209 protein-coding genes, 6 tRNA genes and 1 riboswitch (1 of these 216 cut by a window edge) are annotated in these 224971 nt (G+C 72.8%); of the genes, 103 read left to right on the forward strand and 112 right to left on the reverse strand.

The window, feature by feature from the left end; translation table 11 throughout:
- From E2B92_RS15780 to E2B92_RS15790, 3 genes are all read left to right on the forward strand, one after another.
- On the forward strand, positions 1-1227 hold a 1227-nt coding region (locus E2B92_RS15780; RefSeq protein WP_200840166.1), incomplete at its 5' end, for a PP2C family protein-serine/threonine phosphatase.
- 82 nt (positions 1228-1309) lie between these two features.
- Positions 1310-2677, forward strand: a complete 1368-nt coding sequence (locus E2B92_RS15785; protein WP_126884055.1) for a vWA domain-containing protein — start codon at positions 1310-1312, stop codon at positions 2675-2677.
- A 52-nt stretch (positions 2678-2729) separates the two neighbouring features.
- Entirely contained in the window at positions 2730-4079 is a 1350-nt protein-coding gene (locus E2B92_RS15790; RefSeq protein WP_133087569.1) for an FHA domain-containing protein, read from the forward strand.
- On the opposite strand, the gene E2B92_RS15795 is transcribed toward E2B92_RS15790, so the two are convergent.
- The gene (locus E2B92_RS15795) at positions 4076-5113 is read right to left on the reverse strand and encodes a methyltransferase domain-containing protein (RefSeq protein ID WP_126889033.1); all 1038 of its coding nucleotides are present in this window, start codon (positions 5111-5113) and stop codon (positions 4076-4078) included. The two genes, E2B92_RS15790 and E2B92_RS15795, sit on opposite strands and share 4 nt — an antisense overlap.
- Positions 5114-5225: 112 nt before the next feature.
- On the opposite strand from E2B92_RS15795, the gene E2B92_RS15800 reads away from it, so the two are divergent.
- The 7 genes from E2B92_RS15800 (at position 5226) to E2B92_RS15830 (ending at position 16143) form a co-directional block, all read left to right on the forward strand.
- Positions 5226-5630 carry a globin gene (locus E2B92_RS15800; protein WP_126889034.1) on the forward strand — a complete coding sequence of 135 codons (405 nt, stop codon included), beginning with the start codon at positions 5226-5228 and terminating at the stop codon, positions 5628-5630.
- A gap of 162 nt (positions 5631-5792) precedes the next feature.
- Positions 5793-6140 carry a hypothetical protein gene (locus E2B92_RS15805; RefSeq protein WP_126889035.1) on the forward strand — a complete coding sequence of 116 codons (348 nt, stop codon included), beginning with the start codon at positions 5793-5795 and terminating at the stop codon, positions 6138-6140.
- Positions 6113-6847 (forward strand): ABC transporter ATP-binding protein, encoded by a 735-nt coding sequence (locus tag E2B92_RS15810; protein ID WP_235023843.1) that lies wholly within the window; start codon positions 6113-6115, stop codon positions 6845-6847. Before E2B92_RS15805 ends, E2B92_RS15810 begins: the two co-directional genes overlap by 28 nt.
- Positions 6844-9060, forward strand: coding sequence for a hypothetical protein (locus E2B92_RS32670; protein ID WP_160159756.1), 2217 nt, complete (start codon positions 6844-6846; stop codon positions 9058-9060). The genes E2B92_RS15810 and E2B92_RS32670 overlap by 4 nt, the downstream gene beginning before the upstream one ends.
- Positions 9061-9246: 186 nt before the next feature.
- Positions 9247-12447, forward strand: a complete 3201-nt coding sequence (locus E2B92_RS15820) for an FtsX-like permease family protein (protein WP_133087570.1) — start codon at positions 9247-9249, stop codon at positions 12445-12447.
- Between the two features lies 1 nt (position 12448).
- Positions 12449-15196 (forward strand): FtsX-like permease family protein, encoded by a 2748-nt coding sequence (locus tag E2B92_RS15825; RefSeq protein WP_133087571.1) that lies wholly within the window; start codon positions 12449-12451, stop codon positions 15194-15196.
- Positions 15193-16143, forward strand: coding sequence for an ABC transporter ATP-binding protein (locus E2B92_RS15830; RefSeq protein ID WP_133087572.1), 951 nt, complete (start codon positions 15193-15195; stop codon positions 16141-16143). Before E2B92_RS15825 ends, E2B92_RS15830 begins: the two co-directional genes overlap by 4 nt.
- A gap of 10 nt (positions 16144-16153) precedes the next feature.
- Here E2B92_RS15830 and E2B92_RS15835 read toward each other — a convergent pair whose 3' ends face one another.
- From E2B92_RS15835 to E2B92_RS15865, 7 genes are all read right to left on the reverse strand, one after another.
- Complete coding sequence (locus tag E2B92_RS15835; protein ID WP_126889440.1) at positions 16154-16813, reverse strand: hypothetical protein; 660 nt, start codon at positions 16811-16813, stop codon at positions 16154-16156.
- Complete coding sequence (locus tag E2B92_RS15840) at positions 16810-17244, reverse strand: acyl-CoA thioesterase (RefSeq protein ID WP_126889439.1); 435 nt, start codon at positions 17242-17244, stop codon at positions 16810-16812. The genes E2B92_RS15835 and E2B92_RS15840 overlap by 4 nt, the downstream gene beginning before the upstream one ends.
- 10 nt (positions 17245-17254) lie before the next feature.
- Positions 17255-18919 (reverse strand): energy-dependent translational throttle protein EttA, encoded by a 1665-nt coding sequence (gene ettA, locus E2B92_RS15845; RefSeq protein WP_126889438.1) that lies wholly within the window; start codon positions 18917-18919, stop codon positions 17255-17257.
- A 250-nt stretch (positions 18920-19169) separates the two neighbouring features.
- Positions 19170-20678 carry a Cys-Gln thioester bond-forming surface protein gene (locus E2B92_RS15850; protein ID WP_133087573.1) on the reverse strand — a complete coding sequence of 503 codons (1509 nt, stop codon included), beginning with the start codon at positions 20676-20678 and terminating at the stop codon, positions 19170-19172.
- Positions 20679-20844: 166 nt separating this feature from the next.
- A complete protein-coding gene (locus tag E2B92_RS15855; RefSeq protein ID WP_133087574.1) occupies positions 20845-21312 on the reverse strand; it encodes a single-stranded DNA-binding protein in 468 nt (155 codons plus the stop codon).
- A 211-nt stretch (positions 21313-21523) separates the two neighbouring features.
- Positions 21524-23347, reverse strand: coding sequence for a GTPase (locus tag E2B92_RS15860; protein ID WP_133087575.1), 1824 nt, complete (start codon positions 23345-23347; stop codon positions 21524-21526).
- Positions 23344-24939: a dynamin family protein gene (locus E2B92_RS15865; protein WP_126886233.1), complete on the reverse strand. Its 1596-nt coding sequence runs from the start codon at positions 24937-24939 to the stop codon at positions 23344-23346. The genes E2B92_RS15860 and E2B92_RS15865 overlap by 4 nt, the downstream gene beginning before the upstream one ends.
- Before the next feature lie 314 nt (positions 24940-25253).
- Here E2B92_RS15865 and E2B92_RS15870 point away from each other — a divergent pair.
- Positions 25254-25326 (forward strand) — tRNA-Arg (locus E2B92_RS15870).
- A 417-nt stretch (positions 25327-25743) separates the two neighbouring features.
- Here the strand turns inward: E2B92_RS15870 and E2B92_RS15875 are convergent.
- The 4 genes from E2B92_RS15875 to E2B92_RS15890 all read right to left on the reverse strand — a co-directional run bounded on the left by E2B92_RS15875 (position 25744) and on the right by E2B92_RS15890 (position 29359).
- Complete coding sequence (locus E2B92_RS15875; protein ID WP_126886235.1) at positions 25744-26379, reverse strand: class F sortase; 636 nt, start codon at positions 26377-26379, stop codon at positions 25744-25746.
- Positions 26380-26384: 5 nt separating this feature from the next.
- Entirely contained in the window at positions 26385-27095 is a 711-nt protein-coding gene (locus E2B92_RS15880; protein WP_235023846.1) for a DUF4142 domain-containing protein, read from the reverse strand.
- A 120-nt stretch (positions 27096-27215) separates the two neighbouring features.
- Complete coding sequence (locus tag E2B92_RS15885) at positions 27216-27677, reverse strand: anthrone oxygenase family protein (protein WP_126886237.1); 462 nt, start codon at positions 27675-27677, stop codon at positions 27216-27218.
- 98 nt (positions 27678-27775) lie between these two features.
- Positions 27776-29359 carry a vWA domain-containing protein gene (locus tag E2B92_RS15890; protein WP_126886239.1) on the reverse strand — a complete coding sequence of 528 codons (1584 nt, stop codon included), beginning with the start codon at positions 29357-29359 and terminating at the stop codon, positions 27776-27778.
- Positions 29360-29721: 362 nt separating this feature from the next.
- On the opposite strand from E2B92_RS15890, the gene E2B92_RS15895 reads away from it, so the two are divergent.
- Entirely contained in the window at positions 29722-30360 is a 639-nt protein-coding gene (locus tag E2B92_RS15895) for a DNA-binding response regulator (protein ID WP_126886241.1), read from the forward strand.
- A 32-nt stretch (positions 30361-30392) separates the two neighbouring features.
- On the opposite strand, the gene E2B92_RS15900 is transcribed toward E2B92_RS15895, so the two are convergent.
- Entirely contained in the window at positions 30393-31244 is an 852-nt protein-coding gene (locus E2B92_RS15900) for an ABC transporter permease (RefSeq protein WP_126886243.1), read from the reverse strand.
- On the reverse strand, positions 31241-33994 hold the full coding sequence (locus E2B92_RS15905; RefSeq protein ID WP_126886245.1) for an alpha/beta fold hydrolase: 2754 nt from the start codon (positions 33992-33994) through the stop codon (positions 31241-31243). Before E2B92_RS15905 ends, E2B92_RS15900 begins: the two co-directional genes overlap by 4 nt.
- 126 nt (positions 33995-34120) lie before the next feature.
- Here E2B92_RS15905 and E2B92_RS15910 point away from each other — a divergent pair, with 126 nt between their 5' ends.
- Entirely contained in the window at positions 34121-34552 is a 432-nt protein-coding gene (locus E2B92_RS15910; RefSeq protein WP_126886247.1) for a GNAT family N-acetyltransferase, read from the forward strand.
- A 72-nt stretch (positions 34553-34624) separates the two neighbouring features.
- Positions 34625-35815 (forward strand): S8 family peptidase, encoded by a 1191-nt coding sequence (locus tag E2B92_RS15915; protein ID WP_126886249.1) that lies wholly within the window; start codon positions 34625-34627, stop codon positions 35813-35815.
- On the opposite strand, the gene E2B92_RS15920 is transcribed toward E2B92_RS15915, so the two are convergent.
- The 6 genes from E2B92_RS15920 to iolC all read right to left on the reverse strand — a co-directional run bounded on the left by E2B92_RS15920 (position 35812) and on the right by iolC (position 42558).
- Complete coding sequence (locus E2B92_RS15920) at positions 35812-36420, reverse strand: DUF4291 domain-containing protein (RefSeq protein ID WP_126886250.1); 609 nt, start codon at positions 36418-36420, stop codon at positions 35812-35814. The two genes, E2B92_RS15915 and E2B92_RS15920, sit on opposite strands and share 4 nt — an antisense overlap.
- Before the next feature lie 64 nt (positions 36421-36484).
- Complete coding sequence (mmsA, locus tag E2B92_RS15925) at positions 36485-37987, reverse strand: CoA-acylating methylmalonate-semialdehyde dehydrogenase (protein ID WP_126886252.1); 1503 nt, start codon at positions 37985-37987, stop codon at positions 36485-36487.
- A 14-nt stretch (positions 37988-38001) separates the two neighbouring features.
- Positions 38002-39876: a 3D-(3,5/4)-trihydroxycyclohexane-1,2-dione acylhydrolase (decyclizing) gene (iolD, locus tag E2B92_RS15930; protein WP_126886254.1), complete on the reverse strand. Its 1875-nt coding sequence runs from the start codon at positions 39874-39876 to the stop codon at positions 38002-38004.
- Positions 39873-40688 carry a 5-deoxy-glucuronate isomerase gene (gene iolB / locus E2B92_RS15935; protein WP_126886256.1) on the reverse strand — a complete coding sequence of 272 codons (816 nt, stop codon included), beginning with the start codon at positions 40686-40688 and terminating at the stop codon, positions 39873-39875. The genes iolD and iolB overlap by 4 nt, the downstream gene beginning before the upstream one ends.
- 29 nt (positions 40689-40717) lie before the next feature.
- Entirely contained in the window at positions 40718-41602 is an 885-nt protein-coding gene (locus E2B92_RS15940; protein WP_126886258.1) for a Cgl0159 family (beta/alpha)8-fold protein, read from the reverse strand.
- Complete coding sequence (iolC, locus tag E2B92_RS15945; protein ID WP_126886260.1) at positions 41599-42558, reverse strand: 5-dehydro-2-deoxygluconokinase; 960 nt, start codon at positions 42556-42558, stop codon at positions 41599-41601. The genes E2B92_RS15940 and iolC overlap by 4 nt, the downstream gene beginning before the upstream one ends.
- A 125-nt stretch (positions 42559-42683) precedes the next feature.
- Here iolC and E2B92_RS15950 point away from each other — a divergent pair, with 125 nt between their 5' ends.
- From E2B92_RS15950 to E2B92_RS15970, 5 genes are all read left to right on the forward strand, one after another.
- The gene (locus tag E2B92_RS15950; RefSeq protein ID WP_185923625.1) at positions 42684-43598 is read left to right on the forward strand and encodes a sugar phosphate isomerase/epimerase family protein; all 915 of its coding nucleotides are present in this window, start codon (positions 42684-42686) and stop codon (positions 43596-43598) included.
- Positions 43599-43672: 74 nt separating this feature from the next.
- The gene (locus E2B92_RS15955) at positions 43673-44152 is read left to right on the forward strand and encodes an allene oxide cyclase barrel-like domain-containing protein (protein WP_126886263.1); all 480 of its coding nucleotides are present in this window, start codon (positions 43673-43675) and stop codon (positions 44150-44152) included.
- Positions 44153-44379: 227 nt separating this feature from the next.
- Positions 44380-44577, forward strand: coding sequence for a helix-turn-helix transcriptional regulator (locus E2B92_RS15960; RefSeq protein WP_126886273.1), 198 nt, complete (start codon positions 44380-44382; stop codon positions 44575-44577).
- A gap of 102 nt (positions 44578-44679) precedes the next feature.
- Complete coding sequence (locus tag E2B92_RS15965) at positions 44680-45291, forward strand: GNAT family N-acetyltransferase (protein ID WP_126886265.1); 612 nt, start codon at positions 44680-44682, stop codon at positions 45289-45291.
- 96 nt (positions 45292-45387) lie between these two features.
- The gene (locus E2B92_RS15970) at positions 45388-45699 is read left to right on the forward strand and encodes a heavy-metal-associated domain-containing protein (RefSeq protein WP_126886267.1); all 312 of its coding nucleotides are present in this window, start codon (positions 45388-45390) and stop codon (positions 45697-45699) included.
- A 493-nt stretch (positions 45700-46192) separates the two neighbouring features.
- On the opposite strand, the gene E2B92_RS15975 is transcribed toward E2B92_RS15970, so the two are convergent.
- The 5 genes from E2B92_RS15975 to E2B92_RS15995 all read right to left on the reverse strand — a co-directional run bounded on the left by E2B92_RS15975 (position 46193) and on the right by E2B92_RS15995 (position 53200).
- Positions 46193-47482: a citrate synthase gene (locus tag E2B92_RS15975; RefSeq protein ID WP_126886268.1), complete on the reverse strand. Its 1290-nt coding sequence runs from the start codon at positions 47480-47482 to the stop codon at positions 46193-46195.
- A 177-nt stretch (positions 47483-47659) separates the two neighbouring features.
- Positions 47660-49891, reverse strand: a complete 2232-nt coding sequence (gene recD2, locus E2B92_RS15980; protein WP_126886270.1) for an SF1B family DNA helicase RecD2 — start codon at positions 49889-49891, stop codon at positions 47660-47662.
- 212 nt (positions 49892-50103) lie between these two features.
- Positions 50104-50883: a sugar phosphate isomerase/epimerase family protein gene (locus E2B92_RS15985; protein ID WP_126885447.1), complete on the reverse strand. Its 780-nt coding sequence runs from the start codon at positions 50881-50883 to the stop codon at positions 50104-50106.
- A gap of 26 nt (positions 50884-50909) precedes the next feature.
- Entirely contained in the window at positions 50910-52052 is a 1143-nt protein-coding gene (locus tag E2B92_RS15990) for a dihydrodipicolinate synthase family protein (protein WP_126885443.1), read from the reverse strand.
- A complete protein-coding gene (locus tag E2B92_RS15995) occupies positions 52049-53200 on the reverse strand; it encodes a Gfo/Idh/MocA family protein (protein ID WP_126885442.1) in 1152 nt (383 codons plus the stop codon). The genes E2B92_RS15990 and E2B92_RS15995 overlap by 4 nt, the downstream gene beginning before the upstream one ends.
- 154 nt (positions 53201-53354) lie before the next feature.
- Here E2B92_RS15995 and E2B92_RS16000 point away from each other — a divergent pair, with 154 nt between their 5' ends.
- The 5 genes from E2B92_RS16000 (at position 53355) to E2B92_RS16020 (ending at position 58629) form a co-directional block, all read left to right on the forward strand.
- Entirely contained in the window at positions 53355-54416 is a 1062-nt protein-coding gene (locus E2B92_RS16000; protein ID WP_126885441.1) for a LacI family DNA-binding transcriptional regulator, read from the forward strand.
- Positions 54417-54495: 79 nt separating this feature from the next.
- On the forward strand, positions 54496-55272 hold the full coding sequence (locus E2B92_RS16005; protein ID WP_126885440.1) for a sugar phosphate isomerase/epimerase family protein: 777 nt from the start codon (positions 54496-54498) through the stop codon (positions 55270-55272).
- A gap of 141 nt (positions 55273-55413) precedes the next feature.
- On the forward strand, positions 55414-56058 hold the full coding sequence (locus tag E2B92_RS16010) for a hypothetical protein (RefSeq protein WP_126885439.1): 645 nt from the start codon (positions 55414-55416) through the stop codon (positions 56056-56058).
- 72 nt (positions 56059-56130) lie between these two features.
- On the forward strand, positions 56131-57960 hold the full coding sequence (locus tag E2B92_RS16015) for a glycoside hydrolase family 3 protein (RefSeq protein WP_126885438.1): 1830 nt from the start codon (positions 56131-56133) through the stop codon (positions 57958-57960).
- A gap of 75 nt (positions 57961-58035) precedes the next feature.
- A complete protein-coding gene (locus tag E2B92_RS16020; RefSeq protein WP_126885437.1) occupies positions 58036-58629 on the forward strand; it encodes a hypothetical protein in 594 nt (197 codons plus the stop codon).
- 24 nt (positions 58630-58653) lie between these two features.
- Here E2B92_RS16020 and E2B92_RS16025 read toward each other — a convergent pair whose 3' ends face one another.
- The 8 genes from E2B92_RS16025 to speB all read right to left on the reverse strand — a co-directional run bounded on the left by E2B92_RS16025 (position 58654) and on the right by speB (position 68837).
- On the reverse strand, positions 58654-60072 hold the full coding sequence (locus E2B92_RS16025) for a S28 family serine protease (protein WP_126885436.1): 1419 nt from the start codon (positions 60070-60072) through the stop codon (positions 58654-58656).
- 81 nt (positions 60073-60153) lie between these two features.
- On the reverse strand, positions 60154-60549 hold the full coding sequence (locus tag E2B92_RS16030) for a hypothetical protein (protein WP_126885446.1): 396 nt from the start codon (positions 60547-60549) through the stop codon (positions 60154-60156).
- A gap of 29 nt (positions 60550-60578) precedes the next feature.
- Entirely contained in the window at positions 60579-60854 is a 276-nt protein-coding gene (locus tag E2B92_RS16035) for a hypothetical protein (protein WP_126885435.1), read from the reverse strand.
- Between the two features lie 3 nt (positions 60855-60857).
- A complete protein-coding gene (locus E2B92_RS32675; protein WP_160159757.1) occupies positions 60858-61004 on the reverse strand; it encodes a hypothetical protein in 147 nt (48 codons plus the stop codon).
- Between the two features lie 69 nt (positions 61005-61073).
- Positions 61074-64787 carry an ABC transporter ATP-binding protein gene (locus tag E2B92_RS16040; protein ID WP_126885434.1) on the reverse strand — a complete coding sequence of 1238 codons (3714 nt, stop codon included), beginning with the start codon at positions 64785-64787 and terminating at the stop codon, positions 61074-61076.
- Positions 64788-64904: 117 nt separating this feature from the next.
- Positions 64905-65798, reverse strand: a complete 894-nt coding sequence (locus E2B92_RS16045) for a serine hydrolase (RefSeq protein ID WP_126885445.1) — start codon at positions 65796-65798, stop codon at positions 64905-64907.
- A gap of 140 nt (positions 65799-65938) precedes the next feature.
- Positions 65939-67621 (reverse strand): thiamine pyrophosphate-binding protein, encoded by a 1683-nt coding sequence (locus E2B92_RS16050; RefSeq protein WP_126885433.1) that lies wholly within the window; start codon positions 67619-67621, stop codon positions 65939-65941.
- Between the two features lie 220 nt (positions 67622-67841).
- Positions 67842-68837, reverse strand: a complete 996-nt coding sequence (gene speB, locus E2B92_RS16055; protein ID WP_126885432.1) for an agmatinase — start codon at positions 68835-68837, stop codon at positions 67842-67844.
- Positions 68838-68992: 155 nt separating this feature from the next.
- On the opposite strand from speB, the gene E2B92_RS16060 reads away from it, so the two are divergent.
- The 4 genes from E2B92_RS16060 to E2B92_RS16075 all read left to right on the forward strand — a co-directional run bounded on the left by E2B92_RS16060 (position 68993) and on the right by E2B92_RS16075 (position 73062).
- The gene (locus E2B92_RS16060) at positions 68993-70423 is read left to right on the forward strand and encodes a PucR family transcriptional regulator (protein ID WP_126885431.1); all 1431 of its coding nucleotides are present in this window, start codon (positions 68993-68995) and stop codon (positions 70421-70423) included.
- A 117-nt stretch (positions 70424-70540) separates the two neighbouring features.
- Positions 70541-71698, forward strand: coding sequence for an acyl-CoA dehydrogenase family protein (locus E2B92_RS16065; protein WP_126885430.1), 1158 nt, complete (start codon positions 70541-70543; stop codon positions 71696-71698).
- A 5-nt stretch (positions 71699-71703) separates the two neighbouring features.
- Entirely contained in the window at positions 71704-72579 is an 876-nt protein-coding gene (tesB, locus tag E2B92_RS16070) for an acyl-CoA thioesterase II (RefSeq protein WP_126885429.1), read from the forward strand.
- 15 nt (positions 72580-72594) lie between these two features.
- On the forward strand, positions 72595-73062 hold the full coding sequence (locus E2B92_RS16075) for a hypothetical protein (RefSeq protein ID WP_126885428.1): 468 nt from the start codon (positions 72595-72597) through the stop codon (positions 73060-73062).
- Positions 73063-73110: 48 nt separating this feature from the next.
- On the opposite strand, the gene E2B92_RS16080 is transcribed toward E2B92_RS16075, so the two are convergent.
- The 3 genes from E2B92_RS16080 to E2B92_RS16090 form a co-directional block, all read right to left on the reverse strand.
- Positions 73111-73878, reverse strand: coding sequence for a phosphatase (locus tag E2B92_RS16080; RefSeq protein WP_126885427.1), 768 nt, complete (start codon positions 73876-73878; stop codon positions 73111-73113).
- Positions 73879-74007: 129 nt separating this feature from the next.
- On the reverse strand, positions 74008-74766 hold the full coding sequence (locus tag E2B92_RS16085) for a hypothetical protein (protein ID WP_126885426.1): 759 nt from the start codon (positions 74764-74766) through the stop codon (positions 74008-74010).
- Between the two features lie 89 nt (positions 74767-74855).
- Positions 74856-75434 carry an SACE_7040 family transcriptional regulator gene (locus tag E2B92_RS16090; protein WP_126885425.1) on the reverse strand — a complete coding sequence of 193 codons (579 nt, stop codon included), beginning with the start codon at positions 75432-75434 and terminating at the stop codon, positions 74856-74858.
- Positions 75435-75511: 77 nt separating this feature from the next.
- Here E2B92_RS16090 and E2B92_RS16095 point away from each other — a divergent pair, with 77 nt between their 5' ends.
- The 10 genes from E2B92_RS16095 (at position 75512) to E2B92_RS16140 (ending at position 88852) form a co-directional block, all read left to right on the forward strand.
- Positions 75512-77128 carry a carboxyl transferase domain-containing protein gene (locus E2B92_RS16095; protein WP_126885444.1) on the forward strand — a complete coding sequence of 539 codons (1617 nt, stop codon included), beginning with the start codon at positions 75512-75514 and terminating at the stop codon, positions 77126-77128.
- 7 nt (positions 77129-77135) lie between these two features.
- Positions 77136-79073: an acetyl/propionyl/methylcrotonyl-CoA carboxylase subunit alpha gene (locus E2B92_RS16100; protein ID WP_126885424.1), complete on the forward strand. Its 1938-nt coding sequence runs from the start codon at positions 77136-77138 to the stop codon at positions 79071-79073.
- Positions 79074-79087: 14 nt separating this feature from the next.
- Positions 79088-80023: a hydroxymethylglutaryl-CoA lyase gene (locus tag E2B92_RS16105; protein ID WP_185923595.1), complete on the forward strand. Its 936-nt coding sequence runs from the start codon at positions 79088-79090 to the stop codon at positions 80021-80023.
- A 3-nt stretch (positions 80024-80026) separates the two neighbouring features.
- The gene (locus E2B92_RS16110; RefSeq protein WP_126885422.1) at positions 80027-81187 is read left to right on the forward strand and encodes an acyl-CoA dehydrogenase family protein; all 1161 of its coding nucleotides are present in this window, start codon (positions 80027-80029) and stop codon (positions 81185-81187) included.
- Positions 81188-81365: 178 nt separating this feature from the next.
- Positions 81366-82409: an ABC transporter substrate-binding protein gene (locus E2B92_RS16115; RefSeq protein ID WP_126885421.1), complete on the forward strand. Its 1044-nt coding sequence runs from the start codon at positions 81366-81368 to the stop codon at positions 82407-82409.
- A gap of 5 nt (positions 82410-82414) precedes the next feature.
- On the forward strand, positions 82415-83260 hold the full coding sequence (locus E2B92_RS16120; RefSeq protein ID WP_126885420.1) for a siderophore-interacting protein: 846 nt from the start codon (positions 82415-82417) through the stop codon (positions 83258-83260).
- Between the two features lie 550 nt (positions 83261-83810).
- Positions 83811-85253, forward strand: coding sequence for a pyridoxal phosphate-dependent decarboxylase family protein (locus tag E2B92_RS16125; RefSeq protein WP_126888429.1), 1443 nt, complete (start codon positions 83811-83813; stop codon positions 85251-85253).
- The gene (locus E2B92_RS16130; protein WP_126888430.1) at positions 85237-86508 is read left to right on the forward strand and encodes a lysine N(6)-hydroxylase/L-ornithine N(5)-oxygenase family protein; all 1272 of its coding nucleotides are present in this window, start codon (positions 85237-85239) and stop codon (positions 86506-86508) included. The genes E2B92_RS16125 and E2B92_RS16130 overlap by 17 nt, the downstream gene beginning before the upstream one ends.
- Entirely contained in the window at positions 86505-87056 is a 552-nt protein-coding gene (locus E2B92_RS16135) for a GNAT family N-acetyltransferase (protein WP_126888431.1), read from the forward strand. Before E2B92_RS16130 ends, E2B92_RS16135 begins: the two co-directional genes overlap by 4 nt.
- Positions 87053-88852: an IucA/IucC family protein gene (locus E2B92_RS16140; protein WP_126888432.1), complete on the forward strand. Its 1800-nt coding sequence runs from the start codon at positions 87053-87055 to the stop codon at positions 88850-88852. The genes E2B92_RS16135 and E2B92_RS16140 overlap by 4 nt, the downstream gene beginning before the upstream one ends.
- Positions 88853-88912: 60 nt before the next feature.
- Here the strand turns inward: E2B92_RS16140 and E2B92_RS16145 are convergent, their stop codons facing one another.
- Positions 88913-90556, reverse strand: a complete 1644-nt coding sequence (locus E2B92_RS16145) for a beta-N-acetylhexosaminidase (protein WP_235023847.1) — start codon at positions 90554-90556, stop codon at positions 88913-88915.
- 143 nt (positions 90557-90699) lie between these two features.
- Between E2B92_RS16145 and E2B92_RS16150 the strand changes: the two genes are divergently transcribed.
- From E2B92_RS16150 to glmS, 3 genes are all read left to right on the forward strand, one after another.
- Positions 90700-91578, forward strand: coding sequence for a DUF4429 domain-containing protein (locus E2B92_RS16150; protein ID WP_126888434.1), 879 nt, complete (start codon positions 90700-90702; stop codon positions 91576-91578).
- 75 nt (positions 91579-91653) lie between these two features.
- A complete protein-coding gene (locus E2B92_RS16155; protein WP_064069380.1) occupies positions 91654-91929 on the forward strand; it encodes a hypothetical protein in 276 nt (91 codons plus the stop codon).
- Between the two features lie 75 nt (positions 91930-92004).
- On the forward strand, positions 92005-93822 hold the full coding sequence (gene glmS, locus E2B92_RS16160) for a glutamine--fructose-6-phosphate transaminase (isomerizing) (protein WP_126888435.1): 1818 nt from the start codon (positions 92005-92007) through the stop codon (positions 93820-93822).
- Positions 93823-93988: 166 nt separating this feature from the next.
- Here glmS and E2B92_RS16165 read toward each other — a convergent pair whose 3' ends face one another.
- Positions 93989-94561: a GPR1/FUN34/YaaH family transporter gene (locus E2B92_RS16165; RefSeq protein ID WP_126888436.1), complete on the reverse strand. Its 573-nt coding sequence runs from the start codon at positions 94559-94561 to the stop codon at positions 93989-93991.
- A gap of 150 nt (positions 94562-94711) precedes the next feature.
- Positions 94712-95233: a universal stress protein gene (locus E2B92_RS16170; protein ID WP_126888437.1), complete on the reverse strand. Its 522-nt coding sequence runs from the start codon at positions 95231-95233 to the stop codon at positions 94712-94714.
- Positions 95234-95720: 487 nt separating this feature from the next.
- Between E2B92_RS16170 and E2B92_RS16175 the strand changes: the two genes are divergently transcribed.
- The 4 genes from E2B92_RS16175 to E2B92_RS16190 all read left to right on the forward strand — a co-directional run bounded on the left by E2B92_RS16175 (position 95721) and on the right by E2B92_RS16190 (position 98561).
- Positions 95721-96041, forward strand: coding sequence for a hypothetical protein (locus tag E2B92_RS16175; RefSeq protein ID WP_126889097.1), 321 nt, complete (start codon positions 95721-95723; stop codon positions 96039-96041).
- 377 nt (positions 96042-96418) lie between these two features.
- Positions 96419-97657 (forward strand): helix-turn-helix domain-containing protein, encoded by a 1239-nt coding sequence (locus E2B92_RS16180; protein WP_126889096.1) that lies wholly within the window; start codon positions 96419-96421, stop codon positions 97655-97657.
- Positions 97658-97793: 136 nt separating this feature from the next.
- Positions 97794-98393 (forward strand): oligoribonuclease, encoded by a 600-nt coding sequence (gene orn / locus E2B92_RS16185; RefSeq protein ID WP_126889095.1) that lies wholly within the window; start codon positions 97794-97796, stop codon positions 98391-98393.
- 95 nt (positions 98394-98488) lie between these two features.
- Positions 98489-98561: transfer RNA gene (locus E2B92_RS16190), tRNA-His, on the forward strand.
- 631 nt (positions 98562-99192) lie between these two features.
- Here E2B92_RS16190 and E2B92_RS16195 read toward each other — a convergent pair.
- From E2B92_RS16195 to E2B92_RS16205, 3 genes are read right to left on the reverse strand one after another with little or no spacing between them, the layout of a single operon-like run.
- On the reverse strand, positions 99193-100047 hold the full coding sequence (locus E2B92_RS16195) for a helix-turn-helix domain-containing protein (protein ID WP_126889094.1): 855 nt from the start codon (positions 100045-100047) through the stop codon (positions 99193-99195).
- Positions 100048-100067: 20 nt separating this feature from the next.
- Positions 100068-100598, reverse strand: a complete 531-nt coding sequence (locus E2B92_RS16200) for a DUF6879 family protein (protein WP_126889093.1) — start codon at positions 100596-100598, stop codon at positions 100068-100070.
- Positions 100567-100830: a hypothetical protein gene (locus E2B92_RS16205; protein WP_126889092.1), complete on the reverse strand. Its 264-nt coding sequence runs from the start codon at positions 100828-100830 to the stop codon at positions 100567-100569. Before E2B92_RS16205 ends, E2B92_RS16200 begins: the two co-directional genes overlap by 32 nt.
- A gap of 197 nt (positions 100831-101027) precedes the next feature.
- On the opposite strand from E2B92_RS16205, the gene E2B92_RS32680 reads away from it, so the two are divergent.
- The 5 genes from E2B92_RS32680 to E2B92_RS16225 all read left to right on the forward strand — a co-directional run bounded on the left by E2B92_RS32680 (position 101028) and on the right by E2B92_RS16225 (position 104960).
- On the forward strand, positions 101028-101183 hold the full coding sequence (locus E2B92_RS32680) for a hypothetical protein (protein WP_160159758.1): 156 nt from the start codon (positions 101028-101030) through the stop codon (positions 101181-101183).
- Positions 101177-101638 (forward strand): hypothetical protein, encoded by a 462-nt coding sequence (locus tag E2B92_RS16210; protein WP_126889091.1) that lies wholly within the window; start codon positions 101177-101179, stop codon positions 101636-101638. Before E2B92_RS32680 ends, E2B92_RS16210 begins: the two co-directional genes overlap by 7 nt.
- Before the next feature lie 96 nt (positions 101639-101734).
- Positions 101735-101935 (forward strand): hypothetical protein, encoded by a 201-nt coding sequence (locus E2B92_RS16215; RefSeq protein ID WP_126889090.1) that lies wholly within the window; start codon positions 101735-101737, stop codon positions 101933-101935.
- A 158-nt stretch (positions 101936-102093) separates the two neighbouring features.
- Positions 102094-102504, forward strand: a complete 411-nt coding sequence (locus E2B92_RS16220) for a hypothetical protein (protein ID WP_126889089.1) — start codon at positions 102094-102096, stop codon at positions 102502-102504.
- Positions 102505-103223: 719 nt separating this feature from the next.
- Entirely contained in the window at positions 103224-104960 is a 1737-nt protein-coding gene (locus E2B92_RS16225; protein WP_126889353.1) for a glycoside hydrolase family 6 protein, read from the forward strand.
- Positions 104961-105039: 79 nt separating this feature from the next.
- Here the strand turns inward: E2B92_RS16225 and E2B92_RS16230 are convergent, their stop codons facing one another.
- The gene (locus tag E2B92_RS16230) at positions 105040-106068 is read right to left on the reverse strand and encodes a LacI family DNA-binding transcriptional regulator (protein ID WP_126889352.1); all 1029 of its coding nucleotides are present in this window, start codon (positions 106066-106068) and stop codon (positions 105040-105042) included.
- Positions 106069-106401: 333 nt separating this feature from the next.
- Between E2B92_RS16230 and E2B92_RS16235 the strand changes: the two genes are divergently transcribed.
- The 7 genes from E2B92_RS16235 to E2B92_RS16265 all read left to right on the forward strand — a co-directional run bounded on the left by E2B92_RS16235 (position 106402) and on the right by E2B92_RS16265 (position 114514).
- A complete protein-coding gene (locus E2B92_RS16235; RefSeq protein ID WP_126889351.1) occupies positions 106402-107739 on the forward strand; it encodes an ABC transporter substrate-binding protein in 1338 nt (445 codons plus the stop codon).
- Positions 107740-108028: 289 nt separating this feature from the next.
- Positions 108029-109000: a carbohydrate ABC transporter permease gene (locus E2B92_RS16240; RefSeq protein WP_126889056.1), complete on the forward strand. Its 972-nt coding sequence runs from the start codon at positions 108029-108031 to the stop codon at positions 108998-109000.
- A complete protein-coding gene (locus tag E2B92_RS16245; RefSeq protein ID WP_126889055.1) occupies positions 108997-109845 on the forward strand; it encodes a carbohydrate ABC transporter permease in 849 nt (282 codons plus the stop codon). Before E2B92_RS16240 ends, E2B92_RS16245 begins: the two co-directional genes overlap by 4 nt.
- A 57-nt stretch (positions 109846-109902) precedes the next feature.
- Positions 109903-111345, forward strand: a complete 1443-nt coding sequence (locus E2B92_RS16250) for a GH1 family beta-glucosidase (protein WP_126889054.1) — start codon at positions 109903-109905, stop codon at positions 111343-111345.
- A gap of 87 nt (positions 111346-111432) precedes the next feature.
- Positions 111433-112731, forward strand: coding sequence for an ABC transporter substrate-binding protein (locus E2B92_RS16255; RefSeq protein WP_126889053.1), 1299 nt, complete (start codon positions 111433-111435; stop codon positions 112729-112731).
- A 5-nt stretch (positions 112732-112736) separates the two neighbouring features.
- Positions 112737-113699, forward strand: a complete 963-nt coding sequence (locus tag E2B92_RS16260) for a carbohydrate ABC transporter permease (protein ID WP_126889057.1) — start codon at positions 112737-112739, stop codon at positions 113697-113699.
- A complete protein-coding gene (locus E2B92_RS16265) occupies positions 113618-114514 on the forward strand; it encodes a carbohydrate ABC transporter permease (RefSeq protein ID WP_126889058.1) in 897 nt (298 codons plus the stop codon). The genes E2B92_RS16260 and E2B92_RS16265 overlap by 82 nt, the downstream gene beginning before the upstream one ends.
- Before the next feature lie 70 nt (positions 114515-114584).
- On the opposite strand, the gene E2B92_RS16270 is transcribed toward E2B92_RS16265, so the two are convergent.
- From E2B92_RS16270 to E2B92_RS16280, 3 genes are all read right to left on the reverse strand, one after another.
- Positions 114585-116102, reverse strand: a complete 1518-nt coding sequence (locus E2B92_RS16270) for a glycoside hydrolase family 18 protein (RefSeq protein ID WP_133087576.1) — start codon at positions 116100-116102, stop codon at positions 114585-114587.
- A gap of 133 nt (positions 116103-116235) precedes the next feature.
- A complete protein-coding gene (locus E2B92_RS16275) occupies positions 116236-117624 on the reverse strand; it encodes a sensor histidine kinase (protein ID WP_126887885.1) in 1389 nt (462 codons plus the stop codon).
- Positions 117621-118310: a response regulator transcription factor gene (locus tag E2B92_RS16280; RefSeq protein ID WP_126887886.1), complete on the reverse strand. Its 690-nt coding sequence runs from the start codon at positions 118308-118310 to the stop codon at positions 117621-117623. Before E2B92_RS16280 ends, E2B92_RS16275 begins: the two co-directional genes overlap by 4 nt.
- A gap of 69 nt (positions 118311-118379) precedes the next feature.
- Here E2B92_RS16280 and E2B92_RS16285 point away from each other — a divergent pair, with 69 nt between their 5' ends.
- Positions 118380-118922 (forward strand): hypothetical protein, encoded by a 543-nt coding sequence (locus E2B92_RS16285; RefSeq protein ID WP_126887887.1) that lies wholly within the window; start codon positions 118380-118382, stop codon positions 118920-118922.
- A gap of 93 nt (positions 118923-119015) precedes the next feature.
- Here E2B92_RS16285 and E2B92_RS16290 read toward each other — a convergent pair whose 3' ends face one another.
- The gene (locus tag E2B92_RS16290) at positions 119016-119879 is read right to left on the reverse strand and encodes a spermidine synthase (RefSeq protein WP_126887888.1); all 864 of its coding nucleotides are present in this window, start codon (positions 119877-119879) and stop codon (positions 119016-119018) included.
- 90 nt (positions 119880-119969) lie between these two features.
- Entirely contained in the window at positions 119970-120425 is a 456-nt protein-coding gene (locus tag E2B92_RS16295; RefSeq protein ID WP_126887889.1) for a hypothetical protein, read from the reverse strand.
- 254 nt (positions 120426-120679) lie between these two features.
- Here E2B92_RS16295 and E2B92_RS16300 point away from each other — a divergent pair, with 254 nt between their 5' ends.
- Positions 120680-122005, forward strand: coding sequence for a tetratricopeptide repeat protein (locus E2B92_RS16300; protein WP_126887890.1), 1326 nt, complete (start codon positions 120680-120682; stop codon positions 122003-122005).
- Between the two features lie 71 nt (positions 122006-122076).
- Here E2B92_RS16300 and E2B92_RS16305 read toward each other — a convergent pair whose 3' ends face one another.
- The 3 genes from E2B92_RS16305 to E2B92_RS16315 all read right to left on the reverse strand — a co-directional run bounded on the left by E2B92_RS16305 (position 122077) and on the right by E2B92_RS16315 (position 123831).
- On the reverse strand, positions 122077-122496 hold the full coding sequence (locus E2B92_RS16305; protein ID WP_126887891.1) for an ArsR/SmtB family transcription factor: 420 nt from the start codon (positions 122494-122496) through the stop codon (positions 122077-122079).
- A 190-nt stretch (positions 122497-122686) separates the two neighbouring features.
- Complete coding sequence (locus E2B92_RS16310; protein ID WP_126887892.1) at positions 122687-123061, reverse strand: hypothetical protein; 375 nt, start codon at positions 123059-123061, stop codon at positions 122687-122689.
- A gap of 173 nt (positions 123062-123234) precedes the next feature.
- The gene (locus E2B92_RS16315; RefSeq protein ID WP_126887893.1) at positions 123235-123831 is read right to left on the reverse strand and encodes a histidine phosphatase family protein; all 597 of its coding nucleotides are present in this window, start codon (positions 123829-123831) and stop codon (positions 123235-123237) included.
- A gap of 118 nt (positions 123832-123949) precedes the next feature.
- Between E2B92_RS16315 and E2B92_RS16320 the strand changes: the two genes are divergently transcribed.
- From E2B92_RS16320 to E2B92_RS16345, 6 genes are all read left to right on the forward strand, one after another.
- The gene (locus E2B92_RS16320) at positions 123950-125113 is read left to right on the forward strand and encodes a hypothetical protein (protein ID WP_399432216.1); all 1164 of its coding nucleotides are present in this window, start codon (positions 123950-123952) and stop codon (positions 125111-125113) included.
- Positions 125104-126693: a hypothetical protein gene (locus tag E2B92_RS16325; protein WP_126887894.1), complete on the forward strand. Its 1590-nt coding sequence runs from the start codon at positions 125104-125106 to the stop codon at positions 126691-126693. The genes E2B92_RS16320 and E2B92_RS16325 overlap by 10 nt, the downstream gene beginning before the upstream one ends.
- Complete coding sequence (locus E2B92_RS16330; RefSeq protein ID WP_126887895.1) at positions 126690-128018, forward strand: AAA family ATPase; 1329 nt, start codon at positions 126690-126692, stop codon at positions 128016-128018. Before E2B92_RS16325 ends, E2B92_RS16330 begins: the two co-directional genes overlap by 4 nt.
- Positions 128019-128160: 142 nt before the next feature.
- Positions 128161-128511 carry a hypothetical protein gene (locus E2B92_RS16335; RefSeq protein ID WP_126887896.1) on the forward strand — a complete coding sequence of 117 codons (351 nt, stop codon included), beginning with the start codon at positions 128161-128163 and terminating at the stop codon, positions 128509-128511.
- Between the two features lie 81 nt (positions 128512-128592).
- Positions 128593-129282 (forward strand): bifunctional DNA primase/polymerase, encoded by a 690-nt coding sequence (locus E2B92_RS16340; protein ID WP_126887897.1) that lies wholly within the window; start codon positions 128593-128595, stop codon positions 129280-129282.
- Positions 129273-129346 (forward strand) — tRNA-Lys (locus E2B92_RS16345). The genes E2B92_RS16340 and E2B92_RS16345 overlap by 10 nt, the downstream gene beginning before the upstream one ends.
- Positions 129347-129391: 45 nt before the next feature.
- Here E2B92_RS16345 and E2B92_RS16350 read toward each other — a convergent pair.
- Positions 129392-130606, reverse strand: a complete 1215-nt coding sequence (locus E2B92_RS16350; RefSeq protein WP_126887898.1) for a M6 family metalloprotease domain-containing protein — start codon at positions 130604-130606, stop codon at positions 129392-129394.
- A 1071-nt stretch (positions 130607-131677) separates the two neighbouring features.
- Here E2B92_RS16350 and E2B92_RS16360 point away from each other — a divergent pair.
- A complete protein-coding gene (locus E2B92_RS16360) occupies positions 131678-133339 on the forward strand; it encodes a putative bifunctional diguanylate cyclase/phosphodiesterase (RefSeq protein WP_126887522.1) in 1662 nt (553 codons plus the stop codon).
- Here E2B92_RS16360 and E2B92_RS16365 read toward each other — a convergent pair.
- Positions 133326-134231 carry a LysR family transcriptional regulator gene (locus E2B92_RS16365; protein ID WP_126887521.1) on the reverse strand — a complete coding sequence of 302 codons (906 nt, stop codon included), beginning with the start codon at positions 134229-134231 and terminating at the stop codon, positions 133326-133328. The two genes, E2B92_RS16360 and E2B92_RS16365, sit on opposite strands and share 14 nt — an antisense overlap.
- Positions 134232-134320: 89 nt before the next feature.
- On the opposite strand from E2B92_RS16365, the gene E2B92_RS16370 reads away from it, so the two are divergent.
- The gene (locus E2B92_RS16370; RefSeq protein WP_160159759.1) at positions 134321-134725 is read left to right on the forward strand and encodes a nuclear transport factor 2 family protein; all 405 of its coding nucleotides are present in this window, start codon (positions 134321-134323) and stop codon (positions 134723-134725) included.
- A 94-nt stretch (positions 134726-134819) separates the two neighbouring features.
- Here the strand turns inward: E2B92_RS16370 and E2B92_RS16375 are convergent, their stop codons facing one another.
- From E2B92_RS16375 to E2B92_RS16390, 4 genes are all read right to left on the reverse strand, one after another.
- Positions 134820-136529 carry a glycosyl hydrolase family 18 protein gene (locus tag E2B92_RS16375; protein ID WP_133087577.1) on the reverse strand — a complete coding sequence of 570 codons (1710 nt, stop codon included), beginning with the start codon at positions 136527-136529 and terminating at the stop codon, positions 134820-134822.
- Between the two features lie 187 nt (positions 136530-136716).
- A complete protein-coding gene (locus E2B92_RS16380) occupies positions 136717-137817 on the reverse strand; it encodes an LLM class flavin-dependent oxidoreductase (protein ID WP_126887518.1) in 1101 nt (366 codons plus the stop codon).
- A 60-nt stretch (positions 137818-137877) separates the two neighbouring features.
- Positions 137878-138630, reverse strand: a complete 753-nt coding sequence (locus E2B92_RS16385) for a maleate cis-trans isomerase family protein (RefSeq protein WP_126887517.1) — start codon at positions 138628-138630, stop codon at positions 137878-137880.
- Complete coding sequence (locus E2B92_RS16390) at positions 138627-139397, reverse strand: maleate cis-trans isomerase family protein (protein WP_126887516.1); 771 nt, start codon at positions 139395-139397, stop codon at positions 138627-138629. The genes E2B92_RS16385 and E2B92_RS16390 overlap by 4 nt, the downstream gene beginning before the upstream one ends.
- A gap of 59 nt (positions 139398-139456) precedes the next feature.
- Between E2B92_RS16390 and E2B92_RS16395 the strand changes: the two genes are divergently transcribed.
- Together E2B92_RS16395 and E2B92_RS16400 are read left to right on the forward strand one after the other, a co-directional pair.
- Entirely contained in the window at positions 139457-140407 is a 951-nt protein-coding gene (locus tag E2B92_RS16395) for a D-2-hydroxyacid dehydrogenase (RefSeq protein WP_126887515.1), read from the forward strand.
- Positions 140400-141806, forward strand: a complete 1407-nt coding sequence (locus E2B92_RS16400; protein WP_126887514.1) for an amidase — start codon at positions 140400-140402, stop codon at positions 141804-141806. The genes E2B92_RS16395 and E2B92_RS16400 overlap by 8 nt, the downstream gene beginning before the upstream one ends.
- Here E2B92_RS16400 and E2B92_RS16405 read toward each other — a convergent pair.
- A complete protein-coding gene (locus E2B92_RS16405) occupies positions 141784-142284 on the reverse strand; it encodes a DUF3830 family protein (RefSeq protein WP_126887513.1) in 501 nt (166 codons plus the stop codon). The genes E2B92_RS16400 and E2B92_RS16405 overlap by 23 nt on opposite strands.
- 42 nt (positions 142285-142326) lie before the next feature.
- Here E2B92_RS16405 and ehuB point away from each other — a divergent pair, with 42 nt between their 5' ends.
- The 6 genes from ehuB (at position 142327) to E2B92_RS16435 (ending at position 146329) form a co-directional block, all read left to right on the forward strand.
- Positions 142327-143211: an ectoine/hydroxyectoine ABC transporter substrate-binding protein EhuB gene (gene ehuB / locus E2B92_RS16410; protein ID WP_126887512.1), complete on the forward strand. Its 885-nt coding sequence runs from the start codon at positions 142327-142329 to the stop codon at positions 143209-143211.
- On the forward strand, positions 143208-143867 hold the full coding sequence (gene ehuC / locus E2B92_RS16415) for an ectoine/hydroxyectoine ABC transporter permease subunit EhuC (protein ID WP_126887511.1): 660 nt from the start codon (positions 143208-143210) through the stop codon (positions 143865-143867). The genes ehuB and ehuC overlap by 4 nt, the downstream gene beginning before the upstream one ends.
- A complete protein-coding gene (gene ehuD, locus E2B92_RS16420; RefSeq protein WP_126887510.1) occupies positions 143864-144514 on the forward strand; it encodes an ectoine/hydroxyectoine ABC transporter permease subunit EhuD in 651 nt (216 codons plus the stop codon). Before ehuC ends, ehuD begins: the two co-directional genes overlap by 4 nt.
- A complete protein-coding gene (gene ehuA / locus E2B92_RS16425; protein ID WP_126887509.1) occupies positions 144504-145244 on the forward strand; it encodes an ectoine/hydroxyectoine ABC transporter ATP-binding protein EhuA in 741 nt (246 codons plus the stop codon). The genes ehuD and ehuA overlap by 11 nt, the downstream gene beginning before the upstream one ends.
- Positions 145245-145410: 166 nt before the next feature.
- Positions 145411-146169 (forward strand): IclR family transcriptional regulator, encoded by a 759-nt coding sequence (locus E2B92_RS16430; RefSeq protein WP_126887508.1) that lies wholly within the window; start codon positions 145411-145413, stop codon positions 146167-146169.
- Positions 146170-146255: 86 nt separating this feature from the next.
- Positions 146256-146329 (forward strand) — tRNA-Lys (locus E2B92_RS16435).
- Between the two features lie 123 nt (positions 146330-146452).
- Here the strand turns inward: E2B92_RS16435 and E2B92_RS16440 are convergent.
- The 5 genes from E2B92_RS16440 to E2B92_RS16460 form a co-directional block, all read right to left on the reverse strand.
- The gene (locus E2B92_RS16440) at positions 146453-147106 is read right to left on the reverse strand and encodes a response regulator (protein ID WP_126887507.1); all 654 of its coding nucleotides are present in this window, start codon (positions 147104-147106) and stop codon (positions 146453-146455) included.
- The gene (locus E2B92_RS16445; protein WP_126887506.1) at positions 147085-148338 is read right to left on the reverse strand and encodes a sensor histidine kinase; all 1254 of its coding nucleotides are present in this window, start codon (positions 148336-148338) and stop codon (positions 147085-147087) included. The genes E2B92_RS16440 and E2B92_RS16445 overlap by 22 nt, the downstream gene beginning before the upstream one ends.
- A gap of 107 nt (positions 148339-148445) precedes the next feature.
- Positions 148446-149036: a lytic polysaccharide monooxygenase auxiliary activity family 9 protein gene (locus E2B92_RS16450; protein ID WP_126887505.1), complete on the reverse strand. Its 591-nt coding sequence runs from the start codon at positions 149034-149036 to the stop codon at positions 148446-148448.
- Positions 149037-149176: 140 nt separating this feature from the next.
- On the reverse strand, positions 149177-150520 hold the full coding sequence (locus E2B92_RS33810) for an SPFH domain-containing protein (protein WP_443070283.1): 1344 nt from the start codon (positions 150518-150520) through the stop codon (positions 149177-149179).
- Positions 150521-150540: 20 nt separating this feature from the next.
- A complete protein-coding gene (locus E2B92_RS16460) occupies positions 150541-151869 on the reverse strand; it encodes a peptidoglycan-binding protein (protein ID WP_126887326.1) in 1329 nt (442 codons plus the stop codon).
- Positions 151870-152089: 220 nt separating this feature from the next.
- Here E2B92_RS16460 and E2B92_RS16465 point away from each other — a divergent pair.
- The 3 genes from E2B92_RS16465 (at position 152090) to E2B92_RS16475 (ending at position 156450) form a co-directional block, all read left to right on the forward strand.
- Positions 152090-152163: transfer RNA gene (locus E2B92_RS16465), tRNA-Lys, on the forward strand.
- A 415-nt stretch (positions 152164-152578) separates the two neighbouring features.
- Complete coding sequence (locus tag E2B92_RS16470) at positions 152579-154501, forward strand: glycosyltransferase family 2 protein (protein ID WP_126887313.1); 1923 nt, start codon at positions 152579-152581, stop codon at positions 154499-154501.
- Positions 154498-156450 (forward strand): galactose oxidase-like domain-containing protein, encoded by a 1953-nt coding sequence (locus E2B92_RS16475; protein ID WP_126887314.1) that lies wholly within the window; start codon positions 154498-154500, stop codon positions 156448-156450. The genes E2B92_RS16470 and E2B92_RS16475 overlap by 4 nt, the downstream gene beginning before the upstream one ends.
- Positions 156451-156499: 49 nt before the next feature.
- On the opposite strand, the gene E2B92_RS16480 is transcribed toward E2B92_RS16475, so the two are convergent.
- From E2B92_RS16480 to E2B92_RS16545, 14 genes are all read right to left on the reverse strand, one after another.
- On the reverse strand, positions 156500-157528 hold the full coding sequence (locus E2B92_RS16480) for a glycoside hydrolase family 6 protein (RefSeq protein ID WP_126887315.1): 1029 nt from the start codon (positions 157526-157528) through the stop codon (positions 156500-156502).
- A gap of 365 nt (positions 157529-157893) precedes the next feature.
- On the reverse strand, positions 157894-158565 hold the full coding sequence (locus tag E2B92_RS16485; RefSeq protein ID WP_126887316.1) for a class F sortase: 672 nt from the start codon (positions 158563-158565) through the stop codon (positions 157894-157896).
- Between the two features lie 2 nt (positions 158566-158567).
- Entirely contained in the window at positions 158568-159155 is a 588-nt protein-coding gene (locus tag E2B92_RS16490) for a hypothetical protein (protein ID WP_185923659.1), read from the reverse strand.
- A 124-nt stretch (positions 159156-159279) separates the two neighbouring features.
- Positions 159280-160059: an HAD-IIA family hydrolase gene (locus E2B92_RS16495; protein WP_126887317.1), complete on the reverse strand. Its 780-nt coding sequence runs from the start codon at positions 160057-160059 to the stop codon at positions 159280-159282.
- Positions 160060-160141: 82 nt separating this feature from the next.
- Positions 160142-161677, reverse strand: a complete 1536-nt coding sequence (locus E2B92_RS16500) for an alkaline phosphatase family protein (RefSeq protein WP_126887318.1) — start codon at positions 161675-161677, stop codon at positions 160142-160144.
- A 150-nt stretch (positions 161678-161827) separates the two neighbouring features.
- Positions 161828-162889, reverse strand: coding sequence for a 2-aminoethylphosphonate ABC transporter substrate-binding protein (locus E2B92_RS16505; RefSeq protein ID WP_126887319.1), 1062 nt, complete (start codon positions 162887-162889; stop codon positions 161828-161830).
- A 14-nt stretch (positions 162890-162903) separates the two neighbouring features.
- Entirely contained in the window at positions 162904-163701 is a 798-nt protein-coding gene (locus E2B92_RS16510; protein WP_126887320.1) for an ABC transporter permease, read from the reverse strand.
- The gene (locus E2B92_RS16515) at positions 163682-164539 is read right to left on the reverse strand and encodes a 2-aminoethylphosphonate ABC transporter permease subunit (protein WP_126887321.1); all 858 of its coding nucleotides are present in this window, start codon (positions 164537-164539) and stop codon (positions 163682-163684) included. Before E2B92_RS16515 ends, E2B92_RS16510 begins: the two co-directional genes overlap by 20 nt.
- Positions 164536-165588, reverse strand: a complete 1053-nt coding sequence (locus E2B92_RS16520) for an ABC transporter ATP-binding protein (protein WP_126887322.1) — start codon at positions 165586-165588, stop codon at positions 164536-164538. Before E2B92_RS16520 ends, E2B92_RS16515 begins: the two co-directional genes overlap by 4 nt.
- Positions 165585-166262, reverse strand: coding sequence for a phosphonatase-like hydrolase (locus tag E2B92_RS16525; protein ID WP_235023849.1), 678 nt, complete (start codon positions 166260-166262; stop codon positions 165585-165587). The genes E2B92_RS16520 and E2B92_RS16525 overlap by 4 nt, the downstream gene beginning before the upstream one ends.
- Positions 166263-166264: 2 nt before the next feature.
- Positions 166265-167377 (reverse strand): TIGR03364 family FAD-dependent oxidoreductase, encoded by a 1113-nt coding sequence (locus tag E2B92_RS16530; RefSeq protein WP_126887324.1) that lies wholly within the window; start codon positions 167375-167377, stop codon positions 166265-166267.
- 125 nt (positions 167378-167502) lie between these two features.
- Entirely contained in the window at positions 167503-168267 is a 765-nt protein-coding gene (locus E2B92_RS16535; RefSeq protein WP_126887328.1) for a GntR family transcriptional regulator, read from the reverse strand.
- A 161-nt stretch (positions 168268-168428) separates the two neighbouring features.
- Complete coding sequence (locus tag E2B92_RS16540; RefSeq protein ID WP_126887325.1) at positions 168429-169205, reverse strand: hypothetical protein; 777 nt, start codon at positions 169203-169205, stop codon at positions 168429-168431.
- 235 nt (positions 169206-169440) lie between these two features.
- Complete coding sequence (locus E2B92_RS16545; RefSeq protein WP_126889315.1) at positions 169441-170508, reverse strand: ROK family transcriptional regulator; 1068 nt, start codon at positions 170506-170508, stop codon at positions 169441-169443.
- Positions 170509-170564: 56 nt separating this feature from the next.
- Here E2B92_RS16545 and E2B92_RS16550 point away from each other — a divergent pair, with 56 nt between their 5' ends.
- Positions 170565-171632, forward strand: coding sequence for a Gfo/Idh/MocA family oxidoreductase (locus E2B92_RS16550; protein WP_126889314.1), 1068 nt, complete (start codon positions 170565-170567; stop codon positions 171630-171632).
- Positions 171629-172099 carry a heme-degrading domain-containing protein gene (locus tag E2B92_RS16555; protein ID WP_126889313.1) on the forward strand — a complete coding sequence of 157 codons (471 nt, stop codon included), beginning with the start codon at positions 171629-171631 and terminating at the stop codon, positions 172097-172099. The genes E2B92_RS16550 and E2B92_RS16555 overlap by 4 nt, the downstream gene beginning before the upstream one ends.
- A gap of 67 nt (positions 172100-172166) precedes the next feature.
- Here the strand turns inward: E2B92_RS16555 and E2B92_RS16560 are convergent, their stop codons facing one another.
- The 4 genes from E2B92_RS16560 to E2B92_RS16575 all read right to left on the reverse strand — a co-directional run bounded on the left by E2B92_RS16560 (position 172167) and on the right by E2B92_RS16575 (position 175015).
- Positions 172167-173024: a fumarylacetoacetate hydrolase family protein gene (locus E2B92_RS16560; RefSeq protein ID WP_126889312.1), complete on the reverse strand. Its 858-nt coding sequence runs from the start codon at positions 173022-173024 to the stop codon at positions 172167-172169.
- Between the two features lie 101 nt (positions 173025-173125).
- On the reverse strand, positions 173126-173818 hold the full coding sequence (locus E2B92_RS16565; RefSeq protein WP_126889311.1) for a YidC/Oxa1 family membrane protein insertase: 693 nt from the start codon (positions 173816-173818) through the stop codon (positions 173126-173128).
- A 131-nt stretch (positions 173819-173949) separates the two neighbouring features.
- Positions 173950-174258: a DUF6412 domain-containing protein gene (locus E2B92_RS16570; RefSeq protein ID WP_126889310.1), complete on the reverse strand. Its 309-nt coding sequence runs from the start codon at positions 174256-174258 to the stop codon at positions 173950-173952.
- A gap of 22 nt (positions 174259-174280) precedes the next feature.
- Positions 174281-175015: a class E sortase gene (locus E2B92_RS16575; protein ID WP_443070284.1), complete on the reverse strand. Its 735-nt coding sequence runs from the start codon at positions 175013-175015 to the stop codon at positions 174281-174283.
- A 65-nt stretch (positions 175016-175080) separates the two neighbouring features.
- Between E2B92_RS16575 and E2B92_RS16580 the strand changes: the two genes are divergently transcribed.
- Positions 175081-176094 carry an SEC-C domain-containing protein gene (locus E2B92_RS16580; protein ID WP_133087579.1) on the forward strand — a complete coding sequence of 338 codons (1014 nt, stop codon included), beginning with the start codon at positions 175081-175083 and terminating at the stop codon, positions 176092-176094.
- A gap of 134 nt (positions 176095-176228) precedes the next feature.
- The gene (locus E2B92_RS16585; protein ID WP_235023850.1) at positions 176229-176684 is read left to right on the forward strand and encodes an excalibur calcium-binding domain-containing protein; all 456 of its coding nucleotides are present in this window, start codon (positions 176229-176231) and stop codon (positions 176682-176684) included.
- 7 nt (positions 176685-176691) lie between these two features.
- On the opposite strand, the gene E2B92_RS16590 is transcribed toward E2B92_RS16585, so the two are convergent.
- Entirely contained in the window at positions 176692-177780 is a 1089-nt protein-coding gene (locus E2B92_RS16590; RefSeq protein ID WP_126888900.1) for an MrcB family domain-containing protein, read from the reverse strand.
- Between the two features lie 114 nt (positions 177781-177894).
- On the opposite strand from E2B92_RS16590, the gene E2B92_RS16595 reads away from it, so the two are divergent.
- Positions 177895-181047, forward strand: a complete 3153-nt coding sequence (locus tag E2B92_RS16595) for a DUF3427 domain-containing protein (RefSeq protein ID WP_126888899.1) — start codon at positions 177895-177897, stop codon at positions 181045-181047.
- On the opposite strand, the gene E2B92_RS16600 is transcribed toward E2B92_RS16595, so the two are convergent.
- Positions 181044-181691, reverse strand: coding sequence for an ATP-binding protein (locus E2B92_RS16600; RefSeq protein ID WP_126888898.1), 648 nt, complete (start codon positions 181689-181691; stop codon positions 181044-181046). The genes E2B92_RS16595 and E2B92_RS16600 overlap by 4 nt on opposite strands.
- Positions 181692-181868: 177 nt before the next feature.
- Here E2B92_RS16600 and E2B92_RS16605 point away from each other — a divergent pair, with 177 nt between their 5' ends.
- Positions 181869-182717, forward strand: coding sequence for a helix-turn-helix domain-containing protein (locus E2B92_RS16605; protein WP_126888897.1), 849 nt, complete (start codon positions 181869-181871; stop codon positions 182715-182717).
- Positions 182714-182935, forward strand: coding sequence for a DUF397 domain-containing protein (locus E2B92_RS16610; RefSeq protein WP_126888896.1), 222 nt, complete (start codon positions 182714-182716; stop codon positions 182933-182935). Before E2B92_RS16605 ends, E2B92_RS16610 begins: the two co-directional genes overlap by 4 nt.
- Before the next feature lie 53 nt (positions 182936-182988).
- Here E2B92_RS16610 and E2B92_RS16615 read toward each other — a convergent pair whose 3' ends face one another.
- The gene (locus E2B92_RS16615) at positions 182989-183591 is read right to left on the reverse strand and encodes a hypothetical protein (RefSeq protein ID WP_126888895.1); all 603 of its coding nucleotides are present in this window, start codon (positions 183589-183591) and stop codon (positions 182989-182991) included.
- 189 nt (positions 183592-183780) lie between these two features.
- On the opposite strand from E2B92_RS16615, the gene E2B92_RS16620 reads away from it, so the two are divergent.
- The 3 genes from E2B92_RS16620 (at position 183781) to E2B92_RS16630 (ending at position 184871) form a co-directional block, all read left to right on the forward strand.
- Entirely contained in the window at positions 183781-184248 is a 468-nt protein-coding gene (locus tag E2B92_RS16620; RefSeq protein ID WP_235023851.1) for a hypothetical protein, read from the forward strand.
- A 27-nt stretch (positions 184249-184275) separates the two neighbouring features.
- Positions 184276-184503 carry a hypothetical protein gene (locus E2B92_RS16625; RefSeq protein WP_126888894.1) on the forward strand — a complete coding sequence of 76 codons (228 nt, stop codon included), beginning with the start codon at positions 184276-184278 and terminating at the stop codon, positions 184501-184503.
- Positions 184504-184568: 65 nt separating this feature from the next.
- Entirely contained in the window at positions 184569-184871 is a 303-nt protein-coding gene (locus tag E2B92_RS16630) for a hypothetical protein (protein ID WP_133087580.1), read from the forward strand.
- Positions 184872-184981: 110 nt separating this feature from the next.
- Here the strand turns inward: E2B92_RS16630 and E2B92_RS16635 are convergent, their stop codons facing one another.
- The 5 genes from E2B92_RS16635 to E2B92_RS16655 form a co-directional block, all read right to left on the reverse strand.
- Positions 184982-186271 (reverse strand): DUF445 domain-containing protein, encoded by a 1290-nt coding sequence (locus E2B92_RS16635; RefSeq protein WP_126889491.1) that lies wholly within the window; start codon positions 186269-186271, stop codon positions 184982-184984.
- Positions 186272-186362: 91 nt separating this feature from the next.
- Complete coding sequence (locus E2B92_RS16640) at positions 186363-186971, reverse strand: DUF1707 SHOCT-like domain-containing protein (protein WP_126889492.1); 609 nt, start codon at positions 186969-186971, stop codon at positions 186363-186365.
- A gap of 202 nt (positions 186972-187173) precedes the next feature.
- On the reverse strand, positions 187174-188220 hold the full coding sequence (locus E2B92_RS16645; protein ID WP_235023852.1) for an ABC transporter ATP-binding protein: 1047 nt from the start codon (positions 188218-188220) through the stop codon (positions 187174-187176).
- 8 nt (positions 188221-188228) lie between these two features.
- Positions 188229-188993 (reverse strand): ABC transporter permease, encoded by a 765-nt coding sequence (locus tag E2B92_RS16650; protein ID WP_133087591.1) that lies wholly within the window; start codon positions 188991-188993, stop codon positions 188229-188231.
- A 199-nt stretch (positions 188994-189192) separates the two neighbouring features.
- Positions 189193-189993 (reverse strand): ABC transporter permease, encoded by an 801-nt coding sequence (locus E2B92_RS16655; protein WP_126887464.1) that lies wholly within the window; start codon positions 189991-189993, stop codon positions 189193-189195.
- Between the two features lie 171 nt (positions 189994-190164).
- On the opposite strand from E2B92_RS16655, the gene E2B92_RS16660 reads away from it, so the two are divergent.
- The gene (locus tag E2B92_RS16660; protein ID WP_126887463.1) at positions 190165-192525 is read left to right on the forward strand and encodes a transglycosylase domain-containing protein; all 2361 of its coding nucleotides are present in this window, start codon (positions 190165-190167) and stop codon (positions 192523-192525) included.
- 239 nt (positions 192526-192764) lie between these two features.
- Here E2B92_RS16660 and E2B92_RS16665 read toward each other — a convergent pair whose 3' ends face one another.
- The 3 genes from E2B92_RS16665 to E2B92_RS16675 all read right to left on the reverse strand — a co-directional run bounded on the left by E2B92_RS16665 (position 192765) and on the right by E2B92_RS16675 (position 193954).
- Complete coding sequence (locus tag E2B92_RS16665) at positions 192765-193085, reverse strand: DMT family transporter (RefSeq protein WP_126887462.1); 321 nt, start codon at positions 193083-193085, stop codon at positions 192765-192767.
- A 38-nt stretch (positions 193086-193123) separates the two neighbouring features.
- Positions 193124-193194, reverse strand: a riboswitch (guanidine-III (ykkC-III) riboswitch).
- A gap of 45 nt (positions 193195-193239) precedes the next feature.
- On the reverse strand, positions 193240-193578 hold the full coding sequence (locus E2B92_RS16670; RefSeq protein ID WP_064069312.1) for a GroES family chaperonin: 339 nt from the start codon (positions 193576-193578) through the stop codon (positions 193240-193242).
- Between the two features lie 55 nt (positions 193579-193633).
- A complete protein-coding gene (locus E2B92_RS16675; protein WP_126887461.1) occupies positions 193634-193954 on the reverse strand; it encodes a DUF3618 domain-containing protein in 321 nt (106 codons plus the stop codon).
- Between the two features lie 121 nt (positions 193955-194075).
- On the opposite strand from E2B92_RS16675, the gene bcp reads away from it, so the two are divergent.
- The 3 genes from bcp to E2B92_RS16690 all read left to right on the forward strand — a co-directional run bounded on the left by bcp (position 194076) and on the right by E2B92_RS16690 (position 196290).
- Positions 194076-194543, forward strand: coding sequence for a thioredoxin-dependent thiol peroxidase (bcp, locus tag E2B92_RS16680; protein WP_126887460.1), 468 nt, complete (start codon positions 194076-194078; stop codon positions 194541-194543).
- Positions 194544-194674: 131 nt separating this feature from the next.
- The gene (proP, locus tag E2B92_RS16685; protein WP_126887459.1) at positions 194675-196156 is read left to right on the forward strand and encodes a glycine betaine/L-proline transporter ProP; all 1482 of its coding nucleotides are present in this window, start codon (positions 194675-194677) and stop codon (positions 196154-196156) included.
- A gap of 50 nt (positions 196157-196206) precedes the next feature.
- Positions 196207-196290: transfer RNA gene (locus E2B92_RS16690), tRNA-Leu, on the forward strand.
- A gap of 62 nt (positions 196291-196352) precedes the next feature.
- On the opposite strand, the gene rdgB is transcribed toward E2B92_RS16690, so the two are convergent.
- From rdgB to E2B92_RS16710, 4 genes are all read right to left on the reverse strand, one after another.
- Complete coding sequence (gene rdgB, locus E2B92_RS16695) at positions 196353-196955, reverse strand: RdgB/HAM1 family non-canonical purine NTP pyrophosphatase (RefSeq protein WP_126887458.1); 603 nt, start codon at positions 196953-196955, stop codon at positions 196353-196355.
- Between the two features lie 11 nt (positions 196956-196966).
- On the reverse strand, positions 196967-197350 hold the full coding sequence (locus tag E2B92_RS16700) for a hypothetical protein (protein ID WP_126887457.1): 384 nt from the start codon (positions 197348-197350) through the stop codon (positions 196967-196969).
- A gap of 114 nt (positions 197351-197464) precedes the next feature.
- Complete coding sequence (gene rph, locus E2B92_RS16705) at positions 197465-198196, reverse strand: ribonuclease PH (RefSeq protein WP_126887456.1); 732 nt, start codon at positions 198194-198196, stop codon at positions 197465-197467.
- Positions 198197-198272: 76 nt separating this feature from the next.
- Entirely contained in the window at positions 198273-198506 is a 234-nt protein-coding gene (locus E2B92_RS16710) for a glucose PTS transporter subunit EIIB (RefSeq protein ID WP_126887455.1), read from the reverse strand.
- 199 nt (positions 198507-198705) lie between these two features.
- Here E2B92_RS16710 and E2B92_RS16715 point away from each other — a divergent pair, with 199 nt between their 5' ends.
- Together E2B92_RS16715 and E2B92_RS16720 are read left to right on the forward strand one after the other, a co-directional pair.
- A complete protein-coding gene (locus E2B92_RS16715; protein WP_126887454.1) occupies positions 198706-200004 on the forward strand; it encodes a PTS transporter subunit EIIC in 1299 nt (432 codons plus the stop codon).
- A gap of 178 nt (positions 200005-200182) precedes the next feature.
- Complete coding sequence (locus tag E2B92_RS16720; protein ID WP_126887453.1) at positions 200183-201448, forward strand: PTS transporter subunit EIIC; 1266 nt, start codon at positions 200183-200185, stop codon at positions 201446-201448.
- A 49-nt stretch (positions 201449-201497) separates the two neighbouring features.
- Here E2B92_RS16720 and E2B92_RS16725 read toward each other — a convergent pair whose 3' ends face one another.
- Positions 201498-202250: an MBL fold metallo-hydrolase gene (locus E2B92_RS16725; RefSeq protein ID WP_126887452.1), complete on the reverse strand. Its 753-nt coding sequence runs from the start codon at positions 202248-202250 to the stop codon at positions 201498-201500.
- Positions 202251-202414: 164 nt separating this feature from the next.
- Between E2B92_RS16725 and E2B92_RS16730 the strand changes: the two genes are divergently transcribed.
- On the forward strand, positions 202415-202864 hold the full coding sequence (locus tag E2B92_RS16730) for a type II toxin-antitoxin system PemK/MazF family toxin (protein WP_126887451.1): 450 nt from the start codon (positions 202415-202417) through the stop codon (positions 202862-202864).
- Between the two features lie 30 nt (positions 202865-202894).
- On the opposite strand, the gene E2B92_RS16735 is transcribed toward E2B92_RS16730, so the two are convergent.
- From E2B92_RS16735 to clpS, 7 genes are all read right to left on the reverse strand, one after another.
- A complete protein-coding gene (locus tag E2B92_RS16735; RefSeq protein ID WP_126887450.1) occupies positions 202895-203845 on the reverse strand; it encodes a PLP-dependent cysteine synthase family protein in 951 nt (316 codons plus the stop codon).
- Positions 203845-204123 (reverse strand): MoaD/ThiS family protein, encoded by a 279-nt coding sequence (locus E2B92_RS16740; protein WP_126887449.1) that lies wholly within the window; start codon positions 204121-204123, stop codon positions 203845-203847. The genes E2B92_RS16735 and E2B92_RS16740 overlap by 1 nt, the downstream gene beginning before the upstream one ends.
- Positions 204124-204245: 122 nt before the next feature.
- Positions 204246-204362: a putative leader peptide gene (locus tag E2B92_RS33975; RefSeq protein WP_312846082.1), complete on the reverse strand. Its 117-nt coding sequence runs from the start codon at positions 204360-204362 to the stop codon at positions 204246-204248.
- An 87-nt stretch (positions 204363-204449) separates the two neighbouring features.
- Positions 204450-204872, reverse strand: a complete 423-nt coding sequence (locus tag E2B92_RS16745; RefSeq protein WP_126887448.1) for a Mov34/MPN/PAD-1 family protein — start codon at positions 204870-204872, stop codon at positions 204450-204452.
- A gap of 81 nt (positions 204873-204953) precedes the next feature.
- Positions 204954-206384 carry an amino acid permease gene (locus tag E2B92_RS16750; protein ID WP_126887447.1) on the reverse strand — a complete coding sequence of 477 codons (1431 nt, stop codon included), beginning with the start codon at positions 206382-206384 and terminating at the stop codon, positions 204954-204956.
- A gap of 312 nt (positions 206385-206696) precedes the next feature.
- Positions 206697-207272, reverse strand: a complete 576-nt coding sequence (locus E2B92_RS16755) for a DUF2017 domain-containing protein (RefSeq protein WP_126887446.1) — start codon at positions 207270-207272, stop codon at positions 206697-206699.
- Positions 207272-207577 carry an ATP-dependent Clp protease adapter ClpS gene (gene clpS / locus E2B92_RS16760; protein ID WP_126887445.1) on the reverse strand — a complete coding sequence of 102 codons (306 nt, stop codon included), beginning with the start codon at positions 207575-207577 and terminating at the stop codon, positions 207272-207274. The genes E2B92_RS16755 and clpS overlap by 1 nt, the downstream gene beginning before the upstream one ends.
- 127 nt (positions 207578-207704) lie before the next feature.
- On the opposite strand from clpS, the gene E2B92_RS16765 reads away from it, so the two are divergent.
- Positions 207705-209033 (forward strand): nicotinate phosphoribosyltransferase, encoded by a 1329-nt coding sequence (locus E2B92_RS16765; protein ID WP_126888732.1) that lies wholly within the window; start codon positions 207705-207707, stop codon positions 209031-209033.
- A gap of 125 nt (positions 209034-209158) precedes the next feature.
- Positions 209159-209746 (forward strand): isochorismatase family protein, encoded by a 588-nt coding sequence (locus E2B92_RS16770; protein WP_126888733.1) that lies wholly within the window; start codon positions 209159-209161, stop codon positions 209744-209746.
- A gap of 30 nt (positions 209747-209776) precedes the next feature.
- Here E2B92_RS16770 and E2B92_RS16775 read toward each other — a convergent pair whose 3' ends face one another.
- The 3 genes from E2B92_RS16775 to E2B92_RS16785 form a co-directional block, all read right to left on the reverse strand.
- Positions 209777-210112, reverse strand: coding sequence for a hypothetical protein (locus E2B92_RS16775; RefSeq protein WP_126888734.1), 336 nt, complete (start codon positions 210110-210112; stop codon positions 209777-209779).
- 123 nt (positions 210113-210235) lie between these two features.
- The gene (locus E2B92_RS16780) at positions 210236-212689 is read right to left on the reverse strand and encodes an immune inhibitor A domain-containing protein (protein WP_126888735.1); all 2454 of its coding nucleotides are present in this window, start codon (positions 212687-212689) and stop codon (positions 210236-210238) included.
- A 189-nt stretch (positions 212690-212878) separates the two neighbouring features.
- Entirely contained in the window at positions 212879-215248 is a 2370-nt protein-coding gene (locus E2B92_RS16785; protein ID WP_126888738.1) for an immune inhibitor A domain-containing protein, read from the reverse strand.
- Positions 215249-215505: 257 nt separating this feature from the next.
- Here E2B92_RS16785 and E2B92_RS16790 point away from each other — a divergent pair, with 257 nt between their 5' ends.
- Entirely contained in the window at positions 215506-215757 is a 252-nt protein-coding gene (locus tag E2B92_RS16790) for a hypothetical protein (RefSeq protein WP_126888736.1), read from the forward strand.
- Here the strand turns inward: E2B92_RS16790 and E2B92_RS16795 are convergent.
- Both E2B92_RS16795 and E2B92_RS16800 read right to left on the reverse strand, forming a co-directional pair.
- Entirely contained in the window at positions 215743-216501 is a 759-nt protein-coding gene (locus E2B92_RS16795; RefSeq protein WP_126888737.1) for an RDD family protein, read from the reverse strand. The genes E2B92_RS16790 and E2B92_RS16795 overlap by 15 nt on opposite strands.
- 95 nt (positions 216502-216596) lie before the next feature.
- On the reverse strand, positions 216597-218009 hold the full coding sequence (locus E2B92_RS16800; protein WP_133087581.1) for an RDD family protein: 1413 nt from the start codon (positions 218007-218009) through the stop codon (positions 216597-216599).
- Positions 218010-218236: 227 nt separating this feature from the next.
- Between E2B92_RS16800 and E2B92_RS16805 the strand changes: the two genes are divergently transcribed.
- Complete coding sequence (locus tag E2B92_RS16805) at positions 218237-218647, forward strand: SsgA family sporulation/cell division regulator (RefSeq protein WP_126887661.1); 411 nt, start codon at positions 218237-218239, stop codon at positions 218645-218647.
- 8 nt (positions 218648-218655) lie between these two features.
- Here the strand turns inward: E2B92_RS16805 and E2B92_RS16810 are convergent, their stop codons facing one another.
- Positions 218656-219039, reverse strand: a complete 384-nt coding sequence (locus E2B92_RS16810) for a VOC family protein (protein WP_126887660.1) — start codon at positions 219037-219039, stop codon at positions 218656-218658.
- A gap of 89 nt (positions 219040-219128) precedes the next feature.
- On the reverse strand, positions 219129-220496 hold the full coding sequence (locus E2B92_RS16815) for an FAD-binding oxidoreductase (RefSeq protein WP_126887659.1): 1368 nt from the start codon (positions 220494-220496) through the stop codon (positions 219129-219131).
- Positions 220497-220593: 97 nt separating this feature from the next.
- Between E2B92_RS16815 and E2B92_RS16820 the strand changes: the two genes are divergently transcribed.
- Positions 220594-222180 carry a tetratricopeptide repeat protein gene (locus tag E2B92_RS16820; RefSeq protein WP_126887658.1) on the forward strand — a complete coding sequence of 529 codons (1587 nt, stop codon included), beginning with the start codon at positions 220594-220596 and terminating at the stop codon, positions 222178-222180.
- 192 nt (positions 222181-222372) lie between these two features.
- On the opposite strand, the gene hppD is transcribed toward E2B92_RS16820, so the two are convergent.
- Positions 222373-223518 carry a 4-hydroxyphenylpyruvate dioxygenase gene (gene hppD / locus E2B92_RS16825; protein WP_126887657.1) on the reverse strand — a complete coding sequence of 382 codons (1146 nt, stop codon included), beginning with the start codon at positions 223516-223518 and terminating at the stop codon, positions 222373-222375.
- A 121-nt stretch (positions 223519-223639) separates the two neighbouring features.
- Between hppD and E2B92_RS16830 the strand changes: the two genes are divergently transcribed.
- The 3 genes from E2B92_RS16830 to E2B92_RS32990 form a co-directional block, all read left to right on the forward strand.
- The gene (locus tag E2B92_RS16830; RefSeq protein ID WP_126887656.1) at positions 223640-224110 is read left to right on the forward strand and encodes an Lrp/AsnC family transcriptional regulator; all 471 of its coding nucleotides are present in this window, start codon (positions 223640-223642) and stop codon (positions 224108-224110) included.
- Between the two features lie 90 nt (positions 224111-224200).
- Complete coding sequence (locus E2B92_RS16835; protein WP_126887655.1) at positions 224201-224791, forward strand: ArsR/SmtB family transcription factor; 591 nt, start codon at positions 224201-224203, stop codon at positions 224789-224791.
- 16 nt (positions 224792-224807) lie between these two features.
- Positions 224808-224971 carry the 5' portion of a hypothetical protein gene (locus E2B92_RS32990; protein ID WP_185923678.1) on the forward strand. Its footprint extends 13 nt past the window's final position, so the window shows 164 of its 177 coding nt (coding positions 1-164); the start codon lies at positions 224808-224810; the stop codon falls past the right edge of the window.

The following is a 224971-nucleotide window of genomic DNA, read 5'->3' on the forward strand; positions in this document are numbered from 1 at the left end:
ACGAGCGCGCCGGGCACGCCGTACGCCGCCGGGGCGCCGGAACCGCCCGGCGAGCCGGACCCGGCCGCCGCACCGGGCAGGGCCTCCGCACCGGGCAGGGCCTCCGCACCGGACCCGGTCGGGGCGCCGGACCCGGTCGGGGCGCCGGACCCGGTCGCCGCACCCGACACGCCCGCCCCGCCGGACGCGGCGTCCGCGCCCGGCGGGGTGGCACCGCCGGAGGTGGCGCCCGCGGCGGGCGACCCGGGCGTGCCCGACCCCCGGGCGGGCGGGCACGCGCCTGCTCCGGCCGCCGGCGCCCGGGTGTGCGTGGCGTGCCGGGCCGGGCACGTGGACCCGGACGGGTACTGCGAGAACTGCGGGCACGCCCAGCCGCGCGAACGCGACCACATGGAGGAGGAGCTCGGCGCGGTCGCCGCCGTGAGCGACCGGGGGCTGCGCCACCACCGCAACGAGGACGCGTTCGCCGTGTCGTCCACCGCCCTGCCGGACGGTTCGCCGGCCGTCGTCGCGATCGTCTGCGACGGGGTGTCGTCGGCGACCCGCCCCGACGAGGCGTCGGCGGCCGCCGCGGCCGCCGCCAACGAGTCACTGCTGGCGTCCCTCCCGCGCGGTACGCACCCGCAGGCGGCGATGCACGAGGCGATCGTGGCCGCCTCCGAGGCGGTCAACGCCCTGGCGGACGGCGGGGGTCAGGACGCGGGCGCCATGGAGCACGACCCGCACCGCCACCAGAACGCCCCGGCCTGCACGCTCGTGGGCGCGGTGGTCGCCGGCGGCCTGCTGGTGGTCGGATGGGTCGGCGACAGCCGGGCCTACTGGGTGCCGGACGACCGCGGCGGCCCGCCCGCCCGGCTCACCGAGGACGACTCCTGGGCCGCGCAGATGGTGGCGGCGGGCCTGATGAACGAGGCCGAGGCGTACGCGGACGAGCGCGCCCACGCCATCACCGGCTGGCTGGGGGCCGACGCGTACGAACTGGAGCCGCACACCGCCGCGTTCAAACCGGACCGGCCCGGTGTCGTCGTGGTGTGCACCGACGGCCTGTGGAACTACGCGGAGGGCGCCGAGGACATGGCGCGGGTCGTGCCGCCCGACGCGGCCGCCCGGCCGCTGCACGGCGCCCAGGTCCTCGTGGGGCACGCCCTCGACGGCGGGGGCCACGACAACGTAACAGTGGCCGTCATGCCGTTCGCCGTGGCGCCCCGGGGGGCAGGATCGGCCTGACCGTTTCGTCCGACGACCAACCCCCCATCCGCTTCTGTCCGTTGCGTGTGTGCCGGAGCCCGAGTCCCCAGGAGCCGATCAGATGGCGAACTTCTCCAAGTCGAACGTGCCGCAGTTCTCGGTGGACGTGTACCAGAACGAGTACCTGCCGGAGGGCGGGCGCGAGGTCAACGCGATCGTCACGGTCACCTCGACGGGAGGCGGCACCACCGGAGGGGCGCCGCTGGCCGGGGCGGCGGTCTCGCCCTCGTCCATACCGGGACAGGCGCCGGCCGCGGCCGTCGTCGTCATGGTCGACTGCTCCGGCTCCATGGAGTACCCGCCGACGAAGATGCGCAACGCCCGCGACGCCACGGCCGCCGCGATCGACACGCTGCGCGACGGCGTCGCCTTCGCGGTGGTCGCCGGCACCCACGTCGCCGCCGAGGTGTACCCCGGGGGCGGCCGGCTGGCCACCGCCGACGCGCGCACCCGCGCCGAGGCGAAGGATGCGCTGCGCAGGCTGAGCGCGGGCGGCGGCACCGCGATCGGTACGTGGCTGACGCTCGCCGACCGGCTGCTGGCCTCCGCCGACGTGCCGATCCGGCACGGCATCCTGCTCACCGACGGCCGCAACGAGCACGAGACGCCGGCCGACCTGCGGGCGGCCCTCGACGCCTGCGCCGGCCGCTTCACGTGTGACGCCCGGGGCGTGGGGACCGACTGGGAGGTGAAGGAGGTCACCGGGATCGCGTCGGCGCTGCTGGGCACGGCCGACATCGTCGCCGATCCGGCGGGCCTCGCCGCGGACTTCACGCGGATGATGGAGAACGCGATGGGCAAGGAGGTCGCCGACGTCAGCCTGCGCCTGTGGACCCCGGTCGGGGTGGAGATCGTCTTCGTCAAGCAGGTGGCGCCGACGGTGGAGGAGCTGACGGACCGGCGTACGGAGGCGGGGCCCCGGTCCGGGGACTATCCGACCGGCTCGTGGGGCGACGAGTCCCGGGACTACCACGTGTGCGTCCGGGTGCCGGAGGCCGGGATCGGCCAGGAGATGCTCGCGGCCCGTGTCTCGCTCGTCCTGCCCGACGCGGCCGGCGGCACGCCCCAGACCCTGTCGCAGGGCCTGGTACGGGCGGTGTGGACGGACGACATGGCGGCCTCCACCTCCATCAACCCCCAGGTCGCGCACTACACGGGACAGGCCGAACTGGCACAGGTCATCCAACAGGGGCTGGATGCTCGCAAGTCGGGCGATTTCGATGGAGCGACGGCGAAACTCGGCCGTGCCGTGCAGCTCGCGGCCGCCTCCGGGAACGCGGACACCGCGAAACTCCTTTCGAAGGTGGTGGACGTGGTCGACGCGGCGACAGGTACTGTGCGACTGAAGGCGAAGGTCGCGGAAGCGGACGAGATGACACTCGAGACCCGCTCCACCAAGACGGTTCGCGTGAAGAACGTCACGACATAGGTCACGATCTGCTCGGCCCGCGGGCCGGTTGAGGAGAGGGGGAAGCGCCGACATGCCGACCTGCCCGAACGGACACCAGTCGGGTTCCGACGACTGGTGCGAGGTCTGCGGCCACCGCATGACCGGGGCGGGCGCGCCTGCGGGTGCCGTTCCGCCGCCGCCTCCCCCGCCGCCGCCCGCGTACGGCTACCCCGGCCCGTCCGGTCCGGGCGGCCCCGGCGGTCCGGGTGCGCCGGGCGGCCCCGGCGCTCCCGGCGGCTTCACGGGCGGCGACCCCAACGCCACCGCCCAGGCGGAGCTGTGCCCGCAGTGCCGTACTCCGCGCGAGGCCATGGCGCCGTTCTGCGAGGAGTGCCGGTGGAACTTCCTCACCAACACGGCGACCTCGTACACCCCTGTCGCACCGCCCCCCGCCCCCGGCGGCCAGGCCCGTCCGGGCGGCCCCGGAGGTCCCGGTGGCCCGCCGCCCGGGCTGAACCTGCCGCCCGGGTTCCAGTCCCAGCCGCCGTCGCCCCCGCAGGCGCCGCGTCCGCCGGACCCGTACGAGTACCAGGGCTCCCGCCCCTCGCAGATGAACCGCCCGGCCGAGCCGCTGCCGCACGAGCCGTCCACGCCCCAGCGGCCCCCGCAGGGCGCGCCGCAGGGCCCGCCGCCGGTTCCCCAGGCGTTCCAGCAGCCGTCCGGCCCGCCGCGGCCCCCGCAGGCGTTCCAGCAGCCGGGTCCGCCGCCCCCGCCGCAGCCGACCGGCACGGGCGGGGACGACTGGATGCTGCCGCCGCCCGCGCAGCCCCAGGCGCCCCACCAGCCGGCCCCGCAGCCCCAGGCGCCCGAGGCACCGCAGCCGCACGCACCGCAGCCGCAGGCCCCCCAGCACCACGCACCCCAGGCACCGTCGCACGCCTCCCAGCCGCCGCACGCCTCCCAGCCGCCGCAGCATCACGCGCCCCAGCAGCACGCGCCGCAGGCACCGCAGCAGCCGCAGGCACCGCAGGGGTCCGCGGGGTGGACGGCGGTCGTCGCGCCCGACCGGGCGTACTTCATGGCGATGATGCAGCGCAGCGGCCCCGAGGCCGCGGGCCTCAACCTGCCCGCGTACTCCCCCGAGCAGCGGCTGCCGCTGTCCGGCAACCAGATCAGCATCGGCCGCCGGCGGCACTCCACGGGCGAGTCCCCCGACATCGACCTGTCCGTGCCGCCGGAGGACCCGGGCGTCTCGCACCAGCACGCCGTGCTGGTGCAGCAGCCGGACGGCTCCTGGGCGGTCGTCGACCAGAACTCCACCAACGGCACCACGCTCAACGGCGGCGAGGACCCGATCCAGCCCTACGTCCCCGTCCCGCTCAAGGACGGTGACCGGGTCCACGTGGGCGCCTGGACGACGATCACGATCCTCCGGGGCTAGCCCCGCGCCCCCAGGGGCCAGGCGTACGGCCCCTCGGGGTCGTCCAGCCAGGCCCACTGGTGCTCACCGCTGACCGTCACGCCGAAACGTTCCCGCGCGGGGCGTCGCTCGCGCTGCCAAAGCGAGTACGCCTCGTGCGGGTCCAGGCTGCCGGCGGTCAGCGTCAGCAGGAAGCGGAACAGCTCGTTGTCGGTCGCCCGCCGGGGCAGGCCGCCCGTGTGCACCACCGGCGCGGGCGGGGTGGCGCCCCGCAGCGGGACGAAGAACGCGGACGTGCGCAGGAAGCGGCCCTCCGCGTGCCCGGCGTCCCGCACCCGCAGCCGGACGAGCCCCGTGGACAGCGGCGCCAGGATGCGCGCCCCCGGGCGGCACTGCGCCGGCCACGCGGGCGGTACGGAGGAGACGGCGCAGGTCGCGACGACCGCGTCGAACGGGGCCCGCCCGGGGCACCCGCGCGCACCGTCGCCGGTGACCACGGCGGGGTGGTACCCGGCCGCCGCCAGGTGGGCGCGGGCCGCCTCCGTGATGTCCTCGTCCAGGTCGACGGTGGTCACCCGGTCGTCGCCCAGCCGGTGCGACAGGAGCGCCGCGTTGTACCCGGTCCCGGCGCCGATCTCCAGGACGGCGTCCCCGTCGCGCAGCTCCAGCGCGTGCAGCATTCCGGCCATCAGGGACGGCTGGCTCGCCGACGAGACCAGGTCCCCGTCCCGTACCCGGGTGGCGAGCGGCCGGTCCAGGTAGGCGCCCTCCAGCCAGCGCCTGCGCCGGTCGGGGTCGGCATCCTCGCACCACAACCGCTCGTATCCCCCCTCCCCCGAGCTCTCGGCTGCGCTCGAACAGGGGGCAGCCCCACCCCCTGTGTAGAAGTACGGCACGAACAGGTGCCGGGGCACCTCCTCGAACGCGGCCCGCCAGGCGGGGTCCTGGAGGTCGCCGCCCGCGGCGATCTCCCGTACCAGCTCGCGCCGTGCCGCCGCGGCGGCCTCGGCGAAGGGGTCCTCCGGCCGCGGCGGACGCTCTCCGTGTGTGCGCATACCTCCACCATGCTGCGCACGGGGGCCGCAGGCGAGTGGCCCGGAAGCCGTGGGAGGCCCGGGCGGGACCGGGCCCGGGGTTGCCGGCCGGGGCGTCTGAGACGATGGAGTCGTGAATGAGATCCCGCGCGGCACGCTTCAGGAGCAGACCTTCTACGAGCAGGTCGGCGGCGAGCCGACCTTCCGGCGCCTCGTCCACCGCTTCTACCAGGGGGTTGCCCAGGACCCGCTGCTGCGGCCGATGTACCCGGAGGAGGACCTGGGACCGGCCGAGGAGCGGCTGGTGCTGTTCCTGATGCAGTACTGGGGCGGTCCCCGCACCTACAGCGACAACCGCGGCCACCCCCGCCTGCGGATGCGGCACGCGCCCTTCACCGTGGACCGGGCGGCCCACGACGCCTGGCTGACGCACATGCGGGCGGCGGTCGACGAGCTCGGCCTGTCCGAGGAGCACGAGCGGACGCTCTGGAACTACCTGACGTACGCCGCCGCGTCGATGGTGAACACCCCGGACTGAGCCGCCTCACCCTCCGTGACCGGGAAGTGACAGAAAAGGTTCCGGCCAACTCTGCAACGCCCCGTCCCCACGACCACCTCCGACCCCCTAAGTTCACAGCCGCAACAGATCGAACGGGCATCCGCAGCGGGCGGGTGCCCCTCGTCTTACGGAGGTGCAAAGGTGCGACGGAGGACCATACGGGCGGGTGCCGTGGCGATCGCGACGACGGCGGCGCTGCTCGGCGCCGGTACCGCCTTCGGTGACACCTTCTACGTCTACGAGGGCGAGGACTTCGGCTACATCGGCAGGGACCACAAGTTCGCCGGGGTCTGCGACCGCGAGTACGACGGCTTCAACGTCTACGTCAACTTCCGCCGGACCACGCCGGACACCGTGGTGCGGATGGAGGAGACCAACGGCTACTGCAGGACCTCCACGACCGGGACGTACTCGGTCTACACCATGCAGACGTGCGAGAACCGCCCACTGGTGACGGACGCGTGCTCCGCCTGGAAGAGGCACCCCTGACCGTGGCGCCGGCACCGACCCTGACCGTCTCCGGACTGACCTGCGAGCTCGGCGGCCGCACCCTGCTGCGGAACGCCGCGATGACCGCCCACCCCGGCGAGTCCGTCGCCGTCACCGGCCCCAGCGGCAGCGGCAAGTCGACCCTGCTGTCCTGCCTCGCCGGACTGCACCGCCCCCGCACCGGAAGCGTGCGGGTGTGCGGGACCGACATCGCCGCGCTGCGGCCCGCCAAGGCCGCCGCATGGCGGCTGAACACCCTCGGCTTCGTCTACCAGTTCGGCGAGCTGCTGCCGGAGCTGAGCGCGCTGGAGAACGCCGCTCTGCCGCTGCTGATCGCCGGGAAGGGCCGGCGGGAGGCGTACGGGAGGGCCGGGCGGCTGCTGCGCGAGCTGGGCGTCGGCAAGGTGGCCGACTCCCCCGCGGGCGTGCTGTCCGGCGGCGAGCGCCAGCGGGTCGCGGTGGCCCGCGCGCTGTCGACCCGGCCGCCGGTGGTCCTCGCCGACGAGCCGACCGGCGCGCTCGACGAGCACGCCACGGACGACGTCTGCGCGCTGCTGTTCGGGCTGCCCGTCCAGTACGGCTGCACGCTGGTGGTCGTCACGCACAACCCCGTCGTCGCCTTCTACGCCGACCGGCAACTGACCCTGCGGGACGGCACGCTGCACGACGCCACCGGCACCACCGGCACCGCGGTGGCCGGCCCGTGAGGCGCGCCCGGCGCCGTGGCGCGACCGCCCACCTGCTCGCCGTCGGCCGCCGCGCCTCGGCCGGCGCGGCCGGCCGGCGGGACCCCCGGCTGACCCTGCAGGCCCTGTCCCTGGTGCTCGCCGCGGCGGCGGCGGCGCTGCTGGTGTGGTGCGTGCAGGCGGTCCACGCCGTGCACGAGGCGCGGGAGGCGCGCGTGACGGCCCGGCTGCCGGTGCCGGTCATGCCCCCGGACGCCCGGCCTGCCGCCTGGTGGACGCAGAGCGACGACAGTTGGCGGGAGTGGACCTTCTCGGTGGTCCACCTGGAACCCGCCGCCCCGTCCGCGCCGCTGCCGCCCGGGCTGCCCCGCTGGCCGCGGCCGGGCGAGGCGTTCGTGTCGCCGGCCCTGCTCGACGTGATGCCGGCGGCCGCCACCCGGTTCGGCAGGCTGGCGGGCACGGTCGCGGAGGAGGGACTGGCCGACGCGGGCGAGCTGTTCGTGTACGTCCGCCCGCCGGCCGGCGTCACGATCAAGGGGCACGAGACGACGCTGGGGATCACCGGGTTCGGGGCGGAGCGGCCGGCCGGCCCGCCCTCCTTCGTCAGCCAGTCGTTCGACCGGCCGGAGAGCGACCTGTACTGGCTGCTGGTCCCCCAGCTCGGGCTGCCCGCCGCCGTGCTGCTGGCCGTGTCCTCGCGGCTCGGGGCCCGGCAGCGGGACGGACGGCTGGCGGTGCTGTACGCGATCGGCGGCGGGCGTTCCGTGCGGGCGAGGATCGCGGCCGGGGAGTGCCTGCGCCCGCTGGCGGCCGGCACGGTCCTCGCGGGCGTACCACTGGTGGCGGCCACGCTGACCGGCATACGGCTGCCGCTGACCGGTTACGCGGTGTCGGCCGCCGATCTGGCGCCGCTGCGCTGGCAGTTCCCGCTCGCGCTCGCGGGGGTGTGGGCGGCGCTGTGCCTGCTGTTCGCCGCGCTGCACCTGCGGGTGCGCCCCGCCGGGTCCGGGCGGCCCCGGCCGGCGCGGCCGCTGCCGTCCGCGTGGCCGGGCACGGTGAGCGCGGTGGGCGGCCTGGCCGTGGTGTCCGGGGCGGCGGCGGGCGGGGCGATGGGCATCCGGCTCTTCGTCCTGGGCACGACCCTGACGCTGATCGGCCTGCCGCCGCTGCTGGGACGGGCGGCCGCCCGGGTGTCCGTCCGGCTGACCCGGCAGGGCACGGGCAACCCGGCACGGCTGGTCGGCGGGCGGTGGGCGGCCGCCCATCCCACGGTGATCGCCCGGGCGGGCGCGGCCCTCGTGGTGATGCTGGGCCTGGTCGCCCAGGCCGTGGTGATGGTCACCGACCTGACGAGCGAGGCGCGTCACGCCACCGTGCTCGGCGAGCGGCTGGACGACCGGCTCCTGGAGGTCTACAGCGCGCCCGCCGGGGCGGCGGCGCACGCGCGGTTCACGGCCGCGCTGGGCCCGGGCGACCGGGTGCTGCGCGTGGTGCCGGGCGACGGCGCGTCCGGCACCGGCCCGCCCGTGCTGCGCGGCGACTGCCGGGACCTCGCGGCGCTGGGTGCCATGCGAACCTGCCCGCGCGACCGGGCCGTCCCGGTGCACGACGTCTTCTCCGAGCGCACCCCCCGTACGGAGGCCCTGCGCTGGATGAGTTTCGGCCTGGTCCACGTCCAGGCGGCCTCCTCACGGGCGCAACTGCTGCGGGAACAGGGGCCGTTCGTCGTCCTGACGAGCGGGCCGGAGGGACGCGAGCGGGCTGAGCGGGCCGCCCGGGCGACGCTGCCGCTGCCGCACGTGGGGGTCCCCGGGGACACCAGCGTCATCGGCGCCCAGGCCCGGGCGCGGCAGGCGGACTGGGTGGTGCTCGTGGCGGCCGTCGGGTTCCTGCTGCTGGCGCTCGCCGGGGCGGCCGGGCTGCTGCACGCGTTCCTCGACCGGGCGGACGAGCTGCGGGCGCTGGCCGGGTACACCTCGGGCGCGGGGTTCCACCTGCGGGTCGCCTGGTGGGGGATGGGGGTGCCGATGGCCTGCTCACTGGGCCTGGCCGCGCTGTTCGCGGGGGTGCTGGCGGCGGTGAACGTCGGTTTCCTCTCCCCGTCCGCGAGTTCGCCGCTCGGGCTGCTCGGCGGCGCGCTGGCGCTGGCCGCCCTGGTGTGCGGGGCGGCGACCGTGCTGGGCGGGTGGCTGGGTGCCCGGTTCACACACCGGTGGGTGCCGCGCGGCGACTGAGGGCCGCGCGCACGGGGGCGGGCGCCGCCGCCGGGGTGACGGGCGCGGGGCGGGGCACACCCACGTGCGGCCCCGCCGGACGACGGTCACGATCCCGTCAACATCCGCGTGCAAGCGGTTACTCCGGCACATGCCGTCTGCAAGTATCCGGGGAACGATCAGGCGTTCGACGGCGCGGGGGGCTGTGTGACCGGTTTCGTGCTCCTGCGCGTCCGCGCGCACCGGTTACTCCTGGCCGCCGCCCTCCTCGCCGTCCTGCTGACCACGTCCGTGCTGGCCGCGCTGACCGCGTTCGCGGGCTCCGTCGGCGACGCCGCCCTCCGCCACACCCTGCACGGCCGCGCCGCCTCCGCCGCCTCGCTGGTGGTCACCGCCCATGTCCCGCCGGAGCGGCGGGAAGCGGCCGACCAGGCCGCCCGGGAGGGGGCGCGCCGGACGTTCGCCGGGCTGCCCGTGACCGTACGGCGGATGGAGCGCTCCGGTTCGTACGCCCTGCCGCGCGCGCTCCGGCAGCCGGGCGCCCGCGCGGGTGAGCCCGACCTGACCCACTTCGCCGCCCTGGACCGCTCACGCCTCCGCCTGCTCCGGGGGACGTGGCCCGCCTCCGGCGCAGACGTCGAGGCCGCCCTGCCCGAGGCCGCCGCCCAGCGGCTGGGGCTCGCACCGGGCAACCGGCTCACCGTCACCGACCGGCTCGGCGGAGAGCCCGTCACGGTGCGCGTCACCGGCGTGTACCGGCCGGCCGACCCGGCCGACCCCTACTGGCGGCTGGACTCCCTCGGCGGGCGTGGTGTCCGCACCGTCGTCTTCACCACCTACGGTCCGCTGCTCACCGACCCGTCGGTGCTGCGTTCCGGCCGGGTCACCACCGACGAGACGTCCTGGCTGGCCTCCGCCGACTTCGGCACTCTCACCACCGGGGGTATCGGCGCCCTGCGCGAGGCGGCCAGGTCCCGTCCCGCCGCCCTCGCCGCCGACCCCGCGTTCGGCGGCGCGGCGACCGCCCGTACGTCCCTGCCCGCCGTCCTCGGCGACAGCGAGCGGGCACTGCTGGTGGCCCGCACGACCCTGATGATCGTGGCCGTCCAGCTCGTGCTGCTGGCGGCGTACACGCTGCTGCTGGTCGCCCGGCTGCTGCGGACGGAACGGGCGGGCGAGACGGAGCTGTTGCGGGCCCGGGGCGGTTCGGCGCGGCGGATCGCCGGTCTCGCGGCGCTGGAGGCGCTGCTGCTGGCCGGGCCCGCCGCGGTGGTCGCGCCGCTGCTGGCCGGGCCGCTGACCCGGCTCCTGTCCGGCGGCGGTGCGCTCGACGGGATCGGGCTGCGGCCCGGGGGCGCCCCGGCCGGTCCGGTGTGGCTGGTCGCCGCCGGGGTGGCGGCGGCGTGCGCGGCCGCCGTGGTGGCCCCGGCGCTGATGGCCGCCGCCGGCCCGGTGCGGTCGGCGCGGGGGCGGGCGGGCGCACTGCCGGCGCCGGTGCGGGCGGGGGCCGACGTCGGGCTGCTGGTGGTCGCGGCGGTGGCGTACTGGCGGCTGGACCGGCACACGGCGTCCCCGGCGGCCGGCGCGGGCGTCGACCCCCTGCTGGTGGCGGCTCCCGCGCTGGCGCTGCTGGCCGGTACCGTGCTGACGCTGCGGCTGCTGCCGCCCGCCGCCCGGCTGGCGGAGCGGCGCGCGGCGGGCGGGCGCGGGCTCGGGGTGGCGCTGGCGGGCTGGCAGTTCAGCAGGCGGCCGCTGCGCGGGGCGGGCCCGGTGCTGCTGCTGGTGCTGGCGGTGGCGACGGGCATGCCGGCGATCGGTCAGAGCGCCTCGTGGGACCGGTCGCAGCGCGACCAGGCGGACTTCGCGACGGGCGCGTCCGTGCGGGTGCTGGACGACCGCACCGGTGATCCGGGCCGGGCGGGGGCGTACGGGCGGCTGCCCGGGGTGCGGGACGCGGCGCCCGCCCACCGGGCGGTGACGGAGCTGCCGGGCGACCGGTCGGCTACCGTCCTGGCGCTGGACACCTCCCGCGTACGTGAGGGCCTGCTGCTGCGCCGCGACCTGGCGGACGTACCGCCCGGCCGGCTCCTCGCCCGCCTCGCCCCGCCGCGCCGGGAGCGGCCCGGGGTGCCCCTGCCGGACGGCACCGTCCGGCTGCGGCTCACCACCCGGGTGACCGGCGCGGGCGCCCGCGTCGACGCCGCCGTGACGGTGGAGGACCGGCACGGCCTGGCCTACCGGCTGCCGCTGGACCGGAACGGCACCGCCGACCTGGGCGCGGCCTCCGGCGGCCCCGCCGGTCCGGTGGCCCTGACCGGGGTGGAGCTGTCCGGCCCGCTGCCCCACCGGCGGGGCGAGCGGCACCGGTTCGTGCTGGAGCGGCTGGTCGCCGTCACCGCCGCCGGCGCCGAACGCCCGGTACCGGCGGCCGCGTTCGGCGCCTGGCGCGGGCGGCTGACCACCAGCGAGAACCCCGCGGGGACCGCCCCGGTCACGGTCGCCTCCGGGGCCCGGGCGCCGCTGACCCTGGCGTACGGCACCGGCGCCACACCGGTCGACCCCCGTTTCGACCCGCAGCACTTCACCGTCCTCGCCGGCCCGCCCCCGCCGCCCCGCGCGGACGCGGTACCGGCCGTCGCCACCGATGCCTTCCTGGCCGCCTCCGGGGCGCGGCGCGGCCAGAGCCTGGACGTGACGCTGGCGGGCCGCCAGGTGCGGGTGACCGTCGTCGGCACCGTACGGGACCTGCCGACCACCCCGGCGGAGCCGGGCGGCGGGGCCCTGCTGGTGGACCTGGCGGCGGTCGGCCGCACCGGGCTCGCCCTGGCGCCCACCGAGTGGTGGCTCGCGCCCGCCCCCGGCCGGACCGCCGGCGTGGCGGCCGCGCTGCGGGCCGAGCCCGACCGGGATCCGGCGCAGGTGCTCGTACGCGACGAGGTGGCCGGTGAGCTGCTGCGCGACCCGCTGGGCGCGGGACCGCGCTCGGCGCTGACGGCGGTGGCGGTGGCCGCGGCGGCCCTGGCGGCGGTGGGCTTCGCGGTGAGCGCGGCCGGGACGCTGCGGGAGCGGGCGGCCGAGTTCGGTGTGCTGCGGGCGCTGGGCGCGCCGCGCCGCCGCCTTGCCCGGCTCCTGGCGGCCGAGCAGGGACTGCTCGTCGGCATCGTGCTGCTGGTGGGCCTCGCCCTCGGCACCGTACTGACCCGGGCCGTCGTGCCGCTGGTGGTGCTGACCGGCCGGGCGGCCCGGCCCGTGCCGGGCGTCCTGGTCGAACTGCCGCCGGAACGGGTGGCGCTGCTGCTGGCCGCCGTGGCGGCGCTGCCGCTGCTGACGGTGGCCGCGATCGCGCTGCGCCGCCACGACCCGGCCGTGGCGCCGCGGCACCGGGCGCCTTTCCGGGGAGGCGACTGAGATGCGCCGGACCGCTGTTGCCGCGCCCTGGGTGCGGACCCGGCTGCGGGCCTTCCCCGGGGCCGCCGTCGCCCTGGGCCTGCTCGTGGCGGTGACCGCGTTCCTCGCCGCCGCGTTCCCGCGTGCCGTCGACGCGTACGAGACGGAGGGCCTGCGCCACCGGATCGCCGGCGCCGCCCCGCCCGACTCCGTCGTCGAGGTGACCGTGCCGGCCGGGCCGGGCACCGGGGAGGCGCACGTGCGGCCGGAGGCGCTGCGGACGCTGCACCGGGCGGTCCTGGACGCCCTGCCGGAGCCCGTACGGGCCGACGCCGCGCAGTCGTCGTACGGGCTGCGCACCACCAGGCCGCTGCCGGCGAGCGATCCGGGCCTCCCGGCGCCCGACGGCCTGCCGCCCGAGTTCACCCTGGCCACGCCCTCGGAGCTGGGCCGGCACGCCACCGTGCGCGCCGGACGCCTGCCCACCGCCCCCGCGACGGCGACCGCCACCGGGGTGGAGGCGGCGGTCACCGCCGACACCGCCGAGGCCCTGGAGCTGTCCCCCGGTTCGGTGGTGCACCTGCCCCGTGCCGGGCGCGGGCCGCTCGCCGTACGGATCACCGGCGTCGTCCAGCCCCGGTCGCCGCGGCAGGCGTACTGGTCGGTCGAGCCGCGCCTGCGGACGCCCGAACTCACCGCCAGGCAGGCGGCGGGCGCGCCCCGGTTCTTCTGGGATGCGGCGCTGCTCCTGCCGCCCGAGGCGGCTCCCGTGCTGCTGGGCACGGCCGGTGAGCCGCAGGGCTTCTGGCGGATCGCGCCGGCCACCGGGCACCTGACGGCCCGGGACGCGCCCGCGCTGACGGGGGCGGTCGCCTCGCTGACGGGCGGCCCGGACCTGCTGGCGGTGCGCGGGCGGCTCGGTGACGCGGCCGCGGTCGACACCCGGCTCGGTGACCTGCTCGCCTCCCACGACGGGATGCGCGCCGCCATCGGGCCGGTCGTGGCGGTCGCCGCGGCCGGGGCCGGGACGGTGGCCGTCGTGGTGGTGGGCATGGCGGCGGGGCTGGGCGCCGCGCGGCGGCGGGACGAGCCGGCGCTGCTGCGGGCGCGGGGCGGGTCGCTGGGCGGGATCGGCGGGCGGCTGCTGGCGGAGACGGCCGTGGTCGCGGTTCCGGCCGCCGCGCTGGGGCTGTTGCTCGCCGTGTGGCTGGTGGGATCGGACCGGTTCGGGTACGCGGCGGCCGGCGCGGGCGCGGTGGCGCTGGTGGTGTGTGGGGTGCTGCCGGTGCGAGCGGTGTTCCCGCACCGGCGGCCGGGGGTGCACCGCGGCCGGGACGACCTGGTGGCCGCGCGGCCCTCGCGGCGGCGCACGGTGGCGGAACTGACGCTGCTGGCCCTGGCCGTGGCCGCGGTGGCGGCGCTGCGCACGCGGGACGCGGGGGCGGGCGGGGCGGACCTCCTCGCCGGCTCGGCGCCGGTCCTGGTGGGCCTGGTCGCCGCGCTCGTGCTCGTGCGGCTGTATCCGCTGCCGCTGCGCTGGGCGGCCCGTCCGGCGCGCCGGCTGCGGGGCGTGGTGGGGCCGCTGGCGCTGGCGGGTGCGGCCCGGTCGCCGGCGGCGGGTGCGCTGACGCTGCTGGCGCTGCTGGTCGCGCTGACGACGGCGGGGTTCGGCGGGTCGGTGCTGGCGGGCGTGGCGGCGGCCCGGGAGGAGGCGGCGGTGCTGGAGACGGGCGGGGACGCCCGGGTGTCGGGGGCCGCTGAGGCGGTGCCGCTGCCGGACGGGCTGGTGGAGGCGGTGCGGGGTGTCGAGGGCGTGCGGGAGGCGGTGGCGGTCCAGGTGGAGTACGGCGTGCCGCTGGCGGACCGGCCGGGTGTGCCCGGTTCGATGAGCGTGACGCTGATCGGTGTGGAGCCCGGCGCGTACGCGGAACTGGCGCGCCGCACCGGGCAGGGCTCCTTCCCCGCCGGTGACCTTCGGCGGGCGGGTGACGGGGACGGGGGCCGGGTGCCGCTGCTGCCCGCGGTCGTCTCGCCGTCGGTCGCCCGGCTGATGGGCGCCGAACAGCGGCTGGTCCAGTCGCACGCGGGGACCTTCCGGGTGCGGGTGGCGGGCGTGCGGGAGCGGACCCCCGCGGTGCCGGGAGCGGACTTCATCGTCGTGAACGCCGCCGACCTCACGCACCGGGCGGACACGGTGCTGCTGGTGAGCGGCCCGGTGGAGGGCGGGGCGCTGCGCTCCGCGGTCGGGTCGGCGGCCGGCGGCTTCTCCGTCCGGCTCCGCTCGGAGGCGCGTGCCGGGTTCGTCGAGTCGCCGATGCAGACGGGCGCCGAGCGGGTCTACGCGGGCGCCGTCGCGGCGGGCGCCGGGTACGCCGCGCTGGCGCTGCTGCTGGCGCTGCTGCACGGAGCGCCCGGACGGGCGGCGCTGCTGGCGCGGTTGCGCACGCTGGGCCTGTCGCGGCGGCAGGGCCGGTGGCTGCTGGGCCTGGAGGCGCTGCCGCAGGCCCTGCTGGCGGCGGCCGGCGGGACGCTCACGGGGTGGGCGGCCGTCGCGCTGCTGTCGCCGGGCGTCGACCTGGCGCGGCTGGCGCTCGCGGCGGCGCCGGGGCTCGCCGCGTTCGACGGCGCGCCGCTGCGGGCGGACGCCTGGTCGCTGGTGCTGCCCGCGGTGGGGGTGGTGGTGCTGACGTCGGCGGTCGCTCTGGGTCAGGCATGGTGGGTGACGCGCCGCGGCTCGGTCGGGGAACTCGGGGCAGGGGAGGCACGATGAGGGACACCACGCTGGCGGAGCTGGAGCGGCGCGTCGCCGAGCGGCGGGACGGGCCCGCGTACGGGGACGGCGCGATGATCGTCTGCGACCGTCTCGTGCGCGTGTTCAGCGCCGACGGGGTGGAGGTGCAGGCGCTGCAGGGGCTCGACCTGCTGGTGCGCGAGGGCGAGTTGATGGCGCTGGTCGGGGCGTCGGGCAGCGGCAAGTCGACGCTGATGAACATTCTGGCCGGCCTGGACGTGCCGACGGCGGGCGCGGCCCGGGTGGCGGGGTGCGACCTGCTCACGATGGACGCGCGGGCGCGGCTGCGCTACCGGCGGGAGGTGGTGGGTTTCGTGTGGCAGCAGACGGCCCGCAACCTGCTGCCGTACCTGACCGCCGCCCAGAACGTGGCGCTGCCGATGCAGTTGCGCGGCCGGGCCGGCCGGGCCGGGCGGGCGGGGCGGGCGGGGCGCGTGCGGGAGCTGCTGTCGATGCTGGACGTCGCCGAGTGCCGGGACCGGCGCCCGCACCAGATGTCCGGCGGGCAGCAGCAGCGGGTCGCGATCGCCGTCGCCCTGGCCAACGCGCCGTCCGTGCTGCTGGCCGACGAGCCGACGGGCGAGCTGGACTCGGCGACGGGTGAGCAGGTCTTCGCCGCGTTCCGGCGGGCCAACGAGGAGCTCGGCACCACCGTCGTGATCGTCACGCACGACCGTGCGGTGGCGGGCGAGGTCCGCCGTTCGGTCGCCATCCGCGACGGCCGCACCTCCTCGGAGGTACTGCGGCGCACGGAGCTGGACGCGCAGGGCCGGGAGGCGATGGTGGCCCGCGAGTACGCCACCCTCGACCGCGCCGGGCGGCTCCAGTTGCCCGCCGAGTACACGGAGGCGCTGGGCATGGAGCACCGGGTGCTGCTGGAGCTGGAGCCGGACCACATCGCCGTACGCCCCGACGACGCCCCCTGATCCGCCCGGTTCACACGGCGGTGACGCTCAGCCCCGTCCCCAGGCCGGCCGTGCGGACCGCGACCGATCCGTACGGGGTGCGCAGCCGCAGCCACGCGCCGGCGGCGAGCAGCGCCACGGGCACCTCGTGCGGGGGCAGGAAGCCCAGCGACTGGGCGGCGTGGACGGCCCGCAGCGGCAGGCCGGTCGAGCCGATCGTGCGGGACCAGATCTCGTGGCCGATCCGGTCGCGCTCCGCGCGGGTGCGCCGCTCGGCCGGCAGCGCGCCGTCCCGGGCCCGGAACTCGGCCACCGCCGCCGCGACCGCGCCGCGCAGTCCGGCCGCGTCCGGCAGGCCGGCGGCCTCGCGCCAGCCGCCGCGCGGCGGGAGCACGCCCGCCCAGGGCGGGCCGGTGACGGGGGCGGGCACCATGGCCTTGCCCGCCGACTCCTCGATGCCTTCCAGGAGTTGCCCGGCGGACACGGTGACGTCCAGCGGCGCCTCGTCCAGGAGCGCGGCCGTGCGGATGGCCAGCACGTCGAACGAGGCCGGCCGGCCGAACACGGCCAGGGCCCCGCCACCCGCCTGGAGGCGGACGGCGGCGGCCCGGTCGTAATGGATCAGCCGGGCCAGGAAGGCCGCGAGGTCGGCGGCCTCCCTGGCGTCGGCGAAGTGCAGCGGCGGCGTCATGCGGCCGCCGGCTCCCCGCGCATGCCGTCGTCCACGTACTCCTCCAGGAACGAGCGCTCCTCCGCGGTGATGCGGCGCGGGCGCTGCGCCTCGAGGTCGAAGGGCACGACGACCGTGGAGGCCCGTACGTACACCTGGTCCGGGTCCTTGATCTCGTACGCGATCGTCAGCGACGCTGCGCCGATCTTGGTGACCCACGACTCGATGGTCACCGGCTCGTGCCGGTGCACGAGCGGCCGTACGTAGTCGATCTCGTGCCGGGCCACGACGGACCCGCCGGAGAACGACGGCGAGCCGTTCCCCGGCGCCAGGCGGAACATGAAGTCGATCCGGGCCTCCTCCAGGTAGCGGAGGAAGACCACGTTGTTGACGTGCCCGAAGGCGTCCATGTCCGACCAGCGCAGGGGACAGGCGTAGATGTGACGAGCCACTGCCTCTGCCTCAGCCCCGGGTGAGCTTCTTGTACGTGGCGCGGTGCGGCCGGGCCGCGTCCGGGCCGAGGCGCTCGATCTTGTTCTTCTCGTAGGACTCGAAGTTGCCCTCGAACCAGAACCACTTGGAGTCGCCCTCGTACGCCAGGATGTGCGTGGCGACGCGGTCGAGGAACCAGCGGTCGTGGGAGACGACCACGGCCGCGCCGGGGAACTCCAGCAGCGCGTTCTCCAGCGACGACAGGGTCTCGACGTCGAGGTCGTTGGTCGGCTCGTCGAGGAGCAGCAGGTTGCCGCCCTGCTTGAGGGTCAGCGCCAGGTTGAGGCGGTTGCGCTCACCGCCGGACAGGACGCCGGCCGGCTTCTGCTGGTCCGGGCCCTTGAAGCCGAACGCGGAGACGTACGCGCGGGACGGCATCTCGACCTGGCCGACGTTGATGTAGTCGAGCTCGTCGGAGACGACGGCCCACAGCGTCTTCTTGGGGTCGATGTTGGCGCGGCTCTGGTCGACGTAGGAGATCTTGACGGTCTCGCCGACGCGGATGGAGCCGGAGTCCGGCTCCTCCAGGCCCTGGATCATCTTGAACAGCGTGGTCTTGCCGGCGCCGTTGGGGCCGATGACGCCGACGATGCCGTTGCGCGGGAGGCTGAAGCTCAGGTCGTCGATGAGGACCTTGTCGCCGAAGGCCTTGTTGAGGTTCTCGACCTCGACGACGACGCTGCCCAGGCGCGGGCCCGGCGGGATCTGGATCTCCTCGAAGTCCAGCTTCCGCATCTTGTCGGCCTCGGCGGCCATCTCCTCGTAGCGGGCGAGACGCGCCTTGGACTTGGCCTGCCGGCCCTTGGCGTTGGAGCGGACCCACTCCAGCTCTTCCTTGAGCCGCTTCTGGCGCTTGGCGTCCTTCTGGCCCTCGACCTTCAGACGCGCGGCCTTGTTCTCCAGGTAGGTGGAGTAGTTGCCCTCGTAGGGGTGGGCGCGGCCGCGGTCGAGCTCGAGGATCCACTCGGCGACGTTGTCCAGGAAGTACCGGTCGTGGGTGATGGCGACGACGGTGCCGGCGTACTTGGCGAGGTGCTGCTCCAGCCACTGCACGGACTCGGCGTCCAGGTGGTTGGTGGGCTCGTCGAGCAGCAGGAGGTCGGGGGCCTCCAGCAGCAGCTTGCAGAGCGCGACGCGGCGCTTCTCGCCACCGGAGAGGTTGGTGACGGCCCAGTCGCCGGGCGGGCAGCCCAGGGCGTCCATGGCCTGCTCGAGCTGGGCGTCCAGGTCCCACGCGTTGGCGTGGTCGAGCTGCTCCTGGAGCTTGCCCATCTCCTCCATCAGCTCGTCGGTGTAGTTCGTGGCCATCTCCTCGGCGATGGCGTTGAACCGGTCGAGCTTGCCCTTGATCTCGGCGACGCCGTCCTGGACGTTCTCCAGGACCGTCTTGGACTCGTCGAGCGGCGGCTCCTGGAGCAGGATGCCGACCGTGTAGCCGGGCGAGAGGAACGCGTCGCCGTTGGAGGGCTGCTCCAGACCGGCCATGATCTTGAGCACGGTGGACTTACCGGCGCCGTTCGGGCCGACCACACCGATCTTCGCACCGGGCAGGAAGCTCAGCGTCACGTCATCGAGGATGACCTTGTCGCCGTGCGCCTTGCGCGTCTTGCGCATCGTGTAGATGTACTCAGCCAAGAGAAACCGTCCGGCAGTCCGTGAGTGGGCAGATACACCCCATCTTGCCTGACGTCCACCCGACGAAGGAAACCAGTAACCCCGCCGCACCCCGGCGGGGCCCCGCCCGGCGCGGTGGCGGTGGCGGACCGGTCGCACTCCGTCACGGCCGGCCGGCAGCCGGGCCCGGGCGGGCCGGCCGGCCCGGAGGGGGCGCCGGCCGGGGGGACCCGCCGGGCTCCTCGCGGGGGTGCCGGCGGGCCGGTCCGGGTCAGTCGTCGGTGCCGGGGTCCTTCTTCTTGCGGAGGAGGACGAGGGCGGCGCCGCCGAGCACCACCATCGCCAGGGCGATGCCCGCGATCATGGGCGTGGCGCCGGAGGCGCCGGTCTCGGCGAGGTCCGGGCCGTCGTCCGGCGCGCCGGGGCCGGCCGAGGTGCCGCCGGCCGAGAGGGGGCTGGGCTGGGCGGCCTGCTGGCCGGACAGGGACACGGCGGCGCTGCCGGTGGTCCGGCAGTCGAGGATGCCCTGGAACGTCTTGTTGAGGCCGCCGGGCCCGGTGATGGTGAAGTCGTACGCCTGGTCCTCGGCGACCGGGACGGTCACGGTCCGGGACTCGCCGGCCTGGACGGTGTGGGTCAGGCCCATGAGCTCGAAGGCGAACGGGGCGTCGCCCTTGTTGGTGGCCGTGACGTCCACGCCGCTCCTGGCGCAGTTCTTCCTGGCCGAGAGCGCGGGGATGGCGCCCGAGGCGGCCCAGGTGGCCGTCGCGGTCGCGGAGACGGTGGACTCGCTGGAGCCGGCCAGGATCTGAGTCTGGCTCTTGGTGGCCCCGGCGAAGGCGCGGCCGACCGGCACGGAGGTGGTGGCCTGCACGGTCAGGGCGGCGGAGCCGTCGGCGGCCTTGGCGGGCACGTCGACGTACAGGCGGCTGCCGTCGGTCGCCGTGGTGACCGGCTTGCCCTTGCTGTCGGTGACCCTCACGCCGCTGGCGGCCGCGTCGGCGGGCGGGGCCACCGTGACGCGTCCGGCGTCCGTGCGCACGGTCACCGGGCCCAGGCGGGTGCCTGCCGGGCCGGACACGGCGCTGGGCTCCAGGCTGAGCGAGGCCCGGGGCTCGGGAACGCTCCCGGCCTCCTTCTCCAGCCAGTCGGCGAGCTTCTCGGCCGCCGGGTCGAGCGCCTGGACCTGCGCGTTGTCGGAGTAGCGCCAGATGGCGACCTGGGTGCCGGCGGCCGCGGTCGCGGCGGTCAGCGGTCCCGAACCGGCGTCCTCGGCCAGCCCCACCAGGTCGTCGACCTGGGGGTAGGAGTGCTGGAGGATCCAGCGGATGCGGCCCGCGTCCCGGTTGCCGCCGAGGGAGGTCTGGTCCCAGGAGGTCTCCAGGTACCTGGCCTTCTCCTGGGTGGGGTTGTGGAGGTCGACGCAGTACGTCTTGAGGGTCCCGCCCCCGTCGACGGTCATCTCGAACAGCCCGGCGGGGATCTCGTGCCGTTCGCCGTCGACGCGGAGCACCGCCTGGTCGAAGGTGGTGAGCCCGTTGAGGGTGGCGGTGGCTCCGCCCTGGTGCTGCGGCGCCTCGTCGGCCACGGCGGGGGACGCCCCGGCCAGGAAACCCCCGGCGACCAGGCCGGAGGTCACGACCGCGGCGAGGAGACGGGCGGGACGCCTCCCCCGCCTCCGTACAGAAAACGCAGCAAACACAGATTTCCCCTCCGGGCGAGACCCTTTCGCGTGTGGCGCGTGGGGGGAGTGCCTCGCCTGCCGACTCAAGTGCCCCATGAGTACCCGGGAATCCTAGAGAGAGCCGACCCTGCACAGTCCCCTGTCATACCGTCAGACAACCATTCCGACTCGCAATCGTTATCGCGAACGCCGTTTCACGGGTGCCGCACACGCCGAATCTCCACATCCGCTCACCGCGCGGTGGCCCCGCCCTGACACACCGTCACGACACCAGCTCGACCGGCCGGTCCGCCGCCCGCTCCCCTCCCCCGCCGCCCGTGTCCGGCACCGCGTCCGGCACCGCGTCCGGCCGGTCCGCCGGGCGCGGTTCCCCCTTGAGTACCCGCCGGAACGCCGACGTCCCGCGCGTCAGGTCGTGCCCCACCGCCGAGGCGTCGATGTCCACGAACGTCCTGCGCTGGCCGTCCCAGTCCTCCTCCCGCACCCTCAGCCGTCCGTGCACCACCAGTGGGTCGCCGACGGCCACCGACGCGGCGAGATTGGCGCCGAGCGCCCGCCACGCGTTGACCGTGAAGAAGCTGGTGTGCCCGTCGACCCAGCCCGCCCTCTCCCGGTCCCAGCGGCGGGCGGTGGCCGCGAACCGGAACTTCGCCACCCCTCCCGTCGCCGTGTCGCGGTAGTCGACGCTCGTCGCGACATTGCCCACAACCGTCACCATCGTGTCGTTCATGACACCCACCCCTCGTGGACCTCCTGCTGACGGACCCCATGCTGGCCCGCCCGCCGAGGTCCCGCTCGGCCCTGTGGACACGCCCGCGCATGTGGACAACCTCACCACCCGCACGGAGGACACCCGACCGGCCGACCACCCCGGCCGACCACCCCCGGCCGCGCCCCCCGCGCCCCCCGCCGACCACCCCGCCGGCCCGCCGACCGGGGCGTCACCCACCCCCCGGCCGCACCGCCCCCACGACCGCCGCACGCCCCGCGCCCGGCCCCATGCCCGGGCCCGCACCGGGCCCCGCACCCGGCCCGCCGCCCTCCGCGCGCCCCCGGGCCACATGCGCGTACCGCTCGCGCACCTCCCGGTACCGCATCAGCTCCGCGGCGATCGGGTCGAGCACCATCGCCCGCCCGCACCCCGCCGCGGCCTCCCGCAGTCGGCGCTCGGTCTCCTGCCCGTACCGCCGGGCGGGCCCCCGGGCCGCCGCCGCGCACGCCCACTCGACCAGCGGCCCGCCGACGATGCCGGCCAGCATGATCAGGACCGGCGGGACCAGCCCCGGTTCCAGGACTCCGATGATCTGACCGACCAGCCACAGCGCGCCGTAGAACTGGAGCAGCGTCATGGCCGCCTGCGCGAGGACCGCGGCCGGCCACCACGCGGGCCGGGGCGGACGCCCGCCGGCGGGTGGCGCCCCCACCGACACCGCCAGCTCGTCCAGCGCCTCCGGCAGCCCCCGCGCCCCGCGCACCGCCGCCTCGCGCACCGCCTGCGCCCACGGCGCCGGCAGCCCGTGCGCGGCCTCCTCGGCGACCACCCGCACGGCCTGCTCGACGCGCTGGCGGGCCGTCAGCTCGTCCTCGGGCGCCGTCGCCTCCGGCCCGCAGCCCTCCTCCGCGACCACCACGGCGCCCCGCGTGCGCAGCCGCTCGTACCAGCGCCACAGCCGCAGCCACGGCGTGCCGCACGCCCGTCCCGCGCCGCGCCGCCACTCGCGTTCCGCCGCCTCCCCGGCAGCCCGCGCGCCGACGGCGACCGCGAGCCGGGCGCCGAAGTCCTCACGGGAGCGCTCACCGAGCCCGGGGTGGCCGTCCGCGACGTACACCGGGCGCAGCCGGGCCGCCGCCGCGTCGACGTCCGCCGACAGGCGCCGCTCGGCGGCGCGGCGGCCCTGCACGAACGCCCCGAGGACGTCGCGCAGTTCGCCCACGCCCTCCCCGGTGAGCGCCGACACGGCGAGGACCGTGGCGCCCGGTTCGCCGTGCTCGCCCAGCGCCATCCCGTCCTCGTCGAGCAGCCGCCGCAGGTCGTCCAGCACCTGGTGGGCGGCGTCGCCCGGCAGCCGGTCGACCTGGTTGAGGACGACGAAGGTGACCTCGGCGTGCCCCGCGAGCGGCCGCAGGTACCGCTCGTGCAGGGCGGCGTCGGCGTACTTCTCCGGATCGACGACCCAGATGACCGCGTCGACCAGGCCCAGCACCCGGTCGACCTGCGCCCGGTGCGCGGTGACGGCCGAGTCGTGGTCGGGCAGGTCGACCAGGACCAGCCCCTGCAACGCCTCGTCGCCGACCCCGCCCGCCAGCGGCCGGCGCCGCAGCCGGCCCGGGATGGCGAGCCGGTCCAGCAGCCCGGCCGCGCCCTCGGACCAGGTGCAGGCGATGGGGTTGGCCGTGGTGGGCCTGCGCAGCCCGGTCTCCGAGACGGGTACGCCGGCCAGCGCGTTGATCAGCGCGGACTTGCCGCTGCCGGTGGGTCCGGCGATGGCGACGACCGTGTGACGGGCCGACAGCCGCTGGCGCGCGGCGGCCTCGTCCAGCACCCGCCCGGCCTCGGCGAGGGTGTCGCCGTCCAGCCGGGTCCTGGACAGCCCGACCAGCTCCCGCAGGGCGTCGAGCCGTGGCCGCAGCGTCCCGGCGTACGCCTCACCGATCGGCGCGGGCGGCTCGTCCGCCGGGTGGCCTTCGGCGGCGGCCTGCTCCTGGGCGCGGCGGGCGATCAGCCCGTCGTCCCAGCGTTCGTCAACGGCGCTCACCGCCGTCACCTCTCCTTCTGAAGTCGGGACAGCGCGGCGATGAGTTCGGCCTGCGGCTCGGGGGTGACGCCGAGGGCCCGCAGCGGCTGGAGCCGCCGGGCCCGCTCCTCGTCCAGTACGCGGTCGATGTACGTGGTCACCAGCTCGCCGCCCCGGTCGCGCACCCGCAGGGCGCCCTGGGCGCCGAGCAGCTCGGCGAGCCGGTCCCCGGCGCCGCGTGCCCGGCGCCCGCCGAGCAGCGCGGCCGCGAGGAGCGCCGCCACCGTCTCCGCGTCGGGGGCGGCGGCCCGGTCCATCCGCCGCACCTCGTCCTCGGCCAGCTCCTCCAGCACGCGCCGCCAGCGCCGTACGGCCATCCCGATCCGCTCCCCGGTCTCCCGGTCGGGCCCGGCCTGCGCCCCGGGGCCGGTGTCCAGCGCCCGCGCGGCCGGTTCGCGCCGCCAGGACTCGCGTACGTGCTCGTCGGCGGCGGCGACGGCGCACTGGAGCAGGGCGGTCAGGGACTCGGCGAGGGAGTCGAGCAGTTCGGTGGCCGAGCAGTCGCGGGGGTAGCCGCGCCAGCGGGTGCGGGCGTCACCCGCGAGGACGGCGCCGCGCCCCAGTTCGCTGCGTACCCGCTCGCCCTCCTGCTCGTACGCCGCCCGGACGGCGCCGGTGAGGCGGACGGCGGCGGCGTACTGCGCGGCGACGGCCCCGGCCAGCTCGGGCATGCGTGCGTTCAGCGAGTCGATCACCCCGCCGGCCGTGCGCCCTACGGCCTGCTGCCGGGCGGCCGGGTCCTGGGCGTGGTGCGCGAGCCAGGCGCGCAGCGGGGCGACGGCGGTGTCGGGCAGCAGGCCGCTGCCGCCGCCCGCCGACTCGGGCAGCTCGGGGATGGTGAACCGGGGCACCTCCCCGAGCCCGGCGCGCACGAGGAGCGCCTCGTACTGCCGCGACACCTCGTTGATCACCTGGTGGGGCACCCGGTCGAGGACGGTGACGAGGGTGGCGTCGTACTCCTTGGCGGTACGCAGCAGATGCCAGGGCACGGCGTCGGCGTACCGCGAGGCGGTGGTGACCATCACCCACACGTCGGCGGCGCAGATCAGTTCGGCGGCCAGCTCGCGGCTGCCGACGACGAGCGAGTCGATGTCGGGGGCGTCGAGCAGCGCGAGCCCGCGCGGGACGGTGTCGGCGGTCTCGACGCGCAGGGCCCGCTCGTCGCCCGCGTCCGCGTCCGCCTCCCCGCCCTCGGGCGTCCACACCCGGGTGAGCTGCGGCAGCACCCGCATCCCGGCGAACCAGTGGTGGTCCTCCGGGTGGCAGACGAGCACGGGGGTGCGCGTGGTGGGCCGCAGGACCCCCGCCTCGCTGACCCGCCGCCCGACCAGCGAGTTCACCAGCGTCGACTTCCCCGCACCGGTGGACCCCCCGACGACGGCGAGCAGCGGCGCTTCGGGCTCTTTGAGGCGGGGCACCAGATAGTCGTCGAGCTGCGCGAGCAGCTCGGCCCGCGTCTGCCGCGCCCGTGGGGCACCCGGAAGGGGGAGGGGAAGACGCACGGCGGCGACACGGTCGCGCAGGGCGGAGAGTGCGTCGATGAGCTGAGGCCGTACGTCCAAGGTCACCACATGCGAAGAATGCCCAATTTCATCACCGTTTTGAAGCGTATGGCTCCCCCTGCGCGCCGATCGGACACACGGGACAGACGGGATGAGTGGGACGCAGGCATAACGAGTAGACAACACCCGGGGCGTGAGACGTGAAAAGCGCTGCGGGAATCGCACCCACCTGCGATTATCGGTTCGCTTCACCGAACCTCCACATCGTGCCACGCAGGTGAAGCGACCGGGTCAAGGCGATCGGAGCCCTATCCTTGTCCCCGGCGAGGTCACGGACCACCCAGCAGGGGCTCCAGGCCACAAGGCCACCACCGGCCCCCGTAGCTCAGTGGATAGAGCAGGCGCCTTCTAAGCGCTTGGCCGCAGGTTCGAGTCCTGCCGGGGGCGCACACAGCCTCTCACCTGGTGATACGCGTGAGGGGCTGCTTCGTTTCGGGTGGCGCGCCGGGCATGGGCCAAGCGCCTTGGACCCCGTTTCGCGCCCTGCCGGGTGCCGCCACGACCCTCCGCCGCGCGCCTGACGCCCACCCATGGCGGGGCCGTCGCCGCCCGGGCCGGGTGAGGCGCTCGGGCCACGTCCCCACCCAGGTCGTCGCCCACCCCGCGATCGCGGACGAGCTGATCGGGCGGCTCGTCGCGGCCACCCGGGAGATCCGGCCCGGGTGTCCGGACGAGCCGGGTGGGAGGTAACACCCCACGCCCCAGCGCCCGTTGATCAGCCCCCGTGATGGGATCGCGAACCCGGGCGCCATCGCGCCCCGCGCCGGCCGGGGCCGCCGTGCACCCCGGCCGTGCGGTCGTGCGCTACCGGACCGGCTCCCCGTACAGGACCAGGTTCTCGGCGTACGCGTGCGCGTCGGGGTCGAAGTCGCCCGCGCAGGTCACCAGGGCCAGCCGCGCGGTGCCCCGGGGTGTGAACAGGTCTCGCGGCAGTGCCTTCTTGGCGTGCGTACGGCGGGCGGTGATCCGGTACGTGTGGCGGGCGCCGTCCGCCGTGGTGACCTGGGCGCGCGCCCCCATGGGCACGTCGTGCAGGGCCTCGAAGGGGCCGGCCCCCTCGGCCGCCGAGTCGAGGTGGCCCGCCAGCAGCACGGTGCCGTGCGCCGCGCCGGGAGGGGCGCCGAGCGCCCACCAGCCCAGCTTGGCGGGGGATTCCGGTACGGCCATGACCCCGGCCGCGTCGGCGGTGACGGGGTCGACCGGGGTGGGCCGCAGGTGGCCCGGGACGTGCAGGGACACGGGCGGGGAGTGCGCCGGTGCCCGCCCGGCCACGACCGGGGGCGCGGCGGCAGCGCGGGGCAGCACGCCCGTGTCCGGCGGCCGCGCGGGGGCCGGGAAGAAGGGGAAGAGGTACGCCACGACCGCCGTGGCGACCGCCGCGAGCCCGGTCCGGACCAGTACGCGGTCCGGACCGGGCCCGGTGCCGGGCCAGGCGCCCATCGGCGTCAGCGGTTGTCGTTGCGGCGGATGCGGGACGCCGCCCAGAAGGCTCCCCCGGCCACCAGGACGCCGCCGACCGCGAGCGCGGGCACGGCCAGGACGACCGGTACGTCGGCCGCCAGGTTCGTGGCGGCCTGGCCGCCGTTGCCGGCGTGGATGGCGTGGGGCGCGGAGGCCGCGTGGCACTCGCCGCCGCGCACCATGTCCAGGTGCATGGCGACGACCGGGCGCGCGGCCTTGGCGGCGGCGGTCACCTGGGCGTTGTGGCCGTTGGCGATCTGGTTGTCGATCCGGGCCAGGGTCTTCTCGTGGGCGGCGGCCTGGGCGTCGAGCCACGCCTTGTCGTAGGCCTTGGTGCCCGCCTTGGCCATGACGGCGGCGAGCGTGTCCTGCTGTTCCTTGGAGGGCGCGACGGGCAGGTCGACGCCCAGCTTGTCGGCGAGGGCCCGGGTGTCGGCGTCCAGCTTGGTGTGGTCGCGCACGAGCACCTTGCCGACCTTCTTCACGCAGTCGGTGGTGGCGTTCTTCTGGGCGTCCTTGCCCGCCGCGATCTCGGTCAGGTTGCCCTGGTGGGAGGCGCGCAGGAAGCCGGCGTCGGTGGGGTGGCCGGAGGTGGCGCCGTCGGCGGGCGCCGCGGCGAGGGCGGGGCCGGCGGCTATGCCGGTCAGGGCCAGACAGGTGAAGGCCGTGGCGGCCCAGCGGTGGGTGCGGGTCACGATGCGTCGTCCGTTTCTCGTCGGTCGGTGGGCGACCCCCACGGACGAGGGTCACCCGACCATCCGGACACGGCACGGCGCCGGGCGCCACTCGCCGTACTGCATACGGCGCACGCCCGTTCAGACGAGCGGGGCGGCGACCAGCAGGGCGAAGGACGCCGTGACGAACAGCGTGCGGATCAGGTGGAAGGTGTTCCAGCGGGACTCGAACGCCTGCCGCGCGGGCGTGGCCGGACCGCCCTCCGAGGCCGCCAGGGCGTTGTTGAGCGGCACGTTCCCGCCGATGGTGACCAGGTGGTTCAGCACCGCGCAGACCAGCCCGGCGACGATCAGCCAGCGCTGGCCCTCCGACCGGCCCGCGACCGGTACGGCGAGGGCCAGGGCCGGGAACACCGCGACGCCCGCGAAGGCGGTCATGAAGACCGCGCGGGGCACCTGCGCGTTGACGCGCCGCATGACCGTGACGAACTGCTCGTCGGTGAGCCGGGCGAACGCGGGCATGATGCCGGTGAGGAAGATCAGCATGAAACCCGCGTACAGGCCGGTGGAGATGATCGCGAGGGCGAGCAGCAGCGTCGGCATGCGGCCATCATGGCAGCCGGCGCGGGGCGGCGTCAGGGCGCGAGACCCGTTCTCGAGCCGGGCTCGTGCGGCCGGCCGCCCCGCCGGACGCCCGCGCCTCAGCCCCTGAGGCGGTTGGCCTGGCGGATGGACTCGGCGAGCTGCTCCACCACCGCGGACTCGGTCGTGCGCGCCAGCGCGCCCGCCCGCTCGGCGAGTTCCGTGCCGGAGGGCGCGCCCGGCAGCTCGCCGCCGCGCAGCGAGTCGGCGAAGTACGCGGCCACGGCGGCGACCCGGAGCCCCGGCGCGGTGCCGTCGTCCCACAGCCGCCCGCCGAGGGCGCCGGCCGCGAGCGCACCGGACCGCTCGTGCGGGGCGCGCGAGGCCGGGTCGAGCCAGCGGACGGTGGCGGTGGCCAGCCGGCCGCCGCGGTCGAGCGCGCCGGGCCGGGTCTTCACGGCGTACAGCGCGGTCACCTGGTGGCCGGGGCCGACCTCGCCGCCGTCGACCCGGTCGTCGCGGAAGTCCTCGTCGGCGACCCGCCGGTTGTCGTAGCCGATGAGCCGGTGGGTCTCCACCGTCTCCGGGTCGAACGCCACCTGGGCCTTGGCGTCGCGGGCGCGCAGCTCGATGTGGGCGGGCAGTTGGTCGACGAAGACCTTGCGGGCCTGCTCGGAGGTGGAGACGTACGTGGTGTGGCCGTCGCCCTTGTCGGCGAGGCGCTCCATCAGCGCGTCGCCGTACTCGCTGCCGACGCCCACGCCGAAGAGCGTGATGCCGTACGCGCGGCGCTCGTCCGCGATCCGCTCCAGGATGGCCTCGGCCTCGGTCTCGCCGGTGTTGGCGAGCGCGTCCGACAGCAGGACGACGCGGTTGGTGGCGCCCTTGCGGTGGCCCTCGACGGCCGTGTCGTAGCCCGTGGTCACGCCCGCCTCCACGTTGGTGGAGGCGGTGGTCTCCAGGGCGTCGACGACGTCGTGGACACGGTCGCGGTTGCCCTCGACCCGGGTCATGGGCAGCCGGGTCTCGGCCTCGTCGCTGAAGGTCACCAGGGCGATCGAGTCGTCGTCGCGGAGCTGGTCGGTGAGGACGCCGAGGGACTCCTTGACCAGGTCGAGCCGGCCCGGCTCGGCCATCGAGCCGGAGATGTCGACGACGAACGTCAGCGCGGCGGGCGGGCGTTCGCCGTGCCGGTCGGCGGGCCGGGTGGCCAGTCCGACGCGGACCAGTGACCAGTCGGGGGCCGGTGTACGGGCGCCGTCGATCGTCACGGAGAAGCCGTCGCCCTCGGGCTTGGGGTAGCTCTGGCGGAAGCTGTTGACGAACTCCTCCGGCCGCACGGTGTCCGGCGCGGGCAGGCGGCCGTCGGCGAGGGTGCGCCGGGCGTAGCCGTACGAGGCGGTGTCGACGTCCAGGGCGAACGTGGACAGGTGGCCGGCGGGCGGCGCCTCGCGCGCCTCGTCGTGCTGCCCCTCGGCGCCGGGGCGCTGGCGGCCGTCCGGTGCGCCGGGCGCGGGCGCGGGTACGCCGGGTGCGGGTGCATGGGGGGCGCCCTTCCCGCTGTCGCGCGCGGCGGTGCGGTCGGCCCCGGTGCCGCCCGAGCAGCCGGCCAGGAGCAGCCCGCCGGCGAGCGCCGCCGCGACCGCCGCGCGCCGTGCGCGCGTCCGGCCCGCCCCGCCCGTCCTCCTTCGGTACACGTCCATCGAACCCCCCACGTCTCAGGTCGCCGCGTGTCCCGGTGGACATCCGGCTACGTGTGAATGTGACGTCCGCCGGGCCCCGGCGGACCGGCCCGAGGTGTTGCGGATGTGTCTCAATGCGGCAACGCGGAGCAGTCCGGTGCGACAAAGTGGGGCCGTTGGCTTGGACTCGCCAACCCCTGAACTTGCTCTTGTCACGGTGCGCAGTCACATGCGTACATGGAGTTGCGTACGTTCCGAGGGGATGGCGGGGGTGGTCAGCCGTGGCGGACGTTCCGGGCTCCGTGCTCGGTCGGGCGGCCTCAAGAGACACGAGCGCGGCGGGCGCCGCGCCGCCGCAGGCACCGCGCCCGGCCGGTCAGCCCGTGCGCGGGACGAGACAGATCTGCGCGACGCTCGCCGCGCTCACCGAGTCCGCCCGCCGTGAGCTGCTGACCTTCGACGACCCGGCCGCCTGCATGGGCCTGTCGATCCCCGCGCCCTTCCTGGAGCTCGCCGGGAGCTGCGTGCGCTCGGCCACGGAGCGGGTGCGTACGGTCCGTCAGATCGTGCCGCGCCACGCGCTCTCCCGGGTCACCGCCGCCGACGCCGGGTGGGCGGCGCGGCTGCCGGGCCGGGCCCGGCTGACGGACTCCATCCCGTTCAAGATGATCCTGGTGGACCGTACGGTCGCCGCCATCCCCCTCGATCTCGAACTGCTCTACAACGGGATACTCCTGATCCGGGACCCGGTCGTCGTGCAGGCCCTCGTGCGCGCCCACCACGCCTTGTGGGAGATGGGCGAGGAGGTCACGGCACGCCCCACGCCTCCCGGATCGCTCCCCATGCACCTGTGGCCGGTGCTGGAGGCCCTGCTGGCGGGCCTCACCGACGAGACGGCCGCCGCCCGGCTCGGCATATCGGGGCGTACGTACAGCCGCCGGGTGGGCGAGCTGCTCGCGGCCCTGGGAACGACGAGCCGTTTCCGGGCGGGAGCGGAAGCGGCTCGTCGTGGCTGGCTGTGAGGCAGCCCCTCCAGGGGCCGGCCCGGCGCGGGCTAGGACACGATGTCCTTGCGCGCGAACCCCCGGAAGGCGAGCGCGAACAGCACCAGGGCGTACGTCACGGACACCGCCGCCCCCTTGAGCATGCCGCCCCATTCCAGGTGCGGCTGGAGCGCGTCGGCCCAGGCGAACTGCCAGTGCGCGGGCAGGAAGTCGCGCCACGAGCCGAGCGCCGTCACCGCGTCCAGCACATTACCGATGATCGTCAGCCCGACCGCGCCGCCGACGGCACCGAGCGGGGCGTCGGTCCTGGTCGACAACCAGAAGGCGAGGCCCGCCGTGACCAGTTGCGAGACGAAGACGAACGCCACGGCGAGCGCCAGGCGCGGCACCGTGTCGGCCGCGGCGAGGGAGCCGCCCGTGGGCAGCTCCAGCGGCCCCCAGCCGTAGGCCACCGTGCCCGCCGCCAGCGCCACCAGCGGCAGCAGCACCATCGCGGCCGCGCTGAACGCCAGCGCCACGGCCAGCTTCGACCACAGCAGCCGGGCCCGCGGTACGGGCGCGGCCAGCAGATACCGCAGGGAGGACCAGCTTGCCTCGGACGCCACCGTGTCGCCGCAGAACAGCGCCACCGGCACCACCAGCAGGAAGCCCGCCGAGACGAACAGGCAGGTGGCGGCGAAGTTGGCGCCGGACGCGGTCGCCGTGTCCATCAGGGTGATCCGGTCGTTGCCGCGCCCGTCCGGTCCGCCGCCGATGGCGAAGGCGGCGATCAGCACGAAGGGCAGGGCGGCCAGGACCGCGCCCATGACGAGGGTGCGGCGGCGCTTGAACTGGCGTACGGCTTCCACGCGCAGCGGCAGGGTGTGCCCGGCCCGGTAGCCGGGAGCGGCGGTCGTGGTCACGCGGGTCCTCCTCCGATCAGGGTGAGGAACGCGTCCTCCAGGCGGCGGTGGGGGCCGGCACCGGTCACCGGCACCTCCAGGCGCACGAGTTCGGCGATCAGGGCGGTGGCGGTGGCACCGTCCAGCTTCACCAGCAGGCCGCCCTCCGTCCGTACGACCGAGCCGATGCCCGGCAGGGCGGCGACCTTGTCGACCAGCGGCTCCGGTACGTCCCCGGCCGTCGTGACGAGCAGCGTGTCACCCGCGCCGGTGATGTCGGCGACCGGGCCGGCCTGGACGAGCCGGCCGCGGTCCATGACCACCAGGTGCGTGCAGGACTGCTCGACCTCCGACAGGAGGTGGCTGGAGACGATGACGGTCCGGCCACCGGCCGCGTACCGGATCATCACGTCCCGCATCTCACGGATCTGCGGCGGGTCCAGTCCATTGGTCGGTTCGTCGAGGATGAGCAGGTCCGGCAGGCCGAGCATGGCCTGGGCGATGGCGAGGCGCTGCCGCATGCCCTGCGAATAGGTACGCACGGCACGGGCGAGGGCGTCGCCGAGCCCGGCGATCTCCAGGGCCTCCTCGATGTGCGCGTCCTCGGCGGGACGGCCCGTGGCGCGCCAGTACAGCTCCAGGTTCTCCCGCCCGGACAGGTGCGGCAGGAAGCCCGCGCCCTCGACGAACGCGCCCACCCGGGAAAGGACGGGCGCGCCCGGCCGGATCGCCTGCCCGAACACCCGGATCTCCCCGTCGTCGGGCGTGATCAGGCCCATGAGCATGCGCAGGGTGGTGGTCTTCCCGGCGCCGTTGGGGCCGAGGAGCCCGAGGACCTGGCCCTTCTCGACGGAGAACGACAGGTCCCGCACGGCGTACCGGTCGGCGGACTTGGCGTACTTCTTCGTCAGTGCGGTGATCCGGAGGGGTACGCCGTCGAGTTCCGGGTCGGGCGGGGGCGCCGCGGTCCGGCGGCGGGCGGTCAGCAGCAGGCCGGCGGCCACCAGGGCGCCGGCGGCCGGCAGCCCCCACACCCACCAGGGCAGGCCGGCGGCCTCCGTGCGCACGCCGGGCGCGGTGGGCACCGACAGGCCGCCCGTGACGCCGACGGTGTACGTCGCCGGGGTCACCGGGCCGGCGTAGCCGAGGTCGGTGGCGGCGAGGACGAGGCGCAGCCGGTGCCCGGCCTCCACCTCGTGGTCGATGGCCGGCAGGGTCAGCTCCACGGCCCTGCCGTTCTTCGCGCCCTCGACGCGGACGGGGCTGACGAGCTGGGCGGGCAGCACCTGGCCGCGCCCGTCGGGGCCGACGTCGTACACCTTGCCGAACAGGACCGCCTCGCCGGTGTCGGAGGTGACGGTGACGCGGACGGTGGGCGAGCCGGTGACACGCAGCGGCTCGGTGAGGGGCGCGGTCTCGAACCGGGCGAACTGGCCGGGGAAGTCGAGGGACACGCCCACCCCGAGCGAGGACAATCGGGACAGCCCGCCGCCGACTCCCGGTACGGCGGAGATGGCGGGCGGGGTGGCTCCGGCGGGGTTGCGGAAGATCTGCGGCGGGCCGGTGAGGGCGAGGGTGCGTGCGCCGCCGCGGAGGCCGGGATAGGTGGCGCCGGTGGCGCCGCGCAGCGTGGCCTGCCCGTCGGTGGAGTCGACCCCGCCGGTGCGGCTGACTCGGAACGCCGGGCCGGTGCCGGCGCCGGTGTCCTCCTTGAGGTACCGGTCGAACCAGGCGCCGATGCGTGCCTCGACGCGCCCGGTCTCCCGGTCGCCGCCGTCGTGCCCGCCGGAGATCCAGTCGACGGCGACGGGAGCGCCGTTCGCGCGGATGGTCCTGGCCATGGCGTCGGCGTGCGAGAGCGGGAAGAGGCTGTCCGCCTGCCCCTGCACGATGAGCGTCGGCACCGTGATGCGGTCGCCGACGGCGGAGGGGCTGCGGGCCTCCAGCAGCGCCCGGGCGGCGGCGTCCGGCTTGCCGGCGACGGCCACCCGCTCGTACATCGCGCACAGCTCGTCCTGGAACCGCCCGCAGGCGGCCGCGCCCGGTGCGGTGGCCGCGCCCGGTCCGGGGGCCGCTCCGGCGGCCGGGTCGGGGGCGCGGCCCGGGGGCTGGCCGTCCTCGCCGGGGGGCCGGCCCGGGGGCTCGGGCCGGTCCGAGGACGCGGCCGTGCCGGTGGTGAAGAAGATGCCGGCCCACAGCTTCTTGAAGACGCCGTCGGGGAAGAGCGCGTCCGCCAGGTTCCAGTACGTGATCTGCGGGGCGATCGCGTCCACCCGCTTGTCGTGCCCGGCCGCCAGCAGCGAGATCGCGCCTCCGTAGGACGAGCCCGACACGCCGACCCGCGGGTCGCCCTTGCCGTCGAGCCGCACCTCGGGGCGGGTCGCGAGCCAGTCGATCAGCCGCGACACGTCCTTGACCTCGTAGTCCGGGTCGTTGAGCCCGATGCGCCCGGTCGAGCCGCCGAAGCCGCGGGCGGACCAGGTGAGCACGGCGTACCCGTCCCGTGCCAGCGTCTCGGCCTGGGCCCGCACGTCCTCCTTGCTGCCGCCGAAACCGTGCCCGAGGAGCACGGCGGGGCGGCGGCCGTCCGCGGAGCCGGAGGTGAAGAACGAGGTGTCGATCCTCGCTCCCGGCATCTCCATCACCCGGTCCTCGCGGCGCACGGACGGTTCGCCGTCCGACGCGACGGCGGTCCAGGTGCCGGCGCCCGCGAGCAGCACGACGGCGGCGGCGGTCGCGGCCGCCGCGCGGGGTGGAATTCGGATCTGCATGTCTCGACCCTAAGCGGCGCCCGGCCCGGCCTCGGCTGCCGTACGGCGGAACTCGGGGGCCTTCCTGAGGTGTACGGACTACCGTCGCCGTACACCGGACGCGGTACACGGGAGGACACGAGGACCATGGAGATCCGCCGGGCGACGACCGTCGCCGAGCTCATCGCCGCCGAGCACCTCTATGACGGCCCGGCCCGCGCGGAGTGGGCCGGACGGTTCCTCGCGGCGCCCGGCCACCTGATGCTCATCGCGTACGTGGACGGCGTGCCGGCCGGGATGGTGTCGGGCGTGGAGATGCTGCACCCGGACAAGGGCACGGAGATGTGCCTGTACGAACTGTCCGTCGACGAGCGGTTCCGGCGGCGGGGCATCGGCCGGGCGCTGACCGAGGCGCTGGCCGTCGTCGCCCGTGGGCGTGGCTGTTACGACATGTGGGTCGGGGTGGACACCGACAACGGTCCGGCATTGGCGACGTATCGCTCGGCCGGTGCCGGTGACGATGGAGAATTCGCCATGCTGACGTGGGAATTCGGCGACGAAGTGGGGAAGAGCGACTAGCAGCCTTGTGCGGTACATGACCAGCCGAGACGCTGTGGGGCCGTCCGGACAGAAAGGTCAGGTGCCCCCGAGATGAGAGCCCCGTCCCGCAGGCCCCGCCGCCTCATCGGCGCACTGATACCCGCCCTCGCCCTCGCGGCCGGTGTCCCGTTCGCCGTCTCCCCCACCGCGCACGCGGCACCGGCCGGCGACCTCCGGCTCGCCCCCGCCGAGACCGCCGTCCCCCAGAGCTGGATCGTCGTCCTCAAGGACGGCTCCACGCGCGCCGCCGACCTCGGCGTCACCCCCCGCCACACCTACCGCAGCGTGCTCGACGGGTTCTCCACGACCATGTCGACGGCGAAGGCCACCGCCCTCGCGGCCGACCCGAGGGTGGCCTACGTCGAGCAGAACCGGACGGTCCGCCTCAACGCCACCCAGACGAACGCCACCTGGGGCCTGGACCGGATCGACCAGCGCGACCTGCCGCTGTCGACGACGTACACGTACACCACCACCGCGCCGAACGTGAACGCCTACATCATCGACACCGGCATCCGCACCTCGCACAGCGAGTTCGGCGGCCGGGCGGTGGTCGGGACCGACACCGTCGGCGGCGGGCAGAACGGGCAGGACTGCCAGGGCCACGGCACGCACGTCGCCGGCACGGTCGGCGGGAAGACCTACGGCGTGGCGAAGGCCGCCAGGCTGGTCGCCGTCCGCGTCCTGGACTGCAACGGCTCCGGCACGACGGCCGGCGTGATCGCGGGCGTGGACTGGGTGACGGCGAACGCCGTGAAGCCGGCGGTCGCCAACATGAGCCTGGGCGGCGGGGTGAGCACCTCGCTGGACGGCGCCGTCAAGCGGTCGATCGCCTCGGGCGTCTCGTACACCGTCGCGGCCGGCAACGGCAACATCCTGGGCCTGCCGGAGAACGCCTGCAACACCTCCCCCGCCCGCGTTCCCGAGGCGATCACGGTGGGCGCGACGGACAGCGCGGACCGGCGCGCCTCGTTCTCCAACTACGGCAGTTGCGTGGACCTCTTCGCCCCCGGCGTGAAGGTCACCTCGGCCTGGCGCACCGGTGACACGGCGACGAGCACGCTCTCGGGAACGTCGATGGCGGCACCCCACACGGCGGGCGTGGCGGCCCTGTACCTGTCGAAGTACCCCACCGCGTCCCCGGCCCAGGTGAGCGCCGCTCTGGTGAACAACGCCACGGGCGGCAAGGTCCAGAACGCCCTCACGGGCTCCCCGAACAAGCTGCTGCACTCGCTGTTCTAGGACCCCTGCGGCACGAGGTGCCCGAGGAGCTCCGCACCCGCCGGGTACGGGCGCTCCTCGGGCATCAGCCGTTCCGCCGCCGCCAGGTCCCCCTCGCGCACCAGGGCGTGCATCTCCCGGGCCAGCGGCGTCACGTCCCGTATGGACACGGTCCACTCGTCGGCGTACCGCGCGGACGCCTCGCCCGAGAGCCCGAGCTGGAGCGAGCGGTACGGCAGCGGCGCGAGGCGCAGGTCCCGCTCGGGGTCCCACTGGACGCGGGCGGGCGACCGGCGCAACTGGCTTTTCCAGGCGGCCTGGTCGGGGTGGAGCCCGTTCTTGTAGTGCGACAGGCAGGCGTGGCGCAGCGCCCACTCGAAGCCCTCGCGGGTGATCTCGACGGCGAGGACCGTCTCCTGGTCCTGCTTCGTCGCCCAGCCGCAGCGGTACATCATCCACAGGAAGCTGGGCTTGATCCACGTCATCCGCTCGCGCTTCCAGGTCGCCGGGAAACGGCCGGTGCGGGCGGCCGGGCCGCCGATGCCGGGGGCGTACGCCTGGTAGACGGTCACCGTGTCGTCGGTGTGCAGGGCGCGGACGCGGTACGTCGGTTCGTTGTCGTTCATCCCGGCAAAGGATCGACGGCCGGCCCCGGTGGGGGCCAGCCGTTTTCTCCCGGCCGGGCGGGCGTCAGTGGTTGCGCGGGAAGCCCAGGTCCACGCCCGCCGGGGCCTCGGACGGGTCCGGCCAGCGGGTGGTGACGACCTTGCCGCGTGTGTAGAAGTGCACGCCGTCGTTGCCGTAGATGTGGTGGTCGCCGAAGAGGGAGTCCTTCCAGCCGCCGAAGGAGTGGTAGCCGACGGGCACCGGGATCGGGACGTTCACGCCGACCATGCCGGCCTGGATCTCGAGCTGGAAGCGGCGGGCCGCGCCGCCGTCCCGGGTGAAGATGGCGGTGCCGTTGCCGAACGGCGAGTCGTTGATGAGCCGCACGCCCTCCTCGTAGGTGTCGGCGCGCAGCACGCACAGCACCGGGCCGAAGATCTCGTCGCGGTACGCGTCGGAGTCGGTGGACACCTTGTCGAGCAGCGACAGGCCGATCCAGTGGCCGTTCTCGTAGCCGTCGACGGTGTGGCCGGTGCCGTCGAGGACGACCTCCGCGCCCTGGGCGGCGGCGCCGGTGACGTAGGAGGCGACCTTGTCGCGGTGGGCGGCGGTGATCAGCGGGCCCATCTCGGACGCCGGGTCGTCGCCGGGGCCGATGATGATCTTCTCCGCGCGCTCGCGGATCTTCTGGACGAGCTCGTCGCCGATGGCGCCGACCGCGACGACGGCCGAGATCGCCATGCAGCGCTCGCCCGCCGAGCCGTACGCCGCCGAGACGGCCGCGTCGGCGGCCGCGTCCAGGTCGGCGTCGGGGAGGACCAGCATGTGGTTCTTGGCGCCGCCGAGGGCCTGGACGCGCTTGCCGTTGGCCGAGGCGGTGGTGTGGATGTACTTCGCGATCGGCGTGGAGCCGACGAAGGAGACGGCGGCGACGTCCGGGTGCTCCAGCAGGGCGTCGACCGCGACCTTGTCGCCGTGGACGACGTTGAGGACGCCGTCGGGCAGGCCCGCCTGGGAGGCCAGCTCGGCGAGCAGGTTGGCGGCGGAGGGGTCCTTCTCGCTGGGCTTGAGCACGAAGGTGTTGCCGCAGGCGATGGCCAGCGGGAACATCCACATCGGCACCATGGCCGGGAAGTTGAACGGCGTGATGCCGGCGACCACGCCGAGCGGCTGGCGGATCGCGGCGACGTCGACCCGGTTGGAGACCTGGGTGGACAGCTCGCCCTTGAGCTGGACGGTGATCCCGCAGGCCAGCTCGACGATCTCCAGGCCGCGGGCGACCTCGCCGAGGGCGTCGGAGTGGACCTTGCCGTGCTCGGCGGTGATCAGGGCGGCGAGCTCGTCGCGGTGGGCGTCGAGCAGGGCGCGGTACCGGAACAGCACGGCGGTGCGCTGGGCGAGCGAGGAGGTGCCCCACTCCGCGTAGGCCGCCTTGGCGGCGGCGACCGCGGCGCCGACCTCCTCGGCGGAGGCGAGGGCGACCCGGGTGGTGACGGCGCCGGTCGCGGGGTCGGTGACCGGCCCCCAGTTGCCCGACGCGCCTTCGACGGTCTTGCCACCGATCCAGTGGTTGACGGTCTTCGTCATGACGAAAAGCTCCTTCACAGATGGCGGCGTCGGGCTGCGACTTGCCGGTCGTACTCCTCGCGGGCCCTGACCGCCGCCGTGCGGGTCGCGGTCTCGGCCACGGGCACATCCCACCATGCCTCGGATGCGGGCGGGCCCGACACTGTGTCTGGCGTTTCGGTCTCGGTGTAGACACATGTGGGGACGGTCGCCGCACGGGCTTCGGCGAGGGCTTCTCGCAGGTCACGGACGGTGTGGGCGCGCAGGACGCGCATGCCGAGGCTGGCCGCGTTGGCGGCGAGGTCGACCGGCAGCGGGTCGCCGGTGTAGGTGCCGTCGGGGGCCCGGTGGCGGTAGGCGGTGCCGAACCGCTCGGCTCCCACGGAGGCGGAGAGGCCGCCGATGGAGGCGTAGCCGTGGTTCTGGAGGACGACGACCTTGATGGGGACGTTCTCCTGCACGGCGGTGACGATCTCGGTGGGATTCATCAGGTACGTACCGTCGCCGACGAGGGCCCAGACCGGGCGGCCGGGGGCGGCGAGGGCGGCGCCGATGGCGGCGGGGATCTCGTAGCCCATGCAGGAGTAGCCGTACTCGACGTGGTACTGGTCGTGGGAGCGGGGCCGCCAGAGCCCGTGCAGGTCCCCGGGGAGGGAGCCGGCGGCGTTGATCAGGATGTCGTCGCCGCCGACCAGGGTGTCGAGTGCGCCGAGGACCTGGGCCTGGGTGGGGCGGGCGTCGTCGCCGGCGGGGGTGAACGCGGAGGTGACGCGGGCCTCCCAGCGGGTCCGCTCCTCGTGGTACTCGATCTGGTAGTGGGCGGGGACGGTGTACCCCTGGAGGGCTTCGAAGAGGTGTTCCAGGCCCTCCCGGGCGTCGGCGACCAGCGGCAGGGCGGCCATCTTGTGGGCGTCGAAGCCGGTGATGTTGAGGTTGACGAAGCGGACGCCGGGGTGGGCGAAGAGCGTCGCGGACGCGGTGGTGAAGTCGGTGTAGCGGGTACCGACGCCGATGACCAGGTCGGCGGTGCGGGCGAGTCGGTTGGCGGTGGTGGTGCCGGTGTGGCCGATGCCGCCGACGTCGGCCGGGTGGTCGTGGCGCAGGGCGCCCTTGCCCGCCTGGGTGGAGGCGACGGGGATGCCGGTCGCGGCGGCGAGGGCGTGCAGGGCGGCCTCGGCGCGGCTGTGGTGGACGCCGCCGCCCGCGACGATCAGGGGCCGTTCGGCCGCCGTGACCGCCCGGACGGCGGCGTCCAGTTCGGCCGTGTCGGGCCGCGGGCGGCGCACCCGCCAGACGCGTTCGGCGAAGAACTCCTCCGGCCAGTCGTGGGCCTCGGCCTGCACGTCCTGCGGGAGCGCGAGCGTGACCGCGCCGGTCGTGGCGGGGTCGGTGAGCACCCGCATGGCGGCGAGCGCGGCGGGGACGAGCGCCTCGGGGCGGGTGATCCGGTCGAAGTACCGGGACACGGGGCGGAGGGTGTCGTTGACGGACACGTCCCCGGCGTGGGGCACCTCGAGCTGCTGGAGGACCGGGTCGGCGGGCCGGGTCGCGAAGGTGTCGCCGGGCAGCAGCAGCACGGGGAGGTGGTTGATGGTGGCCAGGGCGGCGCCGGTGACCAGGTTGGTGGCGCCGGGTCCGATGGAGGTGGTCACGGCGTGGGCGGACAGGCGGTTGGACTGCCGGGCGTAGCCCACGGCGGCGTGCACCATGGCCTGTTCGTTGCGGCCCTGGAGGAACGGCATGTCCGGGCCGTGCTCGACGAGGGCCTGGCCGATGCCGGCCACGTTGCCGTGGCCGAAGATGCCCCAGGTGGCGTTGATGAGGCGGTGGCGCTGCCCGTCGCGTTCGGTGTACTGGCGGGCCAGGAACGCGACGAGTGCCTGGGCGGTGGTGAGCCGTCGGGTGCTCATCGGTATCCCTCCGTGCGGTGGTCGGGGTGGAAGCGGATCTTCCACTCCCGTTCGTCGCCCGGCCCCGCCATGACGTTCAGGTAGTACATGGTGTGGCCGGGGGTGGCGATGGACGGGCCGTGCCAGCCGTCCGGTACGAGGACGGCGTCGCCGCTGCGGACCTCCGCAAGGACGTCGGCGCCGCCCGGGCGGGACGGGGACACGCGCTGGTAGCCCACTCCGCCGCCCTCGATCTCGAAGTAGTAGATCTCCTCCAGCTCCGCCTCCTCGCCCGGGAGGTGCTCGTCGTGCTTGTGGGGCGGGTAGGAGGACCAGTTGCCGCCGGGGGTGAGGACCTCCACGGCGATGAGCCGGTCGCAGTCGAAGGTGTCGGCGGCGGCGAAGTTGTGCACCTCGCGGGCGCAGACGCCGCTGCCGCGCGCCTCGACCGGTACCTCCGGCGCGGGGCCGTAGCGAGCGGGGAGTCGTCGCTCGCACCTCGCTCCTGCCAGGGCGAAGCGGCCTCCCGCGCCGGAGGCGATCTGGGCGTGGGCGTCACGCGGTAGGTACGCGAAGTCGGTGACGCCGCTGAACACGCTTTCCCGGCCGAGCAGTTCGAGGAACTCGCCGTCCACCTGCACCGTACAGCCGCCGGTGAGGGGAAGCACGACCCATTCACTGTCGCCGGTGGCGAAGGGGTGGGACGCGCCGGGAGGAAGCTCCAGGACGCGCAGCGCGCAGTGGGACCAGCCCGCCTCCCCGGGGTCGATCCGCAGGGCGTAGGGTCCCCGGGCGGTCCGGCCGCCCGGCAGGTGGAGCTGCTGTCCGGTCATGATCCCTCCGTACCCCTTTCCACAGGTCCTCAGAGCAGGCCGACGGCCGTGTCGACGGCGGCGGCGACATCGCCGTCCGCCGGATAGAGCAGGGAGCGGCCCGCCACCAGCCCCTGGACGGTGGGCAGCCGCAGGGCCGCCCGCCACCTCTCGTACGCCGTGTCCGGGTCCGGTCCCACGTCCCCGCCGAGGAGCACGGCGGGGAGGGTCGTGGTCTGCATGACCCGCGCCATGTCGTCGGGGTCGTCGGTGACGGGCACCTTGAGCCAGGTGTACGCGGAGGTCCCGGCGAGCCCGGAGGCGATGGCGAGCGAAGTGGTCACCGCGTCGGGGCTCAGGTCGTTGTGCACGCGGCCGTCCACCGGGTCGCGGCGGGAGAGGAACGGCTCGACGAAGACGGGGAGCCGCCGCGCGGCCATGGCGTCGATGGTGCGCGCGGCCGTGGTGAGGGTGGTGAGGGAGCCGGGGTCGGTGTGGTCGATGCGCAGCAGGAGCTTGCCGGCGTCGAAGCCCATGCGGGCCAGGTCCTCGGGGCGGTGGCCGGTGAACCGGTCGTCCAGCTCGAACGCGGCGCCCGCGAGACCGCCGCGGTTCATCGAGCCCATGACGACCTTGTCCTCCAGGGCGCCGAGGAGGAGCAGGTCGTCCAGGATGTCGGCGGTGGCGAGGACCCCGTCCACGCCGGGGCGGGAGAGCGCCAGGCAGAGCCGTTCCAGCAGGTCGAGGCGGTTCGCCATGGCGAGCGGCCGGTCCCCGACGGCGAGGGCGCCCCGGGCCGGGTGGTCGGCGGCCACGATCATCAGCCGGCCGGACGGGCCGAGCAGCGTCCGGCGCCCGCGGCGGGCGGCCGCCTCGGCGACGGCCTCCGGGTGCCGGGTGCGCACCGCGACGAGGTGCGCGAGGTCGACGGTCACGGCGTGCCGCCGGTCGTGAGCGTCCGTTCCACCTCGTCGGGGAACGGCATCGCGGAGGAGCAGGCGAGGCGGGAGGCGACGATGGCGCCGGCCGCGTTGGCGTACCGCACGGTCCGCTCCAGGTCCCAGCCGGCGAGCAGCCCGTGGCACAGGGCTCCCCCGAACGCGTCACCGGCGCCCAGGCCGTTGACGACCTCGACGGGGACGGGCGGCACGTCGGCGGTGTCGCCGTCGGCGGTCATGGCGAGGACGCCCTTGGGCCCCTGTTTGACCACGGCGAGGCGCACGCCCAGGGCGAGGAGGGCGCGGGCGGCGGCGTACGGCTCGCGCTCACCGGTGGCGATCTCGCACTCGTCGAGGTTCCCGACGGCGACGGTGGCGTGCCGGAGCGCGTCGCGGTAGTGGGGCCGGGCGGTGTCGGCGCCGGTCCAGAACATGGGGCGCCAGTCGAGGTCGAAGACGGTGGTGCCACGTTTCGCCCGGTGCGCGAGGGCGGCCAGCGTGGCGGTGCGGCTCGGCTCGGCGGACAGCCCGGTGCCGGTCATCCAGAAGACGCGGGCGGCGGCGAGGGCGGCCAGGTCCAGCTCGTGCTCGTGGATCTCCAAATCCGGGGCTTTGGGCTGGCGGTAGAAGTAGAGCGGGAAGTCGTCGGGCGGGAAGATCTCGCAGAACGTGAGAGGCGTCGGGTACGCCCCGGCCGGCGTCACCCACCGGTCGTCCACCCCGAAGGCGCGCAGCTCCTGGCGCAGGTAGTCGCCGAACGGGTCGGCGCCCGTGCGGGTGATCAGCGCGGCGCGGCGCCCGAGCCGGGCGGCGGCGACCGCCACGTTGGCGGCGGAGCCGCCGAGGAACTTGCCGAACGTCTCGACCCGGGCGAGCGGTACGCCGGTCTGGAGCGGGTAGAGGTCCACCCCGATGCGCCCCATGGTGATGAGGTCGTACGGATCGGTCGCCATCCATGTCCCCTTCGCGTCGGCACCGTGGTCAGGTCTAGTCCCCACCGGAAAGCCTGTCAACATTTTGTCCTGACATTCTGACCAACTCTTGACGGCCTGCTCGGCCCATGACCAAGCTGGCCCCCATGACGCCGCTGTCACCGCACCCGCTGTCCCGCATCCGGATCGGCTCCGCCCCCGACTCATGGGGCGTGTGGTTCCCCGACGACCCGCGGCAGGTCCCCTGGCGGCGCTTCCTCGACGAGGTGGCCGAGGCGGGGTACGAGTGGATCGAGCTGGGCCCGTACGGCTACCTCCCCACCGACCCGGCCCGGCTCACCGAGGAGACCGCCCGCCGCGGCCTGAAGGTCTCGGCGGGCACGGTGTTCACCGGGCTGCACCACGGCGAGGCCGTGTGGGAGAGGACCTGGGCGCACGTCGCGGAGAACGCGGGCCTCGCCCGCGCCATGGGCGCCGGCCACCTCGTCGTCATCCCGTCCTTCTGGCGCGACGACAGGACCGGAGAGGTCCTGGAGGACCGCGAGCTGACGGCCGCGCAGTGGCGCGACCTCGCCCGTCTGACCGAACGCCTCGGCGCCGAGGTGCGGGACCGCTTCGGACTGCGCGTCGTCGTCCACCCGCACGCCGACACCCACATCGACAGCGAGGCCAACGTCGCCCGCTTCCTCGACGCCACCGACCCGGACCTCGTCGCCCTCTGCCTGGACACCGGGCACTACGCCTACTGCGGCGGCGACAGCGTCCGGCTGATCGAGACCTACGGGGAACGCATCGGCTATCTGCACCTCAAGCAGGTCGACCCCGAGGTCCTCGCCCAGGTCGTCGCCGAGGGCACCCCGTTCGGCCCGGCCGTGGCACGCGGCGTCATGTGCGAACCTCCCGCCGGCGTCCCCGCCCTGGAGCCCGTCCTCGCGGCCGCCCAGGCCCTGGACGTCGACCTCTTCGCCATCGTCGAGCAGGACATGTACCCCTGCGCCCCGGACAAGCCCTTCCCCATCGCCGCCCGCACCCGCCGCTTCCTGCGCTCCTGCGGGGCCTGACCTCCAAGGCCTCACATTCCGCCCGCCCGTTCCGTCGTACTGGTGACGGAAACACAACGGGAGGAGCAGCAGCCATGGTCGCCATCAGCAGGAGGTTCACCGCCGCATCGCTCGCCGCGGTGGTCGCGGCCGGATGGTGGGCCGGCGGCAGCGCCGGCGCCGGCACCCCGGCGAAGGGACGCGTCGAGGTCCTCGAACTCAAGGTGCGCAACGAGCAGTACACGGCCGTCGACCACGGCCCGGCGGGGCCGAGCCTGGGCGACATGGACGTCTACTCCGGCACGGCCGTGAAGGACGGGCGCGAGGTCGGGCGCGGGGGCGGTTCCTGCCAGGTCATCCACGTGAAGGGCGAGGACGTCACGTCGCAGTGCGTGATCACCATGGAGGTGGAGCAGGGGTCCCTGACGCTCCAGTCGCTGTGGACGAAGGGCGCGCCCTCCCTCGACATGGCCGTCACCGGCGGCACGGGCGCCTACCGCAACGCGCGGGGCATCGCCCGCTTCTGGGACATCGCGACGCCGGACGAGAGGGCGCGGCTCGAGATCCAGCGCTGAGAACGCGGGGCCGCACCGGGCTCCCGTGTCACAGCCGTCCCCGCCGTGTCACACATGTCTCCGTTACGCGGGCCTTCCGTCACAGCCGTCCCACAGGCCCTTCCCGGCCCTCACCCCGTGTCGTTCAACGGGCACAGGCCCAGTGATCGCCGGCGCGTGCGCCGCGGCTCCCCCTGACGGTCCTCCCGGACCGCCGCCGTGGCGCGCGCAGGGAGGTGTTGCCCATGATGACGGACACAAGACTCTGGTCGTACAAGGAGATCGCCGCGCACATCCGGGTGCAGCCGGACACGGTCCGGTCGTACCGCAAGCACGGCCTGCTGCCGAAGCCCGACCACGTCGAGGGCGGGAAGCCCTACTGGTACCCGGACACCATCCGCGTCTGGGTGGCCAACCGGCCAGGGAACCGCGGCCGGGCGGACTGAGGCCCCGGCACCGCCGGGCACACCGGCCCCGTACACCGTCGGGTACGGGGCCGGACGCGTAAATTCGTTGCCCGTCCACCGGGGTCCGCCGAAGATCGCCGGATGAGCGACTTCTCCGTCAAACCCACCCTCACCGGGGACACCGTGCTGCTGCGGCCGGTCACCGAGGAGGACGCCTCCGCGTTCGCGGACATCCTCGGCGACCCGGAGGTGGTGACGTTCACCGGCATCCCCGCCGACGAACCGCCCCTCTCCCTGGACCACCTGCGTTCCTGGTACGGCTCCCGGGGCGAACAGCCGGACCGGCTCGACCTGGCCCTGATCGACCGGGCCTCCGGGGAACTGGTGGGCGAGCTGGTCTTCAACGAGTGGGACGAGCCCAACCGCCGCTGCAACTTCCGCACCCTGGTCGGCCCCCGGGGCCGGGGCCGGGGACTGGGGACCGAGGCGATCCGCCTGTTCCTCGGGTACGGCTTCGAGCGGCTCGGCCTGAACCGGGTCTCCCTCGGCGTCTTCGCCTTCAATCCGCGGGCAATACGGGTCTACGAGAAGGTCGGCTTCGTGCGGGAGGGCGTGGAGCGGGAGGCCCTGCTGCACGAGGGAGCGTGGATCGACTCGCTGACCATGTCCGTCCTGGCCCGCGAGTGGGCCGTGCACCATGGACGTCCACAGACCGTTCCGTTCGGCCACGCCAGTGGCGTTGATACCCCCTAGGGGTATACAGTCGGGTACGCCGGGACGCCACGCCCCGCCCGAGGGACGCCGGGCGCCCCTGCGGCACCACGACCGACGACCGCAAGGGAGAACACCATGACCGCCGAGACGAGGACCGAGCTTCCCCAGGCCACCGGCTCCTGCTGCTCGCCCACCGGCTCCTGCCACGACGGCGCGGCGGATGTCGCGACCGGCGGCATCACCACGGTGTACACGGTCAAGGGCATGACCTGCGGCCACTGCGAGGGAGCCGTGACCGAGGAGGTCTCGGCCATCGCCGGTGTCACCTCCGTCACGGCGGTCGCCGCCACCGGGCTGGTCACCGTCGTCTCCGAGGCCGAGCTGGACGAGGACGAGGTCCGCGCGGCGGTCGACGAGGCGGGCTACGAGCTCACCGGCCGCGCCTGAGCGGACCAGGACCACACCCGGCTGGGCCGGGTCACCCCGTGATGACGGGGTGACCCGGCCCAGCCGTGTCCTTTCCGCCCGCTATGGCGGTGACTGTCCGTCCCGGGTCTCGTCGCTGCGCGTGATTTCACCTTCACGTGACTCACAGGACCTTCACAAAGAGACCTAGATCACAGATATTTGGGGGTAACCATTTGGACGGCTCGCGAGTCTAAATGGGCGATGCCACGAACGTCTTGGGGGACGTTCATGGGATGTCTTGGGGGACGTCCCAGGCAAGCGTTGGCCGGGGCACGTGCACCGGGGAGCTTTGAGCGGCCCTCCCGTACGTACGTACCCCGGCAGATCGCACGCGAGCTTCTGCTGCGACCCGGCAGACGCCCGGACCCGGATCCCGTGGGGGGAATCCGTTCCGGGGAAATGGGAAGCGCCCCGCTCGCCGACCCGTGGGGGGATCGGCGGCGGGGCGCTTCTCGCTTGTCGCGGGAGGGCGTCAGCGGCTCTCGACCGGGACGAAGTCGCGCAGGACCTCGCCCGTGTAGATCTGGCGCGGGCGGCCGATGCGGGAACCGGGCTCCTTGATCATCTCGTGCCACTGGGCGATCCAGCCCGGCAGCCGGCCCAGGGCGAAGAGCACCGTGAACATCTCGGTCGGGAAGCCCATGGCCCGGTAGATCAGACCGGTGTAGAAGTCGACGTTCGGGTAGAGGTTGCGCGAGACGAAGTAGTCGTCGGCGAGCGCGTGCTCCTCCAGCTTCAGCGCGATGTCCAGCAGCTCGTCGGACTTGCCGAGCGCCGAGAGGACGTCGTGCGCAGCCGCCTTGATGATCTTCGCCCGGGGGTCGAAGTTCTTGTAGACGCGGTGGCCGAAGCCCATCAGGCGGACGCCGTCCTCCTTGTTCTTCACCTTGCGGATGAAGGAGTCGACGTCGCCACCGGTGGCCTGGATGCCCTGGAGCATCTCCAGCACCGACTGGTTGGCGCCACCGTGCAGGGGGCCCCACAGGGCCGAGATGCCGGCGGAGATCGAGGCGAACATGTTCGCCTGCGAGGAGCCGACCAGGCGCACGGTCGAGGTGGAGCAGTTCTGCTCGTGGTCGGCGTGCAGGATCAGCAGCTTGTCGAGCGCGGAGACCACGACCGGGTCCAGCTCGTACTCCTGGGCCGGGACCGAGAAGGTCATGCGCAGGAAGTTCTCGACGTAGGAGAGGTCGTTGCGCGGGTAGACGAACGGGTGACCGATCGACTTCTTGTAGGCGTACGCCGCGATCGTCGGCAGCTTGGCCAGCAGCCGGATCGTCGAGAGGTGGCGCTGCTTCTCGTCGAACGGGTTGTGGCTGTCCTGGTAGAACGTGGACAGCGCGCTGACGACCGAGGACAGCATCGCCATCGGGTGGGCGTCGCGCGGGAACCCGTCGAAGAAGCGCTTGACGTCCTCGTGCAGCAGGGTGTGCTGCGTGATCTCGTTCCGGAAGGCCGCCAGCTCGTCGACCTTGGGAAGCTCACCGTTGATCAGCAGGTAGGCCACCTCGAGGAAGGTGGAGCGCTCGGCGAGCTGCTCGATGGGGTAGCCGCGGTACCGCAGGATGCCCTGCTCGCCGTCCAGGTAGGTGATCGCGGATTTGTAGGCGGCGGTGTTGCCGTATCCACTGTCCAGGGTCACCAGACCGGTCTGGGCTCGGAGCTTCCCGATGTCGAAGCCCTTGTCACCGACGGTGCTCTCGACCACCGGGTAGGTGTATTCACCGTCCGCGTACCGCAGTACTACAGAGTTGTCGCTCACGTCATCCCTCACCGACGTAGTGCCTCTTCTTCGAGGTGCCCTGACTGTCTCTACCATCCCCCACTTGGCCCAGCAGAGTGCACTCGGGGTCGACCATTCGGCCAATTGGCGGCACTCAGTGCCGTCAACCTGCTCATCCTGCCCCCTTCGCCCCGGTTGCGAAAGTCCGGATGATCCTCAGGTGATGTTTCCCACCTGTACCTCACCTTTCAGCCGGTGACGCAGTGAGGTAAAGCGCCGGCCCGCGGAAACGGTGCGGACGGCCTGCCCGATCGCTTTGCGTGAGCCGACGAGGACGACGAGTTTCCTGGCGCGCGTCACGGCCGTGTAGAGGAGGTTGCGCTGGAGCATCATCCACGCCCCGGTGGTGACCGGGATCACCACGGCCGGATACTCGCTGCCCTGGGAGCGGTGGATCGTCACGGCGTACGCGTGCGCCAGCTCGTCCAGCTCGTCGAAGTCGTACGGCACCTCCTCGTCCTCGTCGGTCAGCACCGTCAGCCGCTGCTCCTCCACGCTGAGCGTGGTGACCACGCCGACCGTTCCGTTGAAGACTCCGTTCGCCCCCTTCTCGTAATTGTTGCGAATCTGCGTGACCTTGTCGCCGACGCGGAAGACCCTGCCGCCGAACCTCTTCTCCGGGACGTCCGGCCTGGCGGGGGTCACCGCCTGCTGGAGCAGGCCGTTGAGCGTGCCGGCGCCCGCCGGGCCCCGGTGCATCGGCGCCAGGACCTGCACGTCCCGGCGCGGGTCGAGACCGAACTTCGCCGGTACGCGGCGGGCGGCGACGTCCACGGTCAGCCGGCCGGCCTCCTCGGTGTCCTCGGTGACGAACAGGAAGAAGTCCGGCAGCCCCGACGTCACCGGCTGCTGACCGGAGTTGATCCGGTGCGCGTTGGTGACCACTCCGGACTGCTGCGCCTGGCGGAAGATCCGGGTGAGCCGCACCGCCGGGACCGGACCGCCCTGTGCCAGCAGGTCGCTCAGCACCTCCCCCGCGCCCACGCTCGGCAACTGGTCGACGTCCCCCACCAGCAGCAGGTGCGCACCGGGCGCCACCGCCTTGACCAGCTTGTTGGCCAGCAGCAGGTCCAGCATGGACGCCTCGTCGACCACGACCAGGTCGGCGTCGAGCGGCCGGTCCCGGTCGTAGGCCGCGTCCCCGCCCGGCTTCAGCTCCAGCAGCCGGTGCACGGTGGACGCCTCCGCGCCGGTCAGCTCCGCCAGCCGCTTGGCCGCCCGGCCGGTGGGCGCCGCCAGGAGCACCTTGGCCCTCTTGGCGCGGGCCAGCTCCACGATCGACCGGACCGTGAACGACTTGCCGCAGCCGGGGCCGCCCGTCAGCACGGCGACCTTCCGGGTGAGGGCGAGGCGCACCGCCTCCTCCTGCTCGGGCGCCAGCTCCGCCCCCGTGCGGTCGGCGAGCCAGGCCAGCGCCTTGTCCCAGGCCACGTCCCGGAAGGCCGGCATCCGGTCCTCCTCCGTGCGCAGCAGCCGCCGGAGCTGGGCGGCCAGCGACACCTCGGCACGGTGGAAGGGCACCAGATAGACGGCCGTCACGGTCTCCCCCTCGGGGCCCGGCACCCGCTCCCGGACCACACCGCCCTCCTCCTCGTCCGCGACCAGCTCGGCGAGGCAGTCGATGACCAGGCCCGTGTCGACCTGGAGGAGCTTCACGGCGTCCCCGATGAGCTGCTCCTCCGGCAGGAAGCAGTGACCCTGGTCGGTGGACTGCGACAGCGCGTACCGCAGGCCCGCCTTCACCCGCTCCGGGCTGTCGTGCGGGATGCCCACCGCCTGCGCGATCCGGTCGGCGGTCAGGAAGCCGATGCCCCACACGTCGGCGGCCAGCCGGTAGGGCTGGTTCCTCACCACGGAGATCGAGGCGTCCCCGTACTTCTTGTAGATGCGCACCGCGATGGAGGTGGAGACGCCGACGCCCTGGAGGAAGACCATCACCTCCTTGATCGCCTTCTGCTCCTCCCACGCGGCGCCGATCATCCTCGTCCGCTTCGGCCCGAGCCCCGGCACCTCGATCAGCCGCTGCGGCTCCCGCTCGATGACGTCGAGCGTCTCCACGCCGAAGTGCTCGGTGATCCGGTCGGCGATGCGCGGCCCGATGCCCTTGATCAGGCCGGAGCCGAGGTAGCGGCGGATGCCCTGGACGGTGGCCGGCAGGACCGTCGTGTAGTTCTCCACCGTGAACTGCTTGCCGTACTGGGGGTGGGAGCCCCAGCGCCCCTCCATGCGCAGCGACTCGCCGGGCTGCGCGCCGAGGAGCGAGCCGACCACCGTGAGGAGGTCCCCGCCGCCGCGCCCGGTGTCGACCCGGGCGACCGTGTAGCCGTTCTCCTCGTTGGCGTAGGTGATCCGCTCCAGGACCCCTTCGACCACTGCCAGGTTGGACATGCCCCCGACGCTACCGGGCGCCTCGGACAGTCCGTACGGGCCTGTGGACAACCCCGTCACGGCACGACGAAGGGGCCCGGTCCATGGACCGGGCCCCGCGCGCTCCCCCCGCGGGGCTTCCCCGAATCCCCCCGGATTCCCCCCGGAAGACCCCGCACGACAGGTACGACACGCGTCACGCCGCAAGGGTTGTACCGGCGGGGCGGAAAATTTCAGAGCACGTGCCGCACGTAGTCGCGCACCGTCTCCTCCAGCACCTCCGTGCCGTCCCGCGCCCACAGGTCGTCGTTGAACAGCTCCACCTCGATGGGGCCCTTGTAGCCGGCCGCGTCGACCCGTTCGCGCCAGCCGCGCAGGTCGACGCAGCCGTCGCCGAGCCGGCCCCGTCCGGTCAGGACACCGGCAGGCAGGGGGGTGGTCCAGTCGGCCAGTTGGAAGGCGTGGATGCGGCCCTGCTCGCCGGCGCGGGCGACCGCCGCCGGGGCCCGGTCGTCCCACCAGACGTGGTAGGTGTCGACGACGACGCCTGCCTGGGAGGCGGGGAAGGGCTCGGCCAGGGCGAGGGCCTGGTCGAGGGTGGAGACCGCGCACCGGTCGGCCGCGTACATCGGGTGGAGGGGCTCGATGGCGAGCCGGACGCCCCGCCCGGCCGCGTACGGGACCAGGTCGGCGAGCGCGTCGGCGATCAGGGAGCGCGCGGCCGGCAGGTCCTTCCCCCCGGGCGGCAGGCCGCCACAGACCAGGACCAGGGTGTCGGTGCCGAGGGCCGCCGCCTCGTCGACGGCCGCCCGGTTGTCCTCCGGGCCGGCGGCGGTGGTGAAGAAGCCGCCCCGGCACAGGGTGGTGACGGTCAGCCCCGCGTCGCGCACCAGCTTGGCGGTGGCCTCGACGCCGTACGCGCGGACCGGCTCGCGCCACAGCCCGATGCCCGGGATGCCGAGCCGTACGCACGCGTCGGTCAGCTCGGGCAGGGTGAGCTGTTTGACCGTCATCTGGTTGATGCTGAACCGGGTGAGACTCACCTGTCGACTCCGTACACCGTGAGCAGGGACTTCATGCGCGCCTCGGCCAGCGCCGGGTCGGGGAACAGGCCGAGTCCGTCGGCCAGTTCGTACGCCCGCGCCAGGTGCGGGAGCGAGCGGGCCGACTGGAGGCCGCCGACCATGGTGAAGTGGTCCTGGTGGCCGGCCAGCCAGGCCAGGAACACCACGCCCGTCTTGTAGTAGCGGGTCGGCGCGGCGAAGAGGTGGCGCGCCAGGGCGACCGTCGGGTCGAGGACGGCACGGAAGCCCGCCGTGTCGCCGGCGTCGAGGCGGCGGACCGCCTCGGCGGCCGGCGGGGCGAGCGGGTCGAAGACGCCGAGCAGGGCGTGGCTGAAGCCGTGGTCGTCGCCCGCGATCAGCTCGGGGTAGTGGAAGTCGTCGCCGGTGTAGCAGCGCACCCCGTCGGGCAGGCGGCGGCGCAGCTCCGCCTCGCGGCGGGCGTCCAGCAGGGAGACCTTGACGCCGTCGACCCTGCCGGGGTGCTCCGCGACGACCTTCAGGAAGGTGTCGGTCGCCGTGTCCAGGTCGGCCGAACCCCAGTAGCCCTCCAGGGCCGGGTCGAACATCGGGCCGAGCCAGTGGAGGATGACCGGCCCGGAGCACTGGCGCAGGAGATGGCCGTAGACGGCCAGGTAGTCGTCGGGGGAGCCGGCGGCCGCCGCGAGCGCGCGGGAGGCCATCAGGACGGGCTGGGCGCCGCTCTCCTCGACCAGGGCGAGCTGCTCCTCGTACGCGGCCCGGACGCCGGCCAGGTCCGCCGGGCCGGTGAGCTGGTCGGTGCCGGCACCCGCCGCGATCCGCCCGCCGGCCGCCTTCGCCTCGGCGGCCGAGCGGCGGATCAGCTCGGCCGCCGAGGCCCAGTCCAGGCCCATGCCGCGCTGGGCGGTGTCCATGGCCTCGGCGACCCCGAGGCCGTGCGCCCACAGGTGGCGGCGGAAGGCGAGGGTGGCGTCCCAGTCGACGGCCGCCGGGGAGTCGGGCGAGACGTCCGCGTACGGGTCGGCGACGACGTGGGCGGCGGCGAAGACCGTGCGGGAGGTGAGGGGCGCGCCGGGCGGCCCGAAGGGGGCGGGCTCGGTGCGGGGTTCGTAGGTGCCGTGCGGGAGCCGGATGGTCACAGCGCCAGCTCCGGTACGTCCTGACGGCGGCCCTCGGCGGAGGACCTCAGCCCCAGCTCGGCGAGCTGCACGCCGCGCGCGCCCGCCAGCAGGTCCCAGTGGTAGGGCTCGTCGAGGACGACGTGGCGCAGGAACAGCTCCCACTGGGCCTTGAAGCCGTTGTCGAACTCGGTGTTGTCGGGGACCTCCTGCCACTGGTCGCGGAAGGAGTGGGTGGCGGGCAGGTCGGGGTTCCAGACGGGCTTGGGGGTGAGCGAGCGGTGCTGGACGCGGCAGCCGCGCAGCCCGGCGACGGCCGAGCCGTGGGTGCCGTCGACCTGGAACTCGACCAGTTCATCGCGGTGGACGCGGACCGCCCAGGAGGAGTTGATCTGCGCGACTGCGCCGCCGGCCAGTTCGAAGATCCCGTACGCGGCGTCGTCGGCGGTGGCGGCGTACGGCTTGCCGTCCTCGTCCCAGCGCTGCGGGATGTGGGTGGTGACATGGGCGCTGACGCTCGTCACCCGGCCGAACAGCTCGTGCAGGACGTACTCCCAGTGAGGGAACATGTCGACGACGATCCCGCCGCCGTCCTCGGCGCGGTAGTTCCACGAGGGGCGCTGGGCCTGCTGCCAGTCGCCTTCGAAGACCCAGTAGCCGAACTCGCCGCGTACGGAGAGGATCTCGCCGAAGAAGCCTCCGTCGACGAGCCGCTTCAGCTTCCGCAGGCCCGGCAGGAACAGCTTGTCCTGGACGACGCCGTGCTTGATGCCGGCGGCCCGGGCCGCGCGGGCGAGCTGGAGGGCGCCGGCGGTGTCGGTGGCGGTCGGCTTCTCGGTGTAGACGTGTTTGCCCGCCGCGACGGCCCTGGCGAGGGCGTCGGCCCGGGCGGAGGTGACCTGGGCGTCGAAGTAGATCTCGACGGTGTCGTCGGCGAGGACCGCGTCGAGGTCGGTGGACCATTCGGTGAGGCCGTGGCGGTCGGCGAGGGCGCGCAGGGAGTGTTCGCGGCGGCCGACGAGCACCGGCTCGGGCCACAGGACCTGCCCGTCGCCCAGGTCCAGGCCGCCCTGCTCGCGGATCGCGAGGAGGGAGCGCACCAGGTGCTGCCGGTACCCCATCCGCCCCGTGACGCCGTTCATGGCGATCCGCACGGTTCTGCGTGTCACGAAGGTCCTCCATGTGTGGTCGGCCCAGTAGCCCCGTCGCTACGGGAGTCTTGCCCGGACACGGTCGTAGCAAGCGCTTTCTACGGGGGATGACGCTAGCCTGCCGACAGCGGCCGGTACAAGGGCCCGGCCCGACTCTCCTCGGAGGAACGCGATGACAGTCACCCTGGCCGACGTGGCCGCCCGCGCCCGGGTGTCCCCGGCCACCGTCTCCCGCGTCCTCAACGGCAACTACCCCGTCGCCGCCTCCACCCGGGAGCGGGTCCTGCGCGCGGTCGACGAGCTCGACTACGTGCTCAACGGCCCCGCCAGCGCGCTCGCCGCCGCCACCTCGGACCTGGTCGGCATCCTCGTCAACGACATCGCCGACCCGTTCTTCGGCATCATGGCCGGTGCCGCGCAGACCGCGATCGGCGAGGGCGCGCCGGGCCGGGCGGGCGGCGAGAAGCTGGCCGTCGTCTGCAACACGGGCGGCTCCCCGGAGCGCGAGCTGACGTACCTGACCCTGCTCCAGCGCCAGCGCGCGGCGGCCGTCGTCCTGACCGGCGGCGCGGTGGAGGACCCCGGCCACCTCGCGGCCATGGCCGCCAAGCTGGCCCGGCTCGCGGACGCGGGGACCCGGGTGGTGCTGTGCGGGCGCCCGCCGGTGCCCTCGGCGGGCGACGCGACCGCCGCCGCACTGGCCTTCGACAACCGGGGCGGCGCCCGCCGGCTGACGGAGCATCTGCTCGAACTGGGCCACCGGCGCATCGGGTACGTCGCCGGTCCCGAGGAGCGCACCACCACCCGGCACCGCCTGGAGGGCCACCGCGCGGCGCTGGAGGCGGCCGGGCTCGCGGGCGCCCCGGACCGGCTCACCGTGCACGGGCCCTACGACCGGCGCTCCGGGTACGACGCGACGCTGGAGCTGCTGCGGCGCGAGCCGGGCCTGACGGCGATCGTCGCCGCCAACGACACGGTGGCGCTGGGCGCCTGCGCCGCACTGCGCGAGCGGGGGCTGCGCATCCCGGACGACGTCTCCGTCGCGGGCTTCGACGACCTGCCGTTCTCGGTGGACGCGGTGCCCGCCCTCACGACCGTACGGCTGCCGCTGCACGAGGCGGGCGCGCGGGCCGGGCGGCTGGCAACGGGCACGGAGGCGCCCCCGCCGGGCGGCATCGCGACGATCGGCGGGGAACTGATGGTCCGCGCCTCGACGGGGCGCCCCCGGTCCTGATCCGCCATGACGGAGCGCCGTGCGGGTACGTTCCACGGCAGTGAGAGCGGACCCGACCCGCACGAAGGAGCTCCCGACCGTGAAGTACGCCTTCTCCACCCTCGGTGTCCCCGGGATGCCGGTTCCCGACGTCGTCCGTCTCGCCGTGGACTGCGGCTACCAGGGCGTGGAGCTGCGCGCCCACCCCGAGGAGCCGGTCCACCCCGGCCTGGTGGCGCACGAACGGCGGGCGGTCGCGGAGGAGTTCGCGCGGGCGGGCGTCGAGATCCTGACGGTCGCCGGGTACGCGCGGGTCGCGCAGGCGGGTGACGACGAGCCCGTGTACGAGGAGCTGCACCAACTGCTGTACCTCGCGGCCGACCTGGGCGCTTCGTACGTCCGGGTGTTCCCGGGCGGCGGCGACCAGGACCCGGCGGAGGCGGACGCGACGGCGGCCCGGCGGCTGGGCGTGGCGGCGGAGATCGGGGCGGACCTGGGGGTGCGCATCCTGGTGGAGACCCATGACTCGCACCGCACGGGCGCGGACGTGGCGCGGATCGTGGGGGCGGTCGGCCACAAGCACGTGGGCGCCCTGTGGGACGTGATGCACCCGTGGACGGCGGGCGAGGCCCCGGCGGCGACGCACGCGGTGCTGGCGCCGTACCTGGGGTACGTGCAGGTCAAGGACATCGCCTCGGCCGAGGACGGCACGCCGCTGCCGCTCGGCGCCGGGGTGCTCCCCCTGGCCGAGTGCCTGGCGCCGCTGGGCGGCGAGGGCTGGGCGTGCTGGGAGTACGAGAAGCGGTGGTACCCGGACGCGGCCGACCTCCCGCCCCTGCTCGCGGCGGGACGGGAGCACCTGGCCCGGCTCGTCTAGGGAATGTGCTGTTCGGGCGGGCGTGGACGACACGTCGCCCCATGGGGACGTTCCGGGGCCCATGGGGTGTGAACCTGTCGGTGCGCCCCCGGGTACCGGCCGGGCGCTCGAACGGTGTCGCCCGGAAGGGGAACTGCTCCCATGGTGTCCAGACGCAGTCTCGTGCACGCCGGTGGCCTGGCCGCCGCCGCGTGGGTGCTGGGCGGGCCGGCGCGGCTCGCCGGGGCGGTGCCCGTGGAGCCTCCCCCGGTCGGGGACCACGTTCCGGCCACGGAGCTGGGCGGCAGGGCCGACTGCGTGGTGCCGTCCGGTCACGACCCGGAGGTGATCAGGGTCGTGTACCGGGTCGGCACCGACCTGGGGGTGAACGACAAGGTCATGCTGGCCGGCTTCGAGGCCGGGTGGGTCGAGTCGCACATGAACAACCTCCCGTGCGGTCACCTGGACTCCGTCGGCGTCTTCCAGCAGCGCCCCAGCCAGGGCTGGGGCACCCGTGAGCAGTGCATGGACGTCCGCCACGCGTCCGAGTCGTTCTTCACCCGGGCCGTCGAGACCGACCGCGCCCACCCGGAGTGGACCGCCGGCCAGGTCGCGCAGGGCGTGCAGCGCTCGGCCTTCCCGGAGCGGTACGACCAGGCGGAGGCCAAGGCCCGGGCGCTCATCGAGGAGGCACGCGCGGGCAGCGGCGAACCGGAGACGGCCCCGGAACCGATGGGTGCCCCGGCGCCCCCGCCCCCCGCCGCCGTACGTCCCGCGTTTCCCGGCGCGGTGTGCGCGGGTCCTTGACCTGGCAGTTACTTTCCGGCTATGCGTGACTCCTTGGAAGTTTCCTTCATCCGGATGGCCGGAAGGAGCACCATGCACCACCGAGCCACACCCACCACCCCCTCCAGACGCACCCTCCTCACCGTCACCGCCGCCGCGGCCGCGGCGGCCGCCGTCGGCGGGACGACCACCCCCGCCGGGGCCGCGAGCGGCGAGGACCGGCGCCTCAAGCGGCTGATCGCCCGCATGAGCCTGGAGGAGAAGGTCGGCCAGCTCTTCGTCATGCGGGTGTACGGGCACTCCGCCACCGCCCCCGACCAGGCCGACGTCGACGCCAACCTCAAGGAGATCGGCGTCCGTACCGCCGCCGAGCTCATCGCGAAGTACCACGTCGGCGGCATCATCTACTTCTCCTGGGCCCACAACACCCGCGACCCGCACCAGATCGCCGACCTGTCCAACGGCATCCAGCGGGCCGCGCTCGACCGGCCCGCCCCCGTACCGGTCCTGATCTCCACCGACCAGGAACACGGCATCGTCGCCCGGATAGGGGAACCCGCCACGCTGATGCCCGGGGCCATGGCGCTCGGCGCGGGCGGCTCGCGCGCCGACGCCCGCCGTGCCGCCCGGGTGGCCGGCGCCGAGCTGGCCGCGCTGGGCATCCGGCAGAACTACGCGCCCGTCGCGGACGTCAACGTCAACCCGGCCAACCCCGTCATCGGCGTCCGCTCCTTCGGCGCCGACCCGCAGGCCGTCGCCGGGATGGTCGCCGCCCAGGTCGGCGGGTACCAGCGGGCGGGCATCGCCGCCACGTCCAAGCACTTCCCCGGGCACGGCGACACGTCCGTCGACAGTCACTACGGCCTGCCCACGATCACCCACACCCGTGAGCAGTGGCGGACGCTCGACGCGCCGCCGTTCCGGGCCGCCATCGCCGCCGGTATCGACTCGATCATGACGGCCCACATCGTGGTCCCGGCCCTCGACCCGTCCGAGGACCCCGCCACCCTCTCCCGCCCCATCCTCACGGGCATCCTCCGCGAGCAACTCGGCTACACGGGCGTCGTCGTGACCGACTCGCTCGGCATGGAGGGCGTACGCACCAAGTACGGCGACGACCGCGTCCCCGTCCTCGCGCTCAAGGCGGGCTGCGACCAACTGCTCAACCCGCCCAAGCTGTCCGTGGCCTACCACGCCGTCCTGGAGGCCGTGCGGAACGGCGAGATCAGCGAGGCCCGGATCGAGGAATCGATTCTCCGCATCCTCCGGCTGAAGGCGAAGCTGGGCCTCTTCCACGAGCCGTACGTCACCCACGACGCCGTGGACCGCACCGTGGGCACCCGGGGCCACCTCGCGACCGCCGACCGGATCGCCGAGCGGACCACCACCCTGCTGCTCAACGAGGGCGGACTGCTCCCGCTCAGCCCCGCCGGCCGGCCGAACCTGCTCGTCGTGGGCGCCGACGTCGCCTCCCCCTCCGGGACGACCGGCCCGCCGACCGCCACCCTGGCCGCCGCTCTCACCGAACTCGGCTTCACCACCCGGGTGCTGCCGACCGGCACCGCCCCGACCGCCACGAAGATCGACGAGGCGGTGGCCGCCGCGGCCGGCAGGGACGCCGTGATCGTGGGCACCTACAACGTCTCGGCGACCAGCAGCCAGCGCACCCTGGTGTCCCGGCTCGCGGCCACGGGAGTCCCCGTCGTCACCGTCTCCCTCCGCAACCCGTACGACATCGCCCGCCTCGGTGGCCAGCGCGCCACGCTCGCCACCTACTCCTGGACCGACGTCGAACTGCGGGCCGCCGCCCGGGTCATCGCGGGCCGGGCGCACCCGGAGGGCCGCCTGCCGGTGCCCGTCCAGAGCGCGGACGACCCGGCCCAGGTGCTGTATCCGATGGGCTACGGCCTGACGTACCCGTAGCGCAATCCCCCACGACGCGTCTGGCGTGTGCCCGCCACGGCGGGCCACGCTGGACGCGAGGAACGGGGGTCCGGCATGCCTCGGCGACGAATCGTGGGCGTCCTGCTGCTGGCGGTGGCGTTCACCACCAACTGCGGGCCGGCGGGCGGGGACGCGCACGCCGGCCGCCGGGAGACCGTCCCCGGCCCCGGCGAGGTCTTCCTCGCGGCCGGCGAGTGCACCACCCGCGGCCGCGACTTCCGCGAGGTTCCCTGCGGCGGCGACCGAGCGGTGGCGCGGGTGCTGACACGGCACGGGCGGCCGGCGGCCGACGGACCGGTCTGCCCCCGCACCACCGACTTCGTGCTGCACGTCTCCGAGAACCACCCGGCCGCCGACGAGGACGGCGACGGGTCGGTGCCACGGGGCTACGCCTGCATGCGCAACCTCCGGCCGCCGCACCCGGGCGATCCCGGGGGCGGCGGCGGGCCGTACACCCTCGTCGGCGACTGCCTGGGCGGCGCGGGCCGGGGCCGGGTCGAGGAGACCGCGTGCGACGGCTCGGGGGCCCGGCGGCCCGCGTACCGGGTGGTGGAGGCCGTCGAACGGCGGTCGTCGTGCCCGGCGGCGACGGACCTGTACGTGCGGCTCGGCGGTGAGCGGCCGGTGGGCTGCGCGCGCCGCCTGTGAGCGGCGCGCGCGGCCCCGGACGCCTTACGGGCGCAGCGTCATCTCGTGCCGCGGATCCCGCTTGTCCAGGCGCGGGTCGTACGTGGTCAGCGGTGCCGCGCGCCCCGGGTCGGCCGGGGCGACGCCCGCCCAGGCCAGGATGCGGGCCGTCGCCCTGGTCCGCTCGGCCTCGGCGAGGGCCGCCACGTTGGCGCCGTGGTTGGCACCCGGCGCGGTCATCACGTAGGAGTCCCGGGCGCCCTTGTCGACGCGGAACTTCTCGGCGCCCCACGGGTCGTTGCCGCCGTACACGAAGAGCATGCCGCGCCCCTGGGTGCGCACCCAGGTGTCGACGTCGCGCATCACCCACGGCTTGAACCGCACGGGGATGTCACGCGGCACGAAGTTCCGGGCGGGCTGGTAGCCGTACCGGGTCAGGCCCTTGAGGTGCTCCATGCGCATGCTGGGGGAGCCCAGTTCGGTGGCGGCCTGGTAGTAGTACGGCGTGTACGGCTCCAGGCCCTGGTCGCTGTAGAAGGACCAGCCGGAGTACGTGTCGATGGTGTCGAACACGGCCTGGTCGGTGGCGGTGGCCGCGTCCGGGACCGAGGCGCAGTCGGCCTCGGTGTGGTACTGCCAGAAGCCCCAGACGAAGTCGAGGACGACCGCCTCGTACGCCTTGTCCAGGCTGCCCACGGTGGTGAAGGTCGCGCCCTCGGCCTCGGCCCGGGCGCGGTACATCTCCTGGAGCGGCGCGCGGCGGACGAGCGCCTCACGCTGGAGGGCGTTGAGCCGGTCGCGGCACTCCTGGGTGGAGACGGTCGCGAAGAACCGGTCGTAGGCCGCGTCCTCCTTTTCCACCACGTCGTTGGGGGCGACGTAGGCGACGACGCCGTCCATGTCACGCGGGTAGAAGCGCTCGTAGTACGTGGCGGTCATGCCGCCCTTGGACGCGCCGGTGGCGAGCCACTTGCGGTCGTAGATCTTCTTCAGCGCGGTGAAGATCCGGTGCTGGTCGGAGGCCGCCTGCCAGATGTCCAGCTTCGACCAGTCGGCGGGCTGGGGGCGGGACGGGGTGAAGAAACGGTACTCCATGGAGACCTGGTTGCCGTCCACGATCCGCGTCGGCTCGGCCCGCCCGGGGCGGGTGCTGACGGCGTACCCGCTCGTGTGGAAGACGGTGGGGCGGGCGGTGTCCTTGTGCAGCAGGGTCAGGCGCTGCTGGAACGTGCCCTTGGAGCGGTCCCGGTGGTCGACCGGCTGGGTGTAGGTGAGGACGAAATAGCGGTAGCCGGGATAGGGCTTCTCCTCGAGCAGGGTCATCCCCGGGATCGCCAGGATGCGGTCCTTGATGTCGGTGGTCGTGCCGCTGTCGGCGGTACCGGCGGCGGTGGCCGTTCCGGCCGCGCTCACGGTGCCTATGAGCACCATGAGGGACAGCAGCCATCTGAGCGCCTTGCGCATTCACCCTCCACGTGGGTTTGCGGTGGTCGCCGCGAACCTAGTGGGGTCAACACGTCTGCCGCCAGCCCCTGTTGGCGGGTGTCAGCAGAGTATCCAGCCGGTGGAGGCGCCCTTCCCGGCGACGGAGCCGGACGCGCGGACGCAGCGGTTGAGGGCGTGGACGGTGACCGGCCCGGCCTGCCGGGTGAAGGCGCCCGCGTCGACGGCGGCGCGTCCGCCGCGCGGCTGGATGGACACCGCCATGGCGCGGCGGGTGCCCGGCTTCTTGGCGATGGTCATGGCGCACGCGTACTGGCGGTTCTTGTACACGCGCAGCTCGCCCGTGCTGAAGGCCACCGTCTTGACCAGACGCCCGGAGCAGGCGGTGGACGCCGCCTCGGCCCGTGGCGTGCCGGGTCCCGCGAGGACGAGGAGACCCGTGGCGACGAGCACCGCGAGGGCATGCATGAGCAGTCGTCCTGTCCCGGCCGTGGCCATCCCACCGAACACGCTTGCTCTCCTTCGCCTCATGAGCGTACGTGCGTACGACGCACTGGAGCGCCGAACGGTTGCCCCGGCGGCTCCGGGCGTGGTCCAGACACCCCCTGGGCGTGACTGAGGATCGCGCACAGCGCGAGGGCCTCGAAGCCGAGCTGCGCCCGGAAGGCGCCCCCGCGCACGGCGTCCGTCCGCGCCCCCCGGTCGGGCGTGACCAGCGCGATCACCCACAGCACGCCGGCGGCCACCGCGCTCAGGAGCCACACCCGGCCCGGCATGCCCACGCAGCTCTCGCCGCCCTGCACGACTCATCCGGACGCCCGGTCGGAGAACAGTGTCAGGAACCCGGTCAGCGCGCTGGCGGGCAGGAACGCCACGGCGGCGATCGTGGCGCGCACGCGCACGCGACGGGCGGGACCGGAGGGCGCCGGGAAGCCGGCCGGGTCGGAGCTCATGGCCCCATCCCACCGCCCGCCGGGCCCCGCCGGATGCGCCCGCCTACTCAGACGCCCGGGCGCCGGTACTCACGCGGTCGCCGCCGGGGCCCCCGCCGGCGCCTCGCCGATGAAGGTGCGCCACAGCTCCGCGTACCGGCCGCCGCGGGCCAGCAGCTCGTCATGGGTGCCGTCCTCGGCGACACGGCCGCCGTCCATGACGACCACCCGGTCGGCGCGGGCGGCCGTGGTGAGCCGGTGGGCGACGACCAGGGTCGTACGGCGCCCGGCGAGACGGTCGGTGGCGGCGTTGACCTGGGCCTCCGTGGCCAGGTCCAGCGCGGCCGTCGCCTCGTCCAGCAGCAGCACGTCCGGGTCGACCAGCTCGGCGCGTGCCAGGGCGATCAACTGCCGCTGGCCCGCCGACAGGTTCCGCCCGCGCTCGGCGACCTCGTGCAGGTACCCGCCCTCCAGGGTGGCGATCATGTCGTGGGCGCCGACCGCCCGGGCGGCCGCCTCCACCTCCGCGTCACTCGCCCCGGGCCGCCCGTAGGCGATGGCGTCGCGCACCGTCCCGGCGAACAGGTACGCCTCCTGGGGCACGACGCCGAGCCGGTGGCGGTACGCGGTGAGGTCGAGGTCCCGCAGGTCGGTGCCGTCGGCGGTGACCCGGCCGGACGTCGGGTCGTAGAACCGGGCGACCAGCTTGACCAGCGTCGACTTGCCGGCGCCCGTCTCGCCGACGAACGCGACGGTCTGCCCGGCCGGGATACGCAGGTCCACGCCCGTCAGGGCCGACTCGTCGTCCCCGTACGCGAAGGAGACGTCCTCGAAGACGATCTCGCCCCGCAGGGAGGGCACCGGCAGCGGCTTCGCCGGAGCGGGCGTGGACGTCCTCTCCCGCAGCAGCTCCTGCATCCGCCCCAGCGACACGGCCGCCTGCTGGTAGCCGTCGAAGACCTGGGAGAGCTGCTGCACGGGCGCGAAGAACAGGTCGATGTACAGCAGGTACGCGACGAGGGCACCGGTCGTCAGCGTCCCGGCCTCCACCCGCCCCGCGCCGACGATCAGCACGGCCGCCGCGGCCACCGACGACAGGAGCTGCACGAAGGGGAAGTAGACGGAGATCAGCCACTGGCCGCGCACGCGCGCCGCCCGGTACTCCGCGCTCCGCGCCGCGAAGCCCTCCGCGCCCGACCGCTCCCGGCGGAACGCCTGCACGATCCGCAGCCCGGACACCGACTCCTGGAGGTCGGCGTTGACGACGCTGATCCGCTCCCGCGCCAGCTCGTACGCCTTCACGCTGGAGCGGCGGAAGAAGAACGTGCCGATGACGAGCACCGGCAGGGTCGCGAAGACCACCAGGGCGAGCTGCACGTCGATCACGACCAGCGCGATCATGATGCCGAAGAAGGTCACCAGCGACACGAACGCGGTGACGAGCCCGGTCTGGAGGAACGTCGACAGGGCGTCCACGTCCGTCGTCATCCGGGTCATGATCCGCCCGGTCAGCTCGCGCTCGTAGTAGTCCAGCCCCAGGCGCTGGAGCTGCGCGAAGATCTTCAGGCGCAGCGCGTACAGCACCCGCTCGCCGGTCCGGCCGGTCATCCGGATCTCACCGGTCTGCGCCGCCCACTGCACCAGCACCGTCACCAGCGCCAGCCCGGACGCCGCCCACACCGCGCCCAGTGCGGCCTGCTCGACGCCCTCGTCGATGCCGTGCCGGATCAGGATCGGCAGCAGCAGGCCCATGCCCGCGTCGACGGCGACGAGCGCCAGGCTCACCAGCAGGGCCGCCCCGAAGCCGCGCAGCAGCCTGCGCAGCCCGTAGGACTCCTCGGGCGTGACCGCCCGCGCCTCGTCGACCGCCGGGGTGTCCGTCGCCGGGGGCAGCGCCTCCACCTGGGCGAGCAGCTCGGGCGTGGCGCCCGGCGCGGCCGACTCCTCGGCGGGCCGCTCCCGCTCCCACAGGGCGGGCGTGATGCCCCGCTCCGCGTCGAACTCGGCGTCCAGCTCCTCGCGCACCGAGCGGTCCTCGGGCACCTCCAGGGGCAGGGCGTGGCCGGGCGAGACACCGCCCAGCTCCTCGGGGTCGGTCAGCAGCCTGCGGTAGAGCGCCGAGCGCCGCTCCAGCTCCTCGTGGGTGCCGATGTCGGACAGCCGCCCGTCGTCGAGGACGGCGATCCGGTCGGCGAGGTTCAGGGTGGAGCGGCGGTGCGCGATCAGCAGGGTGGTGCGCCCGGCCATGACGGACCGCAGCGCCTCGTGGATCTCGTGCTCGACGCGGGCGTCGACGGCCGAGGTGGCGTCGTCCAGGAGCAGCAGTCTGGGGTCGGTGAGGATGGCGCGGGCCAGGGCGATGCGCTGGCGCTGTCCGCCGGACAGGGTCAGCCCGTGCTCGCCGACCTTGGTGTCGTAGCCGTCGGGCAGGGCGGTGATGAACCCGTCCGCCTGCGCGGCCCGGGCCGCCGTACGGATCTCTGCGTCGGTGGCGTCCGGCCTGCCGTAGGCGATGTTGGCGCGGACGGTGTCGGAGAAGAGGAAGCTGTCCTCCGGTACGAGGCCGATGGCGGCCCGCAGCGACGCGAGGGTCAGCTCGCGCACGTCGTGCCCGCCGACCAGGACGGCGCCGTGTGTCACGTCGTAGAAGCGCGGCAGGAGCAGCGAGACGGTCGACTTGCCGCTGCCGGAGGAGCCGACGACGGCGACGGTCTCGCCGGGGCGGATCTCCAGCGAGAAGCCGTCGAGGACGGGGTGCCCGTCCTCGTACGCGAACGACACGTCGTCGAACTCGACGCTCGCCGGGGCGTCCGCCGGGAGCTCCTTGGTCCCGTCCTGGATCACCGGTTCGGTGTCGATGAGCTCCAGGACGCGCTCGACGCCCGCGCGGGCCTGCTGGCCGACGGTGAGGACCATGGCGAGCATGCGGACCGGGCCGACGAGCTGTGCCAGGTAGGTGGAGAAGGCGACGAACGTACCGAGGGTGATCTGCCCGCGGGTGGCCAGCCAGCCGCCGAGCGCCAGCATGGCGACCTGGCCGAGCGCGGGCACGGACTGGAGGGCCGGGGTGTAGCGGCTGTTCAGCCTGATGGTGCGCATCCGGCCGGCGAACAGCTTGCGGCTCGCCTCGCGGATCTTGCCGGTCTCCTGCTCCTCCTGTCCGAAGCCCTTGACCACCCGCACCCCGGTCACGGCGCCGTCGACCACGCCCGCGACGTGCGCGGCCTGTGCCTGGGCGTACCAGGTGGCGGGGTGCAGCCGGGTGCGGCTGCGCCGGGCCACCCACCACAGGGCGGGGGCGACGGCGAGCGCGACCAGGGTGAGCGGCAGCGACAGCCACGCCATGACGACGAGGGAGATCAGGAAGAGCAGGACGTTCCCGATGGTCATCGGGAGCATGAAGAGCAGGCCCTGGATGAGCTGGAGGTCGCTGGTGGCGCGGCCGACGACCTGCCCGGTGGACAGCTCGTCCTGCCGCCGCCCGTCGAGCCGGGTGATCGTGCCGTACATCTCGGTGCGCAGGTCGTGCTGCACGTCGAGGGCGAGCCGGCCGCCGTAGTAGCGGCGGATGTACGTCAGGACGTAGACGGCGGCCGCGGCGGCCAGGAGCAGCCCCGTCCAGACGGCCAGGGAGCGGGTCCCGGCGCCGATGACGTCGTCGATGACGACCTTGGTGATCAGCGGGACGAGGGCCATGACGGCCATGCCCGCGAGGGACGAGCCGAGGGCGAGCACCACATTGCGCCGGTAGCGCCAGGCGTACCCGGACAGCCGTCGTGCCCAACCCTGCTCTGCCGCCGCCACGTGGTGCCTCCCGTTTCGATCTCCGGTCCGATGACCTGATCTTCCGGAAGGCACCAACGCGGGCGCGAACGGATTTCATCCCTCCGCAACACATCCCTTGGTCCTAGGACCTCAGGCTCAGCGCGGGGCGCTCACCATGTCCTGGGCGGCCCGTCCGGGCACGGCCGGCACGGCCTCCTGCGGGACGGCGGGCGGGACGAAGACGTCGCTCCGGGCGGCCGTGGGGTTGAGGTCGGCGTGGACCGCGCGCGCGACCGCCTGGATGGTGTTGATGCCGTCCTGCATGGTCGCGTTGTCGTGGGTGAGGACGGTGATCTGGTAGTTGTGCGCCGTTCCGGTGAAGGCGCCGATGGAGTGCACGCGCCAGCCGTGGGTGGCACGCGGCAGCCAGCCGTTCTTCACGTGGATCTTGGCGGTGGAGGGCGCGCCGGCCGGGGTGCCCCAGCGCTGCGAGGCGATCACGCTGTTCATGAGCTGGAGGATGTAGGCCCGCGAGGCGTCGGTGAGGACGGCGTTCTTCGCGGTGATCAGCGCCAGCAGCTTCTGCTGGTCACGGGCGGTGATCTGGGTGAGCCCCCAGTAGCCGCCGGAGCCCGGGACGGTCTTCGTCATGCCGGCCGCGGTGAGGAAGCCCTTCACCTTGGTCACGCCGAGCTGCCTCCACAGCGCGCTCGTGGCGTCGTTGTCCGACTTGGTGATCATCGCGTGGGCGCGGGACTTCTCCGTCGCGGTCAGCGCCCGCCCCGTCTTCTGGGCGTCCCACAGCAGGGTGGCGAGCACGGTCGTCTTGACCACGCTCGCGGAGTCGAACTGCGTGTCCGGCCGCAGCACGCAGCTCGTCTTCGTGATCCGGTCGTTCACGAGGATCGCGGTGGTGGACTTGCGGCCCTTGAGGGCGGCGTTGATGTCCTGGACCAGCTTGGCGGCGAGGCCCGCCTTCTGGGAGGTGCACGCCACGGCCGGCGTCGCGGCGGTGGCGGGTGTGACGGTGGCGGCGGTCGGCAGGAGCACCCCGAGGGCGACCGCGGCGCACACGGCCCCGCGCCTGCGGCGGGATATGGAAAGTCTGTTCACGCAATCGATGACTCGGCAGGACGGGAATGGTTGTACGCACGGGGCCCATCGGCCCGGCGGGCCCCGTGCGTACTCCGTCACAGGTGCGTCGGCGCGAACATCCTGAGCAGGGCGGGCAGGACCACGACGGAAGGGCCGGGCGCCGCCAGGGACTTGGCGAGATCGTCGCGCAGCGCCTCCGGGGTCGTCCGGACGGCCGGGACGCCGAACGACTCGGCGAGCGCCACGAAGTCGGGGCGGACCAGCTCGGTGCCGGTGGCCTCACCGTACGCGTCGTTCATGTACTCGCGGAGGATGCCGTACCCGCCGTCGTCGACGATCAGCCACGTGACGTCGAACCCGTACTGCCGGGCCGTGGCCAGTTCGGCGATCGAGTACATGGCGCCGCCGTCGCCGGAGACGGCCAGCACGGGCCGCGAAGGGTCCGCCGCGGCCGCGCCCAGCGCCGCGGGGAAGGCGTAGCCGAGGCCGCCGGCACCCTGCGCCGAGTGCATGGTGTTGGGGCGCCGGGCGTCGAAGGCGGACCAGGCCCAGTAGGCGAGGATCGTCATGTCCCAGAAGCCGGGCGCGTCGTCCGGGAGGGCGTCCCGCACGGCGGCCAGGACCCGCCGCTCCAGGGCGAGGTCCTGGCCGTCGATCCGTTCCCGCACCCTGTCCAGCACCGTGCGCACGCGGGCGGGTGCCTCCGCGTCCGGCCGCGCCTCCACCGTCTCCAGCAGCGCGGACAGGGCAAGCCGGGCGTCCGCGTGGATACCGAGGGCCGGATGGTTGGACTCCAGCTTCCCGAGGTCCGCCTCGATCTGGATCACCCGGCCGCGCGGGGCGAACGTGTGGTAGTTCGAGGACAGCTCACCGAGCCCGGAGCCCACCACCAGCAGGACATCGGCATCCTCCAGGAACTCCGTGGTGTGCCGGTCCTCCAGCCACGACTGCAGCGACAGCGGGTGCTCCCACGGGAAGGCGCCCTTGCCGCCGAACGTCGTGACCACCGGCGCCTGCACGCGCTCCGCCAGGGCCAGCAGCTTGCCGGCCGCGTCGGAGCGCACCACCCCGCCACCCGCGATGATCGCCGGCCGCTCCGCGTTCGCCAGCAGGTGCGCGGCGACGGCGGTCAGCTCCGGGCGCGGCGCGAGCTCGTCGGGAAACGCGTCCACGGGCGTCACCACCGGCAACGACGTCCCGGCCGCCAGCACGTCCTGCGGAATCTCCACCCAGACCGGACCGTGCGGCGCGGTGAGCGCGGACTGCCAGGCGGCGGCGACGGCCGACGGGATCTGCGACGCGGTGCGCACCGTGTGCACGGACTTCACGACGTCGCGGAACGACGCCTGCTGGTCACGCAGCTCATGCAGGTAGCCACGGCGTCCGCCGCCCAGCCCGGCGACCGGCACCTGGCTGCCGATCGCCAGCACGGGCGCGCTCGCCGCCGCCGCCTCCTGAAGCGCGGCCAGCGACATCAGGGCACCGGGACCGGTGGACAGCAGCAGCGGGGCCGCCTCGCCGGTGATCCTGCCGTACGCGTCGGCGGCGAAACCCGCGTTGTTCTCGACGCGCAGCCCCACGTACCGGAGCGACGAACGGCGCAAGGCGTCGAACATGCCCAGCGCGTGCTGGCCGGGCAGCCCGAACACCGTGGTGGCCCCCAGCCCGGCCAGCGTCTCCACGACGAGATCCCCGCCGGTCCGGCCGGGCGGCGGGTTCAGCGCGGCCTCGGTCTGCCGGGCGGTGGGCCGCAGCACCAGATCGTGGTCGTGAGTCACGCTCTTCCTTTCGGGCTCGGTTCTCCTCCGGGGCGCCTGTTGGTGATGTCGACGGTCGATCGTGCCCGGTTCCTCGTTCCTCGGAACCTCCGCGCGTTCTCCCTTTCGACATCACCGCGCCCCTTCGGCTCACTCGCCGTTCCGTACCGGATGTGGGCCGGGGCCGGGGCGGTGCAGGGTCGCCCCCACACCCACCGGCGGCAGCCGCCTCCCGCGCAGGTTACTTCGCGGAGCCCTCCGCGCCGGAGGCGCGCTGCGCCGCGATCTGGCGGGACATGATCGTCGTCAGCTCGTACGCCGTGTGGGAGGCGGCGACCGAGGTGATCTCGGCGTGGTCGTACGCGGGGGCGACCTCGACGACGTCGGCCGACACCAGGTTGCAGGAGGCCAGACCGCGCAGGATCTCCAGCAGTTCGCGGGACGTCATGCCGCCCGCCTCGGGCGTGCCGGTGCCGGGGGCGTGCGCGGGGTCGAGGCAGTCGATGTCGATGGAGATGTACAGCGGGCGGTCACCGATGCGCTGGCGGAGCTGGTCGGCGACCTCGTCGGCGCCGCGCCGGTAGACGTCGGCCGAGGTGACGATGCCGAAGCCCATCTTCTCGTCGTCGGTCAGGTCCTGCTTGCCGTACAGCGGGCCGCGCGTACCGACGTGGGAGAGCGCCTCGGTGTCGAGGATGCCCTCCTCGACGGCCCGGCGGAACGGGGTGCCGTGGGTGTACTCGGCGCCGAAGTAGGTGTCCCACGTGTCGAGGTGGGCGTCGAAGTGGAGCAGGGCGACCGGGCCGTGCTTCTTGGCGACGGACCGCAGCAGGGGCAGGGCGATGGTGTGGTCGCCGCCCAGGGTCATCAGGCGGGCGCCGGTGCCGAGCAGATCGTCGGCGGCGGCCTCCACCGTCTCGACGGCCTCGTTGATGTTGAACGGGTTCACGGCGATGTCGCCGCCGTCCGCGACCTGGGCGAGCGCGAACGGCGAGGCGTCCTGCGCCGGGTTGTAGGGGCGCAGCAGGCGGGACGCCTCACGGATGGCGTTGCCGCCGAAGCGGGCGCCGGGGCGGTAGGAGACGCCCGAGTCGAAGGGCACGCCCACCACGGCGACGTCGGCGGTGCCGACCTCGTCGAGCCGCGGCAGCCGCGCGAACGTCGCCGGTCCGGCGTACCGCGGGACGCGGGACGAGTCGATGGGGCCGCGCGGCGTCTCGGGGGTGCTGCTGCTCATGTTCGGATGCCTTCTTTCGGTCGCCGGGTACTGCTGTGTCCGGTATGCACTGCTTCGAGTGCGCATGGCCGGTCGGGACGACAGTAAGTGGCCGGGGCCCGGCGCTGAAGTGTACGTTTCCTCCATTGTCGGGCCATTCAGTGGAGGAACCGTCCATGGCCGATGCGGCACCGACCCCACCGGGGCCCGCGATCCCGCTCACGGCGCTGCTCGCCCGGGAGGAACTGGGCCTGCGCCTGGTCGCCGGGCCCGGCGAGGCCGCCCTGCACTGGGTGCACACCTCCGAGATGGCCGACCCGTACCCCTACCTGCTGGGCGGCGAGCTGCTGATGACGGCGGGCGTGCAGCTCACGGACCCGGAGCGGTACGTGGCACGGGTCGTCGCCGCGGGCGCGGCGGCGCTCGGCTTCGGGGTGGCGCCGGTGCACGACACGGTGCCGCCGGAGCTGGTGGCCGCGTGCGCCCGGCACGGGCTGCCGCTGCTGGAGGTGCCGCCGAGGACGCCGTTCACGGCGGTGGGGCGCGCGGTGTGGCGGCTCATGGCGGAGGCCCGCCACCGGGAGCTGCGCCGGGTGACCGAGGCCCAGCAGTCGCTGGCCACCGCCGCGGCCCGCCCCGACCCGGTGCCGGCCGTGCTGCACGCCCTGGCCTCCCGGCTGGCGGGGCGTGCGGCCCTGTACGCGCAGGACGGCACGGAGTACGCGGCGGCGGGCCGCCCGGTGGAGCCGGAGGCCCGAGGGGCCCTGGCCCGCCTGGTGCGGGTGCTGCACCCGGACGGCCGCCCCGGTGAGGGCGCCGGGTCCGGCTCCCGCCCCGCCTCGGCGGCCGACACCGTGGGCGGCACCCATCTGGCCGCGTACCCCCTCGGGGGCGGCCAGGGACTGACGCTGGGCCTCGCCTCGGGGCGGCGGGAGGCGGGCGACCACACGATCGCGGGCGTCGCGGTGGTCCTCCTGTCGCTGCTCACCGCCCCGCACCAGGGCGCCGACGAGGCCGCGCGCTCCACCGCGCTGGTCCGCCTGCTGCTGGGCGCCGCCCCCGCCGACGTGACCCCGCTGCTCGGGGACGCCCCCTGGACCGTGGTGCACGCGCGCGGGGAGGGCGCCGTGCCGCCGCTGGGCACGCCGCTGCTGGACGCCCGGGACGACGGCACCGTCCGGGCGCTGCTGCCCGCCGGGCGGGAGGTCGCCCCGCACCCGGGCTGGACCCTGGGGGTCAGCGCCCCGGCGGAGGCGGCGGAGCTGGGCGCGGCCGACCTCCAGGCGGCCCGCGCCCTGCGCCGCGCCCGGGCCGCGCACACCCCGCTGGCCCGGCACCGCTCCGGCGGGCTCGGCGCCCTGCTGGACCCGGACGAGGCGACGGCGTACGCCCGGGCGCTTCTGGCCCCGCTGCCGGAGCCGCTGACGGAGACGCTGCGCACCTGGCTGTCCCTGCACGGCAACTGGGACCGCACGGCCACGGCGCTGGGGGTGCACCGCAACACGGTCCGGCAGCGGATCGCGCGCTGCGCGGTGCTGCTGGAGGCGGACCTGGACGACGCGGAGGTCCGGATGGAGCTGTGGTTCGCGCTGCGGTGGTCGCCGTGATGGTTGTGACATGAACGACCCTGGACAGCTCCGGTGACTGCCCGGTAACTTCTTCTGAGCAAGCGCTTAGCCAAGGCCCAGCGCGACCGTACCCAGCGACACCACGAGGAGGCGTCCGTGCGCCGTACCGTTTTCAACGAGGACCACGAGGCGTTCCGGGAGACCATCCGCGCCTTCATCGAGGCCGAGGTCGTCCCGGTCTACGACGAGTGGTTCGCCGCGGGCCAGGCGCCGCGCGACTTCTACTACAAGCTGGGTGAGCTGGGCGTCTTCGGCATCAACGTGCCCGAGGAGTTCGGCGGCGCGGGCCTGGACACGCACAAGTTCGAGGCCGTCCTGTACGAGGAGACCTCCCGCGCGGGCGTCCAGTTCGGCGGCTCCGGCGTGCACGTGCTGCTGGCCCTGCCGTACATCAAGATGCTCGCGACCGACGAGCAGAAGAAGCGCTACCTGCCGAAGTTCGTCTCCGGTGAGGAGATGTGGGCGCTGGCGATGACCGAGCCGGGCACCGGCTCCGACGTCGCGGGCATGAAGACCACCGCCAGGCTCTCCGAGGACGGCACGCACTACGTCCTCAACGGCGCCAAGACCTTCATCACCGGTGGCGTCCACGCCGACCGCGTGATCGTCTGCGCCCGCACCTCCGCCCCGAGCGAGCAGGACCGCCGCTTCGGCATCTCGCTGTTCGCCGTGGACACCAAGTCCGAGGGCTACTCCATCGGCCGCAAGCTGGACAAGCTGGGCCTGAAGACGTCCGACACGGCCGAGCTGGCCTTCGTCGACGTCAAGGTGCCGGTCGAGGACCTGCTCGGCGAGGAGGGCAAGGGCTTCTACTACCTCGGCCACAACCTGGCCTCCGAGCGCTGGGGCATCGCCTTCGGCGCCTACGCGCAGGCCAAGGCCGCCGTCCGGTTCGCCCAGAACTACGTGACCGAGCGCACCGTCTTCGGCAAGCCGGTCGCCCACTTCCAGAACACCAAGTTCGAACTGGCCGCCTGCCAGGCCGAGGTGGACGCCGCCGAGGCCGTCGCCGACCGCGCCCTGGAGGCCCTGGACGCCGGCGAGCTGACCCCCGCCGAGGCCGCCAGCGCCAAGCTCTTCTGCACCGAGGTCGCGCACCGCGTCATCGACCGCTGCCTCCAGTTGCACGGCGGCTACGGCTACATGAACGAGTACCCGATCGCCCGCCTGTACGCGGACAACCGCGTCAACCGCATCTACGGCGGCACCAGCGAGATCATGAAGTCGATCATCGCCAAGTCGATGGGCCTGTAGTACCGGTGACCCAAGCGCTCGACGACCTGCTCGATCTGCTCGACCTGGAGCGGATCGAGCAGGACATCTTCCGGGGCGAGTCCCGCTCGGCGATCGTCCCGCGCGTCTTCGGCGGCCAGGTCGCCGCACAGGCCCTGGTCGCGGCCGGCCGCACCGTCCCGGAGAACCGGCTCGCCCACTCCCTGCACGCGTACTTCCTGCGCGCCGGGGACCCGGGCGCGCCGATCGTCTACACCGTGGACCGCATCCGCGACGGCCGCTCGTTCACCACCCGGCGGGTCGTCGCCGTCCAGCACGGCCAGCCGATCTTCCACCTGTCCGCCTCGTTCCAGGCGTACGAGGAGGGCCTGGAGCACCAGGCGGACATGCCGCCCGCGCCGGACCCGGACACGCTCCCGACGGCCGCCGAGCTGCTGCCCCGCTACGCGGACCGGTTCGTCCACCCGGACACCGTGGACCGCCTGTTGGAGGCCCGGGAGGCGGTCGACCTGCGGTACGTCGAGGAGCCCCCGTACGGCACGGCGGGCGTGCGGCGGGAGCCGCGTTCCCAGGTGTGGTTCCGCACGAGCGGCAAGCTCGCGGACGACCCCCTGCTGCACGTGTGCCTGGCGACGTACGTCTCCGACATGACGCTGCTCGACTCGGTGCTCCTCGCCCACGGGCGGGGCGGCTGGGCGGTCGGCGACGTGGTGGGCGCGTCGCTGGACCACGCCATGTGGTTCCACCGCCCCTTCCGGGCGGACGAGTGGCTGCTGTACGACCAGGAGTCCCCGTCGGCCTCGGGCGGCCGGGGCCTGGGCCAGGCCCGCATCTACACCCAGGACGGGCGGCTGGCCATCTCGGTGATCCAGGAGGGCGTGGTGCGCGTCCCGCGCGGGTGAGGTTTCCTTGGCCCCATGGAGACACTGACGGGGGGAACGGCCCTGGCGCTGGCGGGAGTTGTGCTCGGCGCCCTGGGCACGGTCCTGGGCCAGCATCTGGCGACACGGGTCGAGAGCCGGCGCCACCAGTGGGAGCGGGCCGCCACCGACCGCGCGGAGCGGAAGGCGGCCATCATGGACTTCCTCGGCTCGGCGCAGCGGATCGAGCTGGTCCTCGACAGCAGGAACCTCGGGCTCTCGGAGGCGTGCGGCACCGACGAGGAGGCCCTGCACGAGCTCTGGCTGGCGACCAAGGCCGTCGAGCTGGTCTGCGCCACCGGAACGGCCGAGGCCGCCCGGGACTACGCCGGAGCCCTGCACGCGCGCGTGCGGGGCGGCGCCGCGAGCGCGGCTCCGGCCGCCAAGCGGGAGCGGCGGCACGCCTTCATGGAGGCCGCCCGCCGCGAGCTGAGCGGCCACCGCCCCGGACTCAAGGCCCGCTGAGGCCGCCCCGCGCTCAAGGCCCGCCGAGGCCGCCCGGGGGGCCGCCGGTCAGAGCAGGCCGGCCGCGTCCAGGAGGTACTGCGTCATCGGCTCGTAGAAGCGCGGGTCGACCACGTGGTCGTCCAGGGGGATCGTGACCTGGAGGGTGCCCTCCGCCTCGCCGATGAACAGGGCGGGGTCGTTGCAGTCGGCGTACCCGATGGCGTCGATCCCGCGCTGGCCCGCCCGGCCCGCCCAGCCGTGGTCGGCGAAGACCAGGTCGGGCTGGACGTCCAGGCGGTCCAGGATCGCGTTCATCGGCTCCGGCGAGTGGGTGTGCCACAGGCTGGCGCCGCGTTCGAAGACGGCCACGTCGGCGAACTGCACGACGTACCCCTCGTCCGCGATCAGCCCGCCCGGGATGCGCACGATGTCGCACCCGGCACCGCGCAGCGCGGCGGCGGTCCTGCTGTGCACGTCCAGCAGCGCGCCCGGGTGCCCGGTCGCGAACAGCACCCGCTGCCGGCCCGCGGCGGCCTTCCGCAGCCGTGCGGCCGCCCGGTCCAGCGCGTCGACGGTCAGCTCGGGGTCGATGGTGTCCTGCCCGGCCCGGTGCGCCGGGTCGTCGTTCACCCCGCACCGCTCCGCCATCACGGCGAGCACGTCCTGCTCGTCCGTCCAGCGGTCGCCCAGCTCCAGGCCGAGCCAGTAGTGGCGGTCACCGTTCGCCAGTTTGCGGTAGTGGGAGAGGTTGTTGTCGCGGGGCGTGGCGACGTCTCCGGCGATACGGGTACGGACGAGGTGCTCGACGAGGGCGGCGCGGCTGGGTATCGGCATGGCCCCATTGTGCCGTCCCGCCACGGTGGGTGGCGGTGTCATTCCGCCCCGTGGACGTGTCGCGGCCCCTCGGCGGGCGAGTGACCCGGCCGGGTCCCCGGCCACCGGAAGGTGCCGGGGCGACCGGTGTCAGTACCGGTGCCCCGGCCAGTGGGGGTCCCCCCACCGGGCGTCGCCGGTGACGCCCAGCAGGCGTATCCGGTGGAGCAGTTCCTCCGGGGCGCCGTGGGCCCGGAGCCGTGGGGCCGCGTGGCGCACCAGCCAGGCCGTCAGTTCGGCGCACATGGCCTCCGCGTCGTGCCAGCCGTTCCACGGGAGCTGGTCGCCCAGCAGCTCGTACTCCCACTCGCCCGCCGCCTCGGCCAGGTGCTCGGTGGCCCGGGGGGAGTCGAGGCCCTCCCAGGTGGCGAGCCATGGGGTGAGCGTGCCGGAGGCCTCGGCGACCAGGGCGAGGAGCTCGTGCGCCGGCACGGCCGGCCGGGAGCCGGTCAGGGTGTGCACCCACCAGGCGTCCAGGAACTCCCACACGGGCGCGGCGTGGTCGGCGGGCCATCGCGTCCAGCCGGCCATGGTGAACCAGCGTCCGACCTCGTGCATGCCGGACCAGGCCTCGACCCGGCCTTCGACGAGGGCCCGGGAGAGCTGGGGCAGGACACGGCGCAGCACCGCCCCGCGGTCGGTCCAGTCGGTGGCCCGCCAGGTGCGCGCGAGGAGATCCGGGTACAGCTCCACGTCCGGCGTCTTCAGCAGGGCGAGGTCCTCGTCGCTGCCCCAGTGGCAGGTGCAGTTGGACTCGTCGGGGCGGGCGGTCATGCCCCGGAAGGTCACGGCCAGACCGCTCAGCGCGGCGTCGAGACGTGCGGACGGGGGCAGCGGGGCAGCGTGCATGGCGGGTGCCGCTCTCAAGGACTCCGGCGGCCGGCGCGACCGAAGATCCGGACTCTACCCGCCGCCCCGGGGTCGTGTCGCGGCCCCCCTCAGCGGGCGAGTGACCCGAACGCCCCGTGGGCCAGGCGGCGCAGCAGGGACTCCATGGCGGTGCGGCCGAGCAGGCCGATGTGCGGGGTGGAGTTGAGCAGGCCGAACACGGCGTGGACGGTGGCCCGTGCCTCCGCCTCCGGGGGCGCCGGGTACAGCTCGCGGACCACCGCGACCCACAGCTCGACGTACTGCCGCTGGAGCTGGCGCACCCTCTTTCGGTCGGTCTCCCGCAGGCGGTCCAGCTCGCGGTCGTGCAGGGTGATCAGGGGGCGGTCGTCGAGCGCGAAGTCGATGTGCCCGTCGATGAGCGAGCCGAGCAGCGCCTCGGGGTCGCCCGCCGCCTCCTGTACGCGTCGCCGGCCGCCGTCGAGGAGCCGCTCACTGATGCCGACCAGCAGCTCGGCCAGCATGGCGTCCTTGCCGGGGAAGTGCCGGTAGAGGCCGGGGCCGCTGATGCCGACCGCTGCCCCTATCTCGTCGACGCCTACGCCGTGGAAGCCGCGCTCGGCGAAGAGGCGGGCGGCCTCCTTGAGGATCTGCTCACGGCGCGTCGGGGCGTCGGTCCTGGTGCTCATGGGATTGATTCTAGACAAGGCGGTTAGCGGTCGTTAACCTGATGGACATACGTTAACGGTCATTAACTGGGGGCATGATGCAGCAGGCGCCCGTGCTGACCAGCACGGCAGATCCGGCCTCCGCCGCCTGGCAGGCCAATGAGGCGGCGCACCACGAGCTGGCCGAGGGGCTGCGCGCACGGCTGGCCGCCGCCCGCCTCGGCGGCGGGGAGAAGGCCCGCGCCCGGCACACGGCGCGCGGCAAGCTGCTCCCGCGCGACCGGGTCGACACCCTCCTGGACCCCGGATCACCCTTCCTGGAGCTGGCACCGCTGGCCGCCGAGGGGATGTACGAGGGCCAGGCGCCCGCCGCCGGGGTGATCGCCGGTATCGGACGGGTGAGCGGCCGCGAGGTCGTCGTCGTGGCGAACGACGCCACGGTCAAGGGCGGCACGTACTACCCGATGACGGTCAAGAAGCACCTGCGGGCGCAGGAGGTGGCGCTGGAGAACCGCCTCCCGTGCGTCTACCTGGTGGACTCGGGCGGCGCCTTCCTGCCCAAGCAGGACGAGGTCTTCCCCGACCGGGAGCACTTCGGGCGGATCTTCTACAACCAGGCCCGGATGTCCGGTGCCGGCATCCCGCAGATCGCCGCGGTGCTGGGGTCCTGCACGGCGGGCGGCGCCTATGTGCCCGCGATGAGCGACGAGGCCGTGATCGTGCGGAACCAGGGCACGATCTTCCTGGGCGGCCCGCCGCTCGTGAAGGCGGCGACCGGCGAGGTCGTCACGGCCGAGGAGCTGGGCGGCGGCGAGGTCCACTCCCGTACCTCCGGTGTCACCGACCACCTCGCGGAGGACGACGCGCACGCCCTGCGCATCGTGCGGAACATCGTCTCGACGCTCCCCGCCCGGGGCCCGCTGCCCTGGTCGGTGGAGCCGGCCGAGGAGCCCAAGGTCGACCCGGCGGGGCTGTACGGGGCGGTTCCGGTGGACTCGCGCACGCCCTACGACGCGCGGGAGATCATCGCGCGGATCGTGGACGGCTCGCGGTTCCAGGAGTTCAAGTCCGAGTTCGGCCAGACCCTGGTGACCGGCTTCGCCCGGATCCACGGCCACCCGGTGGGGATCGTCGCCAACAACGGCATCCTGTTCGCCGAGTCCGCCCAGAAGGGCGCCCACTTCATCGAGCTGTGCGACCAGCGCGGCATCCCGCTGCTGTTCCTGCAGAACATCTCCGGCTTCATGGTCGGCCGGGACTACGAGGCGGGCGGCATCGCCAAGCACGGCGCCAAGATGGTCACCGCCGTCGCCTGCACGCGCGTGCCCAAGCTGACGGTGGTCGTCGGCGGTTCGTACGGCGCGGGCAACTACTCGATGTGCGGCCGGGCCTACAGCCCCCGCTTCCTGTGGATGTGGCCCAACGCCAAGATCTCCGTCATGGGCGGCGAGCAGGCCGCCTCCGTCCTCGCCACCGTCAAGCGCGACCAGATCGAGGCGCGCGGGGAGTCCTGGCCGGCCGAGGACGAGGAGGCGTTCAAGGACCCGATCCGCGCGCAGTACGAGGAGCAGGGGAACGCCTACTACGCCACGGCCCGCCTCTGGGACGACGGCGTGATCGACCCGCTGGAGACCCGCCAGGTCCTGGGTCTGGCCCTGACCGCCTGTGCCAACGCCCCGCTGGGAGACCCCCAGTTCGGCGTCTTCCGGATGTGAGGGACTGATGTTCACGACTGTTCTTGTCGCCAACCGGGGCGAGATCGCGGTGCGCGTCATCCGCACGCTGCGGGCCCTGGGCATCCGCTCGGTCGCCGTCTTCAGCGACGCGGACGCCGACGCCCGGCACGTCCGGGAGGCGGACACGGCGGTACGGATCGGCCCGCCGCCCGCCGCCGAGAGCTACCTGTGCGTGGACCGGCTGCTGGAGGCGGCCCGGCGGACCGGCGCGCAGGCGGTCCACCCCGGGTACGGCTTCCTCGCGGAGAACGCCGCCTTCGCGCAGGCGTGCGAGGACGCGGGCCTGGTCTTCATCGGGCCGCCCGCGTCCGCCATCGCCCTCATGGGCGACAAGATCCGCGCCAAGGAGACGGTGAAGGCCGCCGGTGTTCCGGTGGTGCCCGGCTCCTCGGGCAGCGGCCTGAGCGACGACGAACTGGCGGCGGCCGCCCGTGAGATCGGCATGCCGGTGCTGCTGAAGCCCTCGGCGGGCGGCGGCGGCAAGGGCATGCGGCTCACGCGCGCCGAGTCGGCCCTGATGGACGAGATCGCGGCGGCGCGGCGCGAAGCACGGGCGTCGTTCGGCGACGACACACTCCTGGTGGAGCGGTGGATCGACCGGCCCCGTCACATCGAGATCCAGGTGCTGGCGGACGGCCACGGCAATGTCGTCCACCTCGGCGAGCGCGAGTGCTCCCTCCAGCGACGCCACCAGAAGATCATCGAAGAGGCGCCGTCCGTCCTGCTGGACGAGAAGACCCGCGCGGCGATGGGCGAGGCGGCCGTCCAGGCGGCCCGCTCCTGCGGCTACCGGGGTGCGGGGACGGTGGAGTTCATCGTCCCGGGCGGCGACCCGTCCGCCCACTACTTCATGGAGATGAACACCCGGCTCCAGGTGGAGCACCCGGTCACCGAGCTGATCACGGGCGTGGACCTGGTGGAGTGGCAGTTGCGGGTGGCCGCCGGGGAACCGCTCGGCTTCACCCAGGACGACATCGCGCTCACCGGCCACTCCATCGAGGCCCGCCTCTGCGCCGAGGACCCCGCCCGGGGCTTCCTGCCGTCGGGCGGCACGGTGCTGGCCCTGCGCGAGCCGGCGGGTGAGGGGGTGCGGACCGACTCGGGCCTGAGCGAGGGCACGGAGGTCTCCAGCCTGTACGACCCGATGCTCGCCAAGGTCATCGTCCACGCCCCGGACCGGCCCACCGCCCTGCGCAGGCTGCGCGCCGCCCTGGCCGGCACGGTGACCCTCGGCGTCCCGACCAACGCGGGGTTCCTGCGCCGCCTGCTCGACCACCCGGACGTCGTCTCCGGCGACCTGGACACCGGACTGGTGGAGCGGGACGCGGAGAGCCTGGTCCCCGAGGGCGTCCCGGAGGAGGTGTACGAGGCCGCCGCGGCGGTACGCCAGGCCCGGCTCGGGCCCCGTCCGGACGCGAGCGGCTGGACCGACCCGTTCGCGGTGCCCAGCGGCTGGCGGCTCGGCGGGGAGCACGTGCCGGTCACGCACTGGCTGCGCGTCCCGGGGCACGACCCGGTCGCCCACCGCACCCGGGGCCACGCGCGCGTGGACGCCGACCGGGTCACGGTCACCGTGGACGGTCTCACCCACACGTTCCACCGTGCCGGGACGTGGCTGGGCCGGGACGGGGACACGTGGAACGTGCTGGACCACGACCCCGTGGAGGCGTCGCTCGGCCGGAGCGCCCACGCGGGGGCCGACTCGCTCACCGCGCCCATGCCGGGGACGGTCACCGTCGTGAAGGTGGCCGTCGGGGACGAGGTGACGGCCGGACAGGGACTGGTGGTCGTCGAGGCGATGAAGATGGAGCACGTCATCTCCGCCCCGCACGACGGCACCGTCGCCGAGCTGGACGTCACCCCCGGCACCACCGTCGCCATGGACCAGGTGCTGGCCGTGGTGGTCCCCAAGGAGGAGCAGTGACCGGCGGACTTCCCATGACGTTCCCCGTGGACGGCCTGCCCGCCCGGGTGCGCATCCACGAGGTCGGCGCGCGCGACGGCCTCCAGAACGAGCAGGGTCTCGTCCCCACCGAGGTGAAGGCCGAGTTCATCCGGCGCCTCGCGGACGCCGGGCTGTCCACCATCGAGGCGACCAGCTTCGTCCACCCCAAGTGGGTGCCCCAGCTCGCCGACGCCGAGCAACTGTTCCCGCTCGTCAGGGACCTGGCGGGGGTGCGCCTGCCGGTCCTCGTCCCGAACGAGCGGGGGCTGGACCGGGCGCTGGCGCTCGGGGCGCGCGAGGTGGCCGTGTTCGCCAGCGCCACCGAGTCGTTCGCCAAGGCCAACCTGAACCGCACGGTCGACGAGGCGCTCGCCATGTTCGCCCCGGTCGTCACCCGCGCCGTGGAGCACGGCCTGACCGTACGCGGCTACCTGTCCATGTGCTTCGGCGACCCCTGGGAAGGGCCCGTCCCGGTCGACCAGGTCGTCGCCGTATGCCGGCGCCTGCGGGACATGGGCTGCGACGAGCTGAGCCTGGGCGACACCATCGGTGTGGCCACCCCCGGCCACGTACAGCGCCTGCTCGCCGCCCTGCACGAGGCGGGCATTCCGGCCGGCGCGCTGGCCGTGCACTTCCACGACACCTACGGCCAGGCGCTCGCCAACACGCTCACCGCCCTCCAGCACGGCGTCACCACGGTGGACGCCTCCGCCGGTGGCCTCGGCGGCTGCCCGTACGCCAAGTCCGCCACCGGCAACCTCGCCACCGAAGACCTCGTGTGGATGCTCCACGGCCTCGGCATCGACACCGGGGTCGACCTCGGCCGGCTCACCGCCACGAGCGTGTGGCTGGCCGGACAACTGGGCCGTCCCAGCCCGTCCCGCACTGTCCGCGCCCTCGGCGGCGCGGCCTCCCACAAGGAGTCCTGAGTCATGTCCCTGGACCACCGGCTCTCACCGGAGCACGAGGAACTGCGCCGCACCGTCGAGGAGTTCGCGCACGAGGTCGTCGCCCCGAAGATCGGGGACTTCTACGAGCGCCACGAGTTCCCGTACGAGATCGTCCGCGAAATGGGGCAGATGGGCCTGTTCGGGCTGCCCTTCCCGGAGGAGTACGGCGGCATGGGCGGCGACTACCTCGCGCTCGGCATCGCCCTGGAGGAGCTGGCCCGGGTGGACTCCTCCGTGGCCATCACCCTGGAGGCGGGCGTCTCGCTCGGCGCGATGCCGGTCTACCGCTTCGGCACCGAGGAGCAGAAGCGGCAGTGGCTGCCGCGGATGTGCGGCGGCGAGATCCTGGGCGCGTTCGGGCTGACGGAGCCGGGCGCGGGCTCGGACGCGGGCGGCACCCGCACCACCGCCGTGCGCGACGGCGACGAGTGGGTCATCAACGGCTCCAAGTGCTTCATCACCAACTCGGGCACGGACATCACCGGCCTGGTCACGGTCACCGCCGTCACCGGCCGCACCCCCGAGGGCAAACCGCTGATCTCCTCCATCATCGTTCCGTCCGGCACCCCCGGCTTCACGGTCGCGGCGCCCTACTCCAAGGTCGGGTGGAACGCCTCGGACACCCGGGAGCTGTCCTTCTCCGACGTCCGGGTCCCGGTGTCCAACCTGCTGGGCGAGGAGGGGCGCGGATACGCCCAGTTCCTCCGCATCCTCGACGAGGGCAGGATCGCCATCTCGGCGCTCGCGACGGGCCTGGCGCAGGGGTGTGTCGACGAGTCGGTGAAGTACGCCAAGGAGCGGCACGCCTTCGGGCGGCCCATCGGCGACAACCAGGCCATCCAGTTCAAGATCGCCGACATGGAGATGCGGGCGCACATGGCCCGGATCGGCTGGCGGGACGCGGCGTCCCGGCTGGTGAGCGGCGAGCCGTTCAAGAAGGAGGCCGCGCTGGCGAAGCTGTACTCGTCGACGGTCGCCGTCGACAACGCCCGTGAGGCCACCCAGATCCACGGCGGTTACGGCTTCATGAACGAGTACCCCGTGGCCCGGATGTGGCGCGACTCCAAGATCCTGGAGATCGGCGAGGGCACCAGCGAGGTCCAGCGCATGCTCATCGCCCGGGAGTTGGGCCTGTCGGCCTGATCTCGCGCGTACGCCGCGGCCGTCGCCGTCCACCGGCGGCGGCCGCGCCGTGTCCGCGCCCGGTGGCTCCGTGGCCCATCGCACAGGGGGGCACCCCCTGGACAAGGCGTGAGGTTAGGCTAACCTTTCTTCGACCTTGACCGTTGGCCGAATACGGCCGTACGAAAGCGACTCCGCCATGCCCAGCACCGCCCGAGCCACCCACCTCAACCGCCGCGGCCTGCTCGCCGCAGGCGGCGCCCTCGGGCTGGGCGCCGCGCTGGTCGCCTGCGGCGGAGGCAAGGACGACAAGGGCTCGTCCCAGGCCGGCAAGGCGTCCGGCCCCTGGAAGTTCACGGACGACCGCGGCAGGAAGGTCGAGCTGAAGTCCACCCCGAAGAACATCGTGGCCTTCATCGGCACCGCCGCCGCCCTGCACGACTACGGCATCGAGGTCAAGGGTGTTTTCGGCCCGACGACCGTCAAGGACCCGAAGACCGGCAAGGACAAGCCGGACATCCAGGCCGGTGACCTCGACGTCACCAAGGTGAAGAACCTGGGCAACGTCTGGGGCACCTTCAACATCGAGGAGTACCTGAAGCTCGAGCCCGAGCTGCTGGTCTCCGCGATGTGGGACAAGAACGTCCTGTGGTACCTGCCGCCGCAGTCCCACGACAAGATCGTCAAGCTGGCCCCGACCGTCGCGCTGTGGGCCGCCGGCACCACGATGCCCAAGGCCCTCCAGCGCCACGCCGAGCTGGCCGAGTCGCTGGGCGCGGACCTGAAGGCCAAGAAGACGGTCGACGCCAAGGCCCGCTTCGAGAAGGCCGCCGCCAAGCTGCGCGCCGCCGCGAAGGCCCGGCCCGAGATCCGCGTCATGATCGGCTCGGCGAGCGCGGAGCTGTTCTACGTCTCGCTCGCCAAGATGTCCGCGGACACCGCGTACTTCCAGGAGCTCGGCGTGAAGTTCGTGCAGCCCAAGGTCAACGCCCAGGGCTACTTCGAGGAGCTGAGCTGGGAGAAGGTCGACACCTACCCGGCCGACATCATCATGATGGACAACCGCAGCCAGGCCATCCAGCCCGCCGACCTGAAGTCCAAGCCGACCTGGGGCCGGCTGCCCGCCGTCAAGGCCGGTCAGGTCATCCCCCGCTTCACCGAGCCGATCTACTCGTACGACAAGTGCGCCGTCCTCCTCGAGGACCTCGCCACGGCCATCGAGAACGCCAAGAAGGTGGCCTGAAGCGCATGTTCGGCTTCTTCTCCCTGACGGTGACGCGGACCCGCCGGCTCGGCCCGTCACTGGTGCGCGTCACCTTCACCGGCACGAACGGCGCGGAGCTGGAGGGTTTCGCCTCCGGGGGCCGCGACCAGAGCCTGTCCCTGTTCCTCCCGCACCCGGGCCAGCCCGAGCCGGTCATGCCCCCGCTCCAGGACGGCGACCTGTACGGCGCGCTCGGCGCGTGGCGGGCCATGCCCGACGACGTACGGGCGGTGATGCGCTCGTACACGGTGCGGGAGCAGCGCCGCACCGGCGACGGAACGACCGAGGTCGACATCGACTTCGCCCTCCACGAGGACGGCGGACCGGCCTGCCGCTGGGCCGCCCGCGCCTCGGAGGGCGACCGTGTGGTGGTCCTCGGCCCGACGGTCGCCGACAACACCGGAGTGCGCTTCCAACTGCCCGGTGACGCGGACGAGGTGCTCATCTGGGGCGACGAGACGGCGCTGCCCGCCGCCTCGTCGATCCTGGAGTCGCTGCCGGCCGGCACCAGGGCCCAGGTGTGGCTGGAGGTCCCGTACGCCGCCGACCGCCTGGAGCTGCGGACGGAGGCGGACGCCACCGTCACCTGGCTGGTCCGGGAGGAGGGGGCACCCGCCGCCGTCGACGCCGTACGCGCCGCCGTGCTCACCGGCACGGCCCCGTACGCCTGGATCGCGGGCGAGTCCGGTTCGGTGAAGGCGCTGCGCCGCCACCTGGTCAACGAGCGCGGTATCGACCGCCGTCGTGTGACGTTCGTCGGCTACTGGCGCAAGGGCCTGAGCGAGGACGCCCTGCGCGAGGTCCCGGACACCTCCGGGGACGACGCCTAGGCGACGGAAGACGGTCCTGGCCCGGCGCCCCGGAGCTCCACCCCCGGGGCGCCCGCCAGGGCGCCGTGCCACGGCATCGGCGCCGTACCCGCACGTCACCGTGGACGGGCCCACCCGCCTCTGGCGCCCCACCGGCCCCCGGAGCCCCACCGGCCCGCGCCTCGCCGCACCGCCCGCATGGGCAACCGCACCGGTACACCCGCTGCCGCACCGCCCGACCCCGGCACCCGGCCAGGCCATGCCCCGGCCCGCCCCCGGTCACCGCACGCGCCGGCCCCACCGCCGGCCGCCACGGCACCGCACCAGCCCGCCCCACCCCCCCGCCCCACCACGCCCCCCCCCGGCCACCGGCCCGCACCGCACCCCGGCCCGGGCGCCGGGCCCGCCACCCCGTACAACCCCCCTGCCACACGGGTCCACTGAGTGCCCGTAAGACCCCTGTGGCATATGCCAACCGCAAGTTAGGTTAGGCTTACCTTATTAACCCCCGGCTCCACCCCCATCCTGTTCCGTGAGCCGGCCGAGTCCCCGTACCCGGGAGGACATTCGCATGCGCGCGCACCTGCTCAATGACGCAACCGCCGAGCAGTACCGGCGTTCCGTCACCGAAGGAGTCGAGCGGGTGGCGGCACGGCTCGCCACGACCAGGCGTCCGTTCACCGGCGTCACCCCCGACGAACTCGCCCCGCTCATCGACTCCGTCGACCTCGACCGGCCGCTCGGCGACGCCTCCGCCGCCCTCGACGAGCTGGAGCAGGTGTACCTCCGCGACGCCGTCTACTTCCACCACCCCCGCTACCTCGGCCACCTCAACTGCCCGGTCGTCATCCCCGCGGTCCTCGGCGAGGCGGTCCTCTCCGCCGTCAACTCCTCGCTCGACACCTGGGACCAGAGCGCCGGCGGCACCCTCATCGAGCGCCGCCTCATCGACTGGACCACCGGCCGCGCCGGGCTCGGCCCGGCCGCCGACGGGGTCTTCACCAGCGGCGGTTCGCAGTCCAACCTCCAGGCGCTGCTCCTGGCCCGCGAGGAGGCCAAGACGGACGACCCGGCCAAGCTGCGCATCTTCTCCTCCGACTGCAGCCACTTCAGCGTCCAGAAGTCGGCCAAGCTCCTCGGGCTCTCCCCCCAGGCCGTCGTCTCCATCCCCACCGACCGCCACAAGCGCCTCCAGTCCGTGGCCCTCGCCGCCGAGCTGGAGCTGTGCGCCGCACAGGGGCTCGTGCCCATGGCGATCGTCGCCACCGCCGGCACCACCGACTTCGGCTCCATCGACCCGCTCCACGAGATCGCCGAGCTGGCCGGCCAGTTCGGCGCCTGGATGCACGTCGACGCCGCCTACGGGTGCGGCCTGCTGGCCTCCCCCACCCGCCGCCACCTCCTGGACGGCATCGAGCGCGCCGACTCGGTCACGGTCGACTTCCACAAGTCGTTCTTCCAGCCGGTCAGCTCCTCGGCCCTGCTCGTCCGCGACGGGGCGACGCTGCGCCACGCCACGTACCACGCGGACTACCTCAACCCCCGGCGCACCGTCGAGGAGCGCATCCCGAACCAGGTCGACAAGTCGCTCCAGACCACCCGCCGCTTCGACGCGCTGAAGCTGTGGATGACGCTGCGCGTGATGGGCGCCGACGGCGTGGGGCAGCTCTTCGACGAGGTGTGCGACCTGGCCGCGGCGGGCTGGGACCTGCTCGCCGCCGACGCCCGCTACGACGTCGTCGTCGAGCCGTCCCTGTCGACCCTCGTCTTCCGCTACATTCCGGCCGCCGTCACCTCGCCCGGCGAGATCGACCGCGCCAACCTCTACGCCCGCAAGGCGCTGTTCGCGTCGGGCGAGGCCGTCGTCGCCGGTACGAAGGTCGACGGCCGCCAGTACCTGAAGTTCACCCTGCTCAACCCCGAGACGACCGTGCACGACATCGCCGCCGTCCTCGACCTGATCGCCGGCCACGCCGAGCAGTACCTTGGAGAGAACCTTGTCCACGCCTCGTGACGTCCACGATTTCATCGGTATCGGACTGGGTCCGTTCAACCTCGGCCTGGCCTGCCTCACCGAGCCGATCGACGAGCTGAACGGCGTCTTCCTGGAGTCGAAGCCCGCCTTCGAGTGGCACTCGGGGATGTTCCTCGAAGGCGCCCACCTCCAGACGCCGTTCATGTCGGACCTGGTCACCCTCGCCGACCCGACCTCGCCGTACTCCTTCCTCCAGTACCTCAAGGAGAACGGCCGGCTCTACTCGTTCTACATCCGCGAGAACTTCTACCCGCTGCGGACCGAGTACAACGACTACTGCCGCTGGGCCGCGTCCAAGCTGAGCAGCATCCGCTTCTCCACCACCGTCGAGACGGTCGAGTACGACGCCGCGGACGAGCTGTACGCCGTCCGCACCACCGGCGGCGAGACGTACCGCGCCCGTCACCTCGTCCTGGGCACCGGCACCCCTCCGTACGTCCCGGAGGCCTGCCGGGACCTGGGCGGCGACGTCATCCACAACTCGCGCTACCTGCCGAACAAGGAAGCGCTCCAGAAGAAGAAGTCGATCACCCTCGTCGGCAGCGGCCAGAGCGCCGCCGAGATCTATTACGACCTGCTCAGCGAGATCGACGTCCACGGCTACCGGCTGAACTGGGTCACCCGCTCGCCGCGCTTCTTCCCGCTGGAGTACACCAAGCTCACGCTGGAGATGACGTCCCCGGAGTACGTGGACTACTTCCACGCCCTGCCCGAGGCGACCCGCTACCGCCTGGAGTCCCAGCAGAAGAACCTGTTCAAGGGCATCGACGGCGAGCTGATCGACGCGATCTTCGACCTGCTGTACCAGAAGAACCTCGGCGGCCCGGTCCCCACGCGCCTGCTCACCAACGCGTCGCTGAACTCGGCGACGTACGAGAACGGGACGTACACCCTCGGCCTGCGCCAGGAGGAGCAGGGCAAGGACTTCACGATCGAGACCGAGGGCCTGATCCTGGCCACCGGCTACAAGTACGTCACCCCCGCCTTCCTGGAGCCGGTCAGGGACCGGATGCGCTGGGACGGCCAGGGCCGCTTCGACGTCGCCCGCAACTACTCCGTCGACACGACCGGCCGCGGGGTCTTCCTCCAGAACGCCGGCGTGCACACCCACTCGATCACCAGCCCCGACCTGGGCATGGGCGCCTACCGCAACGCCTACATCATCCGCGAACTGCTGGGCCGCGAGTACTACCGCGTCGAGAAGTCCATCGCGTTCCAGGAGTTCGCCGTATGAGCACCCCCCTGTCCCCCGGGGCCTTCACCTTCCGCCCCCTCGACCCCCTCACCGACGGCGAGCTGCTGCACGGATGGGTCACCCATCCCAAGGCCGCCTTCTGGATGATGCGGGACCACACCGTCGCTGACGTGGAACGCGAGTACATGGCCATCGCCGCCCACGAGCACCACCACGCCCGCATCGGCCTGCACGACGGGGAGCCCGCGTTCCTCATGGAGCACTACGACCCGTCGAAGGTCGAGCTGGTCGGGCTGTACGAGGCCCGGCCCGGCGACGTCGGCATGCACTTCCTGGTCGCCCCCACCGACACACCGGTCCACGGCTTCACCCGCGCCGTGATCACCGCCGTGATGGCCGAGCTGTTCCGCGACCCCGCGACCGAGCGGGTCGTCGTGGAGCCCGACGTCGGCAACACGGCCGTCCACGCGCTCAACGCGGCCGTCGGCTTCGAGATCGCGGAGCGGATAGCCAAGCCGGAGAAGGACGCCTACCTGAGCTTCTGCACCCGGGACCAGTTCCACGCCGCCACAGGAGCCGCCCGATGAACCCCGTCGCCCACCTCACGCCCGACCGCTGGGCGCACGCCAACCGGCTCCTCGTCCGCAAGGCGCTCGCCGAGTTCGCCCACGAGCGGCTGCTGACGCCCGAGCCCCTCGGTGGGGGCACCTCCGGGGCCGAAGGCTCCGGGGGAGGCCGCTACCGGGTGCTCAGCGACGACGGCACCACCGAGTACCGCTTCACCGCCCGGCGGTTCGCCCTCGACCACTGGCACGTGGACGCCGGCTCCCTCAGCCGCCACCGGGGCGGCGAGGAACTCGTACTGGACGCGCTGGAGTTCGTCATCGAGCTGCGCGGCTCGCTCGGCCTGAGCGACGAGGTGCTGCCGGTCTACCTGGAGGAGATCTCCTCCACGCTCTCCGGTACGGCGTACAAGTCGGCCAAGCCGCAGGTCACCGCCGCCGAGCTGGCGAAGGCGGACTTCCAGGCCGTCGAGACGGGCATGACCGAGGGCCACCCCTGCTTCGTGGCCAACAACGGGCGGCTCGGCTTCGGCATCGACGAGTACCACGCGTACGCGCCGGAGGCGGCCAGCCCCATCCAGCTCATCTGGCTGGCCGCCCGCCGCGACCGCACCACCTTCACGGCGGGCGCGGGCATCGACTACGAGGAGTTCATCCGGGCCGAACTGGGCGACGCCACGGTCGACGGCTTCGCCCGGACGCTCGCGGAGCGGGGCCTGGACCTGGCGGACTACCTCCTGATGCCCGTGCACCCCTGGCAGTGGTGGAACAAGCTCTCCGTCACCTTCGCCGCCGAGATCGCCCAGCAGCGCCTGGTCTTCCTCGGCGAGGGCGACGACCGCTACCTGGCCCAGCAGTCGATCCGGACGTTCTTCAACACCACCGACCCGGCCAAGCACTACGTCAAGACGGCCATCTCGGTCCTCAACATGGGCTTCATGCGCGGCCTGTCCGCCGCCTACATGGAGGCCACGCCCGCCATCAACGACTGGCTGGCGAACCTGATCGCCGGTGACGACGTGCTGCGCGCCGCCCGCTTCTCGATCATCCGTGAGCGCGCGGCGGTCGGTTACCGGCACCTGGAGTACGAGGCCGCCACCGACCGCTACTCGCCCTACCGCAAGATGCTCGCCGCGCTGTGGCGCGAGAGCCCGGTGCCGACCGTCGGGCCGGGGCAGCGGCTGGCCACCATGGCGTCGCTGCTGCACACCGACCACGCGGGCGCGTCGTTCGCGGGCGCGCTGATCGCCGAGTCCGGGCTGGCGCCGTCCGCGTGGCTGCGCCGCTACCTGGACGCGTACCTGCTGCCGATCGTGCACACCTTCTACGCGTACGACCTCGGCTGGATGCCGCACGGCGAGAACGTCATCCTCGTCATCGGCGAGGACGGCACGGTCGAGCGCGCGATCTTCAAGGACATCGCCGAGGAGATCGTGGTGATGGACCCGGACGCGGTGCTGCCGCCGGCCGTCGAGCGCATCCGGGCCGACATCCCCGAGGACACGAAGCTGCTGTCCGTGTTCACGGACGTCTTCGACTGCTTCTTCCGCTTCCTCGGCGCCACGCTCGCCGCCGAGGGCGTGATGGACGAGGACGACTTCTGGCGGACGGTCGCGGAGTGCGTCCGGGCGTACCAGGCCGCGAAGCCGGAGCTGGCGGAGAAGTTCGGGCAGTACGACCTGTTCGCCGAGGAGTTCACGCTCTCCTGCCTCAACCGCCTCCAGTTGCGCGACAACAAGCAGATGGTGGACCTGTCGGACCCGTCGGCCGCCCTCCAGTTCGTCGGCACGCTGAAGAACCCCCTGGCGCGGTTCGCGTAGCCACGGGCCGGCCGGGGCGCCGGACGGAGTACGGTCCTCCGTCCGGCGCCCCGGCTTTTCCTACGCGGTCCTCCACGGCACCTGCGGCGACCGGTGGAAGTCGATCCCCAGGGCCTCCATGCGCGGCCCCTGGCCCGCGAGCCGCAGCCTGTACGCCTCCCAGTCGTGCGACGCGGCCGGCGACCAGCCCAGCTCGGCGGCGCCGAGCAGCCGCGGGAACGCCATCAGGTCGATGTGCGCGCTCGACGAGACGGTCTCCGTCCACAGCGGCGCCTCGACGCCGGCCACCGCGCTGTCCGGCACCCCGGGCAGATACGCCCCGGGGTCCCAGTCGTAGGACCGCCGGACCTCGACGTACCCGGCCCAGGACAGGCCGATCGGGGTGTCCTTGGTGTACTTCATGTCGAGGTAGAGCCGGTCGGCGGGCGACAGGATCAGCCGGGTGCCGTTCTGCGCGGCCCGCGCCACCCGCGCCTTCTCGGCGTCGCTGGTGCGGTCCAGGCCCCAGTACTGGACGAGCGCGCCCCTGGCCGGGTTCGCGCCGGTGAGCTGGTGCCAGCCGATGACGGTCTTGCCGTACGTCGCCACGGTCGCCTGGGCCCGGTCCATGAAGGCGACGTAGTCCTCGTGGCTGGTGGAGTGGGCCTCGTCGCCACCGATGTGGAGGTACCGGCCCGGGGTGAGCGCGGCGATCTCCCGGACGACGTCGTCGACGAAGTCGTACGTGATCTCCTTCGCCACGCACAGGCTGCTGAAGCCGACCTCGGTGCCGGTGTAGAGGGGCGGGGCGACGCCGTCGCAGTTCAGCTCGGCGTACGAGGCGAGGGCGGCGTTGGTGTGGCCGGGCATGTCGATCTCGGGCACGACCTCCAGGTGGCGGGAGGCGGCGTACGCGACGATGTCCTTGTACTGGGCCTTGGTGTAGTACCCGCCGGGCCCGCCGCCGACCTGGGTGGAGCCGCCGTGGGTGGCCAGGCGCGGCCAGGAGTCGATCGCGATGCGCCAGCCCTGGTCGTCGCTCAGGTGCAGGTGCAGCTTGTTGATCTTGTAGAGGGCCATCTGGTCGATGTAGCGCTTGACCTGCCCGACGGTGAAGAAGTGCCGGGAGACGTCGAGCATGGCTCCCCGGTAGCCGTACCGGGGCGTGTCGGTGATCGTGCCGCCCGCCACCTGCCAGGGGCCGCGCCGGCGGGTGTCCTCCTCTATGGACGCCGGGAGCTGCTGGCGCAGGGTCTGGACGCCGTGGAAGAGCCCGGCGGGCGTCCGGGCGGTGAGGGTGACGCCCCGGCGGCCGGACTCGAGCCGGTAGCCCTCCTCGCCGAGCGCCGCCTCCCGGCCGGTCAGCCGCAGCCGGATGCCGCCGGGCCCCGCGTCGTCGTCCACGACGGGCAGGGCGTATCCGGTGGAGGGCCGCAGGACGTCCGCGAGGTACGCCGCGACCCGGCGCGCCTCGCGTGCGCCGTCGTCCACGTGGATGCGGGTGCGGGGGGTCAGCGTGTACGGGTCGCCGCCGGGGCGCACGGAGGCGGGCGCGGGCACGATGTCGCCGAGCGGCCGGGGGGCGGAGGCCGCGGTACCGCCGGGCGGGGCCCCGCCGGGCGCCGCGCCGCCGGGTGCGGCCCCGAGCCCGGCGGCACCGGCGGCCACGACGAGCAGCAGGGAGCCGAGGAGGCGGAAGCGGGGGAACGTTCTGTGCTGTCTCACGGAGCTGGTCCCTTCGACGGGCCTCGCAACTGTGGTGCAGAGCAACCGAACGGTCACCATGCGTACCGTGCGTCCCAGGACGGGTCAAGGTGTAGACCACTTCCGGCCGACCGGTGCCGCCTCCCAATGCCAGAATCCTCCCCATGACGGAGATCATCCAGAAGGACGGGACCTGGAGCTTCGACGGGGACGTCATACGCATCGTGCCGGGCGGCGACAAGAGCGTGGGGCTGCTGCGCACGACGCTCGGCGAGGTCGCCGTACCGCTGAGGGCGCTGGCCGGCATCTCGTTCGAGGCGGGCAAGAAGGCGGGACGGCTGCGGTTGCGGCTGCGGGACGGCGCGTGCCCGCTGGTCCGGCTCACCGGCGGCGGGCTTGCGGACGGCTCGGACCCGTACCGGCTGACGGTGGCGAACGACCGCAGCGGGGTGGCGGAGTACTTCGTGGACGAGGTGCGCCACGCGCTGCTGCTGGAGCAGGTGGGGAGCGGGCCGGTGGACGCCTACCTGCTCCCGGGGCCGCCGGTGCCGGTCGGGGCGGCCGCCGGGGACGCCACGGTGACGTTCGACGGGGAGCGCGTGCGGCTGGAGTGGAACTGGAAGACGGAGGAGTCCAAGGCGTCCGGGGGCGACCGGACCCTCGCGCTGGCCGACGTGCGGGCCGTGGAGTGGCTGCCGGCCGCCGGGCTGGAGAACGGCTACCTCCGCTTCCGGTCCGACAGTACGGCGGCCACTCCCCCGGCGCCCAAGTACGACCCGCACGCCGTGGAGCTGTGGGGCTTCCGCAAGGACCCGCTGATGGCCCTGGTCGGCGCCGCCGTGGTGGCCCGGCTGCCGCACCCGAACGCCGCCGCGCCCGCCGTCGTGCCCGCCGGTGCGCCGCCCGTGCCGGAGCCGGCGCCCGCCGCCGACCACGACGTCCTGCTGCGGCGGCTGCGGGAACTGGGCGAGCTGCACCGGACCGGGGTGCTCACCGACGACGAGTTCACCGCTGCGAAACAGGCTGTTCTTAAGCAACTCTGACCAAAACGGACGCAGCCCTGCCCGATATCGGGCAGGAATGTTGCCATCCACATGCCCGTCCTCCAATATCTACGAGTGCTCGAACACCGCCCGTCGCACGACGACCTCATCGACCACCTGGTCCGCAGCACCGCGCTCCAGCGTGGTGAGGCCGCCCGGGTGGTGCTCGACGTGCTGGCGTACTTCGACGAGACGACCGAGGAGTTCGTCCGCCGCCGCCACCGGGAGCTCCAGTCCGGTGGCGAGGTGAACGCCACGATCTTCGAGCGCATCGCGGCCGAACTGCCGCACCGCGCGGTGGCGCCGCCGGAGCTCTCGCTCCGCCAGCTCCGCCGCATCGTCTACGGCTGAGTCCACGGCCGGCCGTCCGGGGCCGTCGTCCAGGGCCGGGCAAGAACCGCAACACATTCGGAGGGGCAACACTTTATGTGCGGAATCGTCGGTTACATCGGTAAGCGTGATGTGGCTCCGCTGCTGCTGGAGGGTCTGGCGCGGCTGGAGTACCGGGGGTACGACTCGGCGGGCATGGTGATCACCAGCCCGAAGTCCACCGGCCTGAAGATGGTCAAGGCCAAGGGCCGGGTCCGCGACCTGGAGGCCCGGGTCCCCAAGCGCTTCACCGGCACCACCGGCATCGCCCACACCCGCTGGGCCACGCACGGCGCCCCGAGCGACATCAACTCGCACCCGCACATGGACCCCGAGAACAAGGTCGCGGTCGTCCACAACGGCATCGTGGACAACGCCCAGGAGCTGCGCGCCAAGCTCGAGGCGGACGGCGTGGTGTTCGCGTCCGAGACCGACACCGAGGTCCTCACCCACCTGATCGCCCGCTCCCAGGCCGACACCCTGGAGGAGAAGGTCCGCGAGGCGCTCAAGGTCGTCGAGGGCACGTACGGCATCGCCGTCATGCACGCCGACTTCAACGACCGGATCGTCGTCGCCCGCAACGGCTCCCCGGTCGTCCTCGGCATCGGCGAGAAGGAGATGCTCGTCGCCTCCGACATCGCCGCGCTGATCGCCCACACCCGCCAGATCGTCACCCTCGACGACGGCGAGATGGCCACGCTCAAGGCCGACGAGTTCCGCACGTACACCACCTCGGGCACGATGACCACCGCCACGCCCGAGACCGTGGAGTGGGAGGCCGCCTCCTACGACATGGGCGGCCACGACACGTACATGCACAAGGAGATCTCGGAGCAGGCCGACGCGGTGGACCGCGTCCTGCGCGGCCGCATCGACGAGAAGTTCTCCACCGTGCACCTCGGCGGCCTGAACCTGGACGCCCGCGAGGCCCGCGGCATCCGCCGCGTCAAGATCCTCGGCTGCGGCACCTCGTACCACGCCGGCATGATCGGCGCCTCGCTCATCGAGGGCCTGGCCCGCATCCCGGCCGACTCCGAGCCGGCCTCCGAGTTCCGCTACCGCAACCCGGTCGTGGACCCCGACACCCTGTACATCGCCGTCTCGCAGTCCGGTGAGACCTACGACGTGCTGGCCGCCGTCCAGGAGCTCAAGCGCAAGGGCGCCCGCGTCCTCGGCGTGGTCAACGTGGTCGGCTCCGCCATCGCCCGCGAGGCCGACGGCGGCGTGTACGTGCACGCCGGCCCGGAGGTCTGCGTCGTCTCCACCAAGTGCTTCACCAACACCGTCGTCGCCTTCGCGCTGCTCGCCCTGCACCTGGGCCGCATCCGCGACCTGTCGGTCGCCGACGGCAAGCGGATCATCGAGGGCCTGCGCAAGCTGCCCGGCCAGATCCAGGAGATCCTCGAGGGCGAGGAGGACATCAAGAAGCTGGCCGCCGTGTACGCGGAGGCCAAGTCGATGATGTTCATCGGCCGTGTCCGGGGCTACCCGGTCGCCCTGGAGGCCTCCCTGAAGCTCAAGGAGATCTCCTACATCCACGCCGAGGCCTACCCGGCCTCCGAGCTCAAGCACGGCCCGCTGGCGCTCATCGAGCCCGCCATGCCGACCGTCGCGATCGTCCCCAACGACTCCCTGCTGGAGAAGAACCGGGCCGCGATGGAGGAGATCAAGGCCCGCAGCGGCAAGATCCTCGCGGTCGCGCACCAGGAGCAGGAGAAGGCCGACCACACGATCATCGTCCCGAAGAACGAGGACGAGCTGGACCCGATCCTCATGGGCATCCCGCTCCAGCTCCTCGCGTACCACACGGCCCTGGCCCTGGGCCGGGACATCGACAAGCCGCGCAACCTCGCGAAGTCCGTCACGGTCGAGTAGGTCCGGCCGCCGCCGTGACGGTCCCCGTGGTCCCGGCCACGACCGTCACGGCCGAACGGTTCCGGCCACACCAGGACGTGGGTGACCCCCGGCGCGTGCCACCAACGCGCCGGGGGTCACCCTTTCGTACGGCCGGTGCCGCCCTTGCACCGGCCTCGTGGCCGGTTCAGCCCGTGGCCGTCACACCCGGGCCCCGCCCGGCGGTACGCCCGGCGAGCGTCGGCCACTTGGCCAGGGACGCGGTCGCGCCGTACCAGGCGCCCAGGCCCGCGAGCGCGGCCGCCCAGCCGCCGATCCGCCCGAGCGCGGAGGCGTCGGCGAAGGCGCCGATGCCGGAGAGCAGCAGGGAGAGGGTGAGCAGCCCGTACACGCCCTGCGTCATCAGTCCGCTGCCGGAGGCGGCCGCCGTCAGCGAGAGCGACAGCATCGCCCACAGGACCATGAACAGGCCCGCGGCCTCCGCGGAGGCCCCGGCACCGCTCCCGGTGCCCCAGGCGAACCAGAAGGCGCCGAGGCCGGCGAACGCCGTGCCGGTGCGGCCGTTGCCCGCGTGCAGCTCGAACAGGCCGGCGACGAAGAGGGCGACCCCGCCGACCCAGGTGGCGAGGGCCGCGGCGTCGGAGGCCGCGACGTTGTCGATCACACCGGTGCCGCCGACGCCGTACGCCAGCAGCGTCAGACCGAGTGCGAGGTGGCCGAGAGTAGAGGTGGTGCTCCCCGCAGAGACGTCGTTGTCCACGGCGGGCTCCCTTCAGGCTCATGTGCAGTTGTGCTGCTTCCCAGCCACCTGGATATACCCTTCACAAGCGCACAATCCACCTCGTGGGCGGCTGAATTTCGCCGTGCGCAAGGGAAATTGACGCCGCATCACCGGCGGACGACGGCAGGGCTACGGGATGACGACGACCGGCCGCTGCGCGCGCCGCGCGAGCCGTCCGGCGACCGAGCCGAACATCCGGCCGACGATGCCGTGCGTGGAGCCCACGACGATGGCGTCGGCCGAGTACTCGCGGCCGACCTCCTCCAGCTCGTGGCAGATGTCGCCGCCCCGCTCGACGAGGATCCACGGCACCTCGGACAGGTAGTCCGCGCAGGCGAGCTCCAGCCCGAGCACCTCGGTGCGGTGGTCCGGCACGTCGACGAAGACGGGCGGCTCGCAGCCGGCCCACACGGTGGTGGGCAGCCGGTTCGCCACGTGCACGATGATCAGACCGGAGCCGGACCGCCGGGCCATGCCGATGGCGTACGCGAGCGCTCGCTCACTGGAGGTCGAGCCGTCGAAACCGACGACCACCCCGTGCTGGAAGGCGGGGTCGCAGGCGTGGCGCGTCTGTTCCGCCGCGAGGGGGTCGACCGGGGAGTCGGCGACCTTCCTGCGGTCCGGGGGTTCGGAGAATTCGTGACCGGCCATCGGTGTCTCGGCGAAGAAGGTCCTCGTGGGAAGGAACAGGGATCCAACGGTTGGCGGCGGAGGTGTGTCCGGGAATCATCTTCCCAACCCCATACCCCCAAGGGTACGGCGGCACTCCTCCACTGCCCAGTGCCCGCCACCCTGCCGCGGCGGTCACACGGCGTTCCAGGGAGCATGCACGAGCCCGCCCCGTATGGCAATGCCGGATGCCCCTTACAGCCGTCCCGCCGGGCCCCGGCGCGCGCCCGCGCACGGCCGTCCCCGGCCGCGTACGCCGTCCACGCCGCCCGGCACGCGGAAGGCACCCCACCACCCCGGGCCGGCGCCCGCACACGCTCCGCGACGAGTCAACCGCTCTCCGTCACAACCCGCCCACCCGCCCCTCCCCCACCCCCGGCCATCCGGACCCGCGGGCAGTGACCGGGGCGGCCGGTTGTCGTTGGCCACTCGGTCCGACCGGTCATACCGCAGACAGCAGGGAGCCTCCGTGCCCGCACACCCGTCCGCCCCCGCCCCCTCGTCCGCGTCCGAGTCGGCGAGCGACGTGGTCCGCTGGGCGGCCTTCAGTTGCGCCCTGGTCCCCGTGGTCCTCCTGGTGTACGGCACGTCCTTCGGCGGAGCCGCCGGGACCGCCCTCGGCCTGGCAGCCGTGACGGCCGCCTGCCGGGTGCTGCTGCGCCGTTCGGAGCGGCTGGCCGAGGCGAGCCGGCACCCGGCCGCCCCGCACCGCGGCGGCCGGCACTCCCGCTCGGGTGCGGGAGCGCGCCGCGGAGGGCGTCACGGCGGCGGTTGTGCACCCATGGACTGACGCTTTCGCACATCCGCGCCCGTATGTTTTCAGCCAACTTCAGCGCACTGGCCGTTCCTTGCCAGAATGGCCTGCCAACCCCCTTGTCAGCAGGCGAGAAAGGACCGACGGGGCCGCTCGCACCCTACGTGGATGGGCCATGCGCGCGAGGCGCACTTCCCTGTGGGGGCCACGAGTGGAACGCTTCGTGATCGAATGCTTCGCGCCAAGTTGCCTTGTCGACATAGTGCCGAATACGGAACTTGTCGCTCCGGTGCCATGGGACACAGTAGATTCGATCATGACTATCGAAGACTGGGGACTCGTGCAAAACCGAGGGGAATCGTGCAGGAGCGACAGGACCTAGGAGACGCGAACACCGAGGGGGGCTTAGCGTCATGAGCCAGGACTCCGCCGCACCGGAGACCGGACGCAAACTGTCCGGACGGCGCCGTCGCGAGGTCGTCGCAGTGCTGCTCTTCAGCGGCGGCCCCATCTTCGAGAGTTCCATTCCGCTCTCGGTGTTCGGGATTGACCGCCAGGACGCCGGAGTTCCGCGCTACAGGCTGCTCGTCTGCGCGGGCGAGGACGGACCGCTGCGGACCACCGGCGGGCTCGAACTGACCGCACCGTACGGGCTGGAGGCCATCAGCCGGGCGGGCACCGTCGTCGTACCGGCCTGGCGGTCGATCACCTCGCCGCCGCCGGCCGAGGCGCTCGACGCGCTGCGCCGCGCGCACGAGGAGGGCGCCCGCATCGTCGGCCTGTGCACCGGGGCGTTCGTGCTCGCCGCCGCCGGCTTACTGGACGGGCGGCCCGCCACCACGCACTGGATGTACGCGCCGACGCTCGCCAAGCGCTACCCGTCGGTCCACGTGGACCCGCGGGAGCTGTTCGTCGACGACGGCGACGTCCTCACCTCCGCGGGGACGGCGGCCGGTATCGACCTCTGCCTGCACATCGTGCGCACGGACCACGGCACGGAGGCGGCCGGGGCGCTCGCCCGCCGGCTCGTCGTGCCGCCCCGGCGCAGTGGCGGGCAGGAGCGGTACCTCGACCGGTCGCTGCCCGAGGAGATCGGCGCCGACCCGCTGGCCGAGGTGGTCGCCTGGGCGCTGGAGCACCTCCACGAGCAGTTCGACGTGGAGACGCTGGCGGCCCGCGCGTACATGAGCCGGCGCACCTTCGACCGGCGCTTCCGGTCGCTGACGGGGTCCGCCCCGCTCCAGTGGCTGATCACGCAGCGGGTGCTCCAGGCGCAGCGCCTGCTGGAGACGTCCGACTACTCGGTCGACGAGGTGGCCGGGCGCTGCGGCTTCCGCTCACCGGTCGCGCTGCGCGGGCACTTCCGCCGCCAGCTCGGCTCGTCGCCCGCCGCGTACCGGGCCGCCTACCGGGCCCGGCGCCCGCAGGGCGACCCGGCGGGGCCTCCGCCGGCCGCCGTGGAGTCCATGGTGCCGTCGCAGCTTCCGCCGGCGAGGCGGGCGGCCGCCGCGGGTACGACGGTGACCTCCGCGGCCGGGCCGGATCACGGCCACGGTCCGGGGCACGGCCACGGGCACGGGCACGGCAAGCCGCACGCGGACGCCTTCACCGGCGGCCGGGCGGCCCTGCCGGGCCAGCGCAGCGCGCCGTAAGCACGCGGTCCACCGCACATGGGGGCGCCGCCCCGGGCCGACCACCCGGGGCGGCGCCCCCGCGTCGTGGTGGTCGGACCGGGCCCGCTTCGCCGGCGCGCGCCCCGGGGGCGGCGGCCCCTCTAAGGTAGGACGCATGAACGATCGCATGGTGTGGATCGACTGCGAGATGACCGGGCTCTCGCTGACGGATGACGCACTCATCGAGGTGGCCGCGCTGGTCACCGACTCGGAACTGAACGTACTCGGTCAAGGTGTGGACATCGTGATCCGCCCGCCGGACGCGGCGCTGGAGACCATGCCGGACGTGGTGCGCCAGATGCACACCGCCTCCGGCCTCCTGGACGAGCTCGCGAACGGCACCACCCTGGCCGACGCCGAGGAGCAGGTCCTCGCCTACGTACGCGAACACGTCAAGGAACCCGGCAAGGCTCCGCTGTGCGGGAACTCGGTCTCCACCGACCGCGGGTTCCTGCTCCGTGACATGCCGACGCTGGAGGACTACCTCCACTACCGGATCGTCGATGTCTCCTCGGTCAAGGAGCTGGCCCGCCGCTGGTACCCGAGGGCGTACTTCAACAGTCCGGAGAAGGCCGGCAACCACCGGGCGCTCGCCGACATCCGGGAGTCCATCGCCGAGCTGCGCTACTACCGCGAGGCGATCTTCGTCCCGCAGCCCGGCCCCGACTCCGACACCGCGAAGCAGATCGCCGCGCGCCACGTCCTGCCCGAGTAACCGGCCGCTCCACCCGCCACGCGAAAGGCGGGAGCGAGCACCCTCTCGGACCCTGTACACTTTTTCTCGGCCGGTCGGGAAAAAGACCGGTCGTGGTGGGTATAGCTCAGCTGGTAGAGCACCTGGTTGTGGTCCAGGATGTCGCGGGTTCGAGTCCCGTTACTCACCCTGATTGATCAAGGGCTGACCTGTGAAAACAGGTCAGCCCTTCGTCATGCCCGGACGTTTGATGCGCGGCGGGGGTCCCGTGGCCGAGCCGAAGATCCCTGGCGATGTGCCGTTCGCCGACTACGCGGTCCGCCGTGTGAACCGGCTCACAGGCATCCACGAGCGGACCCGAGCGGACCACCACCTGCCGCTGGGCGCGAGCACCCGGCGACCATCCGCGACCTCACCCAGGACGACGTCACCGCTCGGGTCCGGGCCGGGGAGGCCGGCGAGAGGGACCCGGACGACCCCGGTGGGTGGGTGATGCCCGGACGCCACACGCCGGCGGCGCCGGAGCCGGAGAGGGCGGTGGAGGACCTGCCGGACCGGGCCGAGGTGCGGGTGCCGATCCCCGGCCCGCCGGGCGAGCACGGCCCACACGGGGCGGGACTGCCAGGACCACCCGGGACACCCGGCCGGCTACTGGTCGAGGCGCCCCCTGACGACCCGGACGCGCTGGCGTGCCGCCGTGACGGGCCCGCCGCCCTCTCCTACGCCCGCGCCGGGACCGCTCGCGTCGGACCCCGCCCGCCGCCGGTACGCATGAACCTCCTGCTCCCATCGGGGAGGGTGGGAGGCGTCTTTGTCGTTCTCAGCCCAAGGCGTCGATGGCTTTGACGATGAGTGCGCGCGCATCCGCGCCGTACACCGCCATGCTCCGTAGTTGCTCGAAGGTCTTGAGGTACAGCGCGATCTCGTCGGGCTGAGTGATCCGCACTTGGGCCGAGGCCAGCTCCACCGACACGAGAGCGTCGTCGTACATGTGGAACGTCTCCCGCGGCCACTGCGATCGGCAGCGGGTCGCCATGGGAATGACACCGAGGGAGACCGACGGGATGGCCCCGGCGGTAAGCAGGTAGCCGAGCTGGGCGGCCATGGCTTCCGTGTCGGCGACCTGGTGGTACAGGACCGTCTCTTCCATGAGCATCACGAACCGGTGCCCCGGTTCGTGGATCACCTGGGAGCGCTCGACCCGGGCGCGGGCAGCTTCAGCGCTGTCGTCGTTGGGCAGTTCGCGCAACCTCGCCACGGTACGGAGGATGGCCGCTGCGTAGCCCTCCGTCTGGAGGAGGCCGGGTACCAGCGTGGAGGAGTAGACGCGGAACAGTCGAGTCTGGCGGAAGAAGTGCACCAGGTTGTCCTGCATCTGCTTGAGCCCGTTGCGGACCTGATGCCGCCACTCGGTGTACATGGATTCCGCGTTGAGAGACTGGACGATGAGCCCCTCGGCCTGCCCGCCGGCCCGACAGGCTTCGCACCAGAGCCGGATGTCCCTGGCCGAGGGGGCTGTTCGCGCGTTCTCGATGCGGGAAGTCTTGGCATGGTGCCAGTGGCACCGCTCGGCCAGCTCGGTGACCGTCAGCCCCGCTTCCTTGCGCAGGTCACGCAGGCGGCGCGCGACAACTTCACGCGCCGCCTGGGCGGACGAGGACGGGGAAGTGGTCATGAGCCGGCCTGTCCGGTGCGTCAGTGGATGCGGTACTGATCATGAGGAGTGGCGCGGGCCCAGACCGCTTCAAAGGCCGTGGCGCACAGCTTCACTGCCGCCGGGTCCTCCGTGTCCTCCGGGCCGGCGGACGCGCCTTCGCCGGTGAAGTGGTTCCAGCGCACGAACCGGTCGTCGAACAGCCAGAAGTCGTTGCCGGGTAGCGCAATCGCCGATGCCTGGCGGCGGGGAAGCCACCTCACCTGCTCCCCAGCGGCGATGTTGGTGAAGGTGCCATCGAAGAGGAAGCGGGTGTACTCGCTCACCGGCTCGGACACGATGCGGGCGCGGCGTACCGTCACGCCGCGAGAGACGGTCTCCTCGACCAGGTCGAGCCAAGGTCGCCACCAGGAGGCCCGGTCCGACGGATCGTGCCGGAACCCTTGTCGCCATTCAGCGAACGGGCCCTTCTCGTAGTCGACGGCGTATGAGTCCCGCATCTCCAGGTGCACAGCGGTGTGCCGGCACTGGGACATCAGCTCATGAAACGTCGTCGGCACGTTCGACGGCATCGCACGCCTCCCTGATCATGTGCACCATCCTGCCCGGGATACGGACTACTGCCTCGTTCTCGGGGATTCCCTTCGCGTGACCGGGCACGTCGAAGGCTGCGCACTCGGCGGTGAGGTCGGCGCTGGGCTTCCACCCCTGGAAGACGATCTCCTTGTTCTGCCGGTCGACCCAGACGGTAGGGCTTTCGTGATCGCCGGTGTTCGGGTCGATCCCAATGAACTGTAGTGACATCGGGTCCTCCGTCGATGGAGTTGTGCAGTTGTGTGCATCACGGTCTCGGCGGACGACCCACGCGTCAAGACAACGGAGCGCCAATCACCCTTACAGTGAAGGGTGTTCGCACAGATCTGCACATCGCTGGTGTGTGCGCACAGCACGTTCCTACGGTCTGAGCATCAAGCGCCTGACCGGATGGGGAGCGACCCGTGATGACGATCAAGGTGTACCGAGTGACGCCGGACGGCGCCCGGCGCACGATCCGCGACGAGCAGGAAGTGGCGCCGACCACCACGACCCCGGCCACCGGGGGCTACTCGCCGTGCTCCTGCCCGCGCTGCCGCCCGGCGGAGACCCGCCCATGCTGAGCGCCGCGCACCTGGTCATCGAGCCGACCGAGCGCATGCTGCGCACGCTCGTACCGGTCCAGTGGGGGGACCCGTCCACCGGCACCGTCCACCTGCTGCTGGCGCACCCGCCCGTGCCGGGTGCGGGCTCCGCGGCCGTCACCGAGGCTCGCATGCGGGGGCTCGCCGCAGCGCTCCACCTGGCCCGGCCAGCGCCCGATGGACGCATCGCGAGTCTGCACCGGCGGTTCCTCATGCATGGCACCAACGCCGTCCTCGGCCTCGACGGGTGCGCGTTCGACCTGAGCGTCCCCATGAGCGACGAGTGGACGAGGGCCGTACACGCCGGCGCGCACGTCGTGGTCGCCGTAGGGCTGGACCCGCTGCCTCGGGGAGTGCCGAGGGCGGCGGTCTCCGCCTACCTGGAGAGCCGCCGGCACAGCGGCCGCATCCTCATGGGCGCCACCCCTCGGTGATCTACGCCCTCTGCCCCCGAGCAGCGGGGACGGAGGAGAGGGCCCGTCAAGCCCCGCCCCGGTCGACTCCCTGGCAGGACCGCGACCCCGCGCCGCGTGTACGGATCGCCCAAGGACCGCGACGAGCGGTTCGCGGCGGCATGCTGGCCGATCTGCACGTTCCGGCCAGCACTGCCGGCCGGAGTCGGTCCCCTGCCCGCCCGTGGCCCCGGCGCGCCGCCGTCCGGCTGGGCCTCCGCGTTCCGGCACGGGCGTATCGACGACGGCCACCATCTGCTCGACGTCGGCACTGGCTGACGCGCGGCGGCCGGCGCGCCACGCTCTGACTCCCGGAGCTTGTTCTGCGTCGGGCAGGGATCCCCTGCCGACGCACCTCGATGAATTGCCTTCGCCGTGGGATCCCCATAGCTTCGTGCGATCGAGGATCGAGCGACACGGGTGCGGGGGACAAAGCAGTGGACGAAGACCAGTGGCTGCTGCGTCATGGGCTGCATCCGGATGGCGCCGGCCTCGACGAGGTACGGGTGCTTCTGCGCGAGCAGATCCGGCTCGAACGCGGAAGCCAGGGGCACGGCGACACCATCCTGATGAAGCTCTGCTGCGTCCAGTTGTTCCATGCCGCTGTTCCCGACGACGTCCTCCTGATCTGGAAGGCCAAGACGGCCAGCTTCGACGCCTTCTGTTCCATCGACGTCCAGCTCCTGTGCGGCGGCGGGCTGGAATGGACCAAGGCGTACCTGGCGGCGCACCCGGAACAGGAGAGTCAGGCGGCATTGGCGCGGCTGCTGGACTGCGAAGAAGCGGGGGACTTCGACGACTTCTCACCGGCTGAGCGGTCTGCCATGTACGCCGCGTACTACGTGTGATCCACCGCTCCACTCGGCCGATCACCCCTCGCCGACAGGCGACAAGCGCTCGTCACGCTTCCGGGGCGCGGGTTCCACCGGGCGCCGCACGTCGCGGCACCGTACCCGCCCACCGCGCGTGTGCCGAGCAGGGCGGGGCCCGGTCCTGCCGACCAGCGCCCGGCAACGTTGCGCCGGGGGGCGGCGACCTTCATGGGCTTGGGGGCAGACGGGGCCGCTGGGGCCGGTGGCGTCGGGGTCGGCGCACGGGGGCTTCCTCTCGGATGTGGGGGTCCGCGGCGGGGGGTTGGGCAGCGCGTTCCGCCGGGGATGACGCGTCGTGCACAAGCCTTGAACCAGTGGGAGCGCTCCCACTATGGAGAGAGGGAGCCGAGCGGTCAAGGGCTTGAAGAGTCGAAGAAATTCGGCAGCGAAAATTGACGGCCCCTCTGTTCCTTGACGGAACTTGCCGCTACGGTCTGCTCCACCAGTGGGAGCGGTTCCATCCAGTCGACGCACGGTCACACGGGCCCTCGGACGCACGCGGTCCTTCCGCACGCGGTTCCGGGCCGCCGGGCGCCCGTTCCTCCCACCACCCGCCACCCCCGTACCGCTCGTGGCGGACGACTCGGCGCACTCGTCCGCGTGATCAGCGACGACGACGGCACATCCCCGCACAGATCCGTCACCGGGCCCCGCGTCCCCCCGACGCGCGCCCTCGACCGAGAGGCAGCACGGACATGAGCCGCACCAGAACCGCCGCACGCCCCTCCCGGCGCCGCACCGCCTTACTGGCCGCCTGCACCCTGATGGCGGCGACCGGCGCCACCGCCACCGCGCTGAGCACCGCCGCCGGCGCCGCCGCCCCGGGCTGCCGGGTCGACTACCAGGTCACCAACCAGTGGAGCAGCGGCTTCGGCGCCAACGTCACCGTCACCAACACCGGTGACCCGGTCAGCTCCTGGACCCTGGAGTGGACCTACGCGGGCGACCAGCGCATCACCCAGTCCTGGAACGCCACCACCTCGCAGACCGGCGCCGCCGTCACCGCCAGGAACGTCTCGTACAACGGCAGCCTGGCGACCGGCGGTTCCGCCTCCTTCGGCTTCAACGCCTCCTACAGCGGCACCAACGCCGTACCCACGACGTTCAAGCTGAACGGCGTGACCTGCGACGGCGGCACCACCGACCCGACGGACCCGCCGACCGACCCGCCGCCGGCCGGCAGCCGCGTCGACAACCCGTACGCGGGCGCCAAGGTGTACGTGAACCCCGAGTGGTCCGCCAAGGCCGCCGCCGAGCCGGGCGGCACCCGCGTCTCCCAGCAGCCCACCGGCGTCTGGCTGGACCGGATCGCCGCCATCAACGGCGTGAACGGAGGCATGGGCCTGCGCGCCCACCTCGACGAGGCGCTGCGCCAGAAGGGCACCGGCGAACTCACCGTCCAGCTCGTCATCTACAACCTGCCGGGCCGCGACTGCGCCGCCCTCGCCTCCAACGGCGAACTGGGCCCGACGGAGATCGACACGTACAAGACGCAGTACATCGACCCGATCGCCGCGATCCTCGCCGACCCCAAGTACGCGGGCCTGCGCATCGTCACCACGGTCGAGATCGACTCCCTGCCCAACCTGGTCACCAACGTCACCCCGCGCCCGACCGCCACGCCCAACTGCGACGTCATGAAGGCCAACGGCAACTACATCAAGGGTGTCGGCTACGCCCTGGCCAAGCTGGGCGCCGTGAAGAACGTCTACAACTACGTGGACGCGGGCCACCACGGCTGGCTCGGCTGGGACGACAACTTCGGCCCGTCCGCCCAGCTCTTCAAGCAGGCGGCCACGGCCGAGGGCTCCACGGTCGCCAACGTGCACGGCTTCATCGTGAACACGGCCAACTACAGCGCTCTCAAGGAGGACCACTTCACGATCAACGACACGGTCAACGGCGTGTCGGTACGCCAGTCGAAGTGGGTCGACTGGAACCGGTACACCGACGAGCTGTCGTACGCCCAGGCCATGCGGGCCGAGCTGGTCCGGATCGGCTTCTCGCCGAACCTCGGCATGCTGATCGACACCTCCCGCAACGGCTGGGGCGGCACGGCCCGGCCGTCCGGCCCCGGCGCGACGACCAGCGTCGACACGTACGTCAACGGCGGCCGCTACGACCGGCGCATCCACCTCGGCAACTGGTGCAACCAGTCGGGTGCCGGTCTCGGCGAACGCCCGAAGGCCGCGCCCGCGGCGGGCATCGACGCGTACGTGTGGATGAAGCCGCCGGGCGAGTCGGACGGGGCGAGCCGCGAGATCCCGAACGACGAGGGCAAGGGCTTCGACCGGATGTGCGACCCCACGTACACGGGCAACCCCCGGAACAACAACAACATGTCCGGCGCCCTGCCGAACGCCCCGCTGTCGGGCCAATGGTTCTCGGCCCAGTTCCAGGAGCTGATGAGGAACGCCCACCCGGCGCTCTGACCGGCACCTGAGCCCCCGCCCCCGGCGACCTGCCCCGCCGGGGGCGGGTCGCCGTGACGCGGACGCCCGGTGCCCGCCGTCACGTCGAGGCGCGGACCACCAGTTCCGTCGGCAGGACGACCTGGCTGGGCTCCGTGCCGGTGCCGGTGATCTCCTGGAGCAGTACGCGGGCCATGCGGCGGCCCATCTCCTCGATCGGCTGGCGCACGCTGGTCAGCGGCGGGTCCATGAGGCGGGCCACCGCCGAGTCGTCCACGCCGATGAGCGCCACGTCCTCGGGCACGCGCCGGCCCGTCTCGCGCAGCACGCTGCGGGCGCCCGCCGCCATCACGTCCGAGGCGGCGAAGACACCGTCGACGTCCGGGCAGCGCTCCAGCAGCTCCCGCATGGCGCGCCGGCCGCCCTCCTCGGTGAAGTCGGCGGCGGCTACCAGCCGGTCGTCGGCCGGGAGGCCCGCCGCCTCCACGCCCTGGCGGTAGCCGTCGAGGCGGCAGCGCGCCACGTACATGTCGAGGGGGCCCGTGATGGTCGCGACGCGGCGGCGGCCCCGCCCGGTGAGGTGGCCGACCGCCGAGCGGCCGGCGCCCACGTTGTCGGAGTCCACGTACGCCACGGGCTCGTCGCCGGAGCGGCGTCCGTTGAGCACGGCGGGCAGGCCCAGTTCCCGCGCCAGGTCGGGGAGCGGGTCGTCGCCGTGGATGGAGACCAGCAGCACGCCGTCCACGCGCTGGGCGGACAGGTACTGCTCGAACCGCTGCCGTTCCTGGCTGGAGCGGATCAGCGTGAGCAGCAACTGCATGTCCGCGTCCGCCAGCTCGGCGCTGACGCCCCGGATGATGTCGAGGAAGTACGGCTCGGCGAACAGGCGGGCCTCGGTCTCGGGGATCACCAGCGCGATGGCGTCCGTGCGGGCGCCGGCCAGCGCGCGGGCGGCACGGTTGGGGACGTACCCCAGCTCGGCGATGGCCTGGCCGACCGCCTCCTTCGCCCGGTCGCTGACCCGGGGCGAGCCGTTGATCACCCGGGACACGGTGCCGCGCCCGACGCCCGCCCGGGCCGCGACCTCCTCCAGCGTGGGCCTGCCGGTCTGCCGTCCGCTCACCGCCATCGGTCTCCCATCGAAAGTTAGTGACTGTCGTCAACCTAGAGGGTGCCCCCGCACCGGAGCGAGCGGGAGTGCCGGTGGGGAAACCGGCGGCGGGAGCGTTCCACCCGGGCGTGGGAGCGCTCCCACCGTAGAGGAAAGGCCCGCCCGGCGCCACCGCCGGCGGACCGGCGACTTTCCGCACGCGCCTTGACACCCGACCCGCCAGGCAGCAACCTTCCGGGCATGGCGGTGTGGGAGCGCTCCCACCGCCCCGCACCGCTGTCCGGCACGGCCGCCGTCGGCCCGGACCTCCCTTGGCGCGCACACCAGCACCACCTGGACGAGGAGAGTGGAATGCGCATCACCAGACGTACCCGTGGCCGCCGCCCCGTATCGGCGGCCGTCGCGGCGCTCACCGCCGGCGCGGCCCTGATGGCCGGTTGCAGCACCGACGGCGGCTCCGGCGGGGCGACCGGCGACGGGAAGATCACCCTGCGGATAGGGACCTTCGGTTCCTTCGGCTACGACAACAAGAACGGCGCCAAGCTCTACGCCGAGTACGAGAAGCTCAACCCGCACGTCAAGATCGTCGAGTCGAACGTCGCCGACGGCCAGAAGTACTGGGACACGCTGAAGCTGCGCCTCTCCCGCAACAGCGGCCTCGCCGACATCCAGGCCGTCGAGGTCGGCTACATCGCCGAGGCCACCGGGCCCGCCATGGCGAACAAGTGGGTGGACCTCGCGAAGACCGGCGGCGCCGACACCTCCGCCTTCCTCGACTGGAAGGTCAGGCAGGCCACCACCGCCGACGGCAAGGTCATCGGCCTCGGCACCGACATCGGGCCGATGGCCATCTGCTACAACAAGGACCTGTTCGCCAAGGCGAAACTGCCGGTCGAGCGCACCAAGGTCGCCGGACTGTGGGCCGGCGACTGGGCGAAGTTCGTCGCCGCCGGCAAGACGTACCAGAAGAACGCCCCCGCCGGGACCGCCTTCCACGACTCCGCGAGCGGGCTGTTCAACGCCGTGCTCTCCAGCCAGCCGCAGCAGTACGCCAACGACAAGGGCGAGCTCGACTACGAGAACAGCCCCGGCGTGCGCAAGGCCTGGAACCTGGCCGTGGAGGCCGCGCGCAGCGGCATCACCGCCAAGCTGCGCCAGTTCGACGAGAAGGGCACCTGGAACGCGGGCTTCAAGAACTCCCGGTTCGCCACCGTCGCCTGCCCGAGCTGGATGACCGGCATCATCAAGGACCAGGCGGGACCGGCCAACAAGGGCAAGTGGGACATCGCGAGCCCGCCGGTCGCCGGCAACTGGGGCGGCTCCTTCCTCGCCGTGCCGAAGGCCGGCAAGCACGCGGAGGAGGCCGCCAAGCTGGCCGCCTGGCTGACCGCGCCCGAGCAGCACGCGAAGGTGTTCGGGGTCAACGGCAACATCCCCTCCACCAAGGAGACGCTCGCGTCGGCGACCGTGCAGAACGCCACGATCCCGTACTTCGGTGACACGCCCGTCGGCCGGATCTACTCCGAGGCCGCGGCCGGGATCAGCCCCGCGCCGGTCAGCCGCTACGACGGCCAGGTGAAGACGTTCATCACGGACAACGGCATCCTCGACATCGAGCAGCGCGGTACGGCGCCGGAGGCCGCCTGGGAGAACGTCAGGAAGCTGATCGACGACAAGATCGACCAGTAGGGGCGGGCGGCGGCCCGCGGAACGCCGGCACCGGAGCGGGACGCCGGGCCCACCGGGGCGGAACGCCCGCCCGGTCCCGCCCCCGCGCGCCGCCGACCCCCCGTGCGCCGCCGACCCCCCGCCCGGCCCCGCCCCCGCGCGCCGCCGACCCCCCGTGCGCCGCTGCCTCCCGTGTGCGCCGCCGCCGGTCCCCGCGGGCGCGGCCCCGGTGCGGCACCCCTGAACCCCTCCCGTAGGGAGCCCCCGTCCACCCCCGCACGTCCACCCACCCACCTGGAAGGACGCCCTCGTGGCCACCTCCGTCCGCGCGGCGGCCGACCGCACGTCGCCGCCCGATCCGCCTCCGGCCCCCGGCGGCGGCCGGCGCAGCCGGCTGTACCGCTGGGACCTCAAGGCGTCCCCGTACGCGTTCGTCTCGCCCTTCTTCCTCTGCTTCGCGGCCTTCGGGCTCTTCCCGCTCCTCTACACGGGCTGGCTCTCGCTGCACCGCGTGGAGCTGGGCGGACAGGCGCAGTGGCGGGGCCTGGACAACTACACGGGGCTGTGGGACAGCGACTTCTTCTGGAACGCGCTGGCGAACACGTTCACCATCGGCGTCATCTCCACCGTGCCGCAGTTGCTGATGGCACTGGGGCTGGCGCACCTGCTCAACTACAAGCTGCGCGGCCGGGGGTTCTTCCGGGTGGCGGTGCTGGCTCCGTACGCCACGTCGATCGCCGCCGCGACGCTGGTCTTCGCCCAGTTGTTCAACAGCGACTACGGGCTGATCAACACCGTGCTGGGGTGGGTCGGTTTCGAGCCGGTCGACTGGGAGTCGTCCAAATGGCCCGCGCAGATAGCGATATCGGTGATCGTCATCTGGCGGTGGACCGGCTACAACGCGCTCATCTACCTGGCCGCGATGCAGGCCGTCCCGCAGGACCTGTACGAGGCCGCGTCGCTCGACGGCGCCTCGCGCTGGCGGCAGTTCGTGAGCGTGACCATTCCCTCGATACGCCCGACCATCCTGTTCACCGTCGTCGTCTCCACGATCGGCGCCACCCAGTTGTTCGGTGAGCCGATGCTGTACGGCGGGAGCCTCGGGGTGAGCGGGGGCAGCGGCAACCAGTTCCAGACGCTGAGCCTGCTGATGTACGAGAAGGGCTGGATGACCGGGGCGCTCGGACAGGCGTCCGCGATCGCCTGGGTGATGCTGCTGATCCTGCTGCTGATCGGTGGAGTGCGGCTGCTCGCCGCCCGGCTGACCAAGGAGGCCTCGTGAGACTCAGGCAGAGGGCGGGACGCCAGCACCACGCGGGCCCGCTGACGTACGTCCTGCTGGGCCTGGCCGCCCTCGTCTCGCTCTTCCCGCTGTACTGGAACGTCGTCGCCGCCTCGCACACCGGCGAGCGCGTCGTGGAGGCCCCGGCGCCGCTGCTGCCCGGTCCGCACCTGTTCGACAACCTCACCTTCGCCTGGAACCAGGTGAACATGGGCGAGGCGCTGGTCAACACCACGGTGGTGGCCGGTCTGGTGGCGCTGTCCACGGTGGTCTTCTCCACCCTGGCCGGGTTCGCCTTCGCCAAGCTGCCCTTCCGGGGCCGCAACGTCCTGCTGGCGCTGGTGGTGGCCACGATGACGATCCCGCCGCAGCTCAGCGTCATCCCGCTGTACCGGATCATCACCGACCTGGGGTGGGTGGACCAGCTCCAGTCGGTGGTGCTGCCCTCGCTGGTGGCCGCCTTCGGGGTGTTCTTCATGCGGCAGTACCTGCTGGAGGCCCTGCCCGTGGAGCTGGTGGAGGCGGCGCGGATGGACGGGGCGCACAGCCTGCGGATCATCTGGCACGTCGTCTTCCCGGTCGCCCGGCCCGCCATGGCCGTGCTCGGCATGCTGGTCTTCGTCCAGTCCTGGAACGACTTCTTCTGGCCGTTCATCGCGCTCACCCCGGACGGCAGCCCCACGCTGCAGGTGGCGCTCGCCGGCCTGGGGTCGGGGAACCACACCATCAACCAGGCGATCGTGCTGACCGGGGCGCTGATCTCCACCCTGCCGCTGCTGCTGGTGTTCGCGCTGCTCGGCAAGCACATCGTGGGCGGCATCACCTCGGGCGCGGTCAAGAGCTGACCCCGCACGTCCGAATACGTACGTACCTTCCCCCTCTCGCGTTGGGAGCGCTCCCGTATGACTGCGTCCGATTCCCTGCCCCTGACGGCGACCCGCCGGTTCCCGCCCGGGTTCCTGTGGGGCACGGCCACCGCCGCCTACCAGATCGAGGGGGCGGCGGCCGAGGACGGCCGTACCCCGTCCATCTGGGACACCTTCTCCCGCACGCCCGGCAAGGTCTTCGAGGGGCACACCGGTGACGTGGCGGTCGACCACTACCACCGCTTCCGCGACGACGTGACCCTCATGGCGGAGCTGGGACTGACCGCGTACCGCTTCTCGGTGTCCTGGTCGCGGGTGCAGCCCACCGGGCGCGGCCCCGCCGTCCAGAAGGGCCTGGACTTCTACCGCCGGCTCGTCGACGACCTGCTCGCCCACGGCATCACGCCGGTCCTGACGCTGTACCACTGGGACCTGCCGCAGGAGCTGGAGGACGCCGGCGGCTGGCCGCACCGGGCCACGGCCGAGCGGTTCGCCGAGTACGCCGGGATCGTCGCCGGCGCCCTGGGCGACCGCGTGGAGCGCTGGACCACCCTCAACGAGCCCTGGTGCAGCGCCTTCCTCGGGTACGGCTCCGGGGTCCACGCCCCGGGGCGCACCGACCCGGTCGCCGCGCTGCGCGCCGCCCACCACCTGAACCTGGGGCACGGGCTGGCGGTCCGGGCGCTGCGCGCCGCGCTGCCGCCGCGCGCACAGATGTCCGTCTCGCTCAACCTGCACGAGCTGCGGCCGCTGACGCCGGCGCCGGAGGACCTGGACGCGGTGCGCCGGATCGACGCGGTCGGGAACCGGATCTGGCTGGGCCCCATGCTGAACGGCGCCTACCCGGAGGACCTGCTGCGGGACACCGCTCACCTCACCGACTGGGGGTTCGTCCGGCCGGGCGACCTCGCCGACGTCCACCAGCCCCTGGACGCCCTGGGCATCAACTACTACACGCCCACCGTGGTGGCGGCACCCCGCGACGGCGTGGAGGCCCCGCGCAACGACGGCCACGGCGCCAGCGCGTACTCGCCCTGGCCGGGCTCCGAGGACGTCGCCTTCCACCAGCCGCCCGGGGAGCGGACCGCGATGGGCTGGGCGGTCGACCCCACGGGCCTGTACGACCTGCTGCTGCGGGTGGCCGGGGAGCACCCGGGCCTGCCGCTGCTGGTCACCGAGAACGGCGCCGCGTACGAGGACGAGGTCGCCGCCGACGGCTCGGTCCACGACCCGCGGCGCGTCGCGTACGTGCACGGCCACCTCGACGCGGTGCACCGCGCCATCGCGGACGGGGCGGACGTGCGGGGGTACTTCCTGTGGTCGTTGCTGGACAACTTCGAGTGGGCGTACGGCTACGCCAAGCGGTTCGGCGCGGTGCACGTCGACTACGCGACGCAGCGGCGTACGCCGAAGTCGACGGCCCACTGGTACGCGCGCGTGGCGCGGTCCAACGAGCTGCCCGCGCCCGGCGGGGCGTGACCGGCGCGCCGGGATCAGGCCAGGACCCGGGTCCGACGCGCCGGGGCCTCGGCGCGCCGGGCCCGGGTTTGCGTACAGAATCGGCTCATGCGCGCACACATCCGCCGGCTGCGCCGCCGGGCCCTGCTGCTCGCGGCCGCCGTGGTGCTCGGTGCGGTCCCGGCCGCGGGCTGCGCCCCGCAGGACCCGTACGGCAGGACCCGCCTGACGGTCGGCCTGTTCGGGACGTTCGGCTACGAGGAGGCCGGGCTGTACGCCGAGTACATGCGGCTGCACCCGGACGTGGTCGTCGAGCAGACGTCCATCCAGCGCAACGAGAACTACTACCCGCAGCTCCTCACCCACCTCGTCAGCGACAGCGGCCTGGCCGACGTCCAGGCCGTCGAGGCGATCAACATCGCGGAGGTCACCGCCACCCAGGCGGACCGGCTGGTGGACCTGGGGCGGGCCCCCGGGGTGCGCCGGGAGGACTTCCTGCCGTGGAAGTGGGCGCAGGCCACCACCCGTGACGGCCGTACGGTCGGGCTCGGCACCGACATCGGGCCGCAGGCCGTCTGCTACCGCAAGGACCTCTTCGCCAGGGCCGGGCTGCCCACCGACCGGGAGGCGGTGGGCCGGCTGTGGGCGGGCGACTGGCGGAAGTTCCTGGAGACGGGCAAGCGGTACCGGGCGAAGGCGCCGGCGGGCACGGCGTTCACCGACTCGGCCTCCGGTGTCCTGTCGGCCATCACGGGCAGCAGCGCCCGGCGGTACTACGACGAGGACGGCACCGTCGTCTACCGGACGAACCCCGCCGTCCGGGAGGCGTGGGACATCGCCGCCGCGTTCGCCACCGAGGGCCTGACGGCCCGGCTCCAGCAGTTCACGCCCGCGTGGGACCAGGCGTTCGCGAACGGCGCCTTCGCCACCGTCTCCTGCCCCGCCTGGATGCTCGGCTACATCGAGGACAAGGCGGGCCCGGCGGGCGAGGACAGGTGGGACGTGGCGGCCGCGCCCCGGCCCGCCAACTGGGGCGGCTCGTTCCTCGTCGTACCGACGTCGGGCAGGCACGTGGAGGAGGCCGCCGAGCTGGCGGCCTGGCTCACGGCGCCCGCGCAGCAGGCGAAGCTGTTCCAGCGGCGCGGCAGCTTCCCGAGCGCGTCCGCCGCCCACGCCCTCCCGGCCGTCGCGGGGGCCCGGCACCCGTACTTCGGCGACGCCCCGATCGGCCGGATCTACACCCGCGCCGCCCAGGGCGTCCCGGTGACGATCCTCGGCCCGAAGGACCTGGTCATCGCCCAGAACCTGGCCGACATCGGCATGCTCCAGGTCGACCAGAAGGGCCGGCGGCCCGAGGACGGCTGGGACGCCGCGGTCAGGACCATCGACAACGCACTGGACCTGTGAGCGCGATGGCGAGCGACACGACGACGACCCCCCTGCCCCGGCCGCGAGCGGAGTACGCGGCACGCGGCCGCCGGTACCGCCGGGCCGCGCGGTGGAGCCCGTACGCGTACATCGCGCCGTTCTTCGTGCTGTTCGCCGCGTTCGGCCTGTTCCCGCTCCTGTACACCGGCTGGGCCTCGCTGCACCGGGTGGAGCTGACCGCGCCCACCGACATGGAGTGGGTGGGACTGCGCAACTTCTCCCGCCTGCTGCGGGACGAGTTCTTCTGGAACGCGCTGGGGAACACGGTCACCATCGGTGTGCTGTCGACCGTTCCGCAGCTCCTGATGGCGCTGGGCATCGCGCACCTGCTCCACCACCGGCTGCGGGGCTCGACGTTCTTCCGGGTCGTCGCGCTCACCCCGTACGCCACGTCCGTCGCCGCCGCGACGCTCGTCTTCGTGCTGCTCTACGGCCGGGACTACGGCTTCGTCAACTGGGCGCTCGGCCTCGCCGGCGTCGACCCGGTCGACTGGCAGAACGGCCGGTGGACCTCGCAGATCGCGGTGTCGACGATCGTCATCTGGCGGTGGACGGGGTACAACGCGCTGATCTACCTCGCCGCGATGCAGGCCGTGCCGGGTGAGCTGTACGAGTCGGCGGCGCTCGACGGCGCCTCCCGGTGGCGGCAGTTCCTGCACGTCACGGTCCCGTCACTGCGGCCGACGATCCTGTTCACGTGCGTGGTGTCGACGATCGGCGCCACCCAGCTCTTCGGCGAGCCACTGCTGTTCAACGGCAGCGCGGGGGCGACGGGCGGCTCGGAGCACCAGTTCCAGACGCTGGGCCTGTACTTGTACGAGCAGGGGTGGGTGAACCTGCACCTGGGCCGCGCCTCGGCCATCGCCTGGGCGATGTTCCTGATCCTCGTGCTGCTCGGGGCGGCCGTCGCCCTGGTCGGCCGGTACCGCGCGAGGAGGTCGGGGTGAGTGCTCGCGCGGGCCGGCTGACGTACGCCGTGCTGGCCGTCTTCACCGTGGTGTCGCTGTTCCCGCTCGTGTGGACGGCGATCGCCGCGTCCAGCGGCAGCGGCCGGCTGGCACGGACGCCGCCGCCCTTCTGGTTCGGCGGGGAGCTGTGGAAGAACCTGTCCATCGCCTGGACGGACGCCGACCTGGGCCTGGCGCTGGTCAACACGACGATCGTGGCGGGCACGGTCGCGGCGGGCACGGTGCTGTTCTCCACGCTCGCCGGTTTCGCCTTCGCCAAGCTGCGCTTCGGGGGCAGGAACCTGCTCCTGCTGCTGGTGGTCGGCACGATGGCGGTGCCGCCGCAGCTCAGTGTCGTCCCGCTGTTCATGCTGGTCGCCGAGGTGTCGTGGACGGACCGGCTCCAGGCGGTCGTCCTGCCGGGCCTGGTGAGCGGCTTCGGGGTGTTCTTCATGCGCCAGTACCTGGTGCGGGCGCTGCCCACCGAGCTGATCGAGGCGGCCCGGGTGGACGGCGCGGGCGGCCTGCGGGTGGTGTGGCACGTCGTCTTCCCGGTCGCCCGGCCCGCGATGGCGGTGCTGGCGATGCTGACGTTCGTGATGGCCTGGAACGACTTCTTCTGGCCCATCATCGCCCTCACCCAGAGCAACCCCACGGTGCAGGTAGCGCTCACGTCCCTCGGCCGCGGCTACATCCCCGACCAGTCGGTCGTCATGGCGGGCGCGCTGCTGGGGACACTGCCGCTGCTGCTGGTGTTCGTGGTCTTCGGGCGGCAGATCGTGGGCGGCATCATGCAGGGCGCGGTGAAGGGGTGAGCCGGGAGCCGCGAAGGGGTGCGCTCCGGCCGGGTGGGGGGCGGGCCCGGCCGGAGCGCTGGAGGGGTGGTCAGCGGTAGGCGGCGAACGCCTTGGTGAAGGCCAGCGGCTGCTGGAGGATCGAGCTGCACGTGGCGTCCGCGTGGTTGACGGCCCCGGCCGCGCACTGCTTGTCGCGGGTCGAGGACCACATGGACAGCCACCCGAGGCCCTTGGACCTGGCGAAGTCGACGAGCTGCGTGGCGTCCTCGACCGTGAAGATCTCGGTGGTGACGTCGTTGACGCCGATCATGGGGGTGACGGCGACGGTCTTCCAGGCGGCCGCGTCCGAGAGCCCGAGGACACCCTTGAGCTGGGCCTGGGTGGCGGTGGCGGCCTGGATGGCGTACTGGCCCATGTCCCCGCTGTACGCCGGGCCGTAGTCCATGGCCATGATGTTGACGGCGCTGATCCTCACGCCGTTCTTCCGGGCGTCGGCGAGCAGGTCCACGCCCGGCTGGGTCAGGCCCTCCGGCATCACGGGCAGCGTGAAGGAGACGTCCAGGCCCGGGTGGGACTTCTGGAGCTGGGCGATGGCGTGGGCGCGGCGGGTGTTGGCGGCGGTGTCGGGGAGGGCGGCGCCCTCGACGTCGAAGTCCACCTTGGTCAGCTTGTACTGGTCGACGACCTTGCCGTACGCCTTGGCGAGGTCACCGGGCGTGGCGCAGTTCAGGGCCAGTTCGTGGCCCGCCGCGCCGCCGAACGACACGCGCACGTCGCCGCCCTTGGCACGCAGGGCACCTATCTGGGCCGCGACCTTGTCGCTCGCCAGGTCGGTCGCCCCGCCCCAGAGGGGGGCACAGGAGCCGCCGGAGGTGATGAAGGCGAGGGTGAACTCCTTCACGCCCGTCTTGGCGGCGGTGTCGAGCAGGTCGTACGCGGGGTACAGCGAGGTGTCGACGTAGGGGGCGAAGCGCGCGCCCGGGCCCTGCGCGGGCGGCGGGGTGGGGGTGGACGCCGTCGGGGTGGGCGTGGAGGCCGTCGGGGTGGGTGTGGACGCTGTGGGGGTGGGCGTCGGCGTGGGCTTGGCGGTCGCCGTCGGGGTGGGGGTGGGCCTGGGCTGGTCGGTGGGGCGGCCGGTGGGCTGCGGTGTGGCGCCGCCGCCGGCCGAGCAGGCGGCGCGGTTGATCAGGCACCCGGCCGGGTCGCCCGCCTTCCCCGCCGCACTGGTGACGAACCCGACCGTGACGGAGGCGCCGGGGGCCAGCTCCTTGTTCCAGCTCGCGGGCTTCACGGTGACGTGCTGCCCCTTCACCGTGTGGTCGCCGTTCCACAGGGAGCCGATCCTGGTGCCGGCGGGCAGGTCGAACTCCAGGGTCCAGTCCGACTGGGCCTTGTCCGTCTCGTTGGTGATGACGTACTGGCCGGTGTACCCGCCGTCCCAGGCGCTGGTCCTGGTGTACGCGGCGCCGACGGCGGCCGCCTGCGCGGTGCCGGTGAACGCGAACGCCGCTCCGGCGGCCACCCCGGCGGCCACCAGCGCGCCGATCGCCTTGGTCCTGCCGCTCGCCCTGCGCCGGTGCGTGGTCCTGCTGCCCGTGCTGCCCATCGCGTGCCTGCCTCTGTGTTGCTGGGGGGTTGGTGGTGCGGCAGCACGCTAGCGAGACCGAAACGGACAAATGTTCATTCCGGGGTGGTGGTCGCAGATCTTAGGTTCCGCTTAAGGAAGCCATGGGAGCCGATTAATGATGGGCGCGGCGGCGCCGGCTCACCCCGCGCCTCCGCCGCCGCCCCTCGGCCGGGTGGGCACGCCCGTCCAGCCCGATCCAGACGCGGACCTCCGTGCCGCCGAGCACCGAGCGCCCGATGCGGACGTCACCGCCGGTGGACTCGGCCACCCGCCGCACGATGTCGAGCCCCAGCCCCGTCGAGCCGTCCCGCGCCCCGCTGTTGCCGCGCGCGAGGGCGGCCGCGGGGTCGGCGATGCCGGGCCCGGCGTCGGACACCAGGACGATGACGGCGTCGTCGCCGTTGTGGACGTCGACGGAGAAGGCGGTGCCCTCCGGGGTGTGGCGGAAGACGTTGCCGAGCAGCGCGTCGAGCGCGGCGACCAGCTCCGGACGGGCCACGGGGATGCGTACGGGGCGGTCGACGCCCGCCAGGCGCACCGTGCGGCCCTCGTCCTCGGCGAGCGCGGACCAGAAGTCCATGCGTTCGCGGACGACTTCGGAGGCGTCGCAGCCTGCGCCGGGACCGGTCGCCTGGGTCTGCGGCTTGGCTTCCCTGGCCGTACGGATGATGGTGTCCACCTCCCGCTCGAGCTGCTCCACGGCCGCCCGGGTCTGTTCGGCGGCGGGCCCGTCTCCCAGCGAGGCGGCGTTGAGGCGCAGCACCGTCAGGGGGGTGCGCAGCCGGTGGGACAGGTCGGCGGCCAGTTCCCGCTCGTTGGCGAGGAGTTGCACGACCTGGTCGGCCATGGAGTTGAAGGCGACGGCGGCGGACCTGAGTTCGGCGGGGCCGTCCTCGGGCACCCGGGCGCCGAGCCTGCCCTCGCCCAGGTCGTGGGCGGCGTGGGCGAGCCGCTGGGCGGGCTGCACCATGCGGACGCCGAGCCGGTCGGCCACGGCGACGGAACCGACGACCAGTGCCGCGCCCACCCCGGCGAGGATCAGCCAGGCGGTGGCCAGGCCGTTGGTGACCTCGCCCTCGGGGACGTACACCTCGACGATGGCGATCTGGCCGGTGCTGATGGCGGTCGGCTGGAGCAGCGCGTAGCCGCCGGGGACCTCGGTGGTGGAGGCGCGCGGGACGCGCTGGACGGTGGCGAGGTCCTTCCCGGTGGCGCGGCCGGTGCCGATCTCCATGGGTCGGCTGCCCGGTTCGCCCGACGCCGGGATGTGCACGGCCAGGTGCCCGGCGGCGCCCGCCTGGGTGGAGGCGACGGCCCGGTCGAGCTGGGCACGGTCGGTCGTGATGGACAGGGAGGTGCCGATGGCGGCGGCCTGCCGCTCGGCGTTGGTGAAGGCCCGGTCGCGGGCCATCTCCTTGATGACCAGCCCCAGCGGCACGGCGAACGCCACCACGACCATCACCGTGACGGCCAGCGCCACCTTGACCAGCGCCCACCTCACTGCGGCGGCTCCAGTTTCACGCCGACCCCCCGAAGGGTGTGCAGGTAGCGGGGCTTGGCGGCGGTCTCGCCCAGTTTCCTCCGCAGCCACGACAGGTGGACGTCGATGGTCTGGTCGTCCCCGTACGACTGCTGCCACACCTCGGCGAGCAGCTCCTTGCGCGGGACGACCACGCCGGGGCGGGCGGCCAGGAACGCCAGCAGGTCGAACTCCCGGCGCGTCAGGTCCAGCCGTACGCCGTCCAGTTCCGCCTGGCGCCGCAGCGGGTCGACGGTGAGGCCGCCGACCTGGAGGACGCTGCTGGGCGGGGCCTCACCGGCGGCCGCCCGGGAGCGCCGCAGCACGGCGGCCATCCGGGCGGACAGGTGCTCCACCGAGAACGGCTTGGTGAGGTAGTCGTCGGCGCCGTCGTTGAGGAGCCGGACGATCTCGGCCTCGTCGTCCCGCGCCGTGGCGATGATCACGGGTACGTCGGTGATGCCGCGCAGCATCTTCAGCGCCTCCGACCCGTCCAGGTCGGGCAGTCCGAGGTCCAGGATGACGACGTCGAAGCGGAAATGGGCGACCTCGCGCAGCGCCTCCAGTGCCGTGCCGACGCTCCGTACGGTGTGGGAGGCCTCGGTCAGGTGCCGGATGAGGGCGGAGCGCACGAACTGGTCGTCCTCGACCACGAGCACACTTGCCATGGGCGGCACCGTACGCCATACGGCGGAATGAGGGGGACCGGTGTTGACCTCTGGGGCGAGTGGTGCAGGATGGCCCGGATGCGTAGAGGACTCGTACACGCCATGGCGTGGTCGCTCGCCACGGGCGCGGCGGTCACCCTGTCGTGGTGGGGCGTGCACACGGTGATGGCCGGGACGGCGTACGACCCGCCGCGCGCCCTGCCGATCACCGCGGACCGCCCGGCGACGACCCCGCCGGCCGTGTCGCCGCAGGTCTCCTCCACGCGCCGCCCGGAGGCGTCCCCGACGCGGAGCGCCCCGCCGCCCCCGGCGTCCTCGGCCCCCACCCGGGAGCCGTCGGCCACCCCGTCACGCCGGCCGTCGTCGGCGCCGAGCACGCCCGTGAGCACCGGTGACGTGAAGAGCTACACGGTGGACGGCGGCCGGGCGGCGTTCGACATCGGCGCCTCGTCGGCGGAGCTGGTGTCGGCCACGCCGGCGCCGGGCTGGCAGATGCAGGTGTGGAAGCAGCCGACGTACATCCGTGTGACGTTCAGCCGCGACGGCGAGGAGACCGACGTGTTCTGCACGTGGCACGACCACGCGCCGGCGGTCCGGATCGAGGAGCGCTGAGGGCCGGGCGCTCAGCCCTCCCCGGCCCGGTACGGCGTCGTCCGGGCGGCGGCGGTGGACGAGGCGCGGTCCGTCATGCGGACGGGGAGGCGGCTACTCGAACACCGAGGCGGGCGGTGCGGGTGAGTCCTTGGCGCTCGCGTCGGTGACGGCTGCCGCCCCGCCGGTGAAGTCGGCCAGCCCGCGCCCGTGCTCCACCCGCCCCGGGTGCGGGTCGGTCGCGACCCGGCGGGTCAGCTCGGCGACCGGCAGGGGCGTGTCGGAGGCGACCAGCACGGCGTTGCCGAAGATGCGCCCGCGCAGCACGGCCGGGTCGGCGGCGAGCGCCAGTTCGGGGAAGACGGCGGCGGCCGTGGCGATCTGGCCTCGCAGGTGCGCCAGCGGCGGCCCGTCGGCGAGGTTGGCGGCGTAGTGCCCGCCGGGCGCCAGGACGCGCCGCACCTCGGTGAGGAATTCCGTGCTGGTCAGGTGGGCGGGGGTGCGGGCACCGCTGAAGACGTCGGCGATGACCAGGTCCGCCCAGCCGTCCGGCACCTTGCCCAGCCCGGCACGGGCGTCGGCGCCCCGGACCCGGATGCGGGCGGCCGGGTCGAGCGGCAGTTCGCGGCGCACCAGTGCGACGAGCGGCGCGTCCAGCTCGACGATCTGCTGGGTGGAGCGGGGCCGGGTGGCGGCCACGTACCGGGCGAGCGTGAACGCGCCGCCCCCGAGGTGGACCACCCGCAGGGGCCGGCCGGGCGGTGCGGCGAGGTCGGCGACATGGCCGAGGCGCCGCTGGTAGGCGAAGCCCAGTCGGGCGGGGTCGTCGAGGTCCACGTGCGACTGGGGCGCCCCGTCGATGAGCAGCGTCCAGGCCCGTGCGCGCTCCGGATCGGGTATCAGTTCGGCGACCCCGCCGGCCACGGTCTCGACGACCGGCTCCGCCGCCGCCCGCCCGCGCCGCTTGTTCCTTGCCATCCGCCCATTATCGGCGCCCGGCCGCAAACCCCGCCGCGCCCGGTGGGCCCGGACGCGCGGGAGCGGCCCGGCGGGGCGGGCGCATGCGGTTCAGCGGCAGTTGTCGGCGGCCTCGATCAGGCGGGCGGCCTCGCCGAGGGCCTCGCGCAGGACCACGGGGTCGGTGACCGGGCCGGTGTCGGTGGGCGGCAGGAGCCAGCCGGTGCCGGTGCCGGAGACGGGGGGCTCCGGGTGGGTGCCGGGCAGCGGGGGGATGCGCAGGCCGCGTCCGGACGTCTCGGTGCAGGCGCTGCCCGGCATGTCCCAGCCGGCGGCGGTGCCCGGGGGGACCAGGAAGCCGAGGGTGTCGCACGACCCGTCGTGCAGCACGGGCCCGACGAGGGGGGCGCCGCCGCGCCGCAGGATGTCGACGGCCTCCAGGCCCTGCCGGGCCGGGACGGTCACCAGATCGCAGGCCTCGCCGCCGGGCGGGGCGCTCGCGTCGGGTGTGGGCCAGTGCTGCGCGGTGGTCCCTGACGCACCGCCGGATTGCGGATTCGCCTGCATGCCGACCTCCAACAAGGGGTCCCCTCCTCGCTCGAGTCCCCGTAGGGAGACACGGTGCGTCTCTCCCCATGGTTCAACGCCCGTGCGCGTCAACGGCTACGGCGGCACGCCGCCGCAAAGGATGGCAGTTCATGGCGGATCGTGGGTGAGATATCCCGTTTGTAGCCAAACACAGCGTGCCCGGACCGTCACAGCAGGTACGTTCTTGCCCCGCCGGAACAACGGCGGTGCGGTACGCGGGAGAGGGCTCGGCCATGTCGACGTCACGGGCGGTTCCCAACCTCGCCTTCCGCCGCCTGCGCGGGCAGCGCTCCCCCGGGGAGTTCGCGGCCGCGGTGCGCCGGGCCGCCCGGGAGATCGGCGAGCAGGTCGCGTGTGACGCCCGCTACATCGGGCGCGTGGAGTCGGGTGAGATCCGCTGCCCCAACTACGCGTACGAGCGGGTGTTCCTGCACATGTTCCCCGGGCTGTCCCTGACGGACCTCGGGTTCACCGCGCGGGAGCACGTACGCGGCCGGGGGGCGCGTGCCGCGGTCACCGCCGCACCGGCCCCACAGATCACCGTCCGGAACGATGAGGAGAGCGACGTGCTGCGTCGCGCATTCATGACGAGCGGCACCGCCACCGTGGCGGCCGCCTCGCTCGGCCTCGGCGGCGCCGTCCCCGCGCCCCGCGCCGGGGGCAGGTTCGGCGAGACCGAGGTGCGGGCCGTCGAGGAGGCGGTGCGGCGCATCCGGCTGCTCGACGACCGGCACGGCGCGGACCGGCTGTACCGGATGGCCGCCGAACCGCTCCGGAGCGCCTACGCGCTGCTCGACGCCGGGACCGCGTCCCGCCGGTCGACCGCCGACCGGATGCACGCGGGCACCGGTGAGCTGGCGCTCTCGGTGGGGTGGCTGGCGCACGACTCGGGCCGGCTGGAGGACGCCCGCTCGCACTACGCGGAAGCCCTGGCCACCGCGCGCGTGGCCGGTGACGCCGCGCTGGAGGCGCACGCTTTTTCGAACACGTCGTTCCTGGCCAGGGACGCGGGCCGGTACCGGGAGGCGGTCCGGGCGGCACAGGCCGGGCAGCAGGCGGGCAAGCACCTGTCCTCGCCGCGGCTGCTGGCCCTGCTGACGCTGCGCGAGGCGGGCGGCTGGGCGGGGCTCGGCGACCGGGCGGCGTGCGAGGAGGCCCTCGGGCGGGCGCACACCCTGTTCGGGCGCGGCCCGGGCGACGCGGACCCCGAGTGGATGTCGTTCTTCGGCGAGCCGGAGCTGGAGGCGCTTCAGGCCCAGTGCTGGTCCGCCCTGGGCGACTGGCCGCGCGCCGCCCGGCACGCCCGCCGCGCGGCGGCCCTCCAGAACCCGCACTTCACCCGCAACCTGGCGCTGTACCGGGCCCAGCTCGCGGCCGACCTGGCGCGCGGCGGCTCCCCGGAGGAGGCCGCGGCGACCGGTGAACGGGTCCTGGACCTGCTGGACGAGGTCCAGTCGAGCCGCATCCGCGCCTTGCTGGCCGAGACCGTCCGCCTGCTCGTCCCGTACGGCGGCGGTGCCGTGACGGGCTTCGTCACCCGCCACACCGCCCTGGTGTGAGGGCCCGGCCCGGAGGAAGCGCCCCGGCGAGCTGAGTCACAGACTCGTCGCCCGCCGGGTACGCCCCCGCGTCACAGGCGCGCGGCCGGTTCCCCCTCGTCCTTCCGGCTGTCCGGCACGGTCCGGGCCGTCAGCGGGCGGCCCGAGCCGTCCTGCGCCGCGGGGTCGGTGTGCCTGAGTTCGGCGAGCAGCTCGCTCTGCCCGGCCAGCAGCTCGGTGAGGATGCGCCGTGCCGCCCGCAGAAGCTCCGCCACGTCGCCACCGGCCAGGGCGTAGCTGACGGTGGAGCCGTCGCGGATGGACACCACGATGCCGGACCGGCGCAGGACCGCGAGCTGCTGGGAAAGGTTGGACGGTTCTATGTCGATCTCGTTGAGCAGCTCGCGCACCGGAACGGGCCCGTATTGCAGCAGTTCCAGGACCCTGATCCGGGCGGGGTGCCCGAGCATGCGGAAGAACTCCGCCTTGGCCTGGTACAGCGGCACCTGCATGCGACAACACTCCTGCCCAGATCGACCATTTTCCAGCGGTAGCCCCTGCCTGCCGGGGCATCGCCGCCCAGCCTCGGCCATCCTCCCACCCCCCGGCCCCGGCCTGCCTGACCGCTGATCACATTTGGATGTGCCGAATTGAAGACTCTTTCAATTCGTGGGCAGGCCGGGCCGGGAAATGGCGGGACGGTTACAGCTCCAGGTTCGCCTCGATGCGCTTGAGCTGGTGCCTGGCCATGGCCAGGTTGGCCTTGCCCTTCTCCAGGACGAGGTAGAGGAACAGCCCGTTGCCCCCACGGCCGTTGAGCAGCCGGATGAGGTGGTACTGGCTGCCGAGGGTGATCAGCATGTCCTCGATGCCCTCTTTGATGTCCAGCATCTCCATGGTGCGGACCTTCGCCCGGATCACGTCGGTGTTGCCCGCGGCGGCCACCGCCAGATCGAGGTCCTTGCCGCCGCCCAGCGTTCCGAGCGCCATGCCGCTCGTGTAGTCGACCAGGGCGACCCCCAACGCCCCCTCGATCGACGTCATCGCCTCCTTGAGAGACGTCTCCACACGCATCATCAGCGCTTGCTCCCTTGACACTCGACGGCCCCGGCCGGCGTCACCTCTCCGGCCGAGTGGTGAGCGGGACGCTACTGACACGCGCCCAAGGCGGTGGCGAAAGCGGGGAACTCGGCGGGAAACCATCCTCTTGTCCTAGGATTCGCTCCCCGACAGGCGGCGGCCCGGTGCTTCTAGCCCTCCAGGTGCCCCGTGTCGTTCCAGCGCTCGAGCGCGGGGGCGCCGTAGGCCCAGCCCAGGGCGGACAGGCTCGTCGGGTCGAGGCGGACCCGGGCCGCGAAGGAGACGTCCTCGCCCAGCCAGCGCGCGGCGATGGAGCGCAGGATGTGGCCGTGCGCGAAGACCAGCACGTCACGGTCGGCCGAGCGCGCCCACTCCACGACCTCGTCCGCACGGGCGGAGAGCTGCGCCAGGGTCTCCCCCTCCGGCACGCCGTCGCGCCAGATGAACCAGTCCGGCCGGCCCGCCTTGATCTCGGCGGGCGTCATGCCCTCGTACGCCCCGTAGTCCCACTCCATCAGGGTGTCCCAGGGCTCGGCGCGGTCGCCGAATCCGGCCAGTTCGCAGGTCTCACGCGCGCGTGCCAGCGGACTGGTACGGATCTCGAAGCCGTCCAGGCCGTCCCAGGGCCCGCGGTGGAGCCGTTCGCCGAGCAGTTTCGCGCCCCGGCGGCCCTCCTCGAGCAGCGGTATGTCCGTCCTGCCGGTGTGCTTGCCCAGCAGCGACCATTCGGTCTGACCGTGCCGGGCGAGCAGGATCCGCGGTGCCATGAGGGCTCTCCTGAAGTCTCGCGAGGGGTGTCCGTCCATCATCGCGCACCGCCCCCGCGGATCTTCGGGGCGGGCGTCCGGTCCCCGGTTGTCAGTGGTGGATGCGAGACTTCCGCGGGTGAGCGAATCCCTGGGCAGCGGACCGGTTCGGCGTCCGCACACGACACTGCGGTTTGGGGTCCCCCCTGCTCGATCGGAGCCGGGAGCCCGGGTGCGACTCGCCGAGCTGCGCGGACCGGGCACGGCGCCGCATCCGCTGGACGCCCGCGCCCTGGCCGCGCTGGCCGCCAACCCCGGGTGCCGGCGCCGGGCGCTGCTGGACGGCGCGGGGGTCGACAAGGCCGCGCTGGCGTCCGCGCTCGGGGCGTCCTCGGGCTTCGGCCAGTCGCAGTTCGCGTTCATGCGGGGCAACGCCTTCGAGGCGAAGGTGAAGGCCGACGGCGGCGTGGAGCTGATGCGGCTGCTGGGGGTGGCCGAGCCCGCCGGCGTCCGGGTGCCGGACCTGGCGGCGGCCGGGCCGGAGGGCCGCACGGCGCGTACGGCGCTGGCGCTGCGGGAGGCGACGGAGGCCGGTGAGTGGGCGCTGCTGGACCACCCGATGCTGGTCCTGGAGGTGGCCGGTTCTCCCGCGTACCTGGAGCCGGACGCGGTCGTGGTGCATCCGGACGGCCGGTGGACGGTCGTGGAGATCAAGTCGTTCCCGATGATCGACGGCTCGGCCGACGCGGCGAAGGTGGGCGCGGCGGCCCGCCAGGCCGCGGTGTACGTGCTGGCGCTGGAGCGGGTGGCGGCCCTCACGGACGGCGCCCGGGTGGCGCACTCGGTGCTGCTGGTGTGCCCGAAGGACTTCTCCAACCAGCCGACCGGCTCGGTGGTCGACGTGCGCAAGCAGCTCTCGGTCACCCGCCGCCAGCTCGCCCGCCTCACCCGGGTCGAGGAGATCGCGGCGGCCCTCCCGGAGGGCGTCACCTTCGATCTGGAGGCGTGCTCGGCGGAGCAGCTCGCGGCCGCGGTGGAGGCGGTTCCGCACGCGTACGCGCCGGAGTGCCTGGCGGCGTGCGAGCTGGCCTTCCACTGCCGCGACCGGGCCCGGTCGGCGGGCGCGGTGGAGGCGCTGGGCCGCTCGGTGCGAGGCGAGCTGGGCGGGCTGACGACGGTGGGCGCGGTGCTGGCGGCGGCGCGCGGCGAGTCGGGCGACCCGGACGACCCGACGGTGTCCGCGCTGCGGCGGGCGGCGGCGCTGCGGGCGGAGTCCCTTCAGGCGGTGGACGCATGTCGCTGATCTCCACGCTGGCGCGTCTGGAGGCTGTCGAGTCGGGGCGCGCCCAGCCGCTGGCCACCGTGCGGCACCGGCACCTGTCGGAGCGGCCGCTCGTCCTCGTACCGCTGACGACCGCCGGTGAGGCGGGTGCGCCGCTGGGGGCGCTGGTCGGGACGGACCCGGAGCGGCCGGCGCTGCTGGTCGTGCCGCAGCCGCGCGACCGGGACCTGCGGTTCGGTTTCCTGGCGGACCTGGCCGAGGCGGTCCTGCCGTACGTCGACGGGTACGCGGACAGTGTCGAGGCCGCCGAGAGGAACGAGACGGACCCGGAGACCGGCAGGAAGGTCAGGGTCGAGGTGGAGCTGTGCGCGGACGCGCCGCAGCTCATCGTGCCGAGCCGCGCGGGCATCGAGTACGTCCGGCTGCTGGGCCGGTCGATGCGGTTCCGCCGCACGGCCGAGCAGGACCCGGAGACGCCGTTCCCGGCGCCGCCGCGCGTGCCGCTGCTGGGCCGGTGGCTGACGCACTACGGGGAGCGGGCGCGGGTGCCGGGCTCGTCGCTGCTGCTGGCGGCGACGGACCTGCTGAACCGGCACTGGGCGACGGGCCAGTCCTCGCTGGAGGACCAGCACCTGGGGGCCCTGCTGGCCTGGATCGACCCGCCCGCCGGGGCGTCGGGGGCCGAGGCGGCGCTCCGGGCCGAGCTGGCGCGGGACCGGGAGGGGCAGTTGGTGTGCCCGCCCGCCGGTCCGGCGACCGATCCGGCGTTCGACAACCGGCTGCTCGCGCCGGCGGTCGAGCGGTACGACCGGGCGCGGCAGGCGCTGGCGGCGGCGGAGGACGGGGAGGCGGCCGACGTCCGACTGGGCGAGCTGCACCGGGCCGAGCGGGAGATCCGGGAGCTGATCCTGTCGCAGCTCCGGCCCACCTGGGACGGTGTGTGGCGGGCGATCGGGCTGCTGCGCGCGCTGCCGCCGGGCGCCCGCGTGGCGGACCGGTGGACCCGCGACCGCTGGTCGTTCACCGGCCACCGGGACCGGGTGCGCGCCGGGGAGCCGCCGCAGCCGCGCCGGGACGACGCCGTGACGGCGGCGAACAAGCTGGCCGCGCGGGAGAGCGCCCAGGCGCAGTTGGAGGCGCAGGAGGCGCTCGACGATCCGCTGGTGCTGGCGGGACGGCGGCTGGCGGGTGAGGCGTTCGTGGCCGAGGTGGTGGAGGTGACGATGGCCTGGTCGGAGTCGAAGCGGCCCTCGCCCCGCCCGCTGCTGACGGTACGGACGGACGACCGGCCGCACCTGGGCGAGCGGGTGAAGGTGTACCGGTCGCTGGACGGCAAGCCGCAGGCGGCCCAGTTCGTGCGGTACGAGGAGGACGGGTCGCTGGTGCTGCGGCTGCTGGACCGGATGGGCCGCTCCAAGGAGCCGGCCGAGGGTTCCGTACCGGGGAAGGGGGACCGGCTGGCGTGGACGCTGTTCGAGCACGACCAGCGGGTGGGCCCGAAGCTGCCGGACCCGGAGGAGACGCCGTGGACGCACGGCGGCCCTCCCCGGACCGACCTGGTCGAAGTCCCCGACGCCGTGACCCCGGAGGACCTGCTGTGACCTTCGATCCCGCACGGGAGGCCGACCGCGCCACCCGGACGATCCTCGACGACACGCTGCACGGCGGGGCGCGGGGCGTCGTCGTGGACTCGCCCCCGGGCGCCGGGAAGTCCACGCTCGTCGTGCGCGCCGCGCTGGAGCTCGCCGCCGCGGGCCGGCCGCTGATGGTGGTCGCCCAGACGAACGCGCAGGTCGACGACCTGGTGCTGCGGCTCGCCGAGAAGGAACCCGAGCTGCCGGTGGGCCGGCTGCACAGCAGCGACGCCGACCCGTACGACAAGGCCCTCGACGACCTCGGCAACGTACGGAAGTCGGCGAAGGCCGCGGACCTGGCGGGGCTGGACGTGGTGATCTCGACGGCCGCGAAGTGGGCGCACGTGAAGGGCGTCGAGCCGTGGGGGCACGCCATCGTCGACGAGGCGTACCAGATGCGGTCGGACGCGCTGCTGGCGGTGGCGGGGCTGTTCGAGCGGGCGCTGTTCGTGGGCGACCCGGGGCAGCTCGACCCGTTCAGCGTGGTGGGCGCCGATCAGTGGGCGGGCCTGTCGTACGACCCGTCCGCGAGCGCGGTGTCGACGCTGCTGGCGCACAACCCGGACCTGCCGCAGCACCGGCTTCCGGTGTCCTGGCGGCTCCCGGCGTCGGCGGCGCCGCTGGTGTCCGACGCGTTCTACCCGTACACGCCGTTCCGCAGCGGGACGGGGCCGGGCGACCGGCGGCTGGCCTTCGGGGTGCCCTCGGACGGTTCGGCGCCGGACCGGGTGCTGGACGAGGCGGCGGAGTCGGGCTGGGGCCTGCTGGAGCTGCCCGCCCGGCACACCCCGCGCACGGACCCGGAGGCGGTGGGCGCGGTGGCGCTGGTCGTGCGGCGGCTGCTGGACCGGGGCGGTGCGGCGGTGTCGGAGCGGGCGGCGGACCCCGTGCCCCTGACCCCGGACCGGATCGCCGTCGGCACGGCCCACCGGGACCAGGCGGCGGCGGTCCGGGCGGCGCTCGCGGAACTGGGCGTCGTGGGGGTGACGGTCGACACGGCCAACCGCCTCCAGGGGCGGGAGTACGACGTCACGGTCGTCCTGCACCCCCTGTCGGGCCGCCCCGACGCCACGGCGTTCCACCTGGAGACCGGCCGCCTGTGCGTGCTGGCCTCCCGCCACCGCCACGCCTGTGTCGTGGTGTGCCGGGCGGGCGTCGCCGACCTCCTGGACGAGCACCCCTCGACGGAGCCGGTCCAGCTCGGTGTCACGGTGAAGTTCCCCGACGGCTGGGAGGCCAACCACGCGGTGCTGTCGCACCTGTCGGAGCACCGGGTGGTGTGGCGGCCGTAGGGCTCGCGCCGGGCCCGGCGACACCGTGTGAAGCGGTCGCCGTGAGGCGTACTTGCGCCGGGCGGGAGAATGGAAGGTGGTCCATCACGACGGGGGCGTCCCCGCGGGTGGGGGAAGCGCGTCGTGCGAGGAGGAGACACCCATGGCGGAAACCGAGCGGAGCGAGCGGCGACTGAGGCCCGCGCCCCTGCTCTTCGAGCCCGCGGAGGCCGCCTCCGACCCCGAGCACTTCTTCGACCTGGAGTCGATGGAGGACCCCCGGGAGCTGCTGGCCCGGTCCACCGAGCTGGCGCTGGCGTTCCGGGCGGCGACCGACCGGGCGGTGGAGTTCCAGGCGGTGGCGGCCGCGCAGCTCGCCGATCCGCAGCGGTTCGACCGGCTCACGGCCGGGGACATCGCCGAGCGCGCCGAGTGGACCGAGGACTACGCCAAGAAGATGATCGAGTTCGGGCGTGACCTGATGCGCGACGGAGGCCGCCCCGGCGAGGAGTAGCCGGCGGACGACCGGCGCGGCCGGCTGCCCGCCGTGCTGCGCGAGGCGTCGGCCGCATGGCGGGGGGTAGCCGGGTGGCATATGACCCCGGCGGAAGATACTCCTCCCCCACCCCCGCTGTCCCGGTTTCGTTCAACTCCCCGAAACCGCGCCGTCACGGCCGGTAGACGTGGACCCATGAGCGCATGGCTGCGAAACGACACGCCCCACGATCACGCCACCGAGGTCACGGCGGCCGGAGCCGGCTGGCTGACGTCGGCGTCGGCGTACCCGCGTTCCACCCTCGCCCTGTGGGAGGCCCGGCCCGCGTCCCCGGTCGTCCTGCCGTGCGGCTCGGTCTTCGACGTGGTGAGCGTGGAGTCGGTCTTCGGGCGCCGGATGCTCGACCGGCTGTGGGCGGAGGGTCCCGGTTCCGGCCCGGTCGCCCTGCACCGCGGGCGGATGCTGCTGTTCACCGCGCCCGGGACGGCGCACCGGCTGCCGTCCCTGCTCCGCTGGGAGGAGTCGGGCGACGCCGTGCCGCCGCTGCTCTGTCACGGCACCGGTGACGCGATCACCGTGCCCCCGCTGACCCCGGCCACCGACGGCGCCGGGGCGCCGCGCTGGGTGGTGGCTCCGGACACCCGGCACCCCTGGCTGCCCGGCCCGGAGGTGATCCTCTGGGCCTGTGTCCGGGCGGTGCGGGCGGGGGTGGCCGCGGGCGTGCGGGTTTCGATTTTTCCTCCCGCCGAGCAGGGTGCTAAGGTCTACGACGTCAGCAGGCGCCGCTAGCTCAGTTGGTTAGAGCAGCTGACTCTTAATCAGCGGGTCCGGGGTTCGAGTCCCTGGCGGCGCACAGACGGGAAAAGCCCCTCGCGGAAGCGAGGGGCTTTTTCGTGCGTCAGCGCACGGTCACCTTGACCGTCCAGCTCCCCGTCCGCGTCCGGTCGGCGACCTCGACCCGTGCGTTCTCGCCCGGCACCGTGAAGGTCTCCCCCACGCGCAGCGGCGCGTCCGCCAGCGGCGGGTACACCGACCGGCCCCAGCAGGCCTCGGTCGCCGGATGGGTGTCGATCACCTCGACGGGCCCGGCGCCCGACACGGCGTCCGTACGCACCCGGTAGACCAGCACGCCCTCGGTGCAGGCGCCGTGGTCGTTCCCCGTCGCCCCGCGCGCCTCGATCGCCAGCGCGCTGGTGTCGCCGGTCCTGACGACCGCCAGGCGGGTTCCGACCGACGCGCCCCTCGGGGGCAGCGCCGCCAGCGGCTCCAGGGTGAAGCGGCTGCTGCCGGGCGCGCCCACGCAGTGCACCTGGCGCCGGTCCAGCCAGCCCAGCTTCCACTTGTGCCAGCCGAAGAGCTCCGGCGCGAGGGCGAACTGGCTCCCCATGACGTCCCAGTCACCCACATGGGTGTCCCAGTCGCCCTTGCCGTCCATCGGCCGGTGATAGAGGTCGGGCAGGTCGAAGACGTGTCCGGTCTCGTGGGCGAGGACGTTGCGGTCCGGCGGGTGGCGCTCGAAGACGGTGACCACCCGCTTGATCGCCCGCCCGTCGGCGTACAGCGGGGTGTGGAAGTTGACGACCTTCGTCGCGTCGGAGTCCACGCCGGGGGCGTCCGGGTCGGCGACCAGGTAGACGATGTCGTACCGCGAGAAGTCGACCACCGGGTCGGCCGCGGCGAGGGCGTCGCGCAGGTAGGCGGCGCGCCGGCCCGGCTCCCAGTCGCGCCGTATGGCGTACGAGGTGGAGGCGTGCGGCATCCGGAGCCACTCGCGCCGGGGATGCGGGCGGAGGCTGAACTTCCCGTAGGAGGCCCGGCGGAAGAAGTCGCTGGTCGCGGGGAAGTGGTCGGCGGCCAGTTGGTCCGGGGTGGTGAGGGGCCGGGAGTCGGGGAACGACAGGAACAGCATGAGCGCGTCGAGCCGGCGGACGGGCCGCGGGTAGGCGGTGTTCCAGGTGTCCAGGCCCAGCGAGTGGTGGGCGTCGGTGCGCGGCAGGGCGCACGGGCCGGCCGCGGGCACGGCGCTCGCGGGGCCGGCGACGAGGCCGGTGGCGGCGAGCGAGAGGAGGGCGAAGAGCCCCGCGACGGTGGAACGCAGGCGACGGCGTTCCACTCCCTCGGGTGTCTGCTGACCCTCCACGTCGACCTCCGGTGCGGCATACGGGACGTCTCACCACCCTGTGGTGATTCGTGGTGGTACGTCCTGTTCCGCTGCCCCACTCGGGTGAGCGGCCGACCCGCCCCACCGGTCCGGGAAGTTCACCGACAGTCACAACCGGTCACGGCAGGACCGGGCCGTGCCACACCCGTGCAGAAACGATCGGCCGCCATGGGGTGGCGCGCTTCCTCACAACAACCCCATCCGTCTCACCCGGTGGCGGCGCTGGAATGGCCGCCGCGAGAGCCTCTATGATCGGCACACTTTCCTGGCCGACCCATCCCGACCACATCTGTGCGTCACAACTGCCTTGCGGGAGCGAGCCGTGAACGGAACCTCCGAAGGACCGGGAGCTGCGGCAGCCTCACCGACCGGAACCGCCCGGCGTCCGGTCACAGAGCGTCATGAAACCGTCGGCGAACCGCACCTCCCGGCCGCCGCCGCCCGCGTCCCGCCCGAGATGCCCGGGAAGCCCGGGACGCCCGAAGCGTCCGCCGCACCTCCGGCGCCGCCCGGCCCCGCCCCGGACGGCGCCGGCACGCAGGCCCCGGGCCCCGGCCCGGCCACCCCCGACGCCGTCCCCGGCCCCGACGCGCACGGGCCGGCCTCCGCCCACGACCCGCACGCCGTCACCCCCGCCGACGCCGCCGAAGCACCCGCCCCAGCCGACGCCCCCACCGCCCAAGCCCCCGACCCCGCCGCCCTCGCCGACGCCACCGCCCAGGCACCCCACGGTCAGGCCCCCCCCCCCCCCCCCCCCCCCCCCCCCCCCCCCCCGCCCCCCCCCCCGCCCCGCCCCCCCGGCCCCGCCCCCCCCCCCCCCCCCCCCCCCCCCCCCCCGCGCCCCCCCCCGGCCCCGGGGGCGGCCGCGGCGCCCCCCCCCCCCGCCCGCCCCCCCCCCGCCCCGCCCCCCCCGCCCAGGCCCCCCACGGTCAGGCCCCCCACCACCCCCGCCCCGCCCCCCACCGCGATCCGCACCACCTCGGGCACGACTACCGGGCCGCGTTCAACGCCGCCCACATCGCCATGGCCGTCGTCGACCCCGACGGGCTCGTGGTGACCGCGAACGACGCCCTCGCCGCGCTGCTCGGCACCGACACCGCGTCCCTCCGGGAGCAGGCCGCCGCCGATCTGGTGGACCTGGCCTCGGACAGCCGGACCTGGCACGCGTACCACGAGGTGCTGCGCGGCCGGCGCTCACGGTTCCGCTGCACGCGCCGCCTCAAACATCCCGACGGGCGCTCGCTGTGGGCCGAGGTGACCGTCGCGCCCGTCACGCCCAGCCGGGGCGTCCTGCTGTCGATCGCGGACATCAGCGACCGGCGTCAGCTCCAGGCGCGGCTGCGTCACCTCCAGATGCACGACCCGGTGACCCGGCTCCCCAACCGCACCCTGTTCTTCGAGCGCCTCACCTCCGCGCTGGAGAACTCCTCGTACGACGACGGCGGCACCGGCCGGATCGGGCTGTGCTATCTCGACCTCGACGGGTTCAAGGCGGTCAACGACACCCTCGGGCACCGCGTCGGCGACCGGCTGCTCGCCGCCGTCGCCGCGCGGCTCACCGAGTGCGCCGACAGCGACGGCCACACCCGCAACGGCGGCCACCTGGTGGCCCGGCTCGGCGGGGACGAGTTCGCGATCCTCGTCGAGGACTCCACCGGTACGGAACAGCTCGCCGACCTCGCCCGGTCCGTACTCGCCGCCGTACAGAAGCCGTTCGACCTCGCCGGGCAGCGGCTGTCGGTCTCGGCGTCCATCGGGGTCGTCGAACGCGCCGCCGCCGGGACCACCGTGAACGGGCTGATGCAGGCCGCCGACACGACCCTGTACTGGGCCAAGGCCGACGGCAAGGCCCGCTGGACGCTGTTCGACCCCGAGCGCAACGCGCACCGGATGACCCGGCAGTCGCTGTCGTCCACCCTCCGGCCCGCCGTCGAGCGCGGTGAGTTCGCCCTCGAGTACCAGCCGCTCGTCGGCATGGCCGACGGGACGGTCCGGGGCGTGGAGGCGCTGGTCCGCTGGAACCACCCGCAGTTCGGCTCGCTCGCGCCGAATCGGTTCATCGGAATTGCTGAAGAGGACGGCTCGATCGTCCAGCTCGGCCGCTGGGTGCTGCGGACGGCGTGCCGCCAGGCCCGGCGGTGGCAGCTCGAACACCCCAACGAACGGCCGCTGTTCGTCAGCGTCAACGTCGCCGTGCGCCAGGTCTGGGACTCCGACCTGGTCGCGGACGTGGCCGAGATCCTCGCCGAGACGGGGCTCCCCCCGCACCTGCTCCAGCTCGAACTGACCGAGTCGGCGGTAATGGGCTCCGCCGGGCGGCCGCTGCAGGCCCTCCAGGCGCTCAGCGACATGGGCGTGCGCATCGCCATCGACGACTTCGGCACCGGGTACTCCAACCTCGCCTACCTCAGCCGGCTGCCCGTGTCGGTGCTGAAGCTGGACGGGTCGTTCGTACGGGGTTTCCAGGACGAGGAGCATCCGAACCCGGCCGACGAGGTGATCGTCGAGGCGCTGGTGCAGCTCGCGCACCGGCTCGGGCTGACCGTCACCGCCGAGTGCGTGGAGACGTCCGGGCAGGCGGCCCGGCTGCGCCGCATCGGCTGCGACACCGGCCAGGGCTGGCTCTACTCCCGCGCGGTGGCCGCCGAGCGCATCGCCGAACTGATCGGTATCACTCCTGACTGACCGCGCGGCTGACGGTCACCGCGCTGCGCACGAAGTCGTGCACCACGTCCGGCACGTCGCCCTCTCGCGGCCAGACGACGCCGACCTGACTGTGGCTCACGCCGCGCACCGGGCGGTAGACCACGTCGGGGCGCTGGTAGAAGCGGGCGGTGGCCTCCGGGGTGAGGCTGATGCCGAAGCCGTTGGCGATGGCGTTGAGCCACTCGTCCGGGGTGTTGGCCACCGCACCGACCGTCACGGGATGGCCGTCGCGCTCGTCGGCGGCCAGCCAGTAGTCGCGCCACCAGCCGGAGGCGTCCGGGGTGGCGACGAACGGCTCGTCGAAGACCTCCCGGAAGTCGATCAGCTCCCGGTCCGCCAGCCGGTGCGTGGCGGGCAGCGCGAGCCACCGGTCCTCGGTGAGCAGCACCTCCACCCCCAGCTCGTCCTGGCCGGGGAACGGCAGCCGCAGCAGGGCCACATCGGCCTCGCCGCCGGCCAGCCCGGCCGTGGGGTCCTCCCAGCCGGTCTGGAGCATCCGCACCCGCCACCCGGGGCGGCGGCGGGCGAACTCGGCGATGATCCGCTGGGTCATCTCGTTGGCGGCGGACGCCACGAACCCGACGCGCAGCACCCGTGCGGCCCGTACGGCGGCGGACCGGGTGGTCCGCAGGGCGGTGTCCCAGGCCGCGAGGACGGGGGGTACGGCGGCGGCGAGCGCGGTACCCGCCTCGGTGAGGGTCATGCCGTTGCGTGAGCGCGAGAACAGCTCGGCCCCGAGCTGGGCCTCGAGTTGCCGGATCTGCTTGGTCAGCGCGGGCTGGGAGATGAACAACCGCTCGGCGGCACGGGTGAGGTGGCCCTCTTCGGCGACGGCGGTGAAGTACCGCAGGAGCCGGGTGTCGATGTCCATGCCCCAAGGTTATGGATGCACGTATTGGACCGGAGCGGGGTATGGCGGGAAGCTCGATCACACAAGAAGCCGCGGGTCGTGGAGACGGGATGAGCAACCCCAACATCGAGTTGATCAGACGCTTCTGGGCCGGCTATGCCACGGGCGACCTGGAGGCGCTGCGCGAGTCCGTGCTGGCGCCGGACGCCGTGTGGCACGTGCCCGGGAACCATCCCCTGGCCGGGAGCCACCGTGGCGCGGAGGGGATCACGACGTACCTGGAGGGCCTGGCCACCGGGGACTTCACGGCCGACGTCTGGTACGCGGGGGCGGACGAGAGCCATGTGGTGGAGGTCCACCACTGCGTGAGCCACCGGGGGGACGGGACGGACATCGACATGGACTGGGTGCTGGTCTTCCGCATCCAGGACGGGCGCATCAGCGAGATACGGCACTTCCCGGCCGACCAGTCGGCCGTGGACGAGTTCTTCAGCGTCCTGACCGAGAACGGCTGAGAATGGTGTCCGCCCCTGGCCGGAGGGGAGGTCTCCGGGCAGGGGCGGCGGTCGTGCGGACCGGGTCATGCCGGCCGGTCGCGTCGGGGGGCGGTCAGCAGGCGCCGAGGTCCTGCCACACACCCCACTCGCCGGTGGTGCCGGGCTCCTCGCCCTGCGTCCACCACTTGGCCTTCCAGGTGTGGCCCTTGTGCGAGACCTGCGCGCCGCCCGTGTACGCGGCGGCCTTGGACCAGGCCTGCGCGGAGCAGCCCGCGGGCGGGTCCGTCGGCGTGGGCGTGGGGGTGGGGGTGGGGGTGGGGGTCGGCGTCGGGTCCGGCGTGGGCGTCGGCGTGGGCGTCGGGTCCGGGGTGGACGGGGACGAACCGACGGCGGCGACGATGTCGTTCAGCAGGGTGGTCTTCTCGTCCAGGCCGAGCAGCGAGTACATCATCGCGCCGGCCAGGCCCCGGCTGTGGGCGTAGTCCGCGCGGGCCTGGATCGCCCGCTTGTCCAGCCCGGTGAAGAACTCGCCGTCCTTGTAGAAGTACGCGGCCTTCGCCTCGTCGTCCCAGAAGGTGGTCGCCGGGTTGTCGACGATGCCGCCGAGCTCCTTGTAGTGGGCGATGCCGGCCTGCTGGCTGACCGGGCGGGCGGCGGAGGCGCCGGTCGCCGGCTGGGCGAGGCCGTTCTTCGTCCCGGCCGGTACGCCCTTCCAGCCCCGGTAGTAGAACTCGTAGCCCAGGGTCAGCTTGTTCGCCGGGAAGCCGCCCGCGATCCCGTAGGCGGGCTTGCCGTCGATCCAGGCGTCGATGGCGTTGTCGACCGAGTACTTCTCGGTCCCGGGCTTGATCGGGTCGGTCGGGTCGCCCGCGCCGGAGTACAGGGGCGACTGGTGGTACGTGGGCCCGTCGCCGTCCCAGGCGCCGTGCATGTCGTACGTCATGATGTTCGCGTAGTCGAGGTACGCGCCGATCTTGTCGGTCTCGATGTGCTTGATCTTGTCCTGCCCGGCCGGGAGGGCCGCCGTCAGCAGGTACTTCTTCCCGCCGTGCGCCGCCCCGTAGGCGTCGAGCTGCTTGCGGAACTCGGCGAGCAGCAGCGTGAAGTTCTGCTTGTCCTCGGGCCCGTAGTGGTTGCCGAGGTGCCCGTCCGGCGAGCCCGGGTACTCCCAGTCGATGTCGATGCCGTCGAAGATGCCGGCGGCCGTGCCGGGCCCGCCGTAGCCGCCCTCGACCGGCAGGTCGCCGGCGATGTACTGCTTGACGCACGAGGCCACGAACTTCTTGCGGCTGGCGTCCGTCTTGGCGGCGTCGTGGAAGTACTTGGAGTACGTCCACCCGCCCAGCGAGATGTTGATCTTCAGCTTCGGGTACTTCGCCTTCAGTTCCTTGAACTGGTTGAAGACGCCCACGATCGGCTGGTCCCACTTGTCGGCGACCCCGTCGACGCTGTCGGCCGCCGAGAAGGACCGCTGGTAGTCGGCGTACGAATCCCCGGCGCCGTCACCGGCGTTGGGGTTGTTGTCGTCGCCGGCCGCCTTGTTGGCCTGGAAACAGGTCAGCTCGGTGGGGTGGATGTTGCCGAACGAGTAGTTGAGGACGTCCAGCTTGCCGGCGATGCCCCGGGTGTCGAGGTGCTTGGGGTAGAAGGCGTTGCCGTACACGCTCCACTGGTCGTAGTACGCGATCTTCACCCCGCCGGAGGAGGCGGCGGCCGGCGCGGTCTGCGCGCCGGCCGCACTGGCTCCGCCGAGCGAGGCCAGCGCTCCGGCGGCGAGCGCCACGCCGGTGAACGCGGCGATGAGGGGTCTGCGGTGGTGCACGTGCGGCCTCCGAGGGGGGTGCGCGGTACGGGAGTTGGAGAAGTGATAGCCGCCGCGTGAACACCGCGTCAATGGTCCGGACCATATGCGGACTAGACCAATCTCTCCGCAAAACCCCTCGTCAGAGCCGTGAGCACCGCACGAAGAACCGCTCGCCACCATGGGTGACGAGCGGTTTAAGGTTCACTTAGGAAGCTTGTGCGGCCGTTCCCAAGCCGGAACCACCGCCCGGCAGTCCGTACGCGTCCGCGATCAGTTCGTACGAGCGCAGCCGCGCCTCGGCACCGTGCACATTGGCCGTGATCATCAGTTCGTCGGCGCCCGTGCGCTTCTGGAGGTCGTCCAGCCCGGTGCGGACCTCGTCCGGGGTGCCGTGGACGACGTTCGCCAGCCAGCCGTCGACGAAGTCCCGCTCGGCGGCGCTGAACGCGTACGCCTCCGCCTCCTCCGGCGCCGGGATGAGCCCCGGGCGGCCGGTGCGGAGCCGGAGCATCGACAGCGCGCCCGTCAGCACCTGCCGCCGCGCCTCCCGCTCGTCGTCCGAGGCGAGCGCCGAGACGCCGATCAGGGCGTACGGCGCGTCCAGCACGGCCGAGGCCCGGAAGGTCTCCCGGTACAGGTCGAGCGCCGGAATGGTGTTCCGCGCCGAGAAGTGGTGGGCGAACGCGAACGGCAGCCCCAGCATCCCCGCCAGCCGGGCGCTGAACCCCGACGACCCGAGCAGCCACACCGGCGGCCGCCCCGTGGGCCCCTGCACCGGGCCCGGCACGGCGTGTATCCGCGCGTAGGGGTGGCCGTCGGGGAAGTCGTCGTCCAGGAAGCGCACCAGCTCGGCGAGCTGCTCCGGGAACTCGTCGGCGCCCTCGCTCAGCCGGTCGGTGCGGCGCAGCGCGGCGGCCGTGGCGCCGTCCGTGCCGGGTGCGCGGCCGAGGCCCAGGTCGATCCGCCCCGGCGCCATGGCCTCCAGGGTGCCGAACTGCTCGGCGATGACGAGGGGGGCGTGGTTGGGCAGCATGACGCCGCCCGAGCCGAGCCGGATGCGGGAGGTGTGGGCGGCCAGGTGGGCGAGGATCACGGCCGGCGACGACGAGGCGACGCCGGGCATGGAGTGGTGCTCGGCGACCCAGTGGCGGTGGTAGCCGCGGTGCTCGGCGAGCCGGGCGAGGCCGACGCTGGTGCCCAGGGCCTGGGCGGCGGTCCGGCCGCTGCCGACGGTGACCAGGTCCAGCACCGACAGGGGTACGGGTGCGCTCCCGCTCGCCTTGGCTCGTATCACGTCGTCGCTCACCGGTGGGCCCTCCTGCACGGGAAACACTTGACGCTCAGCACAACAGGAGGGCCTCTCCGTTTATTCCCCGGCGCGCTCGCCCACCTCGCCGTCCCGCTCCTTCCGCGCGAACAGCGCCCCCAGCTCCGTCGACCAGGCGCCCCGCCGCTCGGCCAGCCGCAGGCCCTCCCACACCGTGACCTGGTTCGCCGTGAGCACCGGCTTGCCCACTGCCGCCTCCAGCTCCGGCAGGCACCCCACGGTGTGCAGCGCCGTGTCGGGGACGAGCACCGCCTCCGCCCCGGGGCGGTCGGCCGCCCGGACCAGCTCCAGCACCCGCTCCGGCCCCCAGGTCGCCACCTCGGCCGCCGTGACGACCCCGCCCGCCCGGGCCGCGACGACCTCGATGCCCGCCGCCTCCAGGAACCGGACGAACAGCTCCGTGACGTCCTCCGGGTACGTGGCCGCCACCGCCACCCGCCGGGCGCCCACCTCCCGTACCGCGTGCACGAAGGCGAACGACGTGCTGGACGCCGGCAGGCCGGCCGTCACGGCGAGGCCCCGGATCTGCTCGTGGGCGCCCTCCCAGCCGTGCACGAACGAGCCGCTGGTGCACGCCCACACCACCGACTCGGCGCCGGACAGCCGCAGCTCCTCCGTCCCCGCCGCGAGGCGCGCGGGCGCCCCCATCTCCAGCAGCGCGTCCACCCGGTGGGCGTCCTCGCCGATGTCGGTGTGGACGATCGGCACGTTGACACCCGTCAGGAGTGCCTCGATCCGGGGGTAGTCGCCCTCGGCGGAGTGCCCGGGGTAGAGCAGTCCGACAGTCGTCATGTCACGCCCTCCTGGGGGTCGGGGGCCGACGCGGCCCCGTTCATGAGCAGCGCCTGGTACGGGCCGACGGCCTCTGCGCCGATCATGCGCAGCGCCGCCCACATCGTGACCTGGTTCGCGGAGAGCACCGGCATCCTCAGTTCCGCCTCCAGTTGCGGTATCGCGTCGTAGGTCGCCAGGTTCGTACAACTGATGAACAGCGCGTCGGCCGCGCCCCGCGCCGCCCGCCGCGCCATGTCCACCACGTCGCGGTACGGCACCTTCCAGATGTGCCTGGTCAGCCCGAGGAAGGCCCGTCCCGTGACGGCTGCCCCGGCTTCCCGCAGATAGTCCTCCAGCGCCCGGGTCACCGACTCGGTGTACGGCGTGACCAGGGCGACCCGGTGGGCGCCCAGCTCCGCCAGCGCCTCCAGCAGGGCGCCGGAGGTGGTCACCGCGGCCACCTCGCCCGCCCGGGTCATCGCCGCGCACATGGCCCGCTCCCCCGCGAGGCCCCCGACGAAGCTGCCGGAGGTGCAGGCGTACGCGACGACCTCCGGCTCGGACGCCGACAGCGCCCGTACGGCGTCGGTCAGCGTCTCGTGCTCGCTGACCAGCCGGGCCAGGTCCAGGGACACCTCGACCGGCACGTAGGGCGTGCGGGTCAGGCGCAGCGAGACCTCGTCGGGCACCCAGCGCCACAGCTCGCGGTCGAGGGCGAAGTCGAAGGGCGCGACGACGCCGACACCGCGCTGCGGGCCGGGCCCGCCCAGGAAGGAGACGTCCATGGCCAACCCCCCAGCCTCTTGTTGACGACGGTAGGTTCGGGTGCGAGCGTGGTCAATTGATGCCGTTGCCGACCCTTCTCGTCCTGGACGCGGACCCCCCGCCCCGCCTCGGCCGCCTGATCGGCCGGGCCGATGTCCGCCACGCCTCGGAGGAGACCCTCGCCGCCGCGCTGCCCGCCGCCGACGTGCTGCTGGTCTGGGACTTCACCTCCGACGCGGTGCGCGCCGCCTGGCCGGGCGACGGGCGGCGACCCCGCTGGGTGCACACCGCGAGCGCGGGCGTCGACCGGCTGCTCTGTCCCGAACTGGTCGCCTCGGACACGGTGGTGACGAACGCTCGCGGGGTGTTCGAGGAGCCGATCGCCGAGTACGTGGCCGGTCTGGTGCTGGCCATGGCGAAGGACCTGCCGGGCACGCTGGACCTGCAACGGCAGCGGCGCTGGCGGCACCGGGAGGGGCTGCGGGTGGCGGGCAGCCGGGCGGTGGTGGTGGGCGCCGGGCCGATCGGCCGGGCGGTCGCCACGACGCTGCGGGCCCTCGGCGTGCGGACGGCGGTGGTGGGGCGGACGGCGCGGCCCCGGGTGCACGGCGCCGACGAGCTGGACCTGCTGCTGACGCGGGCGGACTGGGTGGTGTGCGCGGCGCCGCTGACGGAGTCGACGCGCGGCATGTTCGACGCGCGGCGCTTCGGCCTGATGCAGCCGTCGGCGCGGTTCGTGAACGTGGGGCGGGGACAGCTCGTGGTGCAGGACGACCTGGTGGCGGCGGTGCGCGAGCGGTGGATCGCGGGGGCGGCGCTGGACGTCTTCGAGCGGGAGCCGCTCGGCGAGGACAGCCCGCTGTGGGACGTCCCGGGGCTGATCGTCTCCCCGCACATGAGCGGGGACACCGTGGGCTGGCGGGACAGGCTGGGGGCGCAGTTCGTCGAGATGTACGAGCTGTGGGCGGCCGGGCGGCCGCTGCCGAACGTGGTGGACAAGAAACGTGGGTACGTACCCGTGCATGACTGACCCGACGACGTTCCTCACGGACCTGACCGCGCGTCAACTCCTGGACGGCTACGCGCGCGGCGACTTCTCGCCGGTGGACGCGGCACGGGCGGCACTGGAGCGGGCCGAGGCGGTCCAGCCGCTGGTCAACGCCTTCGTACGGATCGACGCGGACGCGGCGCTCGGCCAGGCGGCGGCGTCGGCGGAGCGGTGGCGGCGCGGGGAGCCGCGGGGGCGGCTCGACGGGGTGCCGGTGACGGTCAAGGACGTGCTGCTCCAGGCGGGCGGCCCGACCCTGCGCGGCTCACGGACCACGGTCGCGCGGGGGACGTGGGACGAGGACGCGCCCTCCGTGGCCCGGATGCGGGCGGAGGGCGCGGTGTTCCTGGGCAAGACGACGACACCGGAGTTCGGCTGGAAGGGTGTCACCGACTCGCCGCTGTCGGGCGTCACCCGCAACCCGCACGATCCCTCCCGTACCGCCGGCGGTTCCAGCGGCGGCAGCGCGGCGGCGCTCGCCCTGGGGGCGGGGGCGCTGTCGCTGGGGACGGACGGGGGCGGCTCGATCCGCATCCCGGCGTCGTTCTGCGGGGTCTTCGGGCTGAAACCGACGTACGGGCGGGTGCCGGTCTACCCCGCGAGCCCGTACGGCACGCTGTCGCACACGGGGCCGATGACCCGGGACGCGGCGGACGCGGCACTGCTGCTGGACGTGATCAGCGGCGACGACTGGCGGGACTGGTCGCACCTGGGCCCGGCGCGCCCGGTGAGCCCCACGCTCCGGGAGGGCGTGAAGGGGCTGCGGGTCGCCTACTCGGCCTCCCTGGGCGGGCAGGTCGCGGTGCGCCCGGAGGTGGCGTCGGCGGTACGGGTGGCGGTGGAGCGGCTGGCGGGGCTCGGCGCGTACGTGGAGGAGGCCGACCCGGACGTCGCCGACCCGGTGGACGCCTTCCACACGCTGTGGTTCAGCGCGGCGGCGCGGCTGGTCCAGCCGCTGGGGCGGGAGCAGCGCCAGTGGCTGGACCCGGGGCTGCGGGAGGTCGCCGAGCGGGGCGCCCGGTACAGCGCGCTGGAGTACCTGGCGGCGGTGGACACCCGGATGGCGCTGGGGCGCCGGATGGGGCGGTTCCACACCTCGTACGACCTGCTGGTGACGCCCACGCTGCCGCTGACCGCGTTCGGGACGGGGGTGGAGGCGCCGCACGGGTCGCGGCGGTGGACGGCGTGGACGCCGTTCACGTACCCCTTCAACCTCACCCAGCAGCCGGCGGCGACCGTGCCGGTGGGCGCCGGCGGGGACGGCCTGCCGATCGGGCTCCAGCTCGTCGCCGCCCGCCACCGGGACGACCTGGTGCTGCGGGCGGCGCACGCCCTGTACGAGGCGGGCACCGCCCTGGTCATGAGGCCCGGCGGAAACTGAGCGTCTCGCCGAGCGCGCCGGCGCGCCACAGGTCGTGGCAGGCCTCGGCCATCCGGTCGAGACCGTCGACCACCGTGCCCCACACGATGCCGGGGACCCAGCCGGTGTCGCCGTTGAGCAGCAGGTTGTTGCGCTCGTAGAAGAGGGCGAGGTCGACGGTGACGGGCCGGTGGGCGAGCTCCTCGCGTCCGTACCCGTACGCCGCCGTGCCCAACTCCGTACCCGCGAAGGTGAAGTAGCACAGGTCCCCGGGGATCGGTGTCACGGTGGGGTTCTCCAGCGGAGGTTCCCGGTCCGCGAAAGCGGGGAACAGGGCATAGATCTCGTTACGGGCATACTTCGCGTGGTAGACGTCTCCGCCCAGCGGCAGCGCCTCCCACACGGCCGCGCAGGTCAACGGCGCCCGGTCGTCCAGCAGTTTCGCGGTGCACCGCACCCCGCGCTTGTCCAGGGACACGGTCAGGTATCGGTCGGCCATTCTCCAGGCATACCCCGCCCGGAGCCGGGTAGCGGCGCGCCCATGGCTCGAACAGCTCGTCGACTCAGAACAGGCCCGCTGCGGCGGCGCACCCTCCTGCTGGGCTCCGCCGCGACGGCGGTGGGCGCCGCCACCACCGGCTGCGCCCGCGTCGCGTCCGGCGACGTCCTGGACCGGCTCAGATCCCAGGGCACCGTCCGCCTCGGCATCGCCGGCGAGGTGCCCTACGGGTACGTCGACGAGCGGGGCGAGTTCACCGGTGAGGCGCCGGAGCTGGCCAGGGTGGTCTTCAAACGGCTGGGAGTGGACCGCATCCAGCCGGTCGCGACCGACTTCGCCTCCCTCATACCCGGCCTCAACTCCCAGCAGTTCGACGTCGTGTCGGCCGGGATGTACATCACCAAGGAGCGCTGCGCGCAGGTCATCTTCTCCGACCCCGAGTACCAGATGCTCGACTCCTTCGTCGTCCGCAAGGGCAACCCCAAGAACCTCCGGTCGTACGAGGACGTGGTGCGCGCCCGGGCCCGGTTCGCCACCGGCACCGGCTACGCGCAGATCGACCACGCCGTGGCGGCCGGGTACCCCGAGAAGGACATCGTCATTCTCCAGGACCAGGTGGCCGGGCTGAACGCCGTCGAGTCCGGCCGGGTGGACGTGTTCGCGGGCACCGCGCTGACGGCCCGTGAGGTGGTGAGGAAGAGCGCCAGGGCCGAGGCCACCGCTCCGTTCGCGGCCGTCATGGACGGCGAGAAGACGATCGACGGCGGCGGTTTCGCCTTCCGTCCCACCGACACGGAGCTGCGCGACGCCTTCAACGCCGAGATCCACAAGATGAGGAAGAGCGGTGAGCTCTTCCGCATCCTGCGGCCCTTCGGCTTCACGGAGGCCGAGATGACCACCCTCACCGCCGAGGAGCTGTGCCGATGACCGCCGGACTCTGGCAGAACTGGGTACTGCCCGGCATCTGGATCACCATCCAGCTCCTGGTCTGCAGCGCCGCGCTCGGCGCGCTGGTCGCCTTCTCCGTCGGCATGGCCCGCACCCACCGCTCCCTGTTCGTCCGCTTCCTGGCGGGCGCGTACACGGAGGTCTTCCGCGGCACGTCGGCGCTGATCCTGATGTTCTGGCTGTTCTTCGTGGTACCGCCGCTGCTGGGCTGGCAGCTCGTGCCGATGTGGGCGGCTGTCCTCGCGCTCGGCCTGTCGTACGGGGCGTACGGCGCCGAGATCGTGCGCGGCGCGCTCAACTCCGTCCCCAGGGCGCAGCGGGAGGCGGGCGTCGCGCTCAGCTTCACGCCGTGGCAGCGGATGCGGCTGGTGGTCCTGCCGCAGGCGGTGCCCGAGATGATCCCGAGCTTCTGCAACCTGCTCGTCGAACTGCTCAAGGGCACGGCGCTGGTGTCGCTGCTCGGGGTCGGTGACGTGTCCTTCGCCGCGTATCTGGTGCGCCTCGCCACCCAGGAGAGCGCGCAGATCTACTCCCTCATCCTGGTGATCTACTTCGTGATCGCGTTCGTCATCACCCGCTCCATGAAGGCCCTCGAGCGGAAGACCAAGGCCAACCTGGGGGTGGTGGTCAAGTGACCTGGGACTGGTCCGCTGTCTGGGACTTCATGCCGCGCTTCTGGGACGGGCTGCTGGTCACCCTCCAGGTGCTCGTTCTCGGCTCGCTGATCTCCTTCACGCTGGGGCTGGTGTGGGCGGCCGGTTTCCGGGCGCCGAGCCGTCTGGTGCGGTGGCCGGTGCACGTGGTGACCGAGTTCATCCGCAACACGCCCCTGCTGGTGCAGCTCTTCTTCCTCTTCTTCGTCCTGCCCGAGTGGGGGGTGCAGTTCTCGGCGCTGACCACCGGCACCCTCGCCATCGGGCTGCACTACTCGACGTACACCGCGCAGGTCTACCGGGCCGGCATCGACGCCGTGCCCGCCGGGCAGTGGGAGGCGGCCACCGCGCTGAGCCTGCCCGCCCACCGCACCTGGTCCGCGGTGATCCTGCCGCAGGCGCTGCGGCGGATCGCGCCGGCGCTCGGCAACTACGTCATCGCGATGCTGAAGGACACCCCGCTGCTGGCCGGGATCAGCGTGCTGGAGCTGCTCCAGCAGTCGCGGCTGGAGAGCGCGTCCACCTTCCAGTACACCGAGCCGCTCACGGTCGTCGGTGTCGCCTTCGTCCTCGTCGCCTACCCGGCTTCCCTCTTCGTACGGTCCCTGGAGCGCCGCCTTGTCAAGTGAACTCATCCGTTTCGAGAACGTCAGCAAGCGCTTCGGCGAGAACACCGTCCTGGACGACCTGTGCTTCTCGGTCGAGGAGGGCCGGCACGTCACGCTCATCGGACCGTCCGGCTCCGGCAAGACCACGATCCTGCGGATGCTGATGACCCTGGAGCGCCCCGACTCGGGGACCATCCGGGTGAACGGCGGTCAGCTCTTCCCGGCCGACGACAAGCAGCGGCGCGAGACCCGCAAGAAGATCGGCATGGTCTTCCAGCAGTTCAACCTCTTCCCCAACATGTCCGTGCTGCGCAACATCACCGAGGCCCCGGTGCGGGTGCTCGGCCTGGAGCGGGACGAGGCCGAGGAGCGCGCCCGGGAGCTGCTCGACCTGGTGGGGCTGGCCGACAAGTGCGGTGCCAGACCCGCCCAGCTCTCCGGCGGCCAGCAGCAGCGGGTGGCCATCGCCCGCGCCCTGGCGATGCGGCCGAAGGTGCTGCTGCTGGACGAGGTGACGTCCGCGCTCGACCCCGAACTGGTCGCCGGGGTGCTGGACCTGCTGCGGGACATCGCCCGCACCAGGGACATCACCATGCTCTGCGTGACCCACGAGATGAGCTTCGCCCGTGACATCTCGGACGAGGTCTTCATGTTCGACGCGGGCAAGGTCATCGAGTCCGGTTCACCGGAGAGAATCTTCACCGATCCGGAGCACGAACGTACGCGCGACTTCCTCGGTGCGGTCCTCTGACCTCTGGTTACCGGCCGGAAGTGTGCCATGGGCATATGCCCCCGTGTCCCGCCCCAGCGTATGCGTGTGGGGCGGGACAGTTTCTTGTCAACAGGAGCCCACGAAACGGCTCTTGGCGGCTATCGTGGTACGGAAGCTTGCGGTCACAACCTGGTAGGGGGAAACCGTGGCGCTGAAGCCCGAGCCGACCGCGCCGTTCCATTCGGTGCAGTACGCCCTGCGTGTACTCGAAACGATCTCCAGGCACGGCGGTGGGGTGACCGACGTCCAGATCGCACGTGAGACGGGGCTCCCGGCGGGTCACCTGACCCCGCTGCTGCTGATGCTGCGCCGCGAGGGGTACGTCGAGCAGGTCAGCGACGGCGCCTACGTCGTCGGCGATTCCCTGGTCCTGCTGGGCTCGGGTGCCACGCGCCGCGAGGCCCTCCAGAACAAGCTCCAGGACACCCTCACCGAGCTGCGCGACTCCGTCGGTGCCGCCGTCTACATCAGCCGGTACATCGACGGCGAGGTGAAGATCACCCAGATGGCCGACGGTCCGCACACGCCCAAGGTCAACGAGTGGGTCGACTTCCGGTCGGCCGCGCACGCCAGCGCGGTCGGCAAGTGCCTGCTGACCCAGCTCGACCAGAACGGCCGCCGGGACCACCTCTCCCGCCACAAGATCGCCCGGCTCACGTCCCGGACGATCACCAGCGAGAAGGTGCTGTTCTCCAAGCTGGACAGCCAGCCGCCGACCGTCCCGGTGCTCGACCTCCAGGAGTACGCCGTGGGCACGGTCTGCGCGGCCGTGCCGCTGACGGCCGGGTCGGCGGTCGGCTGCCTCGCGCTGTCGCTCCCGATCGAGCACGCCCACCGGCTGCGCTCGGCGGCGGACGCGCTCAACCGCAGGGCGGCACCCGTGGTGCTCTCGCTGGCGCTCTAAACCTCGCGGGGGTGGACTGTGAGCCGGATCACGCCCCAGTGGTCGGAAGCACCTCTCGGACCAGGTAGTATTAACTCTGTCAGCAGGCGCCGCTAGCTCAGTTGGTTAGAGCAGCTGACTCTTAATCAGCGGGTCCGGGGTTCGAGTCCCTGGCGGCGCACAGACGGGAAAAGCCCCTCGCGAAAGCGGGGGGCTTTTTCGTGCGCCCGTGTTCCGGACCGCGCCGTTCGTGCGGTCAGGCGGTCGTGCGGCGAGGCGGTCAGGTGGCGAGGCGGCCGCGCGGTCAGGCGCGGAGGAAGGCCAGGACGGCGAGGACCCGGCGGTGGGTGTCCTCGGCCGGGGGCAGGTCCAGCTTCCCCAGGATGTTGCCGATGTGCTTGCCGACCGCCGCCTCGGTCACCGTCAGCCGCCGGGCGATGGCGCCGTTCGAGTGACCTTCGGCCACCAGGGCGAGCACCTCCCGCTCACGCGGTGTCAGGGCCTCCAGGGGATCACGGTGGCGGCGCAGCAACTGGCGGACGACCTCCGGGTCGACCACGGTGCCGCCGGCCGCGACCCGGGTCAGCGCCTCCAGGAACTCCTCGACCTGCCCGACCCGGTCCTTGAGCAGGTAGCCGACGCCGGTGCCGTCGCCCGAGTCCAGCAGCTCGGCGGCGTACGCCCGCTGGACGTACTGGCTGAGGACCAGCACCGGCAGGGCCGGGCGCTCGGCGCGCAGTGCGACGGCCGCGCGCAGACCCTCGTCGCGGAAGCCGGGCGGCATCCGCACGTCGGTGACCACGACGTCCGGGTCGTGCTCGGCGACCGCGCCCTGCATGGCGGCCGCGTCCCCGACCGCCGCGACGACTTCATGGCCGAAGCGTGCGAGGAGGCCGGTCAGCCCCTCGCGCAGCAGCACACTGTCCTCGGCCAGGACTATCCGCAGAGGGCTTGGCACGGGATCTCCACTCGCAGCACGGTCGGCCCGCCCTTCGGGCTGATGATCGCCAGTCTGCCATCGAGAACGGCGATCCGGTCGGCCAAGCCGGTCAGACCGGTGCCCCGGGAGGCGTCCGCCCCGCCCGTGCCGTCGTCCTCCACCTCCATGCGGAGGAGCTCGCCGCCGTGCCGGGCGGTGAGCCGGGCGCGGGTGGCGCCGCTGTGCCTGCCGATGTTGGTGAGCGCCTCGCAGACCGCGAAGTACGCGGCGCTCTCCACGGGCGGCGGCAGGCGCGGCAGGTCGAGGTCGGTGGCCACCGGGACGGCCGACCGGTCGGCGGCGTCGGTCAGTGCGGCACCCAGGCCGTAGTCGGCGAGGACCTGCGGGTGGATGCCGTGGATCAGCTCCCGCAGCTCGGTGAGGACCCGGCCGGCCTCGTCATGGGCCTTGGCGAGCTGGTCGGCGAGCGGACCGGGCGGGGCGTCGAGCCGGGCGAGCCCGAGGGTCATGGTCAGGGCGACCAGCCGCTGCTGGGCGCCGTCGTGCAGGTCGCGCTCGATGCGGCGGCGCTCGGCCTCGAACGCGGCGACCAGGCGGGCGCGCGAGCGGGTGACCTCGCCGATGCGGCGGCGCAGCTCCGTGTCGCGGGGCGCGAGGAGCAGCCGGGTCAGCGCGGCGCGGGCACCGGCCAGGGCGCCGAGCGGATACAGCAGGGCGGGCAGCAGGGCCAGCCCGGCGAGGGCGGCCGCGCACGCCACCGGGTAGGTCGTGACCAGCGGGCCCTTGAGCACCCGCACCTCCTGCCCGTCCAGGGCGAGCTGCACGGGCGTCGTCATCAGTGCGAGCGGCGCGCCCAGGGCCACCGCGAGGGCGAGCCCCTCCAGGGGCCACAGCACGCAGCCGAGCAGCAGCGCGTACGCCAGCTCCCGCCAGGTGGCCTGCTCCCGCACCCGGACCCGCAGCCAGGCGGCGAGCCCCGGCTCGTCGGGTGTCCGGTGCGGATCGGCGGCCGGCTCGGCGTCCACGAGCCGCAGCCGCCACCGCTCGGCGCCGCCGAGGGCGACCCCGGCGAGCAGCAGCAGGGGCACGCCGACGAGCAGCAGGGAGAAGGCGGCCAGCACCAGCAGGACGGCCAGCACGGCCACGCCGACGAGCACACCGCTCGCCAGGTAGCCGGCCGACCGCCAGGGCCAGCCGCCACGCAGGTAGTCACCCCTGGTCAGAGCCTGCCAGGGCGTACGGGGATCCATGGGGATCACGGTAGGCGCCGGGCCCACGGCGCCACCATGGCCCCAGCGGGTGTACGCGGGGTATGGCAGGCCCTACCACCTGCGGGCGGCTCGCCCCTGCCCGTCCGTCAGAACTGCACGTCCGAGCAGGCGTAGAAGGCGTTCGTCGTGTCCGCGACCGTCCAGACGGCGAGGATCAGGTGCTTGCCGGTCTTGCCGCTGGGGATCGTCCCCTGGTGCGAGAGCGTGGACGGCGGCTGCTGGGCGTTGTACGGGACGGTCAGGAACGGCTGGGGGTCCAGGGCCGCGCGGGTGAGCGGCGCGGTGCGGTTCCAGCCGTTCTTGGTGATGTAGTACTTGAAGTCGGTGGTGCGGTGCCGGGCGGTGAACTGCCAGCGGAAGGTGAAGCTCTGGCCGCCGGTCACCCTGGTGGCGGGCCAGTTGCCGCCGCGCGGGTCGTCGAGCTGGGCGAACTGCCCGTTGCCGCCGGCGCAGATCCTGCCGTCGGCGGGCCCGCCGGCCGGGAAGCCCTTGGGGCCCTCGACCGACTGCGGCTCCCACTGGATGTTGCCGCAGTTGGTCACGGTGCCGTTGGCACACAGCTTCTGACGGCTGATCGGGGAGTCGGTGTAGCCGTGGCTGCTGGCGCTGCTGGTGGCCATGAGGGAGGCCCCGGCCACGCCGAGGGCCACCACGGCCGTGCCTATCTTGTGTCGCATGCTGTTGCTCCAGGTGGACGTGGGGGAAGTTCCATGAGCCGTGCCGCACGCGTGCGTGTGGTGCCGGTGGCACCACGGATGGGGATCCGGTCTAGACCAAGTTCCAATGTATGGACAGGAGTTGAACATGTCCATACCAATCACGGGCCTTCGACCGGACCACTCCTGCCCGTGTAGAACGCCACCGTCAGGTCCTTGACCAGCGCCTTGCGGTCGTAGTCGTCCAGCTCGACCAGACCACGCGTGGTCAGCCGGTGGACCATGTCGTCCACCGCGTCCACCACCGACGTGAGCACCGTGTCCCGGTGCTTGGCGTCGATCGCCGCGACCCTGCGGCGCTGCATCGCGGCCGCGATCTCTGGCGCGTACTCGATCCGCGTCGGCTGCGCCGAGAAGACGTCGATGCCGACCGGGGCGCACTCCGCCGACAGCATCCGCGTCAGCGCCTCCCCCACCACCTCCGCGTCGCGCAGCGTCAGCGCGTCCTCGTCGAGGGGGGCTCCCGCGCCCGGGGCGGAAGGAGCGTCGGCCGGAAGCTGCGACAGCACCCGGGCCATCGCCGCCTCCACCTGCTCGCGCAGGTACTGCTCGTGGTCCGCCACCCCCAGGACCGCCCGCACGGTGTCCCGGATGCGCCACACCACCAGCACCACCACCCGCAGCGCGGTGCCGTTGGCGTCGACGGCCGGCAGCGGCTCGCTGCGCCAGTGCCGCAGGCGTACGTCGACCCGGCGCCGCAGCAGCAGCGGGCTCACCCACATGAGCCCCGTGCGCCGCACACTGCCCCGGTAGTCACCGAAGAGGGTGAGGACCCACGCGTACCCGACCCTCCCCCGCACCAGCCCGCCGAACGCGAACAGCACCACCAGCACGCCCAGCGCCAGCACCGCCCAGATCCCGAGCGGGATGCCCCGGTACGGGCGTGACGGCAGCCCCAGCATGCCGGTCACCGGCGGGGGCACCGCCCCGGTCCACCACAGCAGCGCCGCGCACCCCGCCAGCGCGACCGCCCCGGCCGCCGCCCCGGCCCACCCGGGCAGCACCGGCCCGGGCCGCTCGACCAGCCCGGGGTCGGCGGCCGGCCCGGCCCGCCGCGCCGGCGCGGGCACCCGCACCGCCCCCACGGCCGCCGCCCCGGCCGGGGCGGCCGGGATCAGCGGGGCGGCCGGGGCCGCCGGAACCGATGGGGCGCCGGGCGCCACGGGTTCGGCCTGGGCGACCACCGCCCCACCGGCCCCCGCCGCCCTCGCCGGGTCGGCTGCCCCCGCCCTCGCAACCCTTGCCGACCCCGCCGGGCCGGCCGTGTCGCCGTGCGCGCGGTCCCGTACGACCGTGACCGGACCGGTGTCCGGGGCCCCCGGGTCCGCCGTGCCGTCGTCCCGGAACAGCAGATGCACCGGGATCGGCCCGGTGGTCTCGTTCCCGATCACCGGGACGCGCCGACCGGTCGTCGCCCCGCCACCCTCCGGCGTCGCCGTACTCAACCCTGCCTCCTCGTGGTCGTTCATCCAAAGAGCCGGCGCCAGGTCTCCGGCCCCGGGTAGCCGTTGGCCGCCGCCCCGCGCCAGCCCTGGGCCCGCTGGAACGCCTGGACGTTGCGCCGGTCGGCCTCCGTCCAGCGCGGCCCCGGCCCGGAGCGGTAGTGGGCGCCGAAGCCCCGCTTCACCAACTGGCGCCCCAGCCGCTCGACGTGCGGGCCGGACCGCCCCGGCCGGAAGTGGGCGCGGCCGGGGAACGCGGGCGCCGAGGCGGCCGCGCCGGGGCCCGGCGGAATGTCGCGGCCCCGCCCGGTGACCAGCAGCCGCCAGGTGTCCGGGCCGGGCAGCCCGTCCGCGTCCCGCCCGGTCCAGCCCTGCGCCCGCTGGAAGGCGCGGGTCGCCTCGCGGTCCGCCTCCGTCCAGCGGGGTCCCGGCCCGGAGCGGTAGAACCGCCCGCCGCCCCGCTCGGCGAGCATGCTGCCCAGTCGCGTGACGTGCCGGTTGTCGGCGCCCGGCCCGAAGGACGCCCGGCCGGGGTAGGCCACGGAGGTGCCGGGAGCGCCGGGGTTGCCGAGGGTGCCGCCGGTCAGCCCCTTGTAGCGGTAGGCGACGTAGCGGCCGGAGTTGTTCCAGTACGCCATCGGGGTGGCCAGCCTGCGGGCGTGCGGCCGGGTCTGCTCGTAGGCCGTGTAGAAGGTGCGCGTGTGGTCGGTCCAGCCGCCGAAGAGGGTGACGTGCGAGCCGCGGCTGGGGTCGGCCGGGTTGTGGAAGAGCAGCATGTCGCCGGGCTGGAGCTCGGAGCGGTCCAGCCGGGTGCCGAAGCGGTCCAGGGTGCCGGTCCATTCGTTGCCGGCGAGGTTCCAGGCCATCGACACGAAACCGGAGCAGTCCTGGCGGTAGCCGTCCGTCCAGTACTTCTCCATGGAGTAGGGGACCTTCGCGGCGACCCAGCGCTTGGCGCGGTTGATGATCTCGGTCCGGGTGGCGGGGCGCAGGGCGGCCGGGGCCGAGGCGTGGGAGGCCGACGGCCCGGCGTGCGGCCGGCCGTGCAGCGGCCCGGTGCCGCCCTGCGGGGTGGCGGCGTCCGGGTCGTCCCGGTCGCGCCCGTGGCCCGCGGGGCCGACCGGGCCGGAGGGGCCGGAGGGGCCGGCCGGGTGGGCGGCGGCGAGCGTTCCGCCGCCGAGGGCCACCCCGGCGGCGGTGACCAGGACCAGGGCGCGGCGTGCGCCGTGCGCGGCGGGGTGGCCGCCGGCCCGCACGGCGAGGCGCAGGGCCGTCTCGCGCCGCCGGCGGGCGCAGCCGGTGCAGGGGCAGTCGGCGGCGGGCTCGTACTCCTCGAAGACCGGTGCGGCCATGCGGTTCCCCTCCAGGGTCTCCCGGTGCTGCGGTACGGGCGCCAGTGTCTCAACTGTCACGACATGTCGCATTTTGACGGTTGGAAGGGAAAAAACGGCCCGCCGACAGGCCGGGGGCAGGCGCCAAAGATCACCGCGGTGGCCCGCGCGGTTCCCGGACGCGGAGCCGGGACGGTGCGGAGCACCCCCGGACATCGGGTAGAGTTACGCAGGTCAGCAGGCGCCGCTAGCTCAGTTGGTTAGAGCAGCTGACTCTTAATCAGCGGGTCCGGGGTTCGAGTCCCTGGCGGCGCACGCGAGGCCGAGGCCCCCTCACCACGGGTGAGGGGGCCTCAGTCGTACCACCACTCCCGGAGGCCACCCAAACCGCGCGTATGCCCGGTAAACAGTCCGTTTCACCCTTGCGATCAAGTGTGGCGGGCGTAGACCCTATCCTGGAGCCAATGCCCCTCAAGGGGGCATGAGGTTCGTGCAGTTGAGAGCGGTCCTGGGGGACGCTCCGACTGCGGGAACCGCGGGGTGGGGGCCCCGTTCACGGAGAGATGCCGTGACAGGCATCATGCAACCGGAAGGTCGTCTTTCTCTGTCTACAGGGACGGTGGCCTGCCACTGGTGCGTCGGGACACGCCGGTCCAAGGGGGGATCGCGCGCTCCGGACGGAAACGACACGACCAATCACGCAGTCAGCATGCGTGCGGGGGGAAGACTCATGACGTCGACGCCGACCGGCGCCCGGCAGGACAACGACCCGTCCAGGACCACCCAGCTCCGGGTTCCCCCGCAGCTCCGGACCGGCGGACCCCGGCAGCGCGCCGCCGCGAAGCCGCTGCCCCGGTACGACTACGAGCACTACAGCAGGCTCGCCGGTCCCCTCACCCAGCCGGACGCCAACAAGCCGTACAAGGTGCAGTACCGCTCGCTGATCTCGCAGGAGCCGCACCGCATCCGGATCGCCCTGATGCTGGCCGCCGCCCCGGTGCTGTCGCTGGTGCTGCTGGTCTGGCTGCTCCAGCCCTCGCACTGGACCGAGCGGGACTACCCGGCCTTCGACTGGCTGCCCGCGCTCGACATGGTGATGCTCGTCTCGATCGGCCTGATCGAGTTCTTCCGCTGCATGAACGTCCTGTCGAACGCGCACGCGACGCTGGTCGCCCGCGACCCCGTCCCGGTCGTGCCGGAGTCCGGCACCCGGGTCGCCTTCCTCACCTCCTTCGTCCCGGGCAAGGAGCCCCTGGAGATGGTGACGAAGACGCTGGAGGCCGCCGTCAAGATCCGGCACCGCGGTCTGATGCACGTCTGGCTGCTCGACGAGGGCAACGACCCCGAGGTCAAGGCCGTCTGCGAGCGCCTCGGCGTGCACCACTTCTCCCGCAAGGGCATCGCGAAGTGGAACCAGCCCTCCGGTCCCCACCGCGCCAAGACCAAGCACGGCAACTACAACGCCTGGCTGGACGCGCACGGCGACAACTACGACTTCTTCGCCTCCGTCGACACCGACCACGTGCCGCTGCCCAACTACCTGGAGCGGATGCTCGGCTTCTTCCGGGACCCGGACGTCGGCTTCGTCATCGGCCCGCAGGTCTACGGCAACTACGACAACTTCGTCACCAAGGCCGCCGAGTCGCAGCAGTTCCTCTTCCACGCGCTGATCCAGCGGGCCGGCAACCGCTACGGCGCGCCCATGTTCGTCGGCACGTCGAACGCCGTGCGCATCAGGGCGCTGAAGCAGATCGGCGGCCTGTACGACTCGATCACCGAGGACATGGCGACCGGCTTCGAGATCCACCGCCACAAGAACCCGGCGACGGGCAACAAGTGGCGCTCGGTCTACACCCCGGACGTGCTGGCCGTCGGTGAGGGCCCCAGCGCCTGGACGGACTTCTTCACCCAGCAGATGCGCTGGTCGCGGGGAACGTACGAGACGATCCTCAAGCAGTACTGGAAGGGCTGGTACTCGCTGCCGCCGAGCAAGCTCTTCAACTACACGATGATGATCATCTTCTACCCGATGTCCGCCCTGAACTGGATCCTCGCGGCCCTCAGTTGCGCGCTGTTCCTGGGCCTGGGCGCCTCGGGTGTGAACATCGACCCGACCGTGTGGCTGATGCTCTACGGCAACGCCTCGGCGCTCCAGATCGGCCTGTACGTCTGGAACCGCCGGCACAACGTCTCCCCGCACGAGCCGGAGGGCTCGGGCGGTGTGGCCGGCATGGTGATGTCCGCGCTGTCCGCGCCGCTCTACGCCAAGGCGCTGGTCGACTCCGCGCTGCGCCGCAAGAGCAAGTTCGTCGTCACCCCCAAGGGCGACTCGGCGAGCCCGGACCGGTGGTTCGCGACCTTCCGGTACCACTGGTACTTCATCGGGATCTTCGGCGCCTCGATGGCCGCCGGCTTCGCCTTCGGGCACTCGCACCCCGCCATGATCATCTGGGCGTCGTTCGCCACACTGATCACCGCGACACCGATCTTCGCCTGGCGGTACATGCTGCGCCAGGAGAAGAAGCGCCCGGCCCGGCACGGAGAGCCGTCGCAGCAGCCCGCACCGGCCGCGGACCACGCGCCGCAGGCCAAGCCGAGCTGGGCCGAGCAGAACGACACCATGCAGATCGCCCTTGGGGGACGTAACAAATGAGCAGCCTGCCCGTCCGGCCGAACCACCGGAGGAACCGCGCCCGTCGCATCCTGATAGGCACGGCGGTGGTTGCTGTGGTCGCCGGGTTCAATGGGCCGGCCCTGTACCGGTACGGCTCGGAGAAGTACCACGACTACAAGATCAACAAGCCGGAGTACAAGGCCGCCAACGGCCACTGGGACTTCCTCGACGTCCCCTCCGAGTTCCGGATCAACACCATCCACGCGGCGCTGCTGCACACCGGCAAGGTGCTGCTGATCGCGGGCTCCGGCAACAACCAGAAGAACTTCGACGCGAACAAGTTCGAGTCGGTCCTGTGGGACCCGAAGACGAACAAGTTCAAGAAGATCGAGACGCCCAAGGACATGTTCTGCTCCGGGCACACCCAGCTTCCCGACGGGAAGCTGCTGGTCGCGGGCGGCACCAAGCGGTACGAGAAGCTCAAGGGTGACGTCACCAAGGCCGGCGGCCTGATGATCGTCCACAACGAGGACCCGGACAAGCCGATCACCCTGCCGGCCGGGACGAAGTTCACCGGCAAGGCCAACGGCAAGACGTTCGTCTCCAAGGACCCGATCCTGGTGGAGAAGGCCGAGAAGATCTTCGACAAGACCACCGGCCGCTTCCTGCGCACCCAGCCGGGCCTGGGCCGGATCTACGTCGAGGCCGAGGAGTCGGGCAAGGAGTTCGAGACCGGCACCGAGGACAACTACAAGGTCGAGGGCCTCAAGGGCACCGACGCCCGCAACGTCTACGGCATGGCGCAGAAGCTCGCCCTGGACAAGAAGGACTTCCAGGGCATCAAGGACGCCTTCGAGTTCGACCCGGTCGCCGAGAAGTACGTCAAGGTCGACCCGATGAACGAGGCGCGCTGGTACCCGACGCTCACCACGCTCAAGGACGGCAAGGTCCTCGCGCTGTCCGGCCTCGACGAGATCGGGCAGATCGTCCCCGGCAAGGACGAGATCTACGACCCGAAGACCAAGACGTGGGAGTACACCGGGATCGAGCGCCGCTTCCCGACGTACCCCGCCATCTTCCTGATGGACAACGGCAAGCTGTTCTACTCCGGCTCCAACGCCGGGTACGGGCCCGCCGACGTCGGCCGTGACCCGGGCATCTGGGACCTGGAGACCAACAAGTTCGACAAGATCCCCGGCCTGAGCGACGCGGACCGGATGGAGACCTCCGCGACGGTCATGCTGCCGCCCGCCCAGGACCAGCGGTTCATGGTGATCGGCGGCGGCGGGGTCGGCGAGTCCCAGGAGTCCAGCGAGAAGTCCCGGCTGGTCGACCTGAAGGACCCCAGCCCGCGCTTCAAGGACGGCGCCTCCCTCGACCGGGGCACCCGCTACCCGAGCGCCTCGCTGATGCCGGACGACACCGTCCTGGTCACCGGCGGCTCGGAGGACTACCGGGGCCGCAGCGACTCCAACGTGCTGGAGGCGCGGACGTACGACCCGAAGACGGGCGCGTACACCCGCGTCGCCGACCCGCAGGTGGGCCGCAACTACCACTCCGGCTCGGTGCTGCTGCCCGACGGCCGCGTGATGATCTTCGGCTCGGACTCGCTCTTCGCCGACGCCGCCAACACCAAGCCGGGCGTCTTCGAGCAGCGCATCGAGATCTACACCCCGCCCTACCTCTTCCGGGACGCCAAGCCCACGATCACCGGCGGCCCGAAGAAGCTCCGGCGCGGTGCGAGCGGGGTGTTCGAGACCCCGGACGCGGCGAAGATCAAGACGGCGAAGCTGATGCGGCCCAGCGCCGTCACGCACGTCACCGACGTCGACCAGCGCTCGATCGCGCTGGAGATGAAGAAGACCGCCAAGGGCATCGAGGTCACCGTCCCGAAGAACCGGGCCCTCGTCCCGTCCGGCTGGTACATGCTCTTCGTCACCGACGACAAGGGCACGCCGTCCGAGGCGGTGTGGGTCGAGGTGCCGTAAGCGGCCCCAACGCGAACGAGGGGCGCCCCCGGCGGGGGCGCCCCTCGTCTCACTTGGTGTTGCGGGCCAGTTCGAGGGCGTACTCCGGGAACCAGTCCCCGGCCTTCGGTCCGCCCTTGCAGTCGCCGTCCGACTCACCCGGGCGCTTGATCCACAGGTAGGCGTCGACCAGCGGGTCGCCCGTCTTCGTCGTGGGCGTCTCGCCGAGGGCGCGGCCCGGCGGGTTGCACCAGTTCTCGGCCGGGTCGCCGCCGGTGTAGGGGCCGTTGCCGTTGCGGCTGGTGTCGATGACGAACGGCTTGTTGCCGACCTTCGCCGAGACCTTCTTGCCGTACTCCTTGCTGGCCGCGGTGGTCTGGAAGTTGGCCACGTTGACCGCGAAGCCGTCCGCCTCCCCCACGCCCGCCCAGATCAGCGGCTCGAAGATCTGGTCCGGCTTGCCCCAGCCGGCGTTGCCCGCGTCCAGGTACACCTTGGTGTTCGGCAACTGCTTCAGCCGCTTGACGGCGCCCTTGAGGAGGTCGTACCGCTCCTCGTGGTACTGGTCCTCGGTGCAGCCGTCCACCATGTGCATCACGGCGTCCGGCTCCACGATCACCGTGGCGCGCCGGTCACCGATGCCCTTGGCGACCTTGTCCAGCCACGCCCGGTAGGCGTTGCCGTCGGCGGCGCCGCCCGCGGAGTGCTGGCCGCAGTCGCGGTGCGGGATGTTGTAGAGGACCAGCACGGCGTCCCGGTCCGCCTTCGCGGCGGCCTCGGTGAAGCCCCGGGCGTCCTCCTCCGGCTGCTCCGTGCCGACCCATTCGCCCACCGGCTGGGAGGCGATCTTCCTGATGAGCTCGGCGTCCTGCTTCTTGCCGTCCCGGACATAACTGGCCACCTGCTGGGCGGCCTTGCTGCCGGGATTGACCCAGAACGGGTCGGTGGCCTTGGGCTGCTGGCTCACGCCCGGTGCGGCCTCCGGCTTCCCGCCGCCGGCGTCGGGGGAGGTACAGCCCGCCAGCAGCAATGCCGCCACCGCTCCCGCCCCCACCGCGACCGCCCTCACACGGGCGCGTCCGGTGCAACTGCCGTACATCCACTCCCCCTTGGGCGCACTGTCTGCGGGGCCACCCCCCAGGTGCCCCCTCCCGGACAACCCGGTCGAATCCATCCTGACACACGTGTCCGGAAAGCCACGAGGGCGGCCGCCCCGGACACCGCTCCCCCGTCACCCGTGCGCGGCCGGATCGCGACAGCCCGCCGGAGGGCCCCTGGAACGGGTCCGTGCGGCGCCCTACAGTGTGCGGGAACTTGCCGGACCATCCCCGGCCTCCCGCGCGATGCCGGGCTTCTCCCGCAGTCCGGGGTCACGCGGTCGAGGGCCGGCCCGGTCGACGGCCCGGGGGTGGGGTCCCCGGTGCGGCCGGGGAGGGGCCGTCGGCCGGGTCCGGTGGTGCGGCCTCAGGCGGCCGCGGTGCCCCCGCTGAGGTACGCGGAGACGACGACGTTCGCCGTGTAAGCGCCGGACGCGCGGTCGAAGGTGCCGCCGCAGGTGATCAGGCGCAGTTCCGCGCGGCCGGGCTGCCGCTGCCCGTACGCCTTCCTCGGGTCGAAGTCGCGCCGGTCGAAGACCCGCACGTCGTCGATGGTGAACTCGGCGACCGACCCGTCCGCGCGCTCCACCCTGATCCGTTCGCCGGGGCGGGCGGAGCTCAGGCCGTAGAAGACCGCCTGTTCCGTCTCGGTGTCGACGTGGCCGACGAAGAGGGCGGCGCCGTCCGTGCCGGGCTTCGCCCCGCCGGCGAACCAGCCGACGGTCTGCGCCCGCTCGTACGGGGGCGGGTCTATCGCGCCCGCCGTGTCCAGGCCGCGCGGGACGACCGGGGCGGTGATCCCCAGCGAGGGGACCTCCAGGCGCTCGGGCGCAGCCGGCTCCATCGGCGGGCGGGCCGGCGGCAGCGGGACGCCCAGGGGGCGGCCGACGGCGGCGACGTCTCCGGTGGTGGGGGCGGACAGGCCGCCGGGGCCGGCCGTGATGTCCTTGCCCCACAGCCACAGGCCCAGCAGCAGCAGGGCCCAGGCCACACCGGTGAGCAGCCGGCCGTGTCCGGCGGGGTGCCGTGCGGAGGACACGGTCAGTCCGCGCGGGTACGGCGACGGCGGCGCGTGCTGCGCAGCGCGACGGCGACGGCCGCGACGCCCGCCAGCACCAGGCCGATCACGGTGTGCGGGGTGCTGGGCCCCTGCTCCTCGGTGCCGCCCCTCGGGGCGTCGGCGGCCAGCACGGCGGTGCCCCCGCCACCGGCCCTGACCGGGGCGACGGGGGTGGGCGGCGCGTGGTGGGTGACGTGGACGGTCCCGGCGTCGTGGTGGTCCCGCCCGTCGCAGTGGACGGTGAGCGGGTACGTACCGGAGTCCAGGTGGGACTTGACGGTGGTGTCGCCGTGCAGCGGCCCGCCCTTGCCCTCCCGGCCGGAGAGCTCGGCGTCCGCGACGAAGGCCCTGGACCGCACCGAGCCGTGCTTGCCGTGGCAGCCGTGGACCTGGATGTCCACGTCACCGCCGGGTTGGGTGGTGGCCGGCACGACCAGGGCGGTGACCTTCCGGTCGTGCTCCTTCCGGCCGTGCTCCTCGCCGTCACCGGCGTACGCGGCCCCCGCGGCCGACAGTACGAGGGCGGTGGCCGCCCCCGCGGCACGGAGAGCAAACAGAGCTGAACGCATCGTGAACCTCCTGCACTGAAGATTCACCCCGTTCGCCGGTTTCCGCATCCGCAGGGGGGTCGCGACCGCCCGGTCCTTCACCCGATCGGGCGTCCTGACCTGGGCCGATGGGCCGTACGGGGGATCAGACGCGTTCGACCAGATCGGCGATCGAGTCGACGACCGTGGAGGGGCGGAACGGGTAGCGGTCCACGTCGGCCGGGGTGGTGAGCCCGGTGAGGACGAGGAAGGTCTCCATGCCCGCCTCCAGCCCCGCCAGCACGTCGGTGTCCATCCGGTCGCCGATCATGGCGCTGGTCTCGGAGTGGGCGCCGATGGCGTTCAGCCCGGTCCGCATCATCAGCGGGTTCGGCTTGCCCGCGAAGTACGGGTCCTTGCCGGTGGCCTTGGTGATCAGGGCGGCCACCGATCCGGTGGCGGGCAGCGGGCCCTCGGTGGAGGGGCCGGTCTCGTCGGGGTTGGTGCAGATGAACCGGGCGCCGCCGTTGATCAGCCGGATCGCCTTGGTGAGGGACTCGAAGCTGTAGGTGCGGGTCTCGCCGAGCACCACGTAGTCCGGGTCGTGGTCGGTGAGGATGTAGCCGATGTCGTGCAGCGCGGTGGTCAGCCCGGCCTCGCCGATGACGTACGCGGTGCCGCCGGGCCGCTGGTCGTCCAGGAACCGGGCGGTGGCCAGGGCGGAGGTCCAGATGTTCTCCACGGGCACGTCCAGGCCCATCCGGGCGAGGCGGGCGTGCAGGTCGCGGGCGGTGTAGATGGAGTTGTTGGTGAGGACCAGGAAGGGCTTCTCTGTATCCCGCAGCTTCTTGATGAAGGCGTCGGCGCCGGGGATGGGAACGCCCTCGTGGATGAGGACGCCGTCCATGTCGGTGAGCCAGGATTCGATCGGCTTGCGCTCTGCCATGGGGCGGGACTCCTGCCGTACAGGTTCGTGCATGCGTGCTGGGGACGCCGCGACAGCGCTGTGGCGACGCCCCCAAGCCTAATCAGGAAGCCGTGACCTTGACCCCGTCGATGGTCCAGTACCAGTTGTTGGCCCCGGTGTAGCGGAACCGGAAGCTGACGCTGGAGGCGCCGGAGGGGACGGCGACGCTCAGGGACTGGTGCTGCGAGATGACGTCGGAGGTGTAGCTCCTGACGAGGACGGGCGTGCCGCCGTTGAAGGAGGCGAGGACCTCGGCCCGCTGGCTGCCCTCCTGCCGGTAGAGGGTGGTGAATTCGAGCGTGGCCCTCGTGCTGCCGCCGACCGCGTACGCGGGGCTGACCAGGGTCGAGTCGTACGTACCGGAGAAGGACTTGTCGGCCCATTCGTCGGAGTCGGCGACCGCGAAGACGCCCCGGGCGCGGACGTTGAGCTCGCGCTGCTGGTCGCGCTGGGTGCGGCTCCAGAACTCGTCGGTGGCGAAGGACCAGCCGCGCCACTCGGTCATGCCGCCGGTGCCCATGGCGCTGTTGATGACGGACCAGCCGCTGGGCGGGGTGTGGGTGAAGCCGAGCACGCCCGCGGGGATGCCGGTCTCGTCGACGCGCTGCGTCAGGGCGGACTGGAGGGTGTCGAAGGGGTCGGTGGAGCGCTGCTGGATCGGCTTGCCGTCCAGTCCCCAGGCGGGGTCGGGGGTGATGCCGAGCTGGTGGAAGACGGTGGCGGCGACGTCGACGAGCCGGGTGTCCAGGGGGCGCGCGCCGGCCGCGATGCCGGGGCCGGTGGCGAGGACGAAGGTGCGCCGCTCCTCGATGGAGCTGCCGCCGTGGCCGCCCGCGTCGACGTGGCCGTGGTCGGTGGCGACGATGACGGTCCAGCGTTCGGTGGCGTACGTGGGGCGGGCCTTGATGGCGGCGAGCATCCGGCCGAGCTGGGCGTCCTGGACGGCGATGGCGTCCAGGTACTTCTGCCCGGTGCCGCCCGCGTGCGCGACGACGTCGGTGTTGCCCAGGTAGACGAAGAGCACGTCCGGGTTCTGGTCGCGCAGGACCGACTCGGTCTCGGCGGTGATGGTGGCGTCGTGGGCGACGTAGCCGTCGCGGTCGCCGTCGAGGACCAGTTTCGCGTCGGCGCCGGGGGTGACGGTGCCCTGGGTGTCCAGCGGCTTCCAGTCGACGGCGGCGTACGTGGACAGGGCGGGCCGCACCTGGGCGAGGCGGGCCAGGAAGCCGGGGTACTGCCCGTAGTTCTTGCCCGTGAAGGTGTTGTCGCGGACGCCGTGCTTGTCGGGCCAGACGCCGGTGGAGATGGTCGACCAGCCGGGGCCGGAGGAGGTGGCGGCCATGGGGTTGGCGTACAGCAGGGACAGGCCGTAGGTGCCGTCCCTCATCATCGCCTTCATGTGCGGGGCGTTGGCCGCGTCGATCCTGTCGTGGCGCAGTCCGTCCATCCCGACGACGAGCACCTTGTCGCTGCTGGTGCCGTTGGGGAGGGTGGGTGCGGCGGCGTGGGCGGACGGCGCGGCGGCGAGGGCGGTGGTCGCCGCGGTCGCGGCACCGGCGGCGAGGACGGTGCGGCGGGATATGCCGGGGAGCGGCATGGGGTTCCTCCGTCGAAGGTGTGGGCCTGCACGGGTGTACGTGCACGCCAACGCCCCCGGTTTCCGGGGGCGTTGGTCCGTACCCGTTATCCTTCCGCTACCTTCCGCGGGGCACCAGGTACGTGCGGTGAACGATGGGCTTCGCGTCGGCTAGCCGCCCGTTGCGGTCTTCCACGCGTCGATGTACGAGGGCAGGTTCGCCTCGATGTCCTTCCAGTCGGGTTCGAAGACGTCGACGCCCTCCATCAGCCGCGCCAGTGCGATGGCGTTGGCGTCGGCGGGCTTGACGTCGGCGCGGGCGGGGAAGCCGCCGCCGATGGCGCTGACCTGGCGCTGTGCCCGCTCACCGAGCATGAAGTCGAGGAGCTTCCTGCCGTTGTCGGCGTGCGGGGCGTCCTTGACGAGCCCGGCGGCGTACGGGAGGGCGAAGGTGGTGGGCCTGCCGCCCTGCCGGGCGGGGAACCAGATGCCGAGGTTGGGCATGGACCGGCCTTGCGCGAAGTTCATCTGGACGTCACCGTTGGCGACGAGCAGCTCCCCCTTGTCGACCTTGGGGGCGAGCTTGGAGGTGGAGGACGACGGGCCGACGTTGTTGGTCTGGAGCTTCTTGAGGTACGCCATGGCGGGTTCGCGGCCGCCGAAGTCGTGCATGGCCTTGATGACGACGGCGGTGCCGTCGCCGGCGACACCGGGGGTGGAGTACTGGAGCCGGTCCTTGTACCTGGCGCCGAGGAGCTCCTCCCAGGTGGTGGGGGCCTTGGGGAGTTCCTTCTTGTTGTGGATGAACCCGAAGTAGTTCTTGACGACGGAGGTCCAGGTGCCGTCGGCGGCCTTGTCGGCGCCGCTCACCCGGTCGGAGCCCTTCGGCCGGTAGGGCTGGAGGAGGCCCTTGGAGCCGGCCTGCTGGATGAAGGGCGGGAGGGTGACGATGACGTCGGCCTGGGTGTTGCGCCGCTCGCGGACGGCGCGCTGCACCATCTCGCCGGAGCCGCCCTCGACGTACTCGACCTTGATGCCGGTCTCCTTCTCGAAGTCCTCGAAGACCCGGTCGTACCAGCCGTCGCCCTTCTCGCCCTTGAGGCCGTCGGCGCTGTAGACGGTGACGACCTTCTCGTCGGAGGCGGTGGAGGTGGAGCCGCAGCCCGTGAGCGCGGCGGCGAGGAGCAGGCTGCCGGTGAGGGCGGCGAGCGGCCTGGTGGTGTGCGTAAGCATGACGTCGTTCTCTCCTAGCGGTAGGAAGCGCGGGTACGGACGCGGGAGACGGCGAGCAGGACGAGGAGGGTCGTCGCCATGAGGACGACGGCCAGGGCGGAACCGGTGAACAGGGAGCCCCGGTCGGTGGCGGTGAAGACGAGCACCGTCAGCGGCAGCCAGTCCGGGGGGTAGAGCATCATGGTGGCGCTCAGCTCCCCCATGGACAGGGCGAAGCAGAGCCCGGCGGCCGCGTTCAGGGACGGCAGCAGGAGCGGCAGTTTGACCCGCAGCAGTACACGGACGGGCCGGGCGCCGAGGCCGGCGGCGGCCTGCTCGTACATCGGGTCCAGGCGAACGAGGGCCGCCGACACGGACTGGTACGCGAAGGCCGTCACCAGCACGGTGTGGGCGAGGATCACGATCCAGCGGGTGCCGTTGAGCAGGAACGGCGGCTGGGAGAACGCCACCAGGACCGCGAGGCCGACCACGACGGAAGGGACGGCGACGGGCAGCATGAACAGCGCGTCGAGGGTCCGCCGCCCGCGCTCCTTCAGGGACGCGGCGGCCAGGGCGGCCCAGGTCCCGACGACGAGGGCGAGGACGCCGGCGGTCACGGCCGTGACCAGGCTGGTGGTGAGCGCCTGGAGCGACTCGCCGCGCCCGGCGGCGGCGTAGTGGCCGGCGGTCGGGCCGGAGGGCAGGGCGCCGGACCAGTGGGTGGAGAACGACGCGGCGAGGACGACCAGCAGGGGGACCGCGAAGAGCGGCAGGAACAGGACGGCGAAGAGGGCCCAGGCGGCCCACCTGCCCCTAGCGCTGTGCACCAGCACGACGGTTCACCACCCGGTACAGGGCGTACAGCCCCACGGAGATCGCGATGTTGACGACCGCGACGACGCACGCGGCCGGATAGTCGGACTCGAGGATCGCCTTGCCGTAGACGAGCATCGGCAGGGTCGTCACCCCCTTGGCACCGGTGAACAGCACGATGCCGAACTCGTTCAGGCACATGACGAGGACGAGGCTCCCGCCCGCCGCGAGGGCGGGCAGCGCCTCGGGCAGGATCACCCGGCGGACGATCCGCGCGGGACCCGCGCCCAGCGAGGACGCCACCTCCACCTGCGCGGTGTCGAGCTGGGAGAACGCGGCGAGCAGCGGGCGCATCACGAAGGGGGTGAAGTACGTGATCTCGGCGAGCAGCACCCCCCACGGTGTCGTCAGGAACCGGAACGGCCCCTCGGCGGCCCCGGTGACGTCCGTCCACAGGCCGTTGGCCATGCCGACGGTGCCGTAGACGAAGAGGAGGGCGAGCGTGATCAGGAAGGAGGGGAAGGAGAGGAAGACGTCGATGAACCTGGCGACCGCCCTGCTCCCGGGGAACGGCACGAACGCGACGACGAGCGCGAGCGCGAACCCGAGCACCAGGCACCCGGCGGTAGCCCCGCCGGCCAGCCACACGGTCGTGACCAGGGCGTCCCGGAACGCCCGGGAGGCGAAGACGTCCGCGTACGCCCCGGGCGCCAGGGACTCCCGCACGACCAGCCCCAGCGGGTACAGGAACACCAGCCCGAGCACCGCGACGGGCGGCAGGGCCCACACCCAGCGCGGTACGCCCCTCACCTCCCGGCCGCCCGTGGCCGGCGGGGCCGGCAGTGGCAGCGCGCTCATGGCGTCACCCCGGCCGCCAGCAGCACGGCGTCGTCCGGCGCGAAGTGCAGCGTCACCTCGGCCCCGAGGCGTGGCGGGTCCCGCAGCTCGCGGAGGTCGGCCATCACCCGGTGGCCGCCGACGTCGACGTACAGCCGGTGCGTGGCGCCCCGCCACTGGACCTCCGCGAGCGTGCCGCGCAGGGCGTTGGGGCCGTCGCCCAGCCCGACGAGGTGCGGGCGGACGCACAGGGTGGCGCCCGCGCCCGGCACCGCGCCCGCCGGGACGGGGACCTTCAGCTCCCGGTCGGCGAACCGGACGGCGCCGGGTGCGACCGTCACGGGCAGCAGGTTGGCGTTGCCGACGAACGACGCCGTGAACTCCGTACGCGGCCGCCGGTACAGCTCCTGGGGCGTGCCGCAGTCCCGCAGCCGTGCCCGGTCCATGACGGCGATCCGGTCGGCGAGCGTGAGCGCCTCGACCTGGTCGTGGGTGACGTAGAGGACGGACACGTCCGGCAGCTCGCGGTGGAGCCGCGCCAGTTCGGCGAGCATCCCGGAGCGGAGCTGGGCGTCGAGCGCCGACAGCGGCTCGTCCAGCAGCAGCACGCCCGGCCGGATGGCGAGTGCCCGGGCGATGGCGACGCGCTGCTGCTGGCCGCCGGACAGCTCGCGCGGGTGGCGCCGGGCGTAGGCGGCCATGCCGGTCAGCTCCAGCGCCTCGGTGACCCGGGCCGGTATCTCGCCCTTGGGCACCTTCTGGGCGCGCAGCCCGAACGCCACGTTGTCCTCGACGCGCATGTGCGGGAAGAGCGCGTAGTTCTGGACGACCATCCCGATGCCGCGCCGGTGCGGCGGAAGGGCGGTGACGTCCCGCCCGCCGATGAACACCCGCCCCGAGGCCGGGCGCACGAACCCGGCGACGGCGCGCAGTGCGGTGGTCTTGCCGGAGCCGGACGGGCCGAGCAGGGCCATGACCTCGCCGGGTTCGACGGTCAGGTCGAGCGAGTCGAGGACGACGTTCCCCCCGTACGCGACCGAGACGTTATCGAAGCGGATGCCGCTGGTCATGACTCCACCCGGGCCAGCAGCTCGGGCAGATCGGCGACCGAGCCGAGGACGTGCGTGGCGCCCGCCCCGCGCAGCGCGGCGGCGTCGTGCGCGCCGGTCAGCACACCGGCGACGACGCCCGCTCCGGCGCGTACGCCGCTGAGCATGTCGTACGAGGTGTCCCCGGCGACCGCGACGTCCCGGACGCCGTCGGCCGCGCCGGTGCGCAGGAGGGCGGCGAGGACCATGTCCGGGTGGGGGCGGCCGCGCCCACCGGGTGTGTCGGCCGGGCACAGCGTCAGCCCGACGAGGTCCCGCCAGCCGAGCGCGTCGAGGATGGCGTCCTGGGTGACGCGGGCGAACCCGGTGGTCAGGACCACCGTGCGGCCCTGGTCGCGCAGTGCGCGGACGGCGTCGGCGGCGCCCGGCACGGGGGCGATCCGACCGGCGGCGACGAGCGCGCCGTACGCCTCCTCGAAGGCGGTGTTGGCCCGCCGCGCGCGGTCCTCGTCGCCGAAGAGGTGGCGGAAGACGGAGATCTTGGACTCGCCCATGGTGGCGCGGACGTGGCCGAGCATGTGCGCGTCCGGCTCGGTGCCCACCGCGCGGGCGGCCGCGGCGAAGGCCTCCTCGACGAGGCCGCCGTCGGCGACGGTGGTGCCGGCCATGTCGAGGACGACGAGTGTGATCGTCATGGTCACCATCCCAGGTCGTTCGCGGTCGTCTCGGCGATGGCGGGCGAGCAGGTCATGCCGCGTCCGCCGGGGCCCGTCACCAGCCACACCCCGTCGCGCACCCGCTGGCGGTGGACGACGCGGCGGGTGTCGGCGCACTGCGCGTACACCCCGGCCCAGCGGCGGCGGACCGGCGGCAGCGGGCGGCCGAGGAGGGACTCGACGACCCGGGTGAGGTGCTCGTAGGGGTCCTCGAGGGTGTCGAAGGCGAAGGGGTGCTCGTACTCGTGGGTGTCGCCGATGGTCAGCCCGCCGTCGAGGCGCTGCACCATCAGCAACTGCATCCGGTGCGCGGCGGCGACCGGTTCCTGTGCCTGGCCGGCCTCCAGGGCGGCCGAGTCGTACGCCGGGTAGTAGCGGAAGCTGTCGGCGTCGGCGACGGAGGTGGTCAGCGGCTCGCCCAGCGGGGCGGTCTGCATCATCTGGAGCCGTACGCGGCGTACGGGGACGTCTCCGGCGACCTCCCGGACGAGCCCGCCGAGCCACGCGCCGGTGCACAGGACGACCACGTCGCCGGTGTGGACGTCCCCGTGGTCGTCGCGCACCGCGTGCTCGCCGACGACGTCGCGGACCTCGCGGCCGGGCAGGAAGGTGTACCGCCCGGAGGCCACCAGGGCCTTCCGCAGCGCGAGCTGGGCGGTGCGGGGCTCGACGGCCGCGTCCCGCTCGCACCACAGGGCGGCGCGGAAGTCGCCGCGCAGGGCGGGGTTGATGGCGCGGGCCTCGTCGGCGGTGACCAGCCCGAAGCCCCGGGCGGCCGCGTCGGGGCGGGCCACCGCCGCCTCGGCCACGGCCAGTTCGAGGTCGGTGCGCACGGGGGTGAGCGACCCGATGGGCCGGAAGCCGAGCTCCGGGACGCGGGCGCCGATGCCCTCCCACAGCTCCCGGGCGCGCAGGGCGGTCCGAAGCTCCTCGCCCCCGGCGCGGCCGCTCACCCATATCTGGCCGAAGTTGCGGAGGGAGGCGCCGCGCGCCTCGCTCTCGCGCTCGATCTGTACGACCTCGTGGCCGCGTTCCACTGCGTGCCAGGCGTGCATGGTGCCCACCACGCCGGCTCCTACGACGATGACTCTCACGCCGGAAACGGTCGTGGCGGCGGGTGGCGCGGGCGGGTCGGTCCGGCGACGGGACGGTGAACGCGCCCTCAAGCTTGGCCTAGACCCGTTACCTTTCCGTGACATGCTGCCGGGGGCGTGTGCGCTTACTCCTGGGACCCGAGGCGCGTGGTGAAGCTGAACCGGTCGCCGCGGTAGAGGGTGCGCACCCGCTCCAGCGGGCGGCCCGCCGTGTCCCGCGAGCGGCGGTGGAGCAACAGCATCGGCAGGGCGGGCGGGGTGCCGATCAGCAGCGCCTCGCGCGGGGTGGCCAGCACGGTCTCGATGCGCTCGTCGGCGTCGCCGAAGGAGATGCCGAGCCGTTCACGGAGGTAGGCGTAGAAGGACGAGTCGGGGTCGAAGTCGGCGTCCAGGCGCGGGACGCGGGCCTCGGTGACGTACGTGCTCTCCAGGCCGACCCGCTCGTCGTCGGCGAGCAGCACGCGCTCCATGTGCCAGACCGGCTCACCGGGCTCGGTCCCGAGGTCGGCGGCGAGCGCGTCGGGGCAGGGGAACCGGTCGAGCGTGACGAGGTTGCGGCCGGGACGGCGGCCCTGGCGGCGTACGCCCTCGGTGTAACTGGCCAGCGACAGCGGCTGTTCCAGCTTGGGCCCGGCGACCACCGTGCCGCGCCCCTGGCGGCGCAGCCGGCCCTCCAGCAGCAGCTCGCGCAGGGCCTGGCGCACGGTCTCGCGGGAGACCTCGTACCGCACGGCCAGGTCGCGCTCGGCCGGCAGCGCCCGCCCCTCGCCCAACTCGTCGATGAGCGCGGCGACATGGGCCTTGACCGCGTAGTACTTGGGGATGCGGCCGTGCTCCGGGATGCCGGAGCGGACGGGCGCACCGGGTGCCTGGCCCTGGGGGTAGTCCATGGTGTCCACGGCCCGGATGTTCGCAGACGCGGGTGAACGGGAAGGTGAACGCGCTGTGGCCGGTCAGCCCCTGCGGTCCCGTGGCCGGTCGGGGCGTGGGTTTTGAGGCCGGTCGGCCCCGGCGGTCCGGGGGCCGGCGACCCCGGCGGTGCTGTGGCCGGTCAGCCCCTGCGGTCCCGGATGCGGCCCGCGAGGGCGAGCGTCCCGGCGCCGAGGAGGAAGGCGAGGACGGAGGCGCCGGCCACGATGAGGACGTTGCGGCCGGTCCTCGGCAGCTCCTCGGCGAACTCGCTCGCGGGCTCCTCGTCCGCGAGGGTGAACCGGTAGTCGGCGGACTCGCCCACCCAGTCGCCGTCGCCGCCGCGCCGCTGGACGATCGCGGCGTTGGCGGTCACCGTGTCGGGCCGGGCGTCGGAGGTGAAGGCGAGCCGGACGGGCACGGTGACGGTCCGGCCGGGCGGGACGGTGAAGCCGCGGAAGCGGTCGGCGCCGATGCCCCGGTCGTCGTCCAGGACGCCGACGAGTTCGCTCTCGTCGGTCTGCTCCACGGTGACCGGGTACTGGCGGCCGCCGCTGCCGCCCTCCCCGTAGAACTCGAGCTGCACCTGGCCGGGCTTCAGGGTGCGGGTGCGGTCGGTGAAGACGATGACGGGGTGGATGTTGCCGCACGGTTCGGTGGTGGTGTTGGTGAGCTGGACGGTCCACGTGTGGAAGCCGCCGCCGGGGCGGTAGGCGGCGGGGCCGCCGCTGATGCGGGTGCGGATGGGGAAGTCGGCGGCGGAGGGGCTGCCGCAGGTGGGCTGCCGGTCGGGGGCGGCGGCCTCGAAGGCCCCGGTCCCGTCGGCCCGCGTCCCCGTGTGGGGCGGGGCGGCCGCGCCGAGCGCGAGTACGGCGACGGCGACGGTGGCGCCGAGGGCGGTGGCGTTGCGCAATCGCATGGGAAACCTTTGGCGGCGGGTGGACGGTCGTGCCCGGGAAACGTCCCCCGCCGGCACGGCGACACACCGATGGGGCGGCGCGGTCCCGCCGTACGGCGGCGCGGATGCGCCCGGACGGCGCAACGCGGCGGGCGGCGGGCGGCGGGCGGCGGGCGGCGGGCGGCCGGTGGCCGCGCCGGGTGGTGGCCGCACCGGGTGGTGGCCGCACCGGCCGGTGGCCGCACCGGCCGGGCGGCTACCGCCCGAACACCGGCGCCAGGATGAGCTGGGCCGCGCCCTCCGCGACCGGGTGGGCCGAGCCCTCCGCGAGGGAGACGGGCACCGCGGGGTCGCCCCCGCGCCGGGCGCGCTCCTCCAGCACGGCGCGCACGCCCCGCAGGAACGGCTCGGCCGCGCCGGTCACCACCCGGCCGCCGAGCAGGACACGGTCGATGTCCAGCAGCTTGACGAGGTTGGCCGCCCCGGCGCCCAGCACCCTGGCCGCCCCGTCCAGGTCGCCCCGCGCGACCGCGGCCAGGCACAGCGCCTCCAGGCACCCGCGCCCGCCGCACCCGCACACCGGGCCGTCGAGCTGGATGGTCTGGTGCCCGAACTCGCCCGCCCCCGTCCGCGCGCCCCGGTACACCGCGCCGCCGAGGACGAGGCCCGCGCCCAGCCCCGTACCGAGGTGGAGGTACGCGAACGAGTCGCCGCCCGCCCCGTTCAGGGCGAGGTTCAGCGCCGCCGCGTTCGTGTCCTTGTCGAGCACCACGGGCAGGCCGAGCCGCCGGGCGAGCGCCTCGCGCAGCGGGAAGCCGTCCCACTCGGGGAAGCCGGTCACCCGGTGCGGAACGCCCGCCGCGTGGTCGAGCGGGCCGGGCATGGCGACGCCGACCCCGAGCACGGTCCGCGTGGCGAGCGCGGCGACCTCCCCCGCCGCCACCTCCATGACGACCTCGGCGCCCGCCCCCAGGTCCAGCGGGACGACGCTCGCGGCGACGACGACGCCCGACAGGTCGACGAGGACCGCGGTCAGCTCGTCACGGTCCAGGTGCAGGCCCACGGCGTGGGCGGCACCGGGGGCCAGCCGCAGGACGGTGCGCGGCTTGCCGCCCGTGGAGGCGCGCCGCCCCGCGTCGACGGCCAGCCCCTCGTCCCGCAGCCGGGCGGTGATCTTGCTGACGGCCTGCGGGGTGAGCCCGGTCCGCTCGGCGAGTTCCAGCCGGCTGGCGCCGTCCTCGCCGGCCGTGCGCAGCAGGCCGAGAACGAGCGCGGCGTTGTGGCTGCGGAGGGCCGGGAGGTTCGCACCCGAGTCGCTGTTCACGGTCCCATTGTGGCGCCCGCTTGCACTTTGGCAACAGCGTTGCTTAAGTGGCGGGCATGACTGGACGACCGCTGCGCGTCGGACTCGTCGGCTACGGCCTGGCGGGCTCCGTCTTCCACGCCCCGCTGATCACAGCGACCGAGGGCATGGTTCTGGACACCGTCGTCACGTCCAGCCCCGAGCGGCAGCGGCAGGCCCGTGACGCGTTCGGCGACGTCCGCCCCGCCGCGTCGGCGGACGAGCTGTGGGCGCGGGCCGGGGAGCTGGACCTGGTCGTCATCGCGTCCCCCAACAAGACGCACGTGCCGCTCGCGACCGCCGCCCTTGAGGCCGGCCTCCCGGTCGTCGTCGACAAGCCGGTCGCCGGCACGGCGGCGGAGGCGCGCGCCCTCGGCGCGCTCGCCGACGAGCGCGGGCTGCTCCTGTCCGTCTTCCAGAACCGCCGCTGGGACAACGACTTCCTCACCCTGCGCGCCCTCCTCGACCGGGGCGAGCTGGGCGACGTACAGCGCTTCGAGTCCCGCTTCGAGCGGTGGCGGCCCCGGCTCAAGGGCGGCTGGCGCGAGTCCGGGAAGCCGGAGGAGTTCGGCGGGCTGCTGTACGACCTGGGCAGCCATGTCGTCGACCAGGCGCTGGTGCTCTTCGGCCCGGCCGCGCAGGTCTACGCCGAGTCGGACGTACGCCGCGAGGGCGCCGAGGCGGACGACGACACGTTCATCGCGCTCACGCACACCAGTGGCGTCCGCTCCCACCTGTACGTCAGCGCCACCGCCGCCCAGCTCGGCCCGCGCTTCCGGGTGCTGGGCTCACGGGCCGGGTACGTGAAGTACGGCCTCGACCCGCAGGAGGCCGCCCTGCGCGAGGGCGAGCGACCGGGCCTCGGCTGGGGCATCGAGCCCGAGTCGATGTGGGGCACGCTGGGCGCCGGCGAGTCCCCGCGGACCGGCGGCGGCACCCCGGTCCCGTCCCTGCCGGGCGACTACCCCGCCTACTACGCCGCCATCGCCTCCGCCCTGCGCGACGGCACGCCCCCTCCGGTCACCGCCCACGAGGCGGCCGCGGCGCTGGACGTCCTGGAGGCGGCGCGCCGCTCGGCCCGCGACGGTGTGACGGTGACCCTGTGACCACGGCGCCGGACATCACGGAGCTCGAGGCCCAGCAGGCCCGCCTCACGCTCCCCCGCTTCACCCACGACGACGCCTGGGCGCTCGGCACCCTCCTGGTGGACCTGGCCCGGGAGCGCGGCGCCCCGGTCGCCATCGACATCCGGCGCGGCGGACAGCAGCTCTTCCACGCCGCCCTGCCCGGCTCCAGCGCGGACAACGACGCCTGGATCGACCGCAAGCGCCGTGTCGTCGAGCGGTACGCCGAGAGCTCCCTGCTCGTCGGCGCCCGCTTCCGCGCCAGGGGCAAGTCCTTCGACACGGACTCCCGGCTGGACCCCGACCGTTACGCGGCCCACGGCGGCTCGTTCCCGGTCACGGTGACCGGCGCCGGTGTCATCGGCACGGTCACCGTCTCGGGGCTGCCGCAGCTCGAGGACCACGCGCTGGTGGTCGAGGCGCTGGAACGCCTCGCCGGCGCCCTGTGAGCCGGCGGGCCACCCCCCTCCCCCGAGGGGTGGCCCGCCTCTTCCCTTCCTTCCGCGCCCCGGGCGGTCAGGCGTCCTTCAGCTCCTGGCGCTGACGCCCGAGCCCCTCGATCTCCAGCTCCACCACGTCCCCGGCGCGCAGGAACGGCTTCGGCTCCGGCTGCCCCATGGCCACGCCCGCCGGCGTACCGGTGTTGATGACGTCACCCGGGTACAGCGTCATGAACTGGCTGACGTAGCGCACCACTTCCCCCACGGAGAAGATCTGGTCGGCCGTGGAGCCGTCCTGCTTCAGCTCGCCGTTCACCCACAGCTTCAGCGACAGCGCCTGCGGGTCCGGCACCTCGTCGGCCGTCACCAGCCAGGGGCCGAGCGGGTTGAACGTCTCGCAGTTCTTGCCCTTGTCCCAAGTGCCGCCGCGCTCGATCTGGAACTCGCGCTCGGAGACGTCGTGCGCGACCGCGTACCCGGCGACGTGCAGCAGCGCGGCCTCCTCGGAGTCCACATAGCGGGCCGTACGTCCGATGACTACCGCGAGCTCGACCTCCCAGTCGGTCTTGCGGCTGCCGCGCGGTACGAGCACGGTGTCGTCCGGGCCGACGACGGTGTCGGGCGCCTTGAGGAAGACGACCGGCTCGGCCGGGGTCGCCTGGCCGGTCTCGGCGGCGTGGTCGTGGTAGTTCAGCCCGATGCACACGACCTTGCCGACGCCGGCCACCGGAGGGCCGACGCGCAGCCCGGCCGGGTCCAGTTTCGGCAGGACACCGGCGCCCGCGGCGGCCCGGATGCGGTCGAGCGCCGAGGTGTCGGAGAGCAGGTTCCCGTCGATGTCCGAGACGATGCCCGACAGGTCCCGCAGGGTCCCGTCCTGGTCGAGCAGCGCCGGGCGCTCGGCGCCCGCCGTACCGACGCGCAGCAGCTTCATGGTCTTCTCCCTGTGGTCGAGGTGGACCCCGGCCGATGGAGTGCGGCCATCGGAGGATTGGTCGATCCTCCAAGACATCGGACCACCCCGCAAGACCCCGTTCACACCGTGGACGTGTCCCGGTACAGGTAGGCCCGCTCGGCGGCGGTCCACAGGGTGCTCGTGACGACGTAGAGGCCGGCGGCGAGGGGGACGACGGCGACGGTGACGAGGGTCCCGAAGGACAGCAGCGGCATCACCTTCCCCATGCCCGCGCCCAGCCCCCCGGCCATGCCCTCGCCGAGCTCCACCATCTGCGCCCTGGTCCGCCGGTACGTGTACGTGGCGACGGCGGCGACGATCACGAACAGCGCCACGTACACCAGCCCGGCGGGCCCGAACACCCCGCCGTCCGCCAGGGCGCCGAGCCACCGCCCGCCGAGCGGCGCGGCGAGGAGCGAGTGCCCGGCCATCGTCCCGCCCGAGAAGAGGTGGTACATCAGCAGGAAGGCGGGGGCCTGCAGCAGGCTCGGCAGGCATCCGGCGAGCGGCGACACCTTCTCCCGGGCGTGCAGCTCCAGCACCGCCCGCTGCAGCCGCTCGGGGTCCTTGGCGTGCTTCCTGCGCAGCTCGGCGACCTGCGGCGCCAGCCGCGTACGCGCCTTCTGGCCGCGCGCCGCGGCCCGCGACAGCGGGTGGACGGCGAGCCGTACGAGCAGGGTGAAGACGACGATGGCGGCGGCGGTGGCGGAGGTGGCGAACAGCGGCTGGAGCAGCCCGGCGAGCTGTTCGACGAGCGAGGCGAAAACGGACATGGAAGGGAGCCCTCCGAGGGGTCTCGTCGTACCGGAAAAGGGACTTTCGGCATGACGAGCCGCGCGGGCGGAGCGGCGGAGCACCCGTGGGAAACGGGAGAACCTGACGAACCCGGCGGGAAGCCGGGACCCTACGCGGCCGTCGGAAGGAGACGGCCGGGCGCCCGGGGCCGCCGGCGCCCGGAGGCGTCGGGATCGCGCTGCGGCAGGAAGGCGGTGCGCTGCTCACGGTCGCGTATGGCCGTGCGCACCCGGGTCGGCGGCACGGCGGGCACGCGGCGCGCGGCGATGACGGCGCAGGCGACGAGCGTGGAGCCGACGGCGGCGAGCGCCACGGCGGCGGAGAGGGCGCCGCCCTCGGCGTACAGGCCCTCAGAGAAGAGGAACAGCAGGAAGCCGATCAGGCCGCAGCGCGCCAGCGGCGTGACAAGACGACTCATGATCCCCTCCCCTCTCGCCCCTCTAACGTGGCCGCGCCGCGCGGAGTTCCCCCCACACGATGAGCCGGTACGCAGAACTGTACTCGGGTGTGCAGGTGGTGAGCGTCACGTAGTGGCCGGGCCTGCTGTGGCCCTTGGGCACGGGCGCGATGACGGCGGTGTCCCGGGGCGAGGTCCGCGCCAGCGTGGCGGTGACGGCGTAGGTGAAGACCGCGTCCCGTGTCTCCACGATGATCGCGTCGCCCGCGCGGAGCCGGTCGATGCGGCGGAAGGGCTCGCCGTGGGTGTTGCGGTGCCCGGCGAGGGCGAAGTTCCCGGCCTGGCCGGGCTGCGCGGTGCCGGGGTAGTGGCCGGCGTACCCCCGGTCGAGGAGGGCCCTGCCGACGCCGCGTCCGACGGGTACGGCGAGCCGGAGGGCGGGGACGCGGAGGACGGCGTACGCGGGAGCCGGCCGTTCCCCTTCCGCGGAGGGCCGCGCGGGAGGCGCGGCACCGCCCCGGCCCTCCTCCCCCACCGAGGGCGACGGGCGGGGCGGCACCGCGGCCCGCGCTCCCCACTCCCGCTCCAGCGCGTGGACCTGCCGCTGGGCACCGGCCCTGGCCTGCTGATTGGTCCACCAGAACTGGTGGACGACGAGGAGCAGCAGCACCACCCCCACCGTGACGGCGAGCTCCGCCCCGGCCCACATCCCCCGGGCGAGCGCCCGGCGCCACCCGCCCCGCCGCCGCCGTACCACCACCGGTATCCGCTCGCGCACGCGGGCACCCTAGGCGCTGCCCCGACAACCCACCAGACCCGCCGCACAGCAGTACGGTGTCCCCCATGCGCCCCGACACGCCTGCCGATCACATCACCGAAGCCGAGCGTCTGCTGCGCACCGCGACGCAGTACCCCGAGGACCGCGAACCGCTGCTCCTCCGGGCGGCCGCCCACCTGGAGCTGGCCGGTGCCCGCGCCCGCGCGGCGACGCTGTACGACGACCTCCTCGCCATGACGCCGCCCCCGGAGAACCCGCACCTGGTCAAGGCCCTGAAGGCGGCCAACCTCTGGGAGTACGGCCACGAGGCCGAGGCCCGCGCCATCATCGACGGCATCCGGGCCACGCCCCCTGCCGACCCGGCCGCCTGGGAGATCGTCGCGGAGACGCTGGAGGCCCACGACGAGCTGGAGCCCTCCGAGGCGGTCTTCACCACCGCCGTGACCAGCCTGATCCCCTCACCGGACGACGAGGTCCCCTATCCCACGCAGTCCCTCCTCATGGGCCGACACCGCGTGCGCCGCCTGCTGGGCCTGCGCCACGACGACTGGGACGTCCTCGCGGACCGCCTCCACACCGGCGCGGTCCCGCTGGACGAGCTGCACGACCCCAAGCGCCTGTGGTCCCTGGGCTCCTCCGACCCGGCCGAGCTCCAGGCGGAGATCGCCCGCCTGCGCAGCGAGCTGGGCTCCTACCGCACGGCCCTCTCGCGCCCCTTCCCGGTGGCGGTCCTGCTCTGGCCGGCCGACGAGCTGACCGAGCTCCTCGCCGCCTACCCGGAGCTGGAGTCGGAGTACCCGACCCACGCGGCCCACCTGACCGACCTCGAGGCCTCCCTGCGCGAACTCGCCGCCGCGGGCACCCCGAACCTGGGCATCGTCCAGGGCACGGTCCCCTCGTACGAGGCCTTCGCCGCCTCCGAGTCCACCTCCCCCGCCAACGCGGCCCTCCTCCCCCAGTACGCCACCACCCTCGCCGCCCGCGGCCGCGCCACCCCCTGGCCCCCCGCCCGCACCTCCCCCTGCTGGTGCGGCTCGGGCACGCCCTACGGAGACTGCCACGGGACTGCCCGAATCTGACCGGCCATGAATAGGAGCGTTTCCCTCCTCTTCACCTCTCGCGTGCAGTACTTTCACATTTGACTATTGCCCACGACTGGCACCCCTGTTCCCCCACGCAGCCCCAGTCCCGTGCGTGAGGGAGACGTGTGTCCATGACGAACGCGTACCAGCAGCCCACCACCGCCCGCCCCCCGCACCGCATGAAGCGCGTCTGGGCGGGCGGCCTGCTGCTCCTGCTGATCGGCACCGGCTGCGGAGCCGCGACCTCCCAGGACGACACCGAACCGGCCACGAAGGCCGCCCCCGCCGTCACGGTCACCACCACGGCCACCGCCACCATCACGGCCACCCCCACCGCCGCCCCGGCCCCGACGGTCACCGTCACCGAAACGGTCACCGCGACCGCCACGGTCACGGCCGCCGCCGACACGTACGACGGCGACGCGTACGACGGCGACACCGGCAGCGGCGACACGGGCGGCGACGTCTACTACAGCAACTGCGCCGACGCCCGCGCCGCCGGCGCCACCCCGGTCCGCCGCGGAGACCCGGGCTACGGCCGCCACCTGGACCGCGACAACGACGGCGTGGGCTGCGACAACGGGTGAGCCTCGCCTAGGTGGTCAATCCCCACTCGGTGACGAGGGACGAGCCTCCCCATCCGCCGGGGTGCTCCCAGAGGGACGCGATCCCGAGGGTCTCGAGGTAGTCGGCGTAGTCACCTACGTCGGCGGTGAAGAGGGCCACGAGGTGCGGAGTGGGCTCGCCCAGACGCGTGTAGTGAACGTGGCGGTATTCGAAGAGCTGTCCAACAGCCGCTCTTCCGGCGAGGTACTCCTTCCCGGTCAGGACCGTCTTGGCCTCCACCAGCCAGTCCTGACCGGGGTGGTCGCGGTGGCGCAGGACCACGTCACGGGGATGCACGCCCGTGTTGATGGCCTCGTACCCGCATGCGTAAGCGTGCTGGGCGAATCTCGTGAGGAGCGCCTCGTGTTCCTGGCGTCTCTGCGCCATGCCGCCCTGGATGACGACCGAGTAGCCCTTGCTGCTCCTCGGTCGGAAACCGCCGTGTTGAGGGTCGGGGTACTCAAGAACCGGTTCGTTGGCCTGCGGCACCTGGAACAAGACCCTGTCCGCCGCGGCCGCGTCCCGAAGGAGCTGGACCCCCTCCGCGAGGTGCTCGGCCAGCGTGTCATCGGAGGGCATGTTCGCGAGTTCATAGCGTCGCGCCGCCACGTTGGCCTTCTCGTACGAACGCGAGCGCCAGTACTTGTTCGCGACGAGCAAGTGGAGTTCGTCCTGCCACTCGTCCGCCAGAGTCGGCCTCAGGGCACCCCTCAACGTCTCGGCCTGGGCCGTCAGGTATCGATGGAGCTTGGCGCCCTTGCCATAGGTGTCAGTCAGACTCGTGATGCCCTGCTGGAGCGTCAGGGTGACCGCGCTCAGGTCCGAGCTGTAGATGTACGCGAGGTAGAGACCTTCCCCGGGCTTGTCGTTGATGGCGGGGTCGAAGACCCCAATCCATGGGGTGCGGCTGGCGTTTCCCTGCCCTCCATACCCAAGAGCGGTGCACCCGGCCGGCCACGGGAGGTCTTGCCTAGCCCGTACCCCCAGCAACAGGGCTTGGCCAGGGAGGTCACGTGAGGCCTTGCCCTCGGGCTCGTACACCTCAGAGATACGTATGAGCAGATCAGGTAACGACATTCGCAAAAGGTAACTCGAAACCGATCACTTGTAGTCGTTTTCTCGATCACCAAGTGACTGTCGGTGCCGCTTGATAGAACTCAGGAAAAGATCACGTGCGCCCAGGAGCGAGCCATGCCTCAGATCGGCAGCGATTCATCGACCCTGTCAGCGGGGCTGTACGAGCAGCTCATCACCATGCGCCTCGAGCAGCGACTGGCGGAGATCGCCGATCAGGGGTGGCATCAGATCAGCGACACCATTGGGCCGGAGTCCGTTCCTCACGTCCTCGCCCGCCATGTCGCTGAGACGGTTCGCCGCGTACTGCACGGACTACCGGCCGAAGAGCGGGTCCACGCCGCGAACCACATCTTGGAGTCCATCAGCACGCTGGCGGGCGCCCGAGAGTGGGTGGAGCTCGTGGCTGAGGGTCCGCGCGAGCTGCTCGCTCTGGCCCGCCAGGAAGCCCCGGGTGTCTACGCCATCCGACCGGCAACGCCCCTTTCGGATACCGCGCTCATCACCAACTCCCCAGAAGACCCGAGCCTCGGCTTCGAACTGCGCACCGAGATCGCCACCGCGGACCGTGTCGACCTCCTGTGCGCCTTCGTGAAGTGGCATGGGCTGCGCATCATCGAACAGTCCTTGCAGGCGGCCCGCGAGCGCGGAGTGCCCATACGCGTCATCACGACCACCTACATCGGAGCTACGGAACGTCGCGCCCTTGACCGTCTGGTGGAGGAGTTCCACGCCGAGGTCAAGGTCAACTACGAGACGCGGTCCACTCGCCTCCACGCCAAGGCATGGCTCTTCCGGCGCAACACCGGATACGACACCGCGTACGTCGGCAGCTCGAACCTCTCCAAGGCGGCGCTGCTAGACGGCCTCGAGTGGAACGTCCGCCTGTCGTCCGTCGCTACGCCCGATGTCCTCCGGAAGTTCGAGGGCACCTTCGACGCCTACTGGAGCGACCCCTCCTTCGAGACGTACGACCCGAAGCGCGACGGGAGCCGCCTCGATGAGGCACTCACCATCGCTGGTGGTACCTCAGCGAGCTCCTCCACTCGCATCACGCTGTCCGGTCTGGAGGTACGTCCCTACCCGCACCAGCGCGACATGCTGGAACGCCTGGAAGTGGAGCGAGCGGTTCACGACTGCCACCGCAACCTCCTCGTGGCCGCGACCGGTACCGGCAAGACCGTGATGGCGGCGCTGGACTACAAGCAGTTGCGCAAGCGGTACGGGCGCGATCTGCGACTGCTGTTCGTAGCCCACCGCCGGGAGATCTTGCAGCAGTCGATGCGGACCTACCAGGACGTCCTGACCGATGCGAACTTTGGGGAACACCTCCACAGCGGCGAGATCCCGGAGCGCTGGACTCATGTGTTCGCCAGCGTGCAGTCTCTGAACGATCGCGCGCTGGAACGGTTGGCGCCGGACCACTTTGACGTGATCGTCATCGACGAATTCCACCACGGCACGTCGCCGACGTACCGGAAGATCCTGGACCACTTCACCCCCGTCGAGTTGCTCGGGCTGACGGCCACACCCGAGCGGATGGACGGCAAGAACATCCAGGATGAGTTCTTCAAGGGCCGGATCGCGGCCGAGATGCGCCTGTGGGAGGCCTTGGAGAACGACCTGCTCAGCCCCTTCCACTACTTCGGCATCAGCGACAACACCGATCTCAGCGCCGTGCAGTGGAAGCGTGGCGGGTACGACGCAACGGACCTCGGCAATGTGCTGACCGGTAACGATGCCCGCGCGCGACTGGTCGTGAAGTCAGTGAAGGACAAGGTCGCCGATCCCTCCACGATGCGCGCGCTGGGCTTCTGTGTGACGGTGGCCCACGCTCACTTCATGGCGGAGTTCTTCCGCACTGCTGGCCTGAACGCCGTAGCGCTGTCCGGCGAGACGCCTCCCGAACAGCGCAAGCAGGCCCTGGCCGACCTCAAGGCCGGCAAACTTCAGGTGATCTTCTCGGTCGACCTCTTCAATGAAGGGCTCGACATTCCTGACGTCGACACCTTGCTCCTCCTCCGGCCAACGTCCAGCGCCACCGTCTTCCTCCAGCAGCTTGGGCGCGGATTGCGCCGTAGCGAGAACAAGGCGGTGCTGACGGTCCTGGACTTCATTGGACAGCACCGCAAAGAATTCCGCTTCGAAAACCAGTTCCGCGCGCTGACCAACCTCACCCGCAAGCGGCTCCTGACCAACATCGAGCACGACTTCCCCCAGTTGCCGTCCGGCTGCCAGATCATCCTGGAGGAGAAGGCCAAGAAAACGATCATCGCGAACATCAAGGACCAGATCAGCGTCAACGTCAACGTGCTCGCGAAGGAGGTGGCGGACTACGCCCTGCCACGACTCAGCCAGTACCTCTCGGAGAGCGGCCGTGAATTGAAGGAGCTCTACCGGGGTAACGGCAACTCCTGGACCGGCCTGCTCCGCAGGGCCGGGCTACTGACATCGGACGCGCCCGACGGTGAAGTCGCGTTGATGAAGCGCCTCCCGTCGTTCCTGCACGTCGACGACCCACTGCGCGTCGCCGCCTACACCCGTCTCCTCGCAAACGACGCCCCTGTGTACGACGACCTCGACGCACAGAGTCAGGCGTACGCCCGCATGCTCTTCTTCCAGCTCTGGCCGCTGGGCGGCGTCACCCGCAAGGGCTTCACCACGTATGACGAGGGCTTCGCCACCCTGCGCGACCAACCCGCTTTCCGCGACGAATTGCGCCAGATCCTGGCGTACAACCTGGCCCACACGGAGCACGTACCGATCCCCTTGACGGGCGACCACGCCGATCTCCCCCTGACCGTGCACGCCTCGTATAGCCGCGAGGAGATTCTTCCGGCCCTCGGCCAGTCCTTCATCGGCGGCTTCATGCCGGCTGACTTCCGCGAGGGCGTTAGGTGGTGTGACTCCATCAAGACGGACGCCCTCCTGATCACCCTCGAAAAGGATGAGAAGGACTTCTCCCCGCAGACGCGCTATCACGACTACGCCTTGAGTGAGACCCTCTTCCACTGGGAGTCCCAGAACCAGACATCCGAGACGTCACCCACCGGTTTGCGCTACCAGCGGCACGTCAAGGAAGGCAGCCACGTCCTGCTCTTCGTCCGCCGGTACAAGAACACGGACATAGGCGGAGCCCAGCCGTGGATGCTGCTCGGACCGGCGTCCTACGTGGAGCACAAGGGCAGCAAGCCCATGGCCATCACCTGGCAGCTTGACCACGAACTCCCCGCCGACGTCTACACGTACTCGGCGATCGCTGCCGGCTAGGCCGACACCTCGGCCTCGAAGTGCATCTGCGCCCGGTCCAGCGTCTCGTCCGGATCGCGACCGTGGGCGCGTAGCCAGTGGAGGAGGTCAGCGATCACATGAATCGCGGCCTCCTCCGCTAGGGCCACACTGACCAGGCTCGGCGCTGACGGGCGCGGCGTCCTGGCCGCGCCGTAGAGAGTGAGCAACGCTTCGGCCCGCGTCACCCTCGCCCCGCCGCCGTGTCCGTCGGGGGCAATGAGGTCCGTTGCGATCTCGCACCAGGTCACCTTCCGGTCGGTGAGGAGTTGGACACCCCACCGCTCGGCGACCGCGTTGACGAGAGCCATTCCCCGGCCAGTCTCGGCCTCTGCGTCGACCTGGCAGAGGGTCGGCAAGGCTCTGGTGTCGGGGTCGTGCACCTCAATGCGGAGGTACGTCCCACTCATGGAGACGGCGAGCGTTGTGGGGGTGCCGACACCCACATGCGTGGTGACGTTGGCGATGAGCTCGCTCGCGCAAAGTTGAGCGGCTTCCACCACCTCGCACAGTCCCCATAGTCGCAGATGGGTTCGGATCACGTTCCGGACCCCCGCGATCTCTCGCGGGTCCGCCAGGAACGGGAGCTCCCAGGGCTTTCTCGACATGCAGGCTTCGTAGATCATGTCCGTCCCCTTTCACTGTGCGTCTCCGCGTTCCCAGGCAGAGCGTCACGGTTCTCAGCATGGGGCTTGACTCATCCCGATATGCAATGTGCACGGAGGGATTACCACCATTGAGTGATTGGCACCGGTGCGGTGTGAGCGGAGACTGAACGCCTCACAAGGAGAAGAGGGGTTGAGATGGCAGGGTCACCAACAGCCCGACGCCGCCGCCTGTCCATCGAACTGAAGAAGCTGCGCGAGAGCCATGGGTACACCTGCGCGCAGGTGGGCGAAGCACTGGACTGGAGTGGCTCCAAGGTCAACCGCATGGAGACGGGCAACGGGCGAGTACAGCCCTCGGACGTCGACGCGCTGTGCCGGTTCTACGCGACCAACGACGAGCTGCGCGAGTTTCTCAAGTCACTAGCTCGCCAAGCAAAGACGCGAGGATGGTGGCAAGCACACGGCAGTGGAGTGCCCGCCTGGTTCTCCATCTATATCGGCCTGGAACAGGACATCTCCACATTCCGCCAGTACCAGTGTGAGTTCGTGCCTGGTCTCATGCAGACGTCCGCCTACGCCGCTGAGCTGCACCGTGCGACGAACCAGCTTTCGCCCGAGGATGTCGAGCGCGCGGTGCGGGTGCGCATGGAACGCCAGGCGATGCTCGCCCGCCCCGATGCTCCTGACACGTGGTTCATCGTGCACGAAAGCGCCTTGCGCAACGTGATCGGGGACACCACGTTGATGCGTGAGCAGTTGGAACGCATCCTCGAATCGATGGAGCTGCCGCGCGTGACGCTCCAAGTGCTGGCCTTCGACAGCGGTTCCTACCCCGCGACAGGGCCCTTCACCCTGCTGGGCTTCCCCGATCCGGAAGACCCCGACATTGTGTATCGGGACGGCATCACCGATGCCACCTACCTGGAGGGCGCGAGCGACGTGCGCGAGTACGCCAGAGCCTTCGACATGCTGAGGGCCGCCGCGGCGAGCCCTCAACGTTCCGTCCAGGTGATCAGGTCCGTACTGAAGGATTACGCGAGATGACGCACCCATCCGACATAGGTTCAACCCCTCTTGTGTGGTTCACGTCCTCGTACAGCAATGGCTCCGGCGGAGAATGCGTGGAATGCGCGCGCACCGGTGCGGGGATGCTCGTGCGGGACTCCAAGCGGGACGGCGGGGCTGCCGTGGCGGTGTCCGCGGAGGCGTGGTCGGTCTTCGTCGGGTGGGCTCACGCAAGGCAACGCTCCACCGCCTCCTGAACGTCGGCCGTCACCAGATTCGGGCCGATAAGCGGCAGGTGTGCTCGGAGGGCTCACGGCCCGGTCGCTCCCCGGAGGACCTCCATCACCCAGGGGTTGTGCGGGAGTTGGGCGGACCGGGCCTCGGTCATGAGGTCGGCGCGGTGGCACAGGCCACGGTCGGCGAGTTCCGTGAGCAGCGCGGTGACGGCGTGCTCCGATTCGAGGTACGGGAGCGCGTCCAGGACGGCTCGCGGCAGGGGTGCGCAAGCCAGGCCGGCGACCGGGACGCGGCGTGCGGGACGGATGGTGGGGCGTACGCGGACGTAGGCGTGGCCGCGGGGGGCGGCGCGGTGGGTGACGAGGACGTCGACCTTGGGGGCCGGTACGGACGTCACGCCGTACAGGGTGAGGGCGGCCAGGCCGGTGAGCAGGGCGTCGGGGCCGGCGTACAGGAGGGCGCCGCGCAGGCGCTGCTGCGGGGTGGGCGCGGTGGTCTGGAGCGTGATCACGCGGGGCAGCAGGCGGCGCCAGGGGCCGGGCGGGCGACAGAGCGCGGCGACGGCGGAGGAGGCGCAGCCCAGGTCCATGAGCTGGTGGACGGTGGCGACTCCGTCCTGGGCGACGACGAGCGGGTCGGCGGCCAGGCGGTGCGGTGGCGTGGGGCGGGTCGGCATGCGCGGTTGGTGCCCCTGGGGCGCCTGCGGATATCCGCCCGGCCCTGTGCCGTTACGTGATGGTGGCAGTAAGGCTCCTGCACCACCCCTGAAGGTTACTTGTTGTCATCGTACGGTCACGGTGCGGTTGGGCCGGGTGGAGTCGGGGATCTTCGGCTCGTCGCCGGACACCGATGAACGGAGCCTCCAATGCGCCGAGTTGTGCAGTACGCCCAGGTCTTCCTCGCCGCCGCCGGGATGGTCGCCCCCACCGCGGAGCCCGCGGCGGCGAGTGCGGTGGGGTACGCGAAGGTGAGCGGGTTCTGCCATGACTTCCGGGGTGCGGAGATCTGCGCCCCGGTCACCACCCTCGGGCACTTCATCCAGGGCAAGGGCAAGAGGATCACCCGCCAGGAGGCCTCCGTGCAGGACGTCGCCGGTGGTGACACCGCGGGCGGCAAGTGGTGCAACTGGCGGATCGACTGGCGTTACACGGACGGCGACGGCCGCGTTTACAAAATCAGCAAGGGCCGCACCCACAACCGGTGCGACTGGCTCGGCTCCATCGGCCGTGTCGACAAGAGCAAGCGGACGTTGCAGCACTACGGCAAGGCATGCGCGGACTTCCACGTCGGGGGCAAGAAGCGCGCCTCCCAGTGCCACTACATCACCAAGTGAGTGGAGAGTCCCATGGCTGGAGGGCCGATGAACTCGTCCCAGTCCCGCACCCTGCGGTGGATGCTGATCGTCTGCCTGAGCGGCGTCGCCGCCGGGCTCGCCGTCCCCATCGCGCTCGGGCTGCTCCTGCCCGAGGAGATGTACCGGGACCTTTCCGATCAGGTGCTGTTCTGGGTCGTGGCGGCGGTCGCCGTGGCCCTCTGCGTCGCCGTCTACGTCCGCACCCGCCGCAAAAGTCCCCGTCCACCGCGTTAGCCTCGAGCCAAGGCATGACCGAGCGTCGTACGGGCGCACGGCCGGACGGAAGGCAGGCGGCAGACATGGCGAGGGTTCCGGCAACGGTGGTGGCGGCGAGCGGGCTCGTCGGGGGGTACGCCGTGGCGCGGTGGACGAAGAAGCGGCCGCTCGGTGGGGTGGCCCTGGCGGCGGCGGGGGCGGTGGCGGCGCGGGAGTGGCGGGAGCGCAGTGGGGGCAAGGCCGCCGCGGGGCTGACCGCGGCGTACGTGGCCGCGTTCGCGGGGTCGCATCCGCTGGCCAAGAAGGTCGGGGCGTGGCCGGCGGTGTTCTCGGTCGCCGGGGCGATGGCGGCCGCCTCGTGGGCAGTCGGCCGCAAGAGCGGTTGAACACCCGCTCGATGGCGTACGTATAAGACAGCACCTCCCCACAGTGGCCGGGCGGGTGACCGGTCGGGCAGGGGCCGGTCCCCCGCCCGGCACGCCCCCCGGGGCGCGGGTCAGCCGCCCAGGGCGTGGGAGACCGTGTAGATCAGCAGGCCCGCGAGCGCGCCGACCACCGTGCCGTTGATGCGGATGAACTGGAGGTCGCGGCCGATGTGGGCCTCGATCTTCCTGGACGTCTGGTCGGCGTCCCAGCTCGCGACCGTCTCGCTGATGAGCGAGGTGATCTCGGCGCGGTACGTCGTGACGACGTAGACCGCCGCGTCCTCGACCCAGCCTTCGACCTTCGCCCGCAGGCGGCTGTCGGTGGCGAGCCGGTTGCCGAGCGAGATCAGGGAGGCGCGGGCGCGCAGGCGGAGCTGGCTGCGCTCGTCGTCCGCCGCCGAAATGATCATGGCGCGTACGGAGGCCCAGGCCGAGGCGATGATGTCCTGGACCTCCGGCCGGGCCACCAGGTCGGACTTGAGGCGCTCCACCCGGGCGCGGGTGTCGGTGTCGCCCTGGAGGTCGGCCGCGAAGTCGGTCAGGAACCGGTCCAGGGCGCCGCGCGCCGGGTGGGCGGGCATGTCGCGCATCTCGGTGACGAACCGCAGCAGTTCCTTGTAGACGCGCTCGCCGACCTTGCGGTCCACGAAGCGGGGCGTCCAGCCGGGCGCGCCACCCTGGACCGCGTCCATGATCGAGTCGGAGTGCAGGACCAGCCAGTCGTGGGCGCGGTTGCAGATCAGGTCGACCGCCCCGTGGTGCGCCCCGTCGGCGACGACCTTCTCCAGGGTCTTGCCCACACCGGGCGCGATCTCCACGGCCTCGGCCCGCCGCGTGATGGCCTCGCCGACCACCGCCTGGACGTCGGCGTCCCGCAGCACGGTCAGCGCCCCGCGCAGCGCCGTGGACAGCTCGGCCGTCACGCGGTCGGCGTGGGCGGGCTCGGCGAGCCAGGTGCCGAGGCGCCCGCCGATGCCGAGGGAGTGGAGCCGGGCGCGTACGACGGTCTCGGAGAGGAAGTTCTCGCCCACGAAGGAGCCGAGCGAGGCGCCGAGCTGGTCCTTCTTGGTCGGGATGATCGCCGTGTGCGGGATGGGCAGCCCCATGGGGCGCCGGAACAGCGCGGTCACCGCGAACCAGTCGGCCAGCGCGCCCACCATGCCGGCCTCGGCCGCGGCGGCCACGTAACCGGGCCAGCCGGTCACCCCGGAGTTGCGCGCCCAGGTCGCCAGGACGTAGATCAGGGCGACCAGGAGCAGCAGGGCGGTGGCCGTGAACTTCATCCGGCGCACGCCCCGGCGCTTCTCCTCGTCGGCGGCCGTGTACGAGAAGGCGACCAGCGGGGTCTTCGTTCGGTTCATCCTGCTCCACCCGTCCGCGCGCGTGCGTACCTATGTCCCTATCTCAGGTACTCCCCAGCCGCACGGCGAGTTCCCCGCGCACCCCGGAACGTCACTTCCGGAGCTGCTTGCGGGCCGCCTTCCGTTCCTTGCGCCTGACGTCCACGCCGCCCATCAGCGCGAACCCGGTGATCCGCACGCGCGGCGAGCCGGGGGTGCCCTCGCCGGCGCCCCGGTCGTCGAAGCCGCCCATGAAGCCCAGGCCGGTCACCTCGACGTGCAGCTCGGGCGGGACGACGACCTGGATGCCGCCCATGACGGCGAAGCAGCGGATGACGATCTCGCGGTCCTCGAAGTCGGCGTCGCGCAGGTCGATGTCGCCGCCGCCCTGGAGCACGGCCGCCGTGAAGTTCCGCGCGACGCTCCACTTCCCGCGCCTCCCGAAGCCGCTCCAGAAGGCGAAGGCGCCCTTGGAGGTGGCGGGCCTGCCGATCCGGGCCGGCCAGGCGGGGTCACCGCTCTCCACGGGGGTCGCGGCCGCGGGCAGGTCGCGGACGAGCGGGACCAACTCGCCGTGGGTGCGGGCCTTGTAGGCGAGGTCGAGGCGCTCCTCGAACTCGGCCATGTCGAGGCGGCCCTCGGCGACCGCGTCCCGCAGCCGCTCCGCGATCCGCTCGCGGTCGGCGTCCGAGGCCCGCATCTCGGGCAGTTCGCTCGTCATACGAACAGCCTAATGCGGGGCGCCGTCACAGGCCCGCTGATCGTCCGGAGGGTCGCCCGCCGAATCGCCCGGTGGTGGGCGCCGTCACAGGCCCGCTGATCGTCCGGAGGGTCGCCGGCCGAATCGCCCGGTGGTGGGCGCCGTCACAGGCCCGCTGATCGTCCGGAGGGTCGCCGGCCGAGTCGCCCGGCTACGGACGCCGTCACAGGCCCGCTGATCGTCCGGAGGGTCGCCCGCCGGGTTGCCCGGTCGTGGCCCCCTGGCGGTACATCTTCGCGATCACGGCCTCGATGTCCGGCTCCCGCACCGACAGGTCCACCAGCGGGTACTCCGCCGCGATGCGCGCCACCAGGGGCGCCGCCGACCGCGCCGCCGGGAACGCCAGCCACTGGCGGGGACCCTCCACCTTCACCACCCGGGTGCCGTCGGCCGCGATCGGCGGCAGCTCCCGTTCCAGGTCCACCACCAGCGTCCGCTCGCTCTCGCCCACCTCGTGCAGCCCGCCGAGCGGCCCGTCGTACATCAGCCGCCCATGGTCGATGACCATCACCCGCTTGCAGAGCTGCTCGATGTCGGTCAGGTCGTGCGTGGTGAGCAGCACCGTCGTCCCGCGTTCGGCGTTGAGGTCCCGCAGGAAACCGCGCACCTTCGCCTTGGAGATGACGTCCAGGCCGATCGTCGGCTCGTCGAGGTAGAGGACCTCCGGGTCGTGCAGCAGCGCCGCCGCGATGTCGCCGCGCATCCGCTGGCCCAGGGAGAGCTGACGCACCGGCACCTCCAGCAGCTCGGCGAGGTCGAGCAGCTCGACGCACCGCTCCAGGTTCTCGCGGAACCGGGCGTCGGGAATCCGGTACAGGCGGTGGACCATGCGGTACGAGTCCCGCAGCGGCAGGTCCCACCACAGCGTGGTGCGCTGCCCGAACACCACTCCGATGCGGCGCGCCAGCCGGGTCCGGTCCCGTGAGGGGTCGATGCCGGCGACACGCAGCCGTCCGCCGCTGGGCGTGAGGATGCCGGTCAGCATCTTGATCGTGGTCGACTTGCCCGCGCCGTTGGGACCGATGTAGCCGACCATCTCGCCGCGCGACACGCGGAAGCTGATCCCGTCCACCGCGCGGACCTGGCTCCTTACGCGCCGGAAGCGGCCGGTCTTGCGGCGTACGTCGAAGACCTTCTCCACCCCGTCCAGTTCGATGACGTCACCGTCGACGTCCGGCATGACGCCGGGCACCGTGTCCGACACGTCCATGTCAGCGCTCAACTCCCCGTACTCCGGTACGAACGAATCCCCACCCGCCACGCCAGCCCCGCCCCCGCCCAGAACACCGCCGCCACCAACGGCGACACGAACGCCGCCCACGCCGGCAGCCCCGCCGGTGCCTCGCGCCCCAGCACGTACAGCGCCGGCACCCAGTTCACGAAGGCGAGCGGCACCATGTACACCACCCCGCGCACCAGGTCCTGCGCGAAGATCACGGGCGGGTACTGGAGCAGGGTGTTGCCGCCGTAGGTGAACGCGCTGGTGACCTCCGAGCCGTCCTGCGCCCAGAACTGGAACGCCGCACCCGCCACCATCAGCGCCGCGAAGATCAGCCACCCGCTCACCACCATCACCGGCACCAGCGCCACCTTCAGCGGCGTCCACGCCACGTCCAGCAGCACCAGCGACCAGACCAGGACGAGGAGCCCCTGGGTCACCCGCCCGAGGCGCCGCAGCGCGAAGCGGTCGGCCGCCACCTGCGCGAGCACCGGCACCGGCCGCACCAGCAGCGTGTCGAGCGTCCCGTCCCGTACGCGCCGGCCCATCCGCTGGAGCTGACCGAGCGACAGGTCGGCCAGCCCGAAGGCGGTGCTGGTCGTCCCGTACAGGAACGCCACCTCGGCGAAGGAGAAGCCGCCCAGGCCGCGCACCTGGCCGAACATCAGCAGGATGACGACGAAGTCGAAGCCGGTGGCCACGAAGTTGGACACCAGCGTGAGGGCGAAGGAGACGCGGTACGTCATCGTCGACCGCACCCACATCGCGGCGATCAGCCCGTACGCGCGCAGCCCCGCACCCAGCTCGCCCACCCCGGACCACCCCCGCCCCGTCGCCCCCGCGCCCGATCCCGCGCCCGGCTCGCCGACCCCGGACGGCCCCTGCCCGACCGCCGTCACCCCCGCCCCCGCGCCCGGCTCAGCCACGCCGGACCGCCCCTGACCTACCGGCCCCGCGCCCGGTTCAGCCACCCTGGACCACCACCCGTCGTGTCGCCGCCGCCTGGAGCACGCGCCCGGCCGCCAGGAGCACCACCGCCCAGCCGGCCTGGAAGGCGTACAGCCCCGTCAGGCCCCAGCCGGTCCACTTCTCCAGGAACACGTCCGCCGGGACCTGGAGCATGGACGCCCAGGGCAGCGCCCGCGCCACCTCGCCCAGCGTCCCGGGGAAAACGGTGAGCGGCAGCAGCATCCCGGAGAAGAACAGCCCCGACAGCCACGCCACCTGCACCACGCCCGCCCCGTCCATCAGCCAGAACGCGCTCAGCGCCACCAGGAACCAGAGGGCGAAGCTGACCACCACGCCCAGCGCCACCGACACCAGGAAGGCGAGCCAGGTCAGCGGGCGCTCGGGCAGCGCGAGGTCGAAGGCGAGCGCCCCGGCCGCCATCGGCACCACGCCCCGGCCGAGCAACTGGAAGCCGGACCGGCCGAGGGCGACGGAGAGCCACCAGAGCTGGAGGTCGGCCGGGCGGTAGAGGTCGACGGCGATGTCGCCCGTCTTGACGCGCTCCATCAGCTCGTCCTCGAACCCGCCGCCCATCAGCCCGCAGGTCGCCAGCAGGGCCTGTCCGATCCACACATAGGCGAGCGCCTCGGCCATGTCGTAACCGCCGAGCCCGGGGCGCTCGTTCCAGAGCGCCATGTAGGTGTACGCCAGGATGAAGCCGAAGACGGTGTTGGTGAACACCCCGGCGGCGGTCGCCATCCGGTACGTCGCGTACCGCCGGAACGCACCCGCCGCCACGGCCGCGTACAGCCGCATGTCCCGTGCTCCTTCCCGTACCCGTCACACACCAAAGCCGGGGAGCCTAGCCCGTCGCGGTCCGGGCCCGCGAGCGGTTTTCCGCTGCCGTTGCCGGGGTTGGGCGGGTGCGCCGTGCACTATGAGAGGGCTATACAAACAGGACATAAGCGACGAAACAGGCCGGAGACCATGAGCGACGAGCCCTCGCAGCCAGGCTGGGAGCCCCGCGACCCGACCGTCGCGGGGACACCCGGCGGAAAACCCGCCCGCCCTGACGGGAAGAAGCCGAAGCGGAAGAGGCGCACCGGCTGGCGGCGGCTCGTGCCGACCTGGCGCATGGTCCTCGGCGCGTTCCTCCTCACCGCCCTGCTGCTGATCGGCGGCTTCTTCGCCGGTTACCAGCTCGTCGACATCCCGGCCGCCAACGCCGCCGCCACGGCCCAGTCCAACGTGTACCTCTACCGCGACGGCACCCCGCTCGCCCAGAAGGGTGACGTCAACCGCGAGAACGTACGCCTCTCCCAGGTCCCCCTGCCCGTCCGGCGGGCCGTGCTGGCGGCCGAGGACCGGGACTTCTACTCCCAGCCGGGCGTCGACCCCGAGGCGATGCTCCGCGCCGCCTGGAACACGCTCACCGGCAAGGGCACCCAGGGCGGCTCCACCATCACCCAGCAGTACGTCAAGAACTACTACCTCGGCCAGGAGCGGACCCTCGTCCGCAAGGTCAAGGAGTTCTTCATCTCGATCAAGCTCGACCGGGAGAAGACCAAGGACGACATCCTCGAGGGCTACCTCAACACCAGCTTCTACGGCCGCAACGCCTACGGGATCCAGGCCGCCGCCCGCGCCTACTACGGCAGGGACGCCCAGGACCTGACGGCCGCTCAAGGGGCGTACCTCGCCGTGCTGCTCAACGCCCCCAGCGCGTACGACGTCGACGGCCGCCCCGACATGCGCGCCAAGGCGGTCGGGCGCTGGAACTACGTGCTGGACGCCATGGTGCAGGAGAGGTGGCTCACCCCCGCCGCCCGGGCCGCCACCGCCTTCCCCGAGCCGGAGGACGCCACCGCCACGACCGGGCTGTCCGGCCAGCGCGGCTACATCGTCCAGGCCGTCGAGGACTACCTCACCGCCCATGACGTCATCGACAAGAAGACCCTGGCCCAGGGCGGGTACCGCATCACCACCACCCTGGACCAGCCCAAGCAGGAGGCCCTCGTCGAGGCCGTGGCCGACCAGGTCACCGCGCGGCTCGACCCGGCCAACGAGACCGACCGCTACGTACGGGTCGGCGGCGTGTCCGTCGACCCGGCCACCGGCAAGGTGGTCGCCATGTACGGCGGCGTCGACTACACCCGGCAGTTCGTCAACAACGCGACCCGCCGCGACTACCAGGTCGGCTCCACCTTCAAGCCCTTCGTGTTCGCCGCCGCCATCGACAACGCCTCCGTCACCCAGGACGGTGACCGCATCCTCCCCAACACCCGGTACGACGGCACCAACAAGCGCCAGGTGCAGGGCTGGGGCGGCCACCCCTACTCCCCGGCCAACGAGGACGACGTGGACTACGGCCCCATCACCGTCCGCACGGCCACGGACAAGTCCGTCAACGCGGTGTACGCCCAGCTCGCCGTGGACGTCGGCCCCGCCAAGGTGGAGCAGACCGCCATCGACCTGGGCCTGCCCGCCGACACGCCCGACCTGAACCCCTCGCCGTCCATCGCGCTCGGCCCGGCCACCGCGAGCGTGCTGGACATGGCCGGGGCGTACGCGACCCTCGCCAACCACGGCAAGCACGGCCGGTACGCACTGGTGGAGAGGATCGAGAAGGACGGCAGGACACTGCCGCTGCCCGCGGCCAAGAGCGAGCAGGTGATCAGCCGGGAGGCGGCCGACACGACGACGGCCATGCTGCGCAGCGTCATCGAGGGCGGCACCGGCACCGCCGCGCAGGCGGCCGGGCGCCCGGCCGCCGGCAAGACCGGAACGGCGGAGGACGACAAGGCGGCCTGGTTCGCCGGCTACACCCCGGACCTGGCCACCGTGATCACGGTGATGGGCCAGGACCCGGACACCGGGGCGCAGAAGCCGCTGTACGGGGCGCTGGGGCTGGAGCGGATGAACGGGGGCGGGGCGCCCGCGGAGATCTGGGGCCAGTACACCCGGGCGGCCCTGGCGGGCAGCGCGGTGCGGGACTTCGACCTGGTGCTGGCGGAGGGCGCGGACGAGGAACCGCCCGAGGAGGAGCCGTGGCCCGGGGAGGGCGACACGGAGGGCCCGGACGGCTGGAACGAGGGCGGCGACCAGGAGGGCATGGAGGCGGGGCGCGGCCGGGAGGGGCGCGGGCGGGACGACGGTGACGACGGCTACCGCGGCGGCCCCGCCGCGCCGGGCGGCACCGGTGGGGCGCGGTCGACGGGCGGCGGGCGGGGAACGCCCGCCCCGGGACCGGGGGCCGCGACCGCCGGGCCCGCCGCGGCGGTGCCGGCCGGCCCGCCCGGTGGTCCGGCACCCGGCGCGCCGCCGCCCGTACCCGCGCCCGCCGGTTAGGTCGCCCGGGCCGGGGCCAGGGGGTGTCTTGTCGATCAGGCCGGATCAGGGAGCGGTGTCCGGTGCGTGCGATCGCAAGGCGGAGGTGGGGGTCCCCCCGCCGAAGGCAGGGGGAGGAGCCACTGCGGTGGGGGCACCTCCCGTGCCCGTAGGGCTACGGGGGACATTGGCGACCGACGACAACGCGGCGAGCGTGCGTGCCAGGCGTCGCGAGCCCGGCAAGATCGGCAAGACACCCCCTAGTGGCCGGACGTGGCCTTCAGGCCCACCACCGCGACCAGGAGCAGACAGACGAAGAAGATCCGCGCGGCGGTCGCCGGCTCGCCCAGCACCACCATGCCGACGACCGCCGCGCCGGCCGCGCCGATGCCGACCCACACGCCGTACGCGGTACCGATGGGCAGGGTCTTCGCGGCCTGGGACAGCAGGGCCATGCTGGCGACGATCCCGATGCCGGTGAACAGGCTGGGCCACAGCCGTGTGAAGCCGTCGGTGTACTTCATCCCGATCGACCAGCCCACCTCGAGCAGACCGGCGACGATCAGCAGGACCCATGCCATGACGGCACCTCCGAGACGCGAGAACGTACGACCAAGGGGGTGCGTCGTCTTTGCGTAACCCGGTACGGCGCGTCTCGTCGGGGTCCCTCCACGCTAGCAAAGGGCATGCGCAAGGGCCTGGTGACGTCCGCCACCAGGCCCGAAGCCGCTCCCGCTACAGATACAGACCGGTCGAGTCCTCGGACCCGCCGAAGCGGTCCGCCGCGACCGCGTGCAGGTCGCGCTCCCTCATCAGGACGTACGCCACGCCCCGCACCTCGACCTCGGCACGGTCCTCGGGGTCGTACAGCACCCGGTCGCCGATCTCCACGGTCCGGACGTTCTGACCGACCGCGACCACCTCGGCCCAGGCGAGCCGGCGGCCGACGGCGGCGGTCGCCGGGATCAGGATGCCGCCGCCCGAGCGCCTCTCGCCCTCGGGCGTGTCGCTGCGGACCAGGACCCGGTCGTGCAGCATCCGGATGGGCAGCTTGTCGTGGGTGTTCTCGCTCACGCCACGAACCTACCTGCCCGGACGCGCCGCGCACGCCAGAGGGTCACGGATCGTGTCAGCCCTTGCGCCTGCGGGCGGTGACGGCGAGCAGCCCCACCACGCCGACCACCAGCAGGGCCACCGGCACGACGCGCTCCAGGCGCGGCTCGCCGTCCTCCGAGACGAACCGTCCCTTCACGTCGGTGACGACGCGGTTCACCGTGACGAAGGCGCGCCCGGCGGTCTCGTCGACCGTCGACGCCACCCTGGCCTTCGCGTCCCCGATGATCGTCTTCGGGTGCATGCGTACGCCGATCTCGTCGAGAGTGACGGCGAGCTGCTCGCGCCGGCGGACGATGTCCGCCTCGATCTGCGCAGGGGTCCTGGCTTCCGACACCGCGCTGCCTCCGTAGGTCCGTCCAAATCCGTGGTGGACAGTCTGTCAGCTCAGGGGCCCGGTGACTGTCGCAGACCCCCATTAGGCTCTGAACGCATACGTCCGATTCAGGAGAGAGATCATGAGCGAGCGACTGCAGCCCGGCGACACGGCCCCCGCCTTCACCCTGCCCGACGCGGACGGCAACGACGTGTCGCTCGCGGACTACCGGGGCCGCAAGGTCATCGTCTACTTCTACCCGGCCGCGCTGACGCCCGGCTGCACCAAGCAGGCGTGCGACTTCACCGACAACCTCGGCGTGCTCGCGGACGCGGGCTACGACGTGGTCGGCGTCTCCCCGGACAAGCCGGAGAAGCTGGCGAAGTTCCGGGAGAAGGAGGACCTGAAGGTCACGCTGGTCGGCGACCCGTCCAAGGAGACGCTCACCGCGTACGGCGCCTTCGGCGAGAAGAAGCTGTACGGCAAGACGGTGACGGGCGTGATCCGTTCGACCGTGGTCGTGGACGAGGAGGGCAAGGTCGAGCGGGCGCTGTACAACGTGAAGGCCACCGGCCACGTGGCCAAGATCATCAAGGACCTCGGCATCTGAGCCGTCCGGCCGGCCGGCCCGCCGCCATGTGACCTTGGTCCCCGATATCCGGGACCTCGGTTTGCGATCGTTACGCACGAGCAGGTGTTCCCCTTGGATTGATCCCGAAGTCCAGGAAAGGAACCCTGCCCATGGCGGCCACGGCCGATCCAGCGGCGGTCAGGCGCCACCGCATCCTGTTCCGCACCATCCAGCAGCGGAAGAACCCGAAACTCCGGCGGTCCGACATCACCGTCACCGACGAGGCGGCGGTCAAGCGGGCCGTGAAGGCGGCCTCGCTCGGCAACGCCATGGAGTGGTTCGACTTCGGCATCTACAGCTATCTGGCCGTCACCATCGGCCATGTCTTCTTCCCGTCCGGGAACGACACGGCGCAGTTGCTGTCCTCCTTCGCGACCTTCGCCGTCGCCTTCCTGATCCGGCCGCTGGGCGGCCTGTTCTTCGGCCCGATGGGCGACCGGATCGGCCGCAAGAAGGTCCTCGCGCTGACGATGATCCTGATGGCGGTCGGCACGTTCGCGATCGGGCTGATCCCCTCGTACGCCTCCATCGGCTTCTGGGCCCCGGTGCTGCTGATCCTCTTCCGGCTGGTGCAGGGCTTCTCGACGGGCGGGGAGTACGGCGGTGCGTCCACCTTCATCGCCGAGTACGCGCCCGACAAGCGGCGCGGCTTCTTCGGCAGCTTCCTGGAGTTCGGCACGCTCGCCGGGTACGTGGGCGCGGCGGGCCTGGTCACGGCGCTGACGGCGGTCCTGGGCGACGCGGCCATGGAGTCCTGGGGCTGGCGCGTGCCGTTCCTGGTGGCGGGCCCGCTGGGCCTGGTGGGGCTCTACCTGCGGCTGCGGCTGGACGAGACGCCGGCGTTCCGGAAGCTGGAGTCGGAGAGCGCGTCCGCCTCCGAGGCCGCCGACACGGTGGAGACGTCCGCCAAGGGCGACCTCGGCACGATCTTCCGCCAGTACTGGCCGACGCTGCTGCTGTGCGTCGCGCTCGTCGGGGCGTACAACATCACCGACTACATGCTGCTGTCGTACATGCCGACGTACCTCTCCGACGAGCTGGGCTACAGCGCGACGCACGGGCTGCTGATCCTGCTGGCCGTCATGGCGCTGCTGATGCTGATCATCAGCCGGGTGGGCCGCCTCAGCGACCGCTACGGCCGCAAGCCGCTGCTGATGGCGGGCATGCTGGGGTTCCTGTTCCTGTCGGTGCCGGCGTTCTGGCTGATCGGCCTCGGCGGCGTCCTCGCCGTCACGGCGGGCATGCTGATGCTCGGCCTGTCACTGGTGTGCCTGCTGGGCACCATGTCGGCGGCCCTCCCGGCGCTCTTCCCGACGCATGTGCGCTACGGCTCGCTGTCGGTGGGCTACAACCTCTCCGCGTCCCTGTTCGGCGGCACGACCCCGCTGGTCATCACCGCCCTCATCGGCCTGACCGGCAGCTCGCTGATGCCCGCGTACTACGCGATGGCGGCGGCCCTGGTGGGGGTCGTCGCGGTGGCCTGCATGAAGGAGACGGCCCGTCAGCCCCTCGCGGGCTCACCGCCGTCGGTGTGCACCGAGGAGGAGGCCGCCGCGCTGGTCCGGGCCCGGGCGCCCGAGCCCCGGTTCTGACGGGCGCCGCCCGGCGGCCGTGGCGGGCCCACTACGATGGGGGCGCGTACGCGGCCGTGGTGGAATTGGCAGTCACGCTGGGTTTAGGTCCCAGTGGGGTAACACCCGTGAGGGTTCGAGTCCCTCCGGCCGCACAGGACGACGAAGGGCCGTCCCCGCTTCCCGGGGGCGGCCCTTCGTGTGTGCGGGGCGGGCCTCAGCCGACCAGTTCGCGGATGACCGGGACCAGGGCGCGGAAGGCCTGGCCGCGGTGGCTGATGGCGTTCTTCTCCGCCGCGGTCAGCTCGGCGCACGTGCGGCTGTCGCCGTCGGGCTGGAGGACCGGGTCGTAGCCGAAGCCGCCGCTGCCGGCCGGGGCGTGGCGCAGGGTGCCGCGCAGGCGGCCCTCGACCACGCGCTCGGTGCCGTCCGGCAGGGCCAGGGCGGCGGCGCAGGCGAAGTGGGCGCCGCGGTGTTCGGGGGCGATGTCGGCGAGCTGGGCGAGCAGAAGCTCCAGGTTCGCCCGGTCGTCGCCGTGGCGGCCCGACCAGCGCGCCGAGAAGATCCCGGGGGCGCCGCCGAGGACGTCGACGCACAGGCCGGAGTCGTCGGCGACGGCGGGCAGGCCGGTGGCCCGGGCGAGGGCGTGGGCCTTGAGGAGGGCGTTCTCCGCGAAGGTGACGCCGGTCTCCTTGACGTCGGGGATCTCGGGGTAGGCGTCCGCGCCGACGAGGTCGTGGTCGAGCCCCGCGTCGGCGAGGATGGCGTGCAGTTCGGTGATCTTCCCGGCGTTGCGGGTGGCGAGGATCAGGCGGGTCATGTGCCCAGTATCTACGGGGTGCAGACCTTGCCGATCTCGGTGGCGGCGTCGGTGACGGGCTTGATGTCGGGGGTGGTGTCGCCGTTCTCGACGGCGGTGCGGACACTGTCGACACCCATGCCGAGGTCGTCGACGGCCTTGGACAGGTCGGCGTTGTCCGTCTTGTCCTTGAGGCTGTCGAGCTCCTTGTCGATCTCGTTGAGCGACTCGTTCAGCCGGGTGGGGTCGTCCGTGGCGGAGGAGACGGCCTGGCTCAGCTTGTCGACGCTGGTGGCGATGGCGTCGGCGGCCTGGACGCAGTCCATGGCCTTGTCGAGGGCGCCGCAGCCGACCGCTCCGGTGAGGGCGAGCACTGCGGTGGCGGCGGCGAGGGCGGCGGTACGACGACGGCGCATGGAACGGGTCCTCCCGAGGGCTGCGGACGGGCGTACGGTTCGGCCCGTACGCCCGTACTCCTTCAGACGCCGACGAGGGCCCCGGCGGTTGCCGGGCCTCTCGGCCGAAGAGGGCTAGAGCGTGATGCCCAGCGCGTCGCGCTGGAGGGCGGCGAGGTCGGCGCAGCCGCCGGTGGCGAGGTCGAGCAGGGCGTTGAGCTCCTTGCGGTCGAAGGGCTCGGCCTCGGCGGTGCCCTGGACCTCGACGAACCGGCCGTCGCCGGTGCAGACGACGTTCATGTCGGTCTCGGCGCGCACGTCCTCCTCGTAGCGGAGGTCCAGCAGCGGCGTGCCGTCCACGATGCCGACGGACACGGCGGCGACGGTGCCGGTCAGGGGCTTGCGCCCGGCCTTGACCAGCTTCTTTCCCTGCGCCCAGGCGACGGCGTCGGCGAGGGCGACGTACGCGCCGGTGATGGCGGCGGTGCGGGTGCCGCCGTCGGCCTGGAGGACGTCGCAGTCGAGGACGATGGTGTTCTCGCCGAGCGCCTTGTAGTCGATGACGGCCCGCAGGGAGCGGCCGATCAGCCGGCTGATCTCGTGCGTACGGCCGCCGATCTTGCCGCGTACGGACTCGCGGTCGCCGCGCGTGTTGGTGGAGCGCGGCAGCATCGAGTACTCGGCGGTCACCCAGCCCTCGCCGCTGCCCTTGCGCCAGCGCGGGACGCCCTCGGTGACGGAGGCGGTGCAGAAGACCTTGGTGTCGCCGAAGGAGATGAGGACGGAGCCCTCGGCGTGCTTGCTCCATCCGCGTTCGATGGTGACCGGGCGGAGCTGTTCGGGGGTGCGGCCGTCGATTCGAGACATGGCACGAGCCTAGTCGCCCGTGCGTGAGGGGCCCGTTCCGGTACCGGAACGGGCCCCTCACGGGTGAGCGGTCAGCTCACATCATGTCTTCGATCTCGGCGGCGATCGGGTCGGCGTCGGTGCCGATGACGACCTGGATCGCGCTGCCCATCTTGACGACGCCGTGGGCTCCGGCGGCCTTCAGCGCGGCCTCGTCGACCAGGTCCGGGTCGTTGACCTCGGTGCGCAGGCGGGTGATGCAGCCCTCGACCTCTTCGATGTTGTCGATGCCGCCGAGCCCGGCGACGATCTTCTCAGCCTTGCTGGCCATGTCTCTCTCCCTGCGTTCAAAGGCCGTTCCGGAGCACTGAGCGCTGCTCGGCCCACCTAGGTCTTTCGTCACGGTAACGCACGGTTGGCCCATCTTCGCGGGCGCATTACCCGGTTGTACCGAAGGATGACGATCACCAGCGCCCACGATATCGCAACTGGTCTACACCAGTCTCGCCCAGGAGACCAGGAGGACGCCGATGAGCTCCGACAGCGCGGCCCCGTCGAAGCCGGCACCGAGGCAGAAGCGGTGGACCGGCCTCTTCCAGGGGCTCCAGAAGATGGGCCGCAGCCTCCAACTGCCCATCGCGGTACTGCCGGCGGCGGGCATCCTCAACCGGCTGGGCCAGCCGGACGTCTTCGGCGCCGACGGCGCGGGCTGGGACGACGTCGCCAAGGTGATGGCGGGCGCGGGCGGCGCCCTGCTCGACGCCGACCTGGGCCTGCCGCTGCTGTTCTGCGTGGGCGTGGCGATCGGCATGGCCAAGAAGGCGGACGGTTCCACCGCGCTGGCCGCCGTCACGGGCTTCCTCGTCTACCGGGGCGTGCTGCGCGCGTTCCCCAAGGACTGCCCGGCGGGCACCACCGACGTCAACGGCGGGTGCCTCGGCGCGGACGACACCTTCGTGGCGTACACGTACCAGAACCCGGGCGTCTTCGGCGGCATCGTCATGGGGCTGTTCACCGCCTACTTCTGGCAGCGCTACCACCGCACCAGGCTGGTGGACTGGCTGGGCTTCTTCAACGGCCGCCGGCTGGTGCCGATCATCATGTCGTTCGTGGCGATCGCCTTCGCCGTGGTGTGCCTGTTCGTCTGGCCCCCGGTCGGCGACGCCCTGGAGGACTTCAGCGACTGGCTGGTCGGCCTCGGGGCGTGGGGCTCCGGTCTCTTCGGCGTCGCCAACCGCGCGCTGCTGGTGATCGGCCTGCACCAGTTCCTGAACGTGCCGGTGTGGTTCCAGTTCGGTACGTACACCAAGCCGGACGGCACGGTGGTGCACGGCGACATCAGCATGTTCCTGGCGGGCGACCCGGACGCCGGGCAGTTCACCACCGGCTTCTTCCCGATCATGATGTTCGCCCTGCCGGCGGCCGCCCTGGCCATCACGCACTGCGCCAAGCCGCACCGCCGCAAGGAGGTCGGCGGGCTGATGCTCTCGGTGGCGCTCACCTCGTTCGTCACCGGCATCACCGAGCCGATCGAGTACTCGTTCCTCTTCATCGCCCCGGCGCTGTACGCGGTGCACGCCCTGCTGACCGGAGTCTCGATGGCGGTGACCTGGGCGTTCGGCGTCAAGGACGGCTTCAGCTTCTCGGCGGGGCTGATCGACTACGTCATCAACTGGGGGCTGGCGACCAAGCCCTGGCTGATCATTCCGATCGGTCTGGCCTTCGCGGTCGTCTATTACGCGATCTTCCGCTTCGCGATCACGAAATTCGACCTCAAGACGCCGGGCCGGGAGCCGGAAGAGGCGGAGACGGACGTCACCAAGCCGTAGCGCGCACGGGGACCAGCGGCGTTATCAAATCGCAAGTTCCTTATCTAACGCTCACCGTGCTACAACAGGTCTACACCACTACTGGTGTAGACCACGCGGCGCTGCCGCGCTTCCTTGAGACGCCGCCGTCCCCCATTTGATCATGCCAGGCGGCGCCTTGCCCACCTGGAGGAACTTGATGTCCACGGCCAGCGCCGCCCCCGCGGCGGAGAAGAAGAAGGGCGCGGGCGTGATGTCGGTCATGCAGCGCATCGGCCGCAGCCTCATGCTGCCGGTCGCCGTGCTGCCGGCCGCCGCGCTCCTGGTGCGTTTCGGTCAGCCCGACATGCTCGGCCGGGAGTCCTTCCCGACCTTCATCACCAAGATCGCCGGTTACATGGCGGCCGGTGGCGGTGCCCTGCTGGACAACATGGCGCTGCTGTTCGCCGTCGGTATCGCGATCGGCTTCGCGAAGAAGTCCGACGGTTCCACGGCCCTGGCGGCCGTGACCGGCTACCTCGTCTTCAAGAGCGTGCTCGGCACCTTCACGGACAGCAGCCTGCCCAAGAAGGAAGCCATCGTCGACGGCAAGATCGTCATGGTCGAGCAGGCGGTCGACGCCAAGGTGCTCGGCGGCGTGGTCATGGGCATCATCGTGGCGCTGCTCTACCAGCGCTTCTACCGGACCAAGCTGCCGGACTGGCTGGGCTTCTTCGGCGGCCGGCGCCTGGTCCCGATCCTGTCCGCCTTCGCCGGCCTGGTCACCGGCATCGTCTTCGGCCTCATCTGGCCGTGGCTGGGCGCGGGTCTGCACTGGATCGGTGAGAGCCTGGTCGGCTCCGGCGCCGTCGGCGCGGGCATCTTCGGTGTCGCCAACCGCGCGCTGATCCCGGTCGGCATGCACCACCTGCTCAACTCCTTCCCGTGGTTCCAGGCCGGTTCCTACGAGGGCAAGAGCGGCGACATCGCGCGCTTCCTCGCCGGTGACCCGACCGCCGGACAGTTCATGACCGGCTTCTTCCCGATCATGATGTTCGCCCTCCCGGCGGCCTGCCTCGCGATCGTGCACTGCGCCCGCCCCGAGCGCCGCAAGGTCGTCGGCGGCATGATGTTCTCCCTCGCGCTGACGTCCTTCGTCACCGGTGTCACGGAGCCGATCGAGTTCACCTTCATGTTCATCGCGCCGGTGCTCTACGCGATCCACGCCGTGCTCACCGGTGTCTCCATGGCGCTGACCTGGGCGCTGGGCATGAAGGACGGCTTCGGCTTCTCGGCCGGCGCGGTGGACTTCGTCCTCAACCTGGGCATCGCCTCCAACCCGTGGGGCCTGGCCCTGGTCGGTCTGTGCTTCGCGGCGGTCTACTACGTGGTCTTCCGCTTCGCGATCACCAAGTACAACCTGCCGACGCCGGGCCGCGAGTCCGACGAGGAGCTGGCCGAGCTCCAGAAGGCCGAAGCCAAGTAACACGCGTACGGAAAAGGAAGGCCCCCGGCGACGCCGGGGGCCTTCTTTCTCATACCTCGTACACGGCGCCCGCGTGCGCGAGCTCCGACGGGCCGTCGTACACGGCCCGCGCGTCCGCCAGGTTCCGCTCGCCGTCCGTCCACGGCGGGATGTGCGTGAGCACCAGCCGCCCCGCCCCCGCCCTGGCCGCGTGCGCACCCGCCTCGCGGCCGTTGAGGTGCAGGCCCGGGATGTCCTCCTTGCCGTACGTGAAGGACGCCTCGCACAGGAACAGGTCCGTACCGGCCGCGAGCGTGTCGAGCTCGTCGCAGACGCCCGTGTCACCGGAGTACGTGATCGACTTCCCCGCGTGCTCGACGCGGATGCCGTACGCCTCGACCGGGTGGCACACCTTCTCGGTGCGCACCCGGAAGGGGCCGATGTCGAACGCGCCGGACTTGAGCGTGTGGAAGTCGAACACCTCGCTCATCGACGTGTCCGACGGCGTGTCCGCGTACGCCGTGGTCAGGCGCTGCTCGGCGCCGTCGGGGGCGTACACGGGGATGGCCGGGCAGCGGCCGCCCTCGTGCCGGTAGTAACGCGCGACGAAGTACCCGCACATGTCGATGCAGTGATCGGCGTGCAGGTGGCTGAGGAAGATCGCGTCCAGGTCGTACAGACCGATGTGGCGCTGCAACTCGCCCAGGGCGCCGTTGCCCATGTCGAGGAGCAGCCGGAAGCCGTCGGCCTCTACGAGGTAGCTCGAGCAGGCCGATTCCGCGGACGGGAACGACCCCGAGCAGCCGACGACGGTGAGCTTCATGGAGCGTGAACCTCCGAGGACGGGAGCCGGGCAGGCGCTGACAGGGGAGGTCGTGCGGTTTACCGAGCGTAAGGCGCGGCGGGCCGCGTCGCTCCTTCGCGGTGGCCCCTTGTGGTCGAACTCACCCGCGCTGTCACCGGTTCGGGCGGGTAGCGTCCGAAGGTATGGACACGTCCTGGTGGCCGGCGCTCGGCGCCGTCGTGGTGATCGCACTGGTCGCGGCGGCGAGCGACGCGTCGGGGCGCGGCCGCCGTCCGGGTGGCCGGACCCGTCCGCCGGCCCGGCCCGGCCGGCCGGCGGGACCACGGCCCCGGGCGGGCGAGATCTGGTGGGCGGACGTGCCCTACGAGGACGGTCCCGGCTCCAAGGACCGTCCCTGCCTGGTGCTGGCGGTACGCGGGGACACCGCGCTCGTCGCCAAGATCACCAGCCGCTACCGGGACGACCGGCCGGGCGTGATCGCCCTGCGCCCCGACGCCGTGGGCGACGCGCGGGGGCGGCCGAGCTTCCTGGAGACGGACGAGCTGCGGGACGTCCCGGTCCGGCGCTTCCGCCGCCGCGCCGGGCGGGTGGACCCCCTGGTCTGGGACCGGGTGCGCCACCTGTCGGCCTGACGGCGGGCCGCCCCCGGCGGGGCCGCGGCCCTACGCCCAGAGCTGGCCCTGGAGGGTTTCGATGGCTTCCTCCGTCGTCGCGGCCGTGTAGACGCCCGTCGACAGGTACTTCCAGCCGCCGTCGGCCACGACGAACACGATGTCCGCGCTCTCGCCCGCCTTGACCGCCTTCCTGCCCACGCCGATCGCCGCGTGCAGCGCCGCGCCCGTCGAGACGCCCGCGAAGATGCCCTCCTGCTGGAGCAGCTCCCGGGTACGGGTGACCGCGTCCGCCGAGCCGACCGAGAAGCGGGTGGTCAGCACGGAGGCGTCGTACAGCTCGGGGACGAAGCCCTCGTCGAGGTTGCGCAGCCCGTAGACGAGGTCGTCGTACCGGGGCTCGGCGGCGACGATCCTCACGTCCGGCTTGTGCTCCCGCAGGTAGCGGCCGACGCCCATCAGGGTGCCCGTGGTTCCCAGGCCCGCCACGAAGTGCGTGACGGACGGCAGGTCCGCGAGGATCTCGGGCCCCGTCGTCGCGTAGTGGGCGCCCGCGTTGTCCGGGTTGCCGTACTGGTAGAGCATCACCCAGTCGGGGTGCTCGGCGGCGAGCTCCTTGGCGACCCGTACCGCCGTGTTGGAGCCGCCCGCCGCCGGGGACGAGATGATCTCGGCACCCCACATGGCGAGCAGGTCGCGCCGCTCCTGGGAGGTGTTCTCGGGCATCACGCACACGATGCGGTAGCCCTTGAGCCGGGCCGCCATCGCCAGCGAGATGCCCGTGTTGCCGCTGGTCGGCTCCAGGATGGTGCAGCCGGGCGTGAGCCGGCCGTCCTTCTCGGCCTGCTCGATCATGTGCAGGGCCGGGCGGTCCTTGACCGAGCCGGTGGGGTTGCGGTCCTCCAGCTTGGCCCAGATGCGCACGTCCGCCGACGGGGACAGGCGCGGGAGCCGGACGAGCGGGGTGTTGCCGACCGCGGCGAGGGGCGAGTCGTAGCGCATCAGCGCATTCCGCCGGCCACGGCCGGGAGGATCGTCACGTTGTCGCCGTCGGACAGCTTGGTGTTGATGCCCTCCAGGAAGCGGACGTCCTCGTCGTTCAGGTAGACGTTCACGAACCGGCGCAGCTCGCCACCGTCGACGATGCGCTCCTGGATGCCCGCGTGCCGGGTCTCGAGGTCGGCGAAGAGGTCGGCGAGGGTGTCCCCGCTGCCCTCGACGGCCTTGGCGCCGCCGGTGTAGGTGCGGAGGATGGTCGGGATGCGGACCTCGATGGCCATGGCGTGGGCTCCTGTCGGAAGGGTGGGTCGCGAAGAAGGCAGGCGTGCTGGGTGCGCACGGACGGATGCGCACGGCGGTGCGGGGTGGGGCCGGGTCGTACCGGGAGTGCCGGGGACGGTGCTCAAACGGCACGGCAGCGCGGACACATCGCGCTGGCGAGGCGGCACAGGTCGACGTGCAGCCGCGCCACGAGCAGCACGGTGCCCGGCGTCTGTTCGCTCACGTCGATGGAAACCATGCGGTCATCGTATCGATTCCCGGTCCGCCATTCGGAGTGTGATCTCGCATGATGGACGATTCACGCTCACGAGCCGAGACGGATCACTCAGTAGGCGTCGACGACCTGGACCTCTTCCTCCGTGATCTCGCCCTCGACGATCCGGAACGACCGGAACTGGAACGGTCCGGCGCCGTCCGTGTCGGCCGTCGAGACCAGCACGTAGTGCGCGCCGGGCTCGTTGGCGTACGACACGTCCGTGCGGGAGGGGTACGCCTCGGTCGCGGTGTGCGAGTGGTAGATGACGACGGGCTCCTCGTCGCGGTCGTCCATCTCGCGGTACAGCTTCAGCAGGTCGCCCGAGTCGAACTCGTAGAACGTGGGCGAGCGGGCGGCGTTGAGCATGGGGATGAAGCGCTCGGGGCGGCCGGAGCCGGCCGGGCCCGCGACCACGCCGCACGCCTCGTCCGGGTGGTCCTCGCGCGCGTGCGCGACGATCTGGTCGTACAGGGCCCGTGTGATGGTCAGCATGCGCATCAGGATAAGCAGACGGGCCCGCCCGTACCGAGGGTCGGTACGGGCGGGCCCACATGGTGGACAAGCCACCGGAAACTACCGCTTGAACGAGGCGCTCTCCGGGTTCCGGGACTTCAGGACCAGGTACGAGACGCCGAGCAGCAGGGCCCACAGCGGGGCGCAGTACAGGGAGACCCGCGCACCCTCGTCGATGCCCATCATCACGATGACCATGCCGATGAACAGCAGGGCGAACCAGCTCGTGAACGGCGCGCCGGGGGCCTTGAACTCCGACTCCGGGGCCTCACCGCGCTTGACGGCGGCCCGGTAGCGGATCTGCGAGACCAGGATCATGATCCAGGCCCACATGCCGGAGATGGTCGCGAAGGAGACGACGTACTCGAAGGCCTTGCCGGGGGCGACGTAGTTGATCCACACGCCCACGAGCATCAGCGCGGCCGAGAAGGCGGTGCCGATCAGCGGGGTGCCGGACTTCGTCAGCCGGGTGAAGATCTTCGGGCCCTGGCCGTTGAGCGCGAGGTCGCGCAGCATGCGGCCGGTGGAGTACATGCCCGAGTTGCAGGAGGACAGGGCGGCGGTGAGCACCACGAAGTTGACGATCGCGGCGCCGATGCCGAGGCCCATCTTCTCGAACGCGGCGACGAACGGCGAGACGCCCGGCTGGAAGTGCGTCCACGGCACGACCGACAGGATCATGATCAGCGCGCCGACGTAGAAGACGGCGATGCGCCACGGGACGGTGTTGATGGCCTTCGGCAGGGTGACCTTCGGGTCCTTCGACTCACCGGCGGTGACGCCGACCAGCTCGACCGCGAGGAAGGCGAACATCACGATCTGGAGGGTCATCAGCGTGCCGCCGATGCCCTTGGGGAAGAAGCCGCCCTCGGACCAGAGCATCGTCATGGAGGCGGTGTCACCGGCGTCGGAGAAGCCGATGGTGAGGATGCCGGCGCAGATCAGGATCATGCCGATGATGGCGGTGACCTTGATCATCGAGAACCAGAACTCGAGCTCGCCGAAGAGCTTCACGGAGATCAGGTTCGCGCCGAAGAGGATGACGGTGAAGGCCAGGGCGGAGATCCACTGCGGGATGTCCCACCAGTACGTCATGTACGTGGCCGCGGCGGTGACCTCGGTGATGCCGGTGACGACCCAGAAGAGCCAGTACGTCCAGCCGGTGACGAAGCCCGCGAAGGGTCCGACGAACTCGCGGGCGTACTCCGCGAAGGAGCCCGAGACGGGGCGGTACATGAGCAGCTCGCCCAGTGCCCGCATGATGAAGAAGATGACGAGGCCGGCGATGGCGTACGCCAGGATGAGGCTCGGTCCGGCCTTGGAGATGGCCTTGCCGGCGCCGAGGAAGAGCCCGGTGCCGATGGCTCCGCCGATCGCGATCATCTGGATCTGGCGGGCCCCGAGGCCCCGCTGATAGCCCTCACCCTCGCCGGATGCGGCCCCCGCGGCCTCACTGCCGTCGTGCTGCTTGTCGACCTGCACTGAGGTCATGGTTGTGCGCCTTTCTCCACGCTGATCCGCGTCGCTCGCACGGGACTGTGCGTGACCGCGGATCAGGTCCTGATCCCCCCGGATATGGATGGAGTGCCGCCGGCGGTCCGCCGGCCGTAGCGCACCCGGGCACAGGGGTGGCGTCCCCGGGCGATCGTGAAGATTTATCACGATTTCGACAGTGATCACGGACAGTTACTGTGACGGACCACACAAGGAGAAGCGGACAAAGCAATCACCAGCCCCCCAAAACAGGGCGGGCTGGTGATCCGATCGTTATACGGATTTGAGCGTCCGCTGAGCGAACGAAGGTCACATGAGGGTCTCGACCAGGGTCTCCTGGAGGGCACCCAGCCACAGGTACGCCATGACCATCGGCTTGCGCGGATCGGAGTCCGGGAGCCGGTACAGCGCCTCGTTCTCGTCGTCGTCCCTGACCTCCAGCCGCGTGCCGATGGTCAGCCGGAGGTCGTTGAGCGCGCCGAGCCACCGGCGCGACTCCTCGGCGGTGAGCTTCAGCACCGCGCCGCCCTCACCGGCCGCGCTCAGTCCGTCCAGGCTCCGTACGACGGCGAGGGCGTCCTCGCGCTTGCGGGCGCGCAGGTCGTTCTCCGTGTAGCGGCGGAACTCGGCGGAGGCGGCGCGCAGCTCCTCGTCGCCGTCCTCGTACGCGTTGGGGAACAGGCGGGCCAGCGCCGGGTCGGCGGGCGGCTCGCTGGGCCCCTCGCGGAACAGCTCCGCCAGCGGGTCCTCGCCCTTGGGCGGCACCTCGCCGGGGCCGATCAGCTCCAGGAGCTGGACGGCCAGGGAGCGCAGGATGGAGATCTCGACCTCGTCGAGCGGTACGGCCGCGCCGCCGCCGGGCAGCGCCTCGAAGTGCCCGCTCATCAGGTGCGGTCCTGGGAGAGGGTCGCCCACAGTCCGTAGCCGTGCATGGCCTGCACGTCCCTCTCCATCTCCTCGCGGGTGCCGCTGGAGACGACGGCCCGGCCCTTGTGGTGCACGTCCAGCATCAGCTTGTGCGCCTTGTCCTTGGAGTAGCCGAAGTACGCCTGGAAGACGTAGGTGACGTAGCTCATGAGGTTGACCGGGTCGTTGTGGACGATCGTCACCCAGGGCACGTCGGGTTCGGTGACGGCGAAGTTCTCTTCGGCCGGCTGGGTGCGTTCGATCTCTGCGGGAGCAACACTCACTTAGCCAATGCTGCCACTGAGGGTGGGGGGTCGCACAAACGGGGCGCGCACGGGGCGGGGGACGGGTGTTCGGGGGCACCCGGAGGAAATCGTCACTCTGACGAGTATTCGGGGGTAGCATCGTCGTATGAATGCTGCGGATCTTGGGCTGCCGGTGGACGTGCCGTCTACCGCGCTCTTCACCGACCAGTACGAGCTGACGATGCTCCAGGCGGCACTGCGGGGCGGCACGGCCGACCGGCGGTCGGTCTTCGAGGTCTTCACCCGCCGGCTTCCCGAGGGGCGGCGCTACGGCGTCGTGGCGGGCACCGGACGCGTGCTGGACGCCGTGGAGAACTTCCGCTTCGACGCGGGCGTCCTCGGCTTCCTGCGCGAGCGCGGCATCGTCGACGAGCCGACGCTGGCCTGGCTCGCCGAGTACCGCTTCGGCGGCGACATCTGGGGCTACCCCGAGGGCGAGGTGTACTTCCCCGGCTCGCCGGTCCTGCGGGTCGAGGGCTCCTTCGCCGAGTGCGTGCTGCTGGAGACCGTGATCCTGTCGATCCTCAACCACGACTCGGCGATCGCGGCCGCCGCCTCCCGGATGTCCGCGGCCGCGGGCGACCGGCGGCTGATCGAGATGGGCGCCCGCCGTACGCACGAGCTGTCGGCGGTCGCCGCCGCCCGCGCCGCGTACGTGGGCGGCTTCTCGTCCACCTCCGACCTGGCGGCCGGGTTCCGCTACGGCATCCCGACCGTCGGCACATCCGCGCACGCCTTCACCCTGCTCCACGACACCGAGCGGGACGCCTTCCGCGCGCAGGTGGACTCCCTGGGCCGGGGTACGACGCTGCTCGTCGACACCTACGACGTGGCCGAGGCCGTGCGTACCGCCGTGGAGATCGCCGGGCCCGAGCTGGGCGCGGTGCGCATCGACTCCGGTGACCTGCTGCTGGTCGCGCACCGGGTGCGCCAGCAGCTCGACGAGCTGGGGGCGCGCGACACGCGGATCGTCGTCACCTCGGACCTGGACGAGTACGCGATCGCGTCGCTGGCGGCGGCGCCGGTCGACGCGTACGGCGTCGGCACGCAGCTCGTGACCGGCAGCGGGCACCCGACGTGCTCGATGGTCTACAAGCTGGTCGCGCGGGCCGAGTCGGCGGACCCGAGGGCGCCGCTGCGAGCGGTGGCCAAGAAGTCGCTCGGCGGCAAGATGTCCGTCGGCGGCCGCAAGTGGGCGGCGCGGCGCGCGGACGCGGACGGGGTGGCCGAGGCGGAGGTCGTCGGCACCGGGCCGGTGCCGGCGGAGCTCGCGGACCGGCAGTTGCTGGTGGAGCTGGTCAAGGGCGGCGACGTGGTGGCGCGCGAGCCGCTGGACGCGGCGCGGGAGCGTCACATGGCGGCGCGGGCGGGGCTGCCGATGTCGGCGGTCCAGCTCTCCCGGGGCGAGGCCGTCATCCCCACCGAGTACGTCTGAGGCGCGGCCCGGCGGGAGTGGGGTGCCCCCTCCCGCCGGGCCGGGTAAGTCTCTAGGCTCGGACCCATCCCCGGAACCGCGTCCGAACGCCCGACCGACCGCTCCCCCACCGAAGGACTACCGCCATGCACCGCGCACTGATCGTCGTCGACGTACAGAACGACTTCTGCGAGGGCGGCAGCCTCGCGGTGGCGGGCGGCGCGGACGTCGCCGCCGCCATCACGGACCTGGTCGGCGAGGCCGCCGGGGCCGTCTACCAGCACGTGGTGGCGACGCGTGACCACCACGTCGACCCGGGCGACCACTTCTCCGACCGGCCGGACTACGTGAACTCGTGGCCCCGGCACTGCGTGGCCGGTACGGAGGGCGTGGGCTTCCACCCGAACTTCGCGCCGGCGGTCGCCTCGGGCGCGATCGACGCGGTGTTCGACAAGGGGGCGTACGCGGCCGCGTACAGCGGGTTCGAGGGCACCGACGAGAACGACGTCCGGCTGGCCGACTGGCTGCGGGAGCGCGAGGTCACCGAGGTGGACGTGGTGGGCATCGCCACCGACCACTGCGTGCGCGCCACCGCCCTGGACGCGGCCCGTGAGGGGTTCCGCACCCAGGTGCTGCTGGACCTGACGGCCGGTGTCGCGGAGGAGACCACGGAGCGGGCCCTGAAGGAGCTGCGGGACGCGGGCGTCGACCTGACGGGCAAGCCGGTCGTCTGAGCCCGTACGCCGGCCGCCCGGGGCCCGGCGCTACCAGGGCGTGCTCGGGGCGCCCCAGGCGCGGGACTGGGGCAGCAGGGCGCGGATGGGGCGCCACAGCTCGGTGTGGGACTCCGGGACCGTGCGCCAGAGCAGGCCGTCGGGGTGGTGGAGCACCGCGGTGATCTCGTCCGGCGTGGGCGGGTGGGTGTTGCCGCGCAGGTAGACCGCGCGCAGCCCCAGGTTCCGCAGCCGGGTCAGGGCGCGGGCGCGGTTCGCGGCGTGGACCAGGACGCGGACCGTGGAGCCGTCGCCCACCGGGCTGGGCAGACTCAGCGCGACCACGACCTTGCCTCCGGGCAACTTGGTGAAACCTCCACCGGGCATGCGGTACCACTCCCCCGTGAGATGGTGTGTCAATAAGAAAGGGTCACCACGCACCTAAACAGAATCGGCCGCCGCCCGCTAGGGGGCGACGGCCGATCATGGTCTGACCTGCGACGATACCTTTTACTTCGTCGAGGGGCCGACCTGGACCGTGATCGTCTGGCCGTCCTTCGGCTGCTTGACGATGGCGATCTTGGTGTTGGTGTCAGTTACCTTGACGCCCGCACGCGGGTTCGACTCGTACCAGTAGACGCCCTTGCGGTCGTCGAAGACCGGGACGCCGCCCTGCGAGCCGACCTTGGCCTCGACACCGGCCTTGTGCAGCGTCAGGCCGTTGGTGCGGTAGAGGCTGAACGGCGAGTCGTAGGCCTGGATGCGGTTGCGCATCAGCGTGCCGTCGGCCCACTTCGTCGGCGTGGCGTGCGCGTCCACCGGCAGGATCAGGCCCTGGCCGGGGTGGACGGCGGTGTTGTTGTCCTTCTGGGAGGTGTCCCACTGCCAGACCAGCAGACCGGTCTGGTACGGGTAGTGCTCCACCCAGGAGTCCATCGGCGCCGCGAAGCCGAAGTTGTACGGGCCGACCTTCAGGGTCCTGTCGTACGAGACGTACTGGCGGTTCTCGGCGATGTAGTACTGGTCGTACTCGTTGGTGAAGGACTCGCCGATCCGGGAGAAGCCCTTCGCGGTCCAGCCGTTGTCGCCGTTCTCGGCGTTGTCCGAGAAGACCGCCGCGCCGTCGGCCGTCAGCGTGATGGCGTCGGCCGTGAAGCCCTTGCCGCCCGCGCCGCCGTCGGTCTGGTAGCGGAAGCGGAGGTCGAACTTCTTGCCGGCGTACGCGTCCAGCGGGTAGGCCAGCTTCTGGAAGCCGCCGGAGACGTCGGTGAGCGCCGGGGCGCCGCTGGCGTCGGCCGGGATGGCCTTGCCGTTGGCGGTGCCCGCCAGGGCCGTCCAGCTCTTGCCGCCGTCGGTCGACACCTCGGTGTAGAGGTAGTCGTAGTCCTTCTCGATGTCCCACCAGCCGTCGAGCGTGAGCTCGGCCTTGGTCTTGCCCGTGAGGTCGACGGACCGGGTGAGGGTGTTCTTGAGGTCGTCACCCATGTCGCTCCACCACTGGGTGGCGCCCTCGGCGGGCTTCACGACCGCGGTGGTGACCTTCTTCTTCGGCAGCTCGACGACCAGCGCCTGCGGGTTCTTGGTGTTGTACTCCGAGACGCCCAGGGTGTGCTTGGACTTCGTGGCGGCCTTGGCCTTCTCGTAGTTCAGCCAGCCGAGCTGGAGCTTGTCCCACGAGGTCATGTCGCCGGGCAGGTCGCCGATCGCGTCCTTGCCGGTGCCCAGCCAGGAGCCGGACGACATCAGCGACCAGAAGCCGGTCGAGTTCTCCGCGCCCGCCTTGCCGGAGGTGTCGTACAGGTCCGGCAGGCCCAGGTCGTGGCCGTACTCGTGGGCGAAGACGCCGAGGCCGCCGTTCTCGGGCTGCATCGTGTAGTCGCCGACCCAGATCCCGGTGTTGCCGATCTGCGTGCCGCCGGCCTTGTTCTGCGCCGGGCCGGTCTTGCCGGCGTCGGTGCCGTACGCGTACCAGCGGTGGGCCCACAGCGCGTCGCCGCCCTGGGCGCCGCCGCCCGCGGACTCGTCCTCGCCGGCGTGGACGATCTGGAAGTGGTCGATGTAACCGTCGGCCTCGTTGAAGTTGCCGTCGGCGTCGAAGTCGTAGCGGTCCCACTGGTCGTACTGGGCGAGCTGCGCCTTGATCTCGGCGTCCGTCTTGCCGGCCGCCTTCTGCTGCGCGGTCCACGCGGTCACACCGTCGCGGACGGCGTCCCACACGTTGGAGCAGTTGCTGTTGCCGCAGTAGTTCGAGCCGTAACGGGCCTCGTTGTACTCGACCTTGACCCAGTCGGAGACCGCGCCGTCGACCGAGTAGCGGCCCGACGAGGTCTTCTCGTAGTAGGTCTTCAGGGACTGCTTCTGCTGACCGGTCTTCTTGTCCTTGCCGGTGCCGAAGTACAGGTCCTGGAAGTGCTGCTGGTTGTAGTCCTTCTGCCAGGCCGTCGAATTGTCCTTCGTACGGTCCGGCTCGGCTATCGCGTTGTGCAGCGGGCCGGGCGTGCCGCCGAACTTCGGCTTCAGCTCGGTGGTGTCGTCGTCCGCGCGGTCGATGAGCGTGGTGTTGTCGACCTTGTCACCGAACTCGACCAGGATCGTAAAGATCTTGTCGGTCTTCTCACGGCCCAGCTCGACGTACTTCTTGTCGTCGAGCTTGACGACCTTGGAGGCACCCCTGCGCTCCACCTTCAGGTCGCCTGCCAGCACCTGCTCCAGGGCCGCCTCGCGCGCCTGGGCCTGCTGCTTGCTGAACGGGCCGTCGAGGTCGTGGTCGACCTTGGCGGCGTGGTCGTGTCCGGGAGCCCCGTGTCCCGCGTCGTGCGCGCCCGGTGCCGGGTCGTGCCGCTCGATGCCGTCGGTGGGGCGGTTGTCGGCCTGGGCCGTGGTGAGGGCCGAGGCCGTCGCGGCGGTGGCGGCCAGCGCCACGATCACCGCGGACGCTCTGAACGCCCGTCGTCTGCTGGTCACTTAGATCTTGTCCTCCCCGCGCCCGCGAACCGCGGATGGGGGGTCGATGTGATATCCGCGTGCGGTGTCGCGCCACAAGTGACGACATTCGACCGGAGAATGACGCGAAAAGACAGATCTTGACTTGGACAGGCCAAGTGCTCTATGTGAACAGCCGGCCCCGCATTGCGAACAGGCGAACCTGCCAGGTCACCCGCCCGACGGACCCACGTCCACGGTGATCCAGGAGCCGTTCGGCGGCTGGGCGGCGATCGCGATCCGGGTGTTGGTGTCGGTGGTGCGCACACCGCCGAACTCGTTCTCGGCGTACCAGTAGACGCCCTCACGGTCGTCGAAGACCGGATTGCCCGCATGAGGTGCGATGTGGTGCGGTGTGCCCCGCTTGTGGAGGGTGAAGCCGGGGGCGGGACGGCGGCTGAAGGCCGCGTCGTACGGGGTGATCTTGTTGGACATCAGGGAGCCGTCCGGCCAGGTCATCGGGCGCGGATGGGCGTCCACCGGCAGCAGCAGGCCCTGGCCGGGGTGGTCGGTGACGTTGTTGTCGCGCTGGGAGGTGTCCCACTGCCAGATCATCAGGCCCGGCCGGTAGGCGTAGTGCTCCACCCAGTTGTCCCGGGGCTCGGCGAAGCCGAAGTGGTACGGCCCCGTCTCCAGCGTCCTGTCGTACGACACGTACTGCCGGTTCTCCGCGATGTAGTACTGCGGGTAGACACCGGTGACCGATTCCCCCACGCGCGCGAAGCCCCGCGCCGCCCAGCCGCCGGCGCCCTTGCCCCCCGCGCCCTCCGCGTCGTCCCGGAACAGCGTCACACCGTCCGCCGTCACACCGATGTTGTCCGCGGCGAACCCCTTGCCGGCCACACCGCCGTCCGTCTTGTAGCGGAACCGGACGCCGATCCGCCGCCCCGCGTACGCGTCCAGCCGGTAGACCAGCTTCCGGTACGTCCCCGACGTCCCCGTCAGGGCCGGCTTGTCGCCGCCGTCCCGGGTGATCACCTCGCCGTCGGCCGTGCCGTCGATCGCCTTCCAGGTCTCCCCGCCGTCCGTGGAGACCTGGACGTACAGGTGGTCGTAGTCCTTCTCGATGTCCCACCAGCCGTCGAGCGTGAGCGCGGCCCGGGACCTGCCGGTGAGGTCGACCGTCCGGGTCAGCGTGTGGGACAGGTTGTCGCCGTGGTCGCTCCACCACTGCCCCGCCCCAGCCGCCGGCTTCACGACCGGTGTGGTGACGGTCTTCTCGGGCAGCTCCACGACCAGCGCCTGCGGCCGGTCCGTGTTGTACGCGGAGACGCCCAGCGTGTGCGTGGACGCGGTGGCCGCCCTGGCCCGCTCGTAGTTGAGCCACCCGAGCTGGAGCTTGTCCCACGCGGTCATGTCCCCCGGCAGGTCGCCGATCCCCTCCTTGCCGGTGCCCAGCCACGACCCGGACGACATCAGCGACCAGAACCCGACCGAGTTCTCCGCACCCGCCACGTTGTTGGTGTCGTACAGGTCCGGCAGCCCCAGGTCGTGGGCGTACTCGTGGGCGAAGACGCCCAGCCCGCCGTTCTCCGGCTGCATCGTGTAGTCACCCACCCAGATCCCGGTGTTCCCGATGGGCACGCCGCCCGCCCGGAACCCCGCCGGACCGGTGTCGCCGTCGTCCCTGCTGTACGCGTACCCCCGGTGCGCCCACAGCGCGTCCGGGCCCTGCGCCCCGCCGCCCGCCGAACCGTCCTCCCCCGCGTGGACGATCTGGAAGTGGTCGATGTACCCGTCGGGCTCGTTGAAGTTGCCGTCGTTGTCGTGGTCGGTCCGGTCCCACTCGTCGAAGCGCGCCACCCGCTGCGCGATCTGGGCGTCCGTCCGCCCCCGCGCCCGCTCGGCCGCCACCCAGGCGGCCACCCCGTCGGAGACCAGGTCCTCCACGTTGGGGCAGTTGTTGCCGCCGCAGTAGTTCGAGCCGTAGCGGGCCTCGTTGTGCTCGACCCTCACCCAGTCCGACACCTCCCCCTCCACCGAATAACGGCCGGAAGAGGTCTTCTCGTAGTACGTCTTCAGCGACTCCACCCCGTCGCCCTCGCCGAAGTACAGCCGCTGGTAGTGCTCCCGGTCGTAGTCGGAGCGCCAGACCGTGGAGTTGTCCTTCGCCCGGTCCGGCCGGGGAATCCGGTTGTGCGGGGGGCCCGGCGTACCGCCGTACTTGACGACGGGCGGCTTGGGGCCGCCGGGGCCGTCCGGGTCGTACATCGTGGTGTTGTCGACCTTGTCCCCGAACTCGACCAGGATCGTGAAGATCTTGTCCGTGCGTTCCCGGCCCAGCTCGACGTACTTGCGGTCGGCGAGCTTGACCACCGAGGAGCCGCCGCGCCGCTCCACCTTCGCCCGGCCGCTGAGCACCTGCTCCAGCGCCGCCTGGCGCTGCTGCCGCTGCCGGGCACTGAAGGGGCCGTCGATGACGTGCCCGTCGTGTTTGCCCTCGGCGGTTCCGTGCGCGGTGTCGTCGTGCACGGGAGCGGTGGTGGCGGGTACGGCGGTGACGGGTGCGACGGCCGTGACCGCCGCCATCAGGGCCGGCATGACGGCCGCCCTCAACGCGTATCCGAAGTACGACACTTGTTACGGTCCTCCCCTGCCTATCGCGTCAACCGGCGCCGTCTTCCGGCCATATGGCATAGGCGGTGATTCTGTGCGCCCCCCATGCACCGGTACCGTGGGTTAGGTCACGCTTACTGCCGGTTCCTCTCGGGCATCCACCGTCGTAGAGTCATAAATCAGTGCGACCGAGTTGCGTGACCCCCATCCGGTGCTCCACTGCTTCGAGGACGGAACCCGCCATGCCGCGTCCGACCGCCGCACAGCTCGCCTACGGTTCGGCCACCGTCGTCTTCGCGACCGTCGCCATGCTGCTGATGTCCCGCACCACCACCGGACTGGGTGTCGCGCTGATCGGGGTGGCGGCGCTCGCGCTCGGCCTGCTGGTCGCGACGACCCTCCCGGTGCCGGCCGCACGGCGCACCGGGCACGGGGACGCCGGGGCGGCCGCCCCGCACGGTCACCGGCCCCGGGAGCACTCACTGCGGCGCTGACACGACGACGGTCCGGGCGGCCTTGTCGTGCAGGCCCTGCTTGTACGGCTTGTCGACCAGGATGAGGATCAGCAGCAGCAGCGGCCACAGGCAGGGGCAGCAGACCAACTGGGGCAGCCACAGCACCGCCGCCCGGGTCAGCGCGGCGTTGGTGTTCGGCACACTGCCGTCGTTGAGCATCGCCACCCGCATGCCCATCAGCCGCTTGCCGATCGTCTGGCCATGGCGCTTGGCCGTCATGAGGGTGTCATAGGCGATGTACGCGACGATCGCGATGAGCTGGAAGACCCACTGCCCGCCGTCGTTGGTGTTCTGCCACACCTCCGCCAGTTCGTCCTGGTCGGACACCCGGCTGTAGATGTCGAACGGGATGCCGATGAGCGCGAGCGGTACGGCGATGATGAGCCAGTCGATGAGCCGGGCCAGGACCCGCTTGCCGGAATCGGCCAGCGGCGGCATGCCCGCGAGCGGATCGCCCCCGCCGTACCCGTAGGGCCCTCCCCCGTACGGACCGCCACCGCCGTAGGGGCCGCCACCCGGGCCGCCACCCGGGCCGCCACCGGGACCGCCGCCGGGGCCGCCGCCGGGGCCGCCGTCGTAGGGTCCGCCACCGGCGTAGGGGCCCTGTCCCCCGTACGGACCGCCGCCGCCCGGGGGTGGAGGCGGCGGCTCGGGAGGCGGCTGGGCGCCCTCGCCCGGCGGCTTCTTGCGGAACGGGTCGTCCTCGGGTGGCTCGTTGCTCATGGGGGCAGTGCATCCCGCACGGCCGGGCCCCGCAACGGATCACCGGCCGTTCGGGCTACCCGGCCGGGTTCCCCGGGCTCACCCGCCCGCGGGGCTCACTCGCCCGCCACGAAGGTGTGGGCGGCCTTGTCGTGCCAGCACTGGCGCCACGGGCGGTCGAACAGGGCCCACAGGACGTTCACGACGCCGACCACCAGGATGCCCAGCACCCCGTAGACCAGCCAGCGGCGCAGCGCCGCACCGAACGGCGGGGGCTCGTGCGACTCGATGTCCCGCACCTCCAGGCCCATCAGCCTCTTTCCGAGCGTACGGCCCCACTTCGCGGTCGGCAGCGCCTCGTACAGCACGCCCAGCACCAGCAGCGCGGCGAGCGTGATGCCGAAGTACGTGGAGGTGGTGCCGTCCAGGAGCCAGACGGTGACCGTCTCGCCGGACTGCTTGGCCTGCTGGATCTTGCCGTCGATGTGGTCGAGCGCCTTTGAGACGAACGGCACGGCGACCGCGCCGACGGCCGCCCCGAGGACCAGGGTGTCGATCAGCCGGGCCACCAGCCGCTTGCCGAGGGCGGCCGGACGGGCGGCGGCCTGGGCCTGGGCGGCCGCCAGGAACGGGTCGTTGACCGGCGGCTTCCACGGCAGGACGGGCTGCTGCGGCTGCTGGGACTGCTGCTCCGGCTGGGCGAGCTGGTGCACCTGCTGCGCCCAGGACGCGGCGCCACCACCCGGGCCGTGCGTGACGGGCGTGGCGGCCGGCGCGGGGGACGCGGCGGGGGCGGCGGACGCGGCCGGCGCGGCGGGGGCCGGTGCGGGCGCGGGTGCCGGTGCGGGGTGCGGGGCGGGGGCCGTGGGCCCGGCCTGGGCGGCCGACGGGGGCTGCGGTTGCGGCTGGGCGGCCGGCTGGGGCTGCGACGGGGAGGGGACCCGGGGGGTGCGCGGGGCGGCGTCCGGGGTGAGGGCCCGGATGGTCATCGTGCCGTCGGCGGGCTTCCCCGGCTCCGGCTTCGCCTGCGGCGCGACCGCGCGGATGGTCACCGTGCCCTCGCGGGGCGGCGCCGTCGCGGGCTCCGGCTCCACCTTCCGTACGCCGGGCAGCGCGCCGCCCGTCGGGTCGGCGGCTCCGCCGGCCGGGAGGCGCGGGTCCTGGCCGCTCTCGGCGCCCCACGAGACGCGGCGGTCCCGGTCGCCGCCGAACCCGGTCTGGCGCGAGGCGTCCGCCTGCCACACGGACGCGGGCTCCGGCTCAGGCCGGTGCTCGGCGGCCGCCTCCTCCTCGTCGAAGAAGACCGGCCCGGTCTCCTCCACGGACGGCGTCGGCTGCGCGGGTGCCGGTGCGGACACCGGAGCCGCCGGGGCCGTCGGCATCGCCTCACCGTCCTTGGGCGCGGGGCGGCTCGTCCCCGGCACCCAGGCGGCGCCGTTCCAGAACCGGATATATCCCGGGATGGACGGATCGGGGTAGTAGCCAGGCGTGGGGCTGCCGTCGCCGGTTGCCGGGGTTGGGGCGCTCATCACCGTGGTCCCGTATCTCCTCGAGGCCTCAATTCAAGGCACCACATCTACCAGACCGCCGAGCGCCCCCGGACCGGTCCGTCCACAACGACCACGCTCCGGTCGCATCTGTGTTACGGAGAGCGAGAGAAATCCATCGCCGGAAGTCGCGTAATGGCGGCCGGGGATCGGCCTCTCATCCGTACGGCCCGCTCCTGGGCCGCACCGGAAGAGAAGGGAACCGTCCCATGCAGCACACCGTCGTCGAACGCGAACTGGAGCTCACCCTGGTGCTGTCGCCCGAGCGCAGCATCCCCGTCCCGGCCCTGCTGGCCTACCGCACGGACGACCCGTACGCCGTGCACATCACCTTCCACATCGGCTCCGACCACCCGGTGCACTGGACCTTCGCCCGCGAGCTGCTGGTGGAGGGGGTGTTCCGGCCGTGCGGCCACGGCGACGTGCGGATCTGGCCCACCACGCTGGACGGGCACGCCGTCGTGCTGATGGCGCTGTCCTCCCCGGACGGCGACGCGCTGCTGGAGGTCCCGGCCGCGCAGGTGTCCGCGTGGCTGGAGCGGACGCTGCGGGTGGTGCCGCCCGGCTCGGAGCCGCGGCAGCTCGGCCTGGACGACGGGCTGGCCGAGCTGCTCGCGTGAGGGCCCCGTCAGTCGGTCACGTAGGTGTGCGTGATGAATTCGATCGAGTGGCCGTCGGGGTCGTCGATGTACACGCCGCGGCCACCGTAGTGGTGGTTGATCCGCTGCGGCTCCTGGTGGTGCGGGTCCGCCCAGTACGGCAGTTCGCGCTCCCGGATACGCCCGAAGATGTCGTCGAACTCCTCCTCGGAGACGAGGAAGGCGAGGTGCTGCGGGACGATCCGGGGCGCGTCGTCGTCCAGGTAGTCCAGGGTGACGCCGCCCTCCAGCGGGACGCTCGCGAACGGGCCGAAGGGCTTCGGCTCCGGCGCGTCGATCAGCTCGGTGAGGAAACGGGCGGCGGCGAACCGGTCACGGCTGCGGACGATGGTGTGGTCGAGACGAGCGGGCACGGCTCCTCCTTCTCTCCTTCATCGGTCCCCTTCACGCTAGGCGGGCGGCCGTGCCCCGACCATCGGACATGTGGCCTAGGGCGGAAGGCTCAGAAGAGCTTGCCGGGGTTGAGGATGCCGAGGGGGTCGAAGGTCTGCTTGATGCCGCGTTGCAACTCCATGCCCACCGGGCCCAGTTCGCGCGCCAGCCACTCCTTCTTCAGTACGCCGACGCCGTGTTCGCCCGTGATGGTGCCGCCGAGCTCCAGGCCGAGGGCCATGATCTCGTCGAACGACTCGCGGGCGCGGCCTGATTCGCCGGGGTCGGTGTGGTCGAAGCAGACGACGGGGTGGGTGTTGCCGTCGCCGGCGTGCGCGCAGACGCCGATGGTCAGGTCGTACTTCGCGGCGATGGCGGCCGTGCCGTCGATCATCGCGGCGAGGCGGGAGCGCGGGACGCACACGTCGTCGATCATCGTCGCCGACTTCACGGCCTCCAGGGCGGTCAGCGCCATCCGGCGGGCCTTCAGCAGCAGCTCGGACTCGGCCGCGTCCTCCGCCGGGACCACCTGGGTCGCGCCCGCCGCCGTGCACAGCGCGGCCACGGCGGCCAGGTCGGCGGCGGGGTCCGGGGTGTCGAACGCGGCGAGCAGCAGGGCCTCGGTGGACTCGGGCAGGCCCATCCGTCCCAGCCTGTTGACGGCCCGTACGGTCGTCCGGTCCATCAGCTCCAGCAGCGAGGGCGTGTGGCCGCGTTCCATGACCGCGCACACCGCGTCGCACGCGGCGGCCGCCGAGGGGAACTCGGCCGCCAGCACGAGCTGTTGGGGCGGCCTCGGGCGCAGCGCCAGCACGGCCCGTACGACGATGCCGAGGGTGCCCTCGGAGCCGACGAACAGCCGGGTCAGGTCGTACCCGGCCACGCCCTTGGCGGTGCGGCGGCCGGTGGACAGCAGCCGGCCGTCGGCGAGGACGACGTCCAGGCCGAGGACGTACTCCGCCGTCACGCCGTACTTGACGCAGCACAGGCCGCCGGATGCGGTGCCGATGTTGCCGCCGATGGTGCAGGACTCCCAGCTCGAGGGGTCGGGCGGGTAGTACAGGCCGTGCTCGCCGACCGCGCGGGACAGGACGGCGTTGACGACGCCGGGCTCCACCACCGCGATCCGGTCCACCGGGCTGATCTCCAGGATGCGGTCCATCCTCGTCAGGGACAGCACCACGCAGCCGTCGGACGCGTTCGCCGCGCCGGACAGGCCCGTGCGGGCGCCCTGGGGGACGACGGGCACGCGCAGCTCGGTCGCGGTGCGCATGACGTGCTGGACCTGCTCGACCGTGCTCGGCAGGACGACCACGGCGGGCGCGCCGGCGTCGCAGAAGCTCGCCATGTCATGGGCGTAGGAGGCGGTGACGTCCGGATCGGTCAGGACCGCTTCCGCCGGGAGGCCGGCCCGGAGCCGGGTCAGTAGGTCGTCCATGATCCCAGACTGGCACCCGGGGCCATCGGTGTGAACCCGTCGAGGGGGCCGGTTCGGGTGCGCCGGGGGCCGGTCGTACTGGCGCACAGTGGGCGCCATGAAGACGGAACGGGTCCCTCAGATCGTCCTGGGCCTGGGAGCGGGCGCGGTGCTGGCCGGTGCTGCCGCCCTGTTCGTCCCGGGCGGCCTCGGTGACGGGGGCGGGACGGCGCCCGCGCCGGGTGCCGTGGCGCGTGCCGTGTCGGCCGCGCACGCCGGTGCGCAGGCGTCGCTGCCGGAGCTGGCCGCGCTGATCGGCGACCGTGAGGCGTGGCTGCGCGCCCACCCCGGCGACGACGCCTCCTGGGCGCTGCTGGGCACCGCGTACGTGGAGCGGGGCGCCCGGAGCGGGGACACCGCCGCGTACGTCCGGGCGGAGAAGGCGCTGGAGCGGTCCCTGGCGGTGCTGCCGGCCCGGAAGGGCAACGCCGACGCCCAGCTCGGGATGGGCGCGCTGGCCAACGCGCGCGGTGACTTCCGGGCGGCCCGCACCTTCGGCGAGGCGGTGCGCGCCCGGGACCCCCGGCGCTGGCAGGCGCACGCCGTGCTGGTCGACGCCTACAGCGGGCTCGGCGACTACGTGTCGGCCGGGCGGGCGATGGAGCGGCTGCGGGCGCTGCGGGCCGGGGCGCCGGCGCTGTCCCGGGCGTCGCTGGTGTACCGCTACCGGGGCTGGCGCGAGGACGCCTCGGCGCTCGCGCACGACGCGGTGGCGCTGGCCGCCACGCCGGCGGAGAAGGCGGCGTGCCTGGCGCGCCTCGGCGACCTGGCGTGGGAGCGCGGTGAGCCGGCCGAGGCCCTGGCCGCCTACGGGCCCGCGCTGCGCCTGGTGCCCGGCCACGCCCCCTCGCTCGCCGGGCGGGCGCGGGCGCTGGCCGCGCTGGGCCGGACGGACGAGGCGCTGCGCGACTACGGGGCCGCCCTGGAGGCGCTGCCGCTGCCCGAGTACGCGCTGGAGGCGGGCGAGTTGTACGAGTCGCTCGGCCTGGACGGGGACGCGCACACCCAGTACGAGATGCTGCGGGCGCGGGCCACCGAGGCGGGGACGCACGGGGTGAACGGGGCGCTGGTGCTGGCCCGTTACGAGGCGGACCACGGCGACCCGGACCGCGCGGTGCGGCGGCTGCGCGCGGAGTGGGCCCGGGGGCACCGCTCGGTGCACGTCGCGGACGCGCTGGGCTGGGCGCTGTACCGGGCGGGGCGGGCCGAGGACGCGCTGCCGTACGCCCGGCGGGCCACGGAGACGGGCCTGCGCAGCGCGCTGTTCGCGTACCACCGGGGGCAGATCGAGCGGGAGCTGGGGCAGTGGGGCCCGGCGCGCCGGCACCTCGCCGAGGCGCTGCGCGTCAACCCGGCCTTCTCGCCGCTGCTGGCGCCGAAGGCCCGGCGGGCGCTGGCGGCGCTGGGCGAGCCGCCGGAGGGCGGGCCCAGGGACGTGTACGGCGGTGGGGCGCCGCGCTCGGGTTCCTCGCGCACCTGGTCGCCGCCGCCGCGCGACGAGCGCCGGTCGCCGTCGCCGGGCCGCCCGTCGCGTACGGCGTCGCCGGGTGCGTCACCGTCCGGGACGGCGCCGGCGGCCGTGCCGTCGTCGGCCTCTCCGTCACCGTCACCGTCACCGTCGCCGTCGCCGTCCGCCGGGCGCTGAGCGTACTGGTCCCCCGCGGGGCGTCCGGCCCCTGTCCGGCTCGGGCGCCCCGCGGGGTTCGCCGGCCCCTGTCCGGCGCTCGGCCGCCCGGCCCCCCGTACCGGGCGGCCGGGCGCCACGTTCTCGTGCGGTGCGCGGGCGGGCGCACGGCGGCCGGGCGCGGCGGTGGACCGCGCCCGGCCGGGTGGTGGGTTACAGGTTGCCGCGCTTGGCCTGCTCGCGCTCGATGGCCTCGAAGAGCGCCTTGAAGTTGCCCTTGCCGAAGCCCATGGAGCCGTGGCGCTCGATGAGCTCGAAGAAGACGGTCGGGCGGTCCTGGACCGGCTTGGTGAAGATCTGGAGCAGGTAGCCGTCCTCGTCGCGGTCGGCGAGGATCTTCAGCTCGCGCAGCTCGTCGATCGGCACCCGGGTGTCGCCGACCCACTCGCCGAGCGTGTCGTAGTACGAGTCCGGGACGTCCAGGAACTGCACGCCGCCGGCCCGCATGGTGCGCACGGTGGCGACGATGTCGTTGGTGGCGAGGGCGATGTGCTGGACGCCGGGGCCGTTGTAGAACTCGAGGTACTCGTCGATCTGCGACTTCTTCTTCGCGATCGCGGGCTCGTTGATCGGGAACTTCACCTTCTTGGTGCCGTCCGCGACGACCTTGGACATGAGCGCGGAGTACTCGGTGGCGATGTCGTCGCCGACGAACTCCTTCATGTTGGTGAAGCCCATGACCTTGTTGTAGAAGGTCACCCACTCGTTCATCTTCCCGAGCTCGACGTTGCCCACGCAGTGGTCGATGGCCTGGAAGGTGCGCTTGGCGGGCGGCTCGACGATCGGCTTGGCGGTGACGTAGCCGGGCAGGTACGGGCCGTCGTAGCCGGAGCGGTCGACGAGGGTGTGGCGGGTCTTGCCGTACGTGGCGATGGCGGCGAGGACGACCGTGCCGTGCTCGTCCTTGACCTCGTAGGGCTCGGTGATGCCGGTGGCGCCGTGCTCGACGGCGTACGCGTACGCCTTGCGGGCGTCGGGGACCTCGATGGCGAGGTCGACGACGCCGTCGCCGTGCTCGGCGACGTGCTCGGCGAGGAAGCGGCCCCAGTCGGTGGACGGCTTGATGACGGAGGTGAGCACGAAGCGCGCGGCGCCGTTCGTCAGGACGTAACTGGCGGTCTCGCGGCTGCCGTTCTCCGGTCCGGAGTAGGCGACCAGCTTCATGCCGAAGGCCGTGGAGTAGTAGTGCGCGGCCTGCTTGGCGTTGCCGACGGCGAAGACGACCGCGTCCATTCCCTTCACCGGGAAGGGGTCGGCCTGCCGGGCGGTGTCGGGGGTGTGATCGATGGTCTCAGTCATGGCCGCAGGCTCTCTCCGAATGGCAAGGTGCGCAATAGTTGGCGCGGGGGCTGGTCAGATTGACCAGTGGACGGGCACTCTGGCCGGGCGTTCTGTACAGGGTGACCATTGGAGGGCCGCCATGGCGATCGATCATCTGGACGGCAGGCTCATCGCGCTGCTCGCGCGGGAGCCGCGCATAGGCGTCCTGGAGGCGTCGCGGCGGCTGGGCGTGGCGCGCGGCACGGTGCAGGCGCGGCTGGACCGGCTTCAGTCGAACGGGGTCATCAGGGGGTTCGGGCCGGAGGTCGATCCGGCGGCCCTGGGGTATCCGGTGACGGCCTTCGCCACGCTGGAGATCAAGCAGGGGCAGGGCTCCGACGTGCGGGAGCACCTGGCGGGGGTGCCGGAGGTGCTGGAGCTGCACACCACGACCGGCCACGGGGACATGCTGTGCCGGCTGGTGGCCAGGTCGAACGCGGATCTCCAGCGGGTGATCGACCGGGTCGTCGGTTTCGAGGGCATCGTGCGGGCCTCCACGGCGATCGTCATGGAGAACCCCGTACCGCTGCGGATCATCCCGCTGGTGGAGCAGGCCGCGTCGGAGGAGTGAGACGGGGAGCGCGCGCTTCCGGACCAGATGCAAAGGACCAGTTGCAAAGAAGTGCTTGCAACGTGTCCTTTGCACTCCTAGGGTGAAGCCATGCCCGGACCCGAGAAGAAGGACACCGGCGCGATGCCGGTGCGGCAGCTCGACCCCCGCTCCCTGCGCGGCCTCGCCCACCCGCTGCGCATCCGGCTGCTCGCCGCCCTGCGCCACCACGGCCCCGCCACCGCCTCCCAACTGGCCGACCGTCTCGGCGAGTCCAGCGGCGCGACCAGCTACCACCTGCGCCAGCTCGCCTCGCACGGCTTCGTCGAGGACGCCCCCGAGCGGGGCAAGGGCCGCGAGCGCTGGTGGCGGGCGGTGCACCGGGGCACCACCTGGGACGCGTCCCTCTTCGACGAGGAGGACCCCGAGACGCGCGGCGCGGTCAACGTGTTCATGCACGAGATCGCCACCATCCACGGCCAGGAGCTGTCCACCTGGATCGGAACGATGCGGGACTGGCCCGCCGAGTGGGTGAAGAACGCGGACCTGAGCGACTTCACCCTGCGCCTCGGTCCCCGGCAGGTGCGCGAGCTGGGCGAGCGGCTCCACGCGCTGATCAACAGCTACAGCGACGCCGAACCGGACGAGGACGCCGCCAAGGTACGTCTCCACCTGCACGCCTTTCCGCAGCGCGACGAGTGAAGGGACCGACCCGCCCATGCAATCCGACATACACCTGCGGCTGCACGAGCTGCGTGCCGCCGAGCTGAGGGCCGCCGCCCCCGGGCGGCCCGCCCCGCGCCGGCCCCTGCGCACCCAACTGGGCTGGACCCTCGTCGAACTGGGTCTGCGGCTGGTGGCCGCTCCCCCGCCGCGCACCGC

This window comes from Streptomyces sp. WAC05374 (genome assembly GCF_004353505.1).
Classification (GTDB): Bacteria; Actinomycetota; Actinomycetes; order Streptomycetales; family Streptomycetaceae; genus Streptomyces.

What these genes read in the sequence shown, in the direction of transcription:
- E2B92_RS15785 (WP_126884055.1), top strand. Translation starts at nt 1,310, where the DNA reads ATGGCGAACTTCTCCAAGTCGAACGTGCCGCAGTTCTCGGTGGACGTG.
- E2B92_RS15790 (WP_133087569.1), top strand. Translation starts at nt 2,730, where the DNA reads ATGCCGACCTGCCCGAACGGACACCAGTCGGGTTCCGACGACTGGTGC.
- E2B92_RS15795 (WP_126889033.1), bottom strand. Translation starts at nt 5,113, where the DNA reads ATGCGCACACACGGAGAGCGTCCGCCGCGGCCGGAGGACCCCTTCGCC.
- E2B92_RS15825 (WP_133087571.1), top strand. Translation starts at nt 12,449, where the DNA reads ATGCGCCGGACCGCTGTTGCCGCGCCCTGGGTGCGGACCCGGCTGCGG.
- E2B92_RS15830 (WP_133087572.1), top strand. Translation starts at nt 15,193, where the DNA reads ATGAGGGACACCACGCTGGCGGAGCTGGAGCGGCGCGTCGCCGAGCGG.
- E2B92_RS15835 (WP_126889440.1), bottom strand. Translation starts at nt 16,813, where the DNA reads ATGACGCCGCCGCTGCACTTCGCCGACGCCAGGGAGGCCGCCGACCTC.
- E2B92_RS15850 (WP_133087573.1), bottom strand. Translation starts at nt 20,678, where the DNA reads ATGGGGCACTTGAGTCGGCAGGCGAGGCACTCCCCCCACGCGCCACAC.
- E2B92_RS15855 (WP_133087574.1), bottom strand. Translation starts at nt 21,312, where the DNA reads ATGAACGACACGATGGTGACGGTTGTGGGCAATGTCGCGACGAGCGTC.
- E2B92_RS15875 (WP_126886235.1), bottom strand. Translation starts at nt 26,379, where the DNA reads ATGGGCGCCTGGCCCGGCACCGGGCCCGGTCCGGACCGCGTACTGGTC.
- E2B92_RS15885 (WP_126886237.1), bottom strand. Translation starts at nt 27,677, where the DNA reads ATGCCGACGCTGCTGCTCGCCCTCGCGATCATCTCCACCGGCCTGTAC.
- E2B92_RS15890 (WP_126886239.1), bottom strand. Translation starts at nt 29,359, where the DNA reads ATGGACGTGTACCGAAGGAGGACGGGCGGGGCGGGCCGGACGCGCGCA.
- E2B92_RS15905 (WP_126886245.1), bottom strand. Translation starts at nt 33,994, where the DNA reads ATGCAGATCCGAATTCCACCCCGCGCGGCGGCCGCGACCGCCGCCGCC.
- E2B92_RS15910 (WP_126886247.1), top strand. Translation starts at nt 34,121, where the DNA reads ATGGAGATCCGCCGGGCGACGACCGTCGCCGAGCTCATCGCCGCCGAG.
- E2B92_RS15915 (WP_126886249.1), top strand. Translation starts at nt 34,625, where the DNA reads ATGAGAGCCCCGTCCCGCAGGCCCCGCCGCCTCATCGGCGCACTGATA.
- E2B92_RS15920 (WP_126886250.1), bottom strand. Translation starts at nt 36,420, where the DNA reads ATGAACGACAACGAACCGACGTACCGCGTCCGCGCCCTGCACACCGAC.
- mmsA (WP_126886252.1), bottom strand. Translation starts at nt 37,987, where the DNA reads ATGACGAAGACCGTCAACCACTGGATCGGTGGCAAGACCGTCGAAGGC.
- iolD (WP_126886254.1), bottom strand. Translation starts at nt 39,876, where the DNA reads ATGAGCACCCGACGGCTCACCACCGCCCAGGCACTCGTCGCGTTCCTG.
- iolB (WP_126886256.1), bottom strand. Translation starts at nt 40,688, where the DNA reads ATGACCGGACAGCAGCTCCACCTGCCGGGCGGCCGGACCGCCCGGGGA.
- iolC (WP_126886260.1), bottom strand. Translation starts at nt 42,558, where the DNA reads ATGGCGACCGATCCGTACGACCTCATCACCATGGGGCGCATCGGGGTG.
- E2B92_RS15950 (WP_185923625.1), top strand. Translation starts at nt 42,684, where the DNA reads ATGACGCCGCTGTCACCGCACCCGCTGTCCCGCATCCGGATCGGCTCC.
- E2B92_RS15955 (WP_126886263.1), top strand. Translation starts at nt 43,673, where the DNA reads ATGGTCGCCATCAGCAGGAGGTTCACCGCCGCATCGCTCGCCGCGGTG.
- E2B92_RS15960 (WP_126886273.1), top strand. Translation starts at nt 44,380, where the DNA reads ATGACGGACACAAGACTCTGGTCGTACAAGGAGATCGCCGCGCACATC.
- E2B92_RS15965 (WP_126886265.1), top strand. Translation starts at nt 44,680, where the DNA reads ATGAGCGACTTCTCCGTCAAACCCACCCTCACCGGGGACACCGTGCTG.
- E2B92_RS15970 (WP_126886267.1), top strand. Translation starts at nt 45,388, where the DNA reads ATGACCGCCGAGACGAGGACCGAGCTTCCCCAGGCCACCGGCTCCTGC.
- recD2 (WP_126886270.1), bottom strand. Translation starts at nt 49,891, where the DNA reads ATGTCCAACCTGGCAGTGGTCGAAGGGGTCCTGGAGCGGATCACCTAC.
- E2B92_RS15985 (WP_126885447.1), bottom strand. Translation starts at nt 50,883, where the DNA reads ATGACGGTCAAACAGCTCACCCTGCCCGAGCTGACCGACGCGTGCGTA.
- E2B92_RS16000 (WP_126885441.1), top strand. Translation starts at nt 53,355, where the DNA reads ATGACAGTCACCCTGGCCGACGTGGCCGCCCGCGCCCGGGTGTCCCCG.
- E2B92_RS16010 (WP_126885439.1), top strand. Translation starts at nt 55,414, where the DNA reads ATGGTGTCCAGACGCAGTCTCGTGCACGCCGGTGGCCTGGCCGCCGCC.
- E2B92_RS16015 (WP_126885438.1), top strand. Translation starts at nt 56,131, where the DNA reads ATGCACCACCGAGCCACACCCACCACCCCCTCCAGACGCACCCTCCTC.
- E2B92_RS16020 (WP_126885437.1), top strand. Translation starts at nt 58,036, where the DNA reads ATGCCTCGGCGACGAATCGTGGGCGTCCTGCTGCTGGCGGTGGCGTTC.
- E2B92_RS16025 (WP_126885436.1), bottom strand. Translation starts at nt 60,072, where the DNA reads ATGCGCAAGGCGCTCAGATGGCTGCTGTCCCTCATGGTGCTCATAGGC.
- E2B92_RS16030 (WP_126885446.1), bottom strand. Translation starts at nt 60,549, where the DNA reads ATGGCCACGGCCGGGACAGGACGACTGCTCATGCATGCCCTCGCGGTG.
- E2B92_RS32675 (WP_160159757.1), bottom strand. Translation starts at nt 61,004, where the DNA reads ATGAGCTCCGACCCGGCCGGCTTCCCGGCGCCCTCCGGTCCCGCCCGT.
- speB (WP_126885432.1), bottom strand. Translation starts at nt 68,837, where the DNA reads ATGAGCAGCAGCACCCCCGAGACGCCGCGCGGCCCCATCGACTCGTCC.
- E2B92_RS16060 (WP_126885431.1), top strand. Translation starts at nt 68,993, where the DNA reads ATGGCCGATGCGGCACCGACCCCACCGGGGCCCGCGATCCCGCTCACG.
- E2B92_RS16075 (WP_126885428.1), top strand. Translation starts at nt 72,595, where the DNA reads ATGGAGACACTGACGGGGGGAACGGCCCTGGCGCTGGCGGGAGTTGTG.
- E2B92_RS16080 (WP_126885427.1), bottom strand. Translation starts at nt 73,878, where the DNA reads ATGCCGATACCCAGCCGCGCCGCCCTCGTCGAGCACCTCGTCCGTACC.
- E2B92_RS16085 (WP_126885426.1), bottom strand. Translation starts at nt 74,766, where the DNA reads ATGCACGCTGCCCCGCTGCCCCCGTCCGCACGTCTCGACGCCGCGCTG.
- E2B92_RS16090 (WP_126885425.1), bottom strand. Translation starts at nt 75,434, where the DNA reads ATGAGCACCAGGACCGACGCCCCGACGCGCCGTGAGCAGATCCTCAAG.
- E2B92_RS16095 (WP_126885444.1), top strand. Translation starts at nt 75,512, where the DNA reads ATGCAGCAGGCGCCCGTGCTGACCAGCACGGCAGATCCGGCCTCCGCC.
- E2B92_RS16100 (WP_126885424.1), top strand. Translation starts at nt 77,136, where the DNA reads ATGTTCACGACTGTTCTTGTCGCCAACCGGGGCGAGATCGCGGTGCGC.
- E2B92_RS16105 (WP_185923595.1), top strand. Translation starts at nt 79,088, where the DNA reads ATGACGTTCCCCGTGGACGGCCTGCCCGCCCGGGTGCGCATCCACGAG.
- E2B92_RS16110 (WP_126885422.1), top strand. Translation starts at nt 80,027, where the DNA reads ATGTCCCTGGACCACCGGCTCTCACCGGAGCACGAGGAACTGCGCCGC.
- E2B92_RS16115 (WP_126885421.1), top strand. Translation starts at nt 81,366, where the DNA reads ATGCCCAGCACCGCCCGAGCCACCCACCTCAACCGCCGCGGCCTGCTC.
- E2B92_RS16120 (WP_126885420.1), top strand. Translation starts at nt 82,415, where the DNA reads ATGTTCGGCTTCTTCTCCCTGACGGTGACGCGGACCCGCCGGCTCGGC.
- E2B92_RS16125 (WP_126888429.1), top strand. Translation starts at nt 83,811, where the DNA reads ATGCGCGCGCACCTGCTCAATGACGCAACCGCCGAGCAGTACCGGCGT.
- E2B92_RS16135 (WP_126888431.1), top strand. Translation starts at nt 86,505, where the DNA reads ATGAGCACCCCCCTGTCCCCCGGGGCCTTCACCTTCCGCCCCCTCGAC.
- E2B92_RS16140 (WP_126888432.1), top strand. Translation starts at nt 87,053, where the DNA reads ATGAACCCCGTCGCCCACCTCACGCCCGACCGCTGGGCGCACGCCAAC.
- E2B92_RS16150 (WP_126888434.1), top strand. Translation starts at nt 90,700, where the DNA reads ATGACGGAGATCATCCAGAAGGACGGGACCTGGAGCTTCGACGGGGAC.
- glmS (WP_126888435.1), top strand. Translation starts at nt 92,005, where the DNA reads ATGTGCGGAATCGTCGGTTACATCGGTAAGCGTGATGTGGCTCCGCTG.
- E2B92_RS16170 (WP_126888437.1), bottom strand. Translation starts at nt 95,233, where the DNA reads ATGGCCGGTCACGAATTCTCCGAACCCCCGGACCGCAGGAAGGTCGCC.
- E2B92_RS16180 (WP_126889096.1), top strand. Translation starts at nt 96,419, where the DNA reads ATGAGCCAGGACTCCGCCGCACCGGAGACCGGACGCAAACTGTCCGGA.
- orn (WP_126889095.1), top strand. Translation starts at nt 97,794, where the DNA reads ATGAACGATCGCATGGTGTGGATCGACTGCGAGATGACCGGGCTCTCG.
- E2B92_RS16195 (WP_126889094.1), bottom strand. Translation starts at nt 100,047, where the DNA reads ATGACCACTTCCCCGTCCTCGTCCGCCCAGGCGGCGCGTGAAGTTGTC.
- E2B92_RS16200 (WP_126889093.1), bottom strand. Translation starts at nt 100,598, where the DNA reads ATGCCGTCGAACGTGCCGACGACGTTTCATGAGCTGATGTCCCAGTGC.
- E2B92_RS16205 (WP_126889092.1), bottom strand. Translation starts at nt 100,830, where the DNA reads ATGTCACTACAGTTCATTGGGATCGACCCGAACACCGGCGATCACGAA.
- E2B92_RS32680 (WP_160159758.1), top strand. Translation starts at nt 101,028, where the DNA reads ATGACGATCAAGGTGTACCGAGTGACGCCGGACGGCGCCCGGCGCACG.
- E2B92_RS16210 (WP_126889091.1), top strand. Translation starts at nt 101,177, where the DNA reads ATGCTGAGCGCCGCGCACCTGGTCATCGAGCCGACCGAGCGCATGCTG.
- E2B92_RS16225 (WP_126889353.1), top strand. Translation starts at nt 103,224, where the DNA reads ATGAGCCGCACCAGAACCGCCGCACGCCCCTCCCGGCGCCGCACCGCC.
- E2B92_RS16230 (WP_126889352.1), bottom strand. Translation starts at nt 106,068, where the DNA reads ATGGCGGTGAGCGGACGGCAGACCGGCAGGCCCACGCTGGAGGAGGTC.
- E2B92_RS16235 (WP_126889351.1), top strand. Translation starts at nt 106,402, where the DNA reads ATGCGCATCACCAGACGTACCCGTGGCCGCCGCCCCGTATCGGCGGCC.
- E2B92_RS16250 (WP_126889054.1), top strand. Translation starts at nt 109,903, where the DNA reads ATGACTGCGTCCGATTCCCTGCCCCTGACGGCGACCCGCCGGTTCCCG.
- E2B92_RS16255 (WP_126889053.1), top strand. Translation starts at nt 111,433, where the DNA reads ATGCGCGCACACATCCGCCGGCTGCGCCGCCGGGCCCTGCTGCTCGCG.
- E2B92_RS16260 (WP_126889057.1), top strand. Translation starts at nt 112,737, where the DNA reads ATGGCGAGCGACACGACGACGACCCCCCTGCCCCGGCCGCGAGCGGAG.
- E2B92_RS16270 (WP_133087576.1), bottom strand. Translation starts at nt 116,102, where the DNA reads ATGGGCAGCACGGGCAGCAGGACCACGCACCGGCGCAGGGCGAGCGGC.
- E2B92_RS16280 (WP_126887886.1), bottom strand. Translation starts at nt 118,310, where the DNA reads ATGGCAAGTGTGCTCGTGGTCGAGGACGACCAGTTCGTGCGCTCCGCC.
- E2B92_RS16285 (WP_126887887.1), top strand. Translation starts at nt 118,380, where the DNA reads ATGGCCCGGATGCGTAGAGGACTCGTACACGCCATGGCGTGGTCGCTC.
- E2B92_RS16290 (WP_126887888.1), bottom strand. Translation starts at nt 119,879, where the DNA reads ATGGCAAGGAACAAGCGGCGCGGGCGGGCGGCGGCGGAGCCGGTCGTC.
- E2B92_RS16295 (WP_126887889.1), bottom strand. Translation starts at nt 120,425, where the DNA reads ATGCAGGCGAATCCGCAATCCGGCGGTGCGTCAGGGACCACCGCGCAG.
- E2B92_RS16300 (WP_126887890.1), top strand. Translation starts at nt 120,680, where the DNA reads ATGTCGACGTCACGGGCGGTTCCCAACCTCGCCTTCCGCCGCCTGCGC.
- E2B92_RS16305 (WP_126887891.1), bottom strand. Translation starts at nt 122,496, where the DNA reads ATGCAGGTGCCGCTGTACCAGGCCAAGGCGGAGTTCTTCCGCATGCTC.
- E2B92_RS16310 (WP_126887892.1), bottom strand. Translation starts at nt 123,061, where the DNA reads ATGATGCGTGTGGAGACGTCTCTCAAGGAGGCGATGACGTCGATCGAG.
- E2B92_RS16315 (WP_126887893.1), bottom strand. Translation starts at nt 123,831, where the DNA reads ATGGCACCGCGGATCCTGCTCGCCCGGCACGGTCAGACCGAATGGTCG.
- E2B92_RS16325 (WP_126887894.1), top strand. Translation starts at nt 125,104, where the DNA reads ATGTCGCTGATCTCCACGCTGGCGCGTCTGGAGGCTGTCGAGTCGGGG.
- E2B92_RS16335 (WP_126887896.1), top strand. Translation starts at nt 128,161, where the DNA reads ATGGCGGAAACCGAGCGGAGCGAGCGGCGACTGAGGCCCGCGCCCCTG.
- E2B92_RS16340 (WP_126887897.1), top strand. Translation starts at nt 128,593, where the DNA reads ATGACCCCGGCGGAAGATACTCCTCCCCCACCCCCGCTGTCCCGGTTT.
- E2B92_RS16360 (WP_126887522.1), top strand. Translation starts at nt 131,678, where the DNA reads ATGGCCGTCGTCGACCCCGACGGGCTCGTGGTGACCGCGAACGACGCC.
- E2B92_RS16365 (WP_126887521.1), bottom strand. Translation starts at nt 134,231, where the DNA reads ATGGACATCGACACCCGGCTCCTGCGGTACTTCACCGCCGTCGCCGAA.
- E2B92_RS16370 (WP_160159759.1), top strand. Translation starts at nt 134,321, where the DNA reads ATGAGCAACCCCAACATCGAGTTGATCAGACGCTTCTGGGCCGGCTAT.
- E2B92_RS16385 (WP_126887517.1), bottom strand. Translation starts at nt 138,630, where the DNA reads ATGACGACTGTCGGACTGCTCTACCCCGGGCACTCCGCCGAGGGCGAC.
- E2B92_RS16390 (WP_126887516.1), bottom strand. Translation starts at nt 139,397, where the DNA reads ATGGACGTCTCCTTCCTGGGCGGGCCCGGCCCGCAGCGCGGTGTCGGC.
- E2B92_RS16395 (WP_126887515.1), top strand. Translation starts at nt 139,457, where the DNA reads ATGCCGTTGCCGACCCTTCTCGTCCTGGACGCGGACCCCCCGCCCCGC.
- E2B92_RS16400 (WP_126887514.1), top strand. Translation starts at nt 140,400, where the DNA reads ATGACTGACCCGACGACGTTCCTCACGGACCTGACCGCGCGTCAACTC.
- E2B92_RS16405 (WP_126887513.1), bottom strand. Translation starts at nt 142,284, where the DNA reads ATGGCCGACCGATACCTGACCGTGTCCCTGGACAAGCGCGGGGTGCGG.
- ehuB (WP_126887512.1), top strand. Translation starts at nt 142,327, where the DNA reads ATGGCTCGAACAGCTCGTCGACTCAGAACAGGCCCGCTGCGGCGGCGC.
- ehuC (WP_126887511.1), top strand. Translation starts at nt 143,208, where the DNA reads ATGACCGCCGGACTCTGGCAGAACTGGGTACTGCCCGGCATCTGGATC.
- E2B92_RS16445 (WP_126887506.1), bottom strand. Translation starts at nt 148,338, where the DNA reads ATGGATCCCCGTACGCCCTGGCAGGCTCTGACCAGGGGTGACTACCTG.
- E2B92_RS16450 (WP_126887505.1), bottom strand. Translation starts at nt 149,036, where the DNA reads ATGCGACACAAGATAGGCACGGCCGTGGTGGCCCTCGGCGTGGCCGGG.
- E2B92_RS16460 (WP_126887326.1), bottom strand. Translation starts at nt 151,869, where the DNA reads ATGGCCGCACCGGTCTTCGAGGAGTACGAGCCCGCCGCCGACTGCCCC.
- E2B92_RS16470 (WP_126887313.1), top strand. Translation starts at nt 152,579, where the DNA reads ATGACGTCGACGCCGACCGGCGCCCGGCAGGACAACGACCCGTCCAGG.
- E2B92_RS16475 (WP_126887314.1), top strand. Translation starts at nt 154,498, where the DNA reads ATGAGCAGCCTGCCCGTCCGGCCGAACCACCGGAGGAACCGCGCCCGT.
- E2B92_RS16480 (WP_126887315.1), bottom strand. Translation starts at nt 157,528, where the DNA reads ATGTACGGCAGTTGCACCGGACGCGCCCGTGTGAGGGCGGTCGCGGTG.
- E2B92_RS16490 (WP_185923659.1), bottom strand. Translation starts at nt 159,155, where the DNA reads ATGCGTTCAGCTCTGTTTGCTCTCCGTGCCGCGGGGGCGGCCACCGCC.
- E2B92_RS16495 (WP_126887317.1), bottom strand. Translation starts at nt 160,059, where the DNA reads ATGGCAGAGCGCAAGCCGATCGAATCCTGGCTCACCGACATGGACGGC.
- E2B92_RS16500 (WP_126887318.1), bottom strand. Translation starts at nt 161,677, where the DNA reads ATGCCGCTCCCCGGCATATCCCGCCGCACCGTCCTCGCCGCCGGTGCC.
- E2B92_RS16505 (WP_126887319.1), bottom strand. Translation starts at nt 162,889, where the DNA reads ATGCTTACGCACACCACCAGGCCGCTCGCCGCCCTCACCGGCAGCCTG.
- E2B92_RS16515 (WP_126887321.1), bottom strand. Translation starts at nt 164,539, where the DNA reads ATGAGCGCGCTGCCACTGCCGGCCCCGCCGGCCACGGGCGGCCGGGAG.
- E2B92_RS16520 (WP_126887322.1), bottom strand. Translation starts at nt 165,588, where the DNA reads ATGACCAGCGGCATCCGCTTCGATAACGTCTCGGTCGCGTACGGGGGG.
- E2B92_RS16525 (WP_235023849.1), bottom strand. Translation starts at nt 166,262, where the DNA reads ATGACGATCACACTCGTCGTCCTCGACATGGCCGGCACCACCGTCGCC.
- E2B92_RS16535 (WP_126887328.1), bottom strand. Translation starts at nt 168,267, where the DNA reads ATGGACTACCCCCAGGGCCAGGCACCCGGTGCGCCCGTCCGCTCCGGC.
- E2B92_RS16540 (WP_126887325.1), bottom strand. Translation starts at nt 169,205, where the DNA reads ATGCGATTGCGCAACGCCACCGCCCTCGGCGCCACCGTCGCCGTCGCC.
- E2B92_RS16550 (WP_126889314.1), top strand. Translation starts at nt 170,565, where the DNA reads ATGACTGGACGACCGCTGCGCGTCGGACTCGTCGGCTACGGCCTGGCG.
- E2B92_RS16560 (WP_126889312.1), bottom strand. Translation starts at nt 173,024, where the DNA reads ATGAAGCTGCTGCGCGTCGGTACGGCGGGCGCCGAGCGCCCGGCGCTG.
- E2B92_RS16565 (WP_126889311.1), bottom strand. Translation starts at nt 173,818, where the DNA reads ATGTCCGTTTTCGCCTCGCTCGTCGAACAGCTCGCCGGGCTGCTCCAG.
- E2B92_RS16570 (WP_126889310.1), bottom strand. Translation starts at nt 174,258, where the DNA reads ATGAGTCGTCTTGTCACGCCGCTGGCGCGCTGCGGCCTGATCGGCTTC.
- E2B92_RS16580 (WP_133087579.1), top strand. Translation starts at nt 175,081, where the DNA reads ATGCGCCCCGACACGCCTGCCGATCACATCACCGAAGCCGAGCGTCTG.
- E2B92_RS16585 (WP_235023850.1), top strand. Translation starts at nt 176,229, where the DNA reads ATGACGAACGCGTACCAGCAGCCCACCACCGCCCGCCCCCCGCACCGC.
- E2B92_RS16590 (WP_126888900.1), bottom strand. Translation starts at nt 177,780, where the DNA reads ATGTCGTTACCTGATCTGCTCATACGTATCTCTGAGGTGTACGAGCCC.
- E2B92_RS16595 (WP_126888899.1), top strand. Translation starts at nt 177,895, where the DNA reads ATGCCTCAGATCGGCAGCGATTCATCGACCCTGTCAGCGGGGCTGTAC.
- E2B92_RS16600 (WP_126888898.1), bottom strand. Translation starts at nt 181,691, where the DNA reads ATGATCTACGAAGCCTGCATGTCGAGAAAGCCCTGGGAGCTCCCGTTC.
- E2B92_RS16605 (WP_126888897.1), top strand. Translation starts at nt 181,869, where the DNA reads ATGGCAGGGTCACCAACAGCCCGACGCCGCCGCCTGTCCATCGAACTG.
- E2B92_RS16610 (WP_126888896.1), top strand. Translation starts at nt 182,714, where the DNA reads ATGACGCACCCATCCGACATAGGTTCAACCCCTCTTGTGTGGTTCACG.
- E2B92_RS16615 (WP_126888895.1), bottom strand. Translation starts at nt 183,591, where the DNA reads ATGCCGACCCGCCCCACGCCACCGCACCGCCTGGCCGCCGACCCGCTC.
- E2B92_RS16620 (WP_235023851.1), top strand. Translation starts at nt 183,781, where the DNA reads ATGCGCCGAGTTGTGCAGTACGCCCAGGTCTTCCTCGCCGCCGCCGGG.
- E2B92_RS16625 (WP_126888894.1), top strand. Translation starts at nt 184,276, where the DNA reads ATGAACTCGTCCCAGTCCCGCACCCTGCGGTGGATGCTGATCGTCTGC.
- E2B92_RS16630 (WP_133087580.1), top strand. Translation starts at nt 184,569, where the DNA reads ATGGCGAGGGTTCCGGCAACGGTGGTGGCGGCGAGCGGGCTCGTCGGG.
- E2B92_RS16635 (WP_126889491.1), bottom strand. Translation starts at nt 186,271, where the DNA reads ATGAACCGAACGAAGACCCCGCTGGTCGCCTTCTCGTACACGGCCGCC.
- E2B92_RS16640 (WP_126889492.1), bottom strand. Translation starts at nt 186,971, where the DNA reads ATGACGAGCGAACTGCCCGAGATGCGGGCCTCGGACGCCGACCGCGAG.
- E2B92_RS16645 (WP_235023852.1), bottom strand. Translation starts at nt 188,220, where the DNA reads ATGGACGTGTCGGACACGGTGCCCGGCGTCATGCCGGACGTCGACGGT.
- E2B92_RS16650 (WP_133087591.1), bottom strand. Translation starts at nt 188,993, where the DNA reads ATGTGGGTGCGGTCGACGATGACGTACCGCGTCTCCTTCGCCCTCACG.
- E2B92_RS16655 (WP_126887464.1), bottom strand. Translation starts at nt 189,993, where the DNA reads ATGCGGCTGTACGCGGCCGTGGCGGCGGGTGCGTTCCGGCGGTACGCG.
- E2B92_RS16660 (WP_126887463.1), top strand. Translation starts at nt 190,165, where the DNA reads ATGAGCGACGAGCCCTCGCAGCCAGGCTGGGAGCCCCGCGACCCGACC.
- E2B92_RS16665 (WP_126887462.1), bottom strand. Translation starts at nt 193,085, where the DNA reads ATGGCATGGGTCCTGCTGATCGTCGCCGGTCTGCTCGAGGTGGGCTGG.
- bcp (WP_126887460.1), top strand. Translation starts at nt 194,076, where the DNA reads ATGAGCGAGCGACTGCAGCCCGGCGACACGGCCCCCGCCTTCACCCTG.
- proP (WP_126887459.1), top strand. Translation starts at nt 194,675, where the DNA reads ATGGCGGCCACGGCCGATCCAGCGGCGGTCAGGCGCCACCGCATCCTG.
- rdgB (WP_126887458.1), bottom strand. Translation starts at nt 196,955, where the DNA reads ATGACCCGCCTGATCCTCGCCACCCGCAACGCCGGGAAGATCACCGAA.
- E2B92_RS16700 (WP_126887457.1), bottom strand. Translation starts at nt 197,350, where the DNA reads ATGCGCCGTCGTCGTACCGCCGCCCTCGCCGCCGCCACCGCAGTGCTC.
- rph (WP_126887456.1), bottom strand. Translation starts at nt 198,196, where the DNA reads ATGTCTCGAATCGACGGCCGCACCCCCGAACAGCTCCGCCCGGTCACC.
- E2B92_RS16710 (WP_126887455.1), bottom strand. Translation starts at nt 198,506, where the DNA reads ATGGCCAGCAAGGCTGAGAAGATCGTCGCCGGGCTCGGCGGCATCGAC.
- E2B92_RS16715 (WP_126887454.1), top strand. Translation starts at nt 198,706, where the DNA reads ATGAGCTCCGACAGCGCGGCCCCGTCGAAGCCGGCACCGAGGCAGAAG.
- E2B92_RS16720 (WP_126887453.1), top strand. Translation starts at nt 200,183, where the DNA reads ATGTCCACGGCCAGCGCCGCCCCCGCGGCGGAGAAGAAGAAGGGCGCG.
- E2B92_RS16725 (WP_126887452.1), bottom strand. Translation starts at nt 202,250, where the DNA reads ATGAAGCTCACCGTCGTCGGCTGCTCGGGGTCGTTCCCGTCCGCGGAA.
- E2B92_RS16730 (WP_126887451.1), top strand. Translation starts at nt 202,415, where the DNA reads ATGGACACGTCCTGGTGGCCGGCGCTCGGCGCCGTCGTGGTGATCGCA.
- E2B92_RS16735 (WP_126887450.1), bottom strand. Translation starts at nt 203,845, where the DNA reads ATGCGCTACGACTCGCCCCTCGCCGCGGTCGGCAACACCCCGCTCGTC.
- E2B92_RS16740 (WP_126887449.1), bottom strand. Translation starts at nt 204,123, where the DNA reads ATGGCCATCGAGGTCCGCATCCCGACCATCCTCCGCACCTACACCGGC.
- E2B92_RS33975 (WP_312846082.1), bottom strand. Translation starts at nt 204,362, where the DNA reads ATGGTTTCCATCGACGTGAGCGAACAGACGCCGGGCACCGTGCTGCTC.
- E2B92_RS16745 (WP_126887448.1), bottom strand. Translation starts at nt 204,872, where the DNA reads ATGCTGACCATCACACGGGCCCTGTACGACCAGATCGTCGCGCACGCG.
- E2B92_RS16750 (WP_126887447.1), bottom strand. Translation starts at nt 206,384, where the DNA reads ATGACCTCAGTGCAGGTCGACAAGCAGCACGACGGCAGTGAGGCCGCG.
- E2B92_RS16755 (WP_126887446.1), bottom strand. Translation starts at nt 207,272, where the DNA reads ATGAGCGGGCACTTCGAGGCGCTGCCCGGCGGCGGCGCGGCCGTACCG.
- E2B92_RS16765 (WP_126888732.1), top strand. Translation starts at nt 207,705, where the DNA reads ATGAATGCTGCGGATCTTGGGCTGCCGGTGGACGTGCCGTCTACCGCG.
- E2B92_RS16770 (WP_126888733.1), top strand. Translation starts at nt 209,159, where the DNA reads ATGCACCGCGCACTGATCGTCGTCGACGTACAGAACGACTTCTGCGAG.
- E2B92_RS16775 (WP_126888734.1), bottom strand. Translation starts at nt 210,112, where the DNA reads ATGCCCGGTGGAGGTTTCACCAAGTTGCCCGGAGGCAAGGTCGTGGTC.
- E2B92_RS16785 (WP_126888738.1), bottom strand. Translation starts at nt 215,248, where the DNA reads ATGCCGGCCCTGATGGCGGCGGTCACGGCCGTCGCACCCGTCACCGCC.
- E2B92_RS16790 (WP_126888736.1), top strand. Translation starts at nt 215,506, where the DNA reads ATGCCGCGTCCGACCGCCGCACAGCTCGCCTACGGTTCGGCCACCGTC.
- E2B92_RS16795 (WP_126888737.1), bottom strand. Translation starts at nt 216,501, where the DNA reads ATGAGCAACGAGCCACCCGAGGACGACCCGTTCCGCAAGAAGCCGCCG.
- E2B92_RS16800 (WP_133087581.1), bottom strand. Translation starts at nt 218,009, where the DNA reads ATGAGCGCCCCAACCCCGGCAACCGGCGACGGCAGCCCCACGCCTGGC.
- E2B92_RS16805 (WP_126887661.1), top strand. Translation starts at nt 218,237, where the DNA reads ATGCAGCACACCGTCGTCGAACGCGAACTGGAGCTCACCCTGGTGCTG.
- E2B92_RS16815 (WP_126887659.1), bottom strand. Translation starts at nt 220,496, where the DNA reads ATGGACGACCTACTGACCCGGCTCCGGGCCGGCCTCCCGGCGGAAGCG.
- E2B92_RS16820 (WP_126887658.1), top strand. Translation starts at nt 220,594, where the DNA reads ATGAAGACGGAACGGGTCCCTCAGATCGTCCTGGGCCTGGGAGCGGGC.
- hppD (WP_126887657.1), bottom strand. Translation starts at nt 223,518, where the DNA reads ATGACTGAGACCATCGATCACACCCCCGACACCGCCCGGCAGGCCGAC.
- E2B92_RS16830 (WP_126887656.1), top strand. Translation starts at nt 223,640, where the DNA reads ATGGCGATCGATCATCTGGACGGCAGGCTCATCGCGCTGCTCGCGCGG.
- E2B92_RS16835 (WP_126887655.1), top strand. Translation starts at nt 224,201, where the DNA reads ATGCCCGGACCCGAGAAGAAGGACACCGGCGCGATGCCGGTGCGGCAG.